Genomic DNA, 228,956 nt, shown 5'->3' on the forward strand with positions numbered 1-228,956 from the left:
GCACGAACCTGTGGCCTGGAGCATGATCGTCGCGACCGCGCTGGTGGTCGCCTGCGTCTTCTTCGCACGGCGGTTTGCCTGAGGCCGAATTGATGCGGCCTTACCTCTTGCCCGGTTGCGGCTTTTCAATCCCCGGCAGCTGTGCGATTCCCTCGGCAAGAAAATCGACCAGCAGCCGTACCCGCGCGATGCCGGACCGCTCCGGCACGATCAGCATGTTGAGCGGAACGGACGGCGGCGCGTAGTCTTCAAGCACGCGCTCGAGTTGGCCGGAGGCAAGCAGGTCGTCGACGAGCCAAAGATGCGCCGGCGCAATGCCACGACCGGCCGCGAGCGCCTCGCGTGCGGCAAGCCCGTGATCCACCCGCAGCCGCCCTGCGAAGGGGACCACATGACGGCCGCCGCGGCGCCCGTGCAGCACGAGCACGTCGCTGCCGGCGATGTTCGACATCCTGACACCCTCGTGGCTGGCGAGGTCTTGCGGGCGCGCGGGCCTGCCGCGCGACGCCAGATAGTCCGGTGCGGCCACAAGCACCCGCCGCGACTGACCAAGCAGCCTGAGCTTCATCGAGCTGTCGGGGAGCGGCCCCAGACGCAAAGCGATATCGACACCTTCCCGCACGAGGTCGATCCGCTCGTCGGTCAGGCTGAGATCCACCGCCACGTCCGGATAGCGGTCCTGGAACGCGAAAACCAGACGGCTGACGTGGAGCACGCCGAAGGCGGCGGTGCAGGAGACGCGCACCGTTCCGGCAGGCGCGCCGCGCGTGCTGCGCGCCTCGTCGCCGGCGAGTTCGACCAGGCGCAGGATCTGCACGCAGTCGGCGTAATAGCGGCGCCCCTCCTCGGTCATCGTCACGCTGCGCGTGGTCCGCGTGAGCAGCGGCACGCCGACGGCCTGCTCCAGTTCCCGAAGGTGCCGCGTCACTGTCGATTGGCCGAGACCAAGCTCGCGCGCGACCGCGGACAGGCTTCCGCGCTCGGCGACCCGCACGAAGCTGCGCATGCGTTCGAGCGTCACGTCCGATTTATCCATATTTCGGCATGATCCTATCCATCGGCGACAACTACCGGATTGCAGTCGGAGGCGCTACCTGCTGCTCGCAATCGTCAACCAAGGTGCTGATCATGAAAGTGTTGATCCTCTTCGCTCACCCCGAGCCGCGCTCCCTCAATGGCTCGCTCCGCGACGTTGCCGTCAGAGAACTCGAGGCTGAGGGACACGAGGTGCGGGTGTCAGACCTTTACGCGCAGGGATGGACATCCGAGGTCGGTCGCGCCGATTTTCCGCTGCTGCCGCCGGACGGGCGGCTGGCGCCGGCCGCCGCCTCCAAGCAGGCGTTCGAGTCGGGTACACTCACCGCGGACGTCAAGGCCGAGATCGAGAAGCTGCTGTGGGCGGACGTCCTGATCCTGCAATTCCCGCTATGGTGGTTCAGCATGCCGGCCATCCTCAAGGGCTGGGTCGACCGCGTGTTCGCCTACGGTTTCGCCTATGGCGTCGGCGAGCACAGCGACAAGCGGTGGGGCGACCGTTACGGCGAAGGCAGGCTGGCGGGCAAACGCGCGATGCTGATCGTGACCGCCGGCGGCTGGCAGGAGCATTATTCGGCGCGCGGGATCAACGGGCCGATCGACGACCTGCTGTTCCCGATCAATCACGGCATCCTCTATTATCCCGGCTATGACGTGCTTCCGCCGTTCGTCGTCTACAAGGCCGACAAACTGGACGAAGCGGGTTTCCAAGCGACTGCCGAACGTTTGCGCGAGAGGATGCGAACGCTTGCGACGACATCCCCGATTCCCTACCGGCGCCAGAATGGCGGCGATTACCTGATTCCGAGCATGCGGCTCCGCGCAGGACTCGAGCATTCCGGCGCGACCAGCTTCGCGCTTCACGTCGAACAGGTCGAGGCACGCAGCCCAATGGGTGAAACGAGCTCCGTGCACTCGACGGCTGAGGGGTGCGCGGCAACAGCGTAATCCGCCGCTCGCGCAAGGACTCACCCCATCACCGTCCGCGTCAGCGTGCTCCGCGCAAACTTCTTCAGCGGCATCGGCTTGCCGAACAGAAAACCCTGCACGAGGTCGAAGCCGAGCTCGTTGGCGGCGACGAGGTCGGCGCGGCTCTCGACGCCCTCGGCGATGGCGCGCACGCCATAGCCATGCGAAAGCTCGACGATGTGGCGGCACACCGTGCGCTTGAGGCGATCAGTGCCGCTGCCGGTGACGAAGTGCCGGTCGGCCTTCAGCTTGATGAAGGGAATTTTTCCAAGGTCCATCAGCGACGGCCAGTTGGCGCCGAGATTGTCGACCGACAGGCCGATATTGTGCAGACGCAGTTCGCGGGCGACCTCGGCCAGGAGATCGAGATCGCGGATCGCCTCCTCGCTGTCGATTTCGATCGTCAGCCCGCCGAACGCCGGATGCGTCGGCATGCGCCGGCAGAGATCACGCACGGCTTGCGGCTCCTTCAGATAGGACGCCGGCAAATTGATCGCGAGATCGACCGGGCTCTGCTGCTCCAGTAGATAGTGCCAGTCCTGCATGGCGCGCTCGATCACGAATTCGGAGAGGTCGCGCATATTCGGGTCGTGCTCTTCGGGGATGAAATAGGCGGGCGGCACCACGCCCCAGGTCGGATGCCGCATCCGCACCAGCGCCTCGGCGCTATTGCGAATCAGCGTGCGCGCGTCGATCTTGGGTTGGTACCAGAGCTCGAGCCAGCCGGCGTGCAGGGCCTCGCCGACGTGCACGGCGGGGCTCGGCGCCGGCTCCTCGGGCAACAGCATCGCGACACGGTCGCGCAGCGTCTCCGCGGCAAACGGCGTCGTCAGCGGCGGCAGCATCTTGAGGCCGTATTCCTCGCCGACCTGCTGCACGGCCCTGACGATGATCGACTCGCGGGCGCCCACAGTCAGAACCCTGCCGTCGAAGGCCTCGCGCACCAGCGTCTCCAAAAATTTGCCGGGCTCGATGCCGTCGGCGGCGATGCCGAGCAGGATCAGGTCGGGCAATTCGCTTGTCAGCACGCTCTGCAGCTCCTCGGCACTGGCGCATTCGGTGGTGACGAAGCCGAGATCCTCCAGCACTTCCGCGAGAAACGCGCGAAGATGGCGCTTGCCGTCGGCCACGCAGGCGCGCGGCTTCACCTTTCGCCGTCCGAAGGTTTTCGGCCTTCGTTCGGCGAGTTCTACAATTTCGTCGTTCATCGCAAGCACTCCCGTTCCGTGCCGGTGTGTTAGCGACGTGAGCAGTTTCAAATATGGAAGGCTTCAGTCGATTGTCGAATTATCTGAGTAACGTTAAAGCGCCCATCACGTCTAAAATTATCTGGATCTCGGTCGGGAAGTTTTTACGTCTACCCGCGCGCCGGGCGCAGGGTTGCGACAATCACTGGAGATCTCGCGACGTGCAGTGCGGCTGCATGTACGCGCGCTGTCCTGCAATTGGACCAAGCCACGCGCGCCTCGCCCAATTGAATAATGGAGCGCCTCAATTGCGCGCGACGCGCGCATTTTTCCCGGTTCGCTCGTGACGGTTCTGCGACAATGCGTCGGTGCGCGCTGGCGCCAATGTGAAGCACATCACAAGCGGATTGCTGCACGTGCGCTATTGCTCTGGGCAGCCGGTGGTGGGCTGTCGAGGATCGCAGCAATGACGTCGCGGCGAATAATGTATTGGTGGTTCAGGTTCGTGCTGTCAGGGCGATTTCTCGATCGTTTCCTGTGCCTGCCGCGCGCGCATTAGCGCGGGATCAGGTTTGGCCGATCAGCTTGCGCAACGCGGCCGCGCCGTCCTCAATCGCATCGCGTCCCTTCCAGGCCAGATAGGACAGCTTGCCACCGAGCGTGTCGTGGCTGCGCAGCCGGCGCGAACCGAGAATGTGGCCGACATTGGAGGGGAAGCGGCTCACCTCGGCGGACACCAGCGCCGCGATCGCGTCCATCAATTGCTGGAGCCGAATGCCCCATTCGCAATGCTCGATGCCGTCGATCCGCACCTTGAGCGCATATTCGGTCTCGTAGATCTCGGCGAGCAGGTCGCGCGCAATCAGCACCCGGTTGTGCCGGAGCGCGATGCGCAAGGCGAGGCGCCTGTCGTCGAGCTGGTCGAGCACCATGTGAACGACGCAGGCATAGGGCGCGGCGGCGACATCGGCGGCGCCCTTGCTCGCTGCGGCCTTGGTGGCAAGACGCACCAATTGCCAGAACGTCTTCAGCCGCCTCGCCACCAGCGTCAGCGCGAACGGCAGCGCCTCGGGATGGGCCTTCTTGAAGGCGTCCAATCGGGCGGTGATCTGATCAACCGTGCCGTCGTCGAACTTCGCGATCTTCTCGGGCAGCCTGTCGTTGAACTTCGGCAGCGCGGCGCCGGCGCGCAGCACATGTTGGATCTTCTTCACGTCCTCGAAGGCGGTGTGCGATGCCGTGTATTGCGCGAGCTTGCCGCGCGCGAACTCGGTGCTCTCCGCTGATGCGAGGGTGCTTTCGAGAACCTTGACGACCTTGGTCTGGAAGGTCGATGCGATCTTCAGCACTTCCTTCTGGTTGTTGGCGGCGACCTGGTCGTTGATCGCCTTGATGTAGTCGCGTGCCATGGTCGGCAGCAGGTCGCGGCAGATCCACTCCCAGATCGGGGTGAGGGTGTTGCGCGAGATCCGCCCCATGTTGGCATGCTCGGGCGCGCCGTCGATCAGAAGCAGCTCGAGCGGCGCAAAGAAATGGCGCGAGGGACTGGTGGCGCGCGCCTGGTTCGATCCGTCCTTGCGAAATTCGGCGCGCAACCGGGACTGCAGGTCGGACGAGCCCGGCATGTCGATGCCGCACAGCTCAAGCCGTTCGAGCTCGCTGAGCAGGCAGCTGCGCGACAGCGGCGTCAGCTTCTGCAGGAAGTTCGATAGCTGGTCGATCTCGTTCATGGCACGCAATCTTCCGCAACGTTTCCAGCAGGCCTACCGACCCCATGCATGGAGGCATTTGCGCGCTCTCAATTGCGACATAGAGAAGCAAGCCGCCGTTAATATATCCGTAAAATCCAAGGCCGCAGGTAATCGGCGCGGATCTGATCGTTAAGAAGGCGTCGAGCGACCCGTCTATCAATTGGGCAGGTTCAGCAACCTAAGAATGTTGAGGGACGTTGCCACTCAAGCATAAAGTGTGCCTGTGCCGGGGTTTCAGCACAAAACTGCCAAATTCACCGTAGTCTTACGGAGCAAAAAGTTAACTACAGACCGCGTTGGGTTCCGCTAAACGAGTGACATGGGGTCACAGAATGATACGGCCACTGATTCGCGGCCGTCGGAATGGTACGAAAGCAACGCCGCTCCAACTGAAGAGCTCGATGCCGTCCGTCTGAACGCCGCCCGTGCCAAGGCGGCCGACGAAATGGCAGCCGCCATCGCCCGCGAGCTCAACGGTCCCCTCACGGCGCTCCTGCTCTACATGGGCGAGATCAAGCATCACAGCGATCAGCTCGCGCCGGTGACGGGCGACCGTGCCTATTTGCAGCGGGTCGTGGAGAATGCGCTAGTGCAGACCGAGCGGGTTTGTGGCCTCGTCAAACAGCTTGCCGGTTCTCACACGGGTGGCCTGCCGATCGCGTCCAGGGCCGAGGGCGCCGAATCGAAGTTCGCGCGCGCGCCACAGCTGCAGCGCGTGCCGAGCGCCGAAATCCTCGGCCTGTCAGGCCAGAAGCGGCTGACCAAGCGCGAGCGCGAGGTGCTGAGGCTGATCAGCGAGGGTTATTCGAACAAGCAGGGTGCGCTTCGGATGCAGATCAGCCCGCGCACCTTCGAGAGCCATCGCGCCGAGGCGATGCGGAAGCTCGGTGCGCGCAACACGGCGGACCTCGTCCGTGCGGCGCTGCTGCATTCGATCGACTGAAGGGCCTTGCGTCGGGCCGCCCGGCAGCGGGCGAGGGCCAAGCGTGAGGCATTTCTCGAAAAAGACCCGCGGCTCCGACCGTGCTCAGAAATAATCTTCGGCGAAGGGACGCGCGCGCGACGAGGGCCGCAGCGGCTTGAGCTCGTCCTTCGGCACGTTGGGAATGATCGTGATGGTCCAGCGGGGCGGCATGCTCGATTCCTGCTCCAGCACCGAACGTACGAAGCCGGTCACCGTCGCCTCGCCAGCGGCCACCGTCGCCATCCGGCCGTTGAACTGTGCGATGCGGAAGCGGCGAACTTCTTTCTGGTCCGCGGTCTCGTAGGTGAACATGGAAACCCTCCTGGTTTCCGGCGACTATCGCTGCCTATGATTAGCCATCTGTGAAAATCCCAAGCCGTAGAAGTACGGCGGGCATGCACGCGTGAGTGGTTGGAGCGTTTCGAGCGAGCGCGTCAGCCCTCCGGCTCCTGCGCGCGCGCGGCAGCGTAGGCGGCGTCCATCAGGTCCAGGAGGTCGCAAAATCCGGCGTCGCCGAGCCTCTCCGCGGTCTTCTCCAGCCGCAGCGCCAGCACCGCGAGCCTGACATAGCCGAACGTTCCGGCCGCGCCCTTCAGCGAATGCGCTTCGCGGGCGATCCTGCCGTGGTGCTGCGCGAGCGAGAGCGTGCGGAACGATTGCAGACGCGCGCAGGTTTCGCTCCAGAACACGTCGCGCACTTCGCAAGCACCATCCTCGCCGATCTCGCGCACCAGCGCCTGGTACGCGCCCGGCTCGCGCGCGGGTTCGGCATCAAGCACTGTTTGCGCAGGCGCGACGGTGACTTCGAACATGGTTTGGCCTGCCTTGATCACGGTTTGCCGCCGGCCCGTACAGGCGCGCGCGGCACATCCGTGTCTACGGCATCTGGATTTCAGTTCCGGTAGCAGGACATTCCGTGTTTGCGGGCCGGAATTAGCGGCCGGTTTACCACGCCGCAGCGCCAGTCAGCGCGGGCCGAGCAGCCGGTCATACTGCGCCTTCACGGTGGCGTAGCATTCGCACGCCGTCTGGCGCAGGCCGTCCAGGTTGAGGATCTGGATGTGTCCGCGGCTGTAGTTAATGAAATTCGCCTGCTGCAAGGTGTTGGCGACCAGCGACACGCTGTTGCGCCGAGCGCCGATCATCTGCGCCATCGCCTCCTGGGTCAGCAGCAGCCGGTAGTCGCCGGAGAGGTCATGGGTGTGGAGCAGGCAGCGCGACAGCCGTGACTCCACCGGATGAGCGGCGTTGCAGCCCGCGGTCTGCTGCACCTGCGCGTAGACCGCCAGTCCGTGACGCGTGAGCAGCGTCCGCAGGGTGCAGCTCTGGTCGGCCGCGACGCGCAGCCGGTCGAGGTCCATCATCGAGGCGGAGCCTGGAACCAGCACGATGGCCGTGTTCAGCGCGCAGGCATCGCCCATGATCGAGAGCGTTCCGAGCAGGCTGTCGCGGCCGATCATGGCGACTTGCACGTGCTCGCCCCTGGCGAGCTCCACCACCAGCGAGATGACGCCGCGATGGGGAAAGTAGGCGCGCTTGAGCGTTTCGCCGGTCGCGACCAGCACCGCGTCGTGCGGCAGATCGCCCGTCCGCAGGTGGGGGCGGATCAATTCATAATCGTCCGCCGACAGCGCGGACAGGAAACCGTTGGAGGAACGTACCATTGTTTCCAAAGTAGCCTCCCGTCTCCCGGACCAGCACGGGAAACTGCTTGTCGTTCGGCCACGTTCCATCATGTTCCCGTCGGGATATATTGGCAATTGGGACAAGACGTCCGATCGCAGTCAGTGCCGCTGCACGTCGGCCTCGCCAAGACAGATTCCCTGACCCAATTCCTACCGAGCTGGGAACCAGCAGATCCAGATGGTGCGGCTGGAGAATCGGTTTGGAGCTTGTTCGCGGTCATGGTTGATCCGGCGCGTTTCAAGGTCATCCGCGCCGCGTCGTCGTCATGGAGTTGCCTTGGCGCCGCGTGGCCGCAGATTCCGCGTCAATCGTCTTTCCGGCTCCGCCAAGGACGCTCTCAACAGTCCATTTCTCGAGCAAAGGAGCATGGCGTGCGCCACGGTTCAATTATTGAATCGCCAAATCGGGAAGCTCAAACGGGGACAGAAGATCTGCGCGATATTCTCGTCGTCGATGACGACCCGATGGTCTGCATGGCCATCGAGGTCTATCTCCAGCGCAACAATTTTCGGGTGACGATCGCCGAAGGAGGGGAAGCCGGACTTCGTGCGCTCGAACACGAACAGTTCGATCTGATGATCATCGATATCTTCATGCCGCACATGCGCGGGTTCGAATCGGTCAGAATCTTTCACGAGCGCGCGCCGGCCGTTCCGCTGATAGCGATGTCCGGCTACGCGTTCGCAATCTGAATTCGCCGGCCCCGGATTTCCTCCGGATGGCGCTGGAGCTCGGTGCGGCGCGCTGTCTGCGCAAGCCGTTCACGCCGCACGCGCTGCTCGCCGCCATCAACGATTGCCTGGCGGAGCACCGTCCCCAGGGCGAGCTTGCCCCGGCCGCGCGCCTGGGTTAGCGCGGCACCGGCCGCAGCGGACGCGGGTAACGGTTCGTTTACCGCAAATGCGGGTGATGCATATCCCGGCAAAGCACCAGGCGACGTGGCGAGACCGGCCCGGGCTGCAGGCAGCTCGATACAATTTGCGCGAAGACCGCGCATATCTCCTTCACAAGCAGGGCTTTCCCGCGCGCCGGGTCTCGCTGTTATCGGCACGTTCACCTAACGCGTCTCGCCGCTGCGGCGTGGGGCCGGTCTTGCCGAAAAACGCTGTCCCATGCAGTCGAACGGCAAACTTGTCTTCAATATCCGTATTAGCACGGAGGATGAAATTAACGGGACCGTGAAAGGGGATGTCTAACGATCCAAGGTGGGGGCTTCCGTTCATGCCAGCGCGGCTCGGGCGTCGAGGTCCAGATCCAGGTCTGTAAGGCGTAGCTCATGGATGATCTGTTGCGGGAGTTTTTGACGGAAACCAGCGAGAGCCTGGACACCGTGGACAATCAGCTGGTGAAGTTCGAGCAGGAGCCGAACAACGCCAAGATCCTGGATAACATTTTCCGGCTGGTCCACACCATCAAGGGCACGTGCGGCTTCCTCGGATTGCCGCGACTGGAAGCGCTGGCGCATGCCGGCGAGACGCTGATGGGCAAATTCCGTGACGGCATGCCGGTGACGGGGCAGGCGGTGACGGTGATCCTGTCCTCGATCGACCGCATCAAGGAAATTCTGGCCGGGCTGGAGGCGACCGAAGCCGAGCCCGAGGGCACCGACCGCGATCTCATCGACAAGCTGGAAGCGATGGTCGAGCAGGGCATGGCCGCCATGGCGGCCGGCGCTGCTGCTGCTGCCGTTGCCGAAGCGCCGCCGCTGGTGCCGGACGCGCCTGTCGCCGTCGAAGCCGCGCCGACCTCCGGCGTGCTGGCCGACCAGAGCCTGGAGCGTCCGCTGCGTCCGGGCGAAGTCTCGCTCGACGAGCTCGAGCGTGCCTTCCGCGAGACCGCGATCGAAGTGCCGGTCCCGGTTGCCAGGGCCGAAGTCAAGGCGGAGCCTCCGCCTGCCGCTGAAGCCCCGGTGCCTGTTGCCAAGGAAGCCGCGAAGGAGACCAAGGCGAAGGACAAGGCCGCGCCGAAGAAGTCGATCGCCGACGAGGGCGCCGCCGAGGGAGCCAGCATCGCCAACCAGTCGATCCGCGTCAACGTGGATACGCTGGAGCATCTGATGACCATGGTCTCGGAGCTGGTGCTGACCCGCAACCAGCTGTTGGAGATATCCCGCCGCAACGAGGACACCGAGTTCAAGGTGCCGTTGCAGCGGCTGTCCAACGTCACCGCCGAGCTGCAGGAAGGCGTCATGAAGACGCGCATGCAGCCGATCGGCAATGCCTGGCAGAAGCTGCCCCGCATCGTTCGCGACCTCTCGAGCGAACTCGGCAAGCAGATCGAGCTGGAGATGCACGGCGCCGACACCGAGCTCGACCGCCAGGTGCTCGACCTGATCAAGGACCCGCTCACCCACATGGTGCGCAACTCCGCCGACCATGGCCTGGAGACCCCGGCCGAGCGTCTCGCCGGCGGCAAGGGCGAGCAGGGCACCATTCGCCTGTCCGCCTATCACGAGGGCGGCCACATCATCATCTGCATCGCCGACAACGGCCGTGGCCTGAACACCGACAGGATCAAGGCCAAGGCGATCTCCTCAGGTCTGGTCACCGAGGCCGAGCTCGAGAAGATGAGCGAAGCCCAGATCCACAAGTTCATCTTCGCGCCGGGCTTCTCGACCGCGGCCGCCATCACCTCGGTGTCGGGACGCGGCGTCGGCATGGACGTGGTGCGCACCAATATCGACCAGATCGGCGGCACCATCGACATCAAGTCGGTCGCCGGTGAAGGCTCCTCCGTTACCATCAAGATCCCGCTGACGCTCGCCATCGTCTCCGCGCTGATCGTGGAAGCCGCCGGCGACCGCTTTGCGATCCCGCAGCTCTCCGTGGTCGAGCTGGTGCGGGCCCGCGCCAACTCGGAGCACCGCATCGAGCGCATCAAGGACACCGCGGTTCTCAGGCTGCGCAACAAGCTGCTGCCGCTGATCCATCTCAAGAAGCTGCTCAAGATCGACGACGGCGCCGTCTCCGATCCCGAGAACGGCTTCATCGTGGTGACGCAGGTCGGCAGCCAGACCTTCGGCATCGTCGTCGACGGCGTGTTCCACACCGAAGAAATCGTGGTCAAGCCGATGTCGACGAAGCTGCGCCACATCGACATGTTCTCGGGCAATACCATCCTGGGCGACGGCGCGGTCATCATGATCATCGACCCCAACGGCATTGCCAAGGCGCTCGGCGCCGCCGGCTCCTCGGCCCATGACATGAACAGCGAGAACGGGACGCACAGCATCGGATCGGGCGAGCAGACCACCTCGCTGCTGGTGTTCCGCGCCGGCTCGTCCCAGCCCAAGGCGGTCCCGCTCGGGCTCGTCACGCGCCTGGAAGAGCTCCCGGCCGACAAGATCGAGTTCTCGAACGGCCGCTACATGGTGCAGTACCGCGAGCAGCTGATGCCGCTCGTTGCCATGGAGAGCGTCACCATCGCGAGCCAGGGCGCCCAGCCGATCCTGGTGTTCTCCGACGACGGCCGCTCCATGGGCCTCGTCGTCGACGAGATCATCGACATCGTCGAGGAACGGCTCAACATCGAGGTCGGCGGATCCTCCTCCGGCATTCTCGGCTCGGCCGTGATCAAGGGCCAGGCCACCGAAGTGATCGACGTCGGCCACTTCCTGCCGATGGCGTTCTCCGACTGGTTCACCCGCAAGGAGATGAAGCCGTCGCTGCACTCGCAATCGGTGCTGCTGGTCGACGATTCGGCGTTCTTCCGCAACATGCTGGCCCCGGTGCTCAAGGCCGCCGGCTACCGCGTCCGCACCGCGCCGACCGCGCAGGAGGGCCTGGCGGCGCTGCGCGCGCAGAGCTTCGACGTGGTCCTGACCGACATCGAGATGCCCGACATGAACGGGTTCGAGTTTGCCGAGACCATCCGCTCCGACAGCAATCTGGGCGCGATGCCGATCATCGGGCTCTCCGCGCTGGTGTCGCCGGCGGCGATCGAGCGCGGCCGTCAGGCCGGCTTCCACGACTATGTCGCCAAGTTCGACCGTCCCGGTCTGATCGCGGCGCTGAAGGAACAGACCGCGGGCGCCGCCGGTGCCTCCGAGCTGAGCCGCGCAGCCGCCTAAACCCCAGCGGGATGGATCAGGAGATACGCACATGACCAAGAAGACCCAGTCCGGCGAAGGCGCCATGGTCGAATACGTCACCGCGATGATCGGCGGCCAGCTGTTCGGCCTGCCGATCTCCCGCGTCCAGGACGTGTTCATGCCCGAGCGCGTCACCCGCGTGCCGCTGTCCTCGCGCGAGATTGCGGGCGTGCTGAACCTGCGCGGCCGCATCGTCACCGTGGTCGACATGCGCGCCCGGCTCGGCCTGCCCAAGCCCGAGGACGGCAAGATCCCGATGGCGGTCGGCGTCGATCTGCGCGGTGAATCCTACGGCCTCCTGATCGACCAGATCGGCGAAGTGCTGCGGCTCGCCGAGGACGGCATGGAAGAAAACCCCGTCAATCTCGACCCCCGCATGGCCAAGCTCGCCGGCGGTGTCCACCGTCTCGACGGCCAGCTCATGGTCGTCCTCGACGTCGATCGCGTCCTCGAACTCAAAACCGAAGTGCAAATGGCTGCGTGAGCCCCAAAAACATCGAAGCCGGAGAACCCAAATGAAGACGTGCTTGGTGGTCGATGATTCCAGCGTCGTGCGCAAGATCGCACGCCGGATCCTGGAAGGCCTGCAATTCGAAGTCACGGAGGCCGAGGACGGCTCCAAGGCGCTCGAGGTCTGTCAGCGCAAGCTGCCCGACGCGGTGCTGCTGGACTGGAACATGCCGGTGATGGACGGCTTCGAGTTCATGGGCCACATGCGCCGCCTGCCGGGCGGCGACCAGCCCAAGGTTGTATTCTGCACCACCGAAAATAACGTGGCTCATATCGCTCAGGCGCTCAGCGGCGGCGCCAACGAGTACATCATGAAGCCCTTCGATAAAGACATCATCGCCGACAAATTCGCAGAAGTCGGCTTGATTCCGGTCGGACAAGCCATGGTCTGAGTGTCTGGCGGAGTGTTCCAGCCAGAGTGTTCCCAGTACAGCTTCCGAGAGGCCTATCCGTGACCCCGACCGAGTATGATTATCTGCGTAAGTTCCTGAGGGATCATTCCGGGCTCGATCTGTCCGCAGACAAGCAATATCTGATTGAAAGCCGGCTGTTGCCGCTGGCGCGCAAGGCCGGGATCTCCGGCATCGGCGAGCTCGTGCAGAAGCTGCAAGGCGCTGGCTCGGGCGCGCTCGTCACCAGCGTGGTCGAGGCGATGACCACCAACGAGACCTTCTTCTTTCGCGACAAGGTCCCGTTCGATCATTTCCGCGACACCATCATGCCGGAGATCATCAAGGCCCGCGCCGGCCGCCGCAGCGTCCGCATCTGGTGCGCCGCCGGCTCCACGGGGCAGGAGCCCTATTCGCTCGCGATGAGCCTAAAGGAGATGGGTGCGGCCCTAACTGGCTGGCGCGTCGAGATCATCGCGACCGACCTGTCGCAGGAGGTGCTCGAGAAGGCCAAGGCCGGCATCTACAGCCAGTTCGAAGTGCAGCGCGGACTGCCGATCCAGATGCTGATGAAATATTTCAAGCAGATCGGCGAGACCTGGCAGATCAATCCCGAGCTGCGGGCGATGATCCAGCACCGGCAGCTCAATCTGCTGCACGATTTCGCTCAGCTCGGCACCTTCGACGTCATCTTCTGCCGCAACGTGCTGATCTATTTCGATCAGGACACCAAGATCAACATCTTCAACCGGCTGGCTCGCCAGATCGAGGGAGACGGCTTCCTGGTGCTGGGCGCGGCCGAAACGGTGGTCGGACTGACCGACACGTTCAGGCCGATTCCGGAGAAGCGCGGTCTCTACAAGCCGAACGACCCGCGCGCGGCGGCCGCCAAGCCGGTTCTTGCCGGCGCAGCGCCGCGCCTAGCGGTCATGGCGGGACGATAGGCATGGCCGAGGATGGCAAAGGCGCGGAACGCGTGACGTTCAGTCGCGGCTATGATGTCTGCATCATGGCCATCGACGGCACTTGGCGCCGCGACTGCAAGCTCAACGCGATCTCCGACACCGACGCCATCCTGACGGTGGAAGGCTCGATTCAGGGCCTGAACCTCAAAGAGTTCTTCCTGCTGCTGTCGTCCACCGGCCTTGCCTACCGCCGCTGCGAATTGGTGCGCGTCAACGGCGTCGAAATGGACATTCAATTCCTGCGGGGCAAGAACCGGAAGAAGCGGGCCGTCGGTGGCCGTGACGAGGCGGCGTGATCTTCACGTGCGTCGCGTCGCCGTTTTCCGCGACGTTGGTTCGCATTTGCTGAAACATCCGACTGAATTTGCCGTCGCGGCTTTACGTCGCCTAAGCGCGAACGGTGTATCCATTGCCGGTCTCAATCTCAGGATACGGCAATGCCCAGAAGCTCTTTCTCCTCTCTCCCGTCAAACCTGCCCGACGCCGCCGAGCGGCGCGCGCTTCAGCTTCTGGTGGTCGATGACGACGGCACACAGCGCAGCCTGATCACGATCGCGGCCAAGCAGGCCGGCCACGAGGTCACCGTGGCGCCGTCCGTGGCCGAAGCGATCGAGAAACTCCGCACCGCGCGCTTCGACTGCGTGACACTCGATCTCGTGCTAGAGGATGGCGACGGCATGGACGTGCTGGGCGAGATGGCCAAGGCGAAATTTGGCGGCGCCGTGATCGTCGTCAGCGGCATGGACGGCAAGCGCCGCAGCGCCGCCCGCAGCTTCGCCCGTTCCGTCGGGATCGAGCTCCAGAGCCTGCCCAAGCCGCTGGATCTGGCCGCGTTGCGCATCAGCCTCGCCAATCTCGGCAAGACCGCGATGGGCCTGCCGGCGATCCACACCTGGGGCGGTGTCGCCACCGACGCGATCGTGGAGCGGCACCGCGCCTGATCCGCGGCCGGCCATGCGATGAAAGAATGCGGTCGCCGCGTCGCAGCGATCGCGATCTACAGCGTACCGCTGGCCTCCGACAGGCATTCCAGGGCGTGGCCAAGGCCCGCCCGGCAGGCGTCGAGCGCGGCGATCGCCCTGGCATACCGGGGTGTGACATCGTCGAGCACGAAGACGTCGGCGGAACTTTCCGGATCGCTCCCGTGTTCTTGAGCCATGGCTGTGGCGGTCCGGCGCATGCTGCTCTCGATCTGCGAGATCAGCACGCGAAGGTCGGCCGCAATCAGCTCACGGCTCTCGACTTCGGGCATTGCCACGAAAGGCGGTAGCGGCCAAAATTAGCATGGATATTCTCCGTCCTCTGCAATTAGGCGCCTCGCCGCTACTTGTGCGTCAAGTTCATGTCCCGTACAAATACGGTGGGCCGAATCCGCGCCGAACGCCATAACGGTTGGGGCGGACGCGAGTCCTTCATGCCAACCGGATGTGTGGCACATGGCCGAACAAAGCTCTCGCGGTGAAATCTTCGTGGTCGACGACGACGCTGCCGTTCGCGACACCTTGTCGATGGTGTTGAAGGCGGCGGGCTATGAGGTGATCTGTTTTGCGGACGGCGCAGCATTGCTCTCCGTCGCGCGAAGCCGCACACCTGCAGCGGTCCTGCTCGACGTGCACATTCCCGGCAAGTCCGGGCTCGATATTCTCAATGAGCTGCACGGCGAGGACTATCCGGCACCGATCTTCATGATCTCCGGACAGGGCGATATCGCGATGGCGGTCGGGGCCATCAAGAGCGGCGCGCTCGACTTCATCGAGAAGCCGTTCCGCGGCAGCGAGATCGTCGGCCGGCTCGACGAGGCGATCGACGCCTATGCCCGCAGGCAGTCGGAGAACGCAGCGCCGAAGTTCGGCTCGCTGCATTTCCCCGGGCGCGAGCCGTTGACGCGCAGGGAGCGCGAGGTGCTTGAGCAGTTCGCCGCCGGCGCTTCCAACAAGGAGGCCGGCCGCACGCTCGGCATCAGCCCGCGCACCATCGAGGACCATCGCGCCAACATCATGAAGAAGCTCGGTGCGCGCAATGCCGCCGATCTGATCCGGATCGTGATGACCGCGGCGCAGCGCGCGTCGTAAATTCCGTGGGCGACATTTCGTAGCCCGGATGAGCGAAGCGACTTCCGGGACCTGGCTCGTGGTGTTCCCGGGTATCGCTTCGCTCACCCGGGCTGCGGGCTCTCACCCGACGCGCCATCAACTGTTCAACGCCTTGCGGATGGCCCGCGCCAGATCCGATTTGCGATAGGGCTTCGCTAGCAGCAGAACGCCCGAATCCAGCCGGCCGTGATGGATGATCGCGTTCTCGGTATAGCCGGACGTGTAGAGCACCCGGAGATCGGGACGCGTTCTCTGCAGTTCGTCGGCGAGCTGCCTTCCGTTCATCTTGCCGGGCATGATGACGTCGGTGAACAGGAGGTCGAACGGTTTTCCGGCGGCGACGATTGCGAGCGCCTCCGCGGCGTTCGCAGCCTGCAAGGTGACGTAGCCGAGCGAATGCAGCTGTGCCAGCACGTAGTCGCGCACCAGCCGGTCGTCCTCGACCACAAGGATCGTCTCGTGTCCGCCCTCGATGGTCGCCGGCGTCACGCCCTCGCCGACCGCCGTCGGCGTCTTGCCGGGCGGCAGGTACATCTTGATCGTGGTGCCGTGGCCTTCCTCGCTGTAGATCTTGATATGGCCCGCCGACTGCTTGATGAAGCCGTAGACCATCGAAAGCCCGAGTCCGGTGCCCTTGCCCGGTCCCTTCGAGGTGAAGAAGGGGTCGAACACCCTGGCCAGCATGTTGGCGGGAATTCCGCTGCCGGTGTCGCTCACGGCGATCAGCACGTAGTGTCCCGGCGGGACGTCGTTGACGCTGGCATAGACCTCGTCGAGATAGGCCGCGCCCGTCTCCACGATCAGCTTGCCGCCGCCCGGCATGGCATCGCGGGCATTGAGCGCGAGGTTGAGGATCGCGGTGGTGAGCTGGCTGGGATCGACGATCGCGACGCAGTTCTCGTCCTCGAACACCGATTCGATATGGATCTGCTCGCCCAGCGTCGGCCGCAATAATTTCGCCGTGTCGATGATCAGCGCGTTGACGTCGATCTCGCGCGGCTGGAGCGGCTGCTTGCGCGCAAACGCCAGCAGGTGCTGCGTCAGCTCGGCGCCACGCCCGGCGGCCTCGTCGATCATCTTCGTGATCGCCGCGAGCTCCGGCTCGTTGGCCACCGCGTCGGCCAGGATCTCGATCGTTCCGGTGATGACGGTGAGAATGTTGTTGAAGTCGTGCGCCACGCCGCCGGTGAGCTGGCCGACCGCCTCCATTTTCTCGGCCTGGCGGATGCGCTCGTCGGCCGCGATCTTGTCGGTCAGGTCGCGGTAGAACGAATTGAAGAGAACGCCTTCGCGTCGCTGGAGCGCCGTGACGCTGAGCTCGGCCCTGAACTCCTTACCGTCGCGTCGCCGCACCAAAAGTTCGCGCCGTGGATTAGCCAGCGATTGTTGCTCGGATTCGAGAAAGAGCTTCAGTCTGGCCCTGACGCTTTCGCGCTCACTGGGGGCGACGAAAAGCTCAATCGCATTCTTGCCGATCGCCTCCTCACGGGTCCATCCGAAGAGCTTCTCGGCCTGCGAGTTCCAACTCAGGATGGCCCCGGTGTGGTCCGTCTGGGTGAAAGCATCGAGCGAGGTCTCGACGATGTTGCGCGCAAGCTGTTCGCTCTCCCGCAAGGACTCCTGTGCAAGCCTCGCTTCTGTCATGTCGCGCCCGACAAAGAAGTAGCGCTGGGCGTGGTCGGACCAGCTGCCGAGCCAGGACAGCCAGACCTCACGACCGTCCTTGTGGAAGCAGCGGGTGTCCGCGAGCTTCAGCCGCTCGCCGCGCCTGAGCGCGCGCATCTCGTCGCGCGACTGGTCGAGATGGCCGGAATGAATGAAATCGGCGCCGCTGCGGCCGATCATCTCCTCCGGCCGGTAGCCGAGAATGGCCTCGCTGCTCGGACTGATCTGCGCGATGTGGCCGCGCGCGTCCATCACCATGATCAGATCCTGGGAGGTCTCGAAGATCTGTCGCCGTTCCTCGAGCTGCTGCTGCAGCGCCCGCTCGGCCCGTCGCGCCTCGGTCAGGCTGCGCGCGGTGCCGGAGGCGCCCACGATCTCGCCCGATGGGCCCCTGATCGGCGACAGGCTGAGTGAGATTTCGACCGGCGTGCCATCCTTGCGCAGGCGCACCGTCTCGAACCGTTCCATCGGTTCACCTCCGGCGATCCGCCGCAAATAGTCCTTGCCTTGCTCGCGTCGGTCGGGTGGGACGATGATCGAGGTGGATTTCCCGATCGCCTCATTCGCCGAATAGCCGTAGAGGCGCTCGGCGGCGGCATTCCAGCCGGTGATGATGGCGTCGAGCGATTGCATCACGATCGCTTCGTCGGAGGATTCGACGGCGGCGCTGAACAAGCGCTCGCGCGCTTCATGATGGCTTCGCGCGGCCTCGGTGCGGCGATGCTCCTCGATCTCGCGTTCAAGCGCGGTCGTCTTCGCTCTCGTTTCTTCGACCATTTGCGCGAATGCCCGCGCCAGCACGCCTGTCTCTCCGCTCGCATCGACGGGAATCTCGGCGCGCCGTCCGCTGCCGATCGCTTCCACCGCCGCGGTCAGACGCCCGATCGGCCGCGTCAATGAGCGCGCCAGCAGTACCGCAAGCAAAGCTGCGGCAAGGACAGCAAGCAGGCCGACCAGTGAGGAGGCTTTTTGAATGGCCGCCGGAACGCTACTGAACACGGATGGTGGGGCCGTCTCGATGACTGCCAACCACTCCTTGCCGGCCAGCAGTGCCGGTGCGAGCGCCGCTCCACTCGGCCGGCCCGCTTGGTCGCTCGTAAGCTGCGTGGATCCTTGCGGCAGGCCGGCCCGGGCTGCAAAGAAAGGAAAGTCCCGGCGCCAATCGTTGGCGTTGCCAAGCAATGCACCGAATTCCCGCGCACGATCAGGGTGGACAAGATAGTCGCCACGCGAATTCACGACATAGATTTCTCCTCCTGCGCTCGTGGTCGAGCGGACGCGGTCGAGCGCAGGACGCATGTCGATATTGGCGATGACGATGCCGAACGGCTTGCTATCAGGCGTGAACAGCGGAGTCGCGACGCGCAACGTCGGAATGTGAGGGTCCGTGGTTCCTCCCTGCCGCGTGGCGAGATCGACGGGCGAAACATAGATGTCGCCCGGCGCCAATCGAATCGTCTCCTGGAAGTAGGTTCGGTCGCTCTTGCGTTCCAGTTCGCCGTCGGGGACGATCCGTGCTGTTCCGTTCGGGCCGGCGCGATCGACGCGGACCAACTCGCGCTGGTCGTCGTCAAGGCCGATGATTCGAAATTGCCCGTAGCTCGGTTTCGCGTCGATCTCGGCTGCGAGCCGGGCTGCGATGCGCTCGCGCCAGGTTTGCTCGGAAACGCCGTCGACATCGTCGAGGCCTCCACCGATGTGGGCACGGATCAGGCCGTTGATGGCCGCGGCGGAGCGATAACCGAGCAGATCGCCGCGCGCGCCGGCAACGTAGGATTCAAGATGGGTGGCCAGCAGGCTCGACTGGGCTTCAATCCGTTCCAGGACCCGCGGAATGACGGCCTGGGTGATATTGCGATAGCCGAGCCAGCCGACTGCGGCCACGGTGACCGCCACCAGCAGGATCATCGCGATGGCGAGCCGCGTAGCGAGTGTCATGGGGAAATCTGCACCGCTTCCTGAATGGCCGTGCCCGCGCTCGGTTGGAACAGAATGAAGGTTCTTGTCATCGGCGGCCGGTGCTGACATCCGGATTCCTCACCGATGCCGTCCGCGCCGCGTCCAGGCAGCCAGCGACCGCGGCGAGCAGCGCGTCGGCCCGGAACGGCTTCTGCAAGCTCGCCACCGCGCCGAGCTTGGTCGCCATCTTGAGGAAGTCCGGCTCCGCATGGGCGTCCGGCGTGAACGAACGGCCGGAAATGACGACGATCGGAATCGCCGGCTGCAGCGCCCGGATGTGGCGCATCGTCTCCAGGCCGTCCATGCCGGGCATGAAGATGTCGAGAAAGAGAAGGTCGAACTGGCCGGCCTCGAACAGCGCAAGTCCCTTGCGGCCGTCTCCGGCGACGGTGATTTGATGACCGGCCCTCTCCAGGAGCAGCCGAATCGTCATCTGCACGGCCGGATCGTCATCCACGATCAGGATGTTGGCCACGTCTGGTATCCTCCCGGGCCGGATGGGGTGTCCCAGCGACCGCAAATCAAACCATCAACTCTGAAATTGTTGCGCGGATTGCATCTGGCCTGCAAGCACTTCGCCATCGATCCCAAGATTGCTCGCAAAAGGCGAACTCGGTTGCGTCAATTTATGCACGGTGACGTGCACAAGCGCTCGCGACAACCGCGCGCCATATGCCTAGTCGGTCAAATATTCCGGATAGTGGCTTCGGATCGTGTCGAGCTCGCTCAACGTGCCCGACAGGTGCTTGCGCAGATGCTGTTGCGCAGCATCGGCGTCGCCGGCCTCGATCGCGCGCGTGATCAGCTTGTGGTGGCGGACGATGTTCTGGGCCTTGCCGGGTGAGGGCAGATGCATCCGGCGCAGCCGGTCGATATGTCCGCTACGGCTGCGCACCAGCGTCCAGAGTTCCTGCTTGCCGGCCGCGGCATAAAGCTGCGCGTGAAAATCATTGTCGCCAGCGATGAAGCTCTCGAAGTCTCCGGCCTTGGCGAATTGCTGCTGGAGCGCGATCGTGTGGTCGAGGCGTATGACCAGGGCTTCGCCGTGCTGCTGCGCGAGCAGCCGGACGATTTCGAGCTCCAGCGCCTGGCGCAGGAAATGGGCCTGCTCGGCCCGACCGACGTCGACGCGGCTGACGACGGTGGCGTGCTGCGGAAACACGTCGACCAGCCCTTCTTCCTCGAGCCGCATCAAGGCGTCGCGGATCGGCGTCGAGCTGACGCCGAATTGTGCGGCGAGATCCGTGCGCGACAGCGGCGAGCCCGGCGGCAATTCGAGCGCGAGAATGGCATTGCGCAGCCGCTCGAATACTTGCGGTGCGGCCTGCCGGGCCCGGTCGAGCCGCGCGCCGGGGCGGGGGGCTACGCGGGGCGCGGGTTCGGCTGGTTCCATGCGAAGCGCTCCGGCCAGCTTGCCTTTGATACACTAATGCATTAGTGCATTAGCAAGATCGCTCGTCAATGGCGGCCGGAGGAAACGAACAACAATGATCAAGCAATTTCAGTGTGGCCTCACGGCCGTCGCCCTGATCGCCGCAGCGGCGCTGACGGCTTCGCCAGCAAAGGCGCAGCAGAAGTCCGAGATCTCGCTGTCTCGCCAGCCCGGCATTTTCTACATGCCGAGCCACATCATGGAAAAGCAGAAGCTGATCGAGAAGCACGCCGCTCAGCTCGGGGTGGCCGGCGTCACCACCAAATGGGTCACCTTCTCCGGCGGCGGTGCGCAGACCGATGCGCTGCTCGCGGGCGGGGTCGACATCCTCAACACCGGCACCGGCAATCTGCTGCTGCTGTGGGACCGCACCCGCGGCGGCGTCAAGGGCATCGTCGCGACCTCGGCGCAGCCGATGACGCTGATCAGCCGCGACGCCAACATCAAGTCGATCAAGGATTTCGGCCCCAACGACAAGATCGCCGTGCCGACCGTAAAAGTCTCGACCCAGGCCATCGTGCTCCAGATCGCCGCCGCCGAAGCCTTTGGTCCCGACCAATGGTCGAAGCTGGACGTCAACACGGTGCAGCTCGGTCATCCCGACGCCTATGCGGCGCTGTCCAACGCCAAGCACGAGGTGCACACCCATTTTTCGATTCCGCCGTTCACCTTCCTCGAGCTGAAGAACGTGCCGGGCGCGCATGTCGTGCTGTCGTCGCCTGACGTGATGGGCGGCCCGCTCAGCCAGGCGCAGTTCTTCACCACCACGAAGTTCGCTGATGCCAACCCGAAAATCATCCAGGCCGTGCGCGATGCGACCAAGGAAGCTCAGGATCTGATCCGCAGCGACACCAGACAGGCGGTCGAGATCTACAAGGAGATCACCGGCGACAAGACCTCGGTGGAAGAGCTGCTCGATCTCCTCCAGGAGCCCGGCATGATGGAGTGGAATCTCGAACCGCAGGGCACGATGAAATTCGCCGCCCATCTGTTCAAGACCGGCACGCTGAAGACTCAGCCCAAGGCCTGGACTGATTATTATCTGCCCGTCGCCCACGATCTGAAGGGCAACTGATGGCGCTGCTCGACGTCAGCTCCGTGACGCTGCGCTACAAGACCTCCAGCGCCGTCGTCACGGCGACCGAACGGGTCAGCTTCACAGTCGACAGGTCCGACCGCTTCGTGCTGCTCGGGCCGTCCGGCTGCGGCAAGTCGACCCTGCTCAAGGCCGTCGGCGGCTACATGGCGCCGAGCGAAGGCCGCATGACCATCAACGACCGCGAGATTCGCGGTCCCGGCGCCGATCGCATGATGATCTTCCAAGAGTTCGACCAGCTGCTGCCTTGGAAAAGCGTGCTGGCCAACGTGATGTTTCCGCTGCTGACCGCGCGAAAATTGTCGCGCAAGGATGCCGATGCGCGGGCGCGGGCCTATATCGAGAAAGTGGGCCTCACCCGCGTGGTCGACGCTTATCCGCACACGCTCTCCGGCGGCATGAAGCAGCGCGTCGCGATCGCGCGCGGCATGGCAATGGAGCCCGACATCCTACTGATGGACGAGCCGTTCGCCGCGCTCGACGCGCTGACGCGGCGAACCTGCCAGGACGAGCTGCTCCAGCTCTGGAGCGAGACCAAATTCACCGTGCTGTTCGTGACCCACTCGATCGCGGAAGCGATCCGCATCGGCAACCGCATCCTGCTGTTGTCGCCGCATCCCGGCCGCGTCAAGGCCGAGGTGGTCGACGTCGACAAGGTCTCCAATGACGATGGCAGTGCCGGCCGGCTGGAGAAGGAGATTCACGATCTCCTGTTCGCCTCCGAAGCAACGGCGCATTGAGGGAGCCTCTCATGGGCGAAGCGAGAATAATGCTGCGTGACGCGCCGGTCGTCGGCAGCGCAGCCGAGGTCGAGCGCAAGCTGAGCGTGCCCGAGCTGTTGTGGAACGACGGCTTTGTCCGCAAGACCGTCATCATCCTGTTCCTCGCGGCGGTCTGGGAGGCCTACGGCCTCGCCCTCGACAATCCCCTGCTGTTTCCGACGCTGCACGACACGATCCTCACGCTCTACGATCGCGTCAAGGACGGCACGATTCCCATGCGGGCCTGGGCTTCGCTAAAAGTGCTGTTCATGGGCTATTCAGCCGGCATCGCGCTCGCCGCGATCTTCACCGTGCTCGCGATCTCCACCCGCATCGGCACCGATTTCCTTGAGACGGTCACGGCGATGTTCAATCCGCTGCCGGCGATCGCGCTGTTGCCGCTCGCTTTGATCTGGTTCGGTCTCGGCAACGGCAGTCTGGTGTTTGTGCTGATCCATTCGGTGCTGTGGCCGGTCGCGCTCAACACCCATTCGGGCTTCAAGAGCGTGTCCAACACGCTGCGCATGGTCGGCCGCAATTACGGCCTTCGGGGATTGCCGTACGTGGCGAAAATCCTCATCCCCGCCGCGTTCGGCTCGATCCTGACCGGCCTCAAGATCGGCTGGGCCTTTGCCTGGCGCACGCTGATCGCGGCCGAGCTGGTGTTCGGCGTGTCGTCGGGGCAGGGCGGGCTCGGCTGGTTCATCTTCGAAAACCGCAACCTGCTCGACATACCTGCGGTCTTCGCCGGCCTCTTGACGGTGATCATCATCGGGCTTTTTGTCGAAAACCTGATCTTCCGCGCCATCGAGCGGAACACCGTGCAGAAATGGGGCACCCAATCATGACCAAGAAGAAACTAACGCCCGACCAGCTCCGCAGCGCGCGCTGGTTCGCACCCGACGATCTCCGCTCGTTCGGCCATCGCTCCCGCACCATGCAGATGGGCTACGCGCCGGAGGAGTGGAAGGACCGCCCGATCATCGCGATCCTCAACACCTGGTCGGACGCGCAGCCCTGCCACATGCACTTCAAGTCGCGCGTTGACGACGTCAAGCGCGGCATCCTGATGGCCGGCGGCCTGCCGCTGGAGCTGCCGGCACTGTCGCTGTCGGAATCGCTGCTCAAGCCGACCACCATGCTCTATCGCAATCTGCTGGCGATGGACGCCGAGGAGCTGTTGCGCAGCCATCCCGTCGACGGCGTGGTGCTGATGGGCGGCTGCGACAAGACCACGCCGGCGCTGCTGCTGGGTGCGACCTCGATGAACATCCCGGCGATCTATCTGCCGGCAGGTCCGATGCTGCGCGGCAATTGGAAGGGCAAGACGCTCGGCTCGGGCTCGGACGGCTGGAAATACTGGGACGAGCGGCGCGCCGGAAAAATCTCCGACAAGGACTGGCTCGACATCGAGGCCGGCATTGCGCGCAGCTACGGCACCTGCATGACCATGGGCACGGCTTCCACCATGACCGCGATTGCAGAGGCGATCGGCATGACGCTGCCGGGCGCGTCCTCGATTCCCGCCGCTGATGCCAACCATATCCGCATGGCCTCGGAATGCGGGCGCCGTATCGTCGAGATGGTCTGGGAAGATCTGACGCCGAAGACAATCCAGACCCGCAAGGCGTTCGAGAACGCGATTGCAGTGGCGATGGCGATGGGCTGTTCGACCAACGCCATCATCCATCTGATCGCGCAGGCCCGCCGCGCCGGTCTCGACATCGGCCTCGACGATTTCGAGATTGCGAGCCGCAAGGTGCCCGTCATCGCCAATGTGCGGCCGAGCGGCGATGCCTATCTGATGGAGGACTTCTTCTATGCCGGCGGCCTGCCGGCGCTGATGGGGCAGATCAAGCCGCATCTGCATCTCGACTGCATCACCGTCACCGGCCTGACGCTGGGCGAGAATATCGCGCATGCCGAGGTCCACAATGACGATGTGATCCGCTCGATCGACAATCCCATCTACAAGGAAGGCGCCCTCGCGGTGCTCAAGGGCAATCTCGCACCCGACGGCTGCGTCATCAAACCGTCGGCCTGCGCGCCGCGCTTCCTCAAGCACACCGGGCCGGCGCTGGTGTTCGACGACTACCCTTCGATGAAGAAGGCGGTCGACGATCCCGATCTCGACGTCACCGAAGACCACATCCTCATCCTTCGCAACGCCGGGCCGCAGGGCGGGCCGGGCATGCCGGAATGGGGCATGCTGCCGATCCCGACAAAACTCGTGAAGCAGGGCGTGCGCGACATGGTGCGAATCTCGGATGCGCGCATGAGCGGCACCAGCTACGGCGCCTGCATTCTGCACGTCGCCCCCGAATCCTATGTCGGCGGACCGCTCGCGCTGGTGCGGAACGGCGACCGCATCACGCTCGACGTCGCCACCCGCACCATCAATCTCGACGTGTCGGAAGCCGAGCTCGACAAGCGTCGCGCCGCCTGGAAGCAGCCCGAGCGCCGCTTCGAGCGCGGCTATGGCTGGATGTTCACCAAGCACATCAAGCAGGCCAATGACGGCTGCGACTTCGACTTCCTCGAGACCGATTTCGGCGCGCCGATCGGCGAGCCCTCGATTTACTAGAGAGCGTGACATGACCAAACTTGCCGAGGCCACCCGCAACAAGCTCAAATCCGTCTCCACCGCCACCGTCGCAACCGCGTTGTTCAAGCGGGGCCTGCGCATCCAGATGATCCAGGATGTGCACCCGCTCAGTGCCGACCAGCCGACCATGGTCGGTGAAGCCTTCACGCTGCGTTATATGCCGGCGCGCGAGGATCTCAACACCATCGAGGTTTTCAAGGACCGCTCCCATCCGCAGCGCAAGGCAGTCGAGGATTGCCCGGCGGGCCACGTGCTGGTGATGGACAGCCGCAAGGACGCGCGCGCCGCGTCCGCCGGTGCAATCCTGGTCACGCGCTTGATGAAGCGCGGCGTCGCCGGGGTCGTCACCGATGGCGGTTTTCGCGACTCGGCCGAGATCGCCAAGCTCGGTATCCCCGCCTACCACCACCGCCCAAGCGCGCCGACCAATCTGACGCTGCATCACGCCATCGAGATCAACGTGCCGATCGGCTGCGGGGATGCGCCGGTGTTTCCCGGCGACGTCATTCTCGGCGACAGGGACGGCGTGATCGTGATCCCTGCGCATCTCGCTGAGGAGATCGCCAACGAGACCTTCGAGATGACCGCGTTCGAGGACTTCGTCACCGAGGAAGTCAACAAGGGCCGCGGCATTTTCGGTCTCTATCCGGCAACGGACCCACAGACGCTGACCGACTTCGCCGCATGGCGGAAGGCGAACGGAAGGTAAAGGCCGCGCGCCGACACCAAGCATATCAAGAAACAGGCCGGCCGCAGCAAGCGCCGGCCTTAAATCACCCAGGGAGGACTCCATGAATTTCACGCGACGCAACCTCTTGGCCGGCGCCGGCGCTGCGGCCACCTCCGCGCTCCTCGCCCACGCCGCCGGTGCCCAGTCGTTTCCGTTCGCGCCGAACCAGCGCTACCCCGATCCCGCCGTTCAAATCCTCGATCCCAGTTTTGGAAAGTACCGGCTCTATTCCTCGACGCTCGAGCAGGTCGCAACCGGCATGCGCTGGGCGGAAGGCCCCGCCTATTTTCCCGAAGGCGGCTATCTGCTGTTCTCGGACATTCCCAACAACCGGATCATGAAGTTCGACGAGAAGACCGGGCAGACCAGCGTGTTCCGCGCCAACGCGAACTACGCCAACGGCAACGCGCGCGACCGCCAGGGTCGCCTCGTCAGCTGCGAGCACTCGGTGACCCGCCGCATCACCCGCACCGAGAAGGACGGCAAGATCACCGTGCTGGCCGAGAAGTTCGAGGGCAAGCGGCTGAACGCGCCGAACGACATCGTGGTGAAGTCCGACGACAGCATCTGGTTCACCGACCCGCTGTTCGGCATCAACGGCGAGTGGGAGGGCAAGAAGGAAAAGGCCGAGCAAGCCACCACCAACGTCTACCGCATCGCTAAGGACGGCAAGCTCAGCGCTATGCTGACCGACCTCGTCAATCCGAACGGCCTCGCCTTTTCGCCTGACGAGAAGAAGCTCTACGTGGTCGAGTGGAAAGGTACGCCCAACCGCAGCATCTGGAGCTATAGTGTCGGTGACGACGGTTCGCTCAGCGGCAAGACCAAGCTGATCGACGCGGCTGACCAGGCCTCGCTCGACGGTTTTCGCGTCGACCGCGACGGCAATCTCTGGTGCGGCTGGGGCTCCAACGGTGCGCTGCAATCCGAGCCGACCGACATCGCCGGCCGCAAGGTTTATCAGCTCAAGGCCAAGTCGGAGGATCTCGACGGCGTGATGGTGTTCAACGCAGAGGGCAAGCCGCTCGCCTTCATCAAGCTGCCCGAACGCTGCGCCAATCTCTGCTTCGGCGGGCCGAAGAACAATCGCCTGTATATGGCAAGCAGCCACTCGGTGTATGCGCTGTATGTGGAGGCGCATGGGGCCGTGTGAGGCTTCGCCTCTCTCGAGGCCGTAGCCCGGATGGAGCGCAGCGCAATCCGGGGCTGTGATGTCGTCTGCACTAATCCCGGATTTCGCTGCGCTCCATCCGGGCTACGAAGTCACGCCTCCGCCATCCCCGCCGCCCACAGCGCGAACGCATAGACGATCGCGACTTCATCGAGCCGGTTGAAGCGTCCCGATGCGCCGCCGTGGCCGGCGCCCATGTTGGTGCGGAGCAGGACCGGGCCGCCGCCGCTCATGGTCGCGCGCAGGCGCGCGATCCATTTGGCGGGCTCCCAATAGGTGACGCGCGGATCGGTCAACCCGCCCATCGCCAGGATCGCGGGATAGTCTTTCGCCGCGACATTGTCGTAGGGCGAATAGGACAGGATGGTGCGGAAATCCTTCTCGCTCTCGATCGGGTTGCCCCATTCCGGCCATTCCGGCGGCGTCAGCGGCAGCGTGTCGTCGAGCATCGTGTTGAGCACGTCGACGAACGGCACTTCGGCGACGACGCCGGCGAACAATTCGCCGGCGCGGTTCGCCACCGCGCCCATCAGCATGCCGCCGGCCGAACCGCCGTGGCCGACAATGCGCTTTGCACTGGTGTACTTCGCATCGATCAGCGCGCGTGCGCTGGCGGCAAAATCGTCGAACGAATTGGTCTTCTTCTCGCGCTTGCCGTCGAGGTACCAGCCCCAGCCCTTGTCGGCGCCGCCGCGGATATGGGCGATGGCATAGACGAAGCCACGGTCGACCAGCGACAGGCGGTTGGCGCTGAACGAAGCCGGCATCGCCATGCCGTAGGAGCCGTAGCCGTAGAGCAGCAGCGGCGCCGCGCCGTCGAGCGTGAGTCCGCGGCGATGGAGGATCGAGACCGGCACCTCGGCGCCGTCATGCGCTTTCGCCATGATGCGGGTGGTGACGTAGTCGCTCGCATTGTGGCCGGACGGGATCTCCTGCCGCTTGCGAAGGGTGCGCGTGCGCTTGACCATGTCGTAATCGTAGACTTCCGACGGCGTCGTCATCGACGAATAGGCGAAGCGCAAATTGGTCGTCTCGAATTCGTAGGAGCCCATCGTATCCAGCGAATAGGCCGCTTCGTCGAACGCGATCGCGTGCTCCTCGTTCGAGGCGAGGTCGCGGATCACGATGGACGGCAGCGCGTTGGCGCGCTCCAGCCGCACCATGTGGCCGGCATAGAGATCGAGGTCGATGATGTAGATGCCCGGGCGATACGGGATCAGATCGCGCCAGTTCTTGCGCTCGGGTGAGGCGAGCGGCGCGGTGACGATCTTGAAGTCGATGGCATGGTCGGCGTTGGTTAGGATGAAGAGTTCGTCGCCACGGTCGGCCAGCGAATATTGCACGCCTTCCTTGCGTGCCGCGACCAGGCGCGGCGGTGCGTCGGGGTGGGCGAGGTCGATCAGCCGCTGCTCGGAGGTCTCGTGGTCGCCGCCCGCGATCACGCAGAAGCGGCCACTGGTGCTCTCTTGCAGATGGGTGAACCAGCCGGAATCCTGCTCCTCGTAGACCAGCGTGTCGTCGGCTTGCCCAGTGCCGAGCTTATGCCGCCACACCTGCATCGGGCGGTGGTTGTCGTCGAGCTTCACGTAGAAGAACGACGTCGCATCCTTGCTCCAGACCACGCCGCCGTCGGTCTCCTCGACGACGTCGTCGAGGTCCTTGCCGGTCGCCCAGTCGCGCACGCGGATGGAGAAATACTCCGAGCCCTTGGTGTCGGCGCTCCAGGCCTGCAGCCTGTGGTCGTTCGAGTGCCGGCTGCCGCCGAACTTGAAGTATTCATGGTCCTTGGCGAGCGCATCGCCGTCGAGCACGATGTGGCCCTCGCCGCCGTCGCGCGGCATACGGCCGAACAGCTCGTGCTGACCGCCCTCGCGGAATTTGCGGAAATAGGCGAAAGGACCATCCGGCGACGGCACGCTGGAATCGTCCTCCTTGATCCGCCCCCGCATCTCGCGCACCAGCGTTTTCTGGAGCGCCGCGGTATGGCCGAGCAGGCTCTCGGTGTAGCCATTTTCTGCGTCGAGATATTTGCGGATGTCGGGATCGAGCACCGCGGGGTCGCGCAGCACCTCCTGCCATTTCTCGTCCTTCAACCAGGCATATTCATCCGTCACGGTGATCCCGTGTCGCGTGAAGGAATGCGGCCGGCGCGGCGCGAGGGGGGGCAGGGAAGGTGTTTTGGCTTGTGTCACTCGATCCTCATTCAGATGCGTGTTTCACCTTATATCGTCCCGCTTCCGTGAATTGCCAGCGTCGCTGCGGGCGTCGTCGCCGGGTTGTTGACGGGCCGCTTGTATGCTTTAGGGGCCGGGTCTTTAGTCCTGCCGCCGGTCCAGCCTGATGTTGTTCAATTCCTACCCGTTCATCCTGCTGTTCCTGCCGGCCGCGCTGGCTGGCTATTTCTGGCTCGGGCGGCGCAGCAATCTGGCCCCGGTGATCTGGCTGGCGGCGGCCTCGCTCACCTTCTATGCCATTGGCAACTGGCAGTTCGTGGCCCTGTTGCTGCTATCGATCGCCTTCAACTACGGCATAGGCCACCTCCTCATCGTGGCCAAGCTTACTTCGTCGCAACGAAAGGTGGCACTGGCCCTCGGCGTCGCCGGCGATCTTCTCGTACTTGGCATCTTCAAATATGCCGGCTTCGTCACCGAGAACGTCAACGCGCTGGCCGGCACGCACTTTGCGGTCCACATCCTGCTGCCGGTCGGCATCTCCTTCTACACGTTCACCCAGATCGCGTTCCTGGTTGACGCCTGGCGCGGGCAGGTCGCGGCCTACGCGCTGCCACACTATGCGCTGTTCGTGACCTACTTTCCGCATCTGATCGCGGGGCCAATCCTTCACCACAAGGACATGATCCCGCAATTCGAGCGGGAGGAAACCAAGCATCCGCATGCGCATCTGATCCTGTGCGGCCTCATCATCTTCGCAATCGGCCTGTTCAAGAAGACCTGCCTTGCCGACGGCATCCAGCCGCTGGTCGCGCTCGCCTTCGATGCGCGCGCGCCGAGTTTTGATCAGGCCTGGCTCGGTGCACTCGCCTACACGTTCCAGCTCTATTTCGACTTTTCCGGCTATTCCGACATGGCGATCGGGATATCGCTGATGTTCGGCATCTTCCTGCCGGTCAATTTCAACTCGCCCTACAAGGCCACCAGCATCGTCGAGTTCTGGCGCCGCTGGCACATGACGCTGTCGCACTTCCTGCGCGACTATCTCTACATCCCGCTCGGGGGCAACAGGCGCGGGCGCGTGCTGCGCTACATCAACTTGCTGCTCACGATGCTGCTCGGCGGGCTCTGGCATGGCGCGGCCTGGACTTTTGTCATTTGGGGCGCCCTGCATGGCGCCTATCTCTGTATCAATCACGCTTTCAACGCGCTGGTGCCGAATGTTCCGAAGTGGCTCGCGCACCCGACGCGTGTCGCCGGAGCCGTGCTGACATTCCTCGCCGTCGTTGTCGCCTGGGTCTTCTTCCGTGCCGAACGGGTCGATTGGGCAATGCGGATTGTGAATGCGATGGCCGATCCCTCCAACATCGTGTTCGGCCGCGAGGAGATTGCGGCGTCGGTGATGGTCACGATCTATGCCGCGCTGGTGTGGCTGGCGCCGAACACGCAAGGACTCATGGGGTACGACCACGCCAATCGCAGGGTCGGCGACGGCCTGATGTCCGGACGGATGCGGCCGCTGGTCCTCTATGGTGCGTCGCTGGTGCTTGCGTTCGGGATTTTGGGTATCCAGAGCCACAGCGAATTCATCTATTTCCGGTTCTGATGCGCGGCGCGTTCACAAATCCAGGGCGTCTTCTCCTCGCGAGCATCGCGTGCGTGCTGGGCGCGGCTGCGCTCACCTATGTCATCGATCCCCTGCAACTGTTTCGGCCTTCGCGTCTCGTCGCGCCGTTCTATTCCGATGACACGCGCGTGCAGAATGCCGGGCTGATCCGCAGCCAGTCGTTCGATACCGCGTTCATGGGTACCTCGCTCGCGATCCATTTCCGCCAGAGCGACATCGACCATGCCCTCGGCGTGCACTCGCTCAAGCTGGCGATGACCGGCTCCAATTCGTGTCAGCAGGGCTTTGTGCTCGAGCAGGCCATCGACCGCGGCGCGAAGCGCGTGATCTGGGCGATGGACGACTTTATCTTTGTCGATGCTGCCGACATCGAGACCGATCCTTATCTCGCTGCCGATCTCTATCGCGGGACGGCAAAGGGGATCGCGTCCTATCTGTTCAGTGCGGCGATGGCGAAGGAATCCCTGTTCGCATTGCTGCGGTCGGTTCCGCCGCTGCGGGAGCCGCTGACCCGGGCGGCGCCTTTTCTGCCCGTCAAGTTTGCGCTTGAAGACGTCGACGACATTTATGCGTTGCCGCGCGATATCGACGTCGCGCGCGCCTATAATGCGAAAAGGACGCTCGCGGCTTTCGCCTATATCACCGATCCCGTGCGCAGCCGTTTTCTCGGCGAAGGCTATCGTTACGACGCGATGGTCCGGCATTTCGAGCGTGACGCCGTCGGCCTGATCGCGCGCCATCCGGACGTGACCTTCGACATCTACTTCCCGCCCTATTCGATCCTGCAATTCGTCGCGATGCGCGACGCTTCGCCTGCGACGCTGAAAATCGTCACGGACCTCACGGCCGTCATTGCGCAGCGCCTGACGCAGCTTCCCAATGTGCATCTGTACGATTTCCGGGCGATCAAGGACGTGACGCACGACCTCGACAATTACGGCGACGTCATCCACCATTCGCCGGTGATCGATGCGAAGGTGCTGTCGTGGCTGGCGCGTGGGGAGTATCGGGTCGATCCGACGGCGCCACTTGCCTCGCTGGACGCGTTGAAGGCGCAGGTCGCGGCGTATCGGTTCCCGCGCTGACTTCCCCTCTCCCCTTGTGGGAGAGGGTGGCTCGCCGCGTTAGCGGCGAGACGGGTGAGGGGTATCTATCCGCGAGTCCGGCAGTTGCGATTGCGGAGACAACCCCTCATCCGGCGCTTCGCGCCACCTTCTCCCACAAGGGGAGAAGGAAAAAAGAGGCTTACACCGCCACCTCTTCGCCGAGATAGGCAACCGCCGCTTCGAGCCCGCCTTTGCCGTGCGGGATCTTCAGCGCGTTCAGCCCGATCTCGATCACGCCCAACGTGCCGAGCAGCATCGGGGCGTTGACGTGGCCCATATGGGCGATGCGGAAGGCTTGTCCCGAGAGATCGCCGATGCCGGTGCCGAGCACGACGCCGCACTTCTCCTTGCAATAGCGTTGCAGGATTGCCGGATCGTGGCCGTTGCTCATGGTCACCGTGGTCACGGTGTTGGAGCGTTCGCTGGCTTCGGCGACGTTGAAGCCGAGCACCTGGCCTTCCGACCACGCGCCGACCGCGCGGCGTGCGGCCTCGCCGAGCAGGCTGTGACGTCGGAAGGCGTTCTCCAGTCCTTCCTCGTGCAGCAGGTCAATGGCCTGGCGCAGCGCGAACAGCAGATGCACCGGCGCGGTGCCGGCATATTTGCGATAGTGCTCGCTGCCCTCGCGCTCGCTCCAGCTCCAATAGGGCGTGCTCATGTTGGCGGTCTTCTGCACCTCGCGCGCGCGCGCGTTGGCCGCGACGAAGCCGAGGCCGGGCGGCGTCATCAGGCCCTTTTGCGAGCCCGACATCGCGACGTCGATGCCCCATTTGTCCATCTCGAACGGCATGCAGCCGAGCGAGGCCACAGTGTCGACCATGTACAGCGCCGGATGGCCGCTGGCCTTGATCGCCTTGCCGATCGCCTCGATGTCGTTCTGCACGCCTGAGGCGGTGTCGACCTGGACGACGACGACGGCCTTGATGGTGTGCTCCTTGTCGCGGCGCAGGCGCTCCTCGACCTCGTGCGGCCGCACCGCGCGGCGCCAGTCGCCCTTGAGCACCTCGACCTCGGCACCCATCAGCGCCGCGGCATGGCCCCAGCCGATCGCGAACCGTCCGCTTTCGAGCACCAGCACCTTGTCGCCGCGCGACAGCACGTTGCTCAATGCTGCTTCCCAGGCGCCGTGACCGTTGGCGATGTAGATGTAGGACTTGCCCTTGGTGGCAAACAGTTTCGAGATGTCACTGAGCAGGCTCTCGGTCAGATCGGTCATCTGTTTGGAGTAGATGTCGATCGCCGGACGATGCATCGCCCGCAGCACCTCGTCGGGCATATTGGTGGGCCCGGGGATGGCCAGAAATTCCCGGCCCGCGCGAACGGTCATTGCTGTTGGTCCTTGTTGCCTGAGAATAGGATGGTGGGTCGCTGATTCACACTTTTACGCGGCGCCGCGGTGCAAGAAAAGGCCGGAAAACGCAGGTCTGACGTGGGTTATCTCTTAGTCTCGCGGCAGCCCGCATCCTCGGCTTCCTCCACCGAGCAGAACCAGCGCGTGCCCTTGCTGATCTTCATCTTGATCTGCGCATACCAGCGGCTGGTCGGCCGGTGATAGATGCACTCGCCGGCGCTGTTGACGTTGCCCTTGATGGTGCAGTCCGGCGAGGGCGCGACCGGGCCCGAAGCCGAAGCGAGCAGGATCGCATGTGCGCCATCGGGCGGCTTGGTGGCGCCGAGGATGGTGGTCTTCTTGTTGCGCTCGCGCCAGTCCCAGGGCGCGATGAAGGCGCCTTGCCACATGCCGGCTTTTGCCTCCCGCGCGGCGGCATCATCGGCTTCGTAGTCGCGCGAGACGCGGGTGTAGGCCAGCGCCCAGCCTGCGCGCACCAGCCATTTCTGGATATCCTCGCCGCCGACGTCGCAGCGCGCCACGGTGCGGCCGCGCCGGTCGATCGACCGCGCATGGCAGACCCAGGTCTTGCCGTCGGCGTATTTGGCGAGCTCGTCGCGGGCCGCGATGCCGCAGGTCCAGCGCTCGCCCTTGTTGTTGAGGCAGAGCTGGTCGACCGCGGGGGCGTCGATGCCGCCGAGCCTGATCCGCGTGTTGCCGATCACCACCGCGTCGCCGGCGCGGACCTTCGCTGTGCCGGTGATGTCGGCGGCCCGCGCCGGCGATGGCAAGCCGGACAAGGAGAAGCCAAGCAATGACAGCGCAATCAGGGGTTTTCGCAACATGCCGGCCCGCGTGTGATGAAAACTGCGATAGACCTCGCAATTGTGGTCGGCTTTTGTCCGCTCGGCCAGCATATGCCTGGCAATTGGGCTTTCAACTTCCTGTCATCGGGCGAAGTTTAGTAGGGGTGGGTTAGCCGAAGGCGTAACCCACCTCTTTCGTCTCCACGGCGGCAGAAGTGGTGGGTTACGCTTCGCTAACCCACCCTGCGCGACCTCATCCCCGCGCCATCGCCCGCTCGGCCACCGCCAGCGCCATCAGCACGAACGCCGACGTGACCTCCGGACCGCCCACCAGGATCCGCGTCGGCGTCTTCATCTTGTTCCACTCATAGGCGCGGAACGGGCCGCGGCGGCCGCCTTCGCCGACGCTCGCGACGATCACGTTCAGCGCCGGCGCAAAGGCGCGCGGGTCGGCGCCGAGATGGCCGAGCGCGATCAGGGCGAGCGCTGCGTCGAACACGTTCATTTCGGCGGCCATCAACTCGCCCTTGACGTAGGAGAGCACGCGGTGGCGGATGAAATCGAAATCGCCGTCGGGATCGATGATCGCCTGCGCCGCCAGCGGCAGCGCCAGGAAGGCAGCATAGCAGCGACCGAAATAGGCGCTGTAAAGCTCAGGCAAATAGTAGATATGCGAGCGCGGATTGGCGAAGGCGCCGCTCGCCGCCAGCCGCTTCTGGAAGCCGAGGATGCGATGCACGGTGGCGAGCCGCGCCGGCGTCTCCAATACTTTCCAGCGCGCGAGGTTGCGAAAGCTGACCTCGAGAATGTCGAGATTGAGCGTCGGATCGAGATCATTGCCATAGGGCCGCTCGCCCTTGAGATTGTCGATCCAGGTCGCAACCCCGCCCTCGTAATCGATATTGTCGTTGATCGGCACGGTCACGCGCGGCTCGTTGACGCCGGCGCGCACCTGATAGCCGGCATAGAAATCCAGCAGCGGCTGGTCGAGGATCGGATCGGTGCAGCCGGCCTGCGTCGCCGCGGAGATCGAGCACGCCGTGGTGTCGCAATCCGGCACGTAGACGCCGAAGCCGAGGTCCTGCTTGATCTGGGCGAAGTAGCGTGAGAAGCGCGGATGCGGTGCCGGCGCGAGCGCGGTGATGACGTTGAACCGCGCCCCGTCGATGCCCTCGACCTCTTCGCGGCTGATGTTGACGCAGAAATCGACCATATCGGCAACCGCGCGCTCCGCCGCCATCTTGTCGGAGAGCGAGGCGAGACCGGTCTCAACGTAGCTCAACAGCGCCTCGATGAAGAACGCGTCGTAATAGGCCGAGCGGTGGCGGATCTGCACCGGCTCCCACATCGGTTCGGCAACCCCTCGCCAGGGCGGATTGACGACTGCGCGCGCCGGAGATCGCGCGATGAAGACACGGGCGAGGTTGAACAGCAGCGAGGAGTTCTTGTAGCCGCGCGCGTTGAGACCCGTGAGCGCCATGGTCAGCTCTCGGCCGCGGAAATCGGGATCGCCGATCAGGTTGAACGCGGCGTAGGTCGGCAGAAAGCCATTTTTGCGGTACGAGCCCAGCAGATGCTGCGCGCAGTCGCGGATCACGCCGTCGATCTGCGATTGTTGCGGCATGGCGCCGGTGAACATGGCCGGCGGCGGCTTGGGATGATCCAGCGCGATGCTGTCGACGAGATCGGCGACGGGCTGGCCGACCGCCGCCCAATTGGGCTCGGCCTCGTCGCGGGCGCGCACTAGGGCCTGGCGCAGCCGGGCCAGTTTGCCTTCGTCGCGCAGCTCGGGCAGCCCGGCCCGGCGGAGCAGCACCCGCAATGCGGGATTGCCGAGCGCGGTCTTGTAGAACTTAGGCAGATGCGGATCGCCGCTGGCCGCAACAGACAGTACGGGATCGCAGACGTCGTAAAGCGAGGGGCCGTCCTTCCGCGCCGTCAGCGCCCGGCAGGCGGCGCCGGCAAAATATTGAAAGCTCATGAAATAACCTGGTCGCGGGAATTGGCCGGGGGGCCGGCCGGCGCGCTCCCAGCCGCGCGCCACCCCCTGCAAGTCGTTGAAAAGCTACCCGGATTCGCAGGAAATACAAATGTGATGAGGGTCACAGAAAAAGCCGGCACGAAGCCTGCATAATCAGGCTCCGGAAGGCTACGGGGACGCAAAAAAATCACACATTGGGCAGTAAAAATTAGCTCATGTTTCCAGAGACTTAGCTCAAATTTTCGGCGATCTATTGCGGGGGAGGCGATATCCGGTTAAGGCTTTGTTTGGTGCGGCGCCGCAAATTGCGCGCAATTCGGGGGCACACCCCCGGCCAATCCCTCAAACCCAAAGACGCTATCGCGCTACTCAAACAGTGTGCGCGTGTTTGGCTGGTCTTTGGCACTGACAGGAATGACGCGAGATGAATGTAACGCAGCTCGACATTTCCCGACGCACGATCGCGGTGGCCGCAGCCCTCATCGGCACGGTCTCGCTCGTGATCGGCGCCCATGCTGCCCTCAACATGCGGGCGCTCGATGCCGCCAAGGCCGTCTCGACCGACCAGGTCACCGGCTCGATCGGCCAAGCCTCGCGTCTCGCCCTCGTCATCGGCAATGGACATTACCCCGACGCCAGCGCGCCGCTGACGCAGTCGATCAACGACGCCCGCGCGCTGTCCTCGTCGCTGCGCAAGAACGGTTTTGACGTCGACATGGTGGAAGACGCGACCAAGGACGACATGGTCCGCGCCGTCAATCGCCTGAAGTCCCGGATCAAGCCCGACACCGTCGTCATGCTGTTCTTCGGCGGCTACGGCGTGCAGGCCGGCCGCGAGAGCTACATGCTGCCGGTCGATGCCGTGATCTGGAAGGAAAGCGACGTCCGCCGTCACGGCGTCTCCATCGAGGGCGTGCTCGACATGATGAAGGAGCAGGGCGCCAAGGCCAAGCTCGTCGTGGTCGACGCCTCCCGCCGCAATCCCTATGAGCGCCGCTTCCGCTCCTACAGCCACGGCCTCGCGCCGATCAGCGCGACGGACAATGCGCTGATCCTCTCCTCGGCTTCGCCGGGCAAGGTCGTCGACGACGGCAAGGGCGAGCACAGCGTGCTGGTCAGCGAGTTCCTCAACAACCTCAATACGCAGGGCAGCGCCGAGAGCGTCTTCAACAAGACCCGCCTTGCCATCTCCCGCGCCAGCGAAGGCGACCAGGTCCCGACCGTCTCCTCCTCGCTGCTCGAGGACGTCCATTTCGGCGAAGCCGGCGGCTAGTTTTTCTTAGGTTCTGCGAAGTCTCGTGCCCCGGACGCGGCGCATCATGCAATGATGCGACGCAGAGCCGGGGCCTAGTTTTTAAGCTTATCGCTTGGACGAGAGATGGGTCCGGCTCTGCGCGGCAGCGTCACACGCTGCAGCGCGTCCGGGACACGAGCAATCCTACTTCGCCGCTTCCGTGGCCATCACCGTGCGCACCGGATCTCCTTCGCGCAGCAGCGCGCCGGCGCGGGCGACGACGATATCGCCCTCGTTGAGGCCGTCGCGAATCTCGATATTGCCGCCCGACATCAGTCCGACCTCGACGCGCTTGGTCTCGACGCGGTTGCGGCGGATCACCTGCACGACGGTGCCGGCGGAGGAATACTGCACCGAGGTCAGCGGCACCGCGACGTTGCAGCTCTGGCCCGACTTGATCAGTGCGCGCCCGCTCGCATTCAGCAACAGCCGCTTCTGCGAGGAGATGCCGATATAGACCATGCCCTGCTGGATGTTCGGCTCGACCGTCGGGCCGATGCGGCGCACCTTGCCGTCGATATCGCCGGCGCCGGCGATGCGCACGGTCGCCACCTGGTTGACCGCGAGCTTGCGCATATCGCTGGTCGCGACGAGGGCGACGAGATCGTACTCGCTGCGCGCCACGATCGTGAACAGCGCCTCGCCCTTGGCGGAGGCGAGGTTGCCGATCTGCGCGGTCGACGTCGCGATCACGCCTGCCACGGGGGCGGTGACCTGAAGCGTGCCGCCCTCGGGCAGTGCCAGCCGCGCCAGCACCTGGCCTGCGGTGGTGGTGTCGCCGGCTTCCGCCAGCACCTCTGTCACCTTCAGGCCGGGCCGCTCCGGCCGCACCGAGCTTGCCTCGCGCGCGATGATGGTGCCGGTGCCCTCGACGATGTCGGAGAAACAGGATTTTGCGACCTTCAGCACCGTGACCGCCGGCCCCTTGGGCGCGTCGTCATCGGCGGCGGCAGCGGGCTGGGCCGACAGCAACAGCAGTCCGGCGAGCGCAACGAGATGTCTGGAAACAGAACGCGCAGGCAATGATCGCATGGGTCATTCCGGTTGGGGCCTTGACGGCCTCATCGTTAGCAGAAGCGATCGCTGCGAGCCAAGGGCACGTCAGGGCCGGCCGGATCAGAATGCCGCAGCAGCACGGGCGGCGCGATGCCGCCCGTTGAATTAGTCGCCGCACAAGCAAAGAGGTTCGTCGGCCGCCCAACAAACGCGTCATGCCCGGGCTTGTCCGGGCATCCACGTTCTTTGTGCCGCGTAGCTAGGCGTGGATGGCCGGGACAAGCCCGGCCATGACGACGAGGAGGTACCAGCGCCCGCTCACGGCAGGCTCAAAAACTCCACCCAGTTCGGCTTCTTGCCGGTGGCGTAGGATTTCAGCTTGGTCAGCACCCCGCTGCTCTGGTCGATGGCATAGACCGTCATGCTGTCGGAGAGCTCGCCCACGGCGGCAAGGTAGCGCCCGCCGGGATCGATATGGAAGCCGCGTGGCTGCTTCTCGGTCGGCACGCTGCCGATGGTGGTCAGCTTGCCGGTGGTTGCATCGACCTTGTAGGCGGTGAGCGTGCTGGTGGTGCGCTCGGAGGCGTAGAGGAAACGGCCGTCGGGGGTGATTTGGATGTCGGCTGCCCAGGGCTTTCCGGTAAATCCTTCGGGCAGCGCGCTGGTGCGCTGGATCTCGTCCCATGCGCCGCCCTTGGCCTCATAGGCGAACGCCGCGACGTCGCCGTTTAGCTCGTGCAGGAGATAGACGAACTTGCCGTTGGGGTGGAACACGAAATGCCGGGGTCCCGATTTCTCCGGCACCTTGTGGGCCGGCGGATCGCTCGGCGTGAGCGTGCCGGTCGTGGCATCGAACGTGAAGGCCAGGATCTGGTCGGAGCCGAGATTGGTCGCGAACGCGAAGCGGTTGTCGGGCGAGGGCAGGAAGGCGTGCGCGTTCAGCCCGGTCGGGATCACCTGCTTCGGTTCGCCTGCGACGCCGTTGGCGAGCAGCGGATTCAGCGCGACCTTGTTGCCGCCATAGGAGGCGCTGAACAGGAATTTGCCGCCGCGGTCGATGGCGATGTAGGCCATGCTGTCGGCGAGCGGGCCGTTGCCGATATGGCTGAGCTGGCCGGTCTTCGGATCGATCGCAAAGCTCACCGCGAGAAACGGCTGCGAGCGGACACCGGCGATCAGCACGCGATGGTCGGGCGTGATCGCGAGCGGCGTCGAGGAGCCGGGCTTTTCGACGCCGGTGAAGCCGGCCGTCTGCACGGGCGTCATCTCGCCGCTCTCGGCCATCTTGAACACGCTGATGTCGTTACTGTCGGCATTGCCGACATAGGCGAACGTCTCGGCCATGCCGGCGCGGACTCCAGAAATGAGAGTGAGGAAAGCAAGCGTGGTGGCGATCGCGGCGCGGGGTACGCCGGATCTGATGCGTCGGGTCGATCTCAACATGGGGTCCTCCTGGATGCCGGTGCGGCATTTGTCGTTTTGCCGGCGAGGATAGCGGCAGCCGCCCCGCCGCGCCAAACTCCAATGGGGATCGATCGATGCCGAAATGGTATCGGTGGAGGTCAACCGTATGGCCGCTGTGCGCGAGGGCAGATGGAGCCCGGGCCGGGTGTGGGGCGGCCCGAGCACGGTCCACACGGTGACCGCGAGCAGCGCGCAGGTCAGGATCGTCCAGGCGACGAGTCGTTTCCGCATCAGGCCGAATCCGTCAGTCATATGAAGAGAATGCTCCCGGGGAGCGGGCCTGGCGATCGTGCACTGCAAATCGCGGCGATCCTATGAACTCGTTCACAGGCGAACCGAACCAATGCCGCGCGAGCGCATTGAACCGGCATGCCCCGTGAAAACGATCTCGAAGGTAAGCCCGACATGGGCGGCAAGCATGGCGGTCAGGCCGGCCAGCCCAAGTCGCCGCCGCGCCCGCGTCAGGGCGAGCGCGATGAGGACGTCGTGGCAAAGCGCCACACCGGCCAAACCGATCCCAACTCCGCGCCGACCAAACCAAAATAGCAACTCGCCCGCGCTGCACTCGCACCGGGAACGGCAGCCTCGTCTTGCCGTTACCCTGATCCCGCGGCGGAGCAGATCGAAACGGAGGCTGGCACGTGTTTTGGATTTATTGGGACACCGCCTGGTCGCTCATCATCAGCGGCATCATGTTCGCCACCATCGTCGCCCATCCCGACTCCGAGTTCGTCGAGATCCACGCGGCCAAGCAGGTCAAGTGAGCCCGCGCCGGCCGGTTTGACGGCGCATCATCGCATGCTGCGCCGAGACGGGACGAAGGTTGAGACCTCAAATCATGCTGCCGGGCATGAAGCAGCGGATCATGGCGCGGCCGTTGACGTAATACGGCCAGACCATGGTGCGGCCGACGCGGTTTGGCTCGGTGATCACGGCGTCGTCGGGCACCTCGATCCAGTCGCCCAGGAGTCTCACGCGATAATGTCCGTTGCTGGTGTCCCAGTCGACATCGTCCAGCGCCGTGCCATCGGCATCGGCACAGCAGGGACCGCCGCCCTTGCTGCGCAGGCTCTCGAACCAGCCCTTGAGGGGCGAGTTCGCGTAGCGACCGTCGTCGCGGGCCTGCACGGATGGGCCGATCATGGCGGCAACCGCCACGAGAGTGATCATCCTGAATGCCGCGATCGCCATGTCGCCTCGCTCGATCTCGCGCGCGCACGAACGCAGACGAGGAGCCGCCTGCGCTGCACGCGACGCAATGCTGGCTGGCGCCGCCGACCGGTTCCAGCCGTCTCAGCGGGGCGATAACCGCGAGGGTCGATGTTTGATCCTATTTTCAAGGGCGCGGACTTGTCGAGTCCGCGCCCTGCTTCAGCTCCAACCCGGCAAGCGGTCAGTAGTCCCAGAACACCGGCACCCAACGGAAGGCGTCGCCGTCGGCTGCCACCCGGCCCACGGACGGGAACGGCAGGTGCGTGGCCACCAGCATTTCCCCGGTCTCGGCAAGCTGTCGCAACAGACGGATGCGAACGCGCGCGGCCTCCTCGGGGTCGTGTTCGAACCCGTTAAACCAGTCGGGTTGCTCGAACCCGACGGCAAACACGGCGTCGCCGGCGAATGTCAGCGCATCATCGCCGGACGCCATGCGAACCACGCTATGTCCGGGGGTGTGACCGCCGGTGCGACGGGCGATGACGCCAGGTGCAATCTCGTGCTCGTCATCGAACAGCCTCAGCTGACTGCCGTACTCCTTCAGGAAATGCTTGGCGGTCGATCGAAGCGCGTCCGGAAAGCCTTCCGGCATGGCAGTGCGGGAGAAATCCGGCTTTTCCCAGAACTTGACCTCGGCGGCCGCGACGTGGATCCGCAGGTCCTTGCGCAGCTGCTGCTTCACCCCCTCGACCAGCAGGCCGCCAATGTGGTCCATGTGCAGATGAGTCAGCACCAGATCGGTCACCGCCGAAAGATCGATGCCGGCGGCCGCCAGTCGCCTGATCAACTGCCCGGCGCGCGGCAAGTTCAGGTTCGGATCCGAACCCAGTCCGGCGTCGATGAGGATGGTCTTGCCGCCGCTGCGAACCATGACGGCGTTCAGCGCCCAGTCGAAAGCGTCCTGCGGCAGGAACATGTCGTGCAGCCAGGTCGCCCGCACCGCCGGGTCGGCGTTGTGCGCGAGCATCTTGGTCGGCAGCGGCAGCACGCCGTCGCTGACCACCAGCACGTCGATCTCGCCGATCTTCAGTGCGTAGCGCGACGGAACGAGCTCTTCAGGTCCCGATGACACGGGATATGAGGTGTTGTGCAGATTCATGTTGGTCTCCTGTTTCAAGGTTGAGGCACTTGGTTGGTGTTGACTCTGGCCGGTCCTGGTTGAGCAGGCCGCGCCGCCAGCGAGAGCGCGGCCGTCATCGCTTGGTGAGTTAGAGGCTCGTCACGCGCTCATTGCGCGGTCCAGCCGCCATCGACGGAGATCGTCGTCCCCGTGATCTGGTCGGCCGCGGCCGAGCACAAGAAGGCGACGGTGCCACCGATCTGCTTAGGGGAGGCGAAGTCCAGCGATGGCTGTTTTTCGGAGAGAAGCTCTTCGGCCGCTTGCTTCTGGCTGATGCCTTTCTCCGCCGCGATGTCGCTAATCTGTTTCTCCACGAGCGGCGTGCGCACCCAGCCGGGACAGACCGCGTTGCAAGTGACGCCGCTGCCGGCGGTTTCGAGGCCTACCACCTTGGTGAGGCCGACGAGGCCATGCTTGGCCGCGACATAGGCTGCCTTGTGGGTGGATGCGACGAGACCATGCGTGGAAGCGATGTTGACGATGCGACCCCATCGCTGCTTTTTCATCTGGGGCACGGCCGAAGCGATGCCGTGAAATGCGGCCGACAGGTTGATGTCGAGAATGGCCTTCCACTTGGCGGGCGGAAACTCCTCGACCGGTGCGGTGAACTGGATGCCGGCATTGTTGACGAGGATGTCGAGCCGTCCGAAGTTCTCGATGGCTGCCGCGATCATTCCGCGCACGGCATTGCCATCCGACATGTCGGCGCCGTCATACGCGACGCGGACGCCGTCCTCGTGTTCGATGCCGCTGCGGATCTTCTCGATCTCTCCCGGATCTCCAAAACCGTTCAGGACGATATCGGCGCCGAGCCTGGTCAGCTCTCTTGCGATCCCGAGGCCAATGCCGCTGGTCGATCCGGTGACGATCGCTACTTTGCCTTTCAACATGAAAAACTCCTTTCGATGATGGTTGCCGGCGAGGTCAATCGCGGCGGTGAATGTCGTAGGTGACGATGCCGAGTTCGGAAGGCGGCGGCTCGAGGCGCCGTCCGTCGGCCAACGTGCGGCGGATGTCGTCCCGTCCACTTTGCCAGTGCGCGCGCATCGCTTTCGGTCCGAACTCGTAATCCTTGGAGTGACCTTCGTGGAGCTTGGACTGGTAGATCAGGTGGATGATGTTGTGGGAGCGGTGACGGGCGAGCTCGGCGATGGCGCGCATTTCGGGATCGTTTCTTGCGGCGTCCGGCAATCTGTCGATCGTCCGCTGCAGCGCCTGCCGCATCTCCTGCATCCGTAGCGCCTGGTCGGTGACGGCGCGGGTACGACTGGAATACTGAATGTCCTTCTGCCGGCTCGACACCTCCATCATGTCGTGCGGCACGCGGCCCCGCGCCGACCAGAGATCGATCTGGAACGTCAGCGTGTCTTTCGCATCGCCCGACAGGACGCGAGAGAGAGGCGTGTTGGAGACCACGCCACCATCCCAGTAGTGCTCGGAGTCGATTTCGACGGCGGGAAATCCGGGCGGCAGCGCGCCCGAAGCCATGAAGTGTTTCGGACCGAGCCGCCGCTCGGCTGTGTCGAAATAGGTGAGATTGCCGGTGCGGACGTTGACCGCGCCGACGCTGACACGCACTTCGCCCGAGTTCAGCCGGTCGAAATCGACGAGCTGTTCCAGCGTCCGTTGCAACGGCGCCGTGTCATAGAAGCTGGTCGACGCGTCGCCCGAGAAGGGCGACCACAGGGGCGAGGGGAAGCGCGGCCTGAAGAAGCCGGGCTGGCCTTGGAACAGCGCGCGCATTGCGGCAAGCGTGTTGTGCAGGGAGTTGAAGTCGAACGCGAACGGTAGCGCACCGGCCAGTCCCTCGCCGGCAGGCCATTCCACCGGGGTTGCGCAGATCGTCTCCCAGAACTCGCGCAGCCGTGCCACGCGCTCGTCTTCCGGGGAGCCCGCGATGATCGCGGCGTTGAGCGCGCCGATCGAGATGCCGGCCAGCCAGTTCGGCCGGATCCCGGCCTCGTGCAAGCCTTCGTAGACGCCGGCCTGGTAGGCCCCGAGCGCGCCGCCGCCCTGCAGCACCAGCGCAACGACATCGTAGGGCAGCGGATTGATCGGTCGTGCGGAATCGATTTGTTCGCGTGTCACGTTGAACATGGTGACTACTCCTTGCAATGCGACCTGTTCGGTCAGCCCGCGTGTGTTTCGGTCAGGATTTCAGATCCGGCTCCACGCGATCGCGCCGCCGCGGACCGCTCCAGATAGTCGTGCACCACGGTGCCTAATCCGAGCGTCAGATCGGCAACGATATGCTTGGCCGAGAGCACCTGAAGAACCGGCAGCTCGGCGACCGGTGCGAGCGCGTGGGAGAAGAGATCGAGCGCGGCGGGCCCCGTCCATGCGCCCTTCACCGTCACGTCCTCGAGATGGAAGCGCACCAGTTCGCAAATGCGCGCGGTGCCGTCGACATGCGGAATGATCTTCAACAGAAAATTGGGAGCGATGAGCTTTCGTGCTTCGGTGGAAAGATCGAGGGCGCGATGCTTGTAGCCCATGGTGCCGGTGGCGATGCGCACCGAGCCGTAGTCGAGCGTGCCGACCAGGGTATCGGTCTCGACGGCCAGCTTCGGCTGGGCCAGCTTCTTGGGAAAGCCCCACAGCTCGCGGCCGCCGGCGATCGGCGGATGATCGTTGAGGAACATCTGGTGGACGAAGCTGCCGGTCTGGCCGCGGAACGACACCGGGATGATCTGGCCGCTTTCCGTGTAGTCTCCGAAGCCGGTGGAATCAGGCATGCGAATGAATTCGTAATTCACCACAGGCTCGGTCAGCTCCAGCGGCTCCGGCACGATCCGGCGCAACGCCTCCGGGTCGGTCCGGTACTGGATGATGAAATATTCGCGGTTGATGAAGCGATACGGGCCGGGCGGGAAAGCCGGATTCGTCAGCGGCATCGCGAAGGCGACGTTGCGGATCTGCTGGTTCATGCTGTGGGTTCCTGAATGGTCGGTGCTGTGGCGGGCCGCGCGCCCCGCGGGAGCGCGGCCATCATCACGTGAGGCGTCTAGACTTCGGTCACGCGTTCCGGATCGGCCGACGCGAGCGCCAGGGCGCGCTCCGCCTTCGGCGGATAGATCCAGACGGTGTTGATCTCACGCTTGGTCTTCTTGGCGACATCGCCGACCAGCTCGACCTTGCGCTCCCAGCCGCGTGTGAACAGCGCGCCGGCTTCGCCGAGGTCGAGGCAGGTGACGTAGGCCTTCTGGTGGTAGGGCCTGGTCGGAACGCCGAGCAATTCGGCCGCGGCATTGTTGCCGGCAAAGGCGCCCATCCGCGTGGCGTGCTGGCACGACATCAGTGCGTAATTGCCCTCGTCGTCGCAGGCGGCGCGTGCCGCGTCGCCGGCCGCGAAGACACCCTGCACGCTTGGCACCTGCAAGCAGCGATCGACCAGCAACCGTCCGAAATTGTCGCGCTCGGCGGGAATCTGCGCGGTCAGCGGCGCTGCACGAATGCCCGCCGCCCAAATCACCGTCTCGGTTTCAATGTGCTCACCGCTGGACAAGGTGACGCCGGTGTCGTCAAGCGCGGCGACGCCGGCGCCGAGCCGTGTCTCTACGCCAACCTTGCGCAAGGCTTCCTCGATGACGGGGCGGGCGCCTGCACCCATGTCGGGTGCGATCGCAGTGTTGCGATCGACGATGACGACGCGAGTCTTGGCATCGGGGCCCAGGATTTCGCGCAGCCGCGTCGGCATTTCGGTGGCCGCCTCGATCCCGGTGAAGCCGCCGCCAGCGACGACGACCGTGTCGCGTCCGTTCGCGGCGGGCCGCTCCGCGAGGCCATGCAGATGCTTGTCGAGCGCTACGGCATCGTCGAGCGAATCGACGCTGAAGCCGTGCTCGGCGAGGCCCGGAATGTTCGGACGGAATAGCCGGCTGCCGGTGGTCACGACGAGGCGGTCGTAGGACAGCGTCTTTCGCGGGCCCTTCGCGGGCGTGATCTGCACCGTTCTGGCCTCGGTGTTGATCGTCTCGGCGCTGCCCTGGATGTAGTCGACGTCGATCGCCTCGAGGACGTCGACCAGCGGGGCCGTCACGGTTTCCGGCTTCGACTCGTAGAGCCGCGGACGGACCACCAGCGTCGGCTCCGGTGAAACGAGCGCGATCTGCAGATCTTGCGGCGAGGCGCCCCGGATGTCGCGCAGCCGGGCTGCGGAAAGCGCGGCGTACATGCCGGCGAAGCCGGCCCCGATGATGACGAGTCGCATGGGTTTTCTCCTTGGTTGCTGTTCGAAAGACCGCGCGCGACCGCGCTGCTGCGTTGAGAACAGCGTCCGGCGTCGGCGCGTGGGGTGGGTTGGATCGCTGGCCTCAGGGCGCGATGCAGCGTGCCTGCAGATTCGGCGGCCGGCCGTAACCTAAGACGACGGGCTGAAGCTCACTTCGACTCCAGTCCTGATAGGGAAGGCCGGCGCCATTTCGGATCATGATGGAAACGGGCGGTTGTGCCGGGTGCATGGTGTAAGCCGGAATTTCCACTTCCTCGCCCGTCGCCGACGTGAAGCGAACGGCCAGCGAGAGTCCGTACAGGGTTGCGGTCGCGAGGCTTCGGCGGCGTGAGGCAATCAGCCGTCGGCTGACGAAGTTTTTCCAGGTCATCTTTGGTCTCCCTCGATTGGTCTGGACATGGAGATGATGTAGCTGACCCGATTTGCCGTTGCCCCAGCGCGATTGCCGTCGCTGTCGAGAGATTGCTGCTAACGCATACGCCTGCGCCAATCGCTCGGCGTCTCGCCCGTCAGCTTCTTGAATGCTGCGGCGAAGGCCGTTTGCGAGGAGTAACCAAGCGCCGCGGCGACCGAGACGATCGATTCGTCGCTCTCCCGCAAGATGTTCATGGCCTGCTCGAGCCGGTGCTGACGCAGCCAGGCATGCGGCGATAGCCCGGTGCTCTCCTTGAAGGACCGGCAGAAATGGAAGCGCGACAGTCCGGCATCGGACGCCAGCGCATCGAGCGAGACATCCGCTTCGCTATCGCAGCGCAATCGTTCGATCGCACGGAGCAGGACCTTCGGCGCCAGCCCGCCCATGGTCGGCTGGAACGTGGTTGGCGAGCCTGCATGCGCAGCCAAAAGGCGCGTGGCCAGAAGATCCGTGAGCTGATGCCGGAACAGCGCATCAAGGACGCCATGGCCCCCCAGCGAATCCGCGGCGCTCAGGAGCAGTCGGGACGTGATGGTGTCGGGATGCGCCGTTCGCTCAATCAATTCGGCGGTCCCGGCGGTCCCGGCCTCGCCAGCGACGCGCTGCAGCGTTGCGTCGGGAAGGTAAAGCTGCACGACGTCGACGGGCTTCGGAATGTCCCATCGGGAGCTCGACCCTTCCGGAACGATGTTCACGACCCCCGGACGAAACGTGCCGATCGCGATCGATTTTCCCGAGCGCCGCTCCATGCGCTGCATCACGCCTTTATGCGCCATGATCACGTGGTGGCGCATGGGCTCGACGACGTCGTGCAGCGCATCATGTTTCCAATGCGCGATCCCCGCGCCGGAGGAGTCCAAGGCCATGCGAAACGGCTCGGTTCTGAGCACGCGCGCCATCTCCGCGTCGGCGGCGCGCCGCTCGGACGTCGAGCGATCGTCAGGCTGTACGTCGGGTGCGGGCGGCAAGCCCTTGTGCGAGGGATTGCGCATGAGTGCAGTGTTCCCGGTCATGATGTGGCTCCTGCTGATCAGCTCGGGCTTTCGATCAGTCGTCCGTATTTGTACGGAACGGCGCGTGTTCTAGGCGCCGTGGCTGCCGGGCGTATTTCCTGAACCCGCCATGTTTTGTCCGATCCTGCTCCAAGCCGGCCGGCGCTTTCGCGAACGCACGGCGGGCGGGAGTGGACAGAGATGTTGATGACAAAGCGTGCGGCAGTGCGCCGCTAGGCCGCGGCCGCCTGCGCCGACAACAGCTGCTTCAGTTTCGCGGCCGGCACGGCCGGGCTGAACAGCCAGCCCTGCATCTGGCTGCATCCGAGCTGGAGCAGCACCGCGCGCTGCGCTTCGGTCTCGACGCCTTCCGCGGTCGTCGCCATGTGACGGGCGGCGGCCATGTGCACCACCGCCTGCACGATCGGCGAGGAATCTTCCGACTGACCGATGTCGCTGATGAAGCTGCGGTCGATCTTGATCTTGTCGAACGGGAAACGATGCAAATAGCTCAGCGACGAATAACCAGTGCCGAAATCGTCGAGCGCGATGCGCACGCCGAGCTCGCGCAGCTGCTGCAGGATCGTCAGCGCCTCCTGGTCGTCGCGGATCAGGACCGTCTCGGTGATCTCGAGCTCGAGCCGTCCGGGCGCGAGACCCGACTCGGCGAGTGCGGCTGCGACCTTCAGCGCCAGCGTCCGCGAGCGGAACTGCACCGGTGAGACGTTGACCGCGATGTGGATGTCGCCGGGCCAGGAGGCCGCCTCGAGGCAGGCCTGCCTCAGCACCCATTCGCCGATCTCGCCGATCAATCCGGTCTCTTCCGCAACCGGGATGAAGTCGGCGGGCGAGACCATGCCGCGTTCCGGATGGTGCCAGCGCAGCAGCGCTTCGCAGCCGGTGACGACATTGGCCGCGAGATCGACCAGCGGCTGGTAGTGCACCTCGAACTCGCCGCGGGCCAGCGCCTGCCGCAGATCGAACTCGAGCTGGCGGCGCAGCCGCGCCTTGGCGTCGTGTTCGGGCGCGAAGATACGGAACGTGCGGCGGCCCTCGGATTTCGCCGCATACATCGCGAGATCGGCGCGCTTGAGCAGATCGTCGAGATTGTCGCCGTGGTCGGGGGCGATCGCGATGCCGATGCTGGCATCGGTCGGGATTTCCTGGCCGTTGCAGTCCACGGGGGCGCGCAGCGCCTTCAGGATCTGCTCGGCGAGGGCGGTCAGTTCGGCCTCGTCGCGGCTGCCGGCCTTGACGATGGCGAATTCGTCGCCGCCCAGCCGTGCGACCATGTCGCTGCCGCTGACGCAGGCGCGCAGGCGGTTCGCGACCTGGCGCAGCAGCTCGTCGCCGACCTCGTGGCCCAGCGAATCGTTGACGCCCTTGAACTCGTCGACGTCGATATAGAGGATCGCGAACGGCTTGCCCTGGGCAAGCTCGGCGACGCGCCGCTCCAGATGGCCGCGCATCAGCACGCGGTTGGGCAGGTCGGTGAGGGCGTCGTAATGCGCCATATGCGCGATGCGCTCGTCGGCGCGGATGCGCTCGGTGACGTCGTCATGGGTCGCGAGCCAGCCGCCGCCGGCGCCGGGCTGGTTCTTGATCTCGATCAGGCGGCCATCGGAGGTCTCGACTATCGCGCTGTGGGTCTGGCCGACGCTGCCCAGAATGCCGTCGCAATAGGAATCGACGTCGCCGTCGAACGAGCCGGTGTCATGGCGATGCTGAATCACGTCGCGGAAATACGCGCCGGGCTTCACCAATTCGGCCGACAGCCCGTACATCTCGATGTAGCGGCGGTTGCAGACGATCAGCCGCTGGTCCTGGTCGAACATCAGCAAGCCCTGCGTCATCGTGTTCATCGCGGTGTCGAGCTGCTGCTTCTCCACGGCGAGCCGGCGCGTCATCTGGCGGAAGATGGAATAAAGCGTCAGCACGAGCAGGCCGATCGACAGCACGGCGACGGTCACGAAGAATTTGGTCTGCGTGTGCCATGTTGCCAGCGTCGCATCCAGCGACTTGGTCGCAACCACCACCAGCGGCTCGCCGGTCAGGAGGCGTGCGGCGACGATGCGATCCTTGCCGTCGATCGGGCTTGCGAGCTGGGTCGTGACGAAGGTGCGCTCGAACACCGCCATCTGCTCGCGCGTGCCGTTGCGGAAATTCTGCCCGATCATCGCCTCCACATGCGGAATGCGCGCCAGCAGCTGGCCGTTCTGGTGGTGCATCGCGATCGAGGAATCCTCGCCGAGCCCGCTCGAGGCGAAGAAGGATTCGAGCTGGTCGGGCGTGATCGCGCGCGAGACCAGCCCAAGGAATTCGCCGTGGGGACCGGAGACGCGGCGCGCGAACACGATCGCCGGTCCGCTGCCCAACCGTCCCGGCACGACCTCGATCTCTTCCTGCGACGCCGGATCGTTCTTGAGGCGATTGAAATAGCCGCGGTCGGCAACTGAAACATCGGCGGCCGGCCAGCGCCGCGACGAGTTGATCAGCACGCCCTTGGCGTCGAACACGTTGGCGCCGGCGACGTCCGACCAGCCGCTGGCTTTGGCGCGCAGCGCCTCGTGCACAGCGAGCGTGCCCATCTCGCTGCGGAAGACGTCGGCGGAGTCGATACCATGGCTTTCGAGCTCGGCGATGATGCTCTTCTGCAGCACCGCGAAGTCCTCGAACTCGCGGTCGAAATGGCGCGCGAGCAACCGGACCGCGCTCTCCACGCTGTCGCGGCCGCTTTCGATCGCATTCTGCCGGAAGCGGTCGACGGTGAGCGCGGTGCCGATCGCCATTGCGGCCATCAGCACGAAGCCCCCTGCGATCAGCCATGTCAGCGGCGCGCCGCGCCAACGGCGCAGCAACGCGCGCATGCGCGCGCTCCATCGGATCGATGTGCCCATGCAGCCCTCCCGTGGGATGCAAGATGCGGCAAAACCGACAAGACCACGTTACCAGTGAGGGTTAGGAAAACATGAATCGGAATGGAATCAGAGGGTTGGTTCCATCGCTTGTCTGAAGGTGCGGGGCCATGGTTCCCTCAGCGTCGGATTTCCCATCGCAACGCTTCCGCATTGGTCTTGGCGAACATCGCCGGCACGTCGAAGGTCCCGGTCTTGAGATCATAGCGGCAGCGCCAGTCGGCCAATCCCTTCACGGCGACGTTCTTCGGGTGCTTGTCCATTTCGCCCGAGATCACAAGGTAACGGTTGTCCGGCCAGTGCACGCCAAGCCCGCGATAGGCCTCTTCGGTGCCTTTCACGAGATTGGCCGAGATGTGGTAGTCGAGCTTCATCTTCCCCGTGTCCGGCCGGCTGTGGAAATAGGCCCAGGCCAGATCGCTGAACGAGGTCTTCGTCACGCTGACGAAGGCGCCTTTGTCGACATGGTAGAGATAGAGGTCCTGCTCGCCGGAGCCGGTCTTCTGCATCCGCACCAGCCATTGCGAGTCGGGGGTGAAGCGGAAGCCGGCGCCGTAGCCCTGCTCGGGCTTCAGCTCCGTCATCTGGTCGCCACGCCTCGCCCAGGCCTGCCATTTGACGTCGAAATCTCCGCTGTCCTTCATGTACTGCTCGATCTTGGTGGCTTTGTCGGGCGAGGTGAAGGCTAGATCGGCATCGTCAGTGAGAGCGAAGCCAGACGGCGGGCCGGAAGCGGCGAGCGCCGGAGTTGCGGCCAGGATGAGGGCAACCACCAGCCATTGTGCGGGACGGCAAAATGCGGTCACGGAAAAAATTCCTCAAGAAAAATGCCGCGATGCGGCCTCGATCATTTGACGCCGGCGGGGGTGCGCCGGTTCATCCCGGCGTGCCGGCGCATCATCCCATCGACCGTCTTGCTGCCGTGGCCAAAACGGCGCACCTTGCCGGCTCGATTGATTTGCTAGGTTCTTCCTGATCAAGGTTCGTTTCCGATGGTGACCGCGACCAAGGCCTTCATTGCATTCTGTCTGCTCGCGGTGGGCGGCACCGTGCTGGTGATCGGCCCCACCGAGCTGCGTCGCATGCTGCCGATCGGGGCCAAGACCGATTCCGTGGTCGCCGCCAAGCCGGAGGCCAAGGTCGAACAGAAGGTCGAACCCAAGCCGGAACTCAAGCCGGAACTCAAGCCGGAAGAGCCCAAGCTGGCCGCAAGCGCGCCGCCGGTGCCGGCCGCGTCCCCCGCTGAAACGAAGGCGGGTGCGCTGGCCGAGACGCAAAAGCAGGTCACGGCCGCGCTTGCCGATCTTGCACCGGTCAAGCCGCCGCCGGCGATTGCGGATACCGGCCCCCGCTTCGACGTTGCACGCGTCGACGATCACGGCGAGGCGGCGGTGATCGCGGGCCGGGCGACGCCGGGTGCCAAGGTCGAGCTGCTGCGCGACGGCAAGCCGATCGACACAGTCGTGGCGGATGCGTCGGGCCAATTCGTGATGACGCCGCCGCAGCTTCCCGCCGGTTCCTACGAGCTGACCTTGCGGGCGAAATCGCCTGACGGCACCGTCACGCAATCCGGCCGCAGCATGCCGGTCGTCATCGCCGAAGCCGCACCGCCGCCCGCTCGCCCTGCACCGGTCGCGCGGCAAGAGGCGAAACAAGAGGCGAAGGCCGAGAAGCCCGACGACAAGTCGGATGTCGTGGCATCGGTGTCGGACAGGCCCGCAGCCCGGCCGAGATTGATGGGCGCACCGAAACCGAAGGGCGGATCGGGGGTCATGGCGCGGGCGCCCGCGGCCACGACCGTTGCATCGGCCTCGCCGGCGGACGCCGTCAGCGGAGCAGCGGCGGAAACAGGCGGCAGCCGGGTGATCTCTCGCGGCGACAGCCTGTGGGCGCTCAGCCGGCTCGCTTACGGCGACGGCGCCCGCTTTGCGGTGATCTACAACGCCAACCGCGCCAAGATCCACAATCCCAATTTGATCTATCCCGGCCAAACCTTCGTGCTGCCGCAAAAGGCGGAGTAACACCGCATCGGCTCTGCCGGGGCGCGTTGCGACGCTTTGCCCTGTACGCTTCCGGAACATTTGGTTCCCTCGCGCGTCATGGTGATGCGACGCGATGTGCGCTTGGCGCCGGAGGAGGGCCAAGGTGGACAGGTCAGTGGTCATGTCGAGATCACGCTTGGCACTCAGGCCAAGGCTGGGGCTGGCGCTATCAGGCGTAACCCTCGTGATTCTGGCCGTGCTGTTGCCAGGTCGCGCCGAGGCGCAGTTCGGCTTCCGCGGCGGCCCGCTCGGTGTTGCGCGCTTTGCCGTCGGCCACATGATCGGCATGTCTCGCTTGCGCCATGCCCGCATGGCGGTGCGGGGCAGCCGATACCGCTCCGCAGCGTTGAGGTCGCAAGATCCTCGCGGCGCAGAGCGCGGCCAGCCTGCGAATCCATACGTGCTCCGTGCGGCGATGACCGCGCAAGCTGCGCTGTCGGGCTGGCGTGGCGGCCGTCGTCCGCAGGGCTGGTGGCGCCATCCCGACGGCAGCTACGGCTGGGTCGGCCCGGTGTTCTGGCCATTCGCGCATGACGATCTCACCACCGCGATCATCCTCGGCGATACGACCAGCCTCTCGCTCTACGGCTATGGCGACATCTATGCCGCGATCTTCGCGCCCTATGCGGCCACCGAGCTTGCGGCCTACACCACGCCGCAGGGCCGGCGCGGACGGCGGGTCCCGACCGCAGAGACTGTCTGCGATGCCAGCGACACCGGCGGCCTGCCGGTCGATCGCATCGCCGCTGCCGTGCAGCCGAATGAATTGCAGCGCACAGCGCTCGACGAGCTCGCCACCGCGTGGGCATCCGCGCGCGACACCATCCGCGCCGCCTGTCCGACGCAGGTCCCCGCGATGGCCATCGAGCGCCTCGGCCTGATGCGCGAGCGCATCGAGGCCATGATCAAGGCAACGGACGCCGTCGCACCTTCGCTCGCAAAATTCCTCGACCTCCTCGACGACGACCAGAAGGCCAAGCTCGATGGCCTGGCCAAGGAGCGCCGCGCCGCGCTCGCGTCGATCCAGCAAAAGAATCCCGAGGCGGCGTCGGCCTGCCAGGCGGACAGCGATCCCCGCTACGACGAGAAGCTGCAGCGCCAATACGAGCAGCTCGTGCAGCAGCAATGGCCCGCGGCCGAGATCGCCTCCACGCTCAAGCTCGAGGACACCGCCCGCGCCCGCCTCGACGTGCTCCAGGACACCACACTGCGCACCATGGAAACGCTCAGCGCCTGTCCGTCACAGGCCCCACCGACACCACAGGCACGCCTCACCGCCGTGAAGGCGCGGCTGCAGACGATGCTGCAAGCGGTGAACGGCGTCAGTGACGCGCTCGACGATTTCGAAGCTGACTTAAGCGACGAGCAGAAGGCCGGCTTCGAGGCGATCGGGCCGAAGCGCGGGGTGTGATCAACCGCACCGCCTCCAGCCAATTCCGTGCCCGCGTAAGTCATTGATCTTGCAGGCCCCTGCTACTGTGCATGGGGTTGTTTTCGCAGTTTTTTGTTGTGGCTACCCTCTTCGCCTTGCCGCGGCGGCATCCACCACGCTCTCCACCTCCTCGCGCCACGACAGGATCTCCATCGCGAGCACGGGGTGGTTGAAGCCCTTGAGCACGAGATCGTCGAGCGCGCGGGCTTCGACCCAAGGCTCGACCATGCCGTAGACGCGGCGGCTGACGACGACCTGGCCGGCCTTGGCTTCGTCGCAGAGGCGGGAGGAGAGATTGGTGACGCTGCCGATCGCGGCATATTCCAGCCGCTGCTCGAAGCCGATCTGGCCGAGCGTGGCGTAGCCCATGGCGACGCCGACGCCGAAGCCGAGCGAGTGGCCGCGGTTCTTCCATTTCTCGGTCAGCTTGCCGATCGTGTCGCGCATCTCGACCGCCATCTTCACGGCGCGCTTGGTATGGTCGGCGAACTGAATCGGCGCATTGAACAGGATCATCACGCCGTCGCCGGCAAAGCGGTCGAGCGTGCCTTCATAGCGGTGGATCAGCTCGCCGAGCGCGGCGTGATATTCGCGCAGCACGTTCATCGCCTCTTCCGGCTCGGTCGCCTCGGTGAACGAGGTGAAGCCGCGCAAATCGCAGAACACGACGGTGACCTCGCGGCGATGGCTGTCGAGCAGCGCATCGTGGCCGTCGGACGAGGCGATCAGTTGCGCGACTTGCGGCGCGAGGAAACGTTCGAGCCGCTTGATGCGGCCGATCTCCCCCAACTGCTTCTCGACCCGCTCTTCCAGCGAGCGATTCCAGTTGCGCAGCTGCTCGGTCTGCTCCTGGAGCTTTGCGGCCTGCTGCTGCACGGTTTCGTGCGCAGCCGCGAGTTCGCGGCCCTTGTGGTCGACCTCGGTGAACAGCCGCGCATTGCGCATCGCCAGCACGGCCTGGTTGGCGAACGTGCGCATCAGGCCGATGATGCTGGCGGCGAACTCGCCGCTGGCGCGGCGCAGCACCACCAGCGAGCCGAGCGTGCCCTGCTGGTCCACCAGCGGCACCACCAGCACCGAATGGAAGCCGGCCTCGACCGCGACGTCGCGCAGCGGCTGCTCGGAGGCCTGGTCGAGATCGGCGATCGCGATCGGTTCGCCGCTCCCGGCCGCATCGCTCAGGATATCCTGGCCTTCGTCGATGGTGACATGGGCGCCGTCGGCGGATTTGTCGATGCCGTTGGCCTCGACCAGATTGAAGCGGCGCATCTCAGCGTCATAGCCGTAGATCAGCACCGCATCGGCATGGGTGATCTCGATCGCGCGCGCCGCGATCGTCGGCAGCACGGCGTTGAGATCGAGCGAGGCGGCGACCGCGCGGCCGACCTCTTCCAGCACCTTGAGCTCGTTGATCGACTGCGCGAGATCGCGGGTGCGCTCCTCGACCTTGGTCTCCAGGTCCGAATAGGTCTCCTGGATCTGGTCGGCCATGCGGTTGAACTGGCCGGCGAGATCTTCCAGCTCGTCCGCGGTGTGCACCTCGATGCGATGGCTGAAATCGCCTTCGCCGAGCTTGTGCGCGCCGTCGCGCAGCGCCGTGATCGGAATGATCATGCGGCGCGCCAGAAGCGTGCCGGCAAGGATTGCGACCAGCAGGCCCATGCCGATCAAAAGCGCAATGCGCATCAGCTGGTCGCGGATCGGCATCAAGGCCTGCGTGGCCGGCTGCTCGAACATCACGCTCCAGCCGAGCTTCGGCACGGTGCTCGCGGCGCTCATCACCGCATGGCCGTTGAAGTCGGTGCCCGAATTGTCGGGCTCGTGGCCCGGTGCGACCGCGGCCGCAACCTGCGGCAGCTTCGACAAATCCTTACCGATCTCGGGGCCTTTCGAGGACGTCGCCAGCACGCGGCCGCGCGGATCAACCACATAGGCGAAGGCGGCTTTGCCGACCTGGGCGTCGATGAGGTACTCGGAGAGAAAGCTGAGGTCGAGCTCGGCCACGGTGACGCCGGCGTTGAAACCGGAATGCGCCACCGAGATCGACATGAACGGCGTCCGGTCGGAGAACCAGGCCGGCGCGTAGCTGACGCCGCGGGCGACGGTGTCGGTGAAGCGCATGTCGCGGGAGAGGTCGGCATTGCTGCCGGTCGTGGTCGACTGGCGCGAGACGCGCAGCACCTCGCGGCCGTCGCCGTTGAGCTGGAACAGCTGAGTGACGACCGAGACCTGGTGCAGCAGTTGGGCGTAGTCGGCGCGGCGCTTCTCGAGTGTGTCCTGGCTCGCCCGCGTCACCCAGCTGATCTGGCGCTCGAGTTCCGAGATCGACTGCTCGATCCGCCGCGCGGCAGCCTGCGCCTTGTCCTCGAGACCGTCGGTCAGCTGTGTCTTGGTGGCGCGGTAGGAGATCCAGCTCTCCATCGCGCCGTTGACGGCAAGCACGAACACGACGAGGCCGACGAGAGAGACGACGTATTTGGCGAACAGGCCCTCGCGCAGAAACCGTGTCTTGTCGTTCGCTCCTGCCATCCCGATCCTCTCGCGCCGCCATCGGCGCCGGCGCTACGGGCCGCACGGACCCTGCGAGCCTTCTAGCACAATTTGGTCCCAGGGGACTGTGAAGGGACTGGTCAAGGGACGGCCGAGCACCCGGCGTGGTTACCGGCCTCGGTTACTCCCTTGGATGCTGGCAGGCGGAAGCATGGTGAATTGTCGCAGTCTCATCCGTTTGGAGGAAGCCGCGGCCGGGGACGCCGATGTAAGGGGATCGCCTTGGCAAGGGAGGGCTGGAGTCCAGCGCTTTGGTCCTGCAATCATCGATTAAAGAGCTGCCGCAGCACGTCGTTCATCGGCTGGCTGTCCTGCTGCGCCGCCGGCGGGTCCTCCAGGGCGGGGGACGCCGGCGAGGCTTGCGGCATCAGTGCGGATGGCGCTGCAGGCAGGCTGCGGCTGCGGCCGGTGGCAGTCCCGGTCCCGGTGCCGTTTCCCGCGCCACCGGAAAGTCCCTGCTGGATCAGATTGCCGAGCGCCTCCCCCAGGGGGCCGCCGAGCAAATTGTTCTGTCCGGCGGGCTGCTGGCTTTGCGGATTGGCAGTGCCGGCGGCATTACCGCCACCCGGCGCGGTGGCTCCCCCGAGACCAAGGCTGCCCAAAATATTGCCGAGCCCGGCCCCATCAGCGCCGAACAGCCCCCTGCCCATCTCGCGCAGCTTGGCATAGGCGGCGTCCGGATTGTCCAGCATGCCGGCCATGTCGGGATAGATTCGCGGCTGCGACCAGGTGCCCTGGATCATCACGGGAATGCCGAAGCCGACCGGCTCGGCGGCGCGGCCCTGGCCTTCGGTCGTCATCACCAGTTTCGGCTCGACGCGAAAGCCCATCATCTTGGTGTCGAGTGCGATCGTGCCGGCACCGGTCACGCGGACGAGCGGTCCGGTCAAGTTGAGATCGGTGGTCACCGCCTGGCCCTTGTCGATCCGGAACGACGCCGAGAGCTGCGACAAATCCGTGCTCTGCTCCCGACTGCTGTCTCCGTTTTCCTGCCAGCCGGACAGCGTGCCCGATGTCAGCGAGCGGATCATCTGTGCGACGTTGATGCCGCGAATGGCGCCGTCCTGGAAATTGACGAAGGCCGTGCCCTGCATGTTCGCCATCAGCGCGCGCTGGCTGCTGCCGGCGCTGCGCAGCGCGAGCTTGGCCTGCAGCTTGCCGTCGATCCGGTCGAATTCGGCGAGGCCCTGCAGCAGCGGCAGCGCGCGCACGCCGGCGAGGTCGGAATGCATGGCAAAGCTCGGCGCGCCGCTGGTCGCATCCAGGATCAATTCGCCCGTAACCTGGCCGCCATAGGCGCCGAGATTGGCGGTGCCGGCCTTCAGCACGCCGCCGGCGAGTTTTGCATCGACCGCCAGCGGCGCGAGGCGTGCCTCGCCGATCACCGCCTCATGCGCGGAGATCCTGATCTGCGCATCGACATAGTTGAGCCCGGAGACGTCGATCGGCGCATCGCTCCAGGGCTGCCCGGACGCGCCTTCCGGCGATTTCGCCAGCGGGATCGCGAGCCGCTGGAAGTCGAGATCGAGCTTGACGAGAGGCTTGCTCGCGATATCGACCGAGGCCCAGCCATTGAACGCGCCATCGCCGAGCGTGCCATTCAGGCCGTTGATCATCACGACATCGCCGCTCAGCCGCATCTCGGCATGGCCCGCGAGCCGGGACTTCAGCACGTCCGGCATGTCGATGGCGAAATCCACCGGAATGGTCGGTCGGTCGGCCGGCGGCGCTGGCGTGGTCGCCTTGATGTCGAATTTGGTCGGATGCTCGCCGACCCGTGCGGTGCCGGTGATGTTGAACTTGCGGTCGCGGCCGACGATCGCATCGGCATTGACGGCGCTGATGCGGCTCTCGACGCGATCGCGCACGCGCGCGAATGCGATCTCGCCATCGGTGACCTTGATGCGATCGATGGCGGCGCCGTCGAGATCGAGCGCGACCGGCTTCGACGTGCCGCCGGCATTCGGCAGGCGCTCACGCAGCAGCGGCTGGTAGAGCACGGGATGGGTGACGACGAGCTCGCTGATCTTCGGGCGGCCCGACCAGACGCTTGAGAGCGACATGTCGGCCCGCACGCTGTCGATGGACAGGCGCGTGATGCCGCTGCGGTCCTTGGGGTCGGCAAGCGTGAGGTCGTTCAGCGTCACGTTCAGCGTCGGCCACAAACTGATTCTAGTGGTGCCGTCGACCGACAGGCGATAGCCGGTCGCGCTCTCGACACGCGAGGCAATCGTCGAACTCAGGAAGCCCGAGGGGATCCCGACCACCAGCAGGAGTGCGATCACGATGACGATTGCGGCCACCGCCGCGCCGGCGAATTTCACGGCTCTCATATCGACTTTCCAGCGGCGGACGATCGGCGTCGAATCCGGCACATGACCGTCATTTGCACCCGTCCTTGGCTCCTGAGTTTATCCCGGGACGGGAAGCGGCTCCAAGCACGTAAAAATAGTCTGGGGGTGCTGCAAAGTTATGTGACTTATGGCACACTTCCCGGGCGCGGTTTTACGCGATCTTGATGTTGATGGTTCCAAGCGATTTGCCAACGAAATTCACAAGGATATTGAAATGAGCAAGCAGGCCGAATTTGCGGTCATCCTCAAGATGAATGCGATGTTCGCCGATCTCGGCGCAGACGAACTCCAGCGGCTGGCGAATCTCTGCCACACCCAGCATCTGGGGAATGGCGAGGTGCTGTTCCAGAAGGGCGACCCAGGCGATGCGCTGTTCGGCGTGCGCCGAGGCCAGGTCCGTATCGAGACCGGCGCCTCCGACGGCAGCCGCCTGACGCTGAACTTCATGGGGCCCGGCGACCTGTTCGGCGAGGTTGCGGTGCTGGATGGCCAGAGCCGCACTGCGGACGCCACCGCGGGCGAAGCCAGCGAGCTGTTCGTGCTGCGGCGCGAAGACTTTCTCGCCTTCCTCGAACGCGAGCCGAAAGTCGGGATCAAGATCATCGCGCTGCTCTGCCAGCGCATCCGCTGGCAGAGCGAGCGCATGGAAGAGTCCATGCTCCAGCCGCTGCCGGTTCGCCTCGCGCGGCGCCTCTGCGCGCTCGCCGCCGATTTCGGCTCGGAGGTGCACATCTCGCAGGAGCAACTCGGCGTCTTCGTCGGCGCCGCCCGCGAGAGCGTCAACCGCCAGCTTCAGGCCTGGCGCAAGGAAGCGATCCTCGATCTCCAGCGCGGCCGCATCCTGCTGCGGAACATGACCAAGCTGACGGCGATCGCGCGCAACGAGTAGGGGGGCCGTTAGGCTGGGTCGCTATCGGGGCGAAGGAGTTCGTCAGAAGAGTCTCAACTCGCGACCCACGCTTTAACGACCTCGATCGGCACAGCACGACCGGTACGTCTGAATGCCTGGTAGCGAAGACGATCCTCCGCTATGTCGGGTTCTCGGATGGCGCTCGCTGAACTGCCTCGTGTGCTTGACGCTGGTGCACATCTACTCCGCCGCAGGGTGCACGATGTTCTTCGGCCGCGGCCTCGCTTCGGCCGGCGCAGCTCCGTGATGACTTGCGCCCTCCGCATCTTCGCTGTGCACGACCAGCCGCTTGGCGAAGCGCCAGATCAGGGCGCCGAGATCGTCCATCACCATGAACATCGCGGGCACGAACACCAGCGACAGGATGGTCGAGAAGATCAGGCCACCGATCACCGCGAGCGCCATCGGCGAGCGGAACTCGCCGCCCGCGCCGACCGCGAGCGCGCTGGGCATCATGCCCGCGGCCATCGCGATCGTGGTCATCACGATCGGGCGAGCGCGTTTCATGCCTGCGTCGATCATGGCTTCTTCGCGCGGTGTGCCGGCGTGAATGGATTCGATGGCGAATTCCACCAGCATGATCGCGTTCTTGGTGACGATACCCATCAGCATCAGGATGCCGATCCACACCGGTGTCGTGAGCTGCTTGCCGGTGATCAGCAGGGCCGCGATCGCGCCGCCGATCGAGAGCGGCAGCGAGAACAGAATGGTGATCGGCTGCAGGAAGGTGCCGAACAGCAGCACCAGAACGGCGTAGACCATCATCAGGCCCGCCGTGATCGCGGTGGCAAAGCCTTCGGACAGTTCGTTCAGGCTTTCGGCGTCGCCGGAGGGGGAGACCTTCACGCCCTTCGGTCGGCTCTTCATGACCGGCAGATCGTAGATCTTCTTGGTGGCGTCGCCGAGCGCGGCGGAGCCGACGAGATCGGCCGCGACGGTCGCCTGTCGCTCGCGATCGTAACGGTTGATGCTGGTCGGACCCTGGTCGAGCTTGACGTCGGCGATGACGGACAGCGGCACGCCGCCCTTCTCGCCGTGCTCGCCGAGCGGCACGCGCAACTGTTCGAGCGTCTTCAGATTGCCGCGCGCGGCATCCTCGAGCTGCACTCGGATCGGCACCAGACGGTCGCCAACGTCGAACTTGGCAAGCGCGGGGCCGACGTCGCCGATGGTGGCGACGCGGATGGTCTGCGATAGGCTTTCGGTCGAGACGCCGAGCCGTGCGGCGAGATCGGCGCGCGGTTCGACGCGCAGCTCGGGCCGCTCCAGCGTGGTTTCCGAGATCACGTTGGAGATGGTGGGAATCCGCTTCATCTGCGTCGCGAGTTCGCTGGCGACGTTGTTGACGATGTTGGCGTCTGCGCCGGTCACGACCAGCGAGATGGCGCGCAGGCCGTTCTCGTCGAGGAACCAGAAGCGGATGTCTGGAATGTTCTCCAGCTCCTGGCTGATCGAGAATTCGAGCTCGCGCTGGGTGATGTCGCGGCTGTCCTTGGGCGTGTAATTGATGATCAAGGCGGCGCGCCGGACTTCCTGGGTCCCCGGTGGAACGCGGCCGCCGTCGACGAAGATGCTCTTCACCTCGGGCCGCTTGCGCAGGCGCGCCACGATGTCTTCGGTGACTTTTTCGGTGTAGGCGAGCTGCGTGCCCGGCGGCAGCTCGAGCGCAACCAACGAGCGCGAGCTGTCCTGCGCCGGCAGGAAACCCTGCGGCAGCAGCGTAATGCTCCAGATCGAGGCGGCGAAGACGCCGAAGCCGACCAGCACCGTAATGAAATAGTGCTTCACCGACCAGGCCACGAGCCTGTGATAGGACCGCAGCACGCGGCCGGGCGGCGGCTCTTGGTGATTGCTATGTTTGAGGAAGTAGGCGGCGAGCACCGGCGTGACGAAGCGCGCCGCGAGCAGCGAGAAGAACACCTGTACCGAGACGGTGATGCCGAACTGCTTGAAGAACTGTCCGGCGATGCCCGACATGAAGCTCGCGGGCGCGAAGATTGCGATGATCGTCAGCGAGATCGCGATCACCGCGAGGCCGATCTCGTCGGCGGCTTCCAGGGCGGCACGATAGGGCGACTTGCCCATGTTCATGTGCCTGACGATGTTCTCGATCTCGACGATGGCGTCGTCGACCAGAATACCCGTCGACAGCGTGATGGCGAGGAAGCTGACGAGGTTGAGCGAGAAGCCGAGCAGGTCCATCGCCCAGAATGCCGGGAAGATCGACAACGGCAGCGAGATCGCGGCGATGATGGTGGCGCGCAGGTCGCGCAGGAACAACAGCACGATGACGACGGCGAGGATGGCGCCTTCGAACAGGGTCGAGATCGCCGCGTGGTAATTGCCATTGGTATATTCGACCGAGGTGTCGATCACCTTCAGGTCGACGTCGGGATAAGTGGCCTTGAGCGTGTCGATGCGCTTCTGCACGGCCTCGGCGACCTTCACGTCGCTGGCACCCTTGGAGCGCTTGATGCCGAGCGCGACGATCGGCTCGCCGTTGAAGCGGGCGAAGGTACGGCGGTCTGCGATGGTGTCGGTGACGGTGCCGAGATCGTCGAGCCGGACCTCGCCGCCGCCGAACAGCGGAATCATGGTGCCGGCGAGATCGCTCAGCGTCTTGGCGCCGGCGAGGGTGCGGATCGCCTGGTCGTTCTTGCCGATCTCGGCGCGGCCGCCGGCGACGTCGACATTGGTGCCGCGCAGGCTCTGGCTGACGTTGACGGCCGTCAGCCCCATCGACTGCAGGCGGTCGGGATCGAGCGAGACCAGGATCTCGCGCTCGACACCGCCGATGCGCTCGACCTGGGCGACGCCGCGCACGCCTTGCAGCGCGCGCTTGACCACGTCGTCGACGAAATAGGAGAGCTGCTCCGGCGTCTTGCCGGGCGAGATCGCGGCATAGGTGACGATCGGCAGGCCGATGACATCGACGCGCTGGATCAGCGGCTCGGTGACGTTCTGCGGCAGGTTCGAGCGCACGCGCGTCACCGCGTCCTTGACGTCGTTGAGCGCGCGGTCGGTGTTGGTTTCCAGCGCGAACTGGATTGTCGTCACCGACAGGCCGTCGGTGATCTGCGAGGTGATGTGCCTGACCCCTTCGACACCGGAGACGGCGTCTTCAACCGTCTTGGTGACCTGGGATTCGAGCTCGGCGGGTGCCGCGCCGAACTGCGATACCGCGACCGAGATCACGGGAATGTCGGCCGAGGGTAGCCGCGTCACCGCGAGCTTGGTGAAGGACACCCAGCCGAGGATCAGGAGGATGATGGAAAATACGACCGACGGCAGCGGATTGCGGATCGACCATGCCGAGATATTGAGAGCCATCAGCGTACCCGCGTGCGATCGAGTTCATCAGCGAACATGGTCTTGATCTGGTCGCCGTCATGCAGCGAAGAGCCGGCGTCGGCGACGACGATCTCGCCGACATTGAGGCCTTCCAGGATTTCCGTCGCGCTGTCCGAAGACAGCCCGACCCGTACCTTGCGCGTCTCGACAATGTTGCTCTTGACGACCTGCACGGTGAGATGGTCGATCGCGGTCTTGGGAACCGCGACGCCGCAGCTTCGCTTGGCGTCGATCGAGGCGCGGGCGAACACGCCGACTTTCAGCGAGGGATTGTTGGTGACGCTGATGCGCACGCGGCCGAGCTGGGTGGCGCGATCGATTTCGGGCGCGACTAGCCTGACCCGCCCGATCAAATCGGGCGCGTTGTCGCGGCTGATGCGCACGGTCGCGCCGGAGCTGAGCTTGGCCATGTGCACCGCGGGCACCTGCGCGTCCAGTTCGATCTCGTTGTTGACGGCGATACGGAACATCGGGCCGGCCTGCGGCGAGGCCGGCGCGCCGACGATGGTGCGGACCTCGGTGACGAGGCCCGGCGCAGAGGCCTTCAGCGAGACCGGACCTTGCGGGCCGGGCCGCGGCGGCTGGCCCGGAATCTGGGGCGGTGCGGTCAGGCGCGCCAGCTCCTGATTGTCGGTGACGAGGGTGCCTTCGGTGACGAAGAGGTCGGTGACCCTGGATCCCTCCTGGTCGGCGACGACCACGGCTTCGCGGCGCGGCACGAAGAAGCCGGTCACCCGGACCAGGTCGGAGAAGCAGGCATTGGTCGACTTGGTCACGATGACCAGCGCCTCGCTCGGCGTTTCCTTGGGCTCGGCGCGGTGCCGGTGCTCGAACAGATAATAGCCGACGCCGAGCGCGACGACGAAGATCACCGTTCCGGCTGGCTTGAGATATTGGGAGAGGTTCATTGCCGGATCGTCCTGGCCTGGCTCACGGCCATCCGCGCGCGGCCCATGGAGAGCGTTTCCCTGAAATAAAGCAGCGTCCCGCAAGGCTGCGGGACGCGCGCTGGGAGCGAGACTTTACACCACATCACGACTTGTCACTTCAAAGGATTACGTCGTGGTCACTTCGATGCGGTAGTCTTGTTTTCCATGTTGACGACCTGCACGCGACGATTGACTTCCGCCATCGGCTGGGCCGGGTCCTTCAGCTTGCTCTTGCCGTAGCCGACCGTGACGAGGTCGGTCGCGGAGATGCTGTATTTGTCGACCAAATAGCGCTTGATCGAATCCGCGCGGCGCTCCGACAGATCCTGATTATAGCTCTCGCTTCCGGCGGCGTCAGTATGGCCGGCGACCACGAAGGTCGAGCCTTTCAGGTCGGGGCTGGTCAGCGCGCGGCCGAGCGCCTGGACCGAGGCAAGCGATTTGGCGCTGATATTGGCCGAGTTGTAGTCGAACGTGATTTCCAGATCGATGTTCGGCTTGTCCTTGGCCGCCGACGCGATTTCTTCACGCTCGGTCGACGACAGCGACCGTGTCGAGCGGCCGCGCACGGACTGGATCAGCTTGGTCTCCGTGGCACTCGGTGCGGGATCGGCCTGCGGAGCGATCGAGAGGCCGCGGGTCAGCGGCTTCTTCGGCGGCGGCGCCAGCGCGCGGACGATCTCGTCCTCGGTGACGTTCTTGCTGTTGCCGTCGTCGGCTGCGAATGCCAGCGGGATCGTCAGCGACAGCGCGGCGCCGACGGTGATGATGGACAGGATTGCGGTAAGTCCCTTTGCAGCCAATCTCATAGCCAGTCCCTCCTGCGCAGCCAGCTGGTGCGGTTCGAAAATCCTGCAATAAGCCTCCCGAAAGGACGGCCTGCGGCATCCGTTCGATTAGTCTTCGCCGGGCCGTCGCGGGTTCGAGGCACATCGGCCCCGATTCAAAAAAATATCAACGCACTCCGTAGCTTGCGAATTCCTGAACAATGTTCGGGTCCATCGCCTTGGCATTGGCGATGTCGAGCGCGCCCTCTTGGGCCGAGCCGTTGCGCTGCTTGGCGATCCCGCGTCCGAACAGCGAGGAGGTCAAGCGCGGATTGATCCTCAGGGCGGCCTCGAAATCGGCGATGGCGTTCTTGACCGCCCCCGATTTCAGATTGACGAGCCCCCGGCTGTCCAGCGCGTCGACGAAGTTCGGTCGCAGCCGCAGGGCCTCGTTGCAATCCTTCAGCGCGCCCTGGAGGTCGCCGACCACGGTGCGGGTCCAGCAGCGATTGTTCAGCGCCTCGACGTCCTTCGGGTTGATCCGGAGCGTCTCGTCAAAATCCTTGATGGCCAGGCTGTAGGCGCCCTTGCTGGCATAGACCTGACCGCGCCGGTAAAGCGCGTTCACGTCATCCGGATTGGCCGCGATCTTGGCGGTCAGCCCCTTGATGGTGGGGTCCTCGGCCAGGGCGGCCGCACTCGGCCCGCTCTCCATGGTCGGAGCGGTGGCGGGATCGGCCGGAATCACAGGCGGAGGCGGCGGCGGTGCCGGCGGCAAGGCAGCCTCGACCTGCGGCTTCGGTGACGGAGCGGGCGCAGCCACCGTCTCGGCCGGTTTCGGCGGCGGAGGCGGTGAAGGTGCGGGTGGAGTCGGCGGCGGGTTGTTGGCGACGACCGGCGGCGGGGGAGGCGCAGGTGGCGGCGTGGTGGTCGGGCGCGACCCGCCGGCCCCTGGAATGAAGGAGAAATCCTCGGCCAGCGACGAGGATATCCACGGCACCTGCTCGCCCCGGGAGGCGCGGGTGACGCCCATCTTGGTGCGGTTCAGCGTCTCCTCGGCCATCAGGTCGGGGACGCGGATTTCCTTGAGGAGTTCCTGGACGAACAGGCTGTGCTCGCCGCCGGCGTCCGAGACCACCGAGGCCAGTGCCGCCGAATACATCACCAGCGTGCCGTTCGGCGCGATGACGGGCGTGAGGCCGGCCGAGAAGCTGCGGAACCGGCGCTCGAACGGGTTGCGCCTGGAGGCATCGACCAGCGCGATCTTGACGCCGGCGCCGCGGGTGTTGAGCTCGCCGAGCACGGTTTCGAGGCTGATGCCGTCGCGCCGCACGTCGGATTCGGTCCAGATCTGCGCATCGATCGGCAGCAAATAGCTCTGCCGCGCGGACTGGATGCCGAAGCCGCTGAAGAACACCAGTGCCACCGACCCCGGCTTGATCTTGCCGTAGAGCTTGTCGAAGGCGCGGCGCATGCCGTCGCCGGTCAGGTTCTCACCGATCTCGACGGAAAAGCCGTCGCGCTTGAGCTCGTCGGCGACGTCGCGCGCGTCGTTGAGCGGTTCCTTCAGGGGAGCGTCGGCGTCCGGATATTTGGCATTGCCGATGACCAGCGCAAAGCGATCGCCGGCCGCAAGTGACGGAGCGGTCGGGATGAGCGACACGAGCAAGGATAGAACGAAAAGCAGGCGAATTTTCATAATTAGCGCGATCCAGCCAAAAAGGCGCCGTTTCCAGCTTGCGCCGCGGCGACCTTAACTTACGCAATGTGCATTATCAAACCGGGGGAGGGGGGCGTCAACCGCTTGCGGATTCGGCGCTATCGCGACAATTGACCGCGACGCATGGGCATGTTGCGGGGGAATAAACGGGCGGTCATGATTGCACGCGATGCATTCTGGTTGTCATGCTGGTTGTCATTGCGGCTGCAAATTAGGGCAGCCATGGCGACAACAATGTGATTGGTCTCACATTGCGGACGGGCCTCCTTCAACCTGCGGTGTTTGACCTTTGCGGTGGACGATGGCTTGGTGCGGTCGATCGCCCCTGAAGGTGCATCCACAAAAAGAGCAAGATCAAACTATGGGAAACGCCTCCGAAATCTACGCACTGCGCTACGCGACGATGTCGCCGCGCACGCCCCACATGAACTTCCTCGCGCCCGACCCGCATGACAGCGCGGCGCAGGATCTCGACTATTTCGTCTGGCTGATCCGCGGCAACGGCCGCGACATCCTGGTCGATACCGGCTTCAATGCCGAGGAAGCGTCCGCGCGGGCGCGCAAGCTGACGCTCAATCCGGTCGACGCGCTGGAGCGCTTTGGTGTCGCGGCAGCGAGCATTCGCGACATCATCGTGACGCATCTGCATTACGACCATGCCGGCAATCTCGACCGCTTCCCGAACGCCCGCTTCCATCTCCAGGAGCGCGAGATGGCCTACGCGACGGGGCGCTGCATGTGCAACGGACTGCTGCGACATCCGTTCTCGGTCGAGCACGTCACCCAGATGGTCCGCCATGTCTATGGCGAGCGCGTCAATTTCTATTCCGGCGACGGCGAGGTCGCGCCCGGCGTCACCTTGCACCGCGTCGGCGGCCATTCCGACGGCTTGCAGGTGGTCAGAGTCGAGACCGCGCGCGGACCGGTGGTGCTGGCGTCCGATGCCGCGCATTATTACGCCAATCTCCAGCGCAGAAGCCCATTCCCGATCGTCTACAATGTCGGCGACATGGCGGTTGGCTGGGAGACCATCGAGCGCCTCGCCGGCCATCCTGACCGGTTCATTCCCGGCCATGATCCGATCGTGACGGAGATCTATCCGCGCGCCAGCGACAAGGTCGATGTCTGGGCGCTGCATTTGCCGCCGTCGCGATCATTTGCGAAGTGATCAATACGCCTGCTTGGCGTCGGCCTCTTCGCTGGTCTGGATCAAATCGAGGCTCTGTTCGATCTTGCCGAGCAGCGTCGATAGCTGTTTGCGCTCCTGCGCGGTGAGGCAGGCGAGGATCTCGTCTTCCCGCCGCAGCAATTGCGGAAACAGCTCCTCGTAGAGCGTGCGGCCTTTCCTGGTCAGTCGCAGACGGAATTCGCGGCGGTCGGCTTCGTTCTCGACGCGCTCGATCAAACCCTGATGCAGCAACATGGTCACCGCGCGGCTGATCGTGGATTTGTGCGTGCGGGTGCATTGCGCGACGTACTGCGCGCTGCAGGCATCGTTGCGGAAGCCGAGCGTCGCGATCACGCGCCAGGCGGGGATGTCGAGGCCGTGACGCTCCTGATATTCGACGGCGAGTGCGGAACTCACCTCCGCGGCGAGCCGGTTGAGGCGGAACGGCACGAACCTGAACAGGTCGAGCCGTGTTTTTGGCCGCGGTGAAGCCTCATCGGCCTCGCGTGTCTTCAGCGCGATGTCGCTGGATGTCCTCGCCAAGGAGAGCGCTCCGAATTCCAGTTGACGGCCGGCCGGCTCCGGTCCAAAATAGTTGCACGTGAGACTATTAGCAGATCAGGCCTCTCCTGACCAGAGCCGAGGTTAGCGCATGGCGAAGGCCAATACGCATCAGGCCAAAACCCAGTTCGGCTATCGCCGCCACCCCGATCAGGATCGTCCCGGCCAGAGCTCGGCCGAGCATCCCGTGGTGATCGTGGGCGCTGGCCCGGTCGGGCTGTCGCTTGCGATCGACCTTGCCCAACGCGGCCAGCGCGTCGTTCTTCTGGATGACGCCGACCGCATCGGAGAGGGCTCCCGCGCGATCTGCTTCTCGAAACGCTCGCTGGAATATTGGGACCGGCTCGGCGTCGGCGACCGCATGGTCGACAAGGGCGTGGTCTGGAGCGTCGGCCGCATCTTCCACGGCGAGCAGCAGCTCTACCAGTTCAATCTACTGCCGGAGGACGGTCACAAGCGGCCGGCCTTCATCAATCTCCAGCAATATTACGCCGAAGCCTATCTGGTCGACCGCATCAGCGAGCTGCCCGAGATCAATCTGCGCTGGCGCAACAAGGTGACGGCGCTGGAGAGCCGCAACGCTTCCGTCGCGCTGACGATCGAGACGCCGGAGGGCGCCTATCGCCTGCACGCGCAATATGTCGTCGCCTGCGACGGCGCGCGCTCGTCGCTGCGGCAGATGGTGGGCGCCGACTTCGCCGGACAGGTGTTCGAGGACCAGTTCCTGATCGCCGATGTCAAGATGACCGCGGAATTCCCGACCGAGCGCTGGTTCTGGTTCGATCCGCCGTTTCATGCGGGACGTTCGGCGCTGCTGCACCGACAGCCCGACGATGTCTGGCGCATCGACCTTCAGCTCAATCGCTATGCCGACCCCGTCGTCGAGAAGAAGCCCGAGAACGTGCGGCCGCGGATTGCGCGCATGCTCGGCCACGACAAGTTCGAGTTCGAGTGGATCTCGCTTTACAAATTCCAGTGCCGGCGGATGGATCGCTTCGTCCATGGCCGCGTGATCTTTGCAGGCGATTCCGCGCACCAGGTCTCGCCCTTCGGCGCGCGCGGCGCCAATTCGGGACTCGAGGACGCCGAGAATCTCTCCTGGAAGCTCGACCGCGTGCTGCGCGGCGCCTCACCCGCGAGCCTGCTCGAGAGCTATCACGTCGAGCGCAGTCTGGCGGCCGACGAGAACATCCGCGAATCCACCCGCTCGACCGATTTCATGGCGCCGAACTCGCATCAGGAAGCGCGGCTGCGCAAGGCGGTGCTGTCGCTGGCCAAGGAAACGGAATTCGGCAAGCGCATGGTCAATGGCGGGCGGCTCTCGGTGCCGTGCAGCTATGACTCGCCGCTGTCATCGCCGGATGCGGATGCGTGGCGCGGTGGCCCGCTCCCGGGTTGTTCGATGCTCGATGCTCCCGTTACGACGCGCGCGGGCGAGCAAGCCTATTTGACGGATGCATTCCGCAAGGGTGGAACAGACTTCACCTTGCTGTCGTTCGGCAACGGCGCGGCGATCGATGCGCCTGTTGGTGTGAAGGACATCTGCATCGGCGGTGAGGACGGGCTCGCAGATCCGGCAGGGCTCACTGCAAAGCGCTATGATGCGGAACCAGGCTCAGCCTACCTATTAAGGCCGGACGGTTACGTTGCGGCGCGCTTCCGCCACCCCACGCGCGCTGGCGTCGCGGCAGCGCTGTCACGGGCGCAGGGCTTGAATCAAGAATTTGCTTGAATTGAGGATTCGCATGCCGCTCTCCACCAGCTCCAACTTCGCGCGACCCGACGACGCCTTTCGCGCCATTGTGGAGGCGCATCGTGGCTTCACCGACGAGCAGAGCGCGGACTTCGACGCGGCGCTGGTGCTGATCCTCGCCAACCATATCGGCGATATCGTCGTGCTGCGGGAGGCGATTCTCCTCGCCAAGCGGCGCATGATCGACGGCCAGCAGCAGCAACAGCAACAACAATAGCCCCAAAGACTTGAAGGATGAATTGATGGCGAAGAACTTCGCATCCACCGGCGACCTCTCCGAGAAGAAGATCACCTTCTCCGAGATTGGCACCGATCTCTACGCCTTCACCGCGGAGGGCGATCCGAACACCGCGATCATCGTCGGCGACGACGGCTGCCTGGTGTTCGACGCGCAATCGACGCCGGCGATGGCCAACAAGGTGATCGAGCGCGTCCGTGCCGTCACCGACAAACCGATCAAATATGTCGTGCTGTCGCATTATCACGCCGTGCGCGTGCTCGGCGCCTCCGCCTACAAGGCGCAGGGCATCGTCGCCTCGCAGGAGACCTATCGCCTCATCGAGGAGCGTGGCCAGCAGGATTGGGATTCCGAGTACGGCCGCTTCCCGCGCCTGTTTCAGGACGCATCGAGCATACCCGGCCTGACCTGGCCGACGCTGACCTTCGAAGGCGAGATGTCGATCTATCTCGGCAAGCGCGAGGTACGCCTGATGCAGCTTGGCGCCGGCCATACCTCGGGCGACATCGTCGCCTGGGTGCCGGATGCCGAGGTGATGTTCTCCGGTGACCTGATCGAATACCACTCGGCCTGCTATTGTGGCGACGCACACCTGCGCGAATGGCCGCTGACGCTGAACGAGATCCGCAACTTCAATCCCAAGGCGATCGCGCCGGGCCGCGGCGATGCGTTGAAGGGTGTCGCCACGGTGCGCGAAGCCATCGCGATGACGCGCGACTTCGTCACCTCGCTCTACGGCGCCGCCGAAATCTCGGTCGCCAAGGGCCGCACGCTGAAGGAATCGATGGCCGCGACGCGCGAGGTCATGGATCCGAAATTTTCGAGCTTCGCCATCTACGAGCACTGTCTGCCGTTCAACGTATCTCGCGCCTATGACGAGGCGTCGGGGATCGACGACCCCGTGATCTGGACCGACAAGCGCGACCAGGAGATGTGGGCCGCCCTGCAAGGAGGAGGATCATCATGAACATCAACACCTCGCCCGATCAGATCATTCGCAGCACGGCCCAGGTCACGCCGGGCTACATGTCCGGCTTCGGCAACAGTTTCGAGACCGAAGCGCTGCCGGGCGCGCTGCCGATCGGACGCAACTCGCCGCAGCGCTGTGCCTACGGCCTCTATGCCGAGCAGCTCTCCGGCTCGCCCTTCACGGCGCCGCGCGGCAGCAACGAGCGCTCATGGCTCTATCGCATTCGCCCGTCGGTGAAACACTCGGGTCGTTTCGAGAAGGTCGACGGCGGCCTGTGGCGTTCGGCACCGTGCCACGAAAACGACCTGCCGATCGCGCAATTGCGCTGGGATCCGGCGCCGATCCCGAAGGAGGACATGACCTTCCTTCAGGGCGTGCAGACCATGACCACCGCCGGTGACGTCAACACCCAGGCCGGCATGGCCGCCCACGTCTATCTCATCACCAAATCGATGGTGGACCAGCACTTCTACAATGCCGACGGCGAGCTGATGTTCGTGCTGCAGCAGGGCAATCTTCGCATCGTCACGGAGTTCGGCCGCATCGACGCCGAGCCCGGCGAGATCGTGGTGATCCCGCGCGGCGTCAAGTTCCGGGTGGAGATTCCGAGCGGACCGGCGCGTGGCTATCTCTGCGAAAACTACGGCGGCGCCTTCACGCTGCCGGAGCGCGGACCGATCGGCGCCAACTGCCTCGCCAATGCCCGCGACTTCCTGACGCCGGTCGCGCACTACGAGGACAAGGACACACCGACCGAGCTTTACGTGAAATGGGGCGGATCGTTGTTCAGGACGCAGTTGCCCCACTCGCCGATCGACGTCGTCGCCTGGCACGGCAATTATGCGCCGTATAAATATGATCTGCGCACCTTCTCGCCGGTCGGCGCGATCGGCTTCGATCATCCCGATCCCTCGATCTTCACCGTGCTGACCTCGCCGTCGGAGACCGCGGGCACGGCGAATATCGACTTCGTGATCTTCCCCGAGCGCTGGATGGTCGCCGACAACACCTTCCGCCCGCCGTGGTATCACATGAACATCATGAGCGAGTTCATGGGCCTGATCTACGGCGTGTACGACGCCAAGCCGCAAGGTTTTGTGCCGGGCGGCATGAGTTTGCACAATTGCATGCTGCCGCACGGCCCCGATCGCGATGCCTTCGAGCACGCCAGCAACGGCGAGCTGAAGCCGGTCAAGCTGACCGGCACCATGGCCTTCATGTTCGAGACCCGCTACGCGCAGCGCGTCACCGCGCACGCCGCGAATTCCGCGACGTTGCAGCATGACTACGCGGATTGCTGGAAGGGCCTCGCGAAGCGGTTCGATCCGAGCAAGCCGTAAGCTTCTTACCCTCTCCCCTTGTGGGAGAGGGTGGCTCGCCGCATAGCGGCGAGACGGGTGAGGGGTTCTATCCGCGCGTGAACCTCTCCTTCGGACTCGCGGACAGATACCCCTCATCCGGCGCTTCGCGCCACCTTCTCCCACAAGGGGAGAAGGGAAAGACCGAGCCAAGTGATGCCCCATCCCAACGACCCCAGCCTCCGCTCCTTCATCGGCGTCGATCCCGCCTCCGATTTTCCGATCCAGAACCTGCCTTATGGTGTGTTCTCGACCGCGGCCAATCCGACGCCGCGCGTCGGCGTGGCGATCGGCGACTATGTGCTCGATCTCTGGGAGCTTGAGCAGGACTCGCGGCTCGACGTGGGGCCGCTCGGCGTGTTCTCGACGCCGTCGCTCAATGCTTTCATGGCCTTGGGGCCAAAGGTCTGGACGAAGACGCGGGCGCGGATCAGCGAACTCCTGCGCGCCGATCATCCCGAGCTGCGCGACAACGAGGAGTTGCGCAAGCAGGCCTTGGTGCCGATACGCGACGCAAGATTGCATCTGCCGTTTGCGGTCTCCGGCTACACCGATTTCTATTCGTCGAAAGAACACGCCACCAATGTCGGCGTCATGTTCCGTGGCAAGGACAATGCACTGCAGCCGAATTGGCTGCATATGCCGATCGCTTACAACGGCCGTGCCTCGACTGTCGTGGTCTCCGGCACGAAGGTGAAGCGCCCGCGCGGGCAGCTCAAGCCGCCGAATGTGGAGGCGCCGAGCTTCGGACCGTGCAAGCGGCTCGATTTCGAGCTGGAGATGGGCGTGGTGGTCGGCCAGCCGTCGCCAATGGGCGGCATGCTCACGGAGCCGCAAGCCGAGGAGATGATCTTCGGCTTCGTGCTGCTCAACGACTGGAGCGCGCGCGATATCCAGCAATGGGAATATGTGCCGCTCGGGCCGTTCCTCGCCAAGGCGTTCGCGACCTCGATCAGTCCGTGGGTGGTGACGCGCGAGGCGCTGGAGCCATTCCGCCTCAACGGGCCGCAGCAGGAGCCGGTGCCGCTCGACTACCTCAAGCAGGGCAAGCCGAAGAACTACGATCTCGAACTCGACGTCTCCTTGCGCGCCGCCGGAGCCAACGCGCCCGCCGGCATCAGCCGCACCAATTTCAAATACATGTACTGGTCGTCGGTGCAGCAGCTGATGCACCACGCCTCCTCCGGCTGCGCCATGAATGTCGGCGATCTCCTCGGCAGCGGCACCATTTCCGGTCCGGAGAAGAACCAGCGCGGCAGCCTGCTGGAGATCAGCTGGAACGGCACCGAGCCGATCGAATTGCCCGGCGGCGCCAAGCGGTCGTTCCTGGAAGACGGCGACAGCCTCGTCATGCGCGGCTGGTGCCAGGGCGAAGGCTATCGCGTTGGTTTTGGCGAGGTCGAGGGGACGATTTTGCCGGCGGAGTGATTGCTGGGAAGCGATGCGACCTCTATCCACATTCTCCGTCATTGCGAGCGTAGCGAAGCAATCCAGAGTCTTTCCGCAGTGGCAGTCTGGATTGCTTCGTCGCAAGGGCTCCTCGCAATGACATGGTGAGAGTCTACCGCTTCTCCGGCGGCACCTCACGTAACCGCGCGCAATGCGTCGCGACGTCCTCCAGACTGTACTTCAGATGCACCCGCTTGTCCGACGGCGCCTGGTTGGTCGTGCACACGCCCGGTCGCCATTCCTGCGTGGGCCTGATCGGGCGCGGCGCAAAACCGCCGCCGCAGTTCGGGCAGACGTTGGAGAGTTTCGTCTCCACGCAGTCCGCACAGAACGTGCATTCATAGGAACAGATCCGCGCATCGGTTGCGTTCGGGGGCAGATCGCGGTCGCAATATTCGCAGTTCGGTCGAAGCTGGAGGGCCATGGCTCAATCTCCGCAGATTGGCCGGGATCATCGCAGATCGCGCGCGCAGCGCGAATGCCGGATTTCCCTCGATTTCAGCCGGGCTTGATTTCCTTCAGCGGCAGACGCGTGCTTTCCTTCAGCCTGTCGAGCACGATCGAGGAGCGCACATGCGCGACGCTCTGGTGCGGCATCAGCACGTCGTTGACGAGGTTGGAGAGGCCCTTGAGGTCGTGCAGCACGGCCTTGAGCACGTAGTCGGCGTCGCCTGTCAGCGAGTAGGCCTCCTGGATCTCGTCGATGCGGTTGACCAGAGTCCGAAACCGCTTGGAATTGTCCGGCGAGTGGGTCGCCAGCGTCACCTGGATGAAGGCGACCACGCCGAAGCCGAGCGCCTCGCTGGAGAGATCGGCATGATAGCCCGCAATGACCTTCTCCTCTTCCAGCCGCATCCGTCGCCGCGAGCATTGCGAGGCCGAGAGCCCGGCGAGGTCGGCGAGCTCCTGGTTGGTGAGACGGCCGTCGTCCTGGAGCGCGCCCAGGATCTTGAGGTCGAAGGCATCCACCAAAGTCATGCGCGTTTCACCCACTTCATGCACAAACTGTGCATATGTTAATCAAAAGCCGTCTCATTTGCACGCCCCTTGCGCGTCCCATGAAGGATAGTTCCTCTCAGCAGCAATTTGGGAGAACACCATGGGTCCGTTTCCGCACGATGCACCGCCGGCCACGATCAGCGCCGAGAATCCGATGGGCACCGACGGGTTCGAGTTCGTCGAATATGCGCATCCCAATCCGCAAGAGCTGCACGCCTTGTTCAAGCTGATGGGCTATGTGCCCGTCGCGCGGCACAGAACGAAGAAGATCACGGTTTATCGCCAGGGCGACATCAATTACCTCGTCAACGAGGAGCCCGGCACCCAGGGTCACGATTTCGTCGCCGCGCACGGCCCCTGTGCGCCGTCGATGGCGTTTCGCGTCGTCGATGCGAAGAAGGCCTATGACCGCGCGATTTCGCTCGGTGCCGAACCTGCCGATGCGTCCTCCGCGCAGAAGACGCTCGACGTCCCCGCGATCAAGGGCATCGGCGGCAGCCTGCTCTATTTCGCTGATCGCTATGGCGCCAAGGGATCGGCCTATGACAGCGAGTTCGAATGGCTGGGTGCGCGCGATCCGCGTCCTGCCGGCGCCGGCCTGTTCTATCTCGATCACCTCACCCACAACGTCCACCGCGGCCGCATGGACGTGTGGACGGGCTTCTACGAGAAGCTCTTCAATTTCCGCCAGATCCGCTTCTTCGACATCGAGGGCCGCGCCTCGGGCCTGTTCTCGCGCGCGCTGACCAGCCCCGACGGCAAGATCCGGATTCCGATCAACGAGGACGCCGGCGATTCCGGGCAGATCGAGGAATATCTCAATATCTATCGCGGCGAGGGCATCCAGCACATCGCCTGCGGCTGCCGCGACATCTACCGCACCATCGAGGACTTGCGCGAGGCCGGTCTGCCCTTCATGCCAGCGCCGCCCGCGACCTATTTCGAGCGGATCGACGCGCGGTTGCCGAAGCATGGCGAGGACATCGCGCGGCTGCAGAAGAACGGCATCCTGATCGACGGCGAAGGCGTGGTCGACGGCGGCCAGACCAAGGTGCTGCTGCAGATCTTCTCGGCCAACGCGATCGGCCCGATCTTCTTCGAGTTCATCCAGCGCAAGGGCGACGACGGTTTCGGCGAAGGCAATTTCAAGGCGCTGTTCGAATCGATCGAGGAGGACCAGATCCGGCGCGGGGTGCTGAAGGTGGATGCGGCGTAGGCGGCCGTTGTCTGGAACGCGGTGGCATTAAGTGCCGCCGTCGTCCTGGCGAAAGCCAGGACCAATTACCCCAGGGAGCGGTCATTGGGCGAACTGGTAACTCCGAGTCTTCGTCAAACCGCGTTGGTGGCTATGGGTCTTGGCCCCCGTGCGCAATTGCGCACTAGGCCAGGACGACCCGGAGTGTGATGCGACAGCGGAGGACTTAACGCTCCGCCTTCCAGGCTTTGGTCACCGCGCCGATCTCCGCCACTTCCGGCTCGCGCACCGCCGATGGAGTCCGCGAAAAGCGCGGCGCCGGCGCCGGCTGCTTCACGCCGTGGCGCTCGACGAAGACGTTGCGGGCGACCATGTGCGGATGCTCGGTCGCTTCCGACATGGTCAGCACCGGCGCGAAGCAGATGTCGGTGCCTTCCATAATCTTGCACCAGTCCTCGCGCGTCTTGCTCTTGAACACCGTCTTCAGTTTTTCCTTCAGCGCGGGCCAAGCCTTGCGGTCCATCTGCGCATCGAAATCGGGGTCGGTCAGGCCGGCGTGCTCGCGCAGCAGCGCGTAGAATTGCGGCTCGATCGAGCCGATCGAGACGAAATGGCCGCAGGCGCATTCGTAGACGCCGTAGAAATGTGCGCCGCCGTCGAGAAAGTTCTCGTTGCGGCCTTCGGTCCAGCGGCCGAGCGTGGTCATGTCGAAGAAGAACGACATCAGCGATGCCGCGCCGTCGCACATCGCGGCATCGACGACCTGGCCCTTGCCTGACCGCGAGGCCTCCAGCAGCGCCGCGAGCACGCCGACCACGAGATAGAGCGCGCCGCCGCCGAAATCGCCGACCAGGTTGAGCGGCGGCACCGGCGCTTCCTTCGTGCCGATCGCGGCGAGCGCGCCGGTGATGGAGATGTAGTTGATGTCGTGGCCGGCGGCATTGGCGAGCGGGCCTTGCTGGCCCCAGCCGGTCATGCGGCCGTAGACCAGCTTTGGATTGCGCGCGAGCACCACGTCAGGCCCGAGACCGAGCCGCTCCATCACGCCGGGACGGAAACCCTCGACCAGCGCGTCGGCATTCGCAAGCAGATCGAGTACCTCCGCGATCGCCGCCTGGTCCTTGAGGTCGAGCTCGACCACCTTGCGGCCGCGGCCTGCGACCGACTTCATGTTCTTCCTGGCGCCGACCCGATCGAGCGTGACGATTTCGGCGCCCATGTCGGCCAGCATCATGCAGGCAAACGGGCCCGGTCCAATGCCGGCGAATTCAACGATGCGGAAGCCCGACAGCGGGCCGGAGGTGCGGACGGAGGAGTTTTGGGCTGATTGATCGAGCACGTGTTTGTTTCCTCGGATCCAAGGCGCATATTGCCGATGGTCGGCAAGCGCCAAGGCGTTCCTCTGCGGGGCGAGTTAATTGGCCGATTAACTTTTCTCGCCTTCACGCCAGTGAGGCAAGCGGTTTTCATGTCGCGTGGCTAAAATAAAACGGCGCGCACCGAAGTGCGCGCCGTGGAAAATTGCGTCGAGGCGCTAAGGCCCGATGGTCAGCGAGCGGCAGCCACCGCGCGCTGCGCCATCACCTTGATCAGGTTGGCGCGGTACTCCGCCGTGCCGTGGATGTCGGCCAGCAGATTGCTCGCCGAAATGCTCACGCCGTCGATCGCCGACGGTGACCAGTTCGCCTTCAGCGCCGTTTCGATGGCCGGGACCCGCATCACGCCGCTTTGCGAGGCGCCGGTGGCGGCCACCCGAACCTCGCCCGACTTCGTCTGCGCGACGAACACGCCGGTCAGCGCAAAGCGAGACGCAGGATGGCGCATCTTTTCGTAGCCAGCCTTCGCCGGAACCGGGAACGACACGGCGGTGATGAGCTCGCCCTCCTCCAGCGCGGTCGTGAACATGCCCTGGAAAAAGTCATCCGCCGTAATCGACCGCCTGTTGGTCTTCACGGTGGCGCCGAGCGCGAGCAGTGCGGCGGGAAAATCCGCGGCGGGATCGTTGTTGGCGATCGAGCCGCCGATCGTGCCGCGATAGCGCACGGCGGGGTCGCCGAGCACCGAAGTGAGATAGGCAATTGCGGGAATCGCCTTCTTCACGTCGGCATTCTGCATGATGTCGAAATAGGTCGTGCCGGCCTTGATGGTCAGCACGTCGCCCGAGAGCTCGACGCCCTGCAGCTCCTTGATCTTGCCGAGGTCGATGACGTCGGACGGACTGGCGAGGCGTTGCTTCATCACCGGCAGCAGCGTCTGGCCGCCGGCGAGGAACTTGGCTTCGCTGCTCTTGGAGAACAGGCTGACGGCTTCGTCAACCGAGGACGCGCGATGATAAACGGTCTGGTACATCTTCGTTCCTCCCTTAAGCCGCGTGGATCGTGCGCCACACCCTGTCCGGGGTTGCGGGCATTTCCAGATTGTTCTTGCCGATCGCATCCGTGATCGCATTGATCACGGCCGCTGACGCCCCGATCGCACCGGCCTCACCGCAACCCTTGATGCCGAGCGGATTGCCCGGGCACAGCGTCGTGGTGTGGGAGAGGTTGAACGAGGGAACGTCGTCGGCGCGCGGCATGGCGTAGTCCATGAACGAGGCCGTGACCGGCTGCCCGTTGGCGTCGTAGATCGCGTGCTCGAGCAACGCTTGTCCGATGCCTTGCACAAGACCGCCATGGACCTGGCCCTCGACGATCATCGGGTTGATCAAACGGCCGAAATCGTCGGCCGCGACGAAGTTGACGAAGGAGGTCTTGCCGGTGCCGGGATCGACCTCGAGCTCGCAGATATATGTGCCGGCCGGGAAGGTGAAGTTGGTCGGATCGTAGAAGGCGCTTTCCTTCAGGCCCGGCTCCATCCCGTCGGGCAGATTGTGCGCGGTATAGGCCGCGAGTGCGACCATCGGGAAGGCGATCGCCTTGTCGGTGCCGGCGACCTTGAACTCGCCGTTCTCGATGACGATGTCGCCTTCCGAGGCTTCCAGCGCATGCGCGGCGATCTTCTTGGCCTTGGATTCCATCTTCTCCATGGCCTTCAGGATCGCGGTGAGGCCGACGGCGGCCGAGCGCGAGCCATAGGTGCCCATGCCGAACTGCACCTTGTCGGTGTCGCCATGGACGATCGAGACCTGACTGATGGGAACGCCGAGGCGTTCGGCTACGAGCTGGCAGAACGTGGTCTCGTGACCCTGGCCGTGGCTGTGTGATCCCGTCAGGACCTCGATGGTGCCGACCGGGTTGACGCGGACTTCGGCGGACTCCCACAGACCGACGCCGGCGCCCAGGCTGCCGACGGCCTTCGACGGCGCGATGCCGCAGGCCTCGATGTAGCAGGACACGCCGATGCCGCGCAGCTTGCCGTCGGCCTTCGCCTTGGCCTTGCGCCCGGCAAAGCCGGCATAGTCGATCGCCTTCATCGCGGCGTCGAGCGAGGCGTTAAAGTCGCCGGTGTCATAAGCCATGATCACCGGCGTCTGGTGCGGGAACTGGGTGATGAAGTTGGTCCGGCGCAGCGCGGCCGGATCGACCTTCAACTGCCGCGCCGCCGTCTCCATCAGACGTTCGATCAGATAGCTCGCCTCGGGGCGGCCGGCGCCGCGATAGGCGTCGACCGGCGTGGTGTTGGTGTAGACCCCGACCACCTCGGCATGGATCGCCGGGATGTTGTACTGGCCCGACAGCAGCGTCGCGTACAGATAGGTCGGCACCGACGACGAGAACAGCGACATGTAGGCGCCGAAATTGGCGTAAGTCTTCACCTTCAACCCGGTGATCTTGTTGTTGGCGTCGAACGCCATCTCGGCATGGGTGACGTGGTCGCGGCCATGCGCATCGGTGAGGAAGGCTTCGGTGCGGTCGCCGGTCCATTTTACGGGGCGGCCGACCTTCTTCGAGGCCCACAGCGCCACCATCTCTTCGGGATAGATGAAGATCTTGGAGCCGAAGCCGCCGCCGACGTCGGGTGCGATCACGCGCAGCTTGTGCTCGGGTGCAATGTTGTAGAACGCCGACAGCACGAGGCGGGCGACGTGCGGATTCTGCGACGTCGTGTAGAGCGTGAAATGCTCTTCCGCCGAATCGTAATCGGCAATTGCCGCGCGCGGCTCCATCGCGTTCGGCGCGAGACGGTTGTTGGTGACGTCGAGCTTCACCACGTTGGCGGCCTTGGCGAAGGCCGCATCGGTGGCGCCTTCGTCGCCGATCACCCAGTCATAAACCTGGTTGCCTGGAGCTTCGGGATGTAGCTGCGGCGCGCCGGACTTGATCGCGGCGTGGACGTCGGCGACCGCGGGCAGCTCTTCGTAGTTCACGACCACGGCTTCGGCCGCGTCGCGTGCGAGATTCTTGGTCTCGGCGATCACGACTGCGACGGCCTGACCGACGAAGCGCACCGTCTCCGGCGCCATTGCCGGCCATGCGCCCATCTTCATCGGGCTGCCGTCCTTGGAGGTGATGGCCCAGCCGCAGATCAGGTTGCCGACCTTGTCGTCGACGATTTGCTGACCGGTCAGCACAGCGACCACGCCCGGCATCTTCAGCGCCTCGGCGGGATCGATCCCCTTCACCTTGGCATGCGCGTGCGGGCTGCGGATGAAATGGGCATGGGTCATGCCCTGCAATTTGATGTCGTCGACGTAGCGGCCCTTGCCGGTAATGAAACGCTTGTCTTCCTTGCGCACGACGCTCGCGCCAATGCCTTCAACGCCCATGTCTGGTCCTCCCGACCGGAATTTGTCTTGACCGCGCTTTCCCTCGAAAGCGGCGGCGATCGTTCTTGTTTCGAGGCGGGCCGCTTACTCGGCCGCCTGCGAGACCTTCATGCGGCCTGCCGCATCCAGCACGGCTTTGACGATGTTGTGGTACCCAGTGCAGCGACAGATATTGCCTTCGAGCTCGTGGCGGACGGTGGCCTCGTCGAGCTGGCCACCATAGCGGTGCACGATGTCGATCGCCGACATGATCATGCCCGGCGTGCAATAGCCGCACTGCAGGCCGTGATTGTCGCGGAAGGCCGCCTGCATCGGGTGCAGCTCGTCGCCCTTGGCGATGCCTTCGATCGTGGTGATGCTGGCGCCGTCGGCCTGTCCTGCCAGCATGGTGCAGGATTTGATCGCCTTGCCGTCCATATGGACGACGCAGGCGCCGCACTGGCTGGTGTCGCAGCCGACATGGGTTCCGGTGAGGTTGAGGTGGTCGCGCAGCAGCTGAACCAGCAGCGTGCGGTCCTCGACGTCGACAGCAACGGCCTTGCCGTTCACCGTCAGTTTGACTGTAGACACGGTTGAAGTCCTCCCGGGATCGATTTTGATTGTTTCTAATTAGAGACAGCGACCCGGAACTTTGCAACTACGATTTTGGCCGCCCGCGTCATGGAAAAGTCATTGATCCAGAATGCCCAACATTGGTTTGGGGGGCGAGTCGGCCGGATCGGGTTGCGGCTCCGGGGCGCCAGCTGGGATGCCAGCCTCTATATCCCTATCCGGCTCGCCTTTGCAGTCCGCCTTGGCCGATAGAGCCGGAAGCTCTGCGGACGCACCGAATTTACCGCCCCTTATCGATTCTGCCTTAGTTTTGCGCAGCCAGGTCAGGGGGCGGGGCGCCACCGGATCTCGGCTGAATGAAAATGGGGGTGGGAATGTCCGGGCGTATCGCGTCGTCGTCGAAGCGCACAATAATGCCGACCCTCAGGTTCCGCGCCAAGATCATTCTGGGGTTTGCCGCGGTGCTGGTGATCTCCGCCGGCAGCATGGCCTTCTCCTATTTTGGCTTCGAGCGGGTCTCGTCCGGGGTCGGGTCCTACCGCACCAGTGTCACCGAGGCCGATCTCGCCCGTAACATCGACCGGGAGCTGCTCGCCTATCGCTCGGCCGTCAGATATTTCGTCGTCACCGGCAAGGAGGACGACGCCAAGACGGCGCTGGACGCGGAGACCGGCCTGAAGAGCGCCATCGACCAGGCGGTCAAGAGCGCCAAGAAGCCGGCGCGGCAGGAAAGTCTGGACAAGCTCGCCAAGGAGTTTTCCAACTTCTCCGCGACCTTCGCGAAAGTCCTCCAGGCCAAGCGTGACAGCGCGCTGCTGGTGCAGAACCAGCTCATGCGCAACGCCAACCTCCTGAAATACAAGCTCGACGACATCGGCAACAATGCCTCCGATTCCGAGGCGCAGGCGATCGAGTTCGGGACCAAGCAGGTCAACGCCCAATTCCAGACCGCGAGCGGGGCGGCGACCAATTTCGTGCTGACGTCCGACCAGGCGATCGCGACCAGCGCGCTGGCGCGGTTGAAATTCGTCGAGAACTCGCTCAACGCGGTCTATTCCATGGACGACAAGATCGTCGCCGGCCTGAAGGACGCCAAGGGATTGCTCGGTGCCTATCGGGAATCGCTGGAGAAACTGATCGCCAACGCCAAGATGATCGACGAGCTCGTCACCGAGATGAGCGGCTCGGCCAGCGCGATCCTTCAGGGTGCCACCACCATGAAGGCGGACCTCGTTGCCGAGCAGCAGCGGTTGGAGTCCGAATCGGAAGCGACCATCGGGAAGACCGAGCAACTGGTGCTGATGCTGGCCGTCGGCGGTACGCTGCTCGGCGCGGTCCTCGCTTTCCTGCTCGGCACCGGCATTTCGCGTCCGATGATCGCGATGTGCAAGGCGATGCGCGAGCTTGCCGCGGGCAATTTCGACGTCGTGCTGCCGGGCCTCGGCCGCAGGGACGAGATCGGCGAGATGGCCGGCGCGGTCGAAGAATTCAAGGTGCAGGCCGTGGCCAAGGCCGAGCGCGATGCCGCCGCCAACGAACTTCAGAACAGGGAGCAGGCCGCAAGCCGTCGTTCCGAGCTGATTCGTTTCGCCGATGATTTCGAGAGCGCGGTTGGTGCCATCGTCTCCAACGTCTCGGCTTCCGCCGTGCAGCTGGAATCGGCGGCCTCGACGCTGACCCGCACCGCCGAGACCACGCAGAGCCTGTCGAGCCAGGTCGCCGACGTCTCCGAGCAGGCCTCCAGCAACATGCAGTCGGTCGCGACCGCGACCGAAGAGCTCTCGGCCTCGGTCGAGGAGATCGGCCGTCAGGTCCGCGATTCCAGCCGCATTGCCGAAGCTGCCGTGGTGCAGGCAAAGGAGACCGATAATCGCATCGGCAAGCTCTCGCATGCCGCCCAGCAGATCGGCGAAGTCGTCAAGCTCATCACGGCGATCGCCGAGCAGACCAATCTTCTGGCGCTGAACGCGACCATCGAGGCGGCACGCGCCGGCGAAGCCGGCCGCGGCTTTGCAGTGGTCGCCAGCGAAGTGAAGTCGCTCGCGAGCCAGACCGCGAAGGCCACCGACGAGATCTCCTCGCACATCACGGGCATGCAAGGCGCCACGGCCGAGTCGGTTGCGGCGATCAAGGAGATCGGCGCCACCATCGGCCAGATCTCGTCGATCTCGACCTCGATTGCGAGCGCGGTGGAGCAGCAAGGCGCCGCGACGCAGGAAATCGCGCGCAGCGTCCAGACCGTCGCACAGGGCACTCAGACCGCCGCCACCGACATCGGCCAGGTCAACCGCGGCGCCGCCGAAACCGGCTCGGCCTCGGAAGAGGTGCTGCATTCGGCCAAGACGCTGTCGTCCGAAAGCACCCGTCTGCGCGCCGAGCTCGACCGCTTCATGGGGAATATCCGGGCGGCGTAAGCGCTCAGCCGTCCCGGCCCCCCGTGCGCGATTGCGCACGAGGCCAGGACGACGAGACCCTGCGTCACGTAACCGCCGGTTGCGGCGCCACAAATTTACCGCAGCTTATCCTTTGCCATTTACCGTGCTCACGCGTCAGGAAGCGGGCTGCTTCCGGGCTGCGCCTGGTTTTCCGCGAATGGAATGGGGTGGGGAATGCCCGTCAAGTCGAAGCCGACCAGATCGAAGCTGCTCACCTTGCGTTTTCGCGCAAAAATCATCCTCGGCTTCGTGGCGGTGCTCGCCATCCTCGCCGTCAGCATGGCTTTCGCGTATTTCGGCTTCGAGCGGATTCAGGCCGCCGTGGCCTCCTACCGCTCCAGCGTCGCCGAAGCGGACCTTGCGCGGACGGTCGATCGCGAGCTGATCGCTTACCAGGGCTTGGCGCGGGCCTACACGCTGACCGGCGCGGCGGATGATGAGACCGCAGCCAAAGCAGCTGAAGAGAATTTGAGGGCCGCGATCGCCAAGTCGGCGGCGGCCACCACGGGCGCAGCCCGCCGCGAGCAGGTCGGCAGGCTCGAGGCCGACTTCAAGAGCTTCACCAAGGTGTTCGGCGAGATCATCACGTTGACGCGCGAGAACGGCAAGATCGCGACCGAGGAGCTCAACAGCGTCGGCAACAAGATCCGGTTCAAGTTCGACGATCTTGCCGATACCGCGGCATTGGCGGGCCTGAACTCGGTTCAGGGTACGGCCAAGGATATCACATCGCAATATCTGGCGGTCTCCACCTCGGTCAGCGCCTTCGTCGCCAAGCCGGAGCCGAAGACCGCCGACGGCGTGACCGCCCGCATCAAATTCCTGGAGACCCTGCTGGTCTCGATCTATGCCAACGACCAGAAGATCACCGACCGCGTCACCGAGATCAGCAATCTCCTCAAGCAGTACCGCGCCTCTTTTTCAAAGCTCACCGAGAACGTGAAGGTCATCGTCAAGCTGAACGGCGAGATGACCAAGACAGCCGCGTCCATTCTCAAGCTCTCGGGTGAGCTGCGATCGGAGCTGACGGCGGATCAGCAGCGCATCGAGGTCAACGCCAATGCCACCATCGGCGAGACCGAGCGGCTGATGCTGATGATGGCGCTGGGCGGCCTTGCCGTCGGCGCTGCGCTCGCCCTGATGCTGGGCAATGGCATTTCGCGTCCGATGATCGCGATGTGCAAGGCGATGCGCGAGCTTGCCGCGGGCAATTTCGACGTCGTGCTGCCGGGCCTCGGCCGCAGGGACGAGATCGGCGAGATGGCCGGCGCGGTCGAAGAATTCAAGGTGCAGGCCGTGGCCAAGGCCGAGCGCGATGCCGCCGCCAACGAACTTCAGAACAGGGAGCAGGCCGCAAGCCGTCGTTCCGAGCTGATTCGTTTCGCCGATGATTTCGAGAGCGCGGTTGGTGCCATCGTCTCCAACGTCTCGGCTTCCGCCGTGCAGCTGGAATCGGCGGCCTCGACGCTGACCCGCACCGCCGAGACCACGCAGAGCCTGTCGAGCCAGGTCGCCGACGTCTCCGAGCAGGCCTCCAGCAACATGCAGTCGGTCGCGACCGCGACCGAAGAGCTCTCGGCCTCGGTCGAGGAGATCGGCCGTCAGGTCCGCGATTCCAGCCGCATTGCCGAAGCTGCCGTGGTGCAGGCAAAGGAGACCGATAATCGCATCGGCAAGCTCTCGCATGCCGCCCAGCAGATCGGCGAAGTCGTCAAGCTCATCACGGCGATCGCCGAGCAGACCAATCTTCTGGCGCTGAACGCGACCATCGAGGCGGCACGCGCCGGCGAAGCCGGCCGCGGCTTTGCAGTGGTCGCCAGCGAAGTGAAGTCGCTCGCGAGCCAGACCGCGAAGGCCACCGACGAGATCTCCTCGCACATCACGGGCATGCAAGGCGCCACGGCCGAGTCGGTTGCGGCGATCAAGGAGATCGGCGCCACCATCGGCCAGATCTCGTCGATCTCGACCTCGATTGCGAGCGCGGTGGAGCAGCAAGGCGCCGCGACGCAGGAAATCGCGCGCAGCGTCCAGACCGTCGCGCAGGGCACCCAGACCGCGGCCACCGACATCGGCCAGGTCAACCGCGGCGCCGCCGAAACCGGCTCGGCCTCGGAAGAGGTGCTGCATTCGGCCAAGACGCTGTCGTCCGAAAGCACCCGCCTGCGCGCCGAGCTCGACCGCTTCATGGGGAATATCCGGGCGGCGTAGCGCTCGACCTTCGCGCCACGCCTCCGCCGTCGTCCTGGACAAGCGCAGCGCCGATCCAGGACCCATTACCCAAGGCGGAGTTGCCGGGCGAACTGCCAACTCCGAGTCATCGCCAAACCGCTCCCTGGGGTAATAGGTCCTGGATCGGCGCTGCGCTTGTCCAGGACGACCTGGCGCTCACTCCCTCCCGAACGCCCGCTTCAGCTCCACCTTTGCCCGCTCCAGCCGCGTGCGCTGCGTCTGCGGCAGCGTCTTGCCGGCGCGGTTGATGTAGAACGTCAGCATCGACAGCGCCGAGCGGTAGGCGCCGGTCTTGCGACGCGCGCTGTGCTCGGCCGAGCGCTTCAACGAAGCCGCGATCTCCTTCGCACTGGTCAGCTTGAACACGCCTTGTTTGAGGTCGAGCGCGTCGCTCTCTTTCGTCACGCGCTGTGACCAGCGCTTCGGTGCGGCGCGTCTGGTGCTCTTGCGCGCCGATGTTTTGCGAGAATGTGTCGTCTTTCTGGCATGAGCCATGCGTCAACTCCTTGCGGCTCCACCGAAAACCAGCGCCGTCAGCGGTCGTTCCTGCTGGAACCCGCCCCTGCCGCAGACGTTGTCGCAGGTGGCAGGCGGAATGCCGCACCCCCTTGATCGGATCGCCCCCATCCACGCCATGTGAACCGGGGCCATGTCCATTGGTCAGATGCAACAACGCGATGGAATTGCAGCGAAGCCCAGCGCCGAACGATGGACCTGTGGTCTCCACGGTGGCCGCGGCCGATCGCATCATCGAAACCAGCATTCCTGCACGGCTTGACGCGCTGCCGTGGAGCGGATTTCACACCCGCGTCGTGCTTGCGCTCGGCATCACCTGGATTCTGGATGGCCTCGAGGTGACCTTGGCCGGCGCGCTCTCCGGCGCGCTGAAGCAAAGCCCCTCCCTGCATTTCTCCAATCTCGATCTCGGCATTGCCAATTCCGCCTATCTCGCGGGCGCGGTGCTCGGCGCGCTCGGCTTCGGCTGGCTGACCGATCGCATCGGTCGCAAGAAGCTGTTCTTCATCACGCTCGCGCTCTATCTCTCGGCGACGGCCGCGACCGCTCTGTCATGGAATGTCGCGAGCTACGCGCTGTTTCGCTTCCTCACCGGCGCCGGCATCGGCGGCGAATATACTGCGATCAATTCGACCATCCAGGAACTGGTGCCGGCGCGCTATCGCGGCTGGACCGATCTCGTCATCAACGGCAGCTTCTGGATCGGTGCCGCCATGGGCGCCGTGGCGGCCATCGTGCTGCTCGATCCCGCGGTGATCGGCCCCGATCTCGGCTGGCGCCTCGCTTATCTCATCGGCGCGGCCATCGGCCTCGTCGTGCTCTTGATGCGGATGTGGATTCCGGAGAGTCCGCGCTGGCTGATGATCCACGGCCGTCCCGACCAGGCCCACGCGATCGTCGACGAGGTCGAGCGCTCGGTGCTCGGACACGGCCAGGAGACGAGCCACGCGCGTTTCGCCAGGATCCGCCTGAAAATGCGGACTCACACGCCGATCCGCGAGGTGGTGCACACGCTGTTCTCGGTCTATCGCCAGCGCGCGATGGTCGGCCTCGTGCTGATGATCGCGCAGGCCTTCTTCTACAACGCCATCTTCTTCACCTTTGCGCTGGTGTTGACCGATTTTTACGGGATCAGCGCCGATCATGTCGGCTGGTATCTGCTTCCCTTCGCCGCCGGCAATTTCCTTGGTCCGCTGCTGCTCGGCCGCCTGTTCGATACGCTCGGCCGCCGGACCATGATCATGTTCACCTACGGCGCGTCGGGCGTGTTGCTGGCGCTGTCGGGTTATCTGTTCTCGATCGGCGCCTTGAGCGCGCAAGGGCAGACCATCGCCTGGATGGTGATCTTCTTCTTTGCCTCGCCCGCCGCGAGCGCCGCCTATCTCACCGTCAGCGAGACTTTTCCCTTGGAAGTCCGCGCGCTCGCGATCGCGGTGTTCTATGCGGTGGGCACCGGCATCGGCGGCGTGATCGGCCCCGCATTGTTCGGGGCGCTGATCGACACGGGATCACGCACGAGCGTGTTCGCAGGCTATTTGCTGGGGGCGTTCCTGATGATCGCGGCCGCGATCGTGGCGTGGCGCTATGCCATCTCGGCGGAACGCAGATCGCTCGAAGAAATCGCGCGGCCGCTTGCGTCCATGGAGTAGACTATGAAATCGGAACTGGCTGAATTGGATCTAAAGCGCACCATGGTCGACGATGAAGCGCCCGATGCGGTGCCGGTGCCCCACGCACTCGTGCCGCATCTCAATGAAACAGCGATCCTGCTCGACATCGACGGGACACTGCTCGACCTGATGCCGACGCCGCGTGAGGTGTGGGTGCCGCCAGGCCTGTCGGAAACGCTGAACCGGCTGACGGAGCGCACGTCGGGCGCGCTGGCGATGGTCAGCGGGCGTTCGCTCAACGACATCGACCTGATCTTCGCGCCCGATGTCTTTCGCGCCGTCGCCGGCCACGGCGCCGAGATGCGGCTTTCCATTGACAACGAAGCCGATGCCGTCAGCGCGCCGCCGCTGGATAAGGAGCTGAAGCGGCGGCTCGCGGCGGTGGCCAAGCTCAGTCCCGGCATTCTGCTCGAAGACAAGGGCTATTCGCTGGCGCTGCACTACCGCCTTGCGCCGCATGCGGAGAAAGCGATCTACGAAGCCGTTTCGCTGATCCGCGCCGACCTGCCCAATGCGCCGATCGAGGTGCTGCCCGGAAAGTTCGTTTGCGAGATCAAGCATTCCGGTTTTACCAAGGCGACCGGCGTGCGCGAGTTGATGAAGCACGAGCCTTTCAAGGGGCGCCGTCCGATCTTCATCGGTGATGACGTCACCGACGAAACCGTGTTCGCGATCATGCCCGACATGAATGGGCTCGCCTTTTCGGTTGGTCGCCGCGCTATGGGGGTCAACGGGCACTTCGACGCCCCGAACGATGTGCGCACGTTCCTTGCGCGGCTGCTCGACGACTCAAGGTTGGAATAAGGCACCGACATCTCGGAGCCACATATCGCGTGCGTAATTCCTCCAGCGCGTCGCTTCATGCTGCGCGCGCCACGGTTCCAAATCCGGCTTTGTGTAGCGAAATCGTCAGGTTGCCTGGAGGTAAACCGGTTCCAACGCGCACGCCCGATTTTGGTTTCAATTGGTGCAAAGGATGATCAGGAACCATATTGATGAACGGCAGTTAAATGGGGTGGAATGAAACAGGAGGGGACGACCTGTGAACTTAGTCGTCGTTTCGAATCGCGTCGCGCGCGGCAAGCCCAATGAGCCCATGACGGGCGGTCTCGCGGCGGCCTTGCTACCCGTTGTGGAACATTCGGGCGCGATCTGGGTGGGTTCCTCGGGCCGTGTGCGTGACGGTCATCAGAAGGAGCCGTTTGCCGAGATCGAAGCACTGGGTTCGGGCGCGATTGCGACGCTGGACCTGCCGGCGGCGCACTATGGCGGCTATTACGAGGGCTTTGCCAATTCGGCGCTGTGGCCGGCGCTGCACTCGCGCAGCGATCTGATCCGCGTCTCGCGCGACGACTATGTCAGCTATCGCGAGGTCAACGCCTTCATGGCGCGCGCCTTGATGCGCTTCCGGAAAGCGCAAACCGCGTTCTGGGTGCAGGATTATCATTTCCTCGCGCTCGGTGCGGAGCTGCGGGATCTCGGCGTCGACGATCCGATCGGCTTCTTCCTCCATACGCCATGGCCTGTCGCCGCGGTGATGCAGGGCGTGCCCAATCATCGTGAGCTGATCACGGCGATGCTGGCCTACGACCTGATCGGCTTCCAGACCAATGACGATTGCCAGAATTTTCTCAGCTATGTCGCGGGCGAACTCGGCCTCGCCGTCGAAGACGGCGTTGCGATCTCGCAGCATGGCCGAACACGCTGCGAGGTGTTTCCGATCGGCATCGACGCCGAGAAGTTCGCGCAATACGCGGCGAAGTCGGCGTCGCATCCGGACGTGTCGCGGCTGCGCCGCAGTCTCAACGGCGAGCGGCTCGCGATCGGCGTCGACCGGCTTGACTATTCCAAGGGCCTCGTCAACCGCATCAGCGCGTTCGATCGGCTCTGGACCGAGCATCCGCACTTTGCGCGCAGCATTTCGCTGCTACAGATCGCAAATCCCTCGCGCGGTGCCATCGAAGCCTATGGCAATTTGCAGAACGAGGTCGCGCGGCTCGTGTCCGACGTCAACGGCCGCCACGGCGAGGCCGACTGGACACCGATCCGCTATCTCAACAAGGGCTTTAGCCAGGCCGTGCTCGCGGGCCTCTATCGCACCGCGCAGATCGGCGTGGTGACCCCGCTGCACGACGGCATGAACCTTGTCGCCAAGGAATACGTCGCTGCGCAAAATCCGGCTGATCCCGGCGTGCTGGTGCTGTCGAAATTCGCCGGCGCGGCCAACGAGCTCGACGCCGCGCTGCTGGTCAATCCGCATGACATCGACGGCATGGCGCGCGCGATCGCGGTCGCGGCGGCGATGCCGCTCACCGAGCGCAAGATGCGCTGGGATGCGATGATGAAGAAGCTGCGCGGCCACACCATCCAGCAATGGTCGGCGGATTTCGTCGCTGAACTGGAGAAGTGCCGGACGGAGAAGGCTGCAGTCGCGCCGCTCGCCAACCAGCCGCCGCAAGCGCTGCGCTGGCTCAAGTCGGCGATCTCAGGCGTGCGGTTGATCTAGTCTTCTTCTCCCCCGTTCTTTACAGCGAGGGCAGGGGCGAAGACGACAGCCTCAATAGCAGTACGACACGCCCTCCAGAATCGCACACTGCCGCTTGTTCGGCGCGTTCGGATCGTCGAGCGGCACCATGCCCTTGCCCTGGCCGACGAACACGCCGGGCCCGACATGCACTGAGCTCTTGTGGCCGATGATGACGCTTTGATGCGGCGTCGCGCTCGAGCGCGTGCCGTCCGGCCAGAGGATGGCATCGCCCGAAAGCATCCCGCGCCGTCCGTCGTCACAGCTGACATCAACCCCGTGCCGGGTGCAGACCTGGGCGGCGGCCGGTCCGGCGAAGGCAGCGGCAAGGGCCCAAATCAGGCTCAGCGCGGCAATGGTGTTGCGGATGGTCATGGTGCCCCCGGACGTGTTTGACGGTCTTGAGTGAATCGTCGCGCCAAACCCGCCGCCGGTTCAGCGGGCGGCCGGTTCCAAGCGTCGCCGTGGCGCCTGATATTGTCTATAAAGTACAATATCTTACGGAAAAATCATCCGATTTCCCCGCGATCCCTTGCAAAATCACCGGCGCCCCTTCAAGAGAGTGCGCTCCGGAGAGATGGCCGAGTGGCTTAAGGCGCACGCTTGGAAAGCGTGTGTGCGGGAAACCGTACCGTGGGTTCGAATCCCACTCTCTCCGCCACCTAAGTGCAGTGACGGAAAAATCCTTCAAAATCAAGCGGATCTAGAACCGTCGATCTTTGACAGTGTAGCACCACGGTGTAGCACCACTTAAGCTCTCGTTTACCACATTTAGGCGGCGACCTCGATCCAAAATGTCTCCGCCCGTGGTCCGGAAGGCGATGGATATGTTAGTCGCTCGTCTGCTCGGCGCGTCTACACGGACAACCCTATGAGCTACAGGTCTGCGGCGGTGTATTCGACACCCTCGCGGAGGAGTCCGCTGAATCCCAGCCGCGGCAGCGATGAGAAGGACGTGCCCCCCACGGCCAGCAACCGGATGTCCCCCATTCGCCACCCAAGCGGGCGCAAATGACATTGGCAGTGGGCTGAGGCTGCGTGACGCGCCAGGCATATCGACAGATTGTCGAGGAATGGACGGAGGAATAGTCCCGCAGTCTTGAGGAAATCGAGAAGGCGAACCGCGCCAAATCACCTATTCCGGCGCGCCCCTCGACGCTCTTGTGAGGTGCCTCACGTTCCAAGGAAGTGCGCCACGGGCTACTTCCGGACAAATACCAGGAAGGCGGGGCTACCTAACTCTCGAAACGGCGGTGCGACTCCATCAGCCTACCTTCTAGTTGAATCCCCTAATTCCCCGCGATAAAGTTACATGGCATATATTGATCATGGAGGCCGCCATGAAGACAGCAATTGGATTGCTTATCCTGATGCTCTTGGGCCTTGCTTCCGTAACTGTTGCCACGCCACAACCGGCGCTCGCCGGCTGCAGCTCCCGCTGTTAATTGGGGCAGTGGCTTTCCTTTTGCGGATGAGCTTTATCGATTGAGCTGTAGAGTTCTTTATAGAACTCTCCGGCTATAAGGCGCCGGAGTTGATAAACTTCGTGGCTCGGGATGTACGGTTGATCTTGATTCGATAGCGAGGACTTCAGGACGCTAAGTCCTACTTTTTCGTATTCTTTTCCGAGAGAGAAAGCTGCTGCTGCATATCGAAATTGTGTTGCGGTATCATCTTTGATGTCGAGAGGCTTCAGTACTTCGACCGCACTCTCTGCTTGGCCGAGTTGCATCAGGAGATAAGCATAAGTGTCTGTGTAGTTGGCCAGTTTTTCCTTGTAGCTTGCCTCACCGAGGTTTTGCTTCTCGCCAGTCAGAATGCATATGGCGACCTTGACGGCCCCGAGGGCGTTGCTTGTATCGGTCGACCCGTCTTGCTTGCAGTCTGGCGATGCCCCCGGCGTCCAAAGTGACCCATTAGGTAGAGATGACTTCAGCGGTTGTGCATTGAGCGCAGAGAGTTGCAGTCCCCAGGTCGCCAGGATCCAGGCAAAGCCATTCAGGGCGTCGGCGCGCGCAATTGCATTACCTGCCGCGGAGTTCACTTCTTCAATCTGCCTGTGTCTGTCATTTTGGAAGGCCGCAGAACTTTCCAGGACGTCCATGGAGACGTTAATGCGCATCAGATCCTCAAGCTCCTTACGCGTCCAGCCAAGAGCCAGCCACCAAGCTGTATTCAAAAACCTCTTTGGCTCGAATTTGCGGTCAAACCGAACATCCCTCAGGTAAGTACCGCGGAGATCGGCCCTGCTAAAATCGACATTGCAGAGATCCGCATCCTCAAAGTCGGCTCTATAAAGTTCAGCTCCACTGAAAGATACGTTGTTCAGGTCCGCGCCTCTGAACTGGCCAAATGTCAACTTGGCGCCATCAAAAGCTACTTCTTGAAGTTGAGCACCTATAAACGAGCTTCCATACAGCTGAGACTGTTTCAAATTTACTCGATTGAGTGTCGACTGGGTGAAGTTGGGGGCGACAAGTCGAGCCCCGCGAAAGGAAAGATCAACAAATTCCTTTCCAGAAAAGTCATACGGAGGCGCCACCCGCTGCAGGAGGGCCAAAAACTGGATACTTAGATTTTTGTGGTCCACAGATTCAGTTGGATTCTTGACTCTCGCAACGAGCGACTGAGAAAACCTTTCAGCAGACCAAAGTAAAACGCTCAGCAGGGCAACTGCTGAAAGCAATATAAGTACTGGGATCCAGAATACGATCTTGATAAGACGGCGTACTCTCTGCTTTTTCTTCTCGTAATTCTCACTTTCGTTCACAAAATTTGCAATCTCGGTATCCCTTTGGGCGTATCTTTTTGCGTCAGTAAGAGCTTGCCCTTCCAAAAGATAGCCTCTCTCGCGATTTGACTTGTAATACTGGCGAGCCAAGGCCGAGATGCGAGTTTGCTCTCTGGCGGAGGAATATTCCTGTTGCGCTGAACTCGTCGGCGTGAGTCCTTCCGATGGTAATCGTTTGAATTCGTCGATTGTCTTGTGCGCGGACAGACGTTCTGTGGGGGCTGCTGAGAGGATCTGTGCTATCCAGTAGTCCACTATTTCCTGAGCGTCGTCACGATCGCTCAACTCCTTCAGGATCGCGCCGGTAGCGATAGATCGGTCGATAAGCTCTCGAGCTGCGGCAATATCGGGCTCCTTGGCTTGATCTTGTCTTCTCAGCCGCCATTGCTTCAACAGCGCGCTGTTCTGCTGGCGGAGTTCTGCGAGGGAGGAAAATGGCTCTTGATCGGCCGAGCCTTCAGAAAGGGGCATGCTAAGCCTCCAAATGAACTGGAACGGCGCCTACGATCGCTCGCAGCGATTGGGCGATACCATACAACTTCTCAATGTCGCTCTTGAGTTGCCGATCGACTTCAACAAACTGCACCCGCGTCTTCATATGTAAATCCGAGAAAGCCTGCTCCAGGGACGCGACGAGCTGAAGGTACCGTTCGCTCAGTTCTGGCTTATCAGACGTTCCCCTTTCGATGTCGAGGACGCACGCATCGACGCGGTCCTCAGCCCTCTCAAGCTGCTTATCAGCGAGAAGACCTAAACCTGCCAATAATTTCAGCGTTGATTTCACGTCCGGCCATAGAGTCGTAAAGTCTTCCAGGACCAACTCGTCCGGATGCGCAAGCGTCTCGGCGAGAACCGACATATTGGTTTCGGTGAGCTGCATTTGATTGTGCACGGCCACGCGGCTAAAGAGTATTCGACTGATATCTCGGATCGTAGTTGGCGTCGAATTGACGGCGTTTTCGAATGATGTCTGCGATCTCAGCTCTTCAAGCTGTTTAGCGAGCTTTAAGAGCGGAAGGGATTTGGTGATCGCAAATATCAGATCATTCAGTCGGCCGAGCGTGTCGTCTGTTTCGTTGACAATGAGATTGATGTTAACTCGGACCTCTCCAAGGTCTCTCTTGTTTAGCCCGGTTTCGAGCTGTCTTCCGTATCGGCCTAGAAAATCGATCCATTGTTGTTCTATCTGGCGGTCTTGGGCTCGGTTCAAAGTGCTGACTTCGGCTCGGGAGGTGGAGAGCGTTGCGTCGATCTGCCGGTTATAGGAACGAAGCATTTCCTCCGAATCTGAGTCTGTCATGAATTTCTTGGCCTGCTTCAGCAAATTGCGTCGAGAGACCAATTGAAGTCGGTGAAGAGCGTCGTGGAGCGCTTTGTATCTCAGCAGGCTTTCGATTCCTTCGATAGCCTCATTCAGAACGGAACTGGATGAGCGGACCAACTGGTTGAGCTGTGAGGCCGACAATGAACTTCGAATGCGATCAAGCTGAGCAACGACCGCGTCGACCTTATCTGAAACGCTGGGTTCCGCATGAAGGGCTGCCGGCATTATGCGCTCGACCAGCTTCCGCAGCTTTGTTGAACCCTCGTCGGAATCTGATCTGTAACGAAGCACCAGAGCAACCAAATTCGTCTCTATACCTCGCCGGTCTGCCCAATCTAGGCAGTTCAAAACGAAGGCGCTCGGGCGATCCGAGGGGGGGACTTCCTTGATGACTCCTTCGCCGAAGCAAATGCGAAGTAACACATCCATGTCGTCGAACGTGCACACCTTCCCAATCGCATCAGCTAACGCGATTCGATCTGCCTGATTTTCAATGTCGCTCATGTGCAAATTGGCTCGCCTATCCATAGGATCGCCGACTGGAACATCCGATTATTCCGATCTCAGTTTGCGAATACCGGGCATGGAACGGTCGTTGCCTCGAATCCTGGAATCCATGATTCCGCGCCTAGCTCTTGGCCAAGGCCGCGCTGACTGCCGAACGGTTGCGGATCAGGGAAATAGGGATGCCTTCATTGAACGATGGGTTCAACCAGGCAGGGTCGCCCATGTGATGCAGTGCCAACAACGTCCAGTTGCCATCGAAACACGGCGAGCCTGACGACCCATGGTCTGTATTTGTCGAGTAGCGCACGCGCGTCCCATTTTTGTTTGATCCGAAATTCGCATCGGTGTCGAACGCCAGTTTCATGGGATCGCCCCGCGGATGCTGCACAATCATGATGGATAGTCCGGACGTGAGCGGAGGCTGCGCTGCGGGCAGATTGATCCAGCCCCTACGTACTGCACTTGCCGTTGCCGCTCCGATCGGTTCTTCGAGGCGCAGAAGGATGAAATCCAGCTCGTCTGCCGTCGGAAGCTCGCGGTCGGGAGAACCGTCTGCTTCCCCTTTTGAATACCGGCTCGCATCCACAACCCAATCGGATGCAAGCTTGACCACTGTACCGGGGTTGACGGTGCCATCGGAAAGTCTCTTGTAATCGAATCGGAACGCGACCTCCGGCGCCTGCAGCGGGTTCTCGATGACATCTTGAAGTACGTGGTAGTTTGTCAGCACTAGATCTGGGCCAACAAGAAAGCCGGTACCACGCGGCGCAGCGGACCGCTCCACACGGCAGACCTGCCGTTCGATTCTGACCAGCGATTCGCTCCAGACATTGATATCCAAAAGCGGCAGTTTCTTTTTGACGATCGCTTCAAATTCGGGGCCCGTGGCAGTCCTGGGGGCATTACCTAAAGCTGCTCCTTCTCTCTGCAGGGTGACGGGTGGAGCAGCGCCAAAATCACGATAAATCTCTTGCACAGGCTTTTTCTTGGTCCTCACAGCGTAGCTGGCCCGCACAAAATCGGGCAGAACGCCGCGCTTGTTTGTCCATCCTACAAGGTTGAACAGAAGCTCCTTGAGCGGTGCAGCCGTGTCGACGATGTTCTCCAATGGCTCATTGAAAACACTTAGAACAAGTTCATCCAGCTCCGCCTTGTTAAAGGCTTTAGCAAGCGCGTCACGAATTCTGATGAGATCCGTGCCGCTAAGTTCGACTGGCTGCTCGCTCATGTAACGCTCCTGAACTCCAGAACTGGCATCGCTGCCTCACGTATCGAGCGCTCCTCAAACCATTTAAAACATTGACGAATGGAAGCCACGAAAGCCGGTCAAGGCCTTTAAATTGTATCGAAGAATTCTACGCGCGGAAAGGTAATCCGCCAACTTGCCTCGGGCTTGTCCTGGTAGTTGAGTAGCGTGGATCTGGCCCGGCGGCGGCCGGTCTGGCGGCTGGTCAGCCCAGTGCAGGAGCCCCGAGTCCAGAGGGTAGCTCGGCATCCATGAGTTCGTTTTCTGGCGAACTCTCGGTCCAGCAGCCCGGCGGCACGTTGTCGAATTCTTGTCGTGCTACCCTCCTCAGTGCCTAACGATTGGAATTGGCGGGGATACGGCGATCACCCGGGCCTGCGCCTCGGCCATCGTGTTTAACCCCCCGGGCGACACGCTGACGGCCGGCTCGTCGTTGTTGACCGGCGAGAACAGCCAGTCAAAATCGAGTGTCGCGAGTTTTTCCTTATCAACTTCCGCGGCTTTCTCCTTGGCGGACGCGTGGAGCAGCGAAACGTCGGTCCAGAATTCGTGGCCCACCACCGGCGCTTCGACCGAAACGAACAGGCCGGCAGTCTTGAGACGCGGCACGGTCTTGACGGCGTCCGCGGGCACGATCCTGTCCAGCGTTCCATTGGAAAGCAGCGCGTAAGCCGCGACGCTGGCGTCGCCGGTGTCCGACTGTCGTAGGATCAGATAAACGCCGATTGCAAACACTTCCGGCGCGTTCACCCATTTGAGCTGGATGGTCGCCTTGGGCGGGTTACTCGTCTCGCCAGTATCATTGGCGTTCTGCAGGGTGATTTTCAGTTCGGTGAAGGCGCGCTGATGCGCGGGCGGTCCGACGATCCGGAAATAGAGATGGGCATTGGTCGCATTCCTGTTGTTGAAGCCGGTCGAGACTAGGTCGAAATAGCCCTGCTTGTATTTCGGCGAGGCCGACAGGTTCTTGTCACACAGGATCTGTGCGGGCGTCTCGAATTCGACCACGCGGGCAATCTGATCGCGCGGCTGATACGCCGGATCGTTCTTGACATCCACGGTCTTGCCGTTGGGTGCAACCAGCACCGCGGTCTTTTCGCGAGCGATCGCCGTTCGGCAGAACAGCTCCGCCGGCCTGCCCAATTCCTTCAGAAAATACGAGGTGATGATGCCGAGATGGCGATGCACATGGAGCGGATAGGGGCTGCCGAAGATGGACGGGCCGAGCCAGACCGGCGTCTTTGCAGCGCCGTTCAGTTCGAAGGTCAGCTCGTGGTGTTTGGCATCGAGCGCTGCGACCAGCTCGCGCACATGCCGGCGATCCAGCGACCAGGAATCCTTCTCCTTGCTGAATTTCGGCAGGTTCAGGAAGTCGAAGTCCCGGCCGGTCCTGGTCCATCTCAGGAAGGTCGGCGCGCTGGCCGAGGTGAGAAAGGCGGACATGCCCGGTGCGTTCAGATTGACCGGTGGGAGCTTGTCGGGGGGCTTGCCGTCAGCGCCTTTCACCGCAGGCGACCACTCGAAGCTCGCGAGCATCAACGGCGTGTTGATCTCGCCGCGCCCGGTGTTGGCCGTGCTCGTGGTCGCGAAGATCGACGCTGAATAGCGTCCCGGCGCCACCGGCTGATGGAGAATGGCAAGGCCCTGGACCCTCGCCCGGTCGACCATCGCGATCGGTACGAAATTGTCTCCCGAGGCCGGGGGAATGCCGTCGACGGCAAGCCGCGACGCACTCACCGTGATGCTTGTATCGTCCTGCTCCAGCTTCAGAATGGCAAACGATTTTGCCGTGCCCGGGACCACACAGGTCAGTTCGGCCGGCAGAACAATGCTCTTTTCGGGAACGATCCACCAGCAGCGCTCGCCGTCGAGCTCTTTATCGGATGTGCTCGCTTCCGTGGTCCAGTCGGGATCGATGTAGCGGCGCATGGCGGCGCCGACGAACAATTCTTCGATCGGTACCTCCTTGCCATACAGGGTGGCGGGTTTGAGCGTGAACATGGAATTCGGGTAGGCCGGCGCCGGCGCATCGATATTGTCGAAGGTAAGCCCCAATGGGCCCTCGCTTCGCAGCACCAGGCCGTGCGCAATGTTCTCATTCAGCCGGCGGTAGTCCAGGCGTGGATCGGGTCCGGCTTCCTTGCGTGAATCGAGAATCTCGAGAACATCCGTCTTGAAGCCATAGCTGAAGCCGGTCTTGACCTCCGAAGCGATGCGGTCGGCAAGGCCGCCGCGCGCAAAGGGCGGCTCCTGCAGTATGGCGGCGACGGGTGGCGCCGGGGTTCGATCGTCCTCGTCACCGGGGGTCGTGGTGAGCGGGATGAGGGCGCGCAACTGCGGACGGGTCAATTGGATGCGCGACAGATCTGCCAGCATGGCAACCCGCATGGTCCAGTGATGCGCGAGCGTCTTTGGCTGCGCGGCCGCCTGCCTGGTCGGGTCCTGCGTGGGCCAGGCGATGGCTTCACCGCGGCTGCGTTCCCGCAGCGCACCGGCATAGCGGGATCGCAGCCTGAAGCGATGGCGGAAATAGCTGGCGGACTCCGGATTCCAGTAGTTTTCCTGAAGCTTGGTCCTGGCCGGCAGCGGGTCGAGGGTCTTGGTGATGGTCTGTGCATCGATGTCCGGACGGTCGAAGAACGCTTCGAGCTCGAACTGGGCAAGCTCGTCCTTGCCGTCGTCGCCGAACTCGAGCCGAAGCGTCGGGTGCGGAACGGCGTCTTTGGCCGGCTTTCCGTCGAATCTGTACTGGCGGGGATTTAGAAAATGATAGATCGGCCGTCCCGTATTCCGCCAGCGTTGCGTCGTGACGTCGATCTCGGCGAGCAGCCGCCAGTGGCGGGCGGCGTCGGCGCCCGCTGGAAGCGCCGATGTCATCAGATCGAACCGGCGCGTGCGTTCGATGCCCTCGGCAGCAATCATGGCGGCTGCCAGTTCCATCGCCGGCTGGTTGCGATCCTGTGTCGGGTCGTCGGTCGCGAGCTCGGACATTCCGTCGCGCATGGTCTCGATGCGAACCGCGGCTGCCGGGAATGCCAGATATTTGCCCTGCAGCTTGCGTAGCGCATACTGCATCAGCCCCGGGTGGAAAACCGACGGATGATCGCTGTTTTTCTCGAAGCGTTCGCTCGGAACCAGAGAGTCGATCGACAGGCGGGCAACGATACCTTCCGGAACGGTCGCCGAGAAAGCCGGAGGATCTTGATGCAGGTTCGCCAGATCTACCGAATCTCCGGATTGCAAGGCGACCTTGAACTGAAACAGCTTGTCCAGTGGATCGAGGACGTAGAGCCGCAGACGGCGTGGCGTCCAGGGCGGATCGTCTCTGTCGCTTTCATCGATATCCCGGTACTTCACTTTTTCTTTTGCGATCATCCGGTCGATGAGATCGTGGAACTCGCGTGCAAACTTGCCAAGCGTTTCCTTGAGCGGAAGGGTCTGACGCGTGACGCCAAGCGCAGGCTCATGCCCGGTCAGCGTATCGTGGAGCGCCAGTTCAATCTGAATTTGTTCGACCGCCGGGTCAGGCAGCCTGTCGATCGATGCCGCAAGCCCAGGGTCGAGGTGACGCATGACGTAAGCCGAGATCAAGGCCTTCTCAAATAGCTTGACCGCATCTTTGATGGACTGCTCGTCTCCCGGCCGGAAGAACATATCCTCCCGCAGGTCGGCATTGGCGAACCACCGCTCGAAATCGAGATAGCCGACCCGTGGCGTCGAAACCGCGACGTTAACGGGGTCCGCGAGCCCTTGCTTCCAGAATTTCGTGCCGGCTTCCTTCGGGGCCAGCAGCAGCAGCGGATCGCTGACGTTGTCGCTCTTCTGCGCGTCGATATTGGCAAACGTCATCGTCGCCCGCTTCCCGTCGCCGGCGGTGTCGAGCACCAGACGCAGCCAGCCGGCGACGCTGTCGCTATCGGCCAGTTGTTGCGGGTCGAGTGTTGTCCCGCCGCACCTGACGTTCAGCCAGCGCTCGAACGATCCTGACTTCTTCACCCTGAATTCAACGCGGACAGCTATTTCCGAAATGGCAGTGAAACCGGGCACCGTCGCTTCATTGATCACGAACGTCGCATCGCCGGAATCGGAAGGAAATTTCGCCGGCCGGTCGAAGAACCGCAGGGTCAGCGTTTCGGGAACGCCGTCGAATTCGATGTCGCTGAGCCGCCATTCGGAATTCTGCCTGGCGGCCATCTTTCCGCTGCCGTCGGCTTCGCGCAGGATATCCCGGACCGCGGATTCTTTCGGGTGAGCGAGCAGGGCTACGCGCGGATAGTCCTTTGCAAGCGGGGTCACGCCTGCGATCTCCGCGCCGATCCGCGGCGCGCGGCCGGTTGCCGGCATCTCCGCCACCGTCATCTGCGCAATCGCGGTGCGACGCTGATACGGTGCGGTTCCAACAAGCAGAGGCGACGGTGGCGGTTCCGGCAGCGGTGGCGCTGCGGGGCCCGGCTGTGGCGGCCCGGCTTTCGGCATCCACGGCGAAGCCGGGTCCAGTTGCAGGGCAAGCGGAAGCGTTCCGGCGTTGGTGGTGACGAAGCTGAAGGTGTTGAACGCCCGGCCATAGGCCAAACGAGGGACCTTGGCGAATCCGTCCTCGTCGGTGTGAGGATCGTGCCGATAGAATGGCTGCCGTTTTGCGTCGTGCGGCTCGGAATCGCTGTCGATGATGCGGGCATCGATCGCGCGATCGGAGAACGGAAATCCCTGATACTCGATGAACATCGGGCTGCGGCCGTTGCTTGTCGCGGGCAGCATGGGATGAATGGCGGCCTTGACGTCGATCGGATCGTCGTGACCCGCGGTCGGCGGCGTCCAGCCGAGGTCCGTCAGGTTCGCATGCGCCCACAAGTCCGCCCCGGAACTGTCCACGCGCTGGACGGCGACGGCGATGCCATTGAGGTGTTTGGCGAACTCGTCGACCTTGCTGCCGTTGATGTTGGCCGCGATCTGAATGGCCAGCGGCTGCGGCGCGCGGTCGGGAATGAACCGGGCGCTCGGGTCATTGAGGAATTTCAGCGGTTCGATGGCCCCGTAAAACGCCATTCGCAATTGAAGCCGCAAGGCAAAGTACGCAGTGGCTGGTACTCTGGCGATGTCGGGCTGGATGAGAACATCCGTTAGGCCCGGCAGTTGTTTCGGCTTGTTGAAGAAGCGGGCCTCGTAAAACGAGCTTGTGCGCAGAAGCTTTAGAAGATAGGCGGAAGTCGTGCGGGGTTTTTTCTTTTTGGTGCTTGGATGATCTTCTGCGTAGCTCAACAATGCCAGGACAAACGTGCTTCCGGCCGCGCGCCGGATTGCTTCAGCGCCATTGAAGGGACTGTCGAGCAAGGCCCGGTAGTCGGTCCAGGCCGCATCGACAGCACGCTGGACCAGCGGGCGCAAATTGGCGTCGTGTGTGATTTCGTTCGCAAGCAATGCCGAAAGCCTGTCGCTGGGGACCGGTGACGAGCCGTCTGCCGTTGTTTCGACGGTTTCGATCAGACGGACGATCGCCGCTTCCGCTCCGGCTTCGTCGTGAAGAGCCTGCTCGAGTTCAAGCAACGCCCGTGACATGGTTTGCGCCGTCTGGCCCTTGATCGAGATCAGATAATTGGCCGACGCATCGTCGATCTTCTGGCCTGGCGTCTGAAAATCCTCGAGCAGCGCGGTAACGAGTGTCTGCTCGTCGAACACTTTTGGCGCGGCGGGCAAGCCGTAGACGTGCCGCAGCGCTTTGACGAAAAGCGCATCTTTCTGGTCCGGCGTACCACCCCTTCTTGACATCAAAGGGCTGCCTGCGACGATCACATGTCGGATCGCCGCTGCGAGGCCAGATCTGTCAACCAGCTCCGGATCTGGTGAGGCAAACTCCCGTTCGATGCGCGCGATCAATGCTGATACAAAGGGCGCAAGTACCTCGCCTTCGCTGGCCCCGACCCCGGCGCCGGACGTCGGAGGAACGGGCTTGAGCAGGGCGAAGACCAGATTGTCGAGGGCCGAAACCAGTCGCGTTGCGGCGTACCACGATGCTGCCTTGCCATCCCAATAGAACTCGGTCGGCTTGTTGGGCTGCTCCACCGTCCTGATCTGAATCTTGAACAGTTGTTCGAAGGCTTCGGTGTCATCCGCGCTGGTTCCGTGCGGAAACAGCCCGTAATTGGCGGTCATCAGCGATGCCGCGCGTTCCTCCAGCCAGACAAGCAGACGGCGCACGTTCTCGGCGTCGCCATCGACCTTGATATATCCGTCGTCCGTGAAATTCGAATCGATTGTGGACGGAGAGAACGGTTTGGTGATCCCTTCGCCGATCAGATTGGCGCGGCCGGTCACGTTCCCGAATCCGCCTTGCGGATCGTAGTCGTAATCGAGGACGACTTCGTCTCCGGTGTGCTCAAGCACGAAACCAGGCACCGCTGGCGCACCGGTGAGGTGAGTGAAATAGGGCAGGATGACGAATTTCCCGGCGGCGATTCTGTCCCTTGCGACCCGAACGACATGCGTCAGGCCGAACCGGTGCGCGACCGGCGCGTTCCAGGACTGCGCCGCGCGCAACCGGTGGCTCGCGTTCGCATCGTCAGCGTCGACGACGATGCGGGCCTGGGAAGACAGGCTGGTCCAGTACCTGTCCGTCCCGGTGGTCGGCTTCTGGCTGTCGAGCCAGTCGCGCAGAACTTTCGGGTTCTCGGTCGCAAGGCTACCGGACGTGCTGTGGACAGGACCGGCATAGTCGAGCTGCCATCCGGGTCCGGACGACACCTCGTACAGATGGAATTCTACTTTGAGAGCCGCCGAGAGAAAATCGAGATACTGCTGCTTGCCTTCGTCCTCTTCGACCTTGACATCTCCCGCGGTCGTTCCGACGCAATCCAGGCTCAGATTGACGGCGAAGGAAAAGGTTTCCTGACTTGCGTCGCTCGAGTGAAATGCGGTCGGCTCCTGGTCGACCAGACATTGAAGAATCGGGTTAGGCAACGCCATGTCTACTTCCTCGCCGCATCAAGCGTCTTGGCGGCGCTCTGCAATTTGTCGATGTTGGCCTTGAGCTTCGGATCGGTCGGCTCGACGCTGGCGTCGGCGCTGACCGACGTCTCGGACTTGCCGCCGCGCATCTTGTACTTGGCGTTGGCGTGCGCGGTGATCTTGAAGAATTTGGAGATGCGGATCTCGACGGTGAGCGAACCGTCGGCGTCGACCTGCCCGTCGTCGCGGTAGGTCATTCGCAGCATCAGCACGATGCCGATGGTGACGAGGCCGGCGACGTCGACGTGGCCGCAGATGACGAGGACGGCCGAAATCGACAGGCCGCCGCCCGGCTTGCCGATCACCTTGCGGTAGGAGAGAGTGCCCGACAGCGTGATGAAGACCTGGCCTACGAACGGGCCGAACGCGAAAGCGAGCGACGCCGAGCCGCCGGCGCCCGCCTCGACCGTGACGGTGAGCTCCTTGTCGAACGGGCGGTACTCGGCCTCGATCTGGATGTAGCCGGCGCCGCCGATGATGAAGATGGAGAAGATGAAGGGCCGCTCGATCGTCGACAGATTGAAGCGGTTGGACAGCAGGAAATCCGGAAACGCCAGCAGCTTGAAGTGATTCTCGATCGAGATGTTCGAGACGCCGCTGGTGCCGAAATTCAGCGATATCGGCGGCAGTGCGAAGTCATGCTGCACGCCGACGGGAATTCCGTTCAGCTTGATGAGTTGCAGGCCGCCGACCTTGTTGGGAAACAGCGTCCCCAGGAAATCCTGGATGAACTGGAACGTCGGGTTGAGACGGATATTCTTCGGATCGAATTCGATCTTCAGGCCCGATTCGCGGGTGAAATTCAGCGCGAAGTTCTCGAACCGCACCATCGACTGGCCGCCGACAACGAGATCGACCACGGTGCCGATGCGGCCAAAGCCGGTCTCGGTTACCTTGTCCTGGTCCTTCGAGGCCTCGAGCCGGACCTGCCCGGTCAGCCGCATGTCGACGAAGTCGGCCTTGAAGACGCCGATCGAGAACAGGCTGCGGCGGCCGCCCATCGGCGCGTCGATGTCGACCTGGACCCAGGCCCGCGCCTGCTTCTTGTCGAAATCATGGGTGAGCCGCACCGCGTCGCCGACGCCGGACGGGATCTTGTAGCCCTTGAGAAGGTTGTCGAGCTTGCTGCCGCCGAAATTGCGGAACACCTTGCCGATATCGAAATTGGGAAGGTCGGCCGGCAGCAGGCGGTCGCCGATCTTGTCGAACGGCAGCGAAAGCCCGAGCGCCTTCAATTCGTCGCCGAGCCGGTTGAACAGCGCATTGGCCTTGGTGGTCTGGACGATGTCGCTGAGCTCGTCATACCCGGACCGGATGCGGTCGATGTCGGCCTTCAGCGCGGCGATTTCCGGCGCGGTGGTGACGGCGGAATAGAGCTTGAGGATATTGCTCGGGGCGGCCATCAATCCGCCGGCATCGAGCCGGCTGGCGGCGGTGAAGACCCGATCGGCATACATGCGAGCGGTCTCGGTCGACCGCGCCAGATCGTTCTGCAGCCCGCGAACCGAATGGTCGAACGCATTGACGGCGGCGATCAGATCCTCACCCTCGCGGGCGAGTGTCTCGGCGCTGCCGAGTGTTTGCCTGATCCGGCTGTCGAGGCCAGTGAATACGTTCTGCAGGTCGCCGACTTTCTTGTCGAAATAGGCCTTGCCGTCCTTGGCGAGGTCTTCAAGATAGCTTTTTGCCTTGTCGACGGTGTCAAAGGCTGCGCTACAGGCGCTGGACACCTGCTCGAGCGCACCGAGCACCTTGACGTCAAGCTTTCGGATCGGCGCTTCGATGGCGTCGCTCAGCGCAAAAAGATTCTCCCGAATCAGCTTGAGCGCCGTTTGGGTATCCTGGAAATCTCCGTCACTCAGGGGCTTCAATACCTCTTCGAGAGCGGGGCGAAGCACATACTCCCTCACGGCGGTTTGCAGCAGGCTTTGCGGCGCCAGCGCGAGTTGCACGGCGCTGAGGGCTCCCTGAATGTCTCCGATCAGGCCGTTGAGGCTGCCTTCGAGGGTGTGCACGTCCGCGCGGAACTCATCGACCGCGCTCTGCACGCGTTTCGTCGTCTTTTCGACGACAAAGTCGAGCAGCGTGCCGAGGTTGACCAGTTCGTTTTCGATCGGCTTGATCGTGGTCTCGACGGCGGTTTTGAGATTGCCGAGTTCGGCGTCGACTTTCGGCCAGATCGCCAGAAGCTGATCCTTGACGGCGGCAAAGCCCGCGTCGGAGAGCTCCTGCGCAACCTCGACCACATCCCTGGCCTTGTCCGCCAGCGAGGTGACGATGCCGCCGAGTTGCCCGGCGACCGCCTTGATTGTCGATCCGGCCTGGTTCAGGAGATCGTCCGCCATGTTGGCAGCGCTCTCGACGCTGTCGCGGCCGGAAGCCACGACGGTCTTCGCCTGGACGGCCACCGCTTTCAGTCCGTTGAGTGCGAGGTTGGCTTTGTCCTTCAGCCCCGCATTGATGCCGGCATTGCCGTCAATGTCCGTTATTGCCTTGTCGATCTCGGTGATTGCCTTGTCGATGGTGCCGGTTCCGGAAGCCGGGACCAGTGTATTCAGGGCCTTGCGGGCATCGTTCAGATAGGGCTGCAGGATGTCCTTGAGCGATCCGATGTCGGAAAGCGCATCGCTCCTGCTTCGCGCGATATCGCCGAGTGCTTTGGCGAGATATCCGCCGACAGCCTGGCTGGCGTCATTCAGTTCGGTGGCGAAGTGCTGGCGGGCTTCGTCGATCAGGCTGGCGACGTCGCTTTCGATATTGCTCGCGCATGCCCGCAGTCCGGCGTGAAACGCCTTGCGGCGCTGGTCGGACCACGGCTTGTCCCGGTCGTAGCCCGCTACGAACTGGTCGATGCGCTGCCGGGCGCGATCGACGGTCGCATCGAGCTCTGCCTCGAGATTGAGAACGACGGCACGGGCTTTCTCTACGCCTTCATTGGCTTTCCCGACATCCCGGCTCGCTTCATCGAACAACGGCCGCAGGTACTTTACCCCGACGTGGAGAAGAGCGTTAACGGCCTCCGCCTTGGTCTTGATTTTTGTATGCGGAGGATACGTCCCGCCCAAGGTATTGGAAGGGTCGGGCTCGTCGTCCGGGTGCTCAAGTTCAGGAAGAATTCGTTCCGCATCCGCCGTCCAGTCGTGCAACGCGGTCCGGATCAGCATTTCCTTGCGCTTGATGACGCCTATCGCGTCACTCTTCAGTTTGTCGCACGGGTTCTCGACTGCGAGCAAGTTGGCGCCCAGCTTCGAGCCGGCAAGGAAGCCTTTTGCCTGATCGAAGCCCTTGCCAAGGTCGTTCTTGAGTGTGGCGGGCAGACCGGTCCATTTCTGCGCAAGGTCCGCGAGCGCGGGGGAAATTTGAGCAGCGTCCTTTTTTTCGATTGCCTCCCGGAGGGTCATGATTGCGTTAGAATATTTCCGGGAATCGTCGCTGCCGCCGGTGCCGTCACTCGCCCAATATTTGAGAGCCTGGATTGCCTCCGGTTCGTCCTTTGCCGCCAGCGACACGGCCGAGCCGAGCAGCGTCGCGAGGTCCGGCTTCAGCGTCTTTGCTTCATCGGCTGCGTGCGTTGCGCGCATGAAGCTCGCGCTGCCGAGACCCGCATAGACCGGCTTTTCCGCGCGACCGGCATTGATGGCCGCCTTTTGTGCCGCTGGCGCGAGACGCCAGGTAAAACGACGAAGTCCGGGAAGGATGCGGCTGACCGACGGACGCCGTTGCTCGAAGCCCGAAGGGTGGTCGTCGGGCTGGCTCGACGATCTCTGATCCGCCGTTTCGGCAATCGCCTGCGCAGTCGGCATGTTGGGGAAGTCGAGGTTGAGCCGCGACACCCAGGTGTCGCTCTCCGCCGTCGTCGTGGTGCTGAAGTCGGCGAAGAAGAACAGGTAGTCCGGATCGAGGCATTCCTGTGCGACAACCGGCTTCTCGCCATCGCCTTCGCAGGTCGACACGAAGGCGATGTCGGGCATCGGATAGACCTGAGGGCGTTCGCGTGCGCTCAACCGGTTCCACAGCGGGATTTCCCAGCCGAAGTCGCCGACGTCGTGAGCCCAGGCGCTGTCGACATTGATGATCCGCGAATTGAAGCGCACGCGCTCGAGGAAACCGGCGCTGCGCTGCGCCGCCGTGCTGAAGTCCGGATAGTTGCGCTCCGGCTGCAACAGTTCGATATATTCGCGGACCTTGCGCAGGATTGGCCGGCGCGAGCGCGTCTGGTTGGGATCTTCTGCCTGCTTCGGCGCGAACTGCGGCGGCAGGTTGACCGTGCGCTCGTAGACCACGACGTGCTTGGCGCGATGCCAGAATGCGCAGATGCGTCCGAGCACCTCGACCTGCTGGCGCTGGACAAAACCGTTGCGCGTCTCGCTGATGATCCTGACCTTGCCGCCGAGGAATTCGCCCTTCTGCACGGCATCGCCGCCAATCGGCGACAGCGCGATCTGTTCGATGGCCCCACCGCTGGATTGCGGCGCGCGCAGCAGCGTCCTGAACAAATTGAGCGATTCGACCGGCCACAGCGCGCCGCCGCTCAGACCCTGCGGATGGTGCCGCGGATAGAAGGCCATCTCCGGCGGCACCTGTGCCGGATCGATTCCGCCGATCTTCGGCGGCGCTGCGTAGTCCGTGTCGCTTTCCGGAGCATCGGCCGAATACTGGTCGATCACGGGCGCGCGGTGCAGGGCGGTGTGACGCAAAGCGAATTGGGCGCCGTCGGTGAAGCGCGCGGGCGTAAAGTCGATCGCCGAATCGAGATCGCGCGCCCAGACTTCCAGCCGTTCCGGCCGGCGCGCGACTGCACTCCGAAGCGCGTTCCAGCGCGCGGCGAGCTGCGCCTCGGCGTCGGTCTCGTGTGGACGTCCGGTCAGCTTGCCGGTCAGCGCTTCGATCTCGGCGACGCGCGCGCCACGCGAAATCGAGTGCTCGCGCGAGACATCGATGCCGACCGCTAGGCCGTAGAGGAATTCGGCGCGCAGGAATCCAAGCGCGGCGCCCACTCCATATTCGCCGTGCTGCCGGAAGATTTCGTAACTGGTCGACTCCGGCATGAAATAGCCGCGTTCGACGTCGCTCGGATGAATCCAGATTTCCGCCGACGGCGTCAGACGAAATTCGACCGCGCGACGCCGCATCTGGTCCGGTATCGGCTTTCCGTGGTTGTCTATGATGACGTTGTTGTGCTGGTCTTTCTGATAGAGAAAGGGCCGCGGCGGCGTTTCGCTGTCATCGACCAAGTCATGAATTTCAAGACGCCGCGGCTTGTCGGCGCTTTCGCCCACGGCCTGCGGCGGCAGGACGTAGTGGTAGAATTCGGAAACGCGCTTGTACTGCCAGAGCCGGTCATCGCCGGAATAGTCCGCCACGGAAGCGTTGCTTGCCTCGCCGCGGTCGTAGAGCGAACGATGGGTGAAGCGAAAGATCGTGAAGGGCTCGGACGACAGCACCACATAGGTGCGATCACCGGTTTCCGGGCTGTCCTCGTGGAGGGTGGCCTGCAGCCGCCGGTCCTGCGTCGGCGAAATCGTCTCGGTCGCGGTCAGCCATAACTGCCCCGGCAGATCGGCGCCATCCGTCGGCGGAGGACCGAGGGGAATCAGAAGTGGAGCGGGCCGCTCGGTACGATCGTTCCTCGCCACGTCGACGCCCTTGGGCTCGACCCGCGCCGTCCGGATGGAGAGGCTGAGTTCCACGGCGATGCGTCCGTCTGGATAGGTGAGGATGGGCGCGCCGTCGCCCAATCCCAGCCGGGTGCCGCGTCCGCCGATCCGCAGATAGCCGCTCTTGTCTGGGCCGCCCTTTTTCGTACCTGCAAATTGCAGCGAGGAGAGCCGCCCGATCCAGGCCTTGCTTGCTGTGGCGTTGACCGCGAAGGAAGCAAAGAACGCAGGGCCATTATCGACGTCAGTGAAACTCTGCGGCGGCCAGTCCTTGTCACGCGTCAAGTTGAGCGTGAGCTTGATGTCGTCGGTCTCAAAGAAGGCCAGCTTGCTCGCTTCGACTTCGAGTTCGAATTTGTCCTCGTCCCCGGTTTCATCGGTACCGTCGATCAGAAGCGCCTTGTCCGTGATGCTGAGCCGCATGCCTGGCCGCCGCCACGCCTGGTCGCCGTCTCCGCGCGCCCGCCGGCCCCATGCGATGGTGCCGTCGGCGTCGCTGAAGCGTGCCGGAAGCGGTGTGCCATGGAGTGAGAAGCGCACCCATTTGCGGTCTGCCGTTGTCGCCAGATCGGGAAGGAAGGAGTGCGGCTGACCCGCCTCGCCGGCCTCGAGCGCATCGCGAACGGTCTGGAACGAATAGGCGGCCTGCGCCAGCAAGCCCGCCCGGAAGACCGTGTCAGTGTCGACGGCCGCGGTCAGTTTTCCCGCTTTGTCGGTCTGCTCTGGCCAATGCAGCCGGATCGTGACCTGAGGCGACCAGTCGGCGTCGCGGTCGGCGGTCCAGATGCTGTCGCGCGAAATCTCCCACGACAGCTCGCAGTCGGTCGAAAGCGTGCCGCCGGTCGCGAGCCAACCCTCGACCTTCGCGTTGTCCTCGCCGGTTTTGGCGTCCGCAAGCCCGAACTGGGTGCCGTCGGCGGTCCGGCCGTCGAGCTCATCTTTCAGACGGATGCGCAGTCCCCGGCTGTCTCCCTGCAACTCGTCGCCGTCGGTGTCGTGCGACGCTGCTTGCGTCACCGTCGCACGATAGATCAGGGCGCTGCGGTGGCTCCTGCCGCCGTCTCCGGCGCTGATGGAGGCGAAGCGAAGGCTGGAATCGGGGATGCCGAGATTGGTCGGACCCAGCCAGTCGGCGTCCGATACCGTGATCCCATACGGCCAGAGGATATCCTGGACCACGGCCTTGCGATTCAGCGGCCAGAACCGGCCGGTGACGCTGGCTTTGCGGCGGTAGAGCGCGAATTTGTTGCCGGCGCCGAGCCCATATTCCGAGAGGCCGAATTTGCCGAGCTGCTTGTTCTTGTCTGCCGGTGCGCTGTTGCCGAGGAAAGGAAAGGATGTGTCGTCCGTGTTGGGCGGCTGTGTCAGGTTGGGAAGTGCGTCGTCCTTCTTCCAGCCGGCGACCAGGGTGTCGATGCCGAGGAGGGCCGCCGGCACCGGCGCGAGACTGTAGACGGCAGAAAACGGGAAAGCCCTGGTCTTGTCGTCGTCGCGGCTGGTGCGCCGGACCGGGAAGGGCAGGTGAAAGCTGAAATAGAACAGCGGGCGGTCCGTGCTGCAAATTCCGAGGGCGGAGTGGACCGTCGTGCCGCTCTTGTACTGGCATTGCGTGACCAGCGGCCACTGCACATCAAGAATAGGCGTCGCCCCCCTTTGGTCTTTCGGTTCTCGATACTGTTCGAATAGGAAGGCGCCGCGAAACACCAGCCAGCTCTTGTTTTTCGTCAGGCTTGCCGGCGGGTTGGTGGTGTCGAGCCAAATCGCGACCTCCTTGGTCGCGTCCTGGAACAAGGCGGCTGCGTTTTCCGGGCTGATGTTGAAAAGATGATCGGTCGGCAGGTTCGCCGGCTGCGGAGGATCGGCCGCATTCTGTGTTGGATACCAGCGCAGAAAAGCGCGGCGCGGCGCAGTTTCCGGGTCGCCAAGCCTCACCGCATAATGGATTTCGACAACGCCCTTGGCGATTTTGTCTGTCAGCGCAGGCGTCGGCGGCCAATGAAAATTTCCGTAAAGCCTGAATGCTAGAGCCACGTACTCCCCCCAAGGCAAATCCCAAGGCGAAAATCGTCAACACGCCGGCCGAGAAGCCGGATCCCGGGTACCGTGGCCGTCACACCCCTGCGAACCACCGCCCCCGATGCATATTCAAAATCATTTGTGTCGTGGCGCTAGGCGGCCACGGCAAAGTGAATATGGTTCTTGTGGTCTTCGAGAACCGTCGCATCGTATTCATGCTTTACGCCGGCGCCGTAGTTCCACTTGTTGCGATCACCCTCGTTGACAACGGCGGCGTCGAAAATGACCTCTTCGATGCCTAGCTCTTTGACCTTGGCATCGGTTGCGACCTGCGGAAGCAGGCTGGCTGCGAAATCTGGGCCGATATTGACGGCCCGCCCCGCAACGTGAAGGGCATCCGTGGACGGCAGCAGCAGGTCGCGAATCCGGACGGGCTTCTCCGGCGACGACATCTTCGACAATTCAAGCACGAGCTTCTGGAGCTTTCCGGTTATCTGGGTGCCGCTGGTGTTCTTTCGCAGCAACTGGTCTTGAAGTTCTCCCTTGCCTGGATCGAAGGTGATCGTCTTTTTTTCGATCATTTCCTGAAGCTGCTGGTCGAGCGGCACTACGGCGCCCGCGGGCTTGGGTTGCTCGGCAGGCTTGTCACCCGGGTTTATTCCGAAATAGGCGTACGCAGCCGAGACAGCGAGACCGAGCCAGGTGGTGCCAAGATCGGATACTGTCTTGCTGGCGCTCGGATAGAGCATGACGCCGACGACCAGCGCAGTAACGCCGGTAAATATCCAGACGAACAGAAATATCCCCACGACGGAGTTGGTGGTCCAGATCCCGGCAGTAGACTCCGGGCGGAAACCTCCGATGCCGGGGGCATCGCCCGCTTTCGTCACGCTGAGCTGCGCGATGACCAGCGCCGAGACCAGCCCACCGACGGTCGTGAGGACGTAGACATAGCCGGGCCCGATAGCATCCAGCGCCTTCTTGGCCCCCTCGAGGGCAGCCGCATCCAAGCCTTCCTTGTTCGCGGCGAGGATCTTGAAGATCAGGTTGAAGGTCGAGCAGGAAAACAGGGCCAGCAACACCAAGGCCAATATTGCTCCGAAAGCGGCCCCAAAACGGTTGCTCATTTTCAAATATCCAAAAAACAGACCGTCGGAAAAATTAAGACTATCAATGCAACCTCGGGTAAGTCAAACTCAAAGTTGTTTTTTTGCTTCAAGCTACCGAATGACCTTTAGTCCGGAGAAATCGATGGCATTGAAGATTTGGATTTGCAGTTTCATCCCCAAGGACATCGCCAACTACACGAAGCCCGTGCCGAACGGCGGCGGAAAGACGATGATCCCAGGTCCGCCGCTGACCAATTGCTACCTGACCGATCAGCGCACCTTCTCGAACTCGCCGACTGCTTCGTCGCGCACCCGTTCGACGGTCGAGGTCGATAATGCGACGATGAGCCTCACTACGCAGAACCACCATTGCGACAATACCGTGGAGGTGGGGTGCACTGACGGCAGCGAGAAATGCAATAAGACGCCGGATTCGGGCAAGCTGAAGATAAACGGCGCTACATCCACCGGGACGAAATGCTCGTTTGTCTTCGATGGCGGTGCCGGTAATCCGTGCGCCGGATCTGCCGCGCCTGACATTGACTGGCTTGTCAAGGTCACCGTGGAGAAGCAGGGCAATAGCATCTCCGTCAGGCTGGACAATGGCAGCCTTGTCGAGCCGTTCCCGGCATTCGAGATGTATGCCTCACTCAACGGCGCGACGAAAATGCTTTTTCAGCGATCGCCGGACCCGGGCGCCACGCCGTGGGGTTTGTTCGGGCCGCCGAACAAACCGGTCACGGGGAGCGTGGTGTTTCCATGATTGATTGCGGCGGCGAAGCCTGACGCTGACCAGGGACGCAACGGCTCGAGCTAAGCGTTTATGATCGAGGCGGAGCGCCTTTGACGATCCGGCAGAGAGCCCAAGGGAGCAAATAGCCGCCCGGCACCGTGCAGGTTCATCTCGGGGGCCGGCAGTGCGGATACCGATGCGCAAGCCGTGGGCGGAATACAATCAAAGATCGGGTTTGGAAACGTTTAACGGACCAATTGGAGGGCAGCATGGCAGAGGCCGATCAAGCGAAGCAATTCCTGGCGCGCATTTCGGGTGGGCTCGAGGCTATGTCCGATCCCGTCCGGGTTGCGGAATCCGCTGTCGCCCGCTCACGTCTCGACGAGGCGATGCGGGATCCGATGGCCGAAGCCGCGCGCGCCGCAGCTCGCAAGGTCAACTCTCGCGAGAGCCTGTCACCGCGCGAGCAATTCGCGCTTGAGGCTATCATCATTCCGGACAAACGACCCGCCATCGACATCATCAACGGAGACTTCCAGGTTACGCATCCGGATTGGACGGGCTTCAATGCGGATCCGATCAAGAGCAATTTGCGGCGAGTCATTCCCTCGGTGGGTCGCGTCGAACTGCCGCACCATCCGACGCTGCCTTATGGGGGCACGGGCTTCGTGGTAGGCGATGGCTTGCTGATGACGAACCGTCACGTCGCGCAGATATTCTGCGGCGGTCTCGGGCAGCGCGACCTTGTCTTCCTGCCCGGTCGGGAAGCGGGTGTGGATTTCCTGCGCGAGAAGGGCAACACCGACGCGCAGGTGCTCAAGATTGGTGAAGTCCTGATGATCCATCCCTACTGGGACATGGCGCTCCTGCGCGTCGAGGGTCTGGGAGCCAATCACCCATCCTTGTCGCTCGCGCTGACGCAGCCGGACGCCCTGATGTCCCAGGAGGTCGCGGTCATCGGCTATCCGGCCTTCGATCCCCGCAATGACGCCAACGTGCAGAACACGGTGTTCGGCGGGGTCTACTACGTCAAGCGGCTGCAGCCAGGCAGGGTGGGACCGCGGCGCACGATCGAGAGCTTCGAGAACCGCGTGTCTGCCATGACTCATGACAGCTCGACACTCGGGGGCAATTCCGGCTCGGTTGTCGTTCTCGCCAAGACCGGACAGGTGGTCGGCCTGCATTTTGCGGGCGTCTATCTCGACGCCAACTTCGCCGTTCCCACGGCGGAGCTGGCGCGGGATGGCCGGGTCGTCGACGCCGGTGTCAACTTCCAGCCGGTCGCGCAGCCGGATCCGGCCGTTTCGCAGACCTGGTGGGCGAACATGCCGGCGGAGCGCGCCAGCGCACCGCCGTCCACCGTCCGTCCTTCGCCGTCGCGTCCAATCGAGGTGCGCTCGCGGCCGCCGTCGCCTCCGCCCCCCAGCACGCAGGCCCGCGGTTCGGAGTTGACCTTCACCGTACCGCTCGAGATTTCGGTCCGGCTCGGGGCGGGTGCGCCAACGTCCGCACAGCACACGGACGAGGCTGCGACGACGGAAGCGATGGTCGAGCCGCTCCATGATGACGACTATTCGACCCGGATGGGCTACGATCCCGGCTTCCTGGGGCCGCGGGTGCCGCTGCCGGATCCGAAGGATGTGTCGCTGGTCGCCAAGCTCGACGACGGCGATCACGTGATCCCGTATCATCACTTCTCGCTGGTCCTGCACAAGCGGCGTCGCCTGGCGCTGTTCACCGCGTCCAATCTCGACGCCTCCGCAGAGATGCGGGTGCCCGAACCGGGAAGGAAGTTCACCCGCAAGGCCTTGGGCGACCTCGGCAAGTCCGACACGGAAAAGTGGTTCTCGGATCCACGCATTCCGGCCATTCACCAGCTTCCCGACCGCTTCTTCACCAAGGACCATGGCGCCTTCGACAAGGGCCACCTGGTCCGCCGGGAAGACGTCGCGTGGGGCGAGAGCTTCGACGAAGCCCAGCTCGCCAATGGCGATACGTTCCACACCACCAATTGCTCGCCGCAAGTGAGTAAGTTCAATCGTCCGGACCAGAAGAGCAATTGGGGCGAGCTCGAGAAGTTCGTCTCGAAGGGAGCCGATGGCGGCCGGCTCTCCATCTTCGCCGGGCCCGTCCTGTCGGAGGACGACAAGGTTTTCGTCGGGGTCGACGATGAAGGCGAGGTGCGGCTGCAGATCCCGTCGCAATACTGGAAGGTGGTGGTTGTCGCCGAGCACGGAAAGCTGAAGAGCTACGGCTTCATTCTGCGGCAGGATCTTGGCGGAGTCCCGCTCGAGTTCGCGGTGACGCCGAAGTGGCGGCAGCACATGATCTCGATCGCGGATCTCGAGAAACTGCTTGTACTGGTCAAGTTTCCGGCCGCGGTTCGCAATGCGGACCAAGCCGGCACGCCGCAGGGCGAGGTCGTGCGTGCGAGCGCCGGCGTGGAAGCGATGCCGGGGCAGCCCGGTCGCCCGCCAGCAGCCCCGCAACCGGACCCCACATCGCGTGCGCGCGCCGCAAGTGCAGCAGGACCGATCACGTTCCGCGATCACTTCGCCTCGCTCTATCAGTCGGCGGTGGACGATATCGCGGGCAAGGTTGCTGCCGAGAAGAAGGCCAACGTCGAGTCACTCTCGTCCGACACGTCCGAGGAGCTCGTGCTGGCGGCACAGCAGATCGTCAATCTTCAGATGGGCGGACAGGTCTCCTCGCAGCCCGGAGCGGATGCGACAGCGACCGAATCGATGCTGGAGGGCATGTCGGTCGCGGAGCATGCCCGAGCCTGCGCCTCCCTAGGCTGGCAGTACATGCAGGCCAAGGTGTTCGGTGATGCGGCTTCGGCGCGTCGTCTGGAAGGTGAGCTCGACTCCGGAACCTGCGATCCGCGCTGGGCGCAGACGATCAGCGAGTACGCCAAATATTTTGGCGTCGGCGGCTCGCGCGTGGAGCCGCTCTACGTCACGCCCGAGAAGGCGGGTGACGGCGTCATGGTGATAAAGAAGGATGCGAAGATCGGCCTCATCGGCGATTGGGGCACCGGCGCGGAGCCGGCGCAGCGCGTGCTGCGTCGGCTGCAGGAGCAGAAGCCTGACGTGTTGATCCATCTCGGAGACATCTATTACTCCGGAACTCCGGAAGAATGCCGCATCAAGTTCGAGGCGCCCGTGAACCGGATCTTCAACCGGCCGGCCAGCAAATTGCCGGTGTACACGCTCTCCGGCAACCACGACATGTACTGCGGCGGGGTGGGTTACTACGAGCTGATCCAGCGCCTCAACAAGGGCCTTAAGGGGGCCAACGGCAAATCGCTGGTCCAGCCGGCAAGCTTCTTCTGCCTTCGGGCGGAGGACGACAGCTGGCAGCTCCTCGCCATGGATACCGGACGCCATGACTATAGTCCGTTCTCGGTCACGGATGCCGTGACGTTCGTCGACCTCGCCGAACAGGAATGGCTGGTGCGCCGCATGACGGAGTTCAACGGAAAGACCATCCTGCTGTCGCATCACCAGCTGTTCTCGGCCTTCTCGCAGATCGGCACCAATGGCGCGAACGGCCGTCTGACCCCGGTCAATCCCAAGCTGCAGGCGACCTATGCGGCGCTCACGCAGAACAACAAGAAAATCGCGGCTTGGTTCTGGGGCCACGAGCACAATCTGTGCATCTACGAACCCTATGCGGGCCTCGAGCGTGGCCGCTGCCTCGGCCACAGCGCGATCCCGGTCTTCGTCGACGACGAGCCGTACAAGACCCTGGCCGATCTGGCCAACCCGCCGCGGATCGCCGCCAACAGCATGCTGTCGAAGGACGGGCAGTTCTTCACGCACGGCTTCGCCACGCTGTCGCTTGGCTCGGATGGGGTTGCCATTGCCGACTATTTCGAGGATCGCGACGGCGGCAACCGGAAGATGTACAGCGAGAAGATCAGCTAACGGGTGGCAGACTGAGCAGTTCGCCCCAACGCAGAAAGGCATCGGCGAGCATAAGGAAGTCGCGCGCCGATAGCGGAGAATGGGCGAGCGCGTCGCGATAGGCGCGGACCGCCTCGGTGAGACTTGCCGCCTCGTCGGCGAGCGACAGGATTTCGTATCCATCCGAGGCAGCCGAACGGCGTTGACCCCGCGCGTCACTTCCCAGATAGCGGGAGATCGACGACCACCAGCCAAGCTTTTCCGGAACCTCCCCGCCGTAGGCACGGGTCAGTGCGTTGCCGAGCGACTCCAGCCAGTCCGGATGCGTCAATGCCAGCATGGCGCGCACCTTGACGTTGGTAGCTGGTGATCCCTTTTGCACCAAGCTGGTCATGATCTCCGCGAATTCCCGTGTGATTGCGGGATCGGCAATCACCCTGAACCGGTCTCCCTTGTCATGAATATCGAGAAATCTCAGGCCTCTTTCCAGGGTGACGCTCCCGCGCAGGCCGTCACTATCGTTTGCCAGGACGAGAAGAGACCGGAACGCCTTGAGCTCGGCGGCGCTGAGGGTGGAGAAATGGCTCGCGAACTCGATGCGGCGCAGGATGGGTTGCGCTGGATTGTCGTCGAAGATGGCGAGGATCCGCAGGGCGCCGCCGTCATTGACGCTGGTGGGCAGCCGCTTGGCCTCATTGCAGCGCTGGCCGGCGATTCTCAGTACGTTGGCCGCAATGTCGGAGGCGCCTGCGCGGCGGTTCATCGCGCAGGCGAATGTCGCAAAATCCCAGAACGTATCGGAGCCTGACAGGAATTCCGCAGCTGCGCCCGACCAGGCGCTCAGGCTGCCCCTGACCGTCTGCAGATATTCGTCTGCGCGAGCATCGTGAGTCGCCCATCGCAGCAGAAAGCGTGCGGGACTACCGGTGCGATCGTCGATCGCGCGAACGTCCTTGAACTGGCCCAAGCGTACGGCGGCAATGAGATCGGCTATGGTCGGCGAGGTCCGCGTCTCATCCAGGATGTCGCTCCATCGGCCGGTGCGATAGCATGCTTCGAGCTTGACGGCGGTGAGATCGGGATGAGGCCCATCGACCGAGCTGACTTGCAGCAACGTCACGACTGCTTCCGGAGAATAGCGCTCGATCATCCTGCGTCCTTGCGCCAGCAGGATTGCGGTCAATGAGCTCGGAGGAAGCGAGCTCAGCGATTCAACCGGTACGCTGCGGCCCAGGCGTGCCGTCAGATAGACACGGCTTTGTCCGCGAAGATCTTCGACCGCTCCCGACAGCCGTGGAGCAAGGTCATCGCTCCAGATCCGGTCAACCGCGCTCAAGTCGACGCTGCTTGCGAGCAGCATATGATAGACCGCCTCTGCGCGGGCAACGGGATCGTGCAGGCGGGACATGAAGTAATCCAGCGCCCGCTCATTCGTCGCTTCGAAGCGTTCCGCGTCCTGTGAGCGCATCAGCGAGAGCATCGCCTGACGCACTTCCGGGCGATGCCGGATCACGCCTTGACGCTCCTCGACCAGCCAGCGCTCGCGAGACAGCCGCTCGAACAACTTGTTCTCCCCCCCTGGCGCGAGATCCTTCGCATCGCCGACAAGGCCGCTCGCCGGCGCCATGACCTCGCGAATGACGTCGGGCGTGACTGCCCGAACCACAAGACCGGGATTGGCGAGCTTTTCCACTTCGCGATCCTTGATGTGGCTGATCATGCGCCGGATCAGGAATCCGGTGATGAGTTGCCTACCCAGATCCCCTCCCACGGCCGGGTTGCCCGCCGACTGCGCCGCCTTGGCCTCGGTAACGATATCCTCGACGAGCACAGCTCGCGTCTCCGGCTCCCGCTCCCTCAGCCAGTTCACGAACAAGGCGACATCCAACGGACTATTGCTGAGCGGGGTGGCAAGTGCGGTCGCTTGTGCTGAGGTGAGGCCCAGGTTTTCGGCCTGGCTGCGAAGCGCGAGCAGTCGCTTTGTGGAGGGCACGTTCAGGGGCTTGAGCTCGATCGGCTTCTGGCCGGTCGATATTTCGGGCACTTCGGCGCGACCGGCGATGACGATGCGGAGGTTGCTCCAGGGATCGCCATCGCGATCTGTCAGCGCGCTGATCAAGGCCTGCACACCATCGACCGCAACGGCATCGTATTGGACGATCTCGAAGGTGTCGAAGAGTATAACGACGGGAGCCCGCGCTTGGTTGAATTCCTCGGTTATGCCGCGCAGCCTGCGACAACAGGCCTTGAGTTCGGAGCGCGTACGTTCCTCGCGTCGGCGCTGATTCTCGTCCCGTGCCAGCTTGTCGATGCCGTCGCGCATCTGGGCGCGCAATTCGCGCAGCGGTGCTTCGATCTCGGGGAACCACGCTTCCAGCTGCAAGGCGATGTCGATCAGGAGCTGCTGGGGTTGACGCGGCGCGAGGGCTGCACGGTCGAAATCCAGATAGACAATGGGAAGGCGAACACCCGGGATCAGCGCATGATCGAGCACGAACTTCGCGATCAAGCTTGATTTTCCAACGCCCCCCAGTCCTTGAATCAGGAGCGGCTCATTGCCGCTGCTGCTGCGGGTGACCGTCGCCCAGAGGTTCGACAGATTACGGGACAGCATATGCCGTAGTTGTTCCGGCGGAACGATCCCGACATAGGAGCGCAGTCGCTCGATTTCGTCTTCACGGCCAACGATACGATCGTTGGCGGGATCGGCACCGGCCTGAACCGAGCGGCCTACGAGTTGGCGGAAAGGATCAAACAGCTCCCGGCGATAGATCGTGCGGCGTAGCTCGGCGGTACTGGGCAGCACGCCGAGTTTCGTCCCGGACAGCCAATCGGACATGGTGGCAAGTTGGTCAAGTTCCTCGATCGACAGGAAATCCAGATCCGGAGTCGCTCCGGCCAGCACGGAGCGCATGAGCTTGCCGCCCCGGTCGCTTGACTGCGCGTCGGGTTTACTCGCTGCTTGAGCGGCGACGATGGCATCCTGGAGTTCCCCAAGAGGAACGCTTTGCAATATCTCGCGTCGGATCGCCGCCTTGAGCTGCCACGCGCGCTGCGTCCCGACAGTCACGACATTCGAGTGCGCCAGCACGGTTTTCAGATCGGCATTCTGATCATCGCTCGTACCGAGGAAATAGAGGTCATCCGGCTGGAAGGCATTCCGCAACGCGGCGGCAAGCGCGATACGGCCCTGAGGAAGCGACGGTGGTGCTTGCGTCAGTTTCGTTTCGGAGGGCGAAGCAGCAAGATTGCTGAGACCGCGCGTCAGCTTTTCGACGTCGATGCCGGCCTCGCGCAGCTGTTGCGACAGCCCCTCCAGGTTGGGAATCGCTTCTGATGTCATCTCGGTCATGCTCCTCCGGCCGGAGGCTGAAGTGACAGGATCGCCTGCGCGGCGGCACCCGCAATGCTAGTAAGCCTGCTCCTGGGATCGCTGGCTCCAGGCAGCATGCTGACGGAGAAGTCATACAAGGCTTGAGCAGTGGCTTTGTCGAACCGGTCAGCTTGGCCCGAACTGACGAAATAGGCGCGCAGCCAATCCACCCATTCCGCCTTTCCGATGGCGCTCGGCGACACGATATCGGGAATGTATTCATTGACGCGATCACGCACGAAATCCGGAGCGTGGCCGATCATCAGCCAGCGCAGCGCCTTCAAGCCGGGGCGCAAGACCGGTTGCGTATCGGTGACGCCGGCCATCCCCGCCAGCAGTTCCTTCATGCCGCGTTCGGGCGGCGTCTTGTGGATGTCGTCGATGACGATCCAGATAAGTTCCTTGATCACGAGTTCGCGGCCTGTTGCCGGAGCCGCGTCGCGCTGTCGGGTAGACGCATCTCCGTTCTGCCCGGCGGCCGCGCCGTTGGCTTGCCCGGCAGCGGCGCCTGCATCGCCCTGCCGTTCGAGCGCCGCGACGACCGCCGAGATGGCGCGATGTTCGATCAACTGTCCGAACCAGTCCGGCAGCTCGGTCGAGAGCCAGCGCGCCAGCTGGCGTTCGCCGTTCGGCTTTGGCGGCATCGTTTCGAACTGTTTCGCATCGATTCCGATCCTCCGGCCCAGTTCGAAAATGAATTCCTCAGGGCTGAACCTGGCAAGTTCGGACGCCGGAAAGTCCAGCACCATGGCCGGACGGTCCCGTGCAATAGCCTTGAGGATGCCCGCCGAGAAGGTCTTGCCGGACTTGCCTGTTGCCGCCGCTTCGCTCGCCTCCTCGACGACGATGATGCGCTTCTCCGCTTTTGGAACGAAGAGCTTGAGCACTGCTGTCTGGAAGTCCTTGCGGCCAAGCACCGGAATTGGACGATCGCCGCGATCCGCCAGCGACCACAACGCGCTTTCGCCGATCGTGCCGTCGCGGGAGGCGTCCTTGAGCTTCCGCGGCAAGGCGTTGACAACTTGAGCAATGTGGATGCCTTGATTGCACTCCTTGGTGGCGCCCGTGTAGGCTGCAGGAGGACGGCCCGCGTTGTGGAAGCCGACGATACCGGTTTCCCGGTCGAAGCAGGGTGAGCCTGACGAGCCCCCGGAAGCCTCGGCTGTGTACCAGATGCGCGTATCCGATGCATCCGCTCTGACGAATTTCCCCTTGTCCAATCCCTGGGGTCCACCGTTCGGATGCTGAAGAATGGCAACAGGATCATCGGTCGTCATCTGTTCGACGGCGTCAGGCAACTTGATCCAGCCTCGCAGGCGGCCGCCGCCGGCCGCAAGAGCTTCGGCTCCAATGGGTCTTGACAACCGAATGATCGCGCAATCGAGACGGTCGTAGACGTCCGGCGGATACGGGAATTCGTGACTGCGACCGTCTGACGGATGCCGGAGACTGTGCCATTCCAGCCATTTTTGCGGAGTGTCGGCTACGATCAGTTCGGATCCGTTCGGGGTTTCGACATCGCGAGGATAGATGTTCGCCCAATAGTCGAAGACACATTTGACGACAGCGCCGTCGAGTTCTTTGTCGCCCGCTGCGGTCAAAGCCTTGTCGAGTACGTGATGCGCCGTCATCACGAGATCCGGCGCAATGAGGAACCCGGTTCCTTTGAACTCGCCTTCTCGCGCACCGGGGCGCTTGATCCAGATCGCACAGACACGACGCGGCGTCGAGGCCATGAAATCGCCGAATGTCTTGGCGTTCAGAAACGGGCTGACGCGGCTTTCCAGACTCTGCAGATGGGCCTGGTCGATATCGCCGGAGTCGTTGATGGAAATCGTGCCGTTGAAGATGCCCTGCAACCGGATGTCCATGGCCCGGGAGCGAAGCAGCGTCTGGATGAAGACATTGATGAGGTCTCGTGCTGCGAGCTCCTCGGTGAGCGCCTCCATCTGGAGCGGCAGTTCATTGAGCGCATCGGGCCTCAGATTTTCAATGAAGTGCTCCCGGGCATCGCCGGTGATGTCCAGCGGCAGCACAGCGTCCAGCGTCGTGTGCACGCTCGCCTGCCGGACGTAGCGCGTGAGGATCTTGGCCAGGACCTGCTTGGTGCGGGGATTGGCCATGATCAGCTCCAGGCGTTGTTGACGCTCTTCGCGATCGCCGGGTGGTCCGCGACCGCGGCAAGCAGCACCGATTCATTGCGCGCGCCCGGTACCCCGAAATAGTGCAACCCGACGGCCTTGAGCGAGACGAAGTCGACGATTGGGCTGCCTGACGAGCCGTTGGTGGTCGAGCAGTCGTGTGCCAGGACTTTGTTGCCGAGCACGGCCGTCAGCTTGCCCGGGCTGAAGCGCTTTGTCGCATCGAGCTCACCGAAGACGAGCGCGACGTTGGAGGAGTCGTTCTGCTGATCCCGGATCGGGTGTCCGACCGCGAAGACGTCCAGGCTGCGCCAGTCGGCACGCGACCGCAGGTCCACGGGAACCGGCGATGGGAACGCCTTGGTGCGATTCCTGAGCCTGAAGACCGCGAGGTCGGGATCGCCGGACGTCTGGACATGAAGGACGTCTTCGATCTCCCAAACGAGATCCGAGGCTGGCCGCTGGTGCTCGAACGCGAAGTTGACCACTCCCTTGTGACCCGGCTGCATTCGCCAGCGATCCCGCGGGTCGTCGGCGGGTAGACCACCGTCCTGATGCGCTAATTCTCTTGCAACATGGGCGTTGGTGATGATGGTATCCGATCCGATCATCCAGGCAGTGCCGAACGGCACCGGGCTCCCGCCGGTGTCCAGCATCACGACGCCCGCCCGCGAGCAGATGCTGCGCAATTTGTTGCCGGCACTGCCGATCTTGACGATCCAGAACTCGTCGTCCCGCGTCCTGTCCGCCCCGGCCTCGGGCGCGGGAACATTTTGGCGCACGTACCAGGCCGGGCGTCCGACCACGCGGATCACCGCCTCGAGATTGGAGAGCGCGTCGAGATTGAGGTCGGCGAGGCGAGCGTCGCCGCCCCGGATTTGTGTCGCGATCTCGTGTCCGGACTGCGCGATATCGCGCGCCATCGCCTCCTTGGTCAGTTGCGGGAGATCCGTGTTGCTGTCGGCCGCATCGAGTTGCGCCACGATGCGCTGCTGCAGCGCTTCAGGGCCGGGGAGTCCGCCGTCATCCATGCTCTCGAGCGCCGAGGAGGACTGGTGCCCGGCGGCAGGCGCCGCAATGCCTCGGGCGAATGCGACGAGCCGCGCCGCCCTCTCTTCTTCCGATTCGGGAAAGCGCTGCCGCGGACGCGTTTCTGGCGGGTCGTCAGTAGTCGAGGCCATCGCCTGCCCCTACAAATCGATAAGATAATAAATTCTGACTGCGAAATTACTAGGTTGCATGACGGGCATTTTACAATGAAATGGCGACTTCGCAAGGGCGATCCGGTACGCCCATGTCAGGTCTGGCGAAATGCGGCTGATCAAGCGCTGATCACCAAAGCGGTCTACACTAACGCCTGCGCACTAGTTAGGGGGCGAATTCCACTCTCTCCGCCACCATCCGAGACCTTTGGTCGAACACCTTCCACGAAAGGGTGCCGCTTGAACCGGCGGGCGGCGTCGCGGCTGACTGGTCGCCGCTGCGCGAGCTGTTCATGGCGGTGCTGCAGAGCCGCACCAGGGCGGAGATTGATCTCTGGCCGTCACAGGTCGACGCGGCCGGACGTGCCGTGGACCAATCGGACGATCTGGTCGTCTCGCTTCCGACCAGCGCCGGAAAGACCCGCATCGCGGAGCTCTGCATCTTGCGCTGTCTCGCCGGTGGAAAACGCGTGGTCTTTGTTACGCCCCTGCGTGCGCTTTCGGCGCAAACGGAAACCACTCTGCAGCGGACCTTCGGCCCGCTAGGAAAGACCATATCGGCGCTCTACGGCAGCATCGGCACCAGCGGGTTCGACGAAGACGCCATCCGGGAACGCGACATCGTCGTCGCGACGCCGGAGAAGCTCGATTTCGCGCTCCGCAACGATCCTACGCTGCTCGACGACGTGGGCTTGCTGGTGTTCGACGAAGGACACATGATCGGTCCGAACGAGCGGGAGGTCCGCTACGAAGTGCAGATCCAGCGGCTGCTGCGACGGACAGACGCCGCTCAGCGTCGTATCGTATGCCTATCGGCGATCCTGCCCGACGGCCAGCAACTCGACGATTTCGCCGCCTGGCTTCGGCGGGACCATCCGGGCGGCGTGATCAAGAACGATTGGCGGCCGACCCGATTGCGATTCGGCGAGGTCGTCTGGTCGCCCTCGACGACGACGGCGCGGCTGAACCTGCGCGTGGGCGACGAGCGTCCATGGGTCCAGCGCTTTCTCGTCGGGACAAGCCCGCCCAAGTGGGTGAAGCCGAAGCGGCAGCGTAAGATCCCGTTTCCGCAAGATCAGCGGGAGCTCTGCCTCGCGACGGCGTGGCGGCTGGTCGAGGACAAGCAGACGGTGCTCGTCTTCTGCCCGTTGCGCAAGAGTGTGGAGCCTTTCGCCGACGTCATCGTCGACCTGCACGAACGCGGCGCGCTTCGCTCGCTGCTCGAGGCCGAGCCCGCCGTCCTGAAGACCGCGATCGCACTCGGCGAGGAATGGCTCGGAGCGGACAGTCCTATTCTCAAGTGCCTCCGCATCGGGGTAGCCCTGCACCACGGCGCTTTGCCGACCGCCTACCGCAAGGAGATCGAGCGTCTATTGCGCGATAATGTCCTCAAGGTCACCATCTCCTCGCCGACGCTGGCGCAGGGGCTGAACCTGTCCGCGACCGCGGTGATCATGCACTCGCTGCATCGCGCCGGCGAACGGATCGACGTCTCCGAGTTCAAGAACGTCATCGGGCGCGCCGGCCGAGCCTACGTCGACGTCGAAGGCGTCGTGCTGTTTCCCATGTTCGACGATGTCGGGAAGAAGCGGGAGAATTGGGAAGCGCTGATCGACGATCTCGGCGCACGCAACATGGAGAGCGGGCTGATCCAGCTGATCACCGCGCTCCTGAACAGGATGCACGCCCGCATCGGCGGCGACATAGACCAGTTGATGGAATACGTCGTCAACAACGCCGCGGCATGGAGCTTTCCCGAGGTCGCCCGCGAGAGCCCGGAAGCGCGCGAAAAGGCGCTCGCCGACTGGGAACGGCACATCGCGACCCTCGACACCGCCATACTGAGCCTCATCGGCGAGAACGACGTCCCGGACCACGCGATCGGAGCCGCGCTCGACGACATTCTCCAGTCCTCCCTCTGGCATCGGCGCCTGCAGCGCTACAACGAGCCGTCCCGGCGCATCTTCAGGGCCGGCCTGGTCTCGCGCAGTCGGCTGATCTGGAAGCAATCGAACGCGACGGACCGGCGCGGCTACTTCCTCGCCGGCGTGGGGCTGTCCGCCGGGCATGCGCTCGATGCCATCGCGGCGGAGGCGAACCCACTTCTGGTCCAAGCCAACACGGCGCTCCTGACAGGTGAGGCCGAGACGGCCATCACCGCAATCACCCGCATCGCCGAACTCGCCTTCGCGTTCTATCCATTCACCCCCGATACGATGCCGGACGATTGGCAGGGAGTGCTGCGGGCGTGGCTGCTTGGTCGGCCGCTTGCGACCATGGCGGTCGGCCGGGAGGCGGAAACGCTGCAGTTCGTCGAGGGCGGACTGGTCTTCCGGCTGCCTTGGGCGCTCGAGGCCGTACGGGTCCGCGCCGCCGCCCATGGCGACATGGTCGATGGCCACGGGATGACCGACTTCGAGCTCGGCCATGCGGTCTCCGCCGTGGAGACCGGAACGCTGAACAGGTCCGCCTCGATCCTCATCCAGGCGGGCTTCAACTCCCGGCTCGCGGCCATCAAGGCCGTGACCGACACCGGCGCCACCTTCGGCAACGGCCAGGAACTGCGGCTATGGCTGGCATCGAAGGACGTCGTCGCGAGGAGCGCGCGCGCCGATTGGCCGACGGTCGAGACGAACGCCATGTGGTCCGAGTTCCTGCAGACATTCCGGCGAAGCGATAACCGTACGTGGGGGAAACGCGGATACGCCGCGAAGGTGACGTGGCTCGCGATGCCGCCGCCGCCGGGCACACCCGTCCAAATCCACCACGACTTCAACTCTCACCCGCGGGTGCTCGCTGCCGACGGCGCGCCGCTCGGCACGGTGGAGGCCGCCCTCAATCGTGAACGGGTCGGCTTGGCGCGGGCCCAAGTGTCGCGTCGGCCCGGCAACATCGACGTCTTGTACTTCGGCCCGGACGATTTCAACGTCGCCCCCTAGCGGGCTTGATCTCAATCGTTCGGACTCGACTCTGCGTTCTTGTTGTGTTCTCATGATGGCATGACCGATCGCCCCGCCAGCTGGCGCATGCCGACCCGCGCTCAAATGGAAAAGATGGCCGCCGCCGTCGGCAGAAACGCCCCGTCCAGGCGTGGATTGGCTCCGGACGGCGACTTGCCGCCCGAATACTGGCAGGCCTTGCTGGATGACCCGCGTGCCGACGGCGGCTGTCCAAGCCCAAACGCGTCTGGACGCCTGCTGGGGCTAAGCCAAATTCCCCAGCATTTGCTGAGGGTGGGCTGCCGGCGCTGCGGCCGGATGGTCGAGATCCAGAAGACCGACGCCACTCGCCTGTACGGTCCGGACGCAACATGGGGGCAGGTTGGCCAGCGCTTGCTCGACAACACGTGCTCCCAGCGGACCGGGCGCCATGAGGAAGACGGCTGCTGGCCGTCGTTCGACGGCACCTAGCTCGGCGGCGACACGGCCCATGGCCCCCAAGCACCATCCGACGCCTCTCTCCGGAGGAGACCGCAAGGCACTCGCCAAGGAGCTCGGCCGCGCCCGTGCGATGACCTCGATTCTGGCGGCGCAGTCGGCGGAAGCCCGGGCCAAGGGCGAGGCTCTGATCGGGACGGCAGATCGGCTCCTGTGCGAATCCTGGAACGAAAGGATGTGGGCCGATGGCGGTCCGATCGATCCGTCGCCGACGATCGACCAGGCCATCAGCGGCGGCCATTCTTGGGTCGAAATCGAATGCTCGCGCTGCAAGATGAAGCGGGACGTCGACATGGCCGCGCTGCACCATCCGCCGACCACTTTCGTCCACGACCTGGCCGGCCGTCTCCGCTGCAGCAAGTGTGCTAAGGCCGGGCGCCGGCCGGGTGCCACCCTGCTGCAGCTGGCGCAGCGGGCCCGGCATCCGGATCCGGAGACCTGACCTTGTGCTGGTGTGGACGGCCTCTCATCCCCACGGTTTGATGGCGCTCTCGGCGTCACAGAAAAGATGAGAGGAAAGTCTAATGAATATTCCCGTTCGTATCGGCATGGATACCTCGAAGTCGGTGTTCCAGCTTCACGGTGTTGATGAAAATGAGGTAGTGGTTGTCCGGCGCCAATTTCGGCGAGCCGAGATGATCCGCTACTTCGAGCGGCTTCCGCCGGTTCTCGTCGCCATAGAGTCTTGCGGCAGCTCGCACCATTGGGGGCGCCTGCTCCAATCTTTCGGGCACGAGGTAAAGCTGATCCCTCCTCAATACGTGAAGGCTTACGTGAAGCGCGGCAAGAACGACGCGGCCGACGCCGAGGCACTGTGCGAGGCGGTTACCCGGCCCAGCATGCGGTTCGTACCGGTGAAGTCGAAGGAACGGCAAGCGGCTTGCATGTTGATGACTGTGCGGGAACGCCTGGTCAGCGTGAAGTCGCAGCTCTCCAATGCTTTCAGGAGCTATGCCGCTGAGTTTGGTATCGTCGGGCCCGCCGGCCAGCAGAACGTCGCGGCACTCATCAAACGTGTGCTCGAAGACGAAAGCCTGCCGGAAATGGCGCGGGATCTCTTCCGCCTTCAGGCTGACGAGTATGCCGCGGTCCAAGCTCGCCTGGCGAAGATCGAGGCCAAGCTGATGAAGTGGCATCGCGAGGATGACATCAGCAGGCGTATTGCGACAATTCCAGGCGTCGGTCCGATTGGGTCGTCGATGCTCAGCATGAAAGCGCCGCCGCCCGAGACGTTCAGATCGGGTCGCGACTTTGCGGCGTGGCTCGGGCTGACACCCAAGGATCATTCAACTGGCGGCCGGCAAAGGCTCGGCGGCATTACAAAGGCCGGAGATTCTATACTGCGATCGACGTTGATCGTCGGTGCAACCGCACTGCTGAGGCATATCCGAAAGGGCCGTCATAAGCCGACACAATGGCTCGCTTCGCTGCTGGGGCGAAAGCCGCCAAAGTTGGTCGCGGTGGCCTTGGCAAACAAGTTTGCCCGCATCGCTTGGCGCCTGATGATATCGGGTGGCGTGTACAAGCAGCCGGTAGCCGCCATGCCGACTTGATCTGAAATCGGCCCGCGAGCGAGGTTGCTCGGCGGATTGCCCACGAACTTGCAGGACGCAGTAGATGGAAGGACCGATCGGTCGATACGCGCGAGCTTCCGAAGATTACACTGGCACTAAGAATGTCGCCCATGTGCTTGGAGCGTGCGTAGCGAACACCATCTCGGCCAGCGGGCTTTGTCCGCGCAAACAGGCCGGACATCTGATAGCAAGCGATCTGGCCAAAAGTCTGCTACAATCCTGACAAGTGGGGGGCCGTCCACATCTGCAATTTGTACTCGATCACCACCAATCAGGCGGCCATCAGCGCGCTGTTCCGCGTCGTCAACCGGTACGTCGGCAACCTGGCGCCGATGCCCGGCGTCTTTCCGGACTACGAGGCGCCGATCGTCCGGAGCGGCGCCGAGGGCCGGGAGCTCGTTACCGCGCGCTGGGGCATGCCGTCGTCGTCGAAGGCGCTCATGGACGCCACGAAGAAGCGGGCCGACAAGCTGCAGGCCAAGGGCAAAACCGTCGACTTCAAGGAGTTGCTCCGGATGGAGCCGGATTCTGGAACCACCAACATCCGGAATGTGAAATCGAAGCACTGGACCCGATGGCTGGGCGTCGAGAACCGTTGCGTGGTGCCGTTCAACTCGTTCAGCGAATTCAACAAGACCGAGGGCGGCGACATCTGGTTCGCACTCGACGAGACTCGTCCGCTCGCATGCTTCGCCGGCATCTGGTCGAACTGGACGTCGGTCCGGAAGGTCAAGGAAGGCGAGACCACCAACGACCTCTACGCGTTCCTGACGACGGAGCCCAACGCCGAAGTGGGCGCCATCCACCCGAAGGCGATGCCGGTGATCCTCACGACGCCTGACGAGGTCGAAACCTGGATGACCGCGCCTGCCGAGGAAGCCCTAAAGCTGCAGCGGCCGCTTCCGGACGGAGCGCTCCGGATCGTTGCCCGGGGCGTCAAGGAGGATATCGCGCCGTTGACCTAGAGTTCTGGACTTGCAGAAAGCCGATGGAGGCCAGCTGCCAGACCGGCCCGCCTAGTACGGTGCGCTGCCAGGCCTTTCATTTCTGGTCGTCGGCCACTTCATACCCCGTCATCTTCGCAGAAAGCGGCTGAACTGAAACTGCTGCGTATTGCCGCCTGGGGTCAAGTGATGATGCCGCCGAGAGCCGACGAGCTCGAAGGTGGGCCCCAGCGTCGCGGCAAGTGCCTCGGGATCGTACCGCACGATCGGCAGCCCGCTGCACTTTTCGGGACCATCGGGCGCGAACGTCGCGATGATCACATGACCGGCTGGGCGAACCGCTTTCTTCAGGCACGCGATGTATGCATCGCGGTCGGCGGGGTCCGTCAGGAAGTGGAAAGCGGCTCGATCATGCCAGAGGTCGAAGGTATCCGAAGGATTCCAGGTGGTGACGTCCGCAACAATCCAGGCGACCGCCTCGCCGCGGCGACCAATCCGCTGTTTGGCTGCTTCGAGCGCCTTGGCGGAGAGGTCCAGGATCGCGATCCGGGTAAAGCCCCGTTGCAGCAGGCCATCAACCAGCCGTGAAGCGCCGCCTCCGACGTCAATGATGGGCGCGTCTGTCGAGATGCTGGTTTCGGCGATGAGATCGAGCGATGGAGCCGGATCCTCCTGAAACCAGCTTACTTCCCTTTCCGCTTTCGTCGCGTATACGCTCTGCCAATGAGCCTGGCGGTCGAGGTCGTTCATGGCTTCCGTCCCTCCATCGATCCAAGGTGCATAGATGGCGATTCCCCCGATCCTTGAGAACAAGGACCCCTCGGCTCCTTCGGTCTTCATGCCGGCTGCCTTGATGCGGGAAGCACGGCGACAGAAGAACATGGAGGCGGTCGGCGTCCCCTCCGTTTGCCTGCTCGATCCGGACGGCGATCTTGTGCGCCATCTTCGCCGTACCGGGCGCGCAAGGCCCTTCGGAGGATGGCCATGCTATCACACCGAGCTCGATGTGTTCTCCCTTGCCGGACGGGAGGTCGGCATCGTCGGGCGGGCTGTGGGGGCCTCCTTCGCCGTTCTTGTCGCCGAGGAATTGTTTGCCAGCGGTTGTCGCCTCCTGGTCAGCTTGACGTCAGCTGGGCAGATCGTGGCCGCCGGTGAACCGCCGTACTTCATCATCATCGAGCGGGCGTTGCGCGACGAAGGAACGAGCTACCATTATGTTCCGCCTTCGGAGTACGCCACCGCTTGTCCTCACCTGCTGCAAGTCGCGAAAGAGGCAATCAAACACGGCGCACCGCGAACTATCGCGGGCGCAAGTTGGACCACGGATGCCCCGTTCCGCGAGACCAGCCAGGCCGTTCAAGCAGCCGCGGACCGGGGAATACTTGCGGTCGAGATGGAAGCGGCCGCGCTGTACGCCTTCGCCGCCGCCACGGGAAGCAAGGTTCTCTGCGTCGCTCACGTGACGAACACGATGGCTCAAACGGGCGCGGACTTCGAGAAGGGTGAAGACGACGGCGCGGTGGACGCGTTGGCGCTCCTGGGCCCAATAGTAGCTGCTTTGGCCGAAGAATAGAGGGGTTCGTCTGCTCAATCGGCTATGCTCGGCGGGTTGCACAAAACCCCCTTCTCACCTCACCCAGCAGGCTCCAGCAAACGCAATACGGTGGGCTTCGTCACTTCCGGCGCTTGTCCCTTGGTGTTGTCTTCGGGAGGCAAGCGGAAGCCCTTGACCAGGCCGAAGATCGCCGGGATCACGACCAATGTCAGCAGCGTGGATGAGATCATTCCGCCGATCATCGGGACCGCGATGCGCTGCATGATCTCGGAACCGGTCCCGGTGCTCCACATGATCGGCAGCAGCCCCGCCATGATCGCGACCACCGTCATCATCTTGGGCCGCACGCGCTCCACCGCGCCCTCCATCACGGCGTCGTAGAGATCGCGGCGGGTCACGGTCCGCCCCTCGGCGGTGCGCCTCGCCGCGGTCTCCGCCAGCGCCTGGTTGAGATACATCAGCATGACGACGCCGGTCTCCGCGGCCACGCCGGCGAGCGCGATGAAGCCTACCGCGACCGCCACCGACAGGTTGAAGCCCAGCCACCACATCAGCCAGAGCCCGCCAACCAAGGCGAATGGAAGCGACAGCATCACGATCATCGTCTCACTAATTGAGCGGAAGTTAAGGTACAGCAGCAGGAAGATGATCAGCAGCGTCACGGGCACGACGATCTTCAGCCGCGCTGTGGCCCGCTCCAGGTATTCGTACTGGCCGCTCCACATCACGTAGTAGCCGGCAGGGAACTGGATGCTGGCCTGCACGGCGGCTTTGGCATCGGCCACGTAGCCGCCGAGATCGCGGTCGCGGATATCGACGTAGATGTAGGTCGCGAGCTGCCCGTTCTCGGTCCGGATCGAGGTCGGCCCGCGTGCAGGGGCTACCTTCGCGACCTCGCCGAGCGGCACAGCGCCGCCGGCGGGCATCGGCACCAGCACGTCGTTGGCGATAGCCTGCGGATTGTCGCGCAGATCACGCGGGTAGCGCATGTTGACGGTGAAGCGCTGCCGGCCTTCGACGGTCGTGGTCACCGTCTGGCCGCCGAGCGCCGTCGCGATCGTGTCCTGCACGTCCTGGACCATGATGCCGTAGCGTGCCAACGCAGTCCGGTCCGGCGTGACCTCCAGATAGTAGCCTCCAATGCCGCGTTCGGCGTACGCCGAGGAGGTGCCCGGCACCGCCTTGAGCACCTGCTCGATCTGCTTCGCGAGCTTGTCGATCTCGACCAGATCGGTCCCGATCACCTTGACCCCGATCGGCGTCCGGATGCCCGTCGACAGCATGTCGATGCGGGCCTTGATCGGCATGGTCCAGGCGTTCGAGACGCCCGGAAATTGCAGCGCCTTATCCATCTCCGCGATCAGCCCGTCGATGGTCATGCCATGGCGCCACTCCTCCTTGGGCTTGAGGTTGACGATCGTCTCGAACATCTCGGACGGGGCCGGGTCGGTCGCGGTCGCCGCACGACCCGCCTTGCCGTAGACCGAGGCCACTTCCGGAAACGACCGGATGATCCGGTCCTGGGTCTGCATCAGTTCGGCGGCTTTCGTGACCGAGATGCCCGGCAGCGTCGTCGGCATGTAGAGCAGCGTGCCTTCGTTCAGGTTCGGCATGAACTCGGTGCCGAGCTGGCGCGCCGGCCAGATGCTGACGGCCAGCGCGGCGAGCGCGAGCACGACCACCAGCGCCTTGGCGCGCATCACGCCCTTGATCACGGGGCGGTAGATCCAGATCAGGAAGCGGTTGATCGGGTTCCTCTGCTCCGGAACGATCCGCCCGCGCACGAAGATCACCATCAGTGCGGGCACCAACGTCACCGACAGAAGGGCGGCGGCCGCCATCGAGAACGTCTTCGTGAACGCGAGTGGGCTGAACAGGCGCCCCTCCTGCGATTCGAGCGTGAAGATCGGCATAAACGACACCGTGATGATCAGCAGGCTGAAGAAAAGTGCAGGCCCCACCTCCGAGGCGGCGGCGATCAGGACGTCGATCCTGGACCTTCTCGGCTCGGCGCGTTCGAGATGCTTGTGGGCGTTCTCGATCATGACGATGGCCGCATCGACCATGGCGCCGATCGCGATCGCGATGCCGCCGAGGCTCATGATGTTGGAGCCGAGGCCTAACAGCTTCATGGCGCCGAAGGCCATCAAAACGCCGACCGGCAGCATCAGGATGGCTACAAGCGCGCTGCGGACGTGCAGCAGGAACACGATGCAGACCAGCGCCACGACGACGCTTTCTTCGAACAGCGTGTGCTTGAGCGTGTCGATGGCCGCGTAGATCAGGTTGGAGCGGTCGTAGACCGGCACGATCTCAACCGACTTCGGCAGGCTGGAGGCGATCTCCTGGAAGCACTTCTTGACGTTCTGGATGACCTCCAGAGCGTTGAGACCGAAGCGCTGCAGCACGATGCCGCTGGCGACCTCGCCCTCGCCGTTCAGCTCCGTGATGCCGCGCCGCTCGTCGGGCCCGAGTTCGACCCGGGCGACGTCGCGCAGCAGCACCGGCGTGCCGCCGGAGGTCTTCAGTACGATGTCGCCGAGGTCGATGATCGACTTGATGTAGCCCTTGCCGCGGATGACGTACTCGAACTCGGAGAGTTCAACGGTCCGACCGCCGACGTCGGCATTGCTGGCGCGGATGGCGTCGCGCATCTTCTGCATGGTGATGCCGCGGTCGCGCATCCGCTGCGGGTCGAGGATCACGTTGTACTGCTTGACGAACCCACCGACGCTCGCGACCTCGGCGACCCCCTCGGCCTTCGCCAGCGCGAACTTCAGATTCCAGTCCTGGATGGTCCGGGTGTCGGCGAGGTTCAGTTCCTTCGAGATCACCGCGTACTGGTAGACCCAGCCGACGCCGGTCGCGTCGGGACCGATCGTGGGTGTGACGCCGGCGGGCAGGCGCGCGCTCGCGCCGTTGAGGAATTCCAGCACGCGCGAGCGCGCCCAGTAGATGTCGGTGCCGTCCTCGAAGATGACGTAGACGAACGAGACGCCGAAGAACGAGAAACCACGGACGACCTTCGATTTGGGCACGGTCAGCATCGCCGTGGTCAGTGGATAGGTGACTTGGTCCTCGATCACCTGCGGCGCCTGGCCGGGGTACTCCGTGTAGACGATGACCTGGGTGTCCGAGAGGTCCGGGATGGCATCGAGCGGCAGATGCAGAAGAGCGTAGAGCCCCGCCGCCGCGGCGAAGCCGGTCCCGAACAGGACCAGCAGCAGGTTGCGGGCGGACCAGGCGATGAGGCGCGCGATCATTGCTGCGCCCCCTCGGCAAAGCCTTTCAGCGCGGCCTTCAGGTTGCTTTCGGCATCGATCAGGAAGTTCGCCGAGACCACGACGGCGTCGCCCTCCGCGAGGCCCTGCCGGACCTCCACGAACCCGCCGCCCCGGTGGCCGAGCTTGACATCGCGCGGCTCCAGCCGACCCTGCCCCTTGTCGACGAACACGGCCTGCCGGCTGCCAGTATCCATGACCGCGCTCTCCGGCACCGCGAGGACGGCCTCGCCGCTGCCGGTGTCGATGTTCGCGTCGACGTACATGTCGTGCAGCAGGATCAGGTCCGGATTCTGCAGTTCGATCCGGACGCGCGCGGTGCGGGTCTCCTTGTTGATCTCCGGGTAGATCACCTGGACCTTCCCCGTGAACTCCCGTCCGGGAAAGCTTCGCGCCTTCACCGTGACCGGCTGGCCCTTGGCGATCATGCCGAGGTCGCGTTCGGCGACGTCGATCAAGGCCCACACCGTCGAGTGATCCGCGATCCGGAACAGGACTCCGCCGGGCTCGACGCGCATGCCCTCGACGGCGTTGCGCTCCAGCACGATGCCGTCGCGCGGAGAGGTCCATCCGATCGAGGTCGGCACTGTCCGGCTCTTCTCGATCGCCGAGATCGCGGCGTCGGGCACATCCAGGTTCATCAGGCGCTGGCGCGATCCACGGCCATACTGGACGTCGCCGCTGGTCGTCTTGGAGGTGATGGTGGTGAGGTACTCGGCTGCAGCCGAGGAGACGGATGGGCTGTAGACCTCCATCAGCGGCTGCCCCTTCACGACGTGAGATCCGGTCGTCACGTCCGCCACCTTCAGGATGAAGCTTTCCGCCCGCATCGCGACCACTGAAATCCGCCGCTCGTCGAGCGCGATCGTGCCCGGCGCCCTGACGGCGGTCCGGACCACGCGCATTGCTGCGGGCTCCGACTTGACGCCGGTCCGCTGGATCTTTCCGGGCGACAGTTTGAGGAAGCCATCATCGCTGTCCTCGCCCTCATAGACAGGGATGTAGTCCATCCCCATGGAATCCTTTTTCGGGGTCGGCGAGATGTCCGGCAGGCCCATGGGATTGCGGTAGTATTTGATCTTGCGATCTTCGGAGCCGTCGGCCGTTGTAGTCGTCGGGGCTGCCGCCTGGTCATCGTCGAAGCTGACATCGGCGCCGGCCGGCACCGCGCGGTAGTCGCGGCCGTCCGGCGTCTTCCTCGGCACCAGCGAGTACGATGGCTTGCCGTCCGGATCCTGGTAGTAGATCGGGGCGCGGCGCTCTTCGGCCGCAGCGGGGCCGATCAGGGCGGCGGATCGCGCCGCCAGCCGCTGCGGGCCGGTGACAACGAATGCGATGCCGGCCGCCACGATGAACGCGGCGGCCACACTTGCGGTGAGGGCGCGGGTCACTTCTGCGCCGTGATGACGAGCTTGTTCTCGACGGTGCCGCTCTCGCCCTGGACTTTGGCTCCGAGCGAAAGCTGCCACCGCCCCGCCATGCCGAAGGTCGCCTTGAAGCGGTAGGTGCCCGGCTCCGTTCCCGGCATGGGCGTGACCTTGGTCGCCATCTCCTGCATCCCGTCCGGAGCCATGTCCAGACGGCTGGCGAAGATCACGGCATCGGGCACAGGCTTGCCGTTCTTTGTGTTCACGAGCTTGACGGTGATGACCTTGTCGGGCCCGGCCTGGACCGACTGATCGACGAGCTCGAACTTGTAGTCCTTGATATCGGCCAGTGCGGCCGGGCTTGTGCCTGCGACTGCGGCAGCGATCAACGCCGCCTCGACGGCGCGCGCGATGGTAGAGGTCTTCATTTTCTGGTCCTCGAATGTCCCAAATGCGCCGCCGAAGCGGCGTGCATCATCCGCGCGCGTGAAGCGCACGGACGCGATCGGCGTAGAGCGCCGTTCAGCCCAGGGTTCGAGGGGGTTGGTGGGGAGGTGGACGGGTCAGACCGTCGCCGATTACGTCGTCCGCGACCAAGTGCGTGGTGCGGATGGCGTGCCGCAGCGGGAGGGCGGCGGTCTCGGAGAGGCCCGCCTGGGCCGTCTTCAGGACGCACATCGCAACCAGCGGGCAGTCCTGACAGCCCGTGCTTTTCTGCTCATCGGGGCAACAGGGCATGTCGGCCGACACGGACATGTCGCTCATGCTGTCCGAGCGAGCTTGCGCGGCTGCCGCCGGCGCGGCCAAGGGCGCCAACGTCAAACCGGCGGTCACCAAGACCGCGAACGCAACTCTGAGCAGCCCGCGCAGATTCATGGACCTAGCATCCCACGAGCGGACTCGCTTTGGAAGTCGCGCCCCTTCACATCTTCGCCACCCTGGACCCGCAGCGACATAGCTCAGCCGGCAGTGGCAGCACCCCTGCACCTCGCGCTCCGTCACTCAGCGGGCGTCTTCAATCTGGCCTGGCCTGCACACGGAGGCCACATCAGTGCGGACGAGCCTTTTATCCTCCACTGCGCAATATCGCCGAATGGAACTGCGATATGGATCGTTAACTCCACAACCGCAGACTTCTGCAAGACGCACGGCTTCGCCTCCGTCTGTCGAGTCAACCGGTCCTGTGCGTTCCCAGCGCGCGGGGACCGTTCCTTTTTCGCCCCATTCCTCGGCGGCAGAACCCCTCCGGCGCAGCGCGGCAGGGGCAGCGCTTCTGTGAGGTCAAACCAATCGCTCACTCCGTCCGCAGCTTCTCACGAAGGCCGTGAGCGACTTGGAGAGGAGGCGTTTACCACCTCGCCTGCCGCTGCCGGGCAGGCAAGCCGACATTAAGACCTCGGTGGGAACGTGCCGCGAACGGAGCCGCCTCCTAGATGTCAACCAGCCGCCGAGAAGTGGGCAAGTCCCGCGTCCCGCTATGGGTCGCGGGCTTTGTCGCGTTGGCTTGCGTTGCCATCCTCACCCTGAGCGGATGGCGGGAATGGGAAGCTCGCCAGGTCGACCTGAGAAACGCGGAAGTGGACATGGCCAATCTGGCCAGTTCGCTCACCCAGCACGCCGAGGACATGTTCGAACTTGCGGACACCATCCTGGCTGGCATGGTCGATCGCATGGAGATCGGCGGAACGAGCGCCGGCGCAGTGACCAAGATCCAGACCTTCCTTCAGGCTCGCAAATACAACAGGAAGCGGATCCGCGGCATCTTCGTCTACGACGAAACCGGCCGCTGGCTGGCGACCACCGAGGACGTCGATCTGGCCGGCCTGAACAACAGTGACCGCGACTACTTCCAGCAGCACCGCGCGAGTGCTGACCGCGGCACACTGCTCGGCCGACCTGTCAAAAGCCGTTCGGGCGGCCAGTGGATCATCACCGCGTCTCGGCGCTTCAATCATCCGGACGGCAGTTTCGCTGGTGTTGTGCTGACCAGCATCGACGTCGCGTACTTCGCCGAATTCTACAAGCAGTTCGACATTGGTCCAAACGGCGCGGTGTCCCTACTCAGCGCCGACGGAATCATGTTGGCGCGCAGCGGCGACGACCAGGGCGCTTATGTGGGGCGGGACCTCTCCAAGTCGCTGCTGTTTTCGAACTTGGGAAACGGACCCAGTGCCAGCGTCTACTACTTCAAGTCTCCGATCGATGGCCGGCAACGCCTGAGTTTCTATCGGTTGAGCACGCGTTATCCGATCCTGACGGTGGCCACCAAAGCAGAGGAAGACGTTCTCGAGCCGCGGCGCCGGCAGGCGGCCGTGCGCATGAGCATCGTCTCCGGCCTCACACTGGCGATCGCGCTCATCGGGTGTTTTCTGGTGCGCTACCTCTCGCAGCGCCAACGCATGGCGGCGGCGTTGGTGGCGAAGGAGGCGGACTTTCGCCTCTTGGCCGAGCAGTCGAGCGACATCGTCATGCGCATCGGTTTGGACGAGCGAATCCTTTACGTCTCGCCATCCTGTACGCGCGTTCTCGGGTGGGAGCCTGCCAAGCTGCTCGGCACGCCGGCGCTTGCTGGGATCAATCCTGAGGATCGGTCCCGGTTGGAGCAGGCCATCAACTCCCTCAAGTCGGGCGAAGCCGAAGAGGCGCGGATCATCTACCGGACTCGCACTCGGGCGAAGTCCGAGATCTGGGTCGAGACGGCGCTGCGGGTCACCCGGTCCACGCTCAGCAACGAGATCGACGGAGTGGTCGCCATCTCACGGGACATGACTGAGCAAAAGGATCTGCAGGACAAGCTGGCAACTCTTGCCACCTCCGATGGTCTGACCGGACTTGCAAACCGTCGCCATTTCGACGAACGTCTTGCCGAGGAATGGGCCCGGGCCAAGCGCGATGAAACGCCGCTTTCCTTGCTGCTGATCGACGTGGACCACTTCAAGAAATTCAACGACCAATACGGCCATCAGGCAGGCGATGCCTGCCTGCGCTCGCTGGGCAGGATTTTGGCTGAGCAGGTTCGCAGGCCCGCCGACCTGGCTGCTCGGTACGGCGGCGAGGAGTTCGCGCTGTTGCTGCCCAACACCGACGCCGACGGATGCGCCGAGGTGAGTGAGCGAGTTCGGAAGGCGCTGCGCGAGCTAGGCATGTTGCACGCGCTGAATCCGCCTTCCAAGTTTGTCACGGTCAGCCTGGGAGGCGCCACCAACAACCCCATCCAGGGTGTCACCGAAGACGCCCTTGTCGCGACAGCAGACCGGGCGCTCTATGCGGCCAAGGAAAGCGGTCGCGATCGGCTGGTGGTGGCAGGTCAGGTTATCACTTGGCCCGGCGCAAAGAGCGCATGAGCCCAGCCGCTGTTGCCCGGCACTCCTGATGCTGAGGCGCAACGGAGCGCTGGCAGCGTTCCGCCCGCCATCCGATCAGGTCGTTCTAAGACCGGGCGGACGAGCGAGATTGAGGAGCGCCACCCACCTTCTCCCGACCAGGCGATGCGCTCGAGCTGGTCGTCTGGATAGTGCCGCCGGCAGGCTCGCGCTCGCCGGGGGCCGAAGGAGCCCCGATAGATTACTTCTGCCCGGACGGAGCTTGCGCGTTCGAGTTGTTCGGGTTGTTGCCGTTCTGCTTGTTAGCCTCATGATGGCCCACCGCGCAGCCCGCCACCGCGCCGAGCTTGCCATGGCCCGCCATGTGGCCGGCAACACCGCCGACGATCGCGCCCTTGATGCACCCCTTCGCTTGCACCGGCGAGGCCAACGCCAGTGACAGCAGGCAGACAGCCGCAAAGATGGTCTTCATGATCTCTCCTCCGAAAAATCGACGCTCGCGATGGTCAAGTCGCGAAGTGAATGGCCGTTCCGCGGCCATTGTTCGTGTAGATCCATTGCTGGTCTCACGTCACCCGCTCGGCTGGGCCTGATAAGCTCGGACGCCGCAAACGCCCGAGCTCATGCTGAGCGCACCGCGAGCATCTGAATTCGAGCTCGACACCGGGTGAAAGGTTTTTCGGCAGGTTCGCGGCCATCGGCCAGGCGCCGCAGTTCGGGCACTTAACCAGCAAGGTATCGGTTTCAAGCATCGTTGCCGTTCTCTGCCGCCCCGCTGGGCAACCGCGCCAAATCCGAGACGTTCCTGCGTGCTGCCAGACCTAGGAAAAGCTGCCGCGAAGAGCAAGGACCGATGTTGCCTGGCTCACTGAACGGTGGCGGCGCTCAGACGAGGGGAGGGCGCTGCTCAGGAGCTTGTAACGTTCGGTAGTCCGTCTACGATCCCGAAATGACAGAGCACAAAGCTTGCCCGAAATGCGAGGGGACCATGGAGCAGGGTTTCATTCCCAGCCTGGGGCGTGGGCAGTTGCTCTGGTTTGCGGGAGTGCCGCCCGCCACGTACCGCGAGTCGTTCATGTTCGGCAGGAAGGCGCTTACGGTGGCCACGTATCGCTGCTCGGCCTGCGGCTATCTGGAATCGTATGCGGAGGCAGGATCGCCCGAGTAAAGAGAGCGCTTCATGGAAACGATTGCTGGATCTACCGCCCTTGTGCTCGCCATGGTCACGGGGCTCGCGTTCTATTTCCGCTTGAAAATGACAGGCCTGCAGCGGCGACTTGTCACGCTGGAAAGAGTTGAAGCAAAGCTCGATTTACTACTGAAGCAGGGCGGTGTGAGCTATGAACCGCTGGGTGGTTCGACGGAAATAGAGGACGCGCTCAAAGCCGGCGAGAAGGTCCGCGCAGTTTCACTTTACCGCGCCGCGAACGGCTGCCCGTTGGCAGAAGCAAAGGCAGCGATTGAAAGGGCGCAGCGGCCCTAACCATCGTCACGTCAGTTGCCTTATGAAGCTTCGGCGTGCCCTCCTAGCTGGAATTGGACTTCGCGCCCGCGGTAGGCGGCTCGGACGGAACGAATCAGCGCGACCGCGTTGAATCGGCATGTGTGCGGTGGCGTTGCGTCAGTCTCGTTCGGGAGTATCGCGCGTCCATGGCGCCGTCAAAGCTGCTATTCCTGGTTACATCGAGCCGTGTGATCCCACGTTGCGCGAGAGGCCGCCGCGCGGCGAAGACTGGGTCTACGAAATCAAGGCGGACGGCTACCGCGCGCAGCTGCATCTGCGAGATGGTGACGCCAAGGTCTACTCGCGCACCGGCCTTGACTGGACCGAACAATTCTCATCGATCGCCGCGAGCGCCGACCTACTCAAGGCAAACACTGTGATCATCGACGGCGAGGCCGTGGTGTACGGCAGTGGCGGCCTCCCGGACTTCCAGCAGCTCAGGCGGGAGCTCGGCTCCAAGCGTAGCGCCCGTGTGCGCTACCACGCGTTCGATCTCCTGTACCTCGATGGTTACGATTTGCGTGGCGTCTCGTATGAGGATCGCAAGCGCCTGCTGCAGCGTCTTTTGAAGGACGCACCGGAAACATTCATTTACGTCGAGGCGCTTGCGGCGGAAGGCAACGTGATCCTCGACAAGGGGTGCAAGCTGGGACTGGAAGGCCTGGTCGCCAAGCGGCTGGGCCACCCGTACCGCTCGGGTCGGCAGGAGAGCTGGATCAAGCTCAAGTGCAAGAAGAGCGAGACCTTCCCAATCGTCGCCTTCGTGGAGAAGCTTGGGGCGCGCCCGCGCAAGGTCGCCTCACTCTACGTCGGCCGGCGCCAGAACGGCAAGCTGCTCTACGCCGGCAAGGTGCGTACCGGTTACACCGAGACGACGGCGCGGGAATTGCGCGAGCGACTTGATCCGTTGATCCGCAAGACTTCTCCGCTCGATGCGGCGGTCAAAAAGCCGAAGGCGACCTGGGTGGAGCCGACCCTTGCAATCGAGGTGCAATACGGCGCGCTGACCGATGATGGCCTGCTGCGCGAAGCCGTGTTCAACGGCTTTCGCGATGATCTTACGGTGCGCAAGGTCAAGGCGCCACGGCTGGTGCCGTCCGTCGCCGGCCGGCCGAAGCTGGGCGTCCCCCGAGCGAACATCCTGCAGCTTCTGCCCGAAGCCGTTGCTCCATCGAAAGAAGAACTCACAGAGTATTGGACGCGGGTCTGGAAGAAGGCGCTGCCGCACCTCGGCCATCGTCCGCTGAAGCTCGTTCGTCACGTGCACGGCACGACCTTCTATCACAAGGGACCGCTGCCGAAGGACATTCCGGCCGCCGTGCACCAGCTCCGTATTCAGAAGCGCGAGGGCGGCCAGGGAACGCGCCTGTGGGTCGACAGCCTGGATGGCTTCCTTGGGCTCGTCGAGATCGGCGCTGTCGAGCTGCACCCGTGGAATGCGACCGTCGAGGACTTCGAACATGCCGACCGCATCGTAATCGATCTCGATCCCGGCGAGGGTGTCGGCTGGGATGCGGTCGTGGAGACCGCGCTCGATCTGCGCACGCTGATGAAGCGCGAGGGCTTTGAAACGTGGCCCAAGCTCACCGGCGGCAAAGGAATTCATCTGATGGCGCCACTGGATCAGCCGGTGCTGCACGACAAGGCGCATCGGGTCGCGCATCAGTTGGTCTCCGCCCTCGCAGCGCGCCATCCAGACCGCTACCTGCTGTCCGCCCAGGCAAAGCGTCGCGATCGCATCTTCCTCGATTATCTGCGCAATGGCCGCGGCACCACCGCGATCGGCACCTATTCCCCGCGAGCCCGGGAGGGATTCCCCATCGCAGCGCCCGTGACCTGGAAGCGCATCGAGAGCGGGATCGAGCCGGACGCCTTCACCATCGACAGTCCGTTCCGCGCCAAACCAAGGAGGTGAGCGATATGTCGGACGCATTCGATCAATGGGTGGAATGGCGCTCCAAGCCTCTGGGCGACAGCCGCAGCATTCCCGCCGAACTCTATGCCGCGGTGACGTCGCTGCCTGAAGCCGATCGCTCGGACCGCCTCGAGCGCCTCCAAGAAGCCCTGGCACGCGACGCTGGGGAAAGCGTCGCGGATCGGCTTGCCGACCCAGTGCTTCCTGTTGAAAGCGGATCGATGGGCGTCGTTGAAGAATTCGAGGACAAGGGCCGGCCCGCCCATGATGATGATGACCCGGGGGCCTGCTGGAAAAGTCTTTGTTTGCGTGTGGCCAGATGGCTGCTGCCTCACTGCGGGACGGACAAGCTTCCTCCCGGTTTTTTTGGGGGGGTGCGGTCGAACTCAGGGAGCTAGGATTGAATTTGCACGCTTAAAGGGACGCCGGTCGGGCGCTGGATCGGAGCGGTGACGAAGCACTGCAGCCCTTCTGGCTCGAAGCCGATTGTCACGTCGCCATCCAGGTCATGCGCGAGTGCGCGCTCGAGCAGGACGGTTCCAAAGCCCCGACGCAAGGGTTTGGACACCGGTGGCCCGCCGCTCTCCTGCCAGCGCATGCAAAGCTCAGGTCGGGCTCCTCCGTTCTTTTGAAACCACTCTAGTGTGATCCGCCCTTCCTCGGTCGAGAGAGCCCCGTACTTGCGGGCGTTGGTGCATAGTTCGTGCAGCGCCATTCCGATCGAGACCGCCTGCTTCGGGGACAGCAGGACGCTCGGGCCCGCCAGCGATATGCGATTTGCATTGGCGCCTGCGGTGTCGAGCGTGATCGCGGCGAGCTCCTGGAGCGAGGCATTTTCCCAATTGGCTTCGGTTAGCAGATTGTGCGCCCCCGCGAGCGCCACCAAGCGCCCCTCGAACGCCTTGCGGGCCTCCGTGGGATCGCCACCGTGTCCGAACGTCTGGTGCGCAATGCCCTGGACGATCGCCAGCGTGTTTTTGACGCGATGGTTCAACTCGGCGACCAGCAGTTCGCGCGCCCTCTCGGCCTCTTCGCGCTCCGTGATGTCGACATTCGCCCCGATCATGCCCATCAACTCGCCGCCGGCGGACAGGTGCGGATGCGCCCGGGTCTCGAGCACTCGGTAGCGGCCCTGGGCGTCGAGATAGCGCGCCTTCACCGAAAACCCGCTGCGGTTCTTGATACCTTCCATGACGCTACGAGCGACGGCGGGCGCATCGTCGGGATGAAGTGTAGTTGCCCAATCGAACTCTCCTACCCGATCCTCCGTTACGCCCCAGAAGGCGCGCAGTCTTTCGTTCAAGTGCAGACATCGGCCTTCCCGATCGCTGATCCAGATCATGACGGGCGCGTTCTCCGCCATCACGCGAAAGCGCATCTCCGATTCGCGCAATTCCTCCTCGGCGAGCCGCCGCGCGATCGACAGCGCGAGCTGCCGCCCGATTGTCGAAGCGAGGTCGATTTCGGTGCGCGGGAAAACGTGTGGCGCACGGTAGTAGGCCATGAACTTGCCTATCAATCGGCCGTCGGTGAGCAGCGGGACAAAAGCCAACCCCCTCAGTCCCTCGCGTGCAACGATCTCCTTCAGCTCAGGACTTTGTTCTGAGGCCTCCATATCGGCCAGGAAGATCGCTTGTGGCGCGGCCGCGTCGGCATTCCACGGTGAATGGCCGTCGACCGCCTCCCGATAGGCCTCCGAGAGGCCGCGCGAGGCGACGAACCGCATGACCTTGTTCGCATCGAAGAGGAGAATCGAGGCACAATCGCAGTCAAGGGCGGTCGTGATGGCATCGAGAGCGGCGCCGTAGATCTCGTCCAGCCTATTCGCGGCCTGCAGTCGCTCCGAAAGCGCGTGGATGGCCGTCAGCTCGGTCAATCGTTGTGCAAGCGAGGCCTCGAATTGCTTTCGCTCGGTGATTTCGCGGCACATGGTCGAGACGCCCAACACGTCGCCTGCTTCGCCGAGAATGGGTGAGACCGTCATTTCCAGATCCACTGCGGTACCGTCCTTGCGGATTCGCACGGTCTCATAGTGGGCGTACGATGCACCAGCCCGGACGCTCGCGATGACGGCCTTGGCCTTGACGTGGCGATCGGACGGGATCAGGCGCAAGAGAGATGTTCCAATCATCTCCTCGGCGCTGTAGCCGAACAGATGCTCGGCTGCCTTATTCCAGCGCACGATGGTACCATCCGGATCCCATCTCCAGATGGCGTCTCTGGACCCTTCCAAGACGGCGGCGAGCTCCGACCGTTCCGCCTGAAAGCGCTGATTAAGCGCCCGCGCGGAGGCCAGCTCCCGTCGGCAATCTTCGAGAGCCTGCTCGATCGAGCCGGCCGGCGCGCTTCTCGACTGGGACAAAGGCATGCGCGAAAATCGCCTCCATCAGGCGAACCCGATCAAAAACACCAAAAATGTGGCACGGCTTGCGGATGGTGGGCAAGCCGGATCCGTAAATTCCTCGCCAGTGTATCGAGAGCTTCGGGGCCGCTATGCGCAAAACCAACTGTGCAGCCAAGCTCTTTGAGCATAGATGCGATCACGTCGGGCACGCCGGGATCATCATCTACTGCCAAAACTGTAATGACTCATGGCGAACACCTCGCCGACTTAAGTGTGCATGGCTGAGGTTCCCCGGGGTTGAGCCACATGCCGTACGTAGAAGCTCAGGATGAAGCATATCCGGGAAGCTGTTGAGATTAACCTGGATCAGCGAGTTTTCACGGTGCGGTAGCATTCGGCAATTGGGCGGGAACGGCTCAGAATACGCGGGGTTGCGGGACATGGACGACACATTGTCTTCCTCCCCTTGACTGACCCGGTCAGCACCGCTGGCCGGGTTCTTCTTGCCGGAAGGTTGTACCCGACGCGAAACGGGGCAGCGACTAAGGGCTACAGGAACCCACTTACGATTTGTATGTTGGCGCCTATGAAGACTGCATCACAATACCCGGGCCTCTCGGCGGAAATATGAAGAGGCTGCGGCGCAAGCCGCAGACCCATTTTCCCGCCATCAGTTTCTCGTTCTAGCGAACAGCTTTTCTGACGCTGGCTCGCGGTGCCGAGTTTCTGACCCGACCCCAGCGCTTTAGGGTAGGCCACCACCGGCAAGAGAAAATCCAAATCCGAGGCTCGCCAGCACGTCCCGCAGGGCGAGCAGGCCACGCTGCAGAAGATGGAGCAAATGCAGGGCAAGGAGTTCGAGGCGGCCTATGTCCGCGCGCAGACCGAAGGTCATCAGAAATTGCTGCGCATTCAGGAGGACTATCTCGCCAGCGGCAAAGATCCAGCCCATATCAACGTGGCCAAGCTCGCGCGTGGGCAGATCAAGGAACATGTGAATTGCTGGCGGATCTGCGCGAGGATGACGACGATAAGGACGCGACAACGGGTCGATCATCACGCGTCAAGAAGTAAGGCTCCTGAGCGCCACAGCTTCGGGCCAGGGCGGGACGCGGCGGAGCGGCTCGCCCGGCCTGGTTCGTGTCGACGCCGGCGTGCAAGCGCAGCACTTGCACCGGTTGCTTCTGCGCTGCTCCGACACCTGTTGTAGCCGGCTCTGCTCCAGAAGCTCGATGAGCGCAAGCGGCGGTCTTCGCACCCTCGTCAGCTGATACTGCAGGCGAAGTGCCCCGACTGGCGGGCGGGCTGGCCGCCCGCATTCCGTGGCTGGAGACCGAGGCCGCCCGATCATCCTCATGCCTGATGTGAACGGCCCCAGGCTTGCCGCGGAAGCGCGACGTCGCTGGCCCGTTCGAAGGTACTCCTCATGTCGGGCCACACGCGGGACGCGGTCGTCCATACCGGGGTGGTTGAGCGCGGGGTGGAACTGATCGCAAAACCGTTCACGATCATGAACTGACGGCTCGGGCCCGCCACGTGCTCGACAAAAGGGTGTGACATGGGATGCTGAGAGCAGTAGCTTTCAAGGACCCACTCGTGAGCCATCTTACAACCAATAGCCAATTGACCGCGGCCGTCGAAATCAGGGAACGCTGCAAGCCGTTTCTCGCTGCCCCCGAGGGTTCCCGACGGTTTCGACTTGCCGGGTTAAGTGAAGCTTCTTTCAAGGTCATGTCTTTCGGAAATGAGAGATGCGCGAGGATGCAGCTGAGCAACTCCCAAGAGGCCGCAGGAAGACCGAAAATCCTCCTGGTCGAGGATGAAGATCTTCTCCGCGAGATGCTTGAGGAGACCTTGATGGAGGCGGGTTACGGCGTCGTAAGCGCCGCATCCGGCGAGGAGGCCGCCGATCTGCTCGGCGGGGCGCCGCTACCGCGAGCTCTCATCACCGACATCAATCTGGGCCGCACCAGGATGGACGGCTGGACGCTCGCCCGTCTCGCACGCCAGCATGATCCGGGCTGCGGGATCCTCTACGTCTCCGGCGATAGCGCCCATCGGTGGACCTCGAACGGCGTGGCGCGCAGCGTCATGCTATCCAAGCCCTTCGCGCCCGCGCAGTTGGTCGAGGCTTTGTCGGATCTCCTGATCCGGAAGTCCTAATCACCTGCCGACTCTAAAAAGGATGCCCATCAAGTTGCCCCTAGGCTTGTCCAAAGAATGATAATCGCCTGAAGCGAAGGAGAATTGGGTGTCAGTCGAATTCCGCAACAACGTGCAGGTCCGTGGCCGCGGCGAGCGTGCAATGATGTTCGCCCATGGCTTCGGATGCGACCAGAACATGTGGCGCTTCGTGGCGCCGGCCTTCAAGGCGGAATTCAGCACGGTGCTGTTCGACCACGTCGGAGCCGGCCGGTCGGACCTCAGCGCTTACGACCGCCAGAAGTATTCCACATTGTCCGGCTATGCTGATGACGTCGTCGAGATCGGCCGCTCGCTGCGCCTGAAGGACGCCGTATTCGTGGGGCATTCGGTCAGTGCGATGATCGGAGTGCTCGCCGCGATCAAGGATCCGACACTGTTCGATAGCCTGGTGCTGGTGGGGCCCTCGGCGCGCTACATCGACGATGGCGACTATGTCGGTGGCTTCAGCGCCCAGCAGATCGAAGAGCTTCTTTCGTTTCTGGAGGAGAACCACATGGGGTGGTCGGCGCAGATGGCGCCTGCCATCATGGGCAACCCCGACCGTCCCGAACTTGGCGAGGAACTAACCAACAGCTTCTGCCGTACCGACCCCGCCATCGCCAAGGAATTTGCCCGGGTCACCTTCCTCTCCGATAACCGCGCCGACCTGGCCAAGGTCAAAGCGCGCACACTGATCCTCCAGTGCAGCGAAGACATCATCGCCGGACAGCAGGTGGGTGCGTACGTCCAGCGCAACATCCCGCACAGCGAAATGGTCGTGCTGAAGGCGACCGGCCATTGTCCCAACCTGAGCGCCCCTGACGAAGTCGTCGCCGCAATCCGAGATTTCGTCTGAGTGAGCAACAATCATCCCGCCGACAGCGATTTCGAAGACCTGTACGAAAACGCACCCTGCGGCTACCTCTCCGTTCGTCCTGACGGCCGCATCGACCGGGCCAATCGGACCCTTGCGGACTGGATGGGCTACCCACCCGATGACCTTCCCGGGATGCGGCTGAGCGACTTGCTCAACAACGCGGGACGCATATTCCTCGAGACCCATGTCGCGCCGCTGCTTCGGATGCAGGGCTTCTTCGATGAATTCGCGCTCGATCTCCTCACGAAGACCGGGGCTCGGCTGCCGGCCATCGCCAACGCCCGCGAGCGGCGGACCGACACGGACGCGCTTCTGTTCACCCGCCTGACGATCATGCGCGCGGCGGACCGGCGCCGCTATGAGCGCGGGCTGATCGACGCGCGCAAGGAAAGCGACGAGCTCAAGACGGCGCTGGAGGAGCACCTTCAGCAGGAGCGTGCAAACGCAGAACTGCGCGAGCAGTTCATCGCTGTGCTTGGTCACGACCTGCGCAATCCCCTCGCATCGATTGCGGCCGGCGCACGGCTGATGCTCAAGGCCAAGACTTCGGAAGACGCGCTTCGCCTCGAGTCCATGATGCAGAGCAGCGTGGGCCGGATGGCCAAGATGATCGAGAGCGTCATGGACCTGGCGCGAGGCCGCCTTGGCGGAGGCATCACGCTCTCCAAGGCTATGACCGCAATTGAGCCCGTGCTCGATCAGGTCGTGGCGGAGTTGGCCACCGCCCATCCGGATCGCGGCATCGAAACCATATTCGAGGTTGAGTCACCCGTCTTTTGCGATCCGGCCCGCATCGCCCAGTTGTTCTCGAACCTTCTCGGCAACGCGATTAGCCACGGCGCGCCTGACTGCCCCGTGCGGGTCGAGGCGAGCGCCAAAGCAGAGCTGTTCGAACTCTCAGTCGCCAACGCAGGCGCGGCCATTTCGGAAGACGCGCGCAAGCGCCTGTTTCAGCCATTCTACCGCGGAGAGGCGCACGGGCCTTCGCAGGGACTTGGGCTGGGTCTCTATATCGCAGCCGAAATCGCCAAGGCGCACGGTGGCACGATCGAAGTGGATTCGTCCGAGACCGAGACCAGGTTCATGTTCCGGATGCCACTCGAAGGCGACGGATCGCTGCGGCCCAGTCCCAGCACGCGAGTTCGGGGACATGCCGGTTGATCTGAGCGCGGGCGAGGTCCGCCTACCCAGCGAGCGAATGCTCGAGGAAGAAGCGCAGCATTTCCCTCGTCGCATCCGGCCCCTGAGCATCGGTATAGGACCCTGCGGGACTGCCGCCCGACCACGCGTGTCCGGCGCCGTCGACGTTCCAGTGTTCGGAGATCGCCCGACCGCCCCCGTCGATCAGAACGGTGCGAGTATAGCCATGGCCGTCGGGTACGCGTCCGCGAAGCACCTTGCTCGTCGGTCTCGTCGCTCCGGCCGACTGCTCGATGATCTGATCGCCATTCTTTGGATGGACCGTCGTGTCGCGATCGCCATGGAAAACGATGGTCGGCACAGAAGTTTTGCCGTTGGTAATTGCCTTGGACTCGCCTCCCTGCCGCATGGCGGCGAACGCAGAGGGAAGATCGCTCGCGGCGCCGCACGCCAAGCCCGAATGAACACCGACGGCAGCGTAAAGGTCGGGATACGTCGCGCCCATGATGGCGGCGGCGGCCCCGCCGGCCGACAAGCCTGCGACGTAGACGCGCTTCGGATCGATCGCATGGTCCCGCATGACCTGGCGGGTGATGCCGGCGATCATAGACGGCTCGCCTCCGCCGCGGCGCTGGTCGCCCGTCCGAAACCAGTTCCAGCACTTCGACTGATTGGCTCCGCTCGGCTGCTCGGGATAGACGACGAAGCAATTCCGCTCCTCTGCCATGAAGTTCATCCGGGTGCCGGCGGCGAAATCGTCCGGCGACTGGGTGCAACCATGGAGCATGACGATCAGGGGGAGCTGTTTTCCCTGAGGGCGGCTCGGGATGAACAGCTTGTAGGTCCGGCTTCCCGCTGCGTTGCTGAAGGTACCGGCGATGAACTGGGTGCCCTCGGGCGCGATATCCGACGTTGACGGCGGAGCGCGTCCGATCGGGCCTTGCACGCCCAACCCGGAAAACTTCCTCATGCCATCGAGCGACGAGTTGCGTTTGCGTCCTTGAACAGGGCTAGGGGGCGTCGGCCGACTTTCCCTCTGCTCGACGACGTCGGCCTTGGCATCGATGGTTGGCGGCTCGAGCCGCGCGAGCGGAGCCTGAGTGCCGCTGCGAGACGTCGGTGCTGGGGCGCTGCCGCCCTGAAGCATGCGCTGCAGGAGTGCGGTGGCTTCGACCAGTTGGCCGGCACGGGTGAGGCGCGTGGCTTCGCGGACCATGTCTTGATTCAGCATCGTTCAACTCGTTCTGTCGGCGAGAGCGGCCTTGACCGCGGGAGTGGCGTGAAGCGCCCCAAGCACCGACACCGACACGATGGTCGCGCGGGCCAACTCGGGAGTGACGTCCTGCGCGATGGTGGCTAAGCCCAAAACGTTGATCTGCAGCATCTCGCCGGCACGCCGCGCCGCTTCGAGATCCTCGCGGGTGTAATTGCGCAGACCGAGGTCCAGGCTCTTCCGGGCCGTGGATTGCCTCACGACGTCTGCATGACGTTCGAGCTGGTTCCGGATGGCAGTCCGGATGAAATCGGTCCGATTGGAATAGAACCCCTCCTGCACCATGAGATCGACTTGACCGAGGTCCACATAGCCAAGGTTGATCGTGATCTTCTCGGTTTCGGGAGTTTTGGGTCGCAGTTCGCGCAGACTATCAGCCATATGTCATCCCCTCACCATCCAATCGGATGGCTTTACGCTAGATAGATGCTTTATGGCCTAGTTCAAGGGGCACATGGCCTCTGGAGCTGTAAGCGCCGACGTAAGCAGAGTTGCCGGGGGTCACTTCACCCGGTTGACGAATTCCACCGGCGTGCCCTTGGAGAGGCGTTCTGCGACTCGCTCGGCATCTCAAGTCGTGAGCCGTACGCAGCCGTGCTATTCCGACTGGAAACTTCTCCCGGGATCGGCGTGCCGTGGACCCCGTAGCTTGATGGTGAACGGCTTGAGGGAGTGAACGCCGCTGAATGGTAAGCCGGATTGTAGCGGTAGGTCGGGGTGCGATCGATCTCCGTCACCGTTCAAGGTGCCGGAGGGGAATGGCTTCTCCTCGCTGCCGATCGTCGCGGGGTGGAATCCTATCAGCGCGTTCGACTTGTCGAACAGCTTGGCCGTCTGCCGGCTCTTGTTGACTTCGACCTTGGCCGCCTTCTCTGAAGTCTGCTCGGCTCTGGAGTCGATCACGAGGATGGCCTCGCCGGCCCGGCCGAAGTGCCTTCCCGGATTCAGAGCGGACAGCAGATCCTCTCTCATGTGAAACTTCTCCGCCAAGCCTTCGCACGGGCTGTCGTAGGACAGCTTCGGAATGTCCTTCACGTCCTCCATCTTCGCAGGCTTCTTCTTGAGAAACGGCTCCCGCGGTGGCGTAGTTCATCGTCACCCGGCGGCCGTCCGCAGCAAGCTTTCCCCAAACACCGGCCTTGAGGTCTCGGAGACCGGCAATTGCTGCGCCTCTTCGAAGGACCGCAGTGCTTCTTCGCGTTCTCCCCGAACCTTCTGTCGATCTCGCCTGGCCGAGAAGTGCGCCCGCTCGAGCAGGACCCGCAACCGGACCCCCGCCGGGGTCGGCTTCTCGTTGGACAGGGTCTTCGTCGAGGGCTCGGCCGCGTCGATCGCGGCCGGCTTCATTTCGGCGGCAAGCGTCGAAATCGTGACGCCCGCCAGCACAAGGCCGATGACAATGCATCCGGAGGACGCATGCAGCCTGGCTTGCGGTGGCGCCTGTGGATCCCGGTTTGAGCCGCTGCCGAGTTCCAAGAAAGGCTACAGATGTTCGGCTGCGTTGGTGACTGGCTTCCGCTACGCTGCGATGATTTCGCGCAGAGCGGTCCCAAGCTCAGCCGGGGTGTAGGGTTTGGGCATGAACCGCCCGCCACTTGGCAGTTCCTCTACGGCAAACCGTGCCTTCCCCGAGGTGGTGAGGATTTTGACCGGTGGCCAGCGGCGGCGAACGTAATGCGCCAACTTCAAACCATCCATCGAGCCGGGCATGTGAACGTCGGAAACACAACGTGGACGTCCGAGCGCTTTTCCATAATGGCGATCGCTTCGTCAGCGTGCTGCGCTTCGATGACCTCGAAGCCCAACTCGGCGATGATTTCAACGGCCACCATCATCAACAATGGCTCATCTTCAACGACAAGCACCACGAGCCGTGACTGCATGACCCCCTCCATGGCGTGAGCCTCTAGAGGGCTCTAATCACCGGGATGCCTGCAATTATGCGATGATCTAACTCAACCGCTTGGTGATGCAAGGGTTCCGTCGCCCCCGAACATATACCGAACTTGGATTTATTGAACGTTGTCGGATACTGTGGTCCAAGTACCGTTCGCGGAGTGACATGAATGAATGGTTTGAGCGGGGCCGATCAGCGCATGCGAGAAGTTGAGAACGAAAACGACGTGCTGCGCGAGCTCCTTTTGAAAGCAGGCGTTGAAGCGAACGCCCAGGTGGCTGCTGCAAAACTACAAACCGTTCTTATCGGGGAACTGCACCATCGCGTCAAGAACATGCTCGCGATTGCAGCCGCAATTGCGGCTCAAAGCCTACGCGATGCTTCATCTATTGACGCGGCGGCTAAGACCATCGCCGAGCGAATGAGCGCGCTCGGCGTATCTCATGATCTCTTGATTCAAGAAAGCTGGACCGGGGCGGGTTGCCGAACGCTGATCGAGAACGCGATCAAAGCATTTCAGACTAAAGGCTTCGAGCAATTCACTATTGACGGGAACAACGTCGCCGTGTCTTCCGGACCTGCGGTCGCGTTGTCTATGATAATTCACGAGCTAAGCACCAATGCGTTGAAATATGGCGCGCTCTCAGTTGCTGAAGGACGGGTCGCCATCACTTGGTCGATTGACGCGGAAAATCAGCGCTTTCATCTCGAATGGCGCGAACGCGGTGGACCGCCGGTTGTCGAGCCAACCAAAAAGAATTTTGGCAGCCGCTTCATTCAGACGGCTTTGCCCGGTCAGCTTAAAGGGGAGGCTCGATTGCTGTTCGAGTCGACCGGAGTCGTTTGCGACATCAACATTCCCCTAAGCTCGCTTCAAGAAACCATTATTGCGGTAGTCGACTAGAGCGTGGTTGGACCGCTCGACTCGTCCCCAAACGCTCGCAGCGAAACAGCGCCGGTGAAGTCGCCCAGCATCCGGTTGCCCGTGGCGCTGAAAGCAGCCGCTCCGATCATGCCTTCCCCACGGCGCGCATCCACAGGTCAAGCGAACACGGAGCTGGCACCCAAAGCCTGCATCGTCTTGCCGCGCGGTGCCCATTGTCGCACGCGGCGGCCATCCTGCTGGACCATCAAGCAACACGAGTTCAGTTCGGTACGGCGGACGTAACAGCCCCGCGATCGGCCAGAACGGCGGCGCGTCTTCATGCGGGCAGGACGACACCGGTTATGGTGGGCTCGCTGCCCGGCCTGACATCGGCGCCGAGGAGATCAAGTCCGGTGTCCCCTGGAAGCAACCGGCGGATAGGCCGCGTGTGTGTCGGCCTCCAGCTGCTCTACAGCCCGGTGCCAGTATTCTTCGGCTCGCCCCTCCTGGCGCCCCTCAAGTGCCCAAAGATGGTAGGCCCGCTCTCGGATGCGCCGTTCTTGATCGGAATGACTGCTGGAATCGGACATGTCTTCAACCTCGGATGTTGCGGCGGCCGTTGCCGGTGGAGATCTTACCGTTCAGGCTGTGTTGGCAGTCCTTTACTCCTCGATCACCATCTCGACCAGCTTCGCTATTTTGGCTCGCGTCAGATCACCGGAGTTAGAAATGTAGGGCTCGACATCAGGGGTAAAAACGAAAGGGATACCCTTCTTGGTTCCGCTGTCACCGATGCGAGCTACGACGATGTTGCCGAATGCAGTTGAGATGCTGGTCGGAGGACCATTGCCGATTGTGAAAGAAACCCCGACTGGGCGGTGGTCGTTGCGCTCAATCTGCGGAGCGAAGGAGAACTGCTCCTCCCCGAAATGATGCTTCAGCTCCTCCAGAAAAGGTATGACTTCGCGCTCCATCGCCTGCTTGCAGTGCTCGATATCGGCGGTTCGCTTGTCCTTGTTTTCTGCGGCGATGATCGCCTGCCTCTCTTTTTCAGCGACCGCTGCGGATAGTTTCTGTCGGAATTTCTCAGCCAGCTGCTCGGCGTTCATTCTTGTTCCAATCGAGCTCGGCCCCACCTCATCATGTCTTTCATAATACTACGGCTTATCGGCGGCGTCAGCGGACCCGGACGCATCGGAGCTGGTATCGATGCCGTTCCGGCCGTTACGTGATTAGCTAGTCGTGCGAACGGGTGCCCCGGTCTATTTGTCTTGAGGAGACGAACGCGCTGCCCCTTGGTTTGGCTTCGTCGGGGTTTGCGGCTTCCGATCCACGCGGCTGATTGCATGGGGGAACCAAGAGGGGGCAGGAGCGTTGTTGAGTGTCATCGGTCAGGCAGTTGGTGCGGTGCGCTCTGGCCATCGTGTATGGCCATGGTCTCTGCGAAGATGCTACCCGAACAGGCTATCCTCAAGGATTTTGGTGCCGCTACACTACAGAGCCGGTCGAACTCAGTGCCCGCGGTCTGGGATGCTCATACGCCAAGGGTCTCGAATATCTCCCTGCTGAAAGGCGTTTGATCGTGCGTGCCGGGATGGGCTGGCCGGCTGGGACTGTAGATCATGTGACTCTCGGTGCCGATATTGGATCGCCCGTCGCCTTTGCCTATCAGACAGGTCAATCGGGGATGTCCAACCATTTGGAGCAAGTGATTCGTCTTCCGAACGCGGAAACTTCTCGCCGAACATGGGATCAAGCGCGCGATAAACGTGCTAATCCGGCGGGGTGGCGAGGGCGACATTTATCCCGAAGCCGTACCAGCCCGAGCAGATTGTCGACCCGATCCGTGAGCTTACCAGCGCGGCGTGAAGAACAACCCCGAGCGCCAAGAGGTAGATTGCTATGAATACCGTCAGAATTACGTTCATAGCCGCAATGATAGCAGTGGCTGGCGCCAACCAGGCGCGCGCTGAGTGCCAGATTGCCGACGCAGGGCTTGAAGAGGCTATTCAGCTAAATCCACGCCTCCGAGGCCCAGCCAACACTCAGGCCGTGCGCGACCTCCGGAGTTTGAGGGATGCCGCCTTTACGCTGCGGTCCTATGGGCGTCACGAAGACTGTGAGCGTCTCCTCGCCAACATTCGCGAACTTATCGCCGGACCACCCATGGGGTCCCTTGGAGACAATGATGAAGAGGCGGCCGATAAGCAAATGGCTGATAGCGAACCCAAAGCCAGGCGCGGGGCATCGTCAGGGAGCAGGGACAAAAAAGGCGCCAAGCCGTTGATGAAGATCGACCAACTTACGCCCGGCTTGAGGACCGACGAGATGATTGGGGCGGAAGTTCGCAGCTCCGATGACAAGATCGTTGGCGAGGTGCGGAACATCGTGTTCGGCACCAAAGATGGAACGGACTATGCGATTGTCGCGTCGGGAGGTTTTTTCACTACCGGCAAGGACAGCATTGTGGTGCCGATCCGATCTCTTAAGGTGACGCAGGATCGATCCAGCTTCTTTCTTCCTATTGCAAAAGAGGTCATGAAAACGGTGCCTGTGATGCCTGATCAAGACTACAAGTGGCTCTCTGATCAAGCCTGGCGTATCCACAACGATGCATTTTTTGGAAAGCCCTAGGTCGTGGTCAATTTGTAGATGGACCGCTGATGCCGCACAGCCCCAACTCACCCGGCCATTGGTCGGGCTGAGGAGCGTGGAAGGGCTACAGTGGTAGTCGGTGCAACGGATTGGGACGCGGCGCAGGCATGTCGGCCAGATTTGCTCCTGAGTGCAACGCTGCTCCATCTGGCCGGCGCGCGAGGCGCGATCTTCGTTACCGAAAAATCTAGAACGCTGGCGAGTTTCATGCTCTACTGAAGCATCACCGGCCGAGGCTTTGTCCGTAGGCGTCGGTGGCTGAGAGAGGTCGCGCTCCCGCCTGCATGTGCAAGGGAGTGATCATGCCGCACCGCAAGTTAATAGCGCGCCTACAGGCAGTCGGCGGTCTATTCGAACGCGATAAGGTTAGACTCGCGCGCATACCATACAAAGTGAAGTCCCTGGCTGATGGCGAATACGCCGTGCGCGAGGGAGACAAGCCCAGCAGCTGCATCGTTGTGATCGACGGCTTTCTAGCTCGGCAAAGAGTGGTGAATGATCGAAATCAGATCTCGTCATTCTACCTGGCTGGGGACATGCCCGACTTGCCTACCCTGCATCTGCCGATTGCAGATTGTGATCTGTGCAGCGTAGGCAATTCGACGATAGCCGCTGTGTCTCATTCATCTCTCAGAGAGATGATGACCGAATCTCTCGGACTTACACACGCGTTTTGGCGCGAAACGCTGATACAGGCGGCCATCTATCGCGAATGGGTTGAGAATCTCGGAGCCCGCCAAGCCTTAGGTCGACTCGCGCATCTTCTTTGCGAGCTTACCACTCGCATGGAATTCGTTGGGCTGGCGGACAACGGCAGCTTCCGGATCCCGCTCACCCAGCAAGATGTTGCCGATGCATGTGGGCTTTCGATAGTTCACGTGAACAGGACGATCCAGGAACTCAGGGGTTTGGGCCTCATCGAATGGGAAAACCACACCGTTACTCTGCTCCGCGCCGACGAACTGCAAGCTGTAGCCGAGTTCAGCCCTGAATATTTACATGAGCTAAACCCAATCCTAGGATCAAAGATCACCACAGCTGGCTTTGGGTCGTAGGAAAAATACTGACTCACGGCCGGAGTGCCGGTAAGTGACAAGAACACCTCTGCAGCTCGGGAGGGTCATGAAGCGCGCAGGTTAGCGGCGCGTAAGCTGCCGGTCCGAACAACACGCGGTTGCTGCCCTTTTGTCGCAAGCCGACTGGCAGACCACTGCCGCGTGTGGGCCCGTGCGAGAAGTGCCCGTTTGAACTGGACGCTGCCCTCGAGGCCTACGATAGGGTTATAGCCGCTGACACCAACTCTTCGCGCATCCGTCGGTCCAACTGATTGCCTGCGCTGGTGCTGGATAGCCGAGTCCATGAGGGAACCGTGACGATGGCAGCGACGCGCTCGCTAACGCCATCTGTTGGCCCCACTCCGACGTCCGGTGAAGTGCCGTACTGCCCCCGATCAGAGCAGAGCGGACCTCATCCGCAACGTGAGTTCGCGCGGCTATAAGTATGCGGCCTACTTCGGGCTTGGCTCCTCTGCTTTTGGGCGGATCCCGAAGCCCCTCACCTGGAAGCAGTCAATTCCACACGATCGGCGCCCCGCGAAGTGCACTCCTGCCGATCTGCTTAAGGCCGTCGACCGAGGTCTCGCCCTTGCTCGCGGCTTCGAGGATCATGGAGGCCACGTGCGTGCGGGCAGCGGTCTCGTAGCAAGACACGCTCTCGCACACATCTTCGAGGACCGCGCGACATTGGAGGTCTCTCCCAGCGAAGCCAGCATCCTGCCTGAACCCGCCCAGCCTGGGATTCACGCAAGTTAGGGAGAAGGAAAAATTCTGCGGAAGGACGGAGAGGATTGAGCGTGGCCCCGCCTTTTGGGGGCTGGGGGGCTTGAGGGCGGAGCCACGCAGGCCTTGCATTCGCGCGGGCCCGCCGCATCAACGGCATCCGGCCAAACCCGTGCTCGGAACGCAAAGAACTATGGCTCCGGAGGGCGCAGCCGGCTGTGCGCCCATTTGAGGACGTTGGGGTCGCGCAGAGGGTCGTCGTTGCAAGTGGTGCAGACGTACCGCGGGCGCTTTTCCGAAGCCTCGTCGGGTACAGCTTTCATCGGCTTGCCGCACGCGGGGCACGCCTTCCGGACCGGATGGAGCATGGCCATCTATTTCCCCCCGTGACGGCACTCTAGTTCAGCCGACAGCGGAGGCTCAAGCAGGCCGATGAAATCCTGGTCGCGTTCACGCACTATTGCGGCCTTCTTGACTCCGCGGCCGCAGAGCACTCAACTCTGGGCAGTGATGTTGAGGGGCGTGTCATGGAGCAGGAGTTCTACCGAGGTCTGGCCCAACGGGTCCGCGGTATGGCCGAGAAGGCTGATCCGTTCACCCGGCGTCGTCTCCTCGATCTCGCCAAGCGGTACGACTCCAAGGGCGGCGCCGCAGGACGGGGAGCGACCGAACGGCCGCTGCCGGTGCCGCGCACGACGCCGCCTGCATCGATCTTCTCCGGACCCGGGGAGGCCTGACGCGCGCGCCACTTGGCATTCTCGATGGCGGCGCAGCGCGCCCCCGATCGAGCCGCAGCGCGCCAAGAGAGCCGCCGACGGGCGTCTCCCGAGGACCATGCTCGCCCAGCCGGTGGTTCTGGCCTCACCAGCGAAGATTTGAGGTCGTAAGCGGGTGCCGCATCGCATTCCGCCCTGAACTCGATCCTAGCGGCTTGGAACGGGGTTGGGGAGGCGCCCGTGGAACACGGCGCCTCCATCAGGAGCGCTCGCCCCCGGCAGCCGCTGCGCGAGCCCGCAACAGGGTCCAACTGCACCGACACTCCCGAAAAGTGCGCGGTTTTCTGATGGCCAGAAATTCCGACGATCTGCTCCGCGACATTCTGCAAGGTGCGAGCGACGTCGCCGAATACGTGAGCGTGATTGAGTACGTTACTTTTGTGGCTCTGCCGCGCGGAATGCTTGAGCGCCAACGCTGCGGTCATGCGGGCCGAGGCACCGTCCCGCAAGCCGGGCCATGCCGGCGCGATCGCTTTCTCGCGGACAGGCGACCCGTCCAGCGGCGACTTCAGCGAAGCCAGGCTGATCCGGAAGTGACGTGCCGGACGATCTCAGCACCCTATGAAACTCGATCGGATCCGGAACGAGATCGCCCGCATGCGCGGACAACTCCGCGCCCAGGAGCGCCAGATCCAGATGCTGCAGCGGGCCGGCGTCGCGACCGCCTCGGCCGAAATCTTGAGGATGCGGGCGAAGGTCGACGATCTCTGCCGCGAGCGGGACGCGTCCCGCAAGGCCGAGAGCGAGGTCGAGCGCCGCACTGGAACATGCGATCTACTCAGGGTCGGGAAGAGGAAGCTCAACGATTCGGTTCATCAAATCGCGGAGATCAGAGGCCTCACGTTCGCCCACGGCCTTTTCAAAGGCGGTCTGCGCGCGCCGCCATGCGGCCAGGGCTCTGGGATGCGTTCTGTGACCCAGCTTTGTGACGGTAACGATCCGTTCCCGCCGGTCAGTTTCGCCGACTGAAATCTCAACGAAACCGTCACGCACCAGCGGTCTGAGGTTATGGCCTGTGGTGGCGCGGTCCATGGACATCAGCTTGGCGAGACGCGCCATCGTCATTGGCCCCGACGTCACCAGATAACTCAACAGACCATATTGCGTCGCTTTGAGCCCAGTCGGGGCGAGGGCGAGGTCATAGTAGCGCGAGAGACGACGGGCTGCGCGGCGGACCTGATTGCAGTTACAGCGCGCCGGGTCATCAACCAAATTCGATGCTCCTACAGCTGCTCTCGTCATCGATCCCCCCGATGCGCAAGATATCACCCGCGCGTGTTTGCTGTCGATAGTTCCAGAGCGGCGGGATCCGAGAGACCAGTCGAACGAGGGCTCCTCCTGCTGTATATCCAATATAGTTTGATATGCCCCTATTTGTGCGCGACGCCCGCCTCGGCTCGCTGGGGCTCCGGAGGAGGAGATATGGATTTTCCTGTCTTGATCTCGGATGCCGCAGGGACTGTCGATCATGCCGTATGCGAGCTGCTGATCCGACAGGTCTCCAAGCTCAGAGCTCTCGTGCGCCACGTGGATTTGTACATGGCTGGAAACCCGGGCTGCGCGCTATGAACCGCATGGGCTTGTCGCTGGGCCTGATCATGCTGGCCACCTCCGCGCCGGCGCGTGACGATGGGCGCTACACCGGTTCACCACTGAAGCCTTGGTTCGAAAGCCTGTCCAGCGACTTTGGGCAGTGCTGCTCGGATGCGGATGGATACTTCGTCGCGGATGTCGACTGGGAATCCGACCACGGCCACTATCGTGTGCGCATCAACAATGAGTGGGTGATGGTGCCGGACGGGGCCGTGATCACACAGCCTAACAAGGTCGGGCGAACTATGGTTTGGAACCACTACATTGATGGCCACCCGCGGGTGCGCTGCTTTTTGCCGGGCACCATGATGTGACATGTGGGGCTCGAGCCGCAGTCACGCCGATCATGCGCCCTCCAGTGCTTTGCGGATACGCGGATTGTGTTCGAGAGCCCATCGGACGGTCTTTGGAGCGCGCCCAAGCAATCGCTCGAGCTCGTCGGTGACAACGTCATAACGTCCGCCTGCGACCAGGCGGGTGATGGCTTTCAGGTGGTCCGCAATGTGCGGATTGCGAGATGCCAGAGCCCTGTTGATGTATGTGCCGATCCAGGCGTCCAGGTCCTGGGGTACGTACGAAACCTGGCGCCCCAGCGCGGCGCCGTAGTCCTCAGCAAACCCGTGCATGTCCTTCAACACCGGTCCCGTGAGCGCATACGACATTGATATGTGCGACGGCGGGTCGGTCAGGATTTTCGCGCAAACTTCCGCAACGTCATAGGCAGCGATTGGCGCGATCTTCTGCGTGGCAAACGGCAGATGAAGTTCGCCCGCACTCAGCAATTGCTTGAGCGGAAACCAGGAAAGGATCGGGTTCTCGGCGAACATCGTTGCTCGGATGTTGACGACCGGGAGACCAGACCATTGCAACGCCTGCTCCGACGCCCAATGTGCCCGCTGTTGCGGCGACCACTCGGCGACAGATCCGCCCAGCCAGGCTATTCGCGCCTCCCGCTCGGCGGTCATTCGATCGAACGTCATGAAGGTCTGCTCGAACTCCGAGATGTTCACGAAAACCTCGATGCCTCCTTGCGCACGCGCAGCGGCGGCCATCAGGATGGTCGCGTCGCTATAGTAGGGGTTCAAGCTCATGCTGAAGTAGATCCGGCGACAACCTTTCAGGGCAGCCGCGACATCGGAGGCATTGAGAAGGTCGCCGACGAATACCTCGGCTCCGGCCTGTCGAAGCGCCTCAGCCCGCTCGTCGTCCGTCCTAACGAAGGCGCGCACCGGACATTGCTGCAGCAGCATCTTGATCATCGTCCTGCTGACAGAGCCAACCTCGCCACCGGCACCGGTGATCAATATTGGGGGCCGCTTCGACATCGATTTGTCCTGTTGGCTGAGTGACCGAGTGCTTCGCGGACAGGTCCGATCCTCGCGCGCGGGATCGGTTAGGTCCTTATGAAGCGGAGGATGTGGTCGAAGACGGCGTCGGGTTGTTCGAGATGGAGAAAGTGCCCGACTTCAGGCATCACGACACGCTCAAGACCATTCGTGAACGCCGCCTCCATGCCTTCGCTAAGCTGGGCGGAGATGCAGCCGTCGTCTGCCCCGTGAAGATAGAGCGACGGGACCGTAATTGGGCCAGTCGCGAGAGCCTCGAGAGCTTGCGCTGCCGCGTCGGATGGCGGGGCGAACAACTGCCGATAATAGGCCAGAGTCTGCGTGAGGACGCCGGGCTGGGCAAAGGCCTCGTTGAGTGAAGATCGAGCCGGAGCTGGCAGCACATAGCCCGGTGACCATTCCCGCCACAGGCGGTCAAGGAATGCAAAGTCGTTCAGCTGAACGGCGATCTCGGCCAGACGTGTCTGGAAGAAGAACATGTACCAGCTTCGTCGCTGCTGATCACCGTCGGCAACAAACGCCGACGCCAGTCCCTTTCCATAGGGCACGGCCAGCCCGACAAGCTTGCGGACGCGTCCCGCATGGAGGCTTGCCGCAGCGTAGGCTGCACGTGCGCCCAAATCATGGCCGACGAGAACGGCTTGCTCAGCGCCAAGCGATTCGATGAGCGCTAGTACGTCCTGACCTGTTGCCAAGGCGCGGTACGACCCGTCCGGTGCAGCGCCGCCGACCCAATATCCACGGAGCGCCGGCGCCACCGCCCAATATCCTTCTCGCTCGAGGCGATCGAGAAAGGGGATCCAACTCTGCGCATGATCGGGAAAGCCGTGCAGGCAGAGCACGAGGGGACCATGTCCAGCCTCCAGAATCGGGAAATCGAGCCCGTTGGCGTGAACCGTGCGGTTGCGGATATGGCCGCTCGCCAGAGAGTTCTCCCGCGAGCGCCCTGGACTATCGGCGTGCCGTTGTTGGGCCATTGAAGCGGAGGCGTTCATGCTCGGGTTTTCCTTCGTAGAGCCTGTCTGAACTAACGAGCGCGCTTGCCGACTAGAGGTCCCACGAGCGAGGCGCCGGTGCTACGCGGCCATTCGCAGCAGATCGACGATATCGGCTTCGTCTTACGGAGTGCCTGATCTTCTCGATCTCGTCGGTGTTGGAGTTCAGGGTCCGACTGGCAATGAGGAAGACGCTCTTTGCGTCAAGTCGCTCCGCCTCGGCGCGGATAGATTGGGAGGCGGCTTTGCCATAGATGACGCGGTCAATTGCCGGAAATTTTTATACACCGGCGTTGCGCATTTCTTCCTCCCATTAGATGCCCGATATGGACGTTATCTTATGATCATCATTCTAGTTCGAGTCGGCATCTCAGCCCGCTGGAGCCCCGGCGGGCGATTAGATCGCGACTGTTCATGGATGCGCTGCCGCCAATGTCAGGCGAGCCAGCTCGGACGGGTGCTCGACAGAGGCCTTCGCTTTTCCACAGCGCCGCGACCGCTCCAGGCGTCAAGCGTCCATGATTCTTTTCATCGTGGCCCTTTGCATCGATCGCGGCGTCAGGCGATTTGAAAAGGCGGCCATGTTGTTCGCCAGGCCCGGGATCACCATGGCCTTTCCTTGCGAGAGCGCCCGAACGCCGCTCGCGGCAACCGGACGCGGCTTCATGGTGAGGAGCCGCAGCATGGCCGATGTGGTTGCGCCGGCCGCCGCATCGAAACCGGTTGCGGTGTGCCCCGGGCAGAGACTGGTAACGACCACGCCGTGCGGGCGGAGTTCGTCATGCAGGGCCTCGCCGAAGGCGAGTACATAAGCCTTGGTCGCCGCATAGGCCGCATAGCTGGGAACGGCCTGGAAGGCCAGGAGGCTGGCGATGAGAAGGATATGTCCGGATCGCCGCTGAGCCATGTCGCGGCCGAAAAGATAGGTCAGCTCTGTGAGCGTCGTGATGTTGAGCTGGATCATGTTCGCGGTCTGCTCGATCGGCGTGTCCAAAAAATCGCCGTGCAAGCCGAATCCGGCATTGTTCACTAAGATGTCGATCGTCACCGACCTCGCGTCGAGACTGCTTTTCAGGCGGCTGGCCGCGCTCGGCGCGGCAAGATTGATCGCCTCGACGAGCACATCCACCCCGTATTTGCTGCGGAGATCGGAGGCAAGCTTTTCCATCCACTCCCGCCGTCGAGCCGCCAAGACGAGATTGACTTTCTGCGCCGCCAGGAGACCTGCGAATTCAAGACCAAGGCCACTTGACGCTCCCGTGACCAGCGCCCATTTTCCGGCGAAGCTGTTCATTGCTTCATTCGACATCGTTCTCGTCCTCATCTATTTGTTGGTCGGCGAATGAAGCTCGGCCAGATTCTCAATCAGAACACTGGCCCGTCCTTTCAAGCTGCGGCGGCGCCGCGAACCTGTTCGGCCGCGGCATCCAAAAGCGCCTGAGCCAGATCGGGGTCGTTGACGACGCGCGAGAGCGTCACCGCGCCAACCATCGTCGCGAGAATGGCCATGGCCTTGCTGTGGGAGGCCTCGTCGCCGGCCCCGGCGAGAAAGCGGTCGAGCACGTCGAGATGCGCTTTGATTCCTGCTTCGAATTCCGCCTTCACCTCGGGGCCCTGCCGGGCGGCGTCTGAGCCGAGTGCCACGATGGGGCAGCCGTCCATCTTTTCTTCGCGATGGTCGCCGCTGAGGTAAATCCCGATCACCGCGCCGAGCGGATCATCGGGATTCCGAGCGGCCGCATCCGACCATCGGCCCGACGCGCTCTCCAATGCTCGCCTGGACGCCTCGACCGCCAAATCCTCTTTTGACGCGAATTGCTTGTAGAAGGCGCCTTGGGTTAGCCCGGCCCCCTCCATCAGATCCTTGAGCCCGATCCCATCGAAGCCGCGCTCCCTGAACAGGCGACTTGCCACATTGATCACGGTCTTGCGGTTCTCCGCGGCCTGAACGCGACTGACTCGCATCGGCACCTCCAACTTAGATTGCATTTGAACTCTATTACCACAATATAGAAGCCGAACGCAATCTATCAAGGCCCCAAGGCCGAATCTCTTGGTAGGAGCGGGCCTGAATCACATTTTTGTCGCCTCCTTTCCTTTTTAGATTGCGTTCGAAAGCTAAACGGAATACAGAGTTCGGACGAAATCTAAAATTGGGAGATTGACATGAGGATGCGGGGCTTTGCGGTTTTGGCTGGTATTTTGATCTCGGCCGGGGTGGCGACCTTCGTTGCCCTCGGGATCCCGCCCCGGGAAGCCTCTGCGGTCGGTGACCCCAGGCAAGAGCCCCCAATGGTCCGTCTCGTGATGGCCGCGCCGGTCAGCGGATCCGACCGCGGTTTCACCGGCACCATCGGCGCGAGGGTGGAAAGCAATCTCGGTTTTCGCGTCGCCGGTAAGATCGTCGAGCGGCTCGTCAGTGTCGGTGAGCAGGTCAAATCCGGGCAGCCGCTGATGCGGATCGACGAAACCGACCTCCGCCTGGCGCTCGCAGCGAAGCGCAACGCCGTCGCGGCTGCGCGTGCAGCTGTCGTTCAGACCGACGCCGATGAGCGGCGATACGCCAACCTGGTGAGCGATGGGTGGACTTCCAAACAGCGCTACGAGCAGGCGAAGGCCGCCTCGGATACAGCCAAAGCGCAGCTCGCAGCGGCGGAAGCCGACGCCGGGGTTGCCGAGAACCAGGCGACCTATTCCGTCCTGGTGGCCGATGCGGATGGAACGGTCACCCAAACGCTGGGCGAGCCGGGACAAGTTGTCTCCGCCGGCCAACCGGTCGTTCGGGTCGCGCAGTCCGGTCCTCGCGAGGCTGTGGTGGCGCTCCCCGAAACGATCCGGCCGGCGATCGGCTCGCTCGCTGAGGCGAGCCTGTATGGGAGCGATGGGCGCTTTACTGCGCATCTGCGGCAGTTGTCGGATTCCGCCGATCCTCAGACCCGCACCTATGAGGCCCGCTACGTGCTCGGCGGTGACGCCGCGGCGGCACCGCTTGGCGCGACGATCACCATTCGGCTTGCAAGCCAGGGGAGCCAGCCGGAAGTTCAGGTGCCGCTGGGAGCCGTGCTCGACGACGGCAGAAAGACCGGCGTTTGGGTGTTCGACGGCGGCACCTCGACGGTCCGCTTTCACACCATCAAGCTTGTGCGTGTGACCAGCGAAAATGCCGTTATCTCCGGCCTGAGCTCCGGTGATCGGGTTGTCTCTCTGGGCGCACACCTCCTGCAGGAGGACGCTCACGTCAGGACAGCCTCTCAAGACAGGAGCAACTGATGAGCTTCAATCTTTCGGCGATCGCAGTCCGTGAACGGGCCGCAACGCTGTTCTTCTTGCTTTTGCTGGCAGCCGCAGGCGCCTACGCCTTCTTCATGCTCGGACGGGCCGAGGATCCCTCCTTCACCATCAAGACCCTGACGGTCACGACCGTGTGGCCGGGTGCGACCGCACGCGAGATGCAGGACCAGGTCGCCGAACCGCTGGAGAAGCGGATCCAGGAGCTGACCTGGTACGACCGGGTGGAGACGACCACACGGCCGGGTTATGCCTACATGACCGTGACCCTGAAGGACAACACACCGCCATCGAGCGTGCAGGAGGAATTCTACCAGGCCCGCAAGAAGCTGGGCGATGAAGCGCGCAAGCTGCCCCCCGGTGTGCTCGGCCCCTTCATCAATGACGAATATTCGGACGTCAGCTTCGCCCTTTATGCGCTCAAGGCCAAGGGCATGCCGATGCGGGAGCTCGCCAGGCAGGCAGAGACCATTCGCCAGGATCTTCTGCACGTGCCCGGCGTCAAGAAGATCAACATCCTCGGTGAACGCCCCGAGCAGATATTCGTCGAGTTCTCCTATCCCAAGCTGGCGACTCTCGGCGTATCGGCAACGGATATCGTTGCCGCCTTGCAGCGGCAGAACACGGTCACACCGGCGGGCTCCATCGACACCAAGGGGCCGCAGGTGTTCATCCGGGTCGAGGGCGCCTATGACAGCGTCCAGGCGATCGCCGACACTCCGATCGTCGCAGCCGGGCGAACGCTGAAGCTTTCCGACATCGCCGAAGTCCGTCGCGGTTACGAGGATCCTCCCACCTACCTCATCCGGCACCAGGGCGAGCCCACCATCATGCTCGCGGCGGTCATGCAGGAGGGCTGGAATGGTCTCGCGCTCGGCAAGGCGCTGGAGGAGAGGTCCGCAGCGATCTCCCGGACACTGCCGCTCGGGATGACGCTGGCCAAGGTCAGCGACCAGGCCGTCAACATCTCCTCATCGGTGAACGAATTCATGATGAAGTTCGCGATGGCGCTCGGCGTGGTGCTGCTGGTGAGCCTGCTCAGCCTCGGCTGGCGCGTCGGCATCGTTGTCGCGGCTGCCGTCCCACTGACGCTTGCCGTCGTGTTCCTCATCATGCTGGAAACCGGCCGGTTCTTCGACCGCATTACGCTGGGCGCCCTCATCCTGGCGCTGGGCCTTCTCGTGGACGACGCCATCATCGCCATCGAGGTGATGGTGGTGAAGATGGAAGAGGGCATGGACCGCATCTCGGCGGCGGCGTATGCATGGAGCCACACCGCGGCACCGATGCTGTCCGGAACACTCGTCACGATCGCAGGCTTCCTGCCGGTGGGCTTCGCCCGCTCGACGGCCGGCGAATACGCCGGCAACATCTTCTGGGTCGTGGGATTCGCCCTCATCGTCTCCTGGATCGTCGCGGTGGTCTTCACGCCCTATCTCGGCGTCAAGATGCTGCCCGCGATCAAACCGATCGAAGGCGGCCACCACGCGATTTACGGTACGCCCAACTATCGGCGCTTGCGCGCTCTCATTACCTTCGTCGTGCGCCACAAGTTCGTGACCTGCGGCGTCGTCGCCGTCGCTTTCGCGCTTTCCGTCGCCGGCATGGGTGGCCTCAAACAGCAGTTCTTCCCGACGTCCGACCGCCCCGAAGTGCTGGTGGAAGTTCGTCTGCCGGAAGGCACCAGCATCGGGACGACGACCGCCACCGTCGCAAAGCTTGAACGCTGGCTGGAAGGCCAGTCGGAGGCCAAGATCGTCACGAGCTATGTCGGTCAGGGTGCGCCGCGCTTCTTCTTCGCGATGGCCCCGGAGCTGCCCGATCCGGCCTTCGCCAAGATCGTCGTGCTGACACCGGACGCGGAAGCGCGCGAGGTCTTGAAGCATCGGCTCCGACAGGCGGTCTCGGATGGGCTTGCGCCTGAGGCCAATGTGCGCGTGACGCAGCTTGTGTTCGGACCCTACACGCCATTCCCCGTCGAGTTTCGGATCATGGGGCCTGACCCCGCCCAACTATACGCGATCTCTGAAAAGGCGCTCGGTATCATGCGTGGCGTTCCTGATGTGCGCCAGGCGAATCGCGATTGGGGTGATCGCACGCCCGTGCTCCGCTTCATCCCGGATCAGGATCGGCTGAACCTCATCGGCCTGTCTCCCGCGGAGGTGGGCCGGCAACTCCAGTTCCTTCTCACTGGCATCGCCGTGACGCAGGTCCGCGAGGACATTCGCAATGTCCCCATCGTGGCGCGCAGCGCCGGCGGGGAGCGGCTGGATCCGACGCGACTGGCGGATTTCTCATTGATGAGCCGAGACGGCCGCGCCGTTCCTCTCGACCAGGTCGGCCATTCGGAAGTCCAGCTTGAAGAACCGATCATGAAGCGTCGCGACCGCACCCCCGTCGTCATGATCAGGTCGGACATCAATGAGGCGACTCAGCCTCCGGAGGTCTCCAAGGATATCAAGACGGCCCTTCAGCCGCTGATCGCATCCCTTCCGGCCGGTTATCGCATCGAGTTGGGCGGATCGATCGAGGAGGCAACCAAAGCCAACGACGCGTTGGCGACAATCTTTCCGGTCATGATTGCCGCCATGCTGATCGTCATCATGCTGCAGGTGCGATCCTTCTCGATGATGGCCATGGTCGTGCTGACCGGACCGCTTGGCCTCGCCGGCGTCGTGCCGATGTTGCTGATTTTTCACCAGCCCTTCGGATTCAACGCCATTCTGGGCCTGATAGGCCTCGCGGGCATCCTGATGCGCAACACACTTATCTTGACCGACCAAATCAAGGAGAACCTTGCCGCCGGCCTTGACGACTATCACGCCGTCATCGAGGCCACGGTGCAGCGCACCAGACCCGTGATCCTGACCGCATTGGCTGCGGTGCTGGCCTTCATTCCCCTCACGCATTCTGTCTTCTGGGGATCGATGGCTTACACGCTGATCGGCGGCACCGCGGTCGGAACGGTTCTGATCCTGCTGTTCCTTCCTGCGCTCTATGCCGCCTGGTTTCGGATCAAGCCGAGCGCAGACGACATGCATGAGGTTTCACCCAAGAGGCCGGAACTGCAGCCGGCATTGGCTGCCGAATAAGGCGCCGTTGCTCCAATGGATCGTTCGGTCCGAACGGGAAGAGAGTCCGACGAGGCCCGCGCCCGGATCCTGGGAGCGGCGGAAGAGCGCTTTCGGCGTGTCGGTCACCACAGGACGTCGGTGGCCGACATCGCCGCCGAGCTCGGCATGAGCCCGGCGAACATCTACCGGTTCTTTCCCTCCCGGAATGCAATCGACGAGTCCATCTGCGGGCGTCTATTGAACGAGCTTGCCGACTTCGCCTTTGCGATCGCACGGAGGGACGCGCCGGCCGCCGAGAAACTCGAGGAACTGGTGAGCACTGTTCACCACCACAGCAAGATGACGTTGGTCACGGCGAAGCCCATGCACGATCTGATCGTCGCCGCCACGCAGGAGAACTGGCCGATCATCAAGGCGCATATCGAGCGGATGGAGACGATCTTCGAGGCGATCATACGCGGGGGTGCCCAAGCTGGCCAGTTCGATGTCGAAGATGCCGCGGAAGCGGCACGAGCAGTCAGATCCGCGTTTATGCCATTCTTCCATCCCATTCTCATCGAGCACTGCGTTGTACACGGCGAAGCCACGGAAGCAGGCCTGCGCGACCAGATTCGTTTCATACTGAAAGCACTCGGCAAATCAGGCTGAGCGGTCTGCTGCGTTCAACCCCTCCATCCACAACACGGAGCCCATCACCATGGATGACGTCATCATCATCGGCGGCAGCTTTGCCGGTCTCGCCGGCGCCCTGCAGCTCGGCCGTGCCCGCCGCACGGTCACCGTTCTCGATACCGGCCTGCCGCGCAACCGCTTTGCCGGCCACTCGCATGGCCTGCTCGGCCACGATCACAAGCCACCGCTGGACATCCTGGCCGAGGCGCGGCAGCAGCTGGCGCGTTATCCCACGATCAAGCTGGTCAGTGCCCGGGCCGACAGCGTCTCCGGCGCCATCGACGATTTCTCCGTCCTCACTTCCGACGGCGAAAGCCTTGGGGCGCGTCGTCTGATCCTGAGCTATGGCGTCGCCGACCAGATGCCAGATGTTCCGGGCTTTGCCGAAGGCTGGGGCACGTCCATCGTGCCCTGCCCCTATTGCGACGGCTTTGAAGTCGCCGGCCAGCATTGGGGCCTCGTCTGGTCCGGCCCGCAGTCGCACAATCAGGTCAGGCTGTTCCACGATTGGACCGACAGGTTGACGCTCTTCGCCGACGGTCACGACGTTCCGCCCGATATCCGGGCCGACCTGGCGCGCCGCAACACACCTGTCGTCGAGGGCCGGATCACCGGGATCGGCCATCACGGGGGCCATAGCGCCACGGTCAAACTCGATACCGGCCCCAATGTCGCGGTCGACATCCTGTTCGCGCATCCGCGCAACAAGCCGTCCGCGAGCCTGCATGAATCACTAGGCCTCGCCACGATCGATACGCCCCTCGGCATCATCCTCAAGGTCGACGAGCGCCGCGAAACCAGCGTGCCCGGCATCTACGCCGCCGGCGACCTCGCCAACCCCCTTACGCCGCCATCGGTCACCCTGGCATCATCGCACGGCGCGATGGCGGGTATCTTCGCCCAGCAGTCGATGCTGGTTTGAGAGCACAGATTGGAGATGAGCATGGCCGTCGAACCGGACAGCGCGGGTGTGCGCTTCCCTCCGCCCTTGGTCTATCTGGGAGCGCTGCTGTTGGGGCTGGCGGCGGAGCGGTTCGTCACCTTGCGCTCTTTCGGCATCGACTGGCGGTTGCTGGTCGCGACGGGCGCGCTGCTGTTCGTTGCCGGTGCGGCGATGATGCTTGCGGCGGCGGGGCTGTTCCGGCGGCTGGGCACCAACGTTCCGCCGTCGCAGCCAACGACCCTCATCGCAACGACCGGCCCCTATCGGTGGACCCGCAATCCCATGTATCTCGGCATGGCGCTGATCTATGCCGGCGTTGCGATCGGATTCGACGGGCCGATCGCCTTCGCCTTGCTCCCGCTGGTGCTGATCGCGATCCAGACGCAGGTGATCGCCCGCGAGGAGCGCTATCTCGAAGCGAAGTTCGGCGACGACTACCGCCGCTACAAGGCCGAGGTTCGCCGCTGGCTCTGACCGTTGCGCCGCTGCCGTCTGCGTGGCCGCCCGTCAGCCAGCTTTCCCAACAGATCGCCGCCGTTACCTGGAGCAGCTTACAGTATCTGGAAAGTATCCATCCCGTCTTGCAGAGCCGTCGGCTATCCGACAACAGGGGACATCAATGGTCTACAGTCTAATGGTCAAAAAAGAGATCCGCAGAAGCTTCGATCATGTCAACAACCAGCGTTGGGATGATGCTGCAAAAGGCCTAACACCGAACGCGTATCACTGGGTTGCCGGAGATCATGCGTTGGGGGGTGAGCGACATGGAAAGCAATCGGTGAAGCAGTGGTTCGAGCGCATGGGCCGTGTTTTCTCGAACCTGCACATAGATGTTGAGCAGGTCGAGGTGACGGGTTGGCCATGGAATACCACAGTGTTCGTCAAGTGGCGGGCCAACGCGAGGCTACTTGACGGCCAAAGCTCGTATGTGAACAGGGGCGTCCACGTCTTCAAGTTGCGATGGGGCAAGGTTTATTCGATTGAGGAATACTTCGACTCGCAGGCTGCAGAACGAAGCCTCGCTATCCAAGCTCGTGCCGGTTTGGATGAGGCTGCGGCTGGACCAATCGTGAGCTAACGCGGATCATTCGTGTGATGCCGCCATCAGCTTATCAGGTCGCCGACTGGAATGGCCAAAGCGGGGAGCGCTGGGTCGCTAACCAGGCCCGGCTCGACGCCAGGCTGGCGGTGTTCGGCCGGGCCGCGATCGAAGCCGCCGCGCCCGCGGCGGGCGAGCGCGTGCTGGACGTCGGCTGCGGCGCGGGCGCGTCGAGTCTGGCTCTGGCCGCCCGCGTCGGCGCGGGGGGCCAAGTGCTGGGCGTGGACATATCCGAACCGCTGATCCGGCCGAGCGCGCGCGCTTGCGCCACAGAGGATACGCCGGCCCTGTTCCGGGTGGCCGACGCCAGCAGCGCCGATCGGGCGTTCGACATCCTGTTCTCGCGTTTCGGGGTGATGTTCTTCGACATCCGACAAAGGCGTTCGCCCATATGCGCCGCGCGCGCTCAAGCCGGGCGGGTGGGTCGCTTTCGTCTGCTGGCATGATGGTCCGCTTCCTCATCGACGAATGCCTGAACGGCGAACTCGTCGCCACCGCCAAGGCCCGCGAACCCTGGCCGTCGCAAGAGCAGGACTAGCCGGGTCGTCGTACTAGCACGTGACGCTTCGCCGTATGCTCGCCGGTTAGCTTGCCCTGCCCCTCACCTCGGGCGCGCGCCCGATCTTCGCTCTCGGCGATAGTCACAGCGGATCGTTTGTGGAGGTGGGGAGGTCAACCTTTCAGATCGAACTGGTTACGCAGCCTATTGGCAATGGCTTCAATCATGTCGCAACGCTCCGCGTCCTGCTGCGGCCCGTCCGTCATGATCTCGACTTTCCAGGAATCTTCGTGCGGCACGACCGAGATGGCCAGGTCCGTCGGCCAGTCGCTGACGTCTTCCATCTCCAGCCTGATGGCGGCCTCAAGTTCTTCGCGGGTTTTCGCCGGCTTCTTCAAGCTGATTCTTTCAAGGCGCCGAACGGGACCACCGCCTTTGGCTTCCGCGCGAGCGGATGTTTTTGAACAGCGGGCGTGAGCCTTTGGCTATCCGCTACAGGACGCCGTACTCAAACGGCGGACGATGGTCCGCCGAGTCAAATACGTCGCCGCAATATTGTTCCGACCTCCGGTGGTTCTGGCCTCACCAGCGAGGATTTGAGGCCCGTAAGCGGGTGCGGGAGCGCATTCCGCCCTGAACGCGACCCTAGCGGCTTGAAAGGGAGTCGGAGGAGGCGCTGCGCGTTGCACCGGTGACGAGCTGCCGCGTCGGCCACCATTCCGGCACGTTGTGCTCGGCAGCCCGGCGGAGGCGAGTCAGTTCCGACCACGCCAGCGCGGCGGTGATCCATTTCTGCCGCTCTGGCCCATCGGCTTCCGCGGCAAGCTTCATCGCCGCGACGGCCTCGCGCTCGGGGTCGTACTGGAGATCCATGGATGCAATATAGTTGCAGATCGTAAACGATCACGCACCGGTGTGACCGTAGCAATCCGGGGATCGGCACCATACGCGGCTGCTGTCTAGCCCGTCCGCACATGCCCCCATCCGCCCCACTCCTTCGGCGCGCAGCCGGCTAAGGAGAGCGAGCCGCTTCTCGCTTTTCGGTCGTCGATGTGAGGTGACCGCGGAGACCGGCTGAAGCGTAGATGCGGATTGCGCAGGACACCTCCGTTTTCCACTCGAAGTGTCGGATGACCGTCTCGCGGTTGAAGGATCCCGTCTTGCTGATCAGTTGAAGGGAGCCAACCATTTGCTCGACCCGGCGGGCCCTTCCCAAAGGCAGGAGCAAGCGCTCACAATCGATCGTATGGCCGCCGCTGTTGTAGGTCGAAAACACGCTGTAGATGGCGCAGCCGCTGGTCACGCACTGCTCGGCGGCGGCTAGACCGAACTCCTTCAGGGCTGGTGGAAGAACCTCTTCCATCGATTTCCCGGCCCAGCTCGAATTGAAGACCTCTCCAACGCTCGCACCTTGGTAAAGCGCGCGAAATATGTGCCCGTCTCCCCGGTGCTCAACGCTCCAGATGATGAGTTGTTTTGGGTCATGCAGCCGCGCTTCCGGCCTGAACTGATCAAGCGAAGGAAACGGCAGATCGCCAGCCGTGCGAGGCACATGGCCTGCTGACTGATGGACTTCACATCGGCGAATGAACCGTCCGTGTATTGCATGGCTCCAAAACCTACACGCCACAGCGTTAACGAGCCGTAGTTCGGCTTGCCTTCACCCCGCGACGATATGCCCGCGTAGCTCGGCGAAGCTGGTTAAGCAGGGGCGCCTTGGCAGGAGGCCCGGTGGAACGTCGGCCCCGCATCAGGAGAGCTCGCGCTCAGTAGCCGCTGCGCGAGCGACCTTGCAACGGGATCGAATTGCCACCGGCACTTCCGAAAAGCCCGTGAATTGCTCGATTTTCAGATACCTCCTGGCCCGCGCTCCCGGTATTCTGCGACCTCGCCCAGCAATCGGGCGGGAGAAGCGATGTTTCAAAACGCATCGGACCTAGCCGCGATGGCCGAAGCCTTGAGTCGGTCGACGGACTACCGGGTGCTGCGCCGGCTGGTGCCACGGCCGACGTCGGTGCCGGCCTCAGGACAGGAAACGAAGGTCGGCATCCTGCTCGACACCGAAACGACAGGTCTTGACCACTCCAAGCACGAGATCATCGAGCTCGGTATGGTCAAGTTCGATTACACGCCGGACGGCAGGATCGTCGGGGTGAGGGACACTTTCTCAGCCTTCAACGAGCCCTCCGCGCCGATCCCGCCGGAGGTGACGGCGCTCACCGGCATCACCGACGAGATGGTGGCCGGTCACAGAATCGACGCGGCTGCCGTGACGGCCTTCGTCGACGGTGCTGTGATCGTCATTGCCCACAACAGCAGTTTCGACAGAAAATTCGCCGAACGCTACTGGCCCGTGTTCGAGCACAAGGCGTGGGGCTGCAGCATGAGCGAAGTCGACTGGCGCAAACACGGCCTCGCGGGCTCGCAGCTCGGATATCTGTTGAACGGTGCTGGCTACTTCCACCAGGCTCACCGAGCGGTCGACGACTGCCACGCGTTGCTGGAGGTCCTCGCCTTCGAACTGCCGACTACGGGCTCGCCGGCGCTCGCGCTGCTGCTCGAGAACGCCCGCAAGCCGACGCTGCGGATATGGGCGGAGCAATCGCCTTTCGAGCTGAAGGATTCGTTGAAGAGGCGAGGTTATCGCTGGAGCGACGGCACGGACGGCCGTCCGAAAAGCTGGTACATCGACGTCTGCGAGACCGCGCTGGAGGCCGAGCTCGCGTTCCTCAAGGCGGAGATCTACCTGCGCGACGTCGAGCTGCGCCAGCAGACGCTGACCGCCTTCACGCGCTTCTCGAGCCGGGCTTGAGCGGCCGGCCTCCGAGCAGGCCGGCTCCGGATTGGAGCACGAGAGAGCGGGGCTCAGCGGCCGAGACGCTTCTCGACCCGCTTGCGCGAATTGCCGACTTTCTTGACCGCCTTCTTGACCGCCGACGCGGACCGGCCGGTCTTCTTCGCCTCATAGCCGACCTCGTGCTTCTGCCCCCCGGCGACGCGCGCCCGGTCCTGCTTGCGTCCTCGCGCGGTCTTCTTCTTCGCGGCTGCCATCTGCTCCTCCTTCTGCGAATCTGATGGCGGTGCAACGCCGTAAGGATTCCCGGGGTTCCCGAAGCTCCTCGCCATTGCCGCCGGACTCGAGACAAGCGGCCATCCGTCTGTGAGCGCCTGGGCTTCACCGTCGACCGGAGAAACGCGGTGGAATCAGTGGAGCGCTGACTTTTAAGATCGCGCTGCCCACGCGTCAGGTTCCTCATGACCAGCCGAAGAGGCTTCCGATCCTGCGGTGCCGACCGAACCATAGGCGATTGCCTGCGTTTACCGAGATCATGTCCGACGCTTTTGATTACTTCCGCGCTTACGCTCTCCGGGCTCTTTGCAAAGCCCGAGCGATGCCGCGGGGCAGGATCAAGCATCTGCAGCTGGTGGTCGGCCGAATTTACAATCTCCTCAAGAAAGAGGCCGCCTATGCCCCGAACACGCAGCACCTTCAGGACTTCCGGGCAGCGCAGAAGCTTGAGGAATCTCTCGAGGGTCGGCCCGATGACGGCCCGATCTCTCAAGCTCGCTTTGCTGCGGCGAGGCGGGGCGCGGAACGGGAGGCTCGTTGAGTGGCTTCCGTCGACGCTCGCACTGTAGCAAGTCTCCTGCGAGAGTACGCTCAGCGCACCGCGTTGCGTGGCGGCAACCCCTACAGGGCAAAAGCGTATTCTCGGGCCGCCGACAGCCTGGCGGCCCTCGCAGTCCCTCTGCACGTGCTCATCGCCGAAGACCGGCTTACCGAAATCCCCGGCGTCGGCGAGGCGATTGCCGACATCATCACCAAGCTTCACAAGAGCGGCACTCATCCGAGCCTTGAAAAGCTCCGGAAGGAGATTCCGGAGGGCGTGCTCGAGATGCTCGCCGTGCCCGGTCTTCCCCCGGAGAAGGTTCTGCGACTCTACGAGGATCTCGGCATCACCTCGCTCGCGGAGTTGGAGGCCGCCGCCAAGGACGACCGCATCCAGAAAGCCAAAGGATTGGGCGCCGCCCTGCAGACAAAGATTCTGCAGAACCTGGCCATCGCGAAAAGCGGAGAAGGTCGCCTCCACCTGCACCGTGCCGCCGCCCTGCTCGCGCACGCCGAGGATTCGCTTCGCAAGGCCCGGCCGGAGCTCAAGCGCGTGACGATCGCAGGCGACTTCCGCCGCGGCTGCGAACTCGTCGGCGACCTCACGATCGTCGCGGAGGCTGCCAAGATCGAGAAGAGGTCGAAGGCATCCGCGGCGGACGGACTGCAGATACGCCTGTCCGACCGCAACCACTTCGGCGCCGCCCTTCTTTTCGGCACCGGCTCAGCCGCTCACATCGAGAGGCTCCAGGCTTTGGCCGCGGAGAAAGGAATGCGGCTGGAGAGCGACGGGTTGCACAAGGGTCGCACCCTGATCGGCGGCGACGAGGCCCAGATCTACAGCGCTCTCGGCCTGCCGTTCATCGATCCTGAACTCCGTGAGGGTCGCGGCGAGGTCGAGCTGGCGCTGAAGGGCAAGTTGCCGAAGCTCGTCAGCGACAAGGACCTGCGCGGAATCCTTCATTGCCACACCGATGCCTCCGACGGCACGGAGACCCTGGAGACGATGGCCAAGGCCACGCGCCAGCGCGGTTTTGAATATTTCGGCGTCGCCGACCACTCCAAGTCCGCGCACTACGCGGGCGGGCTCTCGGTCGAGGAGATCGCGCAGCAGCACCGGGAAGCCGACCGCCTGAACAAGCGCTTCGGCAAGGATTTCCGGATCCTGAAAGGCATCGAGTCCGACATTCTGGCCGACGGCTCGCTGGACTATGCGGACGAAGTGCTGCAGCGCTTCGACTTCGTGGTCGCGAGCATCCACGGCCGCTTCAAACTCGACCGCAAGGCGCAGACGCAGCGCCTGCTTCGTGCCATCTCCGATCCTCACACCACCATCATAGGCCACATGACGGGGCGACAGCTGCAGCGGCGGCCGGGCTACGAAATCGACGTCGAGAAGGTGCTTCGGGCATGCGCCAGGCATGACGTCGTCGTCGAGATCAACGCCCATCCATGGCGCCTCGACCTGGATTGGCGCTGGCACCAGGCGGCCCTCGACTTCGGCTGCATGCTGAGCATCAATCCGGACGCGCACTCGATCCCCGAGCTCGACCACATTCACTGGGGCGTCCAGATGGCTCGCAAGGGCGGTGTCCCCGCCGACCGCGTCCTCAACGCGATGCCTCTTGCGGAAATCACGCGCTACCTCCGCCAGAAGCGGCGCTCATTCGCCCGGGCCGCCTGATGCCGAAGCCGCACCCGCTCTCCTTGGAGGGCACAGTGGTCGCAGTTGCCGCCGATCGCGGTCACCACTTCAGCAAGCCCCCTCAGGATCGGATCGTGCTGGTGGAAGGCCACGGCGTCCAAGGCGACGCCCACGCCGGCCCATTCGTCCGGCACCGTTACCTTGCCCGCCGCCGGCCACGCCTGCCCAATCTCCGGCAGGTTCACCTGATCCCGTCCGAACTCTTCGCGACGCTTCTTAAAGCCGGCTTCGAGGTCGGCGCCGGCGACCTCGGCGAGAACATCAGCACCGCCGGCTTGGCCCTCGAGCGGATGCCGCTCGGCACCCTCATCGAATTAGGTCCCATGGCCATCGTCGAGCTGACCGGCCTCCGGACGCCTTGCGTTCTGATCGACCGCTTCCAGCCCGGCCTTAAGCAACAGGTGCTCTCGTCGGCGGAAACGGGCCCTCCATTCAAATCCGGGGTGTTGGGCGTGGTACGGGCCGGCGGGATGGTCGCGGCTGGTGATACTGCGCGGATTCGCCTTCCATCCTCCTCGTTTCGGCCTCTGCCGGCCGTGTAGAAAGTCCCAACCATGGCTCGCAAATCGACCCTGCCATATCGCCTGCAGCCCATGCTGGCCCCGTTGACGGATGCGCCGTTCGACGATCCCGATTGGGTCTTCGAGGACAAATTCGATGGTTTCCGCATGGTCGCGGAAATCCGGCATGGGCGGGTCGCGCTCTACAGCCGCAACGGGAAGATCATCAGCCACTCCTACGTGGAGGTCGCGAACGCACTTGAATGCGTGAAGGCGGACGCGGTGATCGATGGCGAGCTCGTCGCGATCGGCAAGGACGGCGCATCCCATTTCCAGTTGCTCCAGAACGCCCTGCGCCATGAGGCGAAGCTTCTGTACTGCGCGTTCGACCTCATGTTCGCGGACGGCGAGGACCTGCGCGCGCTGCCGCTCGTCGATCGCAAGAAGCGACTAAAGGCCATCCTGCCGCGCCACAAGTTCATCGCGTTCAGCGACCACCGCAAAGGCAACGGAACGAAATTCTTCGCACAAGCCGAGCTGAGACACCTCGAAGGCATCATGGCCAAGCGTGCCGGCAGCCCGTATGCATCCGGACGCCGGACCGCCGATTGGCTGAAGGTGAAGACGGCGCAGCGGCAGGAGGTCGTGATCGCCGGCTTCACGGCACCGAGGCGAACCCGGCCTTTTTTCGGCGCCCTCGTGCTGGCAGTACGCGAAGGGGATGCATGGCGGTACATCGGCCACGTCGGTACCGGCTTCAGCCACCAGGTTCTTGAAGAGCTTCACAGCAAGCTCATGAGGCTCAAGACAGGTAAGTCGCCGTTCCCCGCCAAGGTGAAGGATGAGCGGGTCACGACCTGGGTGCGTCCTTCGTTGGTCACGGAAGTGAAGTTCGCGGAGTGGACCAGCAAGGGCGAACTGCGCCAGCCGGTCTATCTCGGCCTGCGGTCCGATAAAAAAGCCACGGACGTCGTCCGCGAAAATAAGGTGCCGCGCAAATAGCGCCGCCGAGCCGCAGCGTGCGCCTGGGAGTTCAGCTGGCGGCGCGCTCGGACGCCGAAGGCCACGGCGGCAGGGGCGGCAACCCGAGAGCCCTGCGTACAGGTCCGAACGATCTCCGGTGAGCTGCGCATGCACCAAGCCTCGCGAGAGCTTCGTAATGAGCCGGCACCGGGTAGCCCTTGTGATCCGCGAAACCGTAGCCGGGGTGGCGCACCTCGAGCGTCCGCATGACCGCGTCGCGCTGGACTTTCGCGAGGATGGAGGCGGCCGCAATGCTGGCGGACTTGGCGTCGCCTTTGATGATGGCTTGCTGAGGGATATCGATTTCCTTCAACCGCTTCGCATCGATCAGCAGGTGTTGCGGCGCCAACCCCAGCCCCCGGACCGCGCGCTGCATGGCCTGGATGCCTGCCCAATAAATGTTGATTTCGTCGATCTCCTCGACCTCGACGAACGCCACACACCAACTCTCTGCCTTTGCCTTGATCTCCTTCGCGAGTTCTTCGCGAGCCGCGGCATCGAGTTTTTTCGAGTCGTCGATTCCGACTATTCGCGTGCCGGGTTTCAGTATTACGGCGCCAGCGGAGACGGGCCCGGCGAGAGGGCTCATTCCAGCTTCGTCCACGCCTGCCACGGCCTGAAGGCCGCTCTCCCAGAGAGAGGTTTCGAAACTGAGGATCTTCCGGAGGCGCTGTCCTTCGGACCTGTTTTCGAAACGCCGCTTATCGATTGAAGCCAGGATGGCACGGGCTCCCGCGCGGGTGTCGGCCCGCAAGATCTGCTCGATGCTGGCCTCGAGCGGCCTTTTCTCGACGACGTAGCGCTGGCGCAATACATCGAGTGAATACTGGGGCATAGCGGCCTTCGTGAAGACTGACTGTGGGCAGCGTGTCGGTGAACTTTGTGGCGATTCTCTGAAGTTATCCGCCCGCGTGGTCGTTGCCACCGTGCGCGGCGAGGAACATTGCGACCGCCGACCGGCAATAGGATTCAATTTCGTCGTCGTCCTTTGCTCTCGCCTGATCGAAGCGTGCGATCATCAGGAGATCGGATCCTTTGAAAAGCGCGGCAAACAAGCGGGCGGAGCGGAGAGGATCGGGCACGTTCAGAAGCGCCTTCGCGTGCAACTGACGCAACAGGGCCTCGATTTGGGCGATGACATGCGCGGGGCCGGCTTCGTAATGGAGCTTGCTTAACGAGTTTTGATTCGTCGTGTCGGCCATGATCATGGCTTCGACATTGCGGACGTCTGATCTCAACAGCGTGCGAAGCAGTGATGATCCCACCGCCATGAGCTGATCTTCGGCCGAACCATCGACGCCTTCAAAAAGGGCCTGTGTAAACTGATGGCAGCCGGCCGCGATGGCCGCGCTGAACAGCGCCTCCTTGTTCTCGAAGTGCCTGTAGATGCTGAGCTTGGATATCTTCGCCCGCTGGGCGACCTTGTCCAAGGTCGTCGCTTGAAAACCCAATTCCACAAAGAGTTCGCGCGCGGCGTCAAGGATCGTTTGGCCAAGCGCCTCGTTGGCGGGCCGGCCGCGCCGGCCCTGGCTGTTTTCGGTCACGACAATTCCAGTACTTGACAGTATTCTAATTCTTGAATTACGATACCATGAAGTATCTGAAATGTGCAAGCCAATGGGTAGGTTTCAACCTGTCCTCCAACGGAGCCCATCACCATGGATGACGTCATCATCATCGGCGGCAGCTTTGCCGGTCTCGCCGGCGCCCTGCAGCTCGGCCGTGCCCGCCGCAAGGTCACCGTTCTCGATACCGGCCTGCCGCGCAACCGCTTCGCCGGCCACTCGCATGGCCTGCTCGGCCACGATCACAAGCCGCCGCTGGACATCCTGGCCGAGGCGCGGCAGCAGCTGGCGCGTTATCCCACGATCAAGCTGGTCAGGGCCCGGGCCGACAGCGTCTCCGGCGCCATCGACGATTTCTCCGTCCTCACTTCCGACGGCGAAAGCCTTGGGGCGCGTCGTCTGATCCTGAGCTATGGCGTCGCCGACCAGATGCCAGATGTTCCGGGCTTTGCCGAAGGCTGGGGCACGTCCATCGTGCCCTGCCCCTATTGCGACGGCTTTGAAGTCGCCGGCCAGCATTGGGGCCTCGTCTGGTCCGGCCCGCAGTCGCACAATCAGGCCAGGCTGTTCCTGGACTGGACCGACAAGTTGACTGTCTTTGCCGATGGTCGCGACATTCCGCCTGATATTAAGGCCGATCTGGCGCGCCGCAAAATACCGGTAGTCGATGGCCGGATCGCCGAGATCGCCCATCACAAGGGGCATATCGCCAAAGTCAATCTCGATACCGGCCGCAATGTCGCAGTCGACATCCTGTTCGCCCATCCGCGCACCAAGCCGTCCGCAAGCCTGCATGAATCACTGGGCCTCGCCACGGTGGATACGCCGGGCGGCATCGTTCTCAAGGTCGACGAGCGCCGCCAAACCAGCATGCCCGGCATCTACGCCGCCGGCGACCTCACCACGCCCTTCTTGCCCTCGGTCACCCAGGCATCATCGCAGGGCGCGATGGCGGGTATCTTCGCCCAGCAGTCGATGCTGGTTTGAGATCAAAAATTCCCTTTTTCCCGAAACCAGGATTTCCGATGATCGACGACCTTCCCATTGTGCTCCTCCATGGCTCCGCCACCGGCTCCCACTCCTGGGCCGCGGTCCGCACAGGTCTTGAGGCGCGCGGCGCCAGGGCGTTGGCACCCGACATGCTCGGCTACGGACGGTCGCCGACACCGAGCGAGGCGTGGCAGCCAAAGGACGAGGTTTCCCACCTGCGCGGCTGGCTCGACATGCAGGGCGTCGGCGCGTTCCACCTCGTCACCCACTCGCTCGGGGCATTTTTCGGACTTCACCTGCGGCTGGCCGTCGGGTCTCGCGTGGCGCGGCTCACGTTGGTCGATCCTGTGGTCATCAGCGTGCTGCGCGTGCCCGGGGAAGAAGACGCCCTGCGCGAGGGGCAGACCCTCTGCGATCGGTTCATGCGCGCGTGGCCGGATCACGGTGCGGCCGCCTGCCTGCTGGTGGAGCACTGGAGCGGCGCCGGCGCGTGGAACGCGCTGGGCGAGAAGGGGCGTGCGCTGGTTACACGGCTCGCACCGCGGCTAAGGCTCGAGATGACCGCCAGCGCAGCCGATCGGACCACGCTCGCCGAGTTCACCTCGACCGCGGTGCCGACCTCGGTGCTCGTCGGCGAGCGGACGTCGGCCGCTCCGCGGTCGGTGAGCCGTCTGCTCGCGGGAGCGTTCGACGCCCGCACGGTCGTTGTCCCCGGGGCTGCACACATGATCCCGCTGACCCACCCCGCCGCGGTCGTCGAGGGGATTCACGCCGGCATGGTGGCGTCGTGAGACGCGCCGAGCCTCGCTACCAGGTGATCGGCCTCGAACAGCCCCTTCAGCCAATTCAACATCAATTCCAGGAGCCGCCAGTGAAGTTGTCCGGTCACACCATTCCCGTCACCGGCGGGAGCTCCGGTATCGCTCTGAAGGAAACTTTGACATGAAACACTCCCATCCCATCCTCGTCACCGGTGCCGCTGGCCAAGTTGGAGCGATCGGACCGAGCGTGACGAAGTCTCTGCTGGAGCGCGGGCTGAAGGTGCGCGCCATGGTCCGCCAGGATGACGGCCGGGCGGATTCGCTGAGGGCACTTGGTGCCGAGGTGATCGTCGGAGATCTGCTCGACCTGGACGCGGTGCACCGCGCCGTCGATGGCTGCAAGCGCCTGTATTTCAGCATGTCGGTCAACGAGAAGTATCTCGAGGCTACGACGAACGTGGCGGTGGTTGCCCGGCACCATGCCGTCGAAGCATTCGTCAACATGTCGCAGATGACGGTCTCGGAGATGAGTATCCGCGAGACTGCGCGCAGCCCGCAGCACAAGCAGCACTGGCTGGCCGAGCAGGTCTTGCGGTGGAGCGGCTTGCCGGTGGTCACGATGCGTCCCACCGCCTTCATGGACGCGTTCTTCTGGCGATTTGCCGTTCCGACGGTCACCGCTCGGGACGCGCTGATGTTGCCCTTCGGAGAGGGAAAGACGTCGCCAATCGCCGCCCACGATGTTGCGCGGTGCGTGACAGAGGTGTTGGCGAATCCCGAGTCTCACCTTGGAAAGGTTTACGAGCTGACCGGTCCCCGTGCGGAGACTCTTCGCGAGGTCGCCGAAGATTTCACAAGAGTCTTGGGGCGTCCAATCACCTACATGAACATTCCATTGGAACCGTGGCTGGAGAGCCTGCGATCCATTGGCGCATCCGCACACGTGGTCGCGCACTTGGAGTCGATGGCACTGCTGCACCGGGACGGCCGATACGACCGATCCTCGGACGATGTGAACCTGCTGACCGGTGTGTCGCCGATGTCGATCGAGGACTTCGTGCGCGCGCATCAGGACGACTTTCAGAAGGCAGACGCGCGCAAGCCGTAATCTTTCGCTTATCGCCGGATGAACTGCATCGTCTCGGAAGTCCCCAGCGGTCGCCAGTGCGCCCAGTGACCGGGCCAGAACAAGGATATGTCATGGCACAGCACAATGCCGATCAGGTCGCCGACTGGAATGGCCAAAGCGGGGAGCGCTGGGTCGCCCACCAGGCCCGGCTCGATGCCAGGCTGGCGGTGTTCGGCCAGGCCGCGATCGAAGCCGCCGCGCCCGCGACGGGCGACCGCGTGCTGGACGCCGGCTGCGGCGCGGGCGCGTCGAGTCTGGCTCTGGCCGCCCGCGTCGGCGCGGGGGGCCAAGTGCTTGGCGTGGACATATCCGAACCGCTGATCCGCCGAGCGCGCGCGCTTGCGGCCCAGGATACGCCGGCCCTGTTCCGGGTGGCCGACGCCAGCAGCGCCGAGCTGCCCGAGGGCGCGTTCGACATCCTGTTCTCTCGTTTCGGAGTGATGTTCTTCGACGATCCGACAGGGGCGTTCGCGCATATGCGCCGCGCCCTCCGGCCGGGCGGCCGGGTCGCTTTCGTCTGCTGGCGTGGCGCGACCGAGAACGATTGGATGCGCCTGCCGATGGGCGCGATCAAAGGTATCGTCCCGCCGACGGCGCCGCCCGATCCCGAAGCGCCCGGTCCATTCTCGTTCGGCGACCGGGGGCGGGTGGGTCGGATCCTGACGGCGGCCGGGTTCACCAATATCGCTATCGCGCCCTTCGATGCTTCCGTCCCGTTTGGCGAGGGCGCGACGCGGGACGCGGCGATCGATGACGCGGTGAAGATGACGTTGGAGGTCGGCCCGCTGTCGCGCGCGCTCGCCGATCAGCCCGATGACATCCGCGCCCGCGCCTCGGCCGCGGTTCGTGCCGCTTTCGCGAGCCGCCCCGGCGAGCTGTCGGTGATGATCGACAGCGCGACGTGGATCGTCACGGCGCGCAATCCGGCAAGCTGACGGCCGGTCCTGGTCGCACGCGCATTAGGATGCCGAGACACCGGAGCGTAGCTTCGTCGGCGCCATCAGGCCTCGAGAGCGATCTTCGCTTTCGCGTGCCGACGCAAAACACCTCGTTGAGGTCGGCCAGACCGTCGAGATCGGTCAGGCACTCGCGACCTCGAAATCGCCTGAGATTGACGGCCGAATCCGACGAGCCGGTGGTACACAGCGGTGCTCACAAAAACTCGACCGGCTTTTTTGGAATCCTTGTTTTCGGCGGTTTTCCTGCAATCGCGGCTTGGGGGGAGGGAGTCCCACTCTCTCCAGCACCCCCTCCCTGGTCTCGGTCACCTATCCAGCATCGGATGCCCGCGTCGCACGTGCTGCCTTGCGCTCTTCCTTTGCGGCCTTCGCGATGGCGACTTCGAAATTGGTGCGACGGCGCCGCTTGTGTGGCGCGGTCGGAGCCTTCAGGGCGGGAATGTCGAACCTCGGATACTTCTCGACCTCGGCGGACATTGTCGCGACCCAGCGGTCGCCGTAGTCGTTGCTCGCGTTCGAATCCTTGGGCCGGTGTCCTATGATGAAGCCCTCGACCTCGCGGTCCATCTTCACGTGACGAGCGACGCTCTTGAACAAATGCCTCCATGCATGATTCGGCTGAACGTTGTGGATCCCGAGCGAGTGTACCCAATCTGCGATCCGTTCCGCGGTCTTCTTGAACTGCGGGTTCGCGATCTTGCCGCCACGTCCGCGCGCGGGGTCGTAAAAAAGCGGCTTGGCTAGTCTCCTGCGATCCTCGACGTACTTCAGAAAGCCTTGCTCGATGAGGTGACTATGAATCGGGACCGTACGCCATTGCGAAGTCTTCTCAAGCGATGGCTTGATGACCATGCACCAGAGTCCAGATACCTTGTCCGCCTGAACGTCAGCGGGATGAAGGGATGTGATCTCGTTGACGCGGGCTCCGGAATAGCAACACAGCCATGGGAGCCAGCGCCTGGCCGCACGCTTCTCCGGAGAGATCATGGCCGAGAAGCTCGAGAGCGTCGCTGTGAGGATCTTTTTCGCCTCAGCCTGGGAGAATCCCTTCTGACGCGGAGGCGGCAACGGTTCGCCGGGCTTATTCTCAACCGCATCTCGAATGACGATGCCGCGGAACGGGTTGTGTGCACCTCGCCGGCGGCGCTCGATTAGCCAACCGGCGGTAGCACTGAGCGAAGCGATCCAAACCAGTCGAACCGAATTGCGATTGTACCCCCGATCGATCAGATGGTCGGCCCAGGCGTAGGCGTCGTCCGAGGTCATGCGCGTCAAGTCGCGATGGCCGATCCACTTGCAGAAGTCGCGGATCTTCGGCCGCCACCGTTTCGCGGTCGGGCCGTCCTTGCCACCCTTGAGTCCGCCCTTCTCGACGTACTCCTCAAACGCCTTCACCAAGTCGAGCTTCGGCACAGTACGGGGCGGTAGCTTCGCCAGGATGGGGTTCGGCGAGAAGTCGCCGGTGAGCTTGGCGCGCTTGAGATCTTCGACCGCGTCACGGCGCGCCTGCTCGTACAGCGGTCGGAAGCGAGCCAGATCGGTGCCGGTGGTCTGCACGCCTTGCTCGGCGAGAAATTCGCGCATGGATTCGTCGACGTCCCCAGAAAGCAGGATGGCGCTGCCGAAGCCCGCCGATGGCGGGTTGGAGATGTGGCTGTCGCGGATCCGGACATGGGCGGCGCCGCGCAGCGCGTGCAGGTCCTGATGGGAAAGTAGAGCGGGTTCAACTCCCGCACCCGGATTCGAACTCTCCTGCGTCGCCGGCAACCTGGGCGGTTTGATCGGCAAGTTGGCCAGAGCGGCGGCGTTCGCCATGTGCGCCCACTCGGCCTCGAACTGCGTGCTCTCGGCCGCGCATTTTTTAGCGGCTTCGCGCGGATCAGAGGTCTTAAGGCTTTTCCAGACCTCCTTCCTGCCGACGAGGGGCCGGTACCGAAGGGGGACCTTCTTCCGGATCCAGTAGTATTCGCTGGTCGGTCGTTTGACTGGTGTTGGCATCTTGCTCGTGGCCATGGTGGAGCACCTCGGTGTAGCACCGGCCGTTCAAGAATCCCTGAATTTGAAGGTTAAACTTGTAAACAAGGGGTCTCCGAGCCCCTTAGGGGGAGAGTCCCACTCTCTCCGCCATCAGCCCCGTGTCCGCTCCAATTGCCGCTGTCCAAATGGCGGCGTCAAAACCCGGTCGCGATGCGGCAACCTGGCCGCAGTTTATTCCATCATTCAACCAGTACATGCGTCGTGGGAAAAGCCCCAAAGGTGCATGAGCGTCTCTCGCGCGCCTTCGGCCGCCACAACGCGTCGTGAAGTCGCGCCATGCAGAAACGCGCCTGTACACGGTGGCGTGACCTCCATAACTTCCGCGGCGCAATGTGAGGAGATGCGACGTGGCGAAGAAGACGGCGACCAGGAAGAAATCTGCTGCGAAGAAAGCAGCGAAGACCTCCAGCAAGACAAGCGCCGTTCGCAAGGGCAAGGTCGCGAAGGCTGCAACCAAGCCGGTCAAGCAGGCAGCTCCGCGCAAATCATCGGCACCACGCCGCCCAAAAGGCCCGGCCTGGCAATGGTCGGCGGTCGAGACCGCAGCCGCCATCCGCTCCAGCGCCATCTCGGCGGTCGAGACCGTCGAGGCGCATCTCGAGCGGATGCGGGCCGTCAATCCGCGACTGAACGCGGTTGTCGTCGATCTCTCTGAGGAGGCGCTGGCCGCGGCGCATGCGGCCGACAAGCGGCGCGCGAAGGGCGGCGAGCTCGGCCTTCTGCACGGCGTACCGATCACGATCAAGGAGAACGTCGACTACGAGGGCCGTCCGAACTTCAATGGCGTCCCCGCCAACAAGGACCTCATCGCGCCGTCGGATTCGCCGGTGGTGCGCAACCTGAAGAAGGCTGGCGCGATCATCATCGGCCTCACCAACACGCCGGAATTCTCCTTCCGCGGCTTCACCGACAATCCCCTGCACGGGCTGACGCTCAATCCCTGGGATCCCAATATCACCTGCGGCGGCTCCTCGGGCGGTGCGGGTTCGGCGGTCGCCGCCGGCATAGGCACCATCGCGCACGGCAACGACATCGGCGGCTCGCTGCGCTGGCCGGCGCATTGCAACGGCGTTGCGACCATCAAGCCGACGCAGGGACGTATTCCGGCCTTCAACGCAAGCGCAACCGCCGAGCGGCCGATGCTGGCGCATCTGATGTCGGCGCAGGGGCCGCTCGCCCGCCACGTCGCCGACGTCAGGCTCGCGCTGGAGGTGATGAGCCAGCGCGATCCGCGCGATCCCTGGTGGGTACCGGCGCCGCTGGTCGGGCCGAAGCCGAAGGGGCCGATCAAGGTCGCGCTCGCCAGGATTCCTGAAGACATGGACGTCGATCCGCACGTCGCGGCGGCGTTGCGTCAGGCCGCCGATCACCTGGAGCGTTCCGGCTATCGCGTCAGCGAGGTCGATGTGCCCGACATCGACGGCGTCTGGCAGACCTGGTGCGACATCATCACCAACGAGACGATGGTGATGCAGGAGGCCGGCATGCTGAAGGTGACGTCGGAAGACTTCCACAAGGCGTGGGGCGGCATGAAAGCCAAGGCCAACGTGCTCGACCTCAAGGCCTGGATGCAGGCGACCGCCGCGCGCAACGGCCACATTCGCGCCTGGCAATTGTTCTTCGAGGAGTATCCGGTGGTGCTGGCACCGACCACGGTGAAGCCGACGCCTAGCCCGCGCGAGGACACTGTCAGCCCCCAGCGCGTGCGCGAGATTTTCTGGGGCGAGATCCGCTTCATCTCCGCGATCAACGTGCTGGGCCTGCCGGGCGCCGTGGTGCCGGTGACGCTGCACGATGGCCAGCCGATCGGCGTGCAGCTCATTGCCGGGCGCTATCGCGAGGATCTCGCGCTCGATGCAGCGGCCGCGATCGAGAAGCGCGCCGGCGTGCTCGCCCATCGGCTGTGGGAACAGATGGACTGATAGGGCAGCGAAGTTGTTTCCCTCTCCCCTTGTGGGAGAGGGTGGCTCGCCGCGCAGCGGCGAGACGGGTGAGGGGTCTCTCTCCGCTAACGCAAGCTTGGCCGTATGGATAGAGACCCCTCATCCGGCGCTTCGCGCCACCTTCTCCCACAAGGGGAGAAGGGAGTGCAGCGTGTTCGCTGCCGCCAACCGCAAAACTTCATTAATCCAATTTGACTTGAATTTTAGCCAATTCCCCAACAACCGTTAGGGTTACTTCCTCGATCTCTAGACGAATTATTGTCCGCTTTACCACCCGCCTCTAACAGAGGGACGGCGGACAACGCACATGCCTCATACAGGCCAATAAGTGCGGCCCGCTCCACGCGGAGGTGGCACGATGCGCAACGAGACGATCGCTATTCACGCCGGCTACGAGCCCGAAGCCACCACGCACGCGGTTGCCGTGCCGATCTACCAGACCGCGGCCTACGCCTTCGACAGCGCCGATCACGGCGCGGCGCTCTTCAATCTCGAGACCGAAGGCTATCGCTACAGCCGCATCGCCAATCCGACCAGCGCGGTGCTGGAAAAGCGTATCGCGGAGCTCGAGGGCGGCGTCGGCGCGCTTGCGGTCGCGACCGGGCAGGCCGCGCTGCATTTCGCCTTCGTCAACGTCGCCGATCACGGCGGCAACATCGTTTCCGTGCCGCAGCTCTATGGCACCACGCATACGCTGCTCTCGCACATCCTGCCGCGGCAGGGCATCACCGGCCGCTTCGCCGAGAGCGACAAGCCCGAGGCAATCGAAAGGCTGATCGACGAGAACACCCGCGCCGTGTTCGCCGAAACCATCGGCAATCCCGCCGGCAATGTCTGCGACATCGAAGCACTGGCGAAGGTCGCCCACGCCCACGGCGTGCCGCTGATCGTCGACAATACCGTTGCAACGCCCATCCTGCTCAAGCCGTTCGATTACGGCGCCGACATCGCCGTGCATTCGCTGACCAAGTTTCTGGGCGGTCACGGCACCACGCTCGGCGGCGCCATCGTCGACTCCGGAAATTTCCCCTGGGCCAAGCACGCCGACCGCTTCCCCGGTTACAACAAGCCGGATGCCTCCTATCACGGCCTCGTCTATGCCGAGCGCTTCGGCCGCACAGCCTATATCGAGCGCGCGCGCAGCATCTATCAGCGCACCATGGGTTCGGTGCTGTCGCCGTTCAACGCCTTCCTGCTGCTCCAGGGCATCGAAACCGTCGCGCTGCGCATGGAGCGCCACTGCGAAAACGCCCGCAAGGTCGCCGAATTCCTGCGCAAGGATCCGCGCGTGGCCTGGGTCAACTACACCGGCTTCCCGGACAGTCCCTATTATCCGCTGGTGCAGAAATATCTCGACGGCAACGCCTCGTCGCTGTTCACCTTCGGCATCAAGGGCGGCATGGAAGCCGGCAAGTCCTTCTACGATGCGCTGAAGCTGATCACGCGCCTCGTCAATATCGGCGATGCCAAGTCGCTGGCCTGCCATCCGGCCTCGACCACGCACCGGCAGATGTCGGCGGAGCAGCAGCGGGTCGCCGGCGTTTTGCCGGAAACGATCCGCTTGTCGATCGGCATCGAGCATTGCCAGGACATCATCGAGGACCTCGATCAGGCACTGGAAAAGGCCTGCCCGTCCGCGCGCCTCCAGGCCGCGGAGTAGGCGGCTGCGCCGATGACGATCCTGATCGACAGGGATCAAGCTATATCGAGCCCGGCGCTGGTGCCGGGAGCGGGCGATCTGGCGCGCGAGCCCGGCGGCACCGAGCTCACGATCGGGTTGATCAACAACATGCCGGATCCGGCGCTGAAGGCGACCGAGCGGCAATTCATGAAGCTGCTGCAAGCCGCAGCAGGTCCGCGCCGCATCCGCTTTCACTGCTTCTCGCTGCCTTCGGTGAAGCGCTCGCCGGAAGCGAGATGGCATGTCGAGAGCGAATACTCGGAACTCACCGAGCTCAGACGCCACAGGTTCGACGGCCTGATCGTGACCGGCGCCGAGCCGATCGCGCCTGAGCTCGACCAGGAACCGTATTGGCGCGATCTCACCGAGCTGATCGACTGGGCCAAGGTCAACACGCGCTCGACGATCTGGTCGTGCCTCGCTGCGCATGCCGCGGTGCTGCATCTCGACCGCATCGAACGGCGGCCGCTGCCGGCCAAATGTCACGGCATTTTCGACTGCGAAGCCGTGACCAGGGATCCGCTGACGCGGGCCGCGCCCGCTCCCCTCAAGGTCTCGCATTCGCGTCTCAACGAGATCGCCGAGAGCGACCTCGTTGAGGCCGGCTACCAGGTGCTGACGCGTTCGGCAAAGGCCGGCGTCGATACCTTCGTCCGCCAATATGCCAGCCGATTCGTGTTCTTCCAGGGCCATCCGGAATATGACGCGCTGTCGCTTCAGCGTGAATATCTGCGCGACATCGGCCGTTATCTCGCGCGTGAGCGCGACAATTATCCGCATCTGCCCGTGAGCTATTTTGACGCTTCGACCGAAGAGAAGCTGGTCCGCTTCGAGAAACAGGCAAGGCACCAGCGCCACCCCGCGCTCAGCAACGAGCTGCCCGCGCTGAATTTGCGTGCCGATATTGCCGCGGGCAGCGCCGCGGCGGCATTGTTCCGGAACTGGCTGCAATATCTCGGCGCGGGGACCGACGCGTCGGTGCTTGCACGTTAGGTCGGGACGACGGCATCGACGTTAGGACTAACGAAGTGTGTAGCTTGCCTCGAGCGGCGCACGAATGCTTCAGTGACGGCGGGGCAGACAGGAAATGCGAGTCGTGTGGTCGGCACTCCAGGGACGCGTGAGCAATCGGCTGGCCCGGCACTTTCGTGCCGCGCCGCACCGTCTGCCCGCGCATGCGCCCATGGTGAGCTTCACCTTCGACGATGCCCCCGATAGCGCCGCAGGCGAGGGCGCCGAGCTTCTGGAGCAGCATGGCGGCCGCGGTACCTTCTATCTCGCGGGCAGCCTGGTCGATCGTCCCTCGGACCATTGGCACGGCCTGTCGAACGACGCGATCGTGCGGCTTCACCGGGCGGGGCACGAGATTGCGTGCCACACCTTCTCGCACCAGAGTGCGGTCAATCTCGACGAGACCGCCATGGCCCGCGAGATCGAGCGAAACCGCAGCCATTTTCGCGGCATCGATTCCTCGATCACGCTCGAAAATTTTGCTTACCCCTATGGCATCGCGTCGGTGTGGCGCAAGCCGCAGCTCGCCAAGACCTTCCGCTCGGCGCGCGGCATCCTTCCCGGCGTCAATCGCGACGTCATCGATCTCCAGTTCCTGCGGGCCTCGCCCCTGGTCGATCGCGAGATCAATACGACGGGTGTCGATGGCTATTTCGACGAGGCGGTCGAGAGCGGCGGATGGCTGATCTTCTACGGTCATGACGTCGCCAACGCGCCGAGCCCGTATGGCTGCACGCCGGACCTGATGCGCCATGCGCTGCAGGCCGCCGCGAGGCGCGACATGCCGATCGTGACGGTCGCGGAAGCGCTGCGGAGGATCGGGGCGTAAGAAAGTTTTCTTCCCACGAAGGGTGGAAGGCGGCGTCCTGCGGAGCAAACAGCCTTGCCACGCCTGCGCGGTCATGCGACTGGCCTTGTGACGAATCTCACGGCCTCACCCCGACATGCCCATGTCCTCTCCTTCCACCGCTCCGCTGCCTGCGCCGGCCCAGGGCCGCGATGCGCTGTCGGTGCTGCGTTCGGTGTTCGGCCTGCCCGGGTTCCGCGGCGCGCAGGGCGAGATCATCCGGCACGTCACCGGCGGCGGCAATTGCCTGGTGTTGATGCCGACCGGCGGCGGCAAGTCGCTGTGCTATCAATTGCCGGCGCTGCTGCGCGAAGGCTGCGGTGTCGTGGTGTCGCCCTTGATTGCGCTGATGCGCGACCAGGTCGCCGCCATGCTCGAAGCCGGGGTCAACGCGGCCGCGCTGAACTCGTCGCTGACCCCGCAGGAAGCCTCCGACATCGAGCGGCGCCTGATCGTGGGTGATCTCGACCTGCTCTATGTCGCGCCGGAACGGCTGCTGACGCCGCGCTGCCTGGCGCTGCTGGCGCGGGCGAAGGTGGCGCTGTTCGCGATCGACGAGGCGCATTGCGTCTCGCAATGGGGCCATGATTTCCGCCCCGAATATGTCGGCCTGTCGATCATCGCCGAGCGCTTTCCCGACGTGCCGCGCATCGCGCTGACCGCGACTGCCGACGAATTGACCCGCAAGGAGATCGTCGAGCGGCTTCAGCTTGCAGACAGTCCGCACTTCGTCTCCAGCTTCGATCGTCCCAACATCCGTTATGAGATCGTCGACAAGCGCAACGCGGTGTCGCAGCTCAAGGATTTCATCCGGGGGCGTCACGCAGGTGATGCGGGCGTCGTTTATTGTCTCTCCCGCAAACGGGTCGAGGAGGTCGCCGCGGCGCTCGACGACGCCGGCATTGCCGCATTGCCCTATCACGCCGGGCTCGACAGCAGCGTGCGCTCGCGCAACCAGGACCGCTTCCTCAACGAGGACGGCATCGTCATCGTCGCGACCATTGCCTTCGGCATGGGCATCGACAAGCCGGACGTGCGCTTCGTCGCGCATCTCGATCTACCCAAGAGCATCGAGGCCTATTACCAGGAGACAGGACGCGCCGGCCGCGACGGCAAGCCGTCGGCGGCCTGGATGGCCTACGGTCTCTCGGACATCGTGCAGCAGCGCCGCATGATCGACGAGTCGAGCGGCTCCGACGAATTCAAGCGGGTCTCGATTGGCAAGCTCGATGCGCTCGTTGGCCTCGCCGAAACGCCGCACTGCCGGCGCCGGCGGCTGCTCGCCTATTTCGGCGAGATCGTGATGGGCGAGGGCTGCGGCAATTGCGACAATTGCCTGACGCCGCCGAAAATGCGCGACGGCAGGGTGCTGGCGCAAAAACTGCTATCCTGTGCCTATCGCACCGGGCAGCGTTTCGGCGCGATGCACCTCATCGACGTGCTGATCGGACGCCTGACCGAGAAGGTGACGCAGTTCGGTCACGACAAGCTCACCGTTTTCGGCATCGGACGCGAGCTCAACGAGAAGCAGTGGCGTACGGTGCTGCGGCAGCTCGTGGCGATGGGACATTTGCTGAGTGACAGCGAATCGTTCGGCGCGCTGAAGCTGACGGATTCGTCGCGCGGCGTGCTGCGGGGCGAAACGGAAGTGTGGCTGCGCGAAGAGGCGCCCGGCGTCCGGATCCGTTCGAGCCGCGCCAAGTCCCGCCGCGGTGATCTGGCCCCGGCAGCCGACGCGCCGCAGGGCGATGTCGATCCTGAATTGCGCGCGCGGCTACGAGCGTGGCGCTCGGACATTGCCCGCGCACGTGGCGTGCCGGCCTACGTCGTGCTGCATGACGCCACCATCGACGGCATCGTTCGCGCATGGCCGACCACGCTGGACGAACTGCGCAATGTGCCCGGCATCGGAGACAAGAAGCTCGAGCATTACGGCGACGAGCTGCTGCAGATCGTCAGGACGCGGTAGGGCGCGGGCACACCTCCGCCGTCATCCCGGACAAGCGCAGCGAAGCGGAGCGCCGATCCGGGATCCATAGCCACGGGCCGTAGGAAAAGGCACGCTGACTGCCTCAGCGTGTTTCAACAATTGGCAGTCGGGGTAATCGGTCCTGGCTTTCGCCAGGACGACACTCGTCGGGAGGTGCGCGCCGCCTCACATCACCGACGCGCTAGCCGTTCCGGAACGCATATCCATAGCCGTTCAGCGCCGGCGCGCCGCCGAGATGGGCGTAGAGGATCTTTGCGCCCTTCTCGAAATAGCCCTTCTGCGTGAGATCGATCAGGCCCTGCATCGACTTGCCCTCGTAGACGGGGTCGGTGATCATGGCTTCGAGACGCGCGGTGAGGCGGATTGCCTCCTTGGTTTCTTCCGACGGCACGCCGTAGGCGGGATAAGCATAATCCTCGATCAGCACGACGTCGTCGGCGACGAGATCCTTGCCGAGCTCGACGAGCTTGGCCGTGTTCTGTGCGATCGAGAGCACCTGCGCCTTGGTCTGCGCCGGGGTGAAGGAGGCGTCGATGCCGATCACCTTTCGCGCGCGGCCATCGGCGGCGAAGCCGACCAGCATGCCGGCATGGGTCGAGCCGGTGACGGTGCAGACCACGATGTAGTCGAACTTGAAGCCGAGTTCGGCTTCCTGCTTGCGCACTTCCTCGGCGAAGCCGACATAGCCGAGGCCGCCGAATTTGTGCACGGAGGCGCCGGCGGGAATCGCATAGGGCTTGCCGCCCGCCGCCTTCACCTCCTCGATCGCGTCCTCCCAGCTCTTGCGGATGCCGATGTCGAAGCCGTCGTCGACCAGGCGCACGTCGGCGCCCATGATGCGCGACAGCATGATGTTGCCGACGCGGTCATAGACGGCGTCCTCGTGCGGCACCCAGGCCTCCTGCACCAGGCGGCACTTCATGCCGATCTTGGCCGCGACGGCCGCGATCATGCGGGTGTGGTTGGACTGCACGCCACCGATCGAGACCAGCGTGTCGGCGTTCGAGGCGATCGCGTCGGGGATGATGTATTCGAGCTTGCGCAGCTTGTTGCCGCCATAAGCGAGGCCGGAATTGCAGTCCTCGCGCTTGGCATAGACCTCGACATTGCCGCCGAGATGCTTTGACAGCCGCTCCAGCTTCTCGATGGGCGTCGGACCAAAGGTCAGCGGATAGCGCGCGAATTTTTCGAGCATCGTCAGGTCATCCCGATTGGCGTTAATGTCTCCAAAAATGCTAGCATCGCTCTGCAAAAAGGTGCTTTCAAATATTGCGCCTCTATTGCGGATGATCTTGCGATAATGGACGAGATGTGTGGTATTCCTTCGGACTAGGTACTAAGAACGGAAGCTTCTTCCATGTCCGCTCGTCTTGATCGTGTCGACCTTAAGATGTTGCGATTGCTGCAAAATAACGGCCGGCTCAGCAACGCCGAGCTGGCCGAAACCGTCGCCATCAGTCCCGCCACCTGCCATCGCCGCACCCAGCGCCTGTTCGAGCACGGCTTCATCGCCGCCGTCCGCGCCATCGTCGCGCCGAAGAAGGTGGCAAAGGGTACGCTGGTGATGGTCGGGGTCGTGCTCGACCGTTCGACGCCGGAGAGCTTTGCGATCTTCGAGCAGGCGATCACCAGGCTGAAATTCGTGCTCGACTGTCACCTCGTCGCCGGCGACTTCGACTATTTCCTCAAGATCCGCGTCGGCGACATGGAGGACTTCAACCGTATCCACGGCGAGCAACTGATCGCGCTGCCCGGCGTGCGCCAGACCCGCACCTTCTTCGTGATGAAGGAAGTCGTCGACAACGCGCCGCTGGAGTTTTGAGCGGCCTCACAACGCTTGTTCGACGATGCCGTCCGCGACCTGCTCCCGGCCGGCGTCCTCCGGCCGCATCGCGATCACCGCGATCAGCCCGAGGCCGACGCCGATCATCACATAGAAGATCGGCGCCAACGGGGAGCCGGTGAGCGCGATCAGCCATGTCACGAAGAACTGGGCAAAGCCGCCGAATACCAGCACCGCGACATTGTTGACGATGGCAAGCGCGGTCGAGCGGACCCGGATCGGGAACAGCTCGACCAGCGTGGTGCAGTAGACGCCGAGGAAGAAGGCGCTGAAGCAGCCGATGACGACCTGGGCGACCAGGAGCTTTGCGATCGACGGCTCGGAGATCACCCAGCTATAGAGCGGATAGAGCGAGACGAAATAGCCGATGAGCGAGACCAGCAGCAGCGGCTTGCGCGGGTAGCGGTCGGAGATGGCGCCGGCAATGGGGACGACGATCACCATCACGATCGCCGCGATCATCTGAACCAGGAAGCTCTGCATCAGCGGCAGCTTCAGCACCTCCTTGGCGTACGTCACGGTGTAGCCGAAGGTGACGTAGAACGACACGGCGCTCGCCACCACCATGCCCATGCCGATCAGGAAATTGCGGCCGGGATTCTTCAGCGCGGCGATGAAATCCTCCTTGTGCACCGTCGCCATGCTGCGCCGGGACGCTTCGGGCTCGATGACGCTGGCGCGCATATAGAGCAGGATCGGAACGATCACGAGGCCGACGAAGAAGGGAATACGCCAGGCGCCGGCGGCAAGCTGCTCCTGCGTGAAGGTCAGCGTCAGGGCGGCGCCCAGCACTGCGCCGAGCACGTTGGCCATGAGCTGGCCGGCGATCTGCCACGAGCCATAGAAGCCGGTGCGGCCGGGAGGCGCCGCTTCGATCAGATAGGCGGTCGAGGTACCGAACTCGCCGCCGACCGAAAAGCCCTGTAACAGCCGCGCCAGCAGCACGATCAGGGGTGCCCCAATGCCGGCCGTGGCGTAGGTCGGCGTCAATGCCAACAGCGCGACCGACAGCGCCATGATGCCCATGCCGAGCGTCATCGCCGCTTTCCGCCCCTTGCGATCGCCGAAATAGCCGAGCACGAGGCCGCCGATCGGTCGCATGAAGAAGCCGGTGCCGAACAGCGCGGTCGTCAGCAGTAGCGCGTTGATCTCACTGCCCGGAATTTTCGGGTCGACCGGAAAGAACAGGTTCTTGATGACCGGTGTCATCAGCGCGAACACGGTGAAGTCGTACCACTCCATTGCGTTGCCGGCGACCGCGGCCACGATGGCTTTCCTGTTCGTCTGCATCTCTCGCTTGCCTGTCCGGTTGCGCCTATTCGGCGAGTTGATGGGTGGCGTCGGCATCCTGCCATTCGTCGCCAACGAGTTCCGGCGTTGCGAAGGCCTTGAGGTTGGCGAAATGAATCTCGCGATCCTCGACGAAGAGGCGGCGGACGATGCCGCGCGCGAGCCGGTCGGCGCCCTCGCTGATCGCGGGAATATCGCCGGAAAGCTTTCCGTGGCTCAGCGTCGCCGGATAGTTGAAACAGTGCAGCCGTGCCAGCATCGGGCAGGCGCCTGACTGCTTCTCCAGGAACTGAAAGCTGTCGCCGAGGTCGGGCGAGTTTTCCAGCTCCGCATTGTCCATGCCGTCAGGCGTCGGGAAGCGGTCGCTCCAGAAGCGGATATGCGGCGCAAACGCGGCAAGCTCGTCGCGCAACGCGAGGTCGACCTTGAAGCCGGTTCCGAAGATGATGAAGTCGGTCGCATAGCGGCCCTTCGGCGTCGTCACCATGAGATGATCCTCTTTGACGACGAGATCATCGATCGGACTTGCGAGATGGAAATGCGCCTGCGGATAGGCGGAGACGCGCAGCACGCTCTGCCGCGGCGGCGGCGTCTGCGCTTTCAGCGTGTGATCGAGGAAGCGCCATTTCCAGTCGTCCGTCAGGCCGGCAAAGCCGTGCACGACCCCTTGGCTGCCGATACCGGTGAACTTGTTGACGCGCGGGATGTCCGCGCGCCGGATGAAGAGGTCGAGGCGCGCGGCGCCCGACTCCAGCGCCATCGCCGCGTTGTCCATCGCGGATGCGCCCGCGCCGACGACGGCGACGCGCTTGCCGCGGAGCTTTTCGAAGTCGATAGGATCGGCGGAATGCGCCCAGAAGCGCCGGTCGATGCCGTCGGCGAGCGGCGGCACGTAAGCGCCGCCGAGGCCGTCGCGCCCCGTCGCCAGCACGACATGCCGGGCGAGAATGTGTCGCGACGTGCCGCTCTCGCTGATGTCGAGAGCGAACAATTCATCGGGGCGCGCGTGGATACGCGCAACCGAGACCCCGTTGCGGACCGGCAGGCCCAGCACTTTGCGGTACCATATCAAGTAATCCATCCATACCGTGCGCGGCGCGCGGTCGAGCGCCTGCCACGCCTGCTCGCCATATTGCGCTTCGTAGAAGGCGCGGAAGGTCAGCGCCGGCATGCCCATCGCGGGGCCGGTCAATTCCTTGGGCGAGCGCAGCGTCCGCATCCGCGCGAACGTGACCCAGGGACCTTCCTCGCCTGCGCACGCGCGGTCGAGCACGAGCTGGTTGTCGACGCCGAGACGCTTGAGCATGGCGGAGGCGACAAGGCCGGCCATGCCGGCACCGACGATGACGACGTCGAAGACACCCTCGCCATCGACGACGCGGCGGGGCACCCATGACTTGGCGGGCAGTTCGAGCCAGGCCAGATCCTGCTTCAGGCGCGCTTCAAGTGCCCCGAGGCCCGCCGCACCAGGTGTCATCGTCATGAGGAAGCTTTCTCGAATTGACTGGTTTCGTCGCCGGCCTCGGCTAGCGCGGTGGCGCCGCTATGCAGCCTTGCGCCCGGCATCAGCGCGACCGCGGCGCGCAGTGCGCCGTTGAGTGCGGCAACCGTTGGCGTCGGCTCGCGCCCGGTCGGCGCAATCGCGGCGAACAGGAACGAAATGGACACGTCCAACGGCCGGGTGACGACGCCTTCAACCGGCAGGCTGGACGTCAGCACCGGCTCGACCACGGCGATGCCGAGCGACTGCTTGGCCATGGCAATCGCCGTCAGGGAAGCGTTGGTATCGATGACCCCAGCGGGCACGACACCTTCACGCTCCAGCGCCTCCTCCACGCGGCGGCGAAGCCGGTAGGGGTTGGCCATCGTCAGCAGCCGGACGCCACCAAGGTCCTTCAGGCGAATGACCTTCTTCTTCGCCAGCGGGTGATCCAACGCGAGGCACGCAACGCACGGCACCTCGCAGACCCACTGCACGTCGAGCCCGGGATGCTGGATCGGCAGGCTCGCAAGACCGAAATCGACCGACTGCGACAGCACCGATTGCACCACATTCTCGGCCGAGAGCGCCTGCACGTGGATCTGGCTTGGTAGCAACTCGCGTTCGAGCGCTGCGAGCGCAGCCGGGACGAAGCCGGCCGCCAGCGCCGGGATCGCCGCCAGGCTGAGCACGGGAAGCGCACCCGCGCCGATCGCGTTGGCGCGCTGGCGGATGTGCTTCAGGCCCATCAGAAGCCGCTCGACCTCGGCATGAAACAAGACGCCTTTCGGCGTCGGGCTGATGCGCGGGCCATTCCGGGTGAACAGGAGATAGCCGACGTCAGCCTCGAGATCCTGGATCTGACGCGTCGTGACCGGCTGCGAACGGCCGAGCAACCGTGCCGCACCCGTGATGCTGCCGGCCGACATCACGGCGGCAAAGGCCTCGAGAAGGCGAATGTCGATAACGTCCTGGTTCATGGTCTGGTGCCCGCATTATGCGAATATAGAATGAACAATATTTCTTGATGTGCAATAGGCATTATGAGAAGTTGAGGGTCATGTCGATGGAGCCGAACCCCTTTCGCCACCACAATCCGGCCGGACCGGCCTATCGGCGCGGCTGGGTCGATGAGGCCGTGGCGGCGATCGAGGCCGACCAGTGCCGCACCGCCGACACGCATCTGATCCGGCTGATCGTGCCGGCGCTATCAGGCATCGACATCTATCTGAAGGACGAGTCCACGCATCCGACCGGCAGCCTGAAGCACCGGCTCGCGCGCTCGCTCTTCCTCTACGCGCTCTGCAACGGCCACATCCGCGAAGGCACGCCCGTGGTGGAAGCCTCGTCGGGATCGACCGCGGTGTCGGAAGCCTATTTCGCACAGATGATCGGCGTGCCCTTCTATGCCGTGATGCCGCGCACGACATCGGCGGAGAAGATCGCCGCGATCGAGCATTATGGCGGCAACTGCCATCTGATCGATGACGGTCGTGCACTCTATGCGGAAGCGGCGGCGCTCGCCGCCCGCCTGAACGGCCACTATATGGACCAGTTCACTTTCGCCGAGCGCGCCACCGACTGGCGCGGCAACAACAACATCGCCGAATCGATCTTCACGCAATTGAAGGGCGAGACGCGTCCGTTGCCGGACTGGATCGTGATGGGGGCGGGCACCGGTGGCACCTCGGCCACGCTCGGACGCTATTTGCGCTATCGCCAGTACCCGACGCGGCTCTGCGTTGCCGATGTCGAGCATTCCGCCTTCTTCGACTGCTTCCGCTCGCAGGACCGCTCCCATGTTTGCGAGCGGCCTTCGCTGATCGAAGGCGTCGGTCGGCCCCGCTGCGAACCCTCCTTCGTGCCGGGCGTCGTCGATCGCATGATGAAGATCCCGGATGTCGCAACGATCGCAGCGATGAACGTGCTGTCGCGCCGGCTCCGCCGGCCAGTCGGCGGCTCGACCGGCACCAATTTCCTGGCGCTGTGCCGCATTGCCTCGGAGATGAGCAGCGCCGGTCAAACCGGATCGCTGGTCACGCTGATCTGCGATTCCGGCGAGCGCTACCGGCAGACCTATTATGATCCCACGTGGCTGAAAGCTCGCGGCCTTGATCCGATGCCGATCGAGGCTGCCCTGTCGGCGTTTCTCGATACGGCGCAGCCGCCGGCGCTCGCCGTCGAGGACGTCGCCAATCCACAGAGCTCGCGGAGCAATGCTTGACCACGCTGATCGAAACCATTGTCGGCGTGCCCGCGGCGTCGCGGCTCGGCCACGCTCTGAACGCCCGCACCGAGATTTTGCGCCTCAGCGAAGCGGCCCATGACGCGGTGCTGCTGCCGCGCGAGCCCGGCGGTCTGAGCCACGGCTTGCGGGCGGCACTCGCGGCGCGGATGTGCCGTCATGTCGGCGACGGGGCGCTGATCGCGCATTACGAATCCTACCTGGCGCATTCGAGCGATCTTGATTTGGCCGTGCTCACCCGGCCCGGCGGTGTGTGCGGCGATCCTCTTCACGATGCCATGGCCCGCCACGTCGATCTGCTGACGCTTTCGCCGCGCGAGGCGACGCGACAGGACATTGCGGCGCTGAAGGTGGCCGGCGTCAGCGAGGCCGATATCGTGCGGCTGTCCGAGCTTGGCGCCTTCGTGAACTACCAGCTGCGGGTCCTGGCCGGCCTCAGGCTCCTGAAAGAGGTCGAAGCCTGATGAGCGAGGTCGTCCATAGCTTCACCACCACGGTCCCGACCTGGTCGCCTTATGTCACGCCAGTCGAGCTCGCCTCGGCAACGCCCGAGCAGCTCGCGGCGATGAAGGTCACCCCCTCCAACAAGGGCGTCTCGCCTTACGTGCTGACGCTGGCGCATGACCCGGAGTCGCTCGCGGTGCGCTCGCCGCTGTTCAACCTCATTATGTATGGCAAGGACGGCCTGTCCCCGGCGGAGCGCGAGCTCGGCGCGCTGAGTGCCTCGGTCGTCAACCGCTGCATCTATTGCGCCGCCGTGCACGCCTCACGCTTCATCAATTACTCCGGGCGCAAAGAGGTCGTCGAGGAGATCTTTGCCGACGAGCGCGATGCCACGCTGGAGACGCGCCAGCAGGCATTGTTCAATTTCGCTACAAAACTCTCGACGACTCCGATCGAAGCGAGCGCAGACGATGCGCACGCACTTGGCGAGGCCGGGCTGAGCGAGCTTGAGCAGCTCGACCTGGTGCTGTCGGCCGCGATCTTCGGCTGGGCCAACCGGCTGATGCATACGCTGGGCGAGCCGCTGGTGCGGCCGGAAGCATCGTAACCGACGCCATCGGCTCGCCCCAAACCGAATGTCACGGCAACTTCACTTGCCTTGCGAGCGCCTGCGGGCGAGTTTCGCGGCTTCTTAACGAGGAGACCTGCCGTGCGCCTTCCCATTCTCGATCCGAAAGACCTGAGTGCCGAACAGAAGCCGCTCTATGACGACATGCGAGCGGGCATCAAGGACCACTTCAAGGGCTTTGTGAACATGCGCGACGACGGCGCGCTGCTCGGGCCCTGGAATCCATGGATCCGCGAGCCGCGCTTCGGCAAGCCTGTGTGGGAGCTGGTCAAGGCGATCGCGGCGAACCCGCTGCTGCCGGCTCCGGTGCGTGAGGTCGCGATCCTCGTCACCGGTTCGCATTTCCGCTCCGGCTACGAGCTCTATGCGCATGTGCTGGTTGCCGAGCAGCGCGGCCTCTCCGACGAGAAGCTCGCGACCATCGTCGCCGGACAGCGGCCGGTCGATCTCACCAAGCAGGAAGCCGTCACCTACGACGTGGCGTCCGCATTGGTCAGCGGCGGCGTGCTGCCGGAACTGACTTATCGGGCCGCGGTCAAGGAATTCGGCGAGCACGGTGCGGCCGAACTGTCCTATCTCGTCGGCGTTTACTGCATGGTGTCGGTCACGCTGAACACGTTCGACGTGCCGGTGCCGGACTGACCACACTGCCCCAGCTGCTGGACTGGACGGAAGCGTCACGGTACCCTGCCGCCGCCATGGCGATGCATTCGCCGGTCACGATCGAAGTGCAATGAAGAGGGAACGACAGCCATGGACACGTCACGCCGCATCCTGCTCGCCGGACTGGCGGGACTCGCCGTTGCGCCGACCGCCGCTGGAGCCGCGCCCTCGACCGCGGCCGATGATGTGACGGTCGCCGAAGAGCGCTTTGCGCGCATGATCGCAGCTGCGCATGCGCCCGAAATCACCTGCGCGCGACAGGCCGAGCGTTATGCGGATGCGCATTGGCCAAACTACGTCGCGGCGGCGCGTTCCGTCATCGGGGCAAGAGCGTGAGGCATTCTCTTTCCTCTCCCGTTGCGGGAGGCGGCAACACCAGGTGCTTCACGTCCCCACCGCCCGCCTGACCTGCTCACCGATCTGCGACAGCACGAGCTGCGCCTGCGGCAGAATTGCGCCCATGGCGTGGAAATTGTGGACCATGCCCTCGTGGCAGACGTGCTCGACCGTGACGCCCGCAGCGAGCAGCTTGCGGGCATAGGCATTGCCCTCGTCGCGCATCGGGTCGAACTCCGCGGTGTGAATGATGGCGGTCGGCAAGCCCGCAAGCCGTGTCGCGCGCAAGGGCGAGATGCGGGGATCGGCAGCGTCCAAGGCTTCGGGCAGATAGTCGGCGAGATCGGCTTCGATCGTGACGCGGTCGATCAGGTGGCCCTCGGCGAACGCCTCGCGCGAAGGCGAGGCCTCCTCGAAATCCAGCACCGGGCAGATCAGGCATTGCGCGACGATGGAAAGACCAGCTGTCTGCGCCGCCTCCTGACACACGATCGCAGCGAGCGTTGCACCGGCGGAATCGCCGCCGAGCACCAGACGCCCGGCGTCGATGCCGAGCGATGCGGCCTCGCGCGCCACCCATTCGGTGGCAGCAATCGCATCGTCCACGGCGGCGGGGAATTTGTGCTCTGGCGCCAGCCGGTAATCGACCGAGACGAGGCGGCAACCGGTCGCATGTGCCAACGCCGCCGCGATGCGGTCATGCGTGGCGATGCTGCCGGCAACGAGCCCGCCGCCGTGAAAGAACACGAAGCCGGGCGCGCGATCATCGGCGCCTGCGGGTGAATAGAGACGATAGGGCAGCGCGCCGCCGGGACCAGGCAGCACGCCGTCGGACGTCGGCACGTCAGGCGCATCGGCGCGCGCAAACTGCATCAGCTTTGCCAATGATTGCCGCCGTGCTTCCACGCTCGGCCGGCTCCGTGCCTGCGGCGCAGCCGCAGCCATCATGGTCAACAAGCGCTTTGCGAGCGGATCGAGCGGCATGGTGCTTCCTTTCCCCTCGCGGGAGGGTAACTCACCATTTTCCCGCAGGGAATCATTTAGAAATTGCGCCCAATAGTGGCGCTATAATGCGGCACCACGCCAAGGGAGAGGCCGGTCATGGCCGAGATCAAAAAGCCCATCGAATATTCGCCGAGCTGGACCTTCTTCGAGGGCAAATGGCACGACGGCAATGTGCCGATCATGGGCCCGCGCACGCATGCGGCCTGGCTCGGCTCGGTCGTGTTTGACGGCGCGCGGGCGTTCGAAGGCGTCGCGCCTGATCTCGACCGCCACGTCGCCCGCGCCAATCAATCCAACTTTGGCCTGAAGCCGGTGGTCGATTCCGGAACCTGGATGACACTCGCAAACGAGGGCATCGCACGCTTCGCGCCGAATGCCGAGCTCTACGTTCGTCCGATGTACTGGGCGCGGAACGGCGCGGGCGGCGGCGTGCTGTTCGACCCCGAGACCACCGATTGGTGCCTGTGCATCTACGAGGCGCCGATGCCAAAGCCGGTCGGCAACGCGATCACGCTGTCGCCGTTCCGCGGGCCCACCGCCGAATGCGCCCCGGTTGAGGCCAAGGCCGCCTGTCTCTATCCGAACAATTCGCGCGCGCTTGCCGAGGCCGCCTCGCGCGGCTTCCAGAACGCGCTGATGCTCGACATGCTCGGCAACGTCGCGGAGTTCGGCAATTCCAACGTGTTCATGGCCAAGGACGGCGTGGTCTACACGCCGGTGCCGAACGGCACCTTCCTCAACGGCATCACCCGCCAGCGCGTCGTCAGCCTGCTTCGCGCCGACGGCGTCACCGTGGTCGAGAAGACGCTGCGTTACGCCGACTTCCTCGCCGCCGACGAGATCTTTTCGACCGGCAATTTCGCAAAAGTCGCGCCGGTGATCCGCATCGACGATCGCGAGCTGCAGCCGGGCCCGCTCTACACGCGCGCGCGCAAGCTCTATTGGGACTTTGCCCACGCAGTGAAGCTGGCGGCGTAGCTTCCCCACCTTCGCCGGTACGACGGCGGAGTTGTGGCAGCAAGGCGCGTTAGCGCGTGGCAGGAACCCCTACTCGTCCTTCTTCGACATCCGCTCGAGGCGTTCCTGCATGTCCTTCATCTGCTGGCGCAGATCGTCGATATTGCTGTCCTTTGGGGCTTCGGCGGCCGGCTCGGGCGCCGGCTCCGCGGAGCCCGCGGGGCGGGCTGCGCCGGGCGCGAAAGGCTTGAACATCGAGAAGGTCTGCTGGAACAGCTCCATGTTGCGGCGGACCTGTTCCTCCAGCGGCGCAAACGGGGTTCCCGACAGCGAGGTGGCGATCTGCTTGCGGAACTTCTCCTGCTCCTGAGTGAGCGAGGCGATGGCCTGCTCCAGATATTTCGGCACCACCATCTGCATGCTGTCGCCGTAGAAGCGGATCAGCTGGCGCAGGAAGGTGGTCGGGAGCAGGTTCTGGCCGGCCTTGTTCTCCTGCTCGAAGATGATCTGGGCAAGCACGGAGCGGGTGATGTCGTCGCCAGTCTTGGCGTCGTAAACCAGGAAATCTTCGCCATCCTTGACCATGGCGGCGAGGTCTTCCAGCGTCACGTAAGTGCTCGTCCCGGTGTTATAGAGCCGGCGGTTCGCGTATTTCTTGATCGTGGTGGGTTGGTCTGATTTCGCCATGGGCTCTCACTTGCAAGCGCGGAGAACGGGAACCTGACGGGCTATGCCGCAGGGCGGGAAGAGTACGCAACGCAACAAAATAAGCATTTTCAAAGGGGTCACGCTACCGTTTTGTGCGCCACGGTTAATCGGGCAGCAAAAACGTGCTTGCGAAAGCGCCAAGAACGCTATTTTGAATGCGCTGCGGGATGAATTCGGCCACCGGCCGATTGACATGCCTCAACGACGTTAACAGGATGCCGTCCGAGACTGGCGAGCCGTTTCCCCAGCCCCGTCTGCCCCCATTCAACCCAGGAGATGCCCATGTCAGACGATGTCGTCATCCTCAGCGCCGCCCGCACCCCGGTCGGAAGCTTCAACGGAGCGTTCGCAACCCTTCCCGCCCATGATCTCGGCGCCATTGCCATCAAGGCCGCGCTGGAGCGCGGCGGCATCGAGCCCGGCCGGGTCTCCGAAGTCATCATGGGCCAGATCCTGACCGCCGCCCAGGGCCAGAACCCGGCCCGTCAGGCTTCGATCAATGCCGGCATTCCGGTCGAGAGCCCGGCCTGGGGTGTCAACCAGCTCTGCGGCTCGGGCCTGCGCACCGTTGCGCTCGGCTATCAGGCGCTGCTCAACGGCGATTCCGAGATCGTGGTCGCCGGCGGCCAGGAATCCATGAGCATGGCTCCGCACGCCCAGTACCTGCGTGGCGGCGTCAAGATGGGTGCAGTCGAATTCATCGACACCATGATCAAGGACGGTCTGTGGGACGCCTTCAACGGCTATCACATGGGCAACACCGCCGAGAACGTCGCGCGGCAGTGGCAGATCACCCGCGCCCAGCAGGACGAGTTCGCGGTCGCCTCGCAGCAGAAGGCCGAGGCCGCGCAGAAGGCCGGTAAATTCAACGACGAAATCGTTCCCGTCACCATCAAGGGACGCAAGGGCGATGTCGTCGTCAGCGCCGACGAATATCCGCGCCATGGCGCAACGGTCGACGCGATGGCGAAGCTTCGTCCCGCCTTCGAGAAGGACGGCACGGTCACCGCGGGCTCGGCGTCCGGCATCAACGACGGCGCTGCTGCCGTGGTGCTGATGACCGCCAAGCAGGCCGCCAAGGAAGGCAAGAAGCCGCTCGCGCGCATCGTGTCCTGGGCGCAGGCGGGCGTCGATCCGAAGATCATGGGCTCGGGCCCGATCCCGGCCTCGCGTGCCGCGCTGAAGAAGGCCGGCTGGAACGTCGGCGATCTCGACCTGATCGAGGCCAACGAAGCCTTCGCTGCGCAAGCCTGTGCCGTCAACAAGGACCTCGGCTGGGATACCTCCAAGGTCAACGTCAACGGCGGCGCGATCGCGATCGGCCATCCGGTCGGTGCCTCCGGCGCCCGCGTGCTGGTGACGCTGCTCCACGAGATGCAGAAGCGCGATTCGAAGAAGGGCCTCGCCACGCTGTGCATCGGTGGCGGCATGGGTATCGCGATGTGTGTGGCGCGCGACTGAGATAGTTGACGCGTCATTTGCGCGTGCGCTGCACACGTGACTGAGTGCGTTGCACGCGATTAAAAAGGCAGCGGTTGCAAATCAAATATTCTTCGCAACCGTACAAGCCTCGACTAAAGAGAAACGCCCGGCTCGACGCCGGGCGTTTTGTTCTTGATGTCCGTCAAACGTCCCCCATAATCCGCACTTAAAAACGATCACTCAGAAACGTCCGAAGAGTCCAAGGGAAGGAAATACGATATGGCACGTGTTGCATTGGTGACGGGTGGTACGCGGGGCATCGGAGCTGCGATCAGCAAAGCGCTGAAGGCGGCCGGCTACAAGGTTGCGGCGAGTTATGCCGGCAACGACGCGGCGGCGGAGAAGTTCAAGGCCGAGACCGGCATCGCCGTCTACAAATGGGACGTCAGCAGTTTCGATGCATGCGCCGAGGGCGTGAAGAAGGTCGAGGCGGACGTCGGGCCGATCGACGTGCTCGTCAACAATGCCGGCATCACCCGCGACACCGCCTTCCACAAGATGACGCTCGAGCAGTGGAACGCCGTCATCAATACCAATCTCGGTTCGCTGTTCAACATGACGCGTCCCATCATTGAAGGCATGCGTGCGCGCAAGTTCGGCCGCATCATTTCGATCTCGTCGATCAACGGCCAAAAGGGACAGTTTGGCCAGGTCAACTATTCCGCGGCGAAGGCCGGTGACATCGGCTTCACCAAGGCACTTGCGCTCGAGAACGCCAAGGGCGGCATCACCGTCAACGCGATCTGCCCCGGCTACATCAACACCGAAATGGTGCAGGCAGTGCCAAAGGACGTCCTGGAAAAGAACGTGATCCCGCAGATCCCGGTTAACCGGCTCGGCGAACCGGAAGAGATCGCACGTGCGGTCGTGTTCCTGGCGGCGGACGAGGCCGGCTTCATGACCGGCTCGACGCTGACCATCAATGGCGGCCAATATCAGGCCTGATGGCGCCCATTCTCTTGGCGCAACGTCGCTGAGGCAAAATATGTAGCTTCAGTCGCGACAAGGCGATAGTGAGGACGAAAATGCCCGGCCTTGTGCCGGGCATAAACGTCCTCAGAGCCTTTGATCGATGACTCCCCGCACCGCAACGCTGATCGGATTGACCGCGATCCTGATGTGGTCGCTGCTGTCAGTGATGACGGTGGCGACCGGAAAGATCCCGGCATTCCAGCTGGCCGCGATGACGTTCGCGATCGGCGGGCTCGTCGGCCTGCTCACCTGGATCGGCCGCGGCGCAGCGGCCAAAAGCCTGCGTCAGCCGCTGGTCGTGTGGATCGTCGGTGTCGGCGGACTGTTCGGCTATCACGCGCTGTATTTCCTCGCGCTGCGCTTTGCGCCACCGGCTGAAGCCGGCCTGCTGAATTATCTGTGGCCGCTCCTGATCGTGCTGTTCTCGTCGTTTCTGCCGGGCGAGCGGCTTGCCGTGCATCACGTCGTTGGCGCCCTGCTCGGCCTCGTCGGCACCGTGCTGCTGTTCGCCGGTAACACCTCGGGCTTCACGCAGGGACAATTGCCGGGTTTGGCCGCGGCCTTCATCGCAGCGTTCGTGTGGGCGATCTATTCGGTGTTGTCGCGGCGACTGAAGGCGGTGCCGACCGATGCGGTCGCGGGATTCTGCCTCGCCACCGCGGTGCTCGCCGCGCTGATGCATGGACTGCTTGAAACCACGGTGTGGCCGGACACGACGCTGCAATGGCTCTCCGTCATCGCGCTCGGCATCGGTCCCGTCGGTGCTGCGTTCTACGCCTGGGACATCGGCATGAAGCGTGGCGACATCCGCGTGCTCGGCGCCGCCTCCTATGCGACGCCGCTGCTCTCGACCGGCTTCCTCATCGCCGCTGGCTTTGCCAATGCCAGCGCCAACATCACCATCGCCGCGATCCTGATCGCCGGCGGCGGCCTGATTGCGGCGAAGGACATGTTGCTGCGGAAGCGGTAGCATCATTGCCGGCGCAAGCCGAAGCGACAGGGCCTTAGGGCTCCCAGCCCTTCGGCGCGAGCTCGAACTTCGCGAACTCGAAGGCGGGCGCCACGGTGCAGCCGACCAGGGTCCACTCGCCGGTGGTCTCTGCCGTCTGCCACGCATCGGCCGGCACGATCGCCTGTGGCCGCTCGCCGTTCAACAGGTCCGTACCGAGCCGTACCTCGTGCTGGGAGCAGCCTTCGTGCGCTATCCGCAGGGTCAGCGGGCTGCCGGCGTAATAGTGCCAGCTCTCGACAGCATCGATGCGATGCCAGTGCGAACGCTCGCCGCGCGCCAGCAGAAAATAGATCAGGGTCGAGCGCGCGCGGCCGTTGGCGTCGGTGGTCTGGTCGCGAAACGTCTCTCGGTAATGCCCGCCTTCGGGATGCGGGCGGAGTTCGAGGCGCGCGATGATCTCGGCTGCGGTCGGCATCGATTCCCGTCAGGATCTGTTCTTCAAGACTTGTTCTTGCGCTCGCGCAGCTCGCCGAACACCGCGGTGGCATCCGCGCCCTTCATGTGCAGCCTGGCTGCGATCGAGGGTTCGTCGGCGCGCAGGAACACGTTTGTCCGCTTCTCGTCACCAAGCAGCGCGGGAATGGTCGGCTTGTTCTCGGCCCGCAGCCTCGCCACCTCCGCCGCGCGCGACTGCAGCGCCGCATTGTCGGGGTCGACGGTCAGCGCGAACTTGACGTTGGAGGCCGTGTATTCATGGCCGCAATAGAGCTTGAAGTCGTCGGGCAGGGCACGCAGCTTCAGAAGCGAATCCCACATCATCGGATAGGTGCCCTCGAACACGCGGCCGCAGCCGATCGAGAACAGCGTGTCGGCGGCGAACAGCGCTTTGTCGGTGTCGAACACATAGGAGATGTGGTCGAGCGTGTGGCCGGGCGTCTCCAGTACGCGCCCCAGCAAGCTGCCGACCCTGACGATTTCGGCATTGGCGACGCGCAGGTCGACGTCTGCGATCTCCGTCGTCTTGTCATGCGGCGCGACGACGCGGCAATTGTATTTCTGCTTGAGTTCGGCGACCCCGCCGACATGATCGCCATGATGATGGGTGATCAGAATGTCGGTGAGCTGCCACCCCTCGCGCTCGAGCGCCCTCACGATGGGGCCGGCCTCCGGCGCGTCGATCGACGCCGTCGCCTTGGTTTCCACATCGTGGATGAGGTAACCGAAATTGTCGTTTAAACAGGTGAAAGTACGAATTTCGGCGGCCATGTCATCTCCGATCGCGCTCAGCTCCGTCAGACAAATATGGCGTTAACGTTGCGCAGGCAATGCAATATTCCGCGCGCGGGGGCCGCCTCGTGCATGTTACATTGCGATCATGACCATTGATGTCGTCGACCTCCGCGAGTTCTACTCCCGTCGCCTCGGGATTGTGGCGCGGCAAATGATCAATCGCGGCATTCGGGAGCGCTGGCCGCGCGTCGATGGCCAGCGGGTGCTCGGCTTCGGCTATCCCACGCCCTATCTCGGGTTGTTCCGCGAGGACGCGGAGCGCTGCATCGCCTTCATGCCCTCGGCCCAGGGCGTCCTGAAATGGCCCACCGGACGGCCGGCGCTTGCCTCGCTGGTGGACGAGTTCTCGCTGCCGCTTCCCGACGCCGCGGTCGATCGCATCCTGCTGGTCCACGCACTGGAAATGTCGGACGATCCGGCCGCGCTGCTGCGCGAGGCATGGCGCGTGCTGTCGCCGTCCGGTCGCGTGATTGCGGTCATCCCGAACCGGCGCGGGGTGTGGACCCGCACCGACAGCACGCCGTTCGGTCACGGCCGGCCCTATTCGCGTTCGCAGATCACGGACCTGTTGCGCCAGACCTGGTTCACCCCGACCGCCTGGGGCGAGGCGCTGTTCATGCCGCCCTATGCCGGGGGCTGGGTGCTGAAATCCGCACAGATGTGGGAGCGGGCCGGCGCGGCGCTGTCGCTGCCCTTCGCCGGCGTGCACATCGTCGAGGCGACCAAGCAGGTCTACCGCGCGATCCCCGCCAAGCGCGAGCGGGCGCGGCTCATTCCATCACTGGCGAAGCCGGTGCTGGTACCATCCTCGACGACGGCGACGCGCGGCTAAAAACAAATCGTCCCGGACATGCCGGGACGATTCGGGTCAGGACATCTGGCGCAAGATGTCCGGCGAAAGGCTTACTCGCCGGGAGCCACTTCGTCGCTTGAGGCGGCCGGAGCGGCTTCGCGCTCGGGGCGCGGGCCATTCGGGCGGCGGCGCCGCCGCGGAAAGCGCTCGCCACCACCACCTTCGAAGCCGGCCTGGCCGGGCGCGCCACCGCTCACCTGCGGCTGCGGGCCGGTGATGAAGGAAGGCAAACGATCGACGCTGACGGCGTCGGCGACGACGGGCTGAGGCTGGTTCAGCGGTAGCGGTTGCGGCTGGGGCTGATATTGCGGCTGCGGACGATGGTCGCGTTCGCGATGCTCGCGCGGCTGCTGGTTGTCGCGCTGATAAGCATGGTTGTCGCGGGGCTGATGATCACGCGGCTGATGATCGCGCGGGCCGTCGCGGTCGCGGGTGAAGGGCGGCGGTGGCGGCTGTGGGACAAAACCCGGTTCCTGGCCGAAATTCGAGAAATTCTCGCCGTCGTCCTCGCCGTCGTCACCGCTGTTGTTGCTGATGGGCTCGTCGCCGCGCGGTTGCTGGTTCTGCCGGAACTGTTCCTGAGCCGTCGCGATCAGACGAAAATAATGCTCGGCATGCTGGTAGTAGTTCTCGGCCGCAACGGGGTCTCCGGAGGAGCGCGCGTCGCGCGCGAGCTGGAGATACTTTTCAGCAATATGCGAAGCCGTGCCGCGGATCTTGATGTCAGGTCCGTTGGACTCGTAGACCCGGGTCATCGGGTTCTGGCCGCGCCGGTTATTATTGTTGTTATTGTTATTATTATTGTTGCGGTTGCGCATCCGCTGCTTGTTCTGACCGTTTCTCATGTCCTGCCTTTAATTCCAGCCCTAAAGGTTGCACGCATTACTGATTGCCGAGAGTGACCTGATGACAGCGGTTCACATCGCTTGCGCGCAACCGCACGCAAGAGCGGATTGATCCCTGCCGATGTTCGTCGACCGTCGCGTTCAACAAAAGACGCGTTCCCCACCGCCAGCATCCATCGCCAGCGAACCCATTCATATCGCCTGCCGAAACAAGCCCTGCTTTGTTGCGTAAGTCTTCAAGCGCAATATCAGGCTTTCGTTCACGTTGCGGTCGGTAAGCAGCGCAGCTCAAATGGCCATCGCGCTCAACAGGACCTGCGGCTTGGAACCATTATCAGTAAGCTCTCGCCCGAGAGCCCGGCTTTCGCCCGTAGGTCTACGGGGCCGGCACCGATGTGTTGATAGGAAGGTAGTCGTTCCCAAGGGATATTCCAAGAGGTTTTTTGCAGCCCAATCCGGCTTTTATGGGGGCATTTTCCGGGCCGAAACCGCCCGTGGGATGCCCGCCAGATCGGCCTTGGGCGGCCTGTCCACGACCAACGCGGCAGCCGTCATCAAGGTTTCAATATTGCGGGCCTGGCCCTGTCCGGCCTCGACGATCAGTGCTCCGCCGGGAGCGAGACGTTCAGTCGCCTGCGGGATCAGGGCGCGATAGGCGTCGTAACCGTCATTGCCGCCGTCGAGCGCCAGGTGCGGATCGTGCTCGCGCACCTCGATGCTCAATTTCGGAATTTCGGCCGACGGGATATAGGGCGGATTCGACACGACGAGGTCGAACGGGCCGCGGAGCGCCGCTGCGTAGGAGCAGCCGACGAAGCTGGCGCGGTCGGCGAGGCCAAGAGCCGCGGCGTTGTCTCTGGCGGTCTTGAGCGCGGTCAGACTGAGATCGGTGCCGACGCCGACGGCGCCGGGAATTTCGTGCAGCAGCGCGAGCAGGATGGCGCCGGATCCGGTGCCGATATCGGCGATGCACGGGCGCCGTCCCGAATTCGTAAGCCCATGAAAGATCTCGAGCGCCAGTTCGACCACGGCCTCGGTATCCGGCCGCGGGACCAGCGTCGCCTCGGATAGCTGGAACGGCAGGCCCCAGAATTCCCGAGCGCCGAGAATGCGGGCGACGGGCTCATGCGCGAGCCGGCGCTGCGCATACGCTTCCAGCCGCGCAGCCTCTTCAGGCGCGAGTTGTCGGCCCGCCTGCGTCACCATCCCGGTCAGATCAAGCCTCAGCGCAGCTCCGACGAGCAGGCGCGCATCGAGGGCGGGCTGCTCGATGCCGGCCGATTGCAGCCGTGCCGCAAGCACGCGCCGCGCACTCTCGATGCTGTGTCCTGGATCGAAATCTGTCGCCAATGGAACCATCCTGCCTAGCATCGTGGATAGATCGGCTGGCTTGCTTGCGTCAATGAAAAGGAGCGCGTCAGATCGCGCCTCGCAACCAAGGAGGGTCCATGACGCCCTACGACGATCAGAACGTCTTCGCAAAGATCCTGCGTGGCGAGATCCCCTGTTTCGAGGTTTTCAGGGACGACCGTAGCCTCGCCTTCCTCGACATCATGCCGCGTTCGCCCGGGCACACGCTGGTCGTTCCCCGGGCGCCGGCACGCGGCATCCTCGACATCGCGGATGACGACCTCGCCGCGGTCGCCCGAACCGCCAAGCGGATCGCGATTGCCGCGATGAAGGCGTTCGACGCCGAGGGCATCATCCTTCAGCAGTTCAGCGAGCCGGCCAGCGGCCAGGTGGTCTTTCACCTGCACATGCACGTCATGCCGGTCAGGGCCGGAATCGAGCTGCTGCCGGCGCAGACGCGCAAGGAGGACACGGCGGTGCTCGCCGCTCACGCCAGGCGAATGATCGCCGCTCTCTAGACGCCGAGATAGCGCTGGAGCAGCTCCGGCTGGGCCTTGAGCTCCCGCGCCGGCCCTTCGTGCACGATATGTCCGTTGTTGATGATGTAGATCCGTGTCGCCAGCGCCAGCGTCGCCGCCAGGTTCTGCTCGACCAGCACGATGGTCTGGCCGGCGGCGGCGAGCTCGCGGCAGGCCTTGACCAGATCGTGGACGATGACGGGCGCGAGTCCCTCGAACGGCTCGTCCAGCAGCACGATCTTGGGATCACGCACGAGCGCCCGTGCGATCGCGAGCATCTGCTGTTCGCCCCCGGATAGCTCGGTGCCGCGGTTGTTGCGCCGCTGCTTCAGCCGCGGAAACATCTCGTAGATGCGATCGAGCGGCCAGCGTTTCGGCGCGGTGATGCCGGCGAGGACGATGTTTTCCTCCACCGACAGGCTGCCGAAAATGCGGCGTTCCTCGTGCACGAGCTGCATGCCGGCCTGCGCGATTCTGTGGCTCTTGCGCCCGGCGATATCGATGCCGTCGAATTTCACGCTGCCGCTACGCGGCGTCACGACGCCCATAAGGCTCTTCAGCGTGGTGCTCTTGCCGGCGCCGTTGCGTCCGAGCAGCGCCACCACCTCGTGACGCTCGACATGCATGGCGACGTCGAACAGGATGTGGGAGTCCCCGTAATAGCTGTTCAGGCCGTTGACCTCGATCAGGCTCATGCCGCGATCTCTCCGTGCACGCCACCGAGATAGGCTTCCTGGACGGCGGCGTTGGCCTTGATTTCCTCCGGCGTGCCGGAGACCAGCACCCGGCCTTCCTGGAGCACGGTGACGCGCTCGACCAACTCGAACAGCGAATCCATGTCGTGGTCGATGATGATCATGGTACGGCCGCGCGCGATCGACTTGAGCAGCTTGACGGTCTCGAGACGCTCTCGCGGGCTCATGCCGGCGAGCGGCTCGTCAAGCAGCAACAGGCGCGGCGACGTGGCGAGCGCAAGCCCGATTTCCAGCCTGCGCTTCTCGCCATAGGCGAGCTCGGACACGGGCGTGTCGGCACGACGGGTCAGGTTCACCAAAGCGAGCGTGTGCGCCACCTGCTCCGTCAGGCCCTTGACGCCGCCGAGCGTGCGGAACAGGTCGAGCCGGAATTTTCCGCGCAGTTCGGCAAGGGCTGCGATCGTCAGGTTCTCCCGCACCGTCAACCCGGTGAAGAGCTGGTTGACCTGGTAGCTTTTGGTCAGTCCGAGCTGGCAAACCTCGGTGACCTTCAATCCCGTGATGTCGCGGCCCTCGAACACGATCTGGCCGGAGCTCGGCGCGATCTCGCAGGTCAGCATCTTGAAAAAGGTTGATTTGCCGGCGCCGTTGGGGCCGATGATCCCGCGCAGCTCGCCCCGATTGACGCTGAAATCGATGTCGCTGTTGGCAACGAGGCCGCCATAGCGCTTGGTCAGGCCGGTGGCTTTCAGGATCGGCCCGGAATAGGCGGGGTGCTCGACCTCCTTGGCCTGCATCGGCGCCGGTGGAGGTTGCAGCCTGGCCTCGGTGTCAGCGGCGTCCTGCTCCATCTCCGCATCCGTCTGCTTTCGCTTTCCCGAGACGAGGCGGTAGAGATCGGCAAGGCCGCCGATGATGCCGCCGCGCAGGAAGCAGACCAGCAGCACGAACACGACACCCAGCACCAACTTCCAGGCTGCGCCGAGGCCCAGTGCGGACTGCAGGAAGTCCTGAAGGAACAGCCAAACGGTTGCGCCGACCAGCGGTCCGAACAGCGTGCCCCTGCCGCCGATGGCCGTCTGCATCACGAGCTGGCCCGAGGTGTCGAAGGTGAAGGCGTCGGGCGGCATGAAGGCCTGGAGCACGCCGAGCAGTCCGCCGGCGAAGCCCGCGTAAGCGGCTGCGATCACGAAGGCGGTCAGCTTGTAGCCATGGATGTTGTGGCCGACGGCCGTGGCGCGCAGCGGATTGTCGCGGATCGCACTCAGAACCGCGCCGACCGGCGAGCGCACGATCCTGAGGGCGATGACAACGCCGACGAAATAGCACAGCGCGATGAACTGATAGAGCGACCAGCCATTGGTGAAGTGGATGGAGATGAAGCCGAGATTGAAGCTCGGCGTCGGCACGCCGGGCAGGCCGTTTTCGCCGCCGGTGAAATCGGAAAGTGGATTGAATTCGACGAAGAAGAACACTTCCGCGATTGCCACGGTGATCATCGCGAAATAGATGCCGGTGCGGCGCAATGCGATCAGGCCGATCAGGTAGCCGGTCGCTGCGGCCGCGATCATGCCGATGATCAGCGCGCCCAGCACGTTGCCGAAGCCCGCGCGGGTCAGCAGGTAGGCGGCGACGAAGCCGCCGGTGCCGTAGAAGGCGGACTGGCCGAACGAGAGCAGGCCGGTGAAGCCGAACAGGATGTCGAAGCCGAGCCCGAACAGGCCCCAGACCAGGATCCTGTTCACGGTGTTCGGCGCGAACCCGAGATGAGGCAGCACGAAGGGGGCTGCGATCAAGCCGATCGCAGTCAGGGCTTCGATCAGGAAGGGGCGTTGCTTGAGCATCAGGTGATCGCTTACTCGCGGCCCTGGACGCCGAGCAGGCCATGCGGTCGTACCACGAGTACGAGCGTCATCGCCGCAAACAGCATCACATAGGCATAGCCGGGGTTGAACATGGAGGTGACGCTGATGATCTCGCCGGCGATCAGGCCGCCGAGAATTGCGCCGGGGAACGAACCGACGCCGCCGATCACCACCACCACGAAAGTCTGGACCAGGATGTCGTCACCGATGCCCGGTGTCAGCGACACCACCGGCGCGTTGACGATGCCGGCAAAGCCGGCGGCCATTGCGCCGATGCCGAAGACCACCATGAAGACGCGATAGACATTGATGCCAAGCGAATCCACCATCACCGAATCCTCGATGCCGGCGCGCACAATCATGCCCAACCGGGTCCGGTAGAGCACGATGAACAATGCGCCGAGGGCGATCGCGACGATGCCGACGACGGCGAGGCGGTAGGTCGGATAGAACATGAAGCCGAGATTGGTGATGCCCTGGAATAGCGCCGGCGGCGGCACCAGCTGCGACTGGCTCGAGAAGATCAGGCGCACGAGCTCGACGAAACAGATGCCGAGCCCGAAGGTCACGAGCAGCTGATCCTCGTGCGGACGATGATAGAAATGACGGATGATGCCGCGTTCCATGAGAACGCCGAGCAGCATCACGAACAGGGAGCCCGCGATCACGGCAAGGGTGAACGACTCCGTGTACTGATAGGCGACGAAGCCGGCATAGCCGCCGATCATGAACATCGCGCCGTGTGCGAGGTTGAGCACGCCGAGCGTGCCGTAGATGATGGTCAGGCCGGAGCTGATCAGCGCGAGCAGGGCGCCGAGCGCGAGCCCGTTGAAAAGCTGTGAAACGAGGTTGGGCCAACTTATCATGCGACAATCGCTGTTGTGGCGCGCGATGTTGCGCGTCAGAAAAAGGCGACGCCGCGGGACCGGAGTGCAGTCCGCGGCGTCACAGGGGTTGGCGAGGTCTCAGCTGTAGTCGCCGAGATGGCAGCCGAAGGCGTCGGGCTTCTGCATCAGGCCTTCACCCGGGACGATCTCGACGACGTCGTACCAGTCTTCCTTGTTCTTCATGTCCTTCTGCTGCTTGCCCTTGACGATGATCACCGGGCGGACGCATTGGTGATCCTCCGGGCGGTAATGGACGTCGCCGACCAGGGAGGGGATCGTCTCGCCCTTCTCGTAGGTCTTGATCACGTCAGGCGGACTGAAGCTGCCGGCCTGCTCGCACATGTGCGCCCAATGCGCGAAGCTGACATAGGCGTTCTCGGCGCCCCATTCGGGCTTGTAGCCGTACTTCTTCTCGAACGCTTCGTTGAACATTTTCGCCAGCGGGAACTTGTCCTCGATGGTCCACCAATAGTCGGTGGCGGCGTAGACGCCCTGCATCAGGCCCCCGGTCTCGCGCGCGATGAAAGGCACCTGGTACGGCACGACCAGCTTCATCTTGTCGAGCACGCCAAACTGCTTGGCCTGTTGTGTCGACAGTACCGCGTCGTGGCCCCAATTGACGTTGATCAGCACGTCGGCGCCGGAGTTGGCGACGTTCAGCAGGTATGAGGAATAGTCGGGGGCGCCGAGCGGGGCGACCTGGTTGGTCACGGTGGTCCAGCCGGCGGTCGCCAGGAAGTCCTGCATCGATTTGGTAACGGTGTGGCCGTAGGTGTAGTCGGGCGTCAGATACGCCGCCTTCTTGCCCTTGCCGAACTCACGTACCATCACCGGGCCGATCGCTGCGGCCGCAGTCTGGCCGTAGAAGTTCTGGCGAAAGCCGTAGCGGACGCAATCCTTGCCGGTGGTGTCGTTCGAGCCGGAAATGCCGCATACGAAAATCACATGTTCGCGCTGGGCGAGCTTGTTCAGCGCCACCGCAACGGCGCTCGACGTGCCGCCGGTGATCATGATCGCCTTGTTCTCGCTGATGAAGCGCTGCTGCGCCTGCACTGCCTCGTTCGGCTTGGCCGCGGAATCGGCGACGCCGAACTTCAGCTCCTTGCCGAGCACGCCCTTGCTGGTCTTGGGCGAGATCTTCTTGATCAGCTCGTGGCCTTCATTGATGTGCTCGATCGCGAGCTGGTAGCCCTTGAGCTCGTCTTCACCCTGCACGGCATAGGTGCCGGTGCGCGGCACCGAGATGCCGATGAAGGCGGTGGAGCCCGAGACCCCTGCGGGGTAGGAGCCGATCGCCGGCTTGTCCTCGGCAAACGCCGGCATCCCCGGCAGAACCGCGCCACCGATGAGGCCCGCGGTGGTCTGAAGCAGGCCACGGCGCGAAAGGCCGCGGCGGATGAGATTGTCAGTCATGATCGTTTCCTCCTAACGTCGTTCTTGTTTGCAGGCAAAGCACGACCTGTCCGACGGCAGCCGGCCTCGAAGGCCTGTCCGCGCCGGGCACGTCACATCCGCGTGTAGCTCTTGGGCGCAAGCATTGCTTGTGAACGCCTTCTGTCAATTTCGTCTTTGGTCGAACGCCGAAAATTATCTCGTGAAAACATATCGCATCACGATATATATTAGCCTTTGTGAGTACGAGGCTGGCGGGTTCGACGAGAGAAATGGCGCGGCAGACGACAGTGGCGGGTACCCGAAAGCGACGGTCGTGGCCGCAAGGTGCGGAGCGGCAGGAGGCGGCGTGGCCGGAAGAGGTGAGCGGGCAGCGGGCGACACCGCAGTCCGGCGATGCCTCGCGCATGCCCGATCCGCGCAACTGGCCGGCCGGCCGGCGCGGGCCCGCCGTCGGCCCCGTTCAGGCGAAGCGCGCGCCCGGTCCGATGCAGAAGCTGAGCGTGCGCGCCCGGAACGTCCTCAAGGAACTCGCGGTCGAGCTCACTGCCGAGCAACCGCCGAAGGGGAATTGGTCGCCCTCGCGCGAATTGCTGCTTGCGCTGACGGCCGAACGCCTCGCGACCGCGCGCAATTGCGGTCCTCACACGATGAGGGAAATCATCGACTGGGCGCAGGGCTGTGGCGTGACGATCAAGCCGGTGATCCCGCCCGGCGGCTCGCTGTCGCAGATGTGGGCCGAGTTGATTAGCAATGCATCCGCGGGTGCCTTGACCAGCGCCGAGATTGCCGGCGCGCTGCAGCGCTCGATCCGGCGAAAGAGCGTCCGTATCCCGATCGCGTTCCAGGTCATCCTGGTGAAGATCCTGCTGTCCAGCTTCGAATAGGTGGCGATATTTGTGTGTCCGGGGCGCCGGTCGGTTGGTTCGGCTTGGCCTTCCTTGCTAGTCTCGGTGAGGCCGCCCGTTGCACCGGCTGGCTCGACGTCGCAGGCAGGGAATGGCCCCATCGAAGCGGAAGACGACACGCCCGGCGCGTGCTGTGCCCACAAAGGGTGGCGCGATGCGCGAGGCCGACTACGGGGCGCTTGCGCAGTTTCGCTATCAGCTCCGAACCTTCCTGGCCTTCAGCGAAGCCGCGGCCCAGAGCGCCGGCTTGACGCCGCAGCAGCACCAGGCGCTGCTGGCGATCAAAGGATTGGCCGCCCCTGACGGCGCCAGCGTCGGCGACATCGCGCGCTTCCTGCTGATCCGGCACCACACCGCGGTGGAGCTGGTGGATCGCATGGCGAAACTGAAGCTGATTGGCCGGGAAGCCGACCCGGATGATGCGCGGCGCGTCCTGGTCAAGCTGACAGCGAAGGGCGAGCGGAAGCTGCGATCCCTCTCGCGCATCCATCTGGACGAGCTCAGCGCCGCCGCGCCCGGTTTGGGCAAGATCCTGCGAGCGTTTCGAGCCAAGAGACGCTGAGGACACGCTGAAGAAAGCGCGAAGCCGCGAGCTCTACGCCGCCGCGCCCTGAGCGGCGAGCTGCGCGGCCTGGTGCTCGGTGGTCAGTGCGTCGGTCAGTTCGCCCAGCGCTTCGCCCGCCATCACCTGCGGCAGCTTATAGAGCGTCAAATTGATGCGGTGATCGGTGACGCGTCCTTGCGGGAAATTATAAGTGCGGATGCGCTCGCTGCGGTCGCCGGAGCCGACCTTCTCCTTGCGCTCGGCCGAGCGCGCCGCGTCGAGGCGTTGCTGCTCGGCGTCGTAGATGCGCGAGCGCAGGATGTTCATGGCGGAAGCGCGATTCTTGTGCTGCGAGCGGCTATCCTGCATCATCACCACGATGCCGGTCGGGATGTGGGTGATGCGGATCGCTGATTCGGTCTTGTTGACGTGCTGGCCGCCGGCGCCTCCGGCGCGCATCGTCTCGATACGCAAATCATCGTTCCGGATCTCGACGTCGACCTCCTCCACCTCGGGCATCACGGCGACGGTGGCGGCAGATGTGTGGATGCGCCCCTGCGTCTCGGTGTCCGGCACGCGCTGCACCCGGTGCACGCCGGACTCGAACTTCAGCTTCGAGAACGCGCCGCGGCCCTGCACCTCGGCGATGATTTCCTTGTAGCCGCCGACGCTGCCTTCGCTGGCCGAGATCACCTCGACCTTCCAGCCCTGCAGGGCCGCGAAGCGCTCGTACATCCGGAACAGGTCGCCGGCAAACAGCGAAGCCTCGTCGCCGCCGGTGCCGGCGCGGATTTCCAGCACCACGTTGCGATCGTCCATGGCGTCCTTCGGCAGCAGCGCGACGCGGATCTTCTGGACCAACTCCTCGATCTTCGGCGTCAGCTCGCCGCGCTCGGCTTCCGCCATGGCGCGCATCTCGGCATCGGTCGCGGGATCGGCGATCAGCGCCTCGGTGTCGGCGAGCTCCTTGAGGGCCGAACGATAGGTCTTGACCGCTTCGATCAATGGCGTGAGCTCGGCGAGCTCACGCGTGATCTGCACATAGCGTTCGGAGGCGAGCTGACCGAGCGATTCGGCCTCGAGTGAGGCGTGATGCGCGAGCAGGACGTCCAGTTTGGCTTCGGGGAGTGACGACATCGGTTCGGTCTCAAATGCGGAAAAGGGCGAGGCGGCAGGAGGGGGCGACAGGCCCGCTACAAGGCCAGGCCTTCGGCCTCGGCAAATTCCGTCAGCTTCTGCCGGATCGAGACGCTGCCGGCGGGCGCGTCCAGCAACGGCCCGAGCATCGCCTCGGCCTTCTTGGCGTCGAGATCGAGCACCATGGCCTTGACCGGGCCGAGCGCGGTGGCCGAGAGCGACAGCGAGCGATAGCCCATCCCGATCAGCGCCAGCGCGCCGATCGGTTTCGACGCCATCTCGCCGCAGAGCGACAGCGATTTGTTCGCGGCTTGCGTCTTGCGTGCGATGTCGCGAAGCGCGCGCAGGATCGGCGCCGACATGGTGTCGAAGCGCTCCGAGACTTTCGCGTTGCCGCGGTCGACCGCGAACAGGAACTGGAACAGATCGTTGGAGCCGACCGAGATGAAGTCGACCTTCTTCAGGAGCTCGTCGAGCTGATAAAGCAGCGCCGGCACCTCGACCATGGTGCCGATGTCGATCCGCTCCGGCAGCGTGTGGCCGTGCTGGCGCAGATAGGTCAGTTCGCGTTCGACCAGCGCCTTCGCAGAATCGAATTCACCCACCTCCGAGATCATCGGGAACATGATGCGCAGCGCGCGGCCGCCGCCGGCGCGCAGCAGTGCGCGGATCTGGCCGCGCAACAGGCCGGGACGATCGAGCCCGAGCCGGATCGCGCGCCATCCGAGCGCGGGGTTCTCCTCGATTACCGCCTCCATATAAGGCAGCGCCTTGTCGCCGCCGATGTCGAGGGTGCGGAAGGTGACGGGCTTGGTGCCGGCGGCATCCAGCACGGTGCGATAGAGCGCGAGCTGGTCGCTGGTGCGCGGCAGGCTCTGGCCGACCATGAATTGCAGCTCGGTGCGGAACAGGCCGATGCCGGCGCTGCCGGTGTCTTCGATGTGCGGCAAGTCGATCGCGAGACCCGCATTGATCATCAGCTCGACCTTCTGGCCGTCCTTGGTGACGCAGGGCCGGTCGCGCAGCGCCAGATACTGCGCCTGGCGGCGGGCCCGGAAGCGCACGCGCTCGGCGAAGGCCGCTTCGACCTCCTGCGATGGGCGCACATAGATCATGCCGGAGGTGCCGTCGACGATGACGGCGTCGCCGGGATCGGCGATACCAGGCGCGTTCGGGACTTCGCCGACCGCGGGAATGCCGAGCGCGCGCGCCACGATCGAGACGTGGGAATTGGCGGTGCCTTCCTCCAATATGATGCCGCGCAGGCGCTTGCGGTCATAGTCGAGCAGCGCCGCCGGGCCCATCGCGCGCGCGATGACGATGGCGTTGTCGGGCAATTGTTCGCGTGACGGCGCGTGATCCTGGCCGACCAGCTGTCGCATCAGGCGATAGCCGAGATCCTCGAGATCATGCAGCCGGTCGCGCAAATAGGGATCTGTCGAGCGCAGCATGCGCGCGCGGGTGTCGGATTGCACACGCTCGACGGCGGCTTCCGCCGTGAGGCCGGTGGCGACCGCCTCGTGCAGCTTGTGCGACCAGCCCTGGTCGTTGGCGAACATGCGGTAGGCTTCCAGCACCTCGCGATGCTCGCCGCCCTCGGCGACGTCGCCGCGCTCCAGCATGCGGTCGAGATCGGCGCGCAGCTTGGCGAGCGCGGTGTCGAGCCGCTTGATCTCCTTTGGCAGGTCCTCGGCGATGTAGTCCTTGATAACCACGCGCGGCTCGTGCAGCACGACATGGCCGAGTGCGATGCCTTCCGACAGGATGGCGCCGACCTTCTGCGCCGAATGGCGCGCCGCGGGCTCATGGCCTGGCTGGGCCAGCGCAGACAGCTCGCCGGAGGCGATCAGCTCCGCCAGCACCATCGCGGTGGTCTGAAGCGCCTCGAGCTCCTCCTCGACATAGTTGCGCTTGGCGCGATTCTGCACCACCAGCACGCCGAGCGTGTTGCCGGCGCGCAGGATCGGCACGCCGAGGAAGGAGTGGTAAATCTCTTCGCCGGTCTCCGGGCGGAACGAGAAGGCCGGATGGCTTTGCGCATCGCTTAGGTTGAGAGGCGTTGCCTCGCTCGCGACCAGGCCGACCAGGCCCTCATGGGCGCTGAGCACGGTGTGGTGCACCGCCTCGCGGTTGAGGCCTTCGGTGGCATAGAGCTCGAGCGTGTTGTCGACGCGCAGCACATAGACCGAGCACACCTCGGCCACCATGTTGGCGGCGATCAGCACCACGATCTTGTCCAGCCGCTCCTGGGCCGAGACCTGCTCCGCCATGGTTTCGCGGAGCCGTCTCAACAAGACGCGGGGACCTCCCGACGCGCTCCGCATGAACCGTCAATCTCCTCCGTCTGCCGGGGCCGAAAGGACCCGCGGCGGCTCGCCCAGAAATCCAGAAAAACAACAAATTTGCTCGTCCGGCGCCAGCCCCGGCGGTTGCCTGGGCCGAATCAGCACCGCCTCAACTGGGGCACAGTTTCTGGCAGCCCACCCAGTTCGCCGTATAGCGAATTGGGGCTTGTTTTGCCAAGCAAAACGCCTGCCAAACGCGAAAGTGTGGACACCTTCGCGTTTGCTGCGACCGCTAAGAGAAAATTAGCCTAAGCCTGATCGAGACCGTAGAGCGTGTGCAGGGTGCGCACCGCAAGCTCGGTATAGGCGGTGTCGATTAGAACCGAGAATTTGATCTCGGAGGTTGTAATGGCCCGGATGTTGATATTCCGTCCTGCGAGGGCCGAGAACGCCTGGGCGGCAACGCCGGCATGGCTGCGCATGCCGCTGCCGATCACCGAGATCTTGGCGACATCGGTAGCCGTGTCGAGCCGGGCATAATTGATCTGGCTCTTGGCCGCGGTAATCGTCTCCTTGGCCCTGGTGTAGTCGGCGGCCGGGACCGTGAAGGTGAGGTCGGTGGTCTTCCCGTCCTCGGAGACGTTCTGCACGATCATGTCGACGTTGATGTTGGCATTGGCGAGCGGGCCGAAGATCGACGCCGCCACGCCGGGCTTGTCCTCGATCTGGCGTACCGAGATCTGGGCCTCGTCCTTCGAAAAGGCGATGCCGGTGACGATGTGGCTTTCCATGATCTCCTCCTCGCTGCAGATCAGCGTGCCGGGCGGCTGGTTGGCATGCGGGTCGATATCCTCGGGCTTGTCGAAGCTCGAGCGGACGAAAATTGGCATGTTGTGGACCATGCCGAGTTCCACCGAGCGGACCTGGAGCACCTTGGCGCCCTGGGAGGCCAGCTCCAGCATGTCTTCAAATGCGATCTTGTCGAGCCGGCGCGCCTTCGGCACGATTCGCGGATCGGTGGTGTAGACACCGTCGACGTCGGTGTAGATGTCGCAGCGGTCCGCCTTCACGGCGGCGGCGATCGCCACGGCCGAGGTATCGGAGCCGCCGCGGCCGAGCGTGGTGATGCGGTTGGTCTCGGGGTTGATGCCCTGGAAGCCGGCGATCACGGCGACTTCCTTGCGCTCCCTGAAGCGCTTGATGATCTCGCTGCCGTCGATGCCCTCGATCCGGGCCGAAGCATGGGCGTCGCTGGTCGTGATCGGGATCTGCCAGCCCTGCCAGGAGCGGGCCTGGATACCCATGCCCTGAAGCACGATGGCAAGCAGGCCGGACGTCACCTGTTCGCCCGAGGCGACCACGGCGTCGTATTCGCGCGCGTCGTGCATCGGCGAGGCCTCGGTGCACCAGGCCACCAGCTCGTTGGTTTTACCGGACATCGCCGAGACGACCACGGCCACTTCATGGCCGGCGTCGACCTCACGCTTCACATGGCGTGCGACGTTGCGGATACGTTCGATGTTGGCGACGGACGTGCCGCCGAATTTCATCACGAGGCGGCTCATGACGACGCGTGCATTCCTTCATAAGGATCAGTATGGTGGCCCGCACTGGACGGGCCTCGCGGACACCGACCGCGCGTATACATAGCGGCGGGGCCGGGGGCAAGCGGGTTCCTGCGGGGCAGGGTGCGGGGTAGTGGGTTAACCGAGATCATGGCGCGCTATATCGACGAGATCCTGCAGCCTGGCGAGAAGGTGCTGTATTCGACCAATGCGCACTGGATCTTCTATTTTCCGGCGATCCTGGCCTGGATCGTGGCGCTGGTCCTGTTCGTCCTGTCCCGGCAAACCACCGTCGAGGGGCTCGTCATGCTCTGTCTGGTTGCGGCCGGCCTGGTCGCTCTGGCGGCGCTGTACTGGACTGTGAAGGGCTGGTTCCATCGCTTTACCACCGAGACCGACGTGACCAATTTGCGGGTCGTGCACAAGACCGGCTTCATCAAGCGCCGCACCTTCGAGATGGCGCTGGACAAGGTCGAGAGCGTCGATGTCGATCAGACCATTCTTGGACGAATTCTCAACTACGGCGACGTGACGATTCGCGGCGTCGGCGAGGGGATCGAGACGATCAAGACCATCGCCTCGCCGCTCGCCTTCCGTAGTTCGATCACCACGCGGTAGGACCGCGCGTAACCATGAGCATGCAGCAAGATACTTCCGTAACCGCAAGCACCTCGCCGGGCTCGACCGTCGATGCCGCCGAGATCGCGAAATTCTCAAAGCTCTCGGTCGAGTGGTGGGATCCCAACGGCAAGATGGCACCGCTGCACCGGATCAACCCGCTGCGGCTCGGGTATATCCGCGATGCCGCCTGCCGCAAGTTCGAGCGCAACGCGCGCAGCCTCAACTGCCTCGGCGGTCTGCGCGTGCTCGACATCGGCTGTGGCGCCGGCCTGCTCTGCGAGCCGTTGTCGCGCCTGGGTGCGCAGGTCATCGGCGTCGATCCGTCGGTCAGCAACATCGCGGCCGCCAAGCTGCATGCCGACAAGGCGCACCTCGCGATCGACTATCGCTGCACCACGGTTGAGGAGATCGACCCGCGCGAGCGCTTCGACATCGTTCTGGCGATGGAGGTGGTCGAGCACGTCGTCGACGTCGGCGTTTTCCTGAAGCGCTGCGCCGCGATGCTGAAGCCGAACGGCCTGATGGTGGTCTCGACGCTGAACAGGAACTGGAAGAGCTTTGCGCTTGCCATCGTCGGCGCTGAATATGTCCTGCGCTGGCTGCCGCGCGGCACCCACGAGTGGAACAAGTTCGTCACCCCCGACGAGCTGACGAAATACCTGCTCGACAACCGCCTGGTCATCACCGAGCAGACCGGCGTCGTCTACAGCCCCTTCGCCGACAAATGGACCCTCTCGTCAGACATGGACGTGAACTACATGGTGGTGGCGGAAGGCATGGTGTGAGGCGTTGCCGCTTCCAAACATTCGGCGTCGTCCTGGCGAAAGCCAGGGTTTAGTTAGGCGAAAACTGATAATTACGAGTCTTCGCCAAACCACTCCCTGGGGTAATGGGTCCTGGATCTGCGCTTCGCTTGTCCAGGACGACACCGAATTCGTCAGGCAAGCATCGCACCCATGACATCCGCGTGATTGACCTGCTTGAGCGCGAGCGGCACGTTGACTCAACGTCCTCTCGCTCCCAGCGCAGTCCCACCCATGTTGACCATCGCCAGCCTCTGGATTCCCTTCACCGTCATTGCCGCGCTCGGCCAGGTCGCGCGCAATGCGATGCAGCGGTCGCTGACGAAGCCGCTGGGGACCTGGGGCGCAACCAATATCCGCTTCCTGTTCGGCTTTCCGTTCTCGCTGCTTTTCCTGGCGGTGGTGCTGGTCGCCACCGGCGATCATCTCGATATGCCGCCCGGTGTGTTCTGGCCGTGGCTCCTGCTCGGCGCGCTCAGCCAGATCGTCGCGACCGGCCTGATGCTGCTCGCCATGAACGACCGCTCCTTCGTGGTGACGACGGCCTATTTGAAAACCGAGGCGATCCAGACCGCCATCTTCGGCTTCGTCTTCCTCGGCGATCATCTGACATGGCTGAAGGTGCTTGCGATCGTGATCGCGACAATCGGCGTCGTCATCACCGCGCTGCGGCCCGGCGGCGAGAAGAGCTTTGCCGAATTGAAGCCGACCATCACCGGCCTCGTCGCGGCCGCGGCCTTCGCGCTCTCTGCGGTCGGCTTCCGCGGCGCCATCATCAACGTGCCTGATGTCTCGTTCGTGACTGCGGCATCGTTCACGCTGGTGCTCGGCCTGTTCGTGCAGACGCTGATCCTGACGGTCTATCTGCTCTGGCGGGCGCCAAAAGTGCTTCAGTCGATCCTGAGGCTTTGGAAGCCATCGCTGCTCGCCGGCTTCATGGGCGCCTTCGCCTCGCAGTTCTGGTTCCTGGCGTTCGCGCTGACGGCCGCCGCCAATGTCCGCACCCTCGCTTTGATCGAGGTGCTGTTCGCGCAAGGCGTGGCGTACTATTCGTTCAAGCAGCCGATCGCGCCGCGCGAGATTATTGGCATCGTGCTGATCGTGGTCGGCGTGGCGGTGTTGGTGGGAGTCTAATTCCGATCTTCCGGCAGCGTCGGCAGCGGCGACACCTCGATGCCTTCGTCGATCAGCGACTTGGCCTCGTCGGGCGAGGCCTCGCCATAGATCGGACGGTGCTCCTTGTCGCCGTAATGCATCGCGCGGGCTTCGGTGGCGAATCGCTCGCCGACATTGTCGGCGTTCTTCACGATGTGATCGCGCAGCTCTTTGAGCTTGGCGCGCAGCTCGCGCTCCTGCGCCATCAGCAGCGAGGTCGGTGCGGATTGCGCAGCTTCGGGCGCGGTCATCGTGGCGGTGGGCTCAGGCGGGGGCGTGGCGCGTCCGCGGCCCTTCTTGCCGACGATGCGCGGCGCCATGATCGCCTTGTCGACCTTGGCCGAGCCGCAAATCGGACAGGTCACGAGCTTGCGCTTCACCTGCTGGTCGTACGCGGCCGAGCTCTGGAACCAACTCTCGAAGTCGTGGCTCCGGTCGCAGCGGAGCGCGTAGCGGATCATGCCGATCCCCGCACCAGGTGCAGATGATCCGGCCCCGCCTTGGGGTCGGCGACGCCGAAGCGGCGGCCGTGCTGGAGTGAGGGTATCGCGCGGCGCGCGGTCTCGACCTTGGCCGGATCGATTTTTGCCATGATGATGCCGGGCTCGACATCGCCTTCGGCGAGGATCTCGCCCCAGGGATCGATGATCAGCGAATGGCCATAAGTCTCGCGCTTGTTCTCGTGCAGGCCTGCCTGTGCCGCGGCGAAGATGAAGCAACCGGTCTCGATCGCGCGCGCACGCAACAGCACGTGCCAATGCGCCTCGCCGGTCTTGCGGGTAAAGGCCGAGGGCACCGTGATGAAGTACGCGCCGCTTTCGGCCAGCGCGCGGTAGAGCGCGGGGAAGCGCACGTCATAACAGATCGTCAGGCCGACGCGGCCCCAGGGCAGGTCGGAGATCACGGCCGTCTCGCCCGGCTGGTAATTGGCGGATTCGCGATAGCTCTCGCCGTCAGGCAGCTCGATATCGAACATGTGGATCTTGTCGTAGCTCGCGAGCACATTGCCCTCGGGCCCGATCAGGAACGAGCGGTTGACCGCTTTCTCGTCCGAAAAGCGCAGCGCCAGCGAGCCGACATGGATGTGGATCTTCAGTTCCGCCGCGAGCGCCCGGTACGCCCTCAGCGAGCTGTCGTCGTCTTGGCTCTGGAGGTGCTCGAACAGGGCCTTGCGGTTGAGCTGCA

Annotated in this window: 189 protein-coding genes, 1 tRNA gene and 5 pseudogenes (2 of these 195 only partly in view); 100 read left to right on the plus strand and 95 right to left on the minus strand. The window is 63.7% G+C overall.

Features of this window, described 5'->3' with window-relative positions:
* Positions 1–82: the 3' portion of a DMT family transporter gene (locus IVB07_RS01085; RefSeq protein WP_026233895.1), read on the plus strand. 779 nt of this gene lie to the left of the window's left edge; 82 of the gene's 861 nt are visible here — the last part of the coding sequence; the start codon falls outside the window, past its left edge; it ends in the stop codon at positions 80–82.
* 18 nt (positions 83–100) lie between these two features.
* On the opposite strand, the gene IVB07_RS01090 is transcribed toward IVB07_RS01085, so the two are convergent.
* Positions 101–1,036, minus strand: a complete 936-nt coding sequence (locus tag IVB07_RS01090) for a LysR family transcriptional regulator (protein WP_018459869.1) — start codon at positions 1,034–1,036, stop codon at positions 101–103.
* Positions 1,037–1,128: 92 nt separating this feature from the next.
* Here IVB07_RS01090 and IVB07_RS01095 point away from each other — a divergent pair, with 92 nt between their 5' ends.
* The gene (locus IVB07_RS01095; RefSeq protein WP_039801040.1) at positions 1,129–1,983 is read left to right on the plus strand and encodes an NAD(P)H-dependent oxidoreductase; all 855 of its coding nucleotides are present in this window, start codon (positions 1,129–1,131) and stop codon (positions 1,981–1,983) included.
* Between the two features lie 20 nt (positions 1,984–2,003).
* On the opposite strand, the gene IVB07_RS01100 is transcribed toward IVB07_RS01095, so the two are convergent.
* Both IVB07_RS01100 and IVB07_RS01105 read right to left on the minus strand, forming a co-directional pair.
* Entirely contained in the window at positions 2,004–3,212 is a 1,209-nt protein-coding gene (locus IVB07_RS01100) for an EAL domain-containing response regulator (RefSeq protein WP_026233896.1), read from the minus strand.
* 545 nt (positions 3,213–3,757) lie between these two features.
* Positions 3,758–4,921, minus strand: coding sequence for a hypothetical protein (locus IVB07_RS01105; protein WP_018459873.1), 1,164 nt, complete (start codon positions 4,919–4,921; stop codon positions 3,758–3,760).
* 340 nt (positions 4,922–5,261) lie between these two features.
* Here IVB07_RS01105 and IVB07_RS01110 point away from each other — a divergent pair, with 340 nt between their 5' ends.
* Complete coding sequence (locus IVB07_RS01110; RefSeq protein ID WP_018459874.1) at positions 5,262–5,885, plus strand: helix-turn-helix transcriptional regulator; 624 nt, start codon at positions 5,262–5,264, stop codon at positions 5,883–5,885.
* 84 nt (positions 5,886–5,969) lie between these two features.
* On the opposite strand, the gene IVB07_RS01115 is transcribed toward IVB07_RS01110, so the two are convergent.
* From IVB07_RS01115 to IVB07_RS01125, 3 genes are all read right to left on the minus strand, one after another.
* Positions 5,970–6,218, minus strand: coding sequence for a hypothetical protein (locus IVB07_RS01115; protein WP_018459875.1), 249 nt, complete (start codon positions 6,216–6,218; stop codon positions 5,970–5,972).
* Between the two features lie 122 nt (positions 6,219–6,340).
* On the minus strand, positions 6,341–6,718 hold the full coding sequence (locus tag IVB07_RS01120) for an Hpt domain-containing protein (protein ID WP_018459876.1): 378 nt from the start codon (positions 6,716–6,718) through the stop codon (positions 6,341–6,343).
* Positions 6,719–6,871: 153 nt separating this feature from the next.
* Positions 6,872–7,570: a Crp/Fnr family transcriptional regulator gene (locus IVB07_RS01125; RefSeq protein WP_018459877.1), complete on the minus strand. Its 699-nt coding sequence runs from the start codon at positions 7,568–7,570 to the stop codon at positions 6,872–6,874.
* A 453-nt stretch (positions 7,571–8,023) separates the two neighbouring features.
* Here IVB07_RS01125 and IVB07_RS01130 point away from each other — a divergent pair.
* The 7 genes and pseudogenes from IVB07_RS01130 to IVB07_RS01160 all read left to right on the plus strand — a co-directional run bounded on the left by IVB07_RS01130 (position 8,024) and on the right by IVB07_RS01160 (position 14,487).
* A pseudogene (locus tag IVB07_RS01130) lies at positions 8,024–8,445 on the plus strand (response regulator).
* A gap of 423 nt (positions 8,446–8,868) precedes the next feature.
* Positions 8,869–11,661 (plus strand): hybrid sensor histidine kinase/response regulator, encoded by a 2,793-nt coding sequence (locus IVB07_RS01135; protein ID WP_247294112.1) that lies wholly within the window; start codon positions 8,869–8,871, stop codon positions 11,659–11,661.
* A 31-nt stretch (positions 11,662–11,692) separates the two neighbouring features.
* The gene (locus IVB07_RS01140; protein ID WP_007598954.1) at positions 11,693–12,166 is read left to right on the plus strand and encodes a chemotaxis protein CheW; all 474 of its coding nucleotides are present in this window, start codon (positions 11,693–11,695) and stop codon (positions 12,164–12,166) included.
* Positions 12,167–12,197: 31 nt separating this feature from the next.
* Positions 12,198–12,584: a response regulator gene (locus tag IVB07_RS01145; protein WP_018456638.1), complete on the plus strand. Its 387-nt coding sequence runs from the start codon at positions 12,198–12,200 to the stop codon at positions 12,582–12,584.
* 59 nt (positions 12,585–12,643) lie between these two features.
* Positions 12,644–13,525, plus strand: a complete 882-nt coding sequence (locus IVB07_RS01150) for a protein-glutamate O-methyltransferase CheR (RefSeq protein WP_018456637.1) — start codon at positions 12,644–12,646, stop codon at positions 13,523–13,525.
* A 2-nt stretch (positions 13,526–13,527) separates the two neighbouring features.
* Positions 13,528–13,842 carry a hypothetical protein gene (locus IVB07_RS01155; RefSeq protein WP_018456636.1) on the plus strand — a complete coding sequence of 105 codons (315 nt, stop codon included), beginning with the start codon at positions 13,528–13,530 and terminating at the stop codon, positions 13,840–13,842.
* A 141-nt stretch (positions 13,843–13,983) separates the two neighbouring features.
* The gene (locus IVB07_RS01160; protein ID WP_018456635.1) at positions 13,984–14,487 is read left to right on the plus strand and encodes a response regulator; all 504 of its coding nucleotides are present in this window, start codon (positions 13,984–13,986) and stop codon (positions 14,485–14,487) included.
* Between the two features lie 56 nt (positions 14,488–14,543).
* Here the strand turns inward: IVB07_RS01160 and IVB07_RS01165 are convergent, their stop codons facing one another.
* Positions 14,544–14,798, minus strand: coding sequence for a hypothetical protein (locus IVB07_RS01165; RefSeq protein WP_018456634.1), 255 nt, complete (start codon positions 14,796–14,798; stop codon positions 14,544–14,546).
* A gap of 184 nt (positions 14,799–14,982) precedes the next feature.
* On the opposite strand from IVB07_RS01165, the gene IVB07_RS01170 reads away from it, so the two are divergent.
* A complete protein-coding gene (locus IVB07_RS01170; RefSeq protein ID WP_018456633.1) occupies positions 14,983–15,618 on the plus strand; it encodes a response regulator in 636 nt (211 codons plus the stop codon).
* A gap of 117 nt (positions 15,619–15,735) precedes the next feature.
* Here IVB07_RS01170 and IVB07_RS01175 read toward each other — a convergent pair whose 3' ends face one another.
* From IVB07_RS01175 to IVB07_RS01185, 3 genes are all read right to left on the minus strand, one after another.
* Positions 15,736–19,332 (minus strand): PAS domain S-box protein, encoded by a 3,597-nt coding sequence (locus IVB07_RS01175; RefSeq protein WP_026233214.1) that lies wholly within the window; start codon positions 19,330–19,332, stop codon positions 15,736–15,738.
* Positions 19,310–19,738: a response regulator gene (locus IVB07_RS01180; protein WP_018456631.1), complete on the minus strand. Its 429-nt coding sequence runs from the start codon at positions 19,736–19,738 to the stop codon at positions 19,310–19,312. The genes IVB07_RS01175 and IVB07_RS01180 overlap by 23 nt, the downstream gene beginning before the upstream one ends.
* A 201-nt stretch (positions 19,739–19,939) precedes the next feature.
* A complete protein-coding gene (locus IVB07_RS01185) occupies positions 19,940–20,656 on the minus strand; it encodes a GntR family transcriptional regulator (RefSeq protein WP_018456630.1) in 717 nt (238 codons plus the stop codon).
* Between the two features lie 94 nt (positions 20,657–20,750).
* On the opposite strand from IVB07_RS01185, the gene IVB07_RS01190 reads away from it, so the two are divergent.
* The 6 genes from IVB07_RS01190 (at position 20,751) to IVB07_RS01215 (ending at position 27,040) form a co-directional block, all read left to right on the plus strand.
* Positions 20,751–21,770: an ABC transporter substrate-binding protein gene (locus tag IVB07_RS01190; protein ID WP_018456629.1), complete on the plus strand. Its 1,020-nt coding sequence runs from the start codon at positions 20,751–20,753 to the stop codon at positions 21,768–21,770.
* On the plus strand, positions 21,770–22,531 hold the full coding sequence (locus IVB07_RS01195; protein WP_018456628.1) for an ABC transporter ATP-binding protein: 762 nt from the start codon (positions 21,770–21,772) through the stop codon (positions 22,529–22,531). Before IVB07_RS01190 ends, IVB07_RS01195 begins: the two co-directional genes overlap by 1 nt.
* A gap of 11 nt (positions 22,532–22,542) precedes the next feature.
* A complete protein-coding gene (locus tag IVB07_RS01200; RefSeq protein ID WP_085348860.1) occupies positions 22,543–23,400 on the plus strand; it encodes an ABC transporter permease in 858 nt (285 codons plus the stop codon).
* The gene (gene araD, locus IVB07_RS01205; RefSeq protein WP_018456626.1) at positions 23,397–25,136 is read left to right on the plus strand and encodes an L-arabinonate dehydratase; all 1,740 of its coding nucleotides are present in this window, start codon (positions 23,397–23,399) and stop codon (positions 25,134–25,136) included. The genes IVB07_RS01200 and araD overlap by 4 nt, the downstream gene beginning before the upstream one ends.
* A 10-nt stretch (positions 25,137–25,146) precedes the next feature.
* A complete protein-coding gene (locus IVB07_RS01210) occupies positions 25,147–25,866 on the plus strand; it encodes a ribonuclease activity regulator RraA (protein ID WP_018456625.1) in 720 nt (239 codons plus the stop codon).
* Between the two features lie 82 nt (positions 25,867–25,948).
* Positions 25,949–27,040, plus strand: a complete 1,092-nt coding sequence (locus IVB07_RS01215) for an SMP-30/gluconolactonase/LRE family protein (protein ID WP_018456624.1) — start codon at positions 25,949–25,951, stop codon at positions 27,038–27,040.
* Between the two features lie 110 nt (positions 27,041–27,150).
* Here the strand turns inward: IVB07_RS01215 and IVB07_RS01220 are convergent, their stop codons facing one another.
* Positions 27,151–29,250 carry a S9 family peptidase gene (locus tag IVB07_RS01220; protein ID WP_026233212.1) on the minus strand — a complete coding sequence of 700 codons (2,100 nt, stop codon included), beginning with the start codon at positions 29,248–29,250 and terminating at the stop codon, positions 27,151–27,153.
* Between the two features lie 148 nt (positions 29,251–29,398).
* Here IVB07_RS01220 and IVB07_RS01225 point away from each other — a divergent pair, with 148 nt between their 5' ends.
* The gene (locus IVB07_RS01225; RefSeq protein WP_018456622.1) at positions 29,399–30,835 is read left to right on the plus strand and encodes an MBOAT family O-acyltransferase; all 1,437 of its coding nucleotides are present in this window, start codon (positions 29,399–29,401) and stop codon (positions 30,833–30,835) included.
* Positions 30,835–31,941, plus strand: coding sequence for a hypothetical protein (locus tag IVB07_RS01230; RefSeq protein WP_018456621.1), 1,107 nt, complete (start codon positions 30,835–30,837; stop codon positions 31,939–31,941). The genes IVB07_RS01225 and IVB07_RS01230 overlap by 1 nt, the downstream gene beginning before the upstream one ends.
* A 160-nt stretch (positions 31,942–32,101) precedes the next feature.
* Here the strand turns inward: IVB07_RS01230 and IVB07_RS01235 are convergent, their stop codons facing one another.
* From IVB07_RS01235 to IVB07_RS01245, 3 genes are all read right to left on the minus strand, one after another.
* The gene (locus IVB07_RS01235; protein ID WP_018456620.1) at positions 32,102–33,289 is read right to left on the minus strand and encodes an aminotransferase class V-fold PLP-dependent enzyme; all 1,188 of its coding nucleotides are present in this window, start codon (positions 33,287–33,289) and stop codon (positions 32,102–32,104) included.
* Positions 33,290–33,396: 107 nt separating this feature from the next.
* Positions 33,397–34,137 carry a thermonuclease family protein gene (locus IVB07_RS01240; protein WP_026233211.1) on the minus strand — a complete coding sequence of 247 codons (741 nt, stop codon included), beginning with the start codon at positions 34,135–34,137 and terminating at the stop codon, positions 33,397–33,399.
* A gap of 214 nt (positions 34,138–34,351) precedes the next feature.
* Positions 34,352–36,079 (minus strand): hypothetical protein, encoded by a 1,728-nt coding sequence (locus IVB07_RS01245; protein ID WP_247298153.1) that lies wholly within the window; start codon positions 36,077–36,079, stop codon positions 34,352–34,354.
* 424 nt (positions 36,080–36,503) lie between these two features.
* Here IVB07_RS01245 and IVB07_RS01250 point away from each other — a divergent pair, with 424 nt between their 5' ends.
* Complete coding sequence (locus IVB07_RS01250) at positions 36,504–37,352, plus strand: caspase family protein (protein WP_018456617.1); 849 nt, start codon at positions 36,504–36,506, stop codon at positions 37,350–37,352.
* Between the two features lie 165 nt (positions 37,353–37,517).
* On the opposite strand, the gene IVB07_RS01255 is transcribed toward IVB07_RS01250, so the two are convergent.
* Both IVB07_RS01255 and IVB07_RS01260 read right to left on the minus strand, forming a co-directional pair.
* On the minus strand, positions 37,518–38,405 hold the full coding sequence (locus tag IVB07_RS01255; RefSeq protein ID WP_026233210.1) for an HlyD family efflux transporter periplasmic adaptor subunit: 888 nt from the start codon (positions 38,403–38,405) through the stop codon (positions 37,518–37,520).
* A 282-nt stretch (positions 38,406–38,687) separates the two neighbouring features.
* Complete coding sequence (locus IVB07_RS01260; protein ID WP_026233209.1) at positions 38,688–39,812, minus strand: beta-propeller fold lactonase family protein; 1,125 nt, start codon at positions 39,810–39,812, stop codon at positions 38,688–38,690.
* Positions 39,813–40,202: 390 nt separating this feature from the next.
* Here IVB07_RS01260 and IVB07_RS01265 point away from each other — a divergent pair, with 390 nt between their 5' ends.
* Together IVB07_RS01265 and IVB07_RS40395 are read left to right on the plus strand one after the other, a co-directional pair.
* Positions 40,203–40,379, plus strand: a complete 177-nt coding sequence (locus IVB07_RS01265) for a hypothetical protein (protein ID WP_157642977.1) — start codon at positions 40,203–40,205, stop codon at positions 40,377–40,379.
* A 95-nt stretch (positions 40,380–40,474) separates the two neighbouring features.
* Positions 40,475–40,597, plus strand: a complete 123-nt coding sequence (locus tag IVB07_RS40395; protein ID WP_018456612.1) for a hypothetical protein — start codon at positions 40,475–40,477, stop codon at positions 40,595–40,597.
* Positions 40,598–40,664: 67 nt separating this feature from the next.
* Here the strand turns inward: IVB07_RS40395 and IVB07_RS01270 are convergent, their stop codons facing one another.
* From IVB07_RS01270 to IVB07_RS01315, 10 genes are all read right to left on the minus strand, one after another.
* Positions 40,665–41,024, minus strand: coding sequence for a hypothetical protein (locus IVB07_RS01270; RefSeq protein ID WP_018456611.1), 360 nt, complete (start codon positions 41,022–41,024; stop codon positions 40,665–40,667).
* Positions 41,025–41,226: 202 nt separating this feature from the next.
* Positions 41,227–42,144, minus strand: a complete 918-nt coding sequence (locus tag IVB07_RS01275) for an MBL fold metallo-hydrolase (protein WP_018456610.1) — start codon at positions 42,142–42,144, stop codon at positions 41,227–41,229.
* Positions 42,145–42,272: 128 nt separating this feature from the next.
* Positions 42,273–43,055 (minus strand): 3-hydroxybutyrate dehydrogenase, encoded by a 783-nt coding sequence (locus IVB07_RS01280; RefSeq protein ID WP_018456609.1) that lies wholly within the window; start codon positions 43,053–43,055, stop codon positions 42,273–42,275.
* Between the two features lie 34 nt (positions 43,056–43,089).
* Complete coding sequence (locus tag IVB07_RS01285; protein ID WP_018456608.1) at positions 43,090–44,262, minus strand: patatin-like phospholipase family protein; 1,173 nt, start codon at positions 44,260–44,262, stop codon at positions 43,090–43,092.
* A 32-nt stretch (positions 44,263–44,294) separates the two neighbouring features.
* On the minus strand, positions 44,295–45,092 hold the full coding sequence (locus IVB07_RS01290; protein ID WP_018456607.1) for an acetoacetate decarboxylase: 798 nt from the start codon (positions 45,090–45,092) through the stop codon (positions 44,295–44,297).
* A 77-nt stretch (positions 45,093–45,169) separates the two neighbouring features.
* Positions 45,170–46,375: an NAD(P)/FAD-dependent oxidoreductase gene (locus IVB07_RS01295; protein ID WP_018456606.1), complete on the minus strand. Its 1,206-nt coding sequence runs from the start codon at positions 46,373–46,375 to the stop codon at positions 45,170–45,172.
* A gap of 103 nt (positions 46,376–46,478) precedes the next feature.
* Positions 46,479–46,766 (minus strand): hypothetical protein, encoded by a 288-nt coding sequence (locus IVB07_RS01300; RefSeq protein ID WP_018456605.1) that lies wholly within the window; start codon positions 46,764–46,766, stop codon positions 46,479–46,481.
* A gap of 98 nt (positions 46,767–46,864) precedes the next feature.
* On the minus strand, positions 46,865–47,824 hold the full coding sequence (locus IVB07_RS01305) for an AraC family transcriptional regulator (RefSeq protein ID WP_162496292.1): 960 nt from the start codon (positions 47,822–47,824) through the stop codon (positions 46,865–46,867).
* A gap of 212 nt (positions 47,825–48,036) precedes the next feature.
* Positions 48,037–50,700, minus strand: coding sequence for an EAL domain-containing protein (locus IVB07_RS01310; protein ID WP_247360637.1), 2,664 nt, complete (start codon positions 50,698–50,700; stop codon positions 48,037–48,039).
* A 137-nt stretch (positions 50,701–50,837) separates the two neighbouring features.
* Positions 50,838–51,524 (minus strand): hypothetical protein, encoded by a 687-nt coding sequence (locus tag IVB07_RS01315; protein ID WP_026233205.1) that lies wholly within the window; start codon positions 51,522–51,524, stop codon positions 50,838–50,840.
* Between the two features lie 186 nt (positions 51,525–51,710).
* Here IVB07_RS01315 and IVB07_RS01320 point away from each other — a divergent pair, with 186 nt between their 5' ends.
* Both IVB07_RS01320 and IVB07_RS01325 read left to right on the plus strand, forming a co-directional pair.
* Positions 51,711–52,739 (plus strand): LysM peptidoglycan-binding domain-containing protein, encoded by a 1,029-nt coding sequence (locus IVB07_RS01320; RefSeq protein WP_018456601.1) that lies wholly within the window; start codon positions 51,711–51,713, stop codon positions 52,737–52,739.
* Between the two features lie 142 nt (positions 52,740–52,881).
* Positions 52,882–54,171 (plus strand): Spy/CpxP family protein refolding chaperone, encoded by a 1,290-nt coding sequence (locus IVB07_RS01325; RefSeq protein ID WP_247767443.1) that lies wholly within the window; start codon positions 52,882–52,884, stop codon positions 54,169–54,171.
* Positions 54,172–54,273: 102 nt separating this feature from the next.
* Here the strand turns inward: IVB07_RS01325 and IVB07_RS01330 are convergent, their stop codons facing one another.
* Both IVB07_RS01330 and IVB07_RS01335 read right to left on the minus strand, forming a co-directional pair.
* Positions 54,274–56,721, minus strand: a complete 2,448-nt coding sequence (locus IVB07_RS01330; protein WP_247767444.1) for an adenylate/guanylate cyclase domain-containing protein — start codon at positions 56,719–56,721, stop codon at positions 54,274–54,276.
* A gap of 284 nt (positions 56,722–57,005) precedes the next feature.
* Positions 57,006–59,075 (minus strand): AsmA family protein, encoded by a 2,070-nt coding sequence (locus IVB07_RS01335; protein ID WP_026233203.1) that lies wholly within the window; start codon positions 59,073–59,075, stop codon positions 57,006–57,008.
* 235 nt (positions 59,076–59,310) lie between these two features.
* On the opposite strand from IVB07_RS01335, the gene IVB07_RS01340 reads away from it, so the two are divergent.
* Entirely contained in the window at positions 59,311–59,985 is a 675-nt protein-coding gene (locus IVB07_RS01340) for a Crp/Fnr family transcriptional regulator (protein ID WP_018456597.1), read from the plus strand.
* 201 nt (positions 59,986–60,186) lie between these two features.
* Here IVB07_RS01340 and IVB07_RS01345 read toward each other — a convergent pair whose 3' ends face one another.
* From IVB07_RS01345 to IVB07_RS01360, 4 genes are all read right to left on the minus strand, one after another.
* On the minus strand, positions 60,187–63,336 hold the full coding sequence (locus tag IVB07_RS01345; RefSeq protein WP_018456596.1) for an efflux RND transporter permease subunit: 3,150 nt from the start codon (positions 63,334–63,336) through the stop codon (positions 60,187–60,189).
* A complete protein-coding gene (locus IVB07_RS01350; protein ID WP_247767445.1) occupies positions 63,336–64,265 on the minus strand; it encodes an efflux RND transporter periplasmic adaptor subunit in 930 nt (309 codons plus the stop codon). Before IVB07_RS01350 ends, IVB07_RS01345 begins: the two co-directional genes overlap by 1 nt.
* Positions 64,266–64,423: 158 nt before the next feature.
* Positions 64,424–65,095: an OmpA family protein gene (locus tag IVB07_RS01355; RefSeq protein WP_026233202.1), complete on the minus strand. Its 672-nt coding sequence runs from the start codon at positions 65,093–65,095 to the stop codon at positions 64,424–64,426.
* 145 nt (positions 65,096–65,240) lie between these two features.
* Positions 65,241–66,752 (minus strand): caspase family protein, encoded by a 1,512-nt coding sequence (locus IVB07_RS01360; RefSeq protein ID WP_018456593.1) that lies wholly within the window; start codon positions 66,750–66,752, stop codon positions 65,241–65,243.
* Between the two features lie 382 nt (positions 66,753–67,134).
* On the opposite strand from IVB07_RS01360, the gene IVB07_RS01365 reads away from it, so the two are divergent.
* On the plus strand, positions 67,135–67,941 hold the full coding sequence (locus IVB07_RS01365) for an N-acyl homoserine lactonase family protein (RefSeq protein ID WP_018456592.1): 807 nt from the start codon (positions 67,135–67,137) through the stop codon (positions 67,939–67,941).
* Here IVB07_RS01365 and IVB07_RS01370 read toward each other — a convergent pair whose 3' ends face one another.
* A complete protein-coding gene (locus IVB07_RS01370; RefSeq protein ID WP_018456591.1) occupies positions 67,942–68,484 on the minus strand; it encodes a MarR family transcriptional regulator in 543 nt (180 codons plus the stop codon).
* A gap of 109 nt (positions 68,485–68,593) precedes the next feature.
* On the opposite strand from IVB07_RS01370, the gene IVB07_RS01375 reads away from it, so the two are divergent.
* The 5 genes from IVB07_RS01375 to fahA all read left to right on the plus strand — a co-directional run bounded on the left by IVB07_RS01375 (position 68,594) and on the right by fahA (position 74,249).
* The gene (locus IVB07_RS01375; protein WP_247298120.1) at positions 68,594–70,234 is read left to right on the plus strand and encodes an FAD-dependent oxidoreductase; all 1,641 of its coding nucleotides are present in this window, start codon (positions 68,594–68,596) and stop codon (positions 70,232–70,234) included.
* A 13-nt stretch (positions 70,235–70,247) separates the two neighbouring features.
* A complete protein-coding gene (locus tag IVB07_RS01380) occupies positions 70,248–70,472 on the plus strand; it encodes a DUF2783 domain-containing protein (protein ID WP_018456589.1) in 225 nt (74 codons plus the stop codon).
* A gap of 25 nt (positions 70,473–70,497) precedes the next feature.
* Entirely contained in the window at positions 70,498–71,460 is a 963-nt protein-coding gene (locus IVB07_RS01385; RefSeq protein WP_018456588.1) for an MBL fold metallo-hydrolase, read from the plus strand.
* The gene (hmgA, locus tag IVB07_RS01390; protein WP_018456587.1) at positions 71,457–72,803 is read left to right on the plus strand and encodes a homogentisate 1,2-dioxygenase; all 1,347 of its coding nucleotides are present in this window, start codon (positions 71,457–71,459) and stop codon (positions 72,801–72,803) included. The genes IVB07_RS01385 and hmgA overlap by 4 nt, the downstream gene beginning before the upstream one ends.
* 174 nt (positions 72,804–72,977) lie before the next feature.
* The gene (gene fahA, locus IVB07_RS01395) at positions 72,978–74,249 is read left to right on the plus strand and encodes a fumarylacetoacetase (RefSeq protein WP_247767446.1); all 1,272 of its coding nucleotides are present in this window, start codon (positions 72,978–72,980) and stop codon (positions 74,247–74,249) included.
* A gap of 133 nt (positions 74,250–74,382) precedes the next feature.
* Here the strand turns inward: fahA and IVB07_RS01400 are convergent, their stop codons facing one another.
* Entirely contained in the window at positions 74,383–74,694 is a 312-nt protein-coding gene (locus IVB07_RS01400) for a DUF1272 domain-containing protein (RefSeq protein ID WP_018456585.1), read from the minus strand.
* Positions 74,695–74,768: 74 nt separating this feature from the next.
* A complete protein-coding gene (locus IVB07_RS01405) occupies positions 74,769–75,248 on the minus strand; it encodes an Lrp/AsnC family transcriptional regulator (protein ID WP_018456584.1) in 480 nt (159 codons plus the stop codon).
* A 121-nt stretch (positions 75,249–75,369) separates the two neighbouring features.
* Between IVB07_RS01405 and hppD the strand changes: the two genes are divergently transcribed.
* Positions 75,370–76,485, plus strand: coding sequence for a 4-hydroxyphenylpyruvate dioxygenase (hppD, locus tag IVB07_RS01410; protein WP_018456583.1), 1,116 nt, complete (start codon positions 75,370–75,372; stop codon positions 76,483–76,485).
* Positions 76,486–76,690: 205 nt separating this feature from the next.
* Here the strand turns inward: hppD and IVB07_RS01415 are convergent, their stop codons facing one another.
* From IVB07_RS01415 to IVB07_RS01430, 4 genes are all read right to left on the minus strand, one after another.
* Positions 76,691–77,803, minus strand: a complete 1,113-nt coding sequence (locus IVB07_RS01415) for a CaiB/BaiF CoA-transferase family protein (protein WP_026233200.1) — start codon at positions 77,801–77,803, stop codon at positions 76,691–76,693.
* 209 nt (positions 77,804–78,012) lie between these two features.
* Positions 78,013–78,813, minus strand: coding sequence for a xanthine dehydrogenase family protein subunit M (locus IVB07_RS01420; RefSeq protein WP_018456581.1), 801 nt, complete (start codon positions 78,811–78,813; stop codon positions 78,013–78,015).
* 13 nt (positions 78,814–78,826) lie between these two features.
* Positions 78,827–81,169, minus strand: coding sequence for a xanthine dehydrogenase family protein molybdopterin-binding subunit (locus IVB07_RS01425; RefSeq protein ID WP_018456580.1), 2,343 nt, complete (start codon positions 81,167–81,169; stop codon positions 78,827–78,829).
* An 84-nt stretch (positions 81,170–81,253) separates the two neighbouring features.
* Positions 81,254–81,739, minus strand: a complete 486-nt coding sequence (locus IVB07_RS01430; RefSeq protein WP_026233199.1) for a (2Fe-2S)-binding protein — start codon at positions 81,737–81,739, stop codon at positions 81,254–81,256.
* A gap of 356 nt (positions 81,740–82,095) precedes the next feature.
* Here IVB07_RS01430 and IVB07_RS01435 point away from each other — a divergent pair, with 356 nt between their 5' ends.
* Both IVB07_RS01435 and IVB07_RS01440 read left to right on the plus strand, forming a co-directional pair.
* On the plus strand, positions 82,096–84,135 hold the full coding sequence (locus tag IVB07_RS01435; RefSeq protein ID WP_247338801.1) for a HAMP domain-containing methyl-accepting chemotaxis protein: 2,040 nt from the start codon (positions 82,096–82,098) through the stop codon (positions 84,133–84,135).
* A 195-nt stretch (positions 84,136–84,330) separates the two neighbouring features.
* On the plus strand, positions 84,331–86,364 hold the full coding sequence (locus IVB07_RS01440; protein WP_247298112.1) for a HAMP domain-containing methyl-accepting chemotaxis protein: 2,034 nt from the start codon (positions 84,331–84,333) through the stop codon (positions 86,362–86,364).
* 177 nt (positions 86,365–86,541) lie between these two features.
* Here the strand turns inward: IVB07_RS01440 and IVB07_RS01445 are convergent, their stop codons facing one another.
* Positions 86,542–86,880 (minus strand): DUF3175 domain-containing protein, encoded by a 339-nt coding sequence (locus IVB07_RS01445; RefSeq protein ID WP_018452857.1) that lies wholly within the window; start codon positions 86,878–86,880, stop codon positions 86,542–86,544.
* Positions 86,881–87,062: 182 nt separating this feature from the next.
* On the opposite strand from IVB07_RS01445, the gene IVB07_RS01450 reads away from it, so the two are divergent.
* From IVB07_RS01450 to IVB07_RS01460, 3 genes are all read left to right on the plus strand, one after another.
* Positions 87,063–88,550, plus strand: coding sequence for an MFS transporter (locus tag IVB07_RS01450; protein ID WP_026232409.1), 1,488 nt, complete (start codon positions 87,063–87,065; stop codon positions 88,548–88,550).
* Between the two features lie 3 nt (positions 88,551–88,553).
* Positions 88,554–89,375 carry a trehalose-phosphatase gene (gene otsB, locus IVB07_RS01455; protein ID WP_018452859.1) on the plus strand — a complete coding sequence of 274 codons (822 nt, stop codon included), beginning with the start codon at positions 88,554–88,556 and terminating at the stop codon, positions 89,373–89,375.
* 238 nt (positions 89,376–89,613) lie between these two features.
* Positions 89,614–91,077 carry a trehalose-6-phosphate synthase gene (locus tag IVB07_RS01460; protein ID WP_018452860.1) on the plus strand — a complete coding sequence of 488 codons (1,464 nt, stop codon included), beginning with the start codon at positions 89,614–89,616 and terminating at the stop codon, positions 91,075–91,077.
* A gap of 51 nt (positions 91,078–91,128) precedes the next feature.
* Here the strand turns inward: IVB07_RS01460 and IVB07_RS01465 are convergent, their stop codons facing one another.
* Complete coding sequence (locus IVB07_RS01465) at positions 91,129–91,470, minus strand: hypothetical protein (RefSeq protein WP_018452861.1); 342 nt, start codon at positions 91,468–91,470, stop codon at positions 91,129–91,131.
* Positions 91,471–91,666: 196 nt separating this feature from the next.
* On the opposite strand from IVB07_RS01465, the gene IVB07_RS01470 reads away from it, so the two are divergent.
* A tRNA-Ser gene (locus IVB07_RS01470) sits at positions 91,667–91,756 on the plus strand.
* A gap of 780 nt (positions 91,757–92,536) precedes the next feature.
* Here the strand turns inward: IVB07_RS01470 and IVB07_RS01475 are convergent.
* The 6 genes from IVB07_RS01475 to IVB07_RS01500 all read right to left on the minus strand — a co-directional run bounded on the left by IVB07_RS01475 (position 92,537) and on the right by IVB07_RS01500 (position 112,765).
* A complete protein-coding gene (locus IVB07_RS01475) occupies positions 92,537–94,357 on the minus strand; it encodes a pentapeptide repeat-containing protein (protein WP_247767447.1) in 1,821 nt (606 codons plus the stop codon).
* A gap of 1 nt (position 94,358) precedes the next feature.
* Positions 94,359–95,714 carry a hypothetical protein gene (locus IVB07_RS01480; protein ID WP_247360645.1) on the minus strand — a complete coding sequence of 452 codons (1,356 nt, stop codon included), beginning with the start codon at positions 95,712–95,714 and terminating at the stop codon, positions 94,359–94,361.
* Positions 95,715–95,838: 124 nt separating this feature from the next.
* A complete protein-coding gene (locus tag IVB07_RS01485; protein WP_247360647.1) occupies positions 95,839–96,945 on the minus strand; it encodes a trypsin-like peptidase domain-containing protein in 1,107 nt (368 codons plus the stop codon).
* Between the two features lie 345 nt (positions 96,946–97,290).
* Positions 97,291–103,923, minus strand: coding sequence for a hypothetical protein (locus IVB07_RS01490; protein ID WP_247767448.1), 6,633 nt, complete (start codon positions 103,921–103,923; stop codon positions 97,291–97,293).
* A gap of 2 nt (positions 103,924–103,925) precedes the next feature.
* The gene (locus tag IVB07_RS01495) at positions 103,926–111,653 is read right to left on the minus strand and encodes a methyl-accepting chemotaxis protein (protein WP_247360652.1); all 7,728 of its coding nucleotides are present in this window, start codon (positions 111,651–111,653) and stop codon (positions 103,926–103,928) included.
* Between the two features lie 137 nt (positions 111,654–111,790).
* The gene (locus IVB07_RS01500; protein WP_247360656.1) at positions 111,791–112,765 is read right to left on the minus strand and encodes a hypothetical protein; all 975 of its coding nucleotides are present in this window, start codon (positions 112,763–112,765) and stop codon (positions 111,791–111,793) included.
* Positions 112,766–112,889: 124 nt separating this feature from the next.
* Here IVB07_RS01500 and IVB07_RS01505 point away from each other — a divergent pair, with 124 nt between their 5' ends.
* Positions 112,890–113,510 carry a DUF3238 domain-containing protein gene (locus tag IVB07_RS01505; RefSeq protein ID WP_247360658.1) on the plus strand — a complete coding sequence of 207 codons (621 nt, stop codon included), beginning with the start codon at positions 112,890–112,892 and terminating at the stop codon, positions 113,508–113,510.
* A 239-nt stretch (positions 113,511–113,749) separates the two neighbouring features.
* Complete coding sequence (locus IVB07_RS01510; RefSeq protein ID WP_247360659.1) at positions 113,750–117,409, plus strand: DNA/RNA non-specific endonuclease; 3,660 nt, start codon at positions 113,750–113,752, stop codon at positions 117,407–117,409.
* On the opposite strand, the gene IVB07_RS01515 is transcribed toward IVB07_RS01510, so the two are convergent.
* A complete protein-coding gene (locus IVB07_RS01515; protein ID WP_247767449.1) occupies positions 117,402–120,731 on the minus strand; it encodes a hypothetical protein in 3,330 nt (1,109 codons plus the stop codon). The two genes, IVB07_RS01510 and IVB07_RS01515, sit on opposite strands and share 8 nt — an antisense overlap.
* Before the next feature lie 5 nt (positions 120,732–120,736).
* Positions 120,737–122,392 carry a trypsin-like peptidase domain-containing protein gene (locus tag IVB07_RS01520; protein ID WP_247767839.1) on the minus strand — a complete coding sequence of 552 codons (1,656 nt, stop codon included), beginning with the start codon at positions 122,390–122,392 and terminating at the stop codon, positions 120,737–120,739.
* On the opposite strand from IVB07_RS01520, the gene IVB07_RS01525 reads away from it, so the two are divergent.
* A complete protein-coding gene (locus IVB07_RS01525; protein ID WP_247767450.1) occupies positions 122,381–122,986 on the plus strand; it encodes a hypothetical protein in 606 nt (201 codons plus the stop codon). The two genes, IVB07_RS01520 and IVB07_RS01525, sit on opposite strands and share 12 nt — an antisense overlap.
* Here IVB07_RS01525 and IVB07_RS01530 read toward each other — a convergent pair.
* On the minus strand, positions 122,887–124,083 hold the full coding sequence (locus IVB07_RS01530; RefSeq protein WP_247360669.1) for a serine protease: 1,197 nt from the start codon (positions 124,081–124,083) through the stop codon (positions 122,887–122,889). The two genes, IVB07_RS01525 and IVB07_RS01530, sit on opposite strands and share 100 nt — an antisense overlap.
* 314 nt (positions 124,084–124,397) lie before the next feature.
* On the opposite strand from IVB07_RS01530, the gene IVB07_RS01535 reads away from it, so the two are divergent.
* The 5 genes from IVB07_RS01535 (at position 124,398) to IVB07_RS01555 (ending at position 130,080) form a co-directional block, all read left to right on the plus strand.
* Positions 124,398–127,043: a DEAD/DEAH box helicase gene (locus IVB07_RS01535; RefSeq protein WP_247767840.1), complete on the plus strand. Its 2,646-nt coding sequence runs from the start codon at positions 124,398–124,400 to the stop codon at positions 127,041–127,043.
* A gap of 60 nt (positions 127,044–127,103) precedes the next feature.
* A complete protein-coding gene (locus IVB07_RS01540; RefSeq protein WP_247360678.1) occupies positions 127,104–127,514 on the plus strand; it encodes a hypothetical protein in 411 nt (136 codons plus the stop codon).
* Positions 127,515–127,533: 19 nt separating this feature from the next.
* The gene (locus IVB07_RS01545; RefSeq protein WP_247360680.1) at positions 127,534–127,983 is read left to right on the plus strand and encodes a hypothetical protein; all 450 of its coding nucleotides are present in this window, start codon (positions 127,534–127,536) and stop codon (positions 127,981–127,983) included.
* An 82-nt stretch (positions 127,984–128,065) separates the two neighbouring features.
* Positions 128,066–129,094, plus strand: a complete 1,029-nt coding sequence (locus IVB07_RS01550) for an IS110 family transposase (RefSeq protein WP_247766646.1) — start codon at positions 128,066–128,068, stop codon at positions 129,092–129,094.
* 263 nt (positions 129,095–129,357) lie between these two features.
* On the plus strand, positions 129,358–130,080 hold the full coding sequence (locus IVB07_RS01555) for an SOS response-associated peptidase family protein (RefSeq protein WP_247360682.1): 723 nt from the start codon (positions 129,358–129,360) through the stop codon (positions 130,078–130,080).
* Between the two features lie 108 nt (positions 130,081–130,188).
* On the opposite strand, the gene IVB07_RS01560 is transcribed toward IVB07_RS01555, so the two are convergent.
* Positions 130,189–130,809 carry a class I SAM-dependent methyltransferase gene (locus IVB07_RS01560; protein WP_247360684.1) on the minus strand — a complete coding sequence of 207 codons (621 nt, stop codon included), beginning with the start codon at positions 130,807–130,809 and terminating at the stop codon, positions 130,189–130,191.
* Between the two features lie 34 nt (positions 130,810–130,843).
* Between IVB07_RS01560 and IVB07_RS01565 the strand changes: the two genes are divergently transcribed.
* Positions 130,844–131,632 carry a nucleoside phosphorylase gene (locus IVB07_RS01565; protein WP_247360685.1) on the plus strand — a complete coding sequence of 263 codons (789 nt, stop codon included), beginning with the start codon at positions 130,844–130,846 and terminating at the stop codon, positions 131,630–131,632.
* Positions 131,633–131,691: 59 nt separating this feature from the next.
* On the opposite strand, the gene IVB07_RS01570 is transcribed toward IVB07_RS01565, so the two are convergent.
* The 4 genes from IVB07_RS01570 to IVB07_RS01585 form a co-directional block, all read right to left on the minus strand.
* On the minus strand, positions 131,692–134,877 hold the full coding sequence (locus IVB07_RS01570; protein WP_247360686.1) for a CusA/CzcA family heavy metal efflux RND transporter: 3,186 nt from the start codon (positions 134,875–134,877) through the stop codon (positions 131,692–131,694).
* Positions 134,874–136,286 carry an efflux RND transporter periplasmic adaptor subunit gene (locus IVB07_RS01575; protein ID WP_247360688.1) on the minus strand — a complete coding sequence of 471 codons (1,413 nt, stop codon included), beginning with the start codon at positions 136,284–136,286 and terminating at the stop codon, positions 134,874–134,876. Before IVB07_RS01575 ends, IVB07_RS01570 begins: the two co-directional genes overlap by 4 nt.
* A complete protein-coding gene (locus IVB07_RS01580) occupies positions 136,283–136,690 on the minus strand; it encodes a FixH family protein (RefSeq protein WP_247360690.1) in 408 nt (135 codons plus the stop codon). The genes IVB07_RS01575 and IVB07_RS01580 overlap by 4 nt, the downstream gene beginning before the upstream one ends.
* Positions 136,691–136,784: 94 nt before the next feature.
* Positions 136,785–137,138, minus strand: a complete 354-nt coding sequence (locus tag IVB07_RS01585; RefSeq protein ID WP_247360692.1) for a hypothetical protein — start codon at positions 137,136–137,138, stop codon at positions 136,785–136,787.
* Between the two features lie 557 nt (positions 137,139–137,695).
* On the opposite strand from IVB07_RS01585, the gene IVB07_RS01590 reads away from it, so the two are divergent.
* A complete protein-coding gene (locus IVB07_RS01590) occupies positions 137,696–139,606 on the plus strand; it encodes a diguanylate cyclase (RefSeq protein ID WP_247767451.1) in 1,911 nt (636 codons plus the stop codon).
* A gap of 220 nt (positions 139,607–139,826) precedes the next feature.
* On the opposite strand, the gene IVB07_RS01595 is transcribed toward IVB07_RS01590, so the two are convergent.
* Positions 139,827–140,057 (minus strand): hypothetical protein, encoded by a 231-nt coding sequence (locus tag IVB07_RS01595; RefSeq protein ID WP_018455636.1) that lies wholly within the window; start codon positions 140,055–140,057, stop codon positions 139,827–139,829.
* Positions 140,058–140,534: 477 nt separating this feature from the next.
* Here IVB07_RS01595 and IVB07_RS01600 point away from each other — a divergent pair, with 477 nt between their 5' ends.
* From IVB07_RS01600 to IVB07_RS01615, 4 genes are all read left to right on the plus strand, one after another.
* Complete coding sequence (locus IVB07_RS01600; protein ID WP_027568267.1) at positions 140,535–140,753, plus strand: PF20097 family protein; 219 nt, start codon at positions 140,535–140,537, stop codon at positions 140,751–140,753.
* A gap of 12 nt (positions 140,754–140,765) precedes the next feature.
* Positions 140,766–141,068, plus strand: a complete 303-nt coding sequence (locus IVB07_RS01605; RefSeq protein ID WP_247360696.1) for a hypothetical protein — start codon at positions 140,766–140,768, stop codon at positions 141,066–141,068.
* A 118-nt stretch (positions 141,069–141,186) separates the two neighbouring features.
* Positions 141,187–143,004, plus strand: a complete 1,818-nt coding sequence (gene ligD / locus IVB07_RS01610; protein ID WP_247376220.1) for a DNA ligase D — start codon at positions 141,187–141,189, stop codon at positions 143,002–143,004.
* 5 nt (positions 143,005–143,009) lie between these two features.
* Positions 143,010–143,402 (plus strand): hypothetical protein, encoded by a 393-nt coding sequence (locus IVB07_RS01615; RefSeq protein WP_247360699.1) that lies wholly within the window; start codon positions 143,010–143,012, stop codon positions 143,400–143,402.
* Here the strand turns inward: IVB07_RS01615 and IVB07_RS01620 are convergent.
* Positions 143,399–145,372, minus strand: coding sequence for a PAS domain S-box protein (locus IVB07_RS01620; RefSeq protein ID WP_247360702.1), 1,974 nt, complete (start codon positions 145,370–145,372; stop codon positions 143,399–143,401). The two genes, IVB07_RS01615 and IVB07_RS01620, sit on opposite strands and share 4 nt — an antisense overlap.
* Positions 145,373–146,189: 817 nt before the next feature.
* On the opposite strand from IVB07_RS01620, the gene IVB07_RS01625 reads away from it, so the two are divergent.
* The 4 genes from IVB07_RS01625 (at position 146,190) to IVB07_RS01640 (ending at position 149,570) form a co-directional block, all read left to right on the plus strand.
* Positions 146,190–146,558, plus strand: a complete 369-nt coding sequence (locus IVB07_RS01625) for a DUF4142 domain-containing protein (protein WP_247360704.1) — start codon at positions 146,190–146,192, stop codon at positions 146,556–146,558.
* Between the two features lie 551 nt (positions 146,559–147,109).
* Positions 147,110–147,511 carry a response regulator gene (locus IVB07_RS01630; RefSeq protein ID WP_247360705.1) on the plus strand — a complete coding sequence of 134 codons (402 nt, stop codon included), beginning with the start codon at positions 147,110–147,112 and terminating at the stop codon, positions 147,509–147,511.
* 88 nt (positions 147,512–147,599) lie between these two features.
* Positions 147,600–148,388: an alpha/beta hydrolase gene (locus IVB07_RS01635; protein ID WP_247360707.1), complete on the plus strand. Its 789-nt coding sequence runs from the start codon at positions 147,600–147,602 to the stop codon at positions 148,386–148,388.
* Positions 148,389–149,570, plus strand: coding sequence for a PAS domain-containing sensor histidine kinase (locus tag IVB07_RS01640; protein ID WP_247360710.1), 1,182 nt, complete (start codon positions 148,389–148,391; stop codon positions 149,568–149,570).
* 22 nt (positions 149,571–149,592) lie between these two features.
* Here IVB07_RS01640 and IVB07_RS01645 read toward each other — a convergent pair whose 3' ends face one another.
* The 5 genes and pseudogenes from IVB07_RS01645 to IVB07_RS01665 form a co-directional block, all read right to left on the minus strand.
* On the minus strand, positions 149,593–150,780 hold the full coding sequence (locus tag IVB07_RS01645; protein WP_247360713.1) for a PHB depolymerase family esterase: 1,188 nt from the start codon (positions 150,778–150,780) through the stop codon (positions 149,593–149,595).
* Between the two features lie 3 nt (positions 150,781–150,783).
* The gene (locus tag IVB07_RS01650; protein WP_018455630.1) at positions 150,784–151,203 is read right to left on the minus strand and encodes a CopG family transcriptional regulator; all 420 of its coding nucleotides are present in this window, start codon (positions 151,201–151,203) and stop codon (positions 150,784–150,786) included.
* Positions 151,204–151,419: 216 nt separating this feature from the next.
* Entirely contained in the window at positions 151,420–151,866 is a 447-nt protein-coding gene (locus IVB07_RS01655) for a hypothetical protein (protein WP_247360716.1), read from the minus strand.
* Between the two features lie 51 nt (positions 151,867–151,917).
* On the minus strand, positions 151,918–152,298 hold the full coding sequence (locus tag IVB07_RS01660) for a hypothetical protein (RefSeq protein WP_247360718.1): 381 nt from the start codon (positions 152,296–152,298) through the stop codon (positions 151,918–151,920).
* 42 nt (positions 152,299–152,340) lie between these two features.
* Positions 152,341–152,717 (minus strand): annotated as a pseudogene (locus IVB07_RS01665) (response regulator).
* Between the two features lie 171 nt (positions 152,718–152,888).
* On the opposite strand from IVB07_RS01665, the gene IVB07_RS01670 reads away from it, so the two are divergent.
* A complete protein-coding gene (locus IVB07_RS01670) occupies positions 152,889–153,623 on the plus strand; it encodes a sensor histidine kinase (protein WP_247360722.1) in 735 nt (244 codons plus the stop codon).
* 623 nt (positions 153,624–154,246) lie between these two features.
* Here IVB07_RS01670 and IVB07_RS01675 read toward each other — a convergent pair.
* Positions 154,247–154,693, minus strand: coding sequence for a hypothetical protein (locus IVB07_RS01675; RefSeq protein ID WP_247360724.1), 447 nt, complete (start codon positions 154,691–154,693; stop codon positions 154,247–154,249).
* A gap of 793 nt (positions 154,694–155,486) precedes the next feature.
* On the opposite strand from IVB07_RS01675, the gene IVB07_RS01680 reads away from it, so the two are divergent.
* Positions 155,487–156,218 (plus strand): PRC-barrel domain-containing protein, encoded by a 732-nt coding sequence (locus tag IVB07_RS01680; RefSeq protein ID WP_018455624.1) that lies wholly within the window; start codon positions 155,487–155,489, stop codon positions 156,216–156,218.
* A 323-nt stretch (positions 156,219–156,541) separates the two neighbouring features.
* The gene (locus tag IVB07_RS01685) at positions 156,542–157,294 is read left to right on the plus strand and encodes a Crp/Fnr family transcriptional regulator (RefSeq protein ID WP_247360727.1); all 753 of its coding nucleotides are present in this window, start codon (positions 156,542–156,544) and stop codon (positions 157,292–157,294) included.
* 513 nt (positions 157,295–157,807) lie between these two features.
* Here IVB07_RS01685 and IVB07_RS01690 read toward each other — a convergent pair.
* Positions 157,808–158,029, minus strand: coding sequence for a hypothetical protein (locus IVB07_RS01690; RefSeq protein ID WP_247364513.1), 222 nt, complete (start codon positions 158,027–158,029; stop codon positions 157,808–157,810).
* Between the two features lie 515 nt (positions 158,030–158,544).
* Here IVB07_RS01690 and IVB07_RS01695 point away from each other — a divergent pair.
* Together IVB07_RS01695 and IVB07_RS01700 are read left to right on the plus strand one after the other, a co-directional pair.
* On the plus strand, positions 158,545–158,754 hold the full coding sequence (locus tag IVB07_RS01695; protein WP_247360729.1) for a hypothetical protein: 210 nt from the start codon (positions 158,545–158,547) through the stop codon (positions 158,752–158,754).
* Between the two features lie 402 nt (positions 158,755–159,156).
* A pseudogene (locus tag IVB07_RS01700) lies at positions 159,157–159,358 on the plus strand (hypothetical protein).
* A gap of 209 nt (positions 159,359–159,567) precedes the next feature.
* Here IVB07_RS01700 and IVB07_RS01705 read toward each other — a convergent pair.
* The gene (locus IVB07_RS01705; protein WP_247360732.1) at positions 159,568–160,035 is read right to left on the minus strand and encodes a MarR family transcriptional regulator; all 468 of its coding nucleotides are present in this window, start codon (positions 160,033–160,035) and stop codon (positions 159,568–159,570) included.
* Between the two features lie 323 nt (positions 160,036–160,358).
* Between IVB07_RS01705 and IVB07_RS01710 the strand changes: the two genes are divergently transcribed.
* Positions 160,359–160,700, plus strand: a complete 342-nt coding sequence (locus IVB07_RS01710; RefSeq protein ID WP_247360734.1) for a hypothetical protein — start codon at positions 160,359–160,361, stop codon at positions 160,698–160,700.
* A 30-nt stretch (positions 160,701–160,730) separates the two neighbouring features.
* On the opposite strand, the gene IVB07_RS01715 is transcribed toward IVB07_RS01710, so the two are convergent.
* The 4 genes from IVB07_RS01715 to IVB07_RS01730 all read right to left on the minus strand — a co-directional run bounded on the left by IVB07_RS01715 (position 160,731) and on the right by IVB07_RS01730 (position 164,692).
* On the minus strand, positions 160,731–161,711 hold the full coding sequence (locus IVB07_RS01715) for an NAD(P)H-binding protein (RefSeq protein ID WP_256468812.1): 981 nt from the start codon (positions 161,709–161,711) through the stop codon (positions 160,731–160,733).
* Positions 161,712–161,779: 68 nt separating this feature from the next.
* On the minus strand, positions 161,780–162,727 hold the full coding sequence (locus tag IVB07_RS01720) for an alpha/beta hydrolase (RefSeq protein ID WP_247360737.1): 948 nt from the start codon (positions 162,725–162,727) through the stop codon (positions 161,780–161,782).
* A 508-nt stretch (positions 162,728–163,235) separates the two neighbouring features.
* Entirely contained in the window at positions 163,236–164,036 is an 801-nt protein-coding gene (locus IVB07_RS01725; protein WP_247360739.1) for an SDR family oxidoreductase, read from the minus strand.
* A gap of 77 nt (positions 164,037–164,113) precedes the next feature.
* On the minus strand, positions 164,114–164,692 hold the full coding sequence (locus tag IVB07_RS01730; RefSeq protein ID WP_247360741.1) for a TetR/AcrR family transcriptional regulator: 579 nt from the start codon (positions 164,690–164,692) through the stop codon (positions 164,114–164,116).
* Positions 164,693–164,893: 201 nt separating this feature from the next.
* Between IVB07_RS01730 and IVB07_RS01735 the strand changes: the two genes are divergently transcribed.
* The 7 genes and pseudogenes from IVB07_RS01735 to IVB07_RS01765 form a co-directional block, all read left to right on the plus strand.
* Positions 164,894–165,997, plus strand: a complete 1,104-nt coding sequence (locus tag IVB07_RS01735) for an efflux RND transporter periplasmic adaptor subunit (protein WP_247376236.1) — start codon at positions 164,894–164,896, stop codon at positions 165,995–165,997.
* Positions 165,997–169,107: an efflux RND transporter permease subunit gene (locus IVB07_RS01740; protein ID WP_247360744.1), complete on the plus strand. Its 3,111-nt coding sequence runs from the start codon at positions 165,997–165,999 to the stop codon at positions 169,105–169,107. The genes IVB07_RS01735 and IVB07_RS01740 overlap by 1 nt, the downstream gene beginning before the upstream one ends.
* A 15-nt stretch (positions 169,108–169,122) precedes the next feature.
* On the plus strand, positions 169,123–169,737 hold the full coding sequence (locus IVB07_RS01745) for a TetR/AcrR family transcriptional regulator (protein WP_247376241.1): 615 nt from the start codon (positions 169,123–169,125) through the stop codon (positions 169,735–169,737).
* 49 nt (positions 169,738–169,786) lie between these two features.
* Entirely contained in the window at positions 169,787–170,683 is an 897-nt protein-coding gene (locus tag IVB07_RS01750; RefSeq protein WP_247767452.1) for an NAD(P)/FAD-dependent oxidoreductase, read from the plus strand.
* 21 nt (positions 170,684–170,704) lie between these two features.
* Complete coding sequence (locus IVB07_RS01755; RefSeq protein ID WP_247360752.1) at positions 170,705–171,178, plus strand: isoprenylcysteine carboxylmethyltransferase family protein; 474 nt, start codon at positions 170,705–170,707, stop codon at positions 171,176–171,178.
* A gap of 145 nt (positions 171,179–171,323) precedes the next feature.
* Positions 171,324–171,782 (plus strand): nuclear transport factor 2 family protein, encoded by a 459-nt coding sequence (locus tag IVB07_RS01760; RefSeq protein ID WP_247360754.1) that lies wholly within the window; start codon positions 171,324–171,326, stop codon positions 171,780–171,782.
* 17 nt (positions 171,783–171,799) lie between these two features.
* Positions 171,800–172,244, plus strand: a pseudogene (locus IVB07_RS01765) (class I SAM-dependent methyltransferase); the annotation flags it as partial.
* A gap of 231 nt (positions 172,245–172,475) precedes the next feature.
* Here IVB07_RS01765 and IVB07_RS01770 read toward each other — a convergent pair.
* From IVB07_RS01770 to IVB07_RS01780, 3 genes are all read right to left on the minus strand, one after another.
* Positions 172,476–172,700: a hypothetical protein gene (locus tag IVB07_RS01770; protein ID WP_247360757.1), complete on the minus strand. Its 225-nt coding sequence runs from the start codon at positions 172,698–172,700 to the stop codon at positions 172,476–172,478.
* Positions 172,701–172,947: 247 nt separating this feature from the next.
* Positions 172,948–173,175, minus strand: a complete 228-nt coding sequence (locus tag IVB07_RS01775) for a hypothetical protein (RefSeq protein WP_247360759.1) — start codon at positions 173,173–173,175, stop codon at positions 172,948–172,950.
* Between the two features lie 139 nt (positions 173,176–173,314).
* On the minus strand, positions 173,315–173,854 hold the full coding sequence (locus IVB07_RS01780; RefSeq protein ID WP_247360761.1) for a hypothetical protein: 540 nt from the start codon (positions 173,852–173,854) through the stop codon (positions 173,315–173,317).
* Positions 173,855–174,217: 363 nt separating this feature from the next.
* On the opposite strand from IVB07_RS01780, the gene IVB07_RS01785 reads away from it, so the two are divergent.
* Positions 174,218–175,114, plus strand: a complete 897-nt coding sequence (locus tag IVB07_RS01785; protein ID WP_247360763.1) for a 3'-5' exonuclease — start codon at positions 174,218–174,220, stop codon at positions 175,112–175,114.
* A gap of 53 nt (positions 175,115–175,167) precedes the next feature.
* On the opposite strand, the gene IVB07_RS01790 is transcribed toward IVB07_RS01785, so the two are convergent.
* Positions 175,168–175,353 (minus strand): DUF3606 domain-containing protein, encoded by a 186-nt coding sequence (locus tag IVB07_RS01790; RefSeq protein WP_247360765.1) that lies wholly within the window; start codon positions 175,351–175,353, stop codon positions 175,168–175,170.
* A gap of 560 nt (positions 175,354–175,913) precedes the next feature.
* On the opposite strand from IVB07_RS01790, the gene IVB07_RS01795 reads away from it, so the two are divergent.
* Genes IVB07_RS01795 through ligD (IVB07_RS01805) form a run of 3 tightly spaced genes read left to right on the plus strand, consistent with a single transcriptional unit; the run spans position 175,914 to position 179,119 of the window.
* Positions 175,914–177,596 carry a DNA polymerase/3'-5' exonuclease PolX gene (locus IVB07_RS01795; protein ID WP_247360767.1) on the plus strand — a complete coding sequence of 561 codons (1,683 nt, stop codon included), beginning with the start codon at positions 175,914–175,916 and terminating at the stop codon, positions 177,594–177,596.
* On the plus strand, positions 177,596–178,159 hold the full coding sequence (locus tag IVB07_RS01800) for an MOSC domain-containing protein (RefSeq protein WP_247360768.1): 564 nt from the start codon (positions 177,596–177,598) through the stop codon (positions 178,157–178,159). Before IVB07_RS01795 ends, IVB07_RS01800 begins: the two co-directional genes overlap by 1 nt.
* A gap of 12 nt (positions 178,160–178,171) precedes the next feature.
* On the plus strand, positions 178,172–179,119 hold the full coding sequence (gene ligD, locus IVB07_RS01805; protein WP_247360771.1) for a non-homologous end-joining DNA ligase: 948 nt from the start codon (positions 178,172–178,174) through the stop codon (positions 179,117–179,119).
* A gap of 31 nt (positions 179,120–179,150) precedes the next feature.
* On the opposite strand, the gene IVB07_RS01810 is transcribed toward ligD (IVB07_RS01805), so the two are convergent.
* Positions 179,151–179,975 (minus strand): ribonuclease HII, encoded by an 825-nt coding sequence (locus tag IVB07_RS01810; protein ID WP_247364517.1) that lies wholly within the window; start codon positions 179,973–179,975, stop codon positions 179,151–179,153.
* A 64-nt stretch (positions 179,976–180,039) separates the two neighbouring features.
* Complete coding sequence (locus IVB07_RS01815; protein ID WP_247360774.1) at positions 180,040–180,684, minus strand: TetR/AcrR family transcriptional regulator; 645 nt, start codon at positions 180,682–180,684, stop codon at positions 180,040–180,042.
* Between the two features lie 114 nt (positions 180,685–180,798).
* On the opposite strand from IVB07_RS01815, the gene IVB07_RS01820 reads away from it, so the two are divergent.
* The 5 genes and pseudogenes from IVB07_RS01820 to IVB07_RS01840 all read left to right on the plus strand — a co-directional run.
* Positions 180,799–181,692: an NAD(P)/FAD-dependent oxidoreductase gene (locus IVB07_RS01820; RefSeq protein ID WP_247376261.1), complete on the plus strand. Its 894-nt coding sequence runs from the start codon at positions 180,799–180,801 to the stop codon at positions 181,690–181,692.
* The gene (locus IVB07_RS01825) at positions 181,689–182,486 is read left to right on the plus strand and encodes an alpha/beta hydrolase (protein ID WP_247767453.1); all 798 of its coding nucleotides are present in this window, start codon (positions 181,689–181,691) and stop codon (positions 182,484–182,486) included. Before IVB07_RS01820 ends, IVB07_RS01825 begins: the two co-directional genes overlap by 4 nt.
* Positions 182,487–182,637: 151 nt before the next feature.
* Complete coding sequence (locus IVB07_RS01830; RefSeq protein WP_247360783.1) at positions 182,638–183,564, plus strand: NmrA family NAD(P)-binding protein; 927 nt, start codon at positions 182,638–182,640, stop codon at positions 183,562–183,564.
* Between the two features lie 92 nt (positions 183,565–183,656).
* On the plus strand, positions 183,657–184,520 hold the full coding sequence (locus tag IVB07_RS01835; protein WP_247360785.1) for a class I SAM-dependent methyltransferase: 864 nt from the start codon (positions 183,657–183,659) through the stop codon (positions 184,518–184,520).
* 19 nt (positions 184,521–184,539) lie between these two features.
* Positions 184,540–184,680, plus strand: a pseudogene (locus tag IVB07_RS01840) (efflux RND transporter periplasmic adaptor subunit); the annotation flags it as partial.
* Between the two features lie 173 nt (positions 184,681–184,853).
* On the opposite strand, the gene IVB07_RS01845 reads toward IVB07_RS01840, so the two are convergent.
* On the minus strand, positions 184,854–186,557 hold the full coding sequence (locus tag IVB07_RS01845; protein ID WP_247360788.1) for a DUF6538 domain-containing protein: 1,704 nt from the start codon (positions 186,555–186,557) through the stop codon (positions 184,854–184,856).
* 371 nt (positions 186,558–186,928) lie between these two features.
* On the opposite strand from IVB07_RS01845, the gene IVB07_RS01850 reads away from it, so the two are divergent.
* The 5 genes from IVB07_RS01850 to recQ all read left to right on the plus strand — a co-directional run bounded on the left by IVB07_RS01850 (position 186,929) and on the right by recQ (position 194,032).
* Complete coding sequence (locus tag IVB07_RS01850; protein WP_018452862.1) at positions 186,929–188,503, plus strand: amidase family protein; 1,575 nt, start codon at positions 186,929–186,931, stop codon at positions 188,501–188,503.
* Positions 188,504–188,882: 379 nt separating this feature from the next.
* Positions 188,883–190,184, plus strand: a complete 1,302-nt coding sequence (locus tag IVB07_RS01855) for an O-acetylhomoserine aminocarboxypropyltransferase/cysteine synthase family protein (protein WP_085348411.1) — start codon at positions 188,883–188,885, stop codon at positions 190,182–190,184.
* Between the two features lie 12 nt (positions 190,185–190,196).
* Positions 190,197–191,198 carry a homoserine O-succinyltransferase gene (locus IVB07_RS01860; protein WP_018452864.1) on the plus strand — a complete coding sequence of 334 codons (1,002 nt, stop codon included), beginning with the start codon at positions 190,197–190,199 and terminating at the stop codon, positions 191,196–191,198.
* A 103-nt stretch (positions 191,199–191,301) separates the two neighbouring features.
* Entirely contained in the window at positions 191,302–192,045 is a 744-nt protein-coding gene (locus IVB07_RS01865) for a polysaccharide deacetylase family protein (protein WP_026232410.1), read from the plus strand.
* Positions 192,046–192,166: 121 nt separating this feature from the next.
* Entirely contained in the window at positions 192,167–194,032 is a 1,866-nt protein-coding gene (recQ, locus tag IVB07_RS01870) for a DNA helicase RecQ (protein WP_018452866.1), read from the plus strand.
* A gap of 202 nt (positions 194,033–194,234) precedes the next feature.
* On the opposite strand, the gene IVB07_RS01875 is transcribed toward recQ, so the two are convergent.
* Positions 194,235–195,248: a 1-aminocyclopropane-1-carboxylate deaminase gene (locus IVB07_RS01875; RefSeq protein ID WP_085348408.1), complete on the minus strand. Its 1,014-nt coding sequence runs from the start codon at positions 195,246–195,248 to the stop codon at positions 194,235–194,237.
* Positions 195,249–195,410: 162 nt separating this feature from the next.
* Here IVB07_RS01875 and IVB07_RS01880 point away from each other — a divergent pair, with 162 nt between their 5' ends.
* Complete coding sequence (locus IVB07_RS01880) at positions 195,411–195,875, plus strand: Lrp/AsnC ligand binding domain-containing protein (RefSeq protein ID WP_026232411.1); 465 nt, start codon at positions 195,411–195,413, stop codon at positions 195,873–195,875.
* Between the two features lie 6 nt (positions 195,876–195,881).
* Here the strand turns inward: IVB07_RS01880 and IVB07_RS01885 are convergent, their stop codons facing one another.
* From IVB07_RS01885 to IVB07_RS01895, 3 genes are read right to left on the minus strand one after another with little or no spacing between them, the layout of a single operon-like run.
* Positions 195,882–197,186: a citrate-proton symporter gene (locus IVB07_RS01885; protein ID WP_026232412.1), complete on the minus strand. Its 1,305-nt coding sequence runs from the start codon at positions 197,184–197,186 to the stop codon at positions 195,882–195,884.
* 25 nt (positions 197,187–197,211) lie between these two features.
* Complete coding sequence (locus IVB07_RS01890; protein WP_018452870.1) at positions 197,212–198,669, minus strand: NAD(P)/FAD-dependent oxidoreductase; 1,458 nt, start codon at positions 198,667–198,669, stop codon at positions 197,212–197,214.
* Positions 198,666–199,646 carry a LysR family transcriptional regulator gene (locus tag IVB07_RS01895; protein WP_018452871.1) on the minus strand — a complete coding sequence of 327 codons (981 nt, stop codon included), beginning with the start codon at positions 199,644–199,646 and terminating at the stop codon, positions 198,666–198,668. Before IVB07_RS01895 ends, IVB07_RS01890 begins: the two co-directional genes overlap by 4 nt.
* Before the next feature lie 86 nt (positions 199,647–199,732).
* On the opposite strand from IVB07_RS01895, the gene IVB07_RS01900 reads away from it, so the two are divergent.
* The 5 genes from IVB07_RS01900 (at position 199,733) to IVB07_RS01920 (ending at position 202,982) form a co-directional block, all read left to right on the plus strand.
* Complete coding sequence (locus IVB07_RS01900) at positions 199,733–200,890, plus strand: PLP-dependent cysteine synthase family protein (RefSeq protein ID WP_039798756.1); 1,158 nt, start codon at positions 199,733–199,735, stop codon at positions 200,888–200,890.
* A complete protein-coding gene (locus IVB07_RS01905; protein WP_018452873.1) occupies positions 200,887–201,375 on the plus strand; it encodes a hypothetical protein in 489 nt (162 codons plus the stop codon). The genes IVB07_RS01900 and IVB07_RS01905 overlap by 4 nt, the downstream gene beginning before the upstream one ends.
* A complete protein-coding gene (locus IVB07_RS01910; RefSeq protein ID WP_018452874.1) occupies positions 201,375–201,962 on the plus strand; it encodes a peroxidase-related enzyme in 588 nt (195 codons plus the stop codon). The genes IVB07_RS01905 and IVB07_RS01910 overlap by 1 nt, the downstream gene beginning before the upstream one ends.
* Positions 201,963–202,064: 102 nt before the next feature.
* Complete coding sequence (locus IVB07_RS01915) at positions 202,065–202,625, plus strand: carboxymuconolactone decarboxylase family protein (protein ID WP_018452875.1); 561 nt, start codon at positions 202,065–202,067, stop codon at positions 202,623–202,625.
* Positions 202,626–202,736: 111 nt separating this feature from the next.
* Complete coding sequence (locus tag IVB07_RS01920; protein WP_018452876.1) at positions 202,737–202,982, plus strand: hypothetical protein; 246 nt, start codon at positions 202,737–202,739, stop codon at positions 202,980–202,982.
* A gap of 48 nt (positions 202,983–203,030) precedes the next feature.
* Here IVB07_RS01920 and IVB07_RS01925 read toward each other — a convergent pair whose 3' ends face one another.
* Positions 203,031–203,966 carry an alpha/beta hydrolase gene (locus IVB07_RS01925; RefSeq protein ID WP_018452877.1) on the minus strand — a complete coding sequence of 312 codons (936 nt, stop codon included), beginning with the start codon at positions 203,964–203,966 and terminating at the stop codon, positions 203,031–203,033.
* A gap of 117 nt (positions 203,967–204,083) precedes the next feature.
* On the opposite strand from IVB07_RS01925, the gene IVB07_RS01930 reads away from it, so the two are divergent.
* Complete coding sequence (locus IVB07_RS01930) at positions 204,084–204,965, plus strand: branched-chain amino acid aminotransferase (protein ID WP_247767454.1); 882 nt, start codon at positions 204,084–204,086, stop codon at positions 204,963–204,965.
* Between the two features lie 69 nt (positions 204,966–205,034).
* Here IVB07_RS01930 and phaR read toward each other — a convergent pair whose 3' ends face one another.
* On the minus strand, positions 205,035–205,631 hold the full coding sequence (phaR, locus tag IVB07_RS01935; RefSeq protein ID WP_018452879.1) for a polyhydroxyalkanoate synthesis repressor PhaR: 597 nt from the start codon (positions 205,629–205,631) through the stop codon (positions 205,035–205,037).
* Between the two features lie 303 nt (positions 205,632–205,934).
* Here phaR and IVB07_RS01940 point away from each other — a divergent pair, with 303 nt between their 5' ends.
* The 3 genes from IVB07_RS01940 to IVB07_RS01950 all read left to right on the plus strand — a co-directional run bounded on the left by IVB07_RS01940 (position 205,935) and on the right by IVB07_RS01950 (position 209,076).
* Positions 205,935–207,113 (plus strand): acetyl-CoA C-acetyltransferase, encoded by a 1,179-nt coding sequence (locus IVB07_RS01940; protein ID WP_247767455.1) that lies wholly within the window; start codon positions 205,935–205,937, stop codon positions 207,111–207,113.
* 240 nt (positions 207,114–207,353) lie between these two features.
* On the plus strand, positions 207,354–208,079 hold the full coding sequence (phbB, locus tag IVB07_RS01945) for an acetoacetyl-CoA reductase (RefSeq protein ID WP_018452881.1): 726 nt from the start codon (positions 207,354–207,356) through the stop codon (positions 208,077–208,079).
* Between the two features lie 127 nt (positions 208,080–208,206).
* The gene (locus IVB07_RS01950; protein WP_018452882.1) at positions 208,207–209,076 is read left to right on the plus strand and encodes an EamA family transporter; all 870 of its coding nucleotides are present in this window, start codon (positions 208,207–208,209) and stop codon (positions 209,074–209,076) included.
* A 34-nt stretch (positions 209,077–209,110) separates the two neighbouring features.
* Here IVB07_RS01950 and IVB07_RS01955 read toward each other — a convergent pair whose 3' ends face one another.
* On the minus strand, positions 209,111–209,533 hold the full coding sequence (locus tag IVB07_RS01955) for a cupin domain-containing protein (RefSeq protein WP_018452883.1): 423 nt from the start codon (positions 209,531–209,533) through the stop codon (positions 209,111–209,113).
* A 23-nt stretch (positions 209,534–209,556) separates the two neighbouring features.
* Positions 209,557–210,324, minus strand: a complete 768-nt coding sequence (gene gloB / locus IVB07_RS01960) for a hydroxyacylglutathione hydrolase (RefSeq protein WP_018452884.1) — start codon at positions 210,322–210,324, stop codon at positions 209,557–209,559.
* Between the two features lie 109 nt (positions 210,325–210,433).
* Between gloB and IVB07_RS01965 the strand changes: the two genes are divergently transcribed.
* The gene (locus IVB07_RS01965) at positions 210,434–211,180 is read left to right on the plus strand and encodes a methyltransferase domain-containing protein (protein WP_007599158.1); all 747 of its coding nucleotides are present in this window, start codon (positions 210,434–210,436) and stop codon (positions 211,178–211,180) included.
* A gap of 71 nt (positions 211,181–211,251) precedes the next feature.
* Here IVB07_RS01965 and IVB07_RS01970 read toward each other — a convergent pair whose 3' ends face one another.
* The gene (locus IVB07_RS01970) at positions 211,252–212,046 is read right to left on the minus strand and encodes a DUF4167 domain-containing protein (protein WP_018452885.1); all 795 of its coding nucleotides are present in this window, start codon (positions 212,044–212,046) and stop codon (positions 211,252–211,254) included.
* 462 nt (positions 212,047–212,508) lie between these two features.
* A complete protein-coding gene (gene prmC, locus IVB07_RS01975; protein ID WP_018452886.1) occupies positions 212,509–213,405 on the minus strand; it encodes a peptide chain release factor N(5)-glutamine methyltransferase in 897 nt (298 codons plus the stop codon).
* 89 nt (positions 213,406–213,494) lie between these two features.
* Here prmC and IVB07_RS01980 point away from each other — a divergent pair, with 89 nt between their 5' ends.
* Complete coding sequence (locus tag IVB07_RS01980) at positions 213,495–213,914, plus strand: HIT family protein (RefSeq protein ID WP_018452887.1); 420 nt, start codon at positions 213,495–213,497, stop codon at positions 213,912–213,914.
* Here IVB07_RS01980 and IVB07_RS01985 read toward each other — a convergent pair.
* The 4 genes from IVB07_RS01985 to IVB07_RS02000 all read right to left on the minus strand — a co-directional run bounded on the left by IVB07_RS01985 (position 213,911) and on the right by IVB07_RS02000 (position 218,774).
* Positions 213,911–214,609 (minus strand): ABC transporter ATP-binding protein, encoded by a 699-nt coding sequence (locus IVB07_RS01985; RefSeq protein WP_018452888.1) that lies wholly within the window; start codon positions 214,607–214,609, stop codon positions 213,911–213,913. The two genes, IVB07_RS01980 and IVB07_RS01985, sit on opposite strands and share 4 nt — an antisense overlap.
* Entirely contained in the window at positions 214,606–216,453 is a 1,848-nt protein-coding gene (locus tag IVB07_RS01990) for a branched-chain amino acid ABC transporter ATP-binding protein/permease (protein WP_018452889.1), read from the minus strand. Before IVB07_RS01990 ends, IVB07_RS01985 begins: the two co-directional genes overlap by 4 nt.
* 11 nt (positions 216,454–216,464) lie before the next feature.
* Positions 216,465–217,340 (minus strand): branched-chain amino acid ABC transporter permease, encoded by an 876-nt coding sequence (locus tag IVB07_RS01995; protein WP_018452890.1) that lies wholly within the window; start codon positions 217,338–217,340, stop codon positions 216,465–216,467.
* A gap of 99 nt (positions 217,341–217,439) precedes the next feature.
* Positions 217,440–218,774: a substrate-binding protein gene (locus tag IVB07_RS02000; protein WP_018452891.1), complete on the minus strand. Its 1,335-nt coding sequence runs from the start codon at positions 218,772–218,774 to the stop codon at positions 217,440–217,442.
* A gap of 269 nt (positions 218,775–219,043) precedes the next feature.
* Here IVB07_RS02000 and IVB07_RS02005 point away from each other — a divergent pair, with 269 nt between their 5' ends.
* Complete coding sequence (locus IVB07_RS02005) at positions 219,044–219,640, plus strand: hypothetical protein (RefSeq protein ID WP_247360796.1); 597 nt, start codon at positions 219,044–219,046, stop codon at positions 219,638–219,640.
* A gap of 175 nt (positions 219,641–219,815) precedes the next feature.
* Positions 219,816–220,223 carry a helix-turn-helix domain-containing protein gene (locus IVB07_RS02010; RefSeq protein ID WP_345946345.1) on the plus strand — a complete coding sequence of 136 codons (408 nt, stop codon included), beginning with the start codon at positions 219,816–219,818 and terminating at the stop codon, positions 220,221–220,223.
* Between the two features lie 33 nt (positions 220,224–220,256).
* Here IVB07_RS02010 and prfA read toward each other — a convergent pair whose 3' ends face one another.
* The 3 genes from prfA to IVB07_RS02025 all read right to left on the minus strand — a co-directional run bounded on the left by prfA (position 220,257) and on the right by IVB07_RS02025 (position 225,192).
* The gene (prfA, locus tag IVB07_RS02015; RefSeq protein WP_085348398.1) at positions 220,257–221,342 is read right to left on the minus strand and encodes a peptide chain release factor 1; all 1,086 of its coding nucleotides are present in this window, start codon (positions 221,340–221,342) and stop codon (positions 220,257–220,259) included.
* A 56-nt stretch (positions 221,343–221,398) separates the two neighbouring features.
* Entirely contained in the window at positions 221,399–223,666 is a 2,268-nt protein-coding gene (ptsP, locus tag IVB07_RS02020; RefSeq protein ID WP_026232414.1) for a phosphoenolpyruvate--protein phosphotransferase, read from the minus strand.
* Between the two features lie 269 nt (positions 223,667–223,935).
* Complete coding sequence (locus tag IVB07_RS02025) at positions 223,936–225,192, minus strand: aspartate kinase (RefSeq protein WP_085348397.1); 1,257 nt, start codon at positions 225,190–225,192, stop codon at positions 223,936–223,938.
* Positions 225,193–225,342: 150 nt separating this feature from the next.
* Between IVB07_RS02025 and IVB07_RS02030 the strand changes: the two genes are divergently transcribed.
* From IVB07_RS02030 to IVB07_RS02040, 3 genes are all read left to right on the plus strand, one after another.
* The gene (locus IVB07_RS02030; protein WP_018452897.1) at positions 225,343–225,810 is read left to right on the plus strand and encodes a PH domain-containing protein; all 468 of its coding nucleotides are present in this window, start codon (positions 225,343–225,345) and stop codon (positions 225,808–225,810) included.
* 14 nt (positions 225,811–225,824) lie between these two features.
* A complete protein-coding gene (gene ubiG, locus IVB07_RS02035; RefSeq protein WP_018452898.1) occupies positions 225,825–226,598 on the plus strand; it encodes a bifunctional 2-polyprenyl-6-hydroxyphenol methylase/3-demethylubiquinol 3-O-methyltransferase UbiG in 774 nt (257 codons plus the stop codon).
* A 252-nt stretch (positions 226,599–226,850) separates the two neighbouring features.
* Entirely contained in the window at positions 226,851–227,750 is a 900-nt protein-coding gene (locus IVB07_RS02040; RefSeq protein WP_018452899.1) for an EamA family transporter, read from the plus strand.
* On the opposite strand, the gene IVB07_RS02045 is transcribed toward IVB07_RS02040, so the two are convergent.
* Positions 227,747–228,232, minus strand: a complete 486-nt coding sequence (locus IVB07_RS02045) for a DUF1178 family protein (RefSeq protein WP_018452900.1) — start codon at positions 228,230–228,232, stop codon at positions 227,747–227,749. The genes IVB07_RS02040 and IVB07_RS02045 overlap by 4 nt on opposite strands.
* Positions 228,229–228,956: the 3' portion of a carbon-nitrogen hydrolase family protein gene (locus IVB07_RS02050; protein ID WP_018452901.1), read on the minus strand. 151 nt of this gene lie beyond the right edge of the window; 728 of the gene's 879 nt are visible here — the last part of the coding sequence; the start codon falls outside the window, past its right edge; the stop codon is at positions 228,229–228,231. The genes IVB07_RS02045 and IVB07_RS02050 overlap by 4 nt, the downstream gene beginning before the upstream one ends.

Source organism: Bradyrhizobium sp. 172 (genome assembly GCF_023101065.1).
GTDB classification, from domain to species: Bacteria; Pseudomonadota; Alphaproteobacteria; order Rhizobiales; family Xanthobacteraceae; genus Bradyrhizobium; species Bradyrhizobium canariense_D.

Excerpts from the sequence above, each read along its gene's own strand:
- IVB07_RS01090 (WP_018459869.1), bottom strand. The coding sequence starts at position 1,036 with ATGGATAAATCGGACGTGACGCTCGAACGCATGCGCAGCTTCGTGCGG.
- IVB07_RS01095 (WP_039801040.1), top strand. The coding sequence starts at position 1,129 with ATGAAAGTGTTGATCCTCTTCGCTCACCCCGAGCCGCGCTCCCTCAAT.
- IVB07_RS01100 (WP_026233896.1), bottom strand. The coding sequence starts at position 3,212 with ATGAACGACGAAATTGTAGAACTCGCCGAACGAAGGCCGAAAACCTTC.
- IVB07_RS01105 (WP_018459873.1), bottom strand. The coding sequence starts at position 4,921 with ATGAACGAGATCGACCAGCTATCGAACTTCCTGCAGAAGCTGACGCCG.
- IVB07_RS01110 (WP_018459874.1), top strand. The coding sequence starts at position 5,262 with ATGGGGTCACAGAATGATACGGCCACTGATTCGCGGCCGTCGGAATGG.
- IVB07_RS01115 (WP_018459875.1), bottom strand. The coding sequence starts at position 6,218 with ATGTTCACCTACGAGACCGCGGACCAGAAAGAAGTTCGCCGCTTCCGC.
- IVB07_RS01120 (WP_018459876.1), bottom strand. The coding sequence starts at position 6,718 with ATGTTCGAAGTCACCGTCGCGCCTGCGCAAACAGTGCTTGATGCCGAA.
- IVB07_RS01125 (WP_018459877.1), bottom strand. The coding sequence starts at position 7,570 with ATGGTACGTTCCTCCAACGGTTTCCTGTCCGCGCTGTCGGCGGACGAT.
- IVB07_RS01135 (WP_247294112.1), top strand. The coding sequence starts at position 8,869 with ATGGATGATCTGTTGCGGGAGTTTTTGACGGAAACCAGCGAGAGCCTG.
- IVB07_RS01140 (WP_007598954.1), top strand. The coding sequence starts at position 11,693 with ATGACCAAGAAGACCCAGTCCGGCGAAGGCGCCATGGTCGAATACGTC.
- IVB07_RS01145 (WP_018456638.1), top strand. The coding sequence starts at position 12,198 with ATGAAGACGTGCTTGGTGGTCGATGATTCCAGCGTCGTGCGCAAGATC.
- IVB07_RS01155 (WP_018456636.1), top strand. The coding sequence starts at position 13,528 with ATGGCCGAGGATGGCAAAGGCGCGGAACGCGTGACGTTCAGTCGCGGC.
- IVB07_RS01160 (WP_018456635.1), top strand. The coding sequence starts at position 13,984 with ATGCCCAGAAGCTCTTTCTCCTCTCTCCCGTCAAACCTGCCCGACGCC.
- IVB07_RS01165 (WP_018456634.1), bottom strand. The coding sequence starts at position 14,798 with ATGCCCGAAGTCGAGAGCCGTGAGCTGATTGCGGCCGACCTTCGCGTG.
- IVB07_RS01170 (WP_018456633.1), top strand. The coding sequence starts at position 14,983 with ATGGCCGAACAAAGCTCTCGCGGTGAAATCTTCGTGGTCGACGACGAC.
- IVB07_RS01175 (WP_026233214.1), bottom strand. The coding sequence starts at position 19,332 with ATGTCAGCACCGGCCGCCGATGACAAGAACCTTCATTCTGTTCCAACC.
- IVB07_RS01185 (WP_018456630.1), bottom strand. The coding sequence starts at position 20,656 with ATGGAACCAGCCGAACCCGCGCCCCGCGTAGCCCCCCGCCCCGGCGCG.
- IVB07_RS01190 (WP_018456629.1), top strand. The coding sequence starts at position 20,751 with ATGATCAAGCAATTTCAGTGTGGCCTCACGGCCGTCGCCCTGATCGCC.
- IVB07_RS01195 (WP_018456628.1), top strand. The coding sequence starts at position 21,770 with ATGGCGCTGCTCGACGTCAGCTCCGTGACGCTGCGCTACAAGACCTCC.
- IVB07_RS01200 (WP_085348860.1), top strand. The coding sequence starts at position 22,543 with ATGGGCGAAGCGAGAATAATGCTGCGTGACGCGCCGGTCGTCGGCAGC.
- araD (WP_018456626.1), top strand. The coding sequence starts at position 23,397 with ATGACCAAGAAGAAACTAACGCCCGACCAGCTCCGCAGCGCGCGCTGG.
- IVB07_RS01210 (WP_018456625.1), top strand. The coding sequence starts at position 25,147 with ATGACCAAACTTGCCGAGGCCACCCGCAACAAGCTCAAATCCGTCTCC.
- IVB07_RS01215 (WP_018456624.1), top strand. The coding sequence starts at position 25,949 with ATGAATTTCACGCGACGCAACCTCTTGGCCGGCGCCGGCGCTGCGGCC.
- IVB07_RS01225 (WP_018456622.1), top strand. The coding sequence starts at position 29,399 with ATGTTGTTCAATTCCTACCCGTTCATCCTGCTGTTCCTGCCGGCCGCG.
- IVB07_RS01230 (WP_018456621.1), top strand. The coding sequence starts at position 30,835 with ATGCGCGGCGCGTTCACAAATCCAGGGCGTCTTCTCCTCGCGAGCATC.
- IVB07_RS01235 (WP_018456620.1), bottom strand. The coding sequence starts at position 33,289 with ATGACCGTTCGCGCGGGCCGGGAATTTCTGGCCATCCCCGGGCCCACC.
- IVB07_RS01240 (WP_026233211.1), bottom strand. The coding sequence starts at position 34,137 with ATGTTGCGAAAACCCCTGATTGCGCTGTCATTGCTTGGCTTCTCCTTG.
- IVB07_RS01245 (WP_247298153.1), bottom strand. The coding sequence starts at position 36,079 with ATGAGCTTTCAATATTTTGCCGGCGCCGCCTGCCGGGCGCTGACGGCG.
- IVB07_RS01250 (WP_018456617.1), top strand. The coding sequence starts at position 36,504 with ATGAATGTAACGCAGCTCGACATTTCCCGACGCACGATCGCGGTGGCC.
- IVB07_RS01255 (WP_026233210.1), bottom strand. The coding sequence starts at position 38,405 with ATGCGATCATTGCCTGCGCGTTCTGTTTCCAGACATCTCGTTGCGCTC.
- IVB07_RS01260 (WP_026233209.1), bottom strand. The coding sequence starts at position 39,812 with ATGTTGAGATCGACCCGACGCATCAGATCCGGCGTACCCCGCGCCGCG.
- IVB07_RS01265 (WP_157642977.1), top strand. The coding sequence starts at position 40,203 with ATGCCCCGTGAAAACGATCTCGAAGGTAAGCCCGACATGGGCGGCAAG.
- IVB07_RS01270 (WP_018456611.1), bottom strand. The coding sequence starts at position 41,024 with ATGGCGATCGCGGCATTCAGGATGATCACTCTCGTGGCGGTTGCCGCC.
- IVB07_RS01275 (WP_018456610.1), bottom strand. The coding sequence starts at position 42,144 with ATGAATCTGCACAACACCTCATATCCCGTGTCATCGGGACCTGAAGAG.
- IVB07_RS01280 (WP_018456609.1), bottom strand. The coding sequence starts at position 43,055 with ATGTTGAAAGGCAAAGTAGCGATCGTCACCGGATCGACCAGCGGCATT.
- IVB07_RS01285 (WP_018456608.1), bottom strand. The coding sequence starts at position 44,262 with ATGTTCAACGTGACACGCGAACAAATCGATTCCGCACGACCGATCAAT.
- IVB07_RS01290 (WP_018456607.1), bottom strand. The coding sequence starts at position 45,092 with ATGAACCAGCAGATCCGCAACGTCGCCTTCGCGATGCCGCTGACGAAT.
- IVB07_RS01295 (WP_018456606.1), bottom strand. The coding sequence starts at position 46,375 with ATGCGACTCGTCATCATCGGGGCCGGCTTCGCCGGCATGTACGCCGCG.
- IVB07_RS01300 (WP_018456605.1), bottom strand. The coding sequence starts at position 46,766 with ATGACCTGGAAAAACTTCGTCAGCCGACGGCTGATTGCCTCACGCCGC.
- IVB07_RS01305 (WP_162496292.1), bottom strand. The coding sequence starts at position 47,824 with ATGACCGGGAACACTGCACTCATGCGCAATCCCTCGCACAAGGGCTTG.
- IVB07_RS01310 (WP_247360637.1), bottom strand. The coding sequence starts at position 50,700 with ATGGGCACATCGATCCGATGGAGCGCGCGCATGCGCGCGTTGCTGCGC.
- IVB07_RS01320 (WP_018456601.1), top strand. The coding sequence starts at position 51,711 with ATGGTGACCGCGACCAAGGCCTTCATTGCATTCTGTCTGCTCGCGGTG.
- IVB07_RS01325 (WP_247767443.1), top strand. The coding sequence starts at position 52,882 with ATGTCGAGATCACGCTTGGCACTCAGGCCAAGGCTGGGGCTGGCGCTA.
- IVB07_RS01330 (WP_247767444.1), bottom strand. The coding sequence starts at position 56,721 with ATGGCAGGAGCGAACGACAAGACACGGTTTCTGCGCGAGGGCCTGTTC.
- IVB07_RS01335 (WP_026233203.1), bottom strand. The coding sequence starts at position 59,075 with ATGAGAGCCGTGAAATTCGCCGGCGCGGCGGTGGCCGCAATCGTCATC.
- IVB07_RS01340 (WP_018456597.1), top strand. The coding sequence starts at position 59,311 with ATGAGCAAGCAGGCCGAATTTGCGGTCATCCTCAAGATGAATGCGATG.
- IVB07_RS01345 (WP_018456596.1), bottom strand. The coding sequence starts at position 63,336 with ATGGCTCTCAATATCTCGGCATGGTCGATCCGCAATCCGCTGCCGTCG.
- IVB07_RS01350 (WP_247767445.1), bottom strand. The coding sequence starts at position 64,265 with ATGAACCTCTCCCAATATCTCAAGCCAGCCGGAACGGTGATCTTCGTC.
- IVB07_RS01355 (WP_026233202.1), bottom strand. The coding sequence starts at position 65,095 with ATGAGATTGGCTGCAAAGGGACTTACCGCAATCCTGTCCATCATCACC.
- IVB07_RS01360 (WP_018456593.1), bottom strand. The coding sequence starts at position 66,752 with ATGAAAATTCGCCTGCTTTTCGTTCTATCCTTGCTCGTGTCGCTCATC.
- IVB07_RS01365 (WP_018456592.1), top strand. The coding sequence starts at position 67,135 with ATGGGAAACGCCTCCGAAATCTACGCACTGCGCTACGCGACGATGTCG.
- IVB07_RS01375 (WP_247298120.1), top strand. The coding sequence starts at position 68,594 with ATGGCGAAGGCCAATACGCATCAGGCCAAAACCCAGTTCGGCTATCGC.
- IVB07_RS01380 (WP_018456589.1), top strand. The coding sequence starts at position 70,248 with ATGCCGCTCTCCACCAGCTCCAACTTCGCGCGACCCGACGACGCCTTT.
- IVB07_RS01385 (WP_018456588.1), top strand. The coding sequence starts at position 70,498 with ATGGCGAAGAACTTCGCATCCACCGGCGACCTCTCCGAGAAGAAGATC.
- hmgA (WP_018456587.1), top strand. The coding sequence starts at position 71,457 with ATGAACATCAACACCTCGCCCGATCAGATCATTCGCAGCACGGCCCAG.
- fahA (WP_247767446.1), top strand. The coding sequence starts at position 72,978 with ATGCCCCATCCCAACGACCCCAGCCTCCGCTCCTTCATCGGCGTCGAT.
- IVB07_RS01400 (WP_018456585.1), bottom strand. The coding sequence starts at position 74,694 with ATGGCCCTCCAGCTTCGACCGAACTGCGAATATTGCGACCGCGATCTG.
- IVB07_RS01405 (WP_018456584.1), bottom strand. The coding sequence starts at position 75,248 with ATGACTTTGGTGGATGCCTTCGACCTCAAGATCCTGGGCGCGCTCCAG.
- hppD (WP_018456583.1), top strand. The coding sequence starts at position 75,370 with ATGGGTCCGTTTCCGCACGATGCACCGCCGGCCACGATCAGCGCCGAG.
- IVB07_RS01420 (WP_018456581.1), bottom strand. The coding sequence starts at position 78,813 with ATGTACCAGACCGTTTATCATCGCGCGTCCTCGGTTGACGAAGCCGTC.
- IVB07_RS01425 (WP_018456580.1), bottom strand. The coding sequence starts at position 81,169 with ATGGGCGTTGAAGGCATTGGCGCGAGCGTCGTGCGCAAGGAAGACAAG.
- IVB07_RS01435 (WP_247338801.1), top strand. The coding sequence starts at position 82,096 with ATGTCCGGGCGTATCGCGTCGTCGTCGAAGCGCACAATAATGCCGACC.
- IVB07_RS01440 (WP_247298112.1), top strand. The coding sequence starts at position 84,331 with ATGCCCGTCAAGTCGAAGCCGACCAGATCGAAGCTGCTCACCTTGCGT.
- IVB07_RS01445 (WP_018452857.1), bottom strand. The coding sequence starts at position 86,880 with ATGGCTCATGCCAGAAAGACGACACATTCTCGCAAAACATCGGCGCGC.
- IVB07_RS01450 (WP_026232409.1), top strand. The coding sequence starts at position 87,063 with ATGGAATTGCAGCGAAGCCCAGCGCCGAACGATGGACCTGTGGTCTCC.
- otsB (WP_018452859.1), top strand. The coding sequence starts at position 88,554 with ATGAAATCGGAACTGGCTGAATTGGATCTAAAGCGCACCATGGTCGAC.
- IVB07_RS01465 (WP_018452861.1), bottom strand. The coding sequence starts at position 91,470 with ATGACCATCCGCAACACCATTGCCGCGCTGAGCCTGATTTGGGCCCTT.
- IVB07_RS01475 (WP_247767447.1), bottom strand. The coding sequence starts at position 94,357 with ATGCCCCTTTCTGAAGGCTCGGCCGATCAAGAGCCATTTTCCTCCCTC.
- IVB07_RS01480 (WP_247360645.1), bottom strand. The coding sequence starts at position 95,714 with ATGAGCGACATTGAAAATCAGGCAGATCGAATCGCGTTAGCTGATGCG.
- IVB07_RS01485 (WP_247360647.1), bottom strand. The coding sequence starts at position 96,945 with ATGAGCGAGCAGCCAGTCGAACTTAGCGGCACGGATCTCATCAGAATT.
- IVB07_RS01490 (WP_247767448.1), bottom strand. The coding sequence starts at position 103,923 with ATGGCGTTGCCTAACCCGATTCTTCAATGTCTGGTCGACCAGGAGCCG.
- IVB07_RS01500 (WP_247360656.1), bottom strand. The coding sequence starts at position 112,765 with ATGAGCAACCGTTTTGGGGCCGCTTTCGGAGCAATATTGGCCTTGGTG.
- IVB07_RS01505 (WP_247360658.1), top strand. The coding sequence starts at position 112,890 with ATGGCATTGAAGATTTGGATTTGCAGTTTCATCCCCAAGGACATCGCC.
- IVB07_RS01510 (WP_247360659.1), top strand. The coding sequence starts at position 113,750 with ATGGCAGAGGCCGATCAAGCGAAGCAATTCCTGGCGCGCATTTCGGGT.
- IVB07_RS01515 (WP_247767449.1), bottom strand. The coding sequence starts at position 120,731 with ATGACATCAGAAGCGATTCCCAACCTGGAGGGGCTGTCGCAACAGCTG.
- IVB07_RS01525 (WP_247767450.1), top strand. The coding sequence starts at position 122,381 with ATGCGCCGTCATCACGAGATCCGGCGCAATGAGGAACCCGGTTCCTTT.
- IVB07_RS01520 (WP_247767839.1), bottom strand. The coding sequence starts at position 122,392 with ATGACGGCGCATCACGTACTCGACAAGGCTTTGACCGCAGCGGGCGAC.
- IVB07_RS01530 (WP_247360669.1), bottom strand. The coding sequence starts at position 124,083 with ATGGCCTCGACTACTGACGACCCGCCAGAAACGCGTCCGCGGCAGCGC.
- IVB07_RS01535 (WP_247767840.1), top strand. The coding sequence starts at position 124,398 with ATGGCGGTGCTGCAGAGCCGCACCAGGGCGGAGATTGATCTCTGGCCG.
- IVB07_RS01540 (WP_247360678.1), top strand. The coding sequence starts at position 127,104 with ATGACCGATCGCCCCGCCAGCTGGCGCATGCCGACCCGCGCTCAAATG.
- IVB07_RS01545 (WP_247360680.1), top strand. The coding sequence starts at position 127,534 with ATGGCCCCCAAGCACCATCCGACGCCTCTCTCCGGAGGAGACCGCAAG.
- IVB07_RS01550 (WP_247766646.1), top strand. The coding sequence starts at position 128,066 with ATGAATATTCCCGTTCGTATCGGCATGGATACCTCGAAGTCGGTGTTC.
- IVB07_RS01560 (WP_247360684.1), bottom strand. The coding sequence starts at position 130,809 with ATGAACGACCTCGACCGCCAGGCTCATTGGCAGAGCGTATACGCGACG.
- IVB07_RS01565 (WP_247360685.1), top strand. The coding sequence starts at position 130,844 with ATGGCGATTCCCCCGATCCTTGAGAACAAGGACCCCTCGGCTCCTTCG.
- IVB07_RS01570 (WP_247360686.1), bottom strand. The coding sequence starts at position 134,877 with ATGATCGCGCGCCTCATCGCCTGGTCCGCCCGCAACCTGCTGCTGGTC.
- IVB07_RS01580 (WP_247360690.1), bottom strand. The coding sequence starts at position 136,690 with ATGAAGACCTCTACCATCGCGCGCGCCGTCGAGGCGGCGTTGATCGCT.
- IVB07_RS01585 (WP_247360692.1), bottom strand. The coding sequence starts at position 137,138 with ATGAATCTGCGCGGGCTGCTCAGAGTTGCGTTCGCGGTCTTGGTGACC.
- IVB07_RS01590 (WP_247767451.1), top strand. The coding sequence starts at position 137,696 with ATGTCAACCAGCCGCCGAGAAGTGGGCAAGTCCCGCGTCCCGCTATGG.
- IVB07_RS01595 (WP_018455636.1), bottom strand. The coding sequence starts at position 140,057 with ATGAAGACCATCTTTGCGGCTGTCTGCCTGCTGTCACTGGCGTTGGCC.
- IVB07_RS01600 (WP_027568267.1), top strand. The coding sequence starts at position 140,535 with ATGACAGAGCACAAAGCTTGCCCGAAATGCGAGGGGACCATGGAGCAG.
- IVB07_RS01605 (WP_247360696.1), top strand. The coding sequence starts at position 140,766 with ATGGAAACGATTGCTGGATCTACCGCCCTTGTGCTCGCCATGGTCACG.
- ligD (WP_247376220.1), top strand. The coding sequence starts at position 141,187 with ATGTGTGCGGTGGCGTTGCGTCAGTCTCGTTCGGGAGTATCGCGCGTC.
- IVB07_RS01615 (WP_247360699.1), top strand. The coding sequence starts at position 143,010 with ATGTCGGACGCATTCGATCAATGGGTGGAATGGCGCTCCAAGCCTCTG.
- IVB07_RS01620 (WP_247360702.1), bottom strand. The coding sequence starts at position 145,372 with ATGCCTTTGTCCCAGTCGAGAAGCGCGCCGGCCGGCTCGATCGAGCAG.
- IVB07_RS01625 (WP_247360704.1), top strand. The coding sequence starts at position 146,190 with ATGCAGGGCAAGGAGTTCGAGGCGGCCTATGTCCGCGCGCAGACCGAA.
- IVB07_RS01630 (WP_247360705.1), top strand. The coding sequence starts at position 147,110 with ATGCAGCTGAGCAACTCCCAAGAGGCCGCAGGAAGACCGAAAATCCTC.
- IVB07_RS01645 (WP_247360713.1), bottom strand. The coding sequence starts at position 150,780 with ATGCTGAATCAAGACATGGTCCGCGAAGCCACGCGCCTCACCCGTGCC.
- IVB07_RS01650 (WP_018455630.1), bottom strand. The coding sequence starts at position 151,203 with ATGGCTGATAGTCTGCGCGAACTGCGACCCAAAACTCCCGAAACCGAG.
- IVB07_RS01655 (WP_247360716.1), bottom strand. The coding sequence starts at position 151,866 with ATGGAGGACGTGAAGGACATTCCGAAGCTGTCCTACGACAGCCCGTGC.
- IVB07_RS01670 (WP_247360722.1), top strand. The coding sequence starts at position 152,889 with ATGAATGGTTTGAGCGGGGCCGATCAGCGCATGCGAGAAGTTGAGAAC.
- IVB07_RS01675 (WP_247360724.1), bottom strand. The coding sequence starts at position 154,693 with ATGAACGCCGAGCAGCTGGCTGAGAAATTCCGACAGAAACTATCCGCA.
- IVB07_RS01680 (WP_018455624.1), top strand. The coding sequence starts at position 155,487 with ATGAATACCGTCAGAATTACGTTCATAGCCGCAATGATAGCAGTGGCT.
- IVB07_RS01685 (WP_247360727.1), top strand. The coding sequence starts at position 156,542 with ATGCCGCACCGCAAGTTAATAGCGCGCCTACAGGCAGTCGGCGGTCTA.
- IVB07_RS01695 (WP_247360729.1), top strand. The coding sequence starts at position 158,545 with ATGGAGCAGGAGTTCTACCGAGGTCTGGCCCAACGGGTCCGCGGTATG.
- IVB07_RS01705 (WP_247360732.1), bottom strand. The coding sequence starts at position 160,035 with ATGACGAGAGCAGCTGTAGGAGCATCGAATTTGGTTGATGACCCGGCG.
- IVB07_RS01710 (WP_247360734.1), top strand. The coding sequence starts at position 160,359 with ATGAACCGCATGGGCTTGTCGCTGGGCCTGATCATGCTGGCCACCTCC.
- IVB07_RS01715 (WP_256468812.1), bottom strand. The coding sequence starts at position 161,711 with ATGTCGAAGCGGCCCCCAATATTGATCACCGGTGCCGGTGGCGAGGTT.
- IVB07_RS01720 (WP_247360737.1), bottom strand. The coding sequence starts at position 162,727 with ATGAACGCCTCCGCTTCAATGGCCCAACAACGGCACGCCGATAGTCCA.
- IVB07_RS01725 (WP_247360739.1), bottom strand. The coding sequence starts at position 164,036 with ATGTCGAATGAAGCAATGAACAGCTTCGCCGGAAAATGGGCGCTGGTC.
- IVB07_RS01730 (WP_247360741.1), bottom strand. The coding sequence starts at position 164,692 with ATGCGAGTCAGTCGCGTTCAGGCCGCGGAGAACCGCAAGACCGTGATC.
- IVB07_RS01735 (WP_247376236.1), top strand. The coding sequence starts at position 164,894 with ATGAGGATGCGGGGCTTTGCGGTTTTGGCTGGTATTTTGATCTCGGCC.
- IVB07_RS01740 (WP_247360744.1), top strand. The coding sequence starts at position 165,997 with ATGAGCTTCAATCTTTCGGCGATCGCAGTCCGTGAACGGGCCGCAACG.
- IVB07_RS01745 (WP_247376241.1), top strand. The coding sequence starts at position 169,123 with ATGGATCGTTCGGTCCGAACGGGAAGAGAGTCCGACGAGGCCCGCGCC.
- IVB07_RS01750 (WP_247767452.1), top strand. The coding sequence starts at position 169,787 with ATGGATGACGTCATCATCATCGGCGGCAGCTTTGCCGGTCTCGCCGGC.
- IVB07_RS01755 (WP_247360752.1), top strand. The coding sequence starts at position 170,705 with ATGGCCGTCGAACCGGACAGCGCGGGTGTGCGCTTCCCTCCGCCCTTG.
- IVB07_RS01760 (WP_247360754.1), top strand. The coding sequence starts at position 171,324 with ATGGTCTACAGTCTAATGGTCAAAAAAGAGATCCGCAGAAGCTTCGAT.
- IVB07_RS01775 (WP_247360759.1), bottom strand. The coding sequence starts at position 173,175 with ATGGATCTCCAGTACGACCCCGAGCGCGAGGCCGTCGCGGCGATGAAG.
- IVB07_RS01785 (WP_247360763.1), top strand. The coding sequence starts at position 174,218 with ATGTTTCAAAACGCATCGGACCTAGCCGCGATGGCCGAAGCCTTGAGT.
- IVB07_RS01790 (WP_247360765.1), bottom strand. The coding sequence starts at position 175,353 with ATGGCAGCCGCGAAGAAGAAGACCGCGCGAGGACGCAAGCAGGACCGG.
- IVB07_RS01800 (WP_247360768.1), top strand. The coding sequence starts at position 177,596 with ATGCCGAAGCCGCACCCGCTCTCCTTGGAGGGCACAGTGGTCGCAGTT.
- ligD (WP_247360771.1), top strand. The coding sequence starts at position 178,172 with ATGGCTCGCAAATCGACCCTGCCATATCGCCTGCAGCCCATGCTGGCC.
- IVB07_RS01810 (WP_247364517.1), bottom strand. The coding sequence starts at position 179,975 with ATGCCCCAGTATTCACTCGATGTATTGCGCCAGCGCTACGTCGTCGAG.
- IVB07_RS01820 (WP_247376261.1), top strand. The coding sequence starts at position 180,799 with ATGGATGACGTCATCATCATCGGCGGCAGCTTTGCCGGTCTCGCCGGC.
- IVB07_RS01830 (WP_247360783.1), top strand. The coding sequence starts at position 182,638 with ATGAAACACTCCCATCCCATCCTCGTCACCGGTGCCGCTGGCCAAGTT.
- IVB07_RS01835 (WP_247360785.1), top strand. The coding sequence starts at position 183,657 with ATGGCACAGCACAATGCCGATCAGGTCGCCGACTGGAATGGCCAAAGC.
- IVB07_RS01845 (WP_247360788.1), bottom strand. The coding sequence starts at position 186,557 with ATGGCCACGAGCAAGATGCCAACACCAGTCAAACGACCGACCAGCGAA.
- IVB07_RS01855 (WP_085348411.1), top strand. The coding sequence starts at position 188,883 with ATGCGCAACGAGACGATCGCTATTCACGCCGGCTACGAGCCCGAAGCC.
- IVB07_RS01860 (WP_018452864.1), top strand. The coding sequence starts at position 190,197 with ATGACGATCCTGATCGACAGGGATCAAGCTATATCGAGCCCGGCGCTG.
- recQ (WP_018452866.1), top strand. The coding sequence starts at position 192,167 with ATGTCCTCTCCTTCCACCGCTCCGCTGCCTGCGCCGGCCCAGGGCCGC.
- IVB07_RS01875 (WP_085348408.1), bottom strand. The coding sequence starts at position 195,248 with ATGCTCGAAAAATTCGCGCGCTATCCGCTGACCTTTGGTCCGACGCCC.
- IVB07_RS01880 (WP_026232411.1), top strand. The coding sequence starts at position 195,411 with ATGTCCGCTCGTCTTGATCGTGTCGACCTTAAGATGTTGCGATTGCTG.
- IVB07_RS01885 (WP_026232412.1), bottom strand. The coding sequence starts at position 197,186 with ATGCAGACGAACAGGAAAGCCATCGTGGCCGCGGTCGCCGGCAACGCA.
- IVB07_RS01890 (WP_018452870.1), bottom strand. The coding sequence starts at position 198,669 with ATGACGATGACACCTGGTGCGGCGGGCCTCGGGGCACTTGAAGCGCGC.
- IVB07_RS01895 (WP_018452871.1), bottom strand. The coding sequence starts at position 199,646 with ATGAACCAGGACGTTATCGACATTCGCCTTCTCGAGGCCTTTGCCGCC.
- IVB07_RS01900 (WP_039798756.1), top strand. The coding sequence starts at position 199,733 with ATGGAGCCGAACCCCTTTCGCCACCACAATCCGGCCGGACCGGCCTAT.
- IVB07_RS01910 (WP_018452874.1), top strand. The coding sequence starts at position 201,375 with ATGAGCGAGGTCGTCCATAGCTTCACCACCACGGTCCCGACCTGGTCG.
- IVB07_RS01920 (WP_018452876.1), top strand. The coding sequence starts at position 202,737 with ATGGACACGTCACGCCGCATCCTGCTCGCCGGACTGGCGGGACTCGCC.
- IVB07_RS01925 (WP_018452877.1), bottom strand. The coding sequence starts at position 203,966 with ATGCCGCTCGATCCGCTCGCAAAGCGCTTGTTGACCATGATGGCTGCG.
- IVB07_RS01930 (WP_247767454.1), top strand. The coding sequence starts at position 204,084 with ATGGCCGAGATCAAAAAGCCCATCGAATATTCGCCGAGCTGGACCTTC.
- phaR (WP_018452879.1), bottom strand. The coding sequence starts at position 205,631 with ATGGCGAAATCAGACCAACCCACCACGATCAAGAAATACGCGAACCGC.
- IVB07_RS01940 (WP_247767455.1), top strand. The coding sequence starts at position 205,935 with ATGTCAGACGATGTCGTCATCCTCAGCGCCGCCCGCACCCCGGTCGGA.
- phbB (WP_018452881.1), top strand. The coding sequence starts at position 207,354 with ATGGCACGTGTTGCATTGGTGACGGGTGGTACGCGGGGCATCGGAGCT.
- IVB07_RS01950 (WP_018452882.1), top strand. The coding sequence starts at position 208,207 with ATGACTCCCCGCACCGCAACGCTGATCGGATTGACCGCGATCCTGATG.
- IVB07_RS01955 (WP_018452883.1), bottom strand. The coding sequence starts at position 209,533 with ATGCCGACCGCAGCCGAGATCATCGCGCGCCTCGAACTCCGCCCGCAT.
- gloB (WP_018452884.1), bottom strand. The coding sequence starts at position 210,324 with ATGGCCGCCGAAATTCGTACTTTCACCTGTTTAAACGACAATTTCGGT.
- IVB07_RS01965 (WP_007599158.1), top strand. The coding sequence starts at position 210,434 with ATGACCATTGATGTCGTCGACCTCCGCGAGTTCTACTCCCGTCGCCTC.
- IVB07_RS01970 (WP_018452885.1), bottom strand. The coding sequence starts at position 212,046 with ATGAGAAACGGTCAGAACAAGCAGCGGATGCGCAACCGCAACAATAAT.
- prmC (WP_018452886.1), bottom strand. The coding sequence starts at position 213,405 with ATGGTTCCATTGGCGACAGATTTCGATCCAGGACACAGCATCGAGAGT.
- IVB07_RS01980 (WP_018452887.1), top strand. The coding sequence starts at position 213,495 with ATGACGCCCTACGACGATCAGAACGTCTTCGCAAAGATCCTGCGTGGC.
- IVB07_RS01985 (WP_018452888.1), bottom strand. The coding sequence starts at position 214,609 with ATGAGCCTGATCGAGGTCAACGGCCTGAACAGCTATTACGGGGACTCC.
- IVB07_RS01990 (WP_018452889.1), bottom strand. The coding sequence starts at position 216,453 with ATGCTCAAGCAACGCCCCTTCCTGATCGAAGCCCTGACTGCGATCGGC.
- IVB07_RS01995 (WP_018452890.1), bottom strand. The coding sequence starts at position 217,340 with ATGATAAGTTGGCCCAACCTCGTTTCACAGCTTTTCAACGGGCTCGCG.
- IVB07_RS02000 (WP_018452891.1), bottom strand. The coding sequence starts at position 218,774 with ATGACTGACAATCTCATCCGCCGCGGCCTTTCGCGCCGTGGCCTGCTT.
- IVB07_RS02010 (WP_345946345.1), top strand. The coding sequence starts at position 219,816 with ATGCGCGAGGCCGACTACGGGGCGCTTGCGCAGTTTCGCTATCAGCTC.
- prfA (WP_085348398.1), bottom strand. The coding sequence starts at position 221,342 with ATGTCGTCACTCCCCGAAGCCAAACTGGACGTCCTGCTCGCGCATCAC.
- ptsP (WP_026232414.1), bottom strand. The coding sequence starts at position 223,666 with ATGCGGAGCGCGTCGGGAGGTCCCCGCGTCTTGTTGAGACGGCTCCGC.
- IVB07_RS02025 (WP_085348397.1), bottom strand. The coding sequence starts at position 225,192 with ATGAGCCGCCTCGTGATGAAATTCGGCGGCACGTCCGTCGCCAACATC.
- IVB07_RS02030 (WP_018452897.1), top strand. The coding sequence starts at position 225,343 with ATGGCGCGCTATATCGACGAGATCCTGCAGCCTGGCGAGAAGGTGCTG.
- ubiG (WP_018452898.1), top strand. The coding sequence starts at position 225,825 with ATGAGCATGCAGCAAGATACTTCCGTAACCGCAAGCACCTCGCCGGGC.
- IVB07_RS02040 (WP_018452899.1), top strand. The coding sequence starts at position 226,851 with ATGTTGACCATCGCCAGCCTCTGGATTCCCTTCACCGTCATTGCCGCG.
- IVB07_RS02045 (WP_018452900.1), bottom strand. The coding sequence starts at position 228,232 with ATGATCCGCTACGCGCTCCGCTGCGACCGGAGCCACGACTTCGAGAGT.